At 61.0% G+C, this 229,583-nt stretch carries 201 protein-coding genes, 1 tRNA gene, 1 other RNA gene and 1 pseudogene (1 of these 204 cut by a window edge); 124 read left to right on the top strand and 80 right to left on the bottom strand.

What is annotated here, in order from left to right:
* A protein-coding gene (gene flgE, locus ACVWVP_RS16755) for a flagellar hook protein FlgE (protein ID WP_178925520.1) crosses the window boundary here: on the top strand, positions 1-897 show its 3' portion. The gene continues 420 nt to the left of window position 1, outside the view; the window shows 897 of its 1,317 coding nt (coding positions 421-1,317); its start codon lies beyond the left edge, outside the window; the stop codon is at positions 895-897.
* A 328-nt stretch (positions 898-1,225) separates the two neighbouring features.
* Here the strand turns inward: flgE and ACVWVP_RS16750 are convergent, their stop codons facing one another.
* A complete protein-coding gene (locus ACVWVP_RS16750; protein ID WP_178925522.1) occupies positions 1,226-4,123 on the bottom strand; it encodes a ribonucleoside-diphosphate reductase subunit alpha in 2,898 nt (965 codons plus the stop codon).
* 762 nt (positions 4,124-4,885) lie between these two features.
* Here ACVWVP_RS16750 and ACVWVP_RS16745 point away from each other — a divergent pair.
* Positions 4,886-5,602: a response regulator gene (locus ACVWVP_RS16745; RefSeq protein WP_178925524.1), complete on the top strand. Its 717-nt coding sequence runs from the start codon at positions 4,886-4,888 to the stop codon at positions 5,600-5,602.
* Positions 5,599-7,209 (top strand): ATP-binding protein, encoded by a 1,611-nt coding sequence (locus tag ACVWVP_RS16740; RefSeq protein WP_457407243.1) that lies wholly within the window; start codon positions 5,599-5,601, stop codon positions 7,207-7,209. The genes ACVWVP_RS16745 and ACVWVP_RS16740 overlap by 4 nt, the downstream gene beginning before the upstream one ends.
* Before the next feature lie 98 nt (positions 7,210-7,307).
* On the opposite strand, the gene ACVWVP_RS16735 is transcribed toward ACVWVP_RS16740, so the two are convergent.
* Positions 7,308-8,024, bottom strand: coding sequence for a 4'-phosphopantetheinyl transferase family protein (locus tag ACVWVP_RS16735; RefSeq protein WP_457407241.1), 717 nt, complete (start codon positions 8,022-8,024; stop codon positions 7,308-7,310).
* Positions 8,025-8,161: 137 nt separating this feature from the next.
* Here ACVWVP_RS16735 and ACVWVP_RS16730 point away from each other — a divergent pair, with 137 nt between their 5' ends.
* The 3 genes from ACVWVP_RS16730 to ACVWVP_RS16720 are packed head-to-tail and all read left to right on the top strand — an operon-like array spanning position 8,162 to position 10,509.
* Entirely contained in the window at positions 8,162-8,470 is a 309-nt protein-coding gene (locus tag ACVWVP_RS16730) for a hypothetical protein (RefSeq protein ID WP_259173087.1), read from the top strand.
* A gap of 18 nt (positions 8,471-8,488) precedes the next feature.
* Positions 8,489-9,166 carry a response regulator gene (locus tag ACVWVP_RS16725; protein WP_010208358.1) on the top strand — a complete coding sequence of 226 codons (678 nt, stop codon included), beginning with the start codon at positions 8,489-8,491 and terminating at the stop codon, positions 9,164-9,166.
* A complete protein-coding gene (locus ACVWVP_RS16720) occupies positions 9,163-10,509 on the top strand; it encodes an ATP-binding protein (RefSeq protein ID WP_178923506.1) in 1,347 nt (448 codons plus the stop codon). The genes ACVWVP_RS16725 and ACVWVP_RS16720 overlap by 4 nt, the downstream gene beginning before the upstream one ends.
* Before the next feature lie 242 nt (positions 10,510-10,751).
* Here ACVWVP_RS16720 and ACVWVP_RS16715 read toward each other — a convergent pair whose 3' ends face one another.
* A complete protein-coding gene (locus ACVWVP_RS16715; protein ID WP_178923504.1) occupies positions 10,752-11,750 on the bottom strand; it encodes an AraC family transcriptional regulator in 999 nt (332 codons plus the stop codon).
* 339 nt (positions 11,751-12,089) lie between these two features.
* Here ACVWVP_RS16715 and ACVWVP_RS16710 point away from each other — a divergent pair, with 339 nt between their 5' ends.
* The 5 genes from ACVWVP_RS16710 to ACVWVP_RS16690 all read left to right on the top strand — a co-directional run bounded on the left by ACVWVP_RS16710 (position 12,090) and on the right by ACVWVP_RS16690 (position 18,040).
* Positions 12,090-13,421, top strand: coding sequence for a dicarboxylate/amino acid:cation symporter (locus tag ACVWVP_RS16710; RefSeq protein WP_178923502.1), 1,332 nt, complete (start codon positions 12,090-12,092; stop codon positions 13,419-13,421).
* 254 nt (positions 13,422-13,675) lie between these two features.
* Complete coding sequence (locus ACVWVP_RS16705) at positions 13,676-14,146, top strand: (2Fe-2S)-binding protein (protein WP_457407236.1); 471 nt, start codon at positions 13,676-13,678, stop codon at positions 14,144-14,146.
* The gene (locus ACVWVP_RS16700; protein WP_457407233.1) at positions 14,143-16,464 is read left to right on the top strand and encodes a molybdopterin cofactor-binding domain-containing protein; all 2,322 of its coding nucleotides are present in this window, start codon (positions 14,143-14,145) and stop codon (positions 16,462-16,464) included. Before ACVWVP_RS16705 ends, ACVWVP_RS16700 begins: the two co-directional genes overlap by 4 nt.
* Positions 16,464-17,450 carry an XdhC family protein gene (locus ACVWVP_RS16695; protein WP_457407231.1) on the top strand — a complete coding sequence of 329 codons (987 nt, stop codon included), beginning with the start codon at positions 16,464-16,466 and terminating at the stop codon, positions 17,448-17,450. The genes ACVWVP_RS16700 and ACVWVP_RS16695 overlap by 1 nt, the downstream gene beginning before the upstream one ends.
* A complete protein-coding gene (locus ACVWVP_RS16690) occupies positions 17,447-18,040 on the top strand; it encodes a nucleotidyltransferase family protein (RefSeq protein ID WP_457407228.1) in 594 nt (197 codons plus the stop codon). The genes ACVWVP_RS16695 and ACVWVP_RS16690 overlap by 4 nt, the downstream gene beginning before the upstream one ends.
* A gap of 212 nt (positions 18,041-18,252) precedes the next feature.
* Here the strand turns inward: ACVWVP_RS16690 and rne are convergent, their stop codons facing one another.
* Positions 18,253-21,420, bottom strand: coding sequence for a ribonuclease E (gene rne / locus ACVWVP_RS16685; protein ID WP_457407226.1), 3,168 nt, complete (start codon positions 21,418-21,420; stop codon positions 18,253-18,255).
* Positions 21,421-22,179: 759 nt separating this feature from the next.
* Between rne and rluC the strand changes: the two genes are divergently transcribed.
* Genes rluC through ACVWVP_RS16670 form a run of 3 tightly spaced genes read left to right on the top strand, consistent with a single transcriptional unit; the run spans position 22,180 to position 24,793 of the window.
* Positions 22,180-23,139, top strand: a complete 960-nt coding sequence (gene rluC / locus ACVWVP_RS16680) for a 23S rRNA pseudouridine(955/2504/2580) synthase RluC (RefSeq protein ID WP_178923490.1) — start codon at positions 22,180-22,182, stop codon at positions 23,137-23,139.
* Positions 23,126-23,788 (top strand): HAD-IA family hydrolase, encoded by a 663-nt coding sequence (locus tag ACVWVP_RS16675; RefSeq protein WP_178923488.1) that lies wholly within the window; start codon positions 23,126-23,128, stop codon positions 23,786-23,788. Before rluC ends, ACVWVP_RS16675 begins: the two co-directional genes overlap by 14 nt.
* Positions 23,789-23,809: 21 nt before the next feature.
* Positions 23,810-24,793 carry a S49 family peptidase gene (locus ACVWVP_RS16670; RefSeq protein ID WP_178923486.1) on the top strand — a complete coding sequence of 328 codons (984 nt, stop codon included), beginning with the start codon at positions 23,810-23,812 and terminating at the stop codon, positions 24,791-24,793.
* A 131-nt stretch (positions 24,794-24,924) separates the two neighbouring features.
* Here the strand turns inward: ACVWVP_RS16670 and ACVWVP_RS16665 are convergent, their stop codons facing one another.
* Entirely contained in the window at positions 24,925-25,503 is a 579-nt protein-coding gene (locus ACVWVP_RS16665; protein WP_457407223.1) for a Maf family protein, read from the bottom strand.
* Positions 25,504-25,608: 105 nt separating this feature from the next.
* On the opposite strand from ACVWVP_RS16665, the gene ACVWVP_RS16660 reads away from it, so the two are divergent.
* The 21 genes from ACVWVP_RS16660 (at position 25,609) to ACVWVP_RS16560 (ending at position 44,237) form a co-directional block, all read left to right on the top strand.
* Entirely contained in the window at positions 25,609-26,139 is a 531-nt protein-coding gene (locus ACVWVP_RS16660; protein WP_010566563.1) for a YceD family protein, read from the top strand.
* Positions 26,140-26,152: 13 nt separating this feature from the next.
* On the top strand, positions 26,153-26,335 hold the full coding sequence (gene rpmF, locus ACVWVP_RS16655; RefSeq protein WP_003179396.1) for a 50S ribosomal protein L32: 183 nt from the start codon (positions 26,153-26,155) through the stop codon (positions 26,333-26,335).
* 4 nt (positions 26,336-26,339) lie between these two features.
* On the top strand, positions 26,340-27,350 hold the full coding sequence (gene plsX / locus ACVWVP_RS16650) for a phosphate acyltransferase PlsX (protein WP_457407221.1): 1,011 nt from the start codon (positions 26,340-26,342) through the stop codon (positions 27,348-27,350).
* 126 nt (positions 27,351-27,476) lie between these two features.
* Positions 27,477-28,415 carry an ACP S-malonyltransferase gene (fabD, locus tag ACVWVP_RS16645; RefSeq protein WP_457407219.1) on the top strand — a complete coding sequence of 313 codons (939 nt, stop codon included), beginning with the start codon at positions 27,477-27,479 and terminating at the stop codon, positions 28,413-28,415.
* 25 nt (positions 28,416-28,440) lie between these two features.
* Positions 28,441-29,184: a 3-oxoacyl-ACP reductase FabG gene (gene fabG / locus ACVWVP_RS16640; RefSeq protein WP_015885432.1), complete on the top strand. Its 744-nt coding sequence runs from the start codon at positions 28,441-28,443 to the stop codon at positions 29,182-29,184.
* 192 nt (positions 29,185-29,376) lie between these two features.
* Positions 29,377-29,613 (top strand): acyl carrier protein, encoded by a 237-nt coding sequence (acpP, locus tag ACVWVP_RS16635; protein WP_016973676.1) that lies wholly within the window; start codon positions 29,377-29,379, stop codon positions 29,611-29,613.
* 109 nt (positions 29,614-29,722) lie between these two features.
* Positions 29,723-30,967 (top strand): beta-ketoacyl-ACP synthase II, encoded by a 1,245-nt coding sequence (gene fabF / locus ACVWVP_RS16630; RefSeq protein ID WP_176997924.1) that lies wholly within the window; start codon positions 29,723-29,725, stop codon positions 30,965-30,967.
* Complete coding sequence (gene pabC / locus ACVWVP_RS16625; protein WP_457407215.1) at positions 30,967-31,782, top strand: aminodeoxychorismate lyase; 816 nt, start codon at positions 30,967-30,969, stop codon at positions 31,780-31,782. The genes fabF and pabC overlap by 1 nt, the downstream gene beginning before the upstream one ends.
* Position 31,783: 1 nt before the next feature.
* Entirely contained in the window at positions 31,784-32,929 is a 1,146-nt protein-coding gene (gene mltG, locus ACVWVP_RS16620) for an endolytic transglycosylase MltG (RefSeq protein WP_457407212.1), read from the top strand.
* Positions 32,930-32,948: 19 nt separating this feature from the next.
* A complete protein-coding gene (tmk, locus tag ACVWVP_RS16615; RefSeq protein ID WP_178923472.1) occupies positions 32,949-33,581 on the top strand; it encodes a dTMP kinase in 633 nt (210 codons plus the stop codon).
* Positions 33,574-34,563, top strand: coding sequence for a DNA polymerase III subunit delta' (locus tag ACVWVP_RS16610; RefSeq protein ID WP_178923470.1), 990 nt, complete (start codon positions 33,574-33,576; stop codon positions 34,561-34,563). The genes tmk and ACVWVP_RS16610 overlap by 8 nt, the downstream gene beginning before the upstream one ends.
* Positions 34,564-34,627: 64 nt before the next feature.
* Positions 34,628-35,413, top strand: a complete 786-nt coding sequence (locus ACVWVP_RS16605) for a TatD family hydrolase (RefSeq protein ID WP_457407209.1) — start codon at positions 34,628-34,630, stop codon at positions 35,411-35,413.
* A 444-nt stretch (positions 35,414-35,857) separates the two neighbouring features.
* The gene (locus tag ACVWVP_RS16600) at positions 35,858-36,526 is read left to right on the top strand and encodes a TetR/AcrR family transcriptional regulator (protein ID WP_178923466.1); all 669 of its coding nucleotides are present in this window, start codon (positions 35,858-35,860) and stop codon (positions 36,524-36,526) included.
* 139 nt (positions 36,527-36,665) lie between these two features.
* Positions 36,666-37,634, top strand: coding sequence for a GTP 3',8-cyclase MoaA (locus ACVWVP_RS16595; RefSeq protein ID WP_457407207.1), 969 nt, complete (start codon positions 36,666-36,668; stop codon positions 37,632-37,634).
* 199 nt (positions 37,635-37,833) lie between these two features.
* A complete protein-coding gene (locus ACVWVP_RS16590) occupies positions 37,834-38,439 on the top strand; it encodes a DUF4823 domain-containing protein (protein ID WP_178923462.1) in 606 nt (201 codons plus the stop codon).
* Between the two features lie 16 nt (positions 38,440-38,455).
* Positions 38,456-39,016: a DUF1285 domain-containing protein gene (locus ACVWVP_RS16585; protein ID WP_457407205.1), complete on the top strand. Its 561-nt coding sequence runs from the start codon at positions 38,456-38,458 to the stop codon at positions 39,014-39,016.
* A gap of 70 nt (positions 39,017-39,086) precedes the next feature.
* Positions 39,087-39,800 (top strand): GntR family transcriptional regulator, encoded by a 714-nt coding sequence (locus tag ACVWVP_RS16580; RefSeq protein WP_457407203.1) that lies wholly within the window; start codon positions 39,087-39,089, stop codon positions 39,798-39,800.
* A complete protein-coding gene (locus ACVWVP_RS16575; protein WP_457407201.1) occupies positions 39,797-40,798 on the top strand; it encodes an ADP-ribosylglycohydrolase family protein in 1,002 nt (333 codons plus the stop codon). The genes ACVWVP_RS16580 and ACVWVP_RS16575 overlap by 4 nt, the downstream gene beginning before the upstream one ends.
* Positions 40,799-40,996: 198 nt before the next feature.
* Entirely contained in the window at positions 40,997-42,463 is a 1,467-nt protein-coding gene (locus tag ACVWVP_RS16570; protein WP_176997913.1) for a purine-cytosine permease family protein, read from the top strand.
* On the top strand, positions 42,456-43,373 hold the full coding sequence (locus ACVWVP_RS16565; RefSeq protein ID WP_457407199.1) for a PfkB family carbohydrate kinase: 918 nt from the start codon (positions 42,456-42,458) through the stop codon (positions 43,371-43,373). The genes ACVWVP_RS16570 and ACVWVP_RS16565 overlap by 8 nt, the downstream gene beginning before the upstream one ends.
* A gap of 135 nt (positions 43,374-43,508) precedes the next feature.
* A complete protein-coding gene (locus ACVWVP_RS16560) occupies positions 43,509-44,237 on the top strand; it encodes a class I SAM-dependent methyltransferase (protein WP_457407197.1) in 729 nt (242 codons plus the stop codon).
* Between the two features lie 79 nt (positions 44,238-44,316).
* On the opposite strand, the gene ACVWVP_RS16555 is transcribed toward ACVWVP_RS16560, so the two are convergent.
* The 3 genes from ACVWVP_RS16555 to ACVWVP_RS16545 all read right to left on the bottom strand — a co-directional run bounded on the left by ACVWVP_RS16555 (position 44,317) and on the right by ACVWVP_RS16545 (position 46,281).
* Positions 44,317-44,580 carry a hypothetical protein gene (locus tag ACVWVP_RS16555; protein WP_457407196.1) on the bottom strand — a complete coding sequence of 88 codons (264 nt, stop codon included), beginning with the start codon at positions 44,578-44,580 and terminating at the stop codon, positions 44,317-44,319.
* A gap of 51 nt (positions 44,581-44,631) precedes the next feature.
* A complete protein-coding gene (locus ACVWVP_RS16550; RefSeq protein ID WP_457407194.1) occupies positions 44,632-44,982 on the bottom strand; it encodes a hypothetical protein in 351 nt (116 codons plus the stop codon).
* A gap of 90 nt (positions 44,983-45,072) precedes the next feature.
* Entirely contained in the window at positions 45,073-46,281 is a 1,209-nt protein-coding gene (locus tag ACVWVP_RS16545; protein ID WP_457407191.1) for an MFS transporter, read from the bottom strand.
* A 349-nt stretch (positions 46,282-46,630) separates the two neighbouring features.
* Here ACVWVP_RS16545 and ACVWVP_RS16540 point away from each other — a divergent pair, with 349 nt between their 5' ends.
* The 8 genes from ACVWVP_RS16540 (at position 46,631) to ACVWVP_RS16505 (ending at position 57,337) form a co-directional block, all read left to right on the top strand.
* Positions 46,631-50,671 carry a Pls/PosA family non-ribosomal peptide synthetase gene (locus tag ACVWVP_RS16540; RefSeq protein ID WP_457407189.1) on the top strand — a complete coding sequence of 1,347 codons (4,041 nt, stop codon included), beginning with the start codon at positions 46,631-46,633 and terminating at the stop codon, positions 50,669-50,671.
* A gap of 2 nt (positions 50,672-50,673) precedes the next feature.
* Entirely contained in the window at positions 50,674-51,234 is a 561-nt protein-coding gene (locus ACVWVP_RS16535; RefSeq protein WP_457407187.1) for a 4'-phosphopantetheinyl transferase family protein, read from the top strand.
* Positions 51,235-51,300: 66 nt separating this feature from the next.
* Positions 51,301-51,780: a GNAT family N-acetyltransferase gene (locus ACVWVP_RS16530; RefSeq protein WP_119742815.1), complete on the top strand. Its 480-nt coding sequence runs from the start codon at positions 51,301-51,303 to the stop codon at positions 51,778-51,780.
* Between the two features lie 237 nt (positions 51,781-52,017).
* The gene (locus ACVWVP_RS16525) at positions 52,018-52,839 is read left to right on the top strand and encodes an SDR family oxidoreductase (protein WP_259173063.1); all 822 of its coding nucleotides are present in this window, start codon (positions 52,018-52,020) and stop codon (positions 52,837-52,839) included.
* A gap of 36 nt (positions 52,840-52,875) precedes the next feature.
* A complete protein-coding gene (locus ACVWVP_RS16520) occupies positions 52,876-53,856 on the top strand; it encodes a substrate-binding domain-containing protein (RefSeq protein ID WP_176997904.1) in 981 nt (326 codons plus the stop codon).
* Positions 53,853-55,352 (top strand): L-arabinose ABC transporter ATP-binding protein AraG, encoded by a 1,500-nt coding sequence (gene araG / locus ACVWVP_RS16515; protein WP_457407280.1) that lies wholly within the window; start codon positions 53,853-53,855, stop codon positions 55,350-55,352. The genes ACVWVP_RS16520 and araG overlap by 4 nt, the downstream gene beginning before the upstream one ends.
* A 19-nt stretch (positions 55,353-55,371) precedes the next feature.
* Complete coding sequence (gene araH, locus ACVWVP_RS16510; protein ID WP_176997903.1) at positions 55,372-56,337, top strand: L-arabinose ABC transporter permease AraH; 966 nt, start codon at positions 55,372-55,374, stop codon at positions 56,335-56,337.
* Positions 56,338-56,533: 196 nt separating this feature from the next.
* Positions 56,534-57,337, top strand: a complete 804-nt coding sequence (locus ACVWVP_RS16505; protein ID WP_457407183.1) for an IclR family transcriptional regulator — start codon at positions 56,534-56,536, stop codon at positions 57,335-57,337.
* Here the strand turns inward: ACVWVP_RS16505 and ACVWVP_RS16500 are convergent, their stop codons facing one another.
* The gene (locus tag ACVWVP_RS16500; RefSeq protein ID WP_178924619.1) at positions 57,338-58,390 is read right to left on the bottom strand and encodes an NAD(P)-dependent alcohol dehydrogenase; all 1,053 of its coding nucleotides are present in this window, start codon (positions 58,388-58,390) and stop codon (positions 57,338-57,340) included.
* Positions 58,391-58,572: 182 nt separating this feature from the next.
* Between ACVWVP_RS16500 and ACVWVP_RS16495 the strand changes: the two genes are divergently transcribed.
* Entirely contained in the window at positions 58,573-59,466 is an 894-nt protein-coding gene (locus ACVWVP_RS16495) for an AraC family transcriptional regulator (protein ID WP_176997900.1), read from the top strand.
* A 169-nt stretch (positions 59,467-59,635) separates the two neighbouring features.
* Here ACVWVP_RS16495 and ACVWVP_RS16490 read toward each other — a convergent pair whose 3' ends face one another.
* Positions 59,636-61,300, bottom strand: a complete 1,665-nt coding sequence (locus tag ACVWVP_RS16490) for an electron transfer flavoprotein-ubiquinone oxidoreductase (RefSeq protein WP_457407179.1) — start codon at positions 61,298-61,300, stop codon at positions 59,636-59,638.
* Between the two features lie 507 nt (positions 61,301-61,807).
* On the opposite strand from ACVWVP_RS16490, the gene ACVWVP_RS16485 reads away from it, so the two are divergent.
* The 14 genes from ACVWVP_RS16485 (at position 61,808) to ACVWVP_RS16420 (ending at position 73,569) form a co-directional block, all read left to right on the top strand.
* A complete protein-coding gene (locus ACVWVP_RS16485; protein WP_178924623.1) occupies positions 61,808-62,557 on the top strand; it encodes an electron transfer flavoprotein subunit beta/FixA family protein in 750 nt (249 codons plus the stop codon).
* 2 nt (positions 62,558-62,559) lie between these two features.
* Complete coding sequence (locus ACVWVP_RS16480) at positions 62,560-63,489, top strand: electron transfer flavoprotein subunit alpha/FixB family protein (RefSeq protein ID WP_178924625.1); 930 nt, start codon at positions 62,560-62,562, stop codon at positions 63,487-63,489.
* Between the two features lie 169 nt (positions 63,490-63,658).
* A complete protein-coding gene (locus ACVWVP_RS16475; protein ID WP_457407176.1) occupies positions 63,659-64,474 on the top strand; it encodes a substrate-binding periplasmic protein in 816 nt (271 codons plus the stop codon).
* 9 nt (positions 64,475-64,483) lie between these two features.
* Positions 64,484-64,846, top strand: a complete 363-nt coding sequence (locus ACVWVP_RS16470) for a DUF4398 domain-containing protein (protein WP_178924629.1) — start codon at positions 64,484-64,486, stop codon at positions 64,844-64,846.
* A complete protein-coding gene (locus ACVWVP_RS16465) occupies positions 64,843-65,658 on the top strand; it encodes an OmpA family protein (RefSeq protein ID WP_178924631.1) in 816 nt (271 codons plus the stop codon). Before ACVWVP_RS16470 ends, ACVWVP_RS16465 begins: the two co-directional genes overlap by 4 nt.
* 278 nt (positions 65,659-65,936) lie before the next feature.
* On the top strand, positions 65,937-67,376 hold the full coding sequence (locus tag ACVWVP_RS16460; protein WP_017138335.1) for an aminotransferase-like domain-containing protein: 1,440 nt from the start codon (positions 65,937-65,939) through the stop codon (positions 67,374-67,376).
* A 104-nt stretch (positions 67,377-67,480) separates the two neighbouring features.
* Positions 67,481-67,972: a translation initiation factor 2 gene (locus ACVWVP_RS16455; protein WP_178924633.1), complete on the top strand. Its 492-nt coding sequence runs from the start codon at positions 67,481-67,483 to the stop codon at positions 67,970-67,972.
* 162 nt (positions 67,973-68,134) lie between these two features.
* Positions 68,135-68,389 carry a YkgJ family cysteine cluster protein gene (locus ACVWVP_RS16450; RefSeq protein WP_176997892.1) on the top strand — a complete coding sequence of 85 codons (255 nt, stop codon included), beginning with the start codon at positions 68,135-68,137 and terminating at the stop codon, positions 68,387-68,389.
* A gap of 41 nt (positions 68,390-68,430) precedes the next feature.
* Positions 68,431-69,036, top strand: coding sequence for an START domain-containing protein (locus ACVWVP_RS16445; protein WP_178924635.1), 606 nt, complete (start codon positions 68,431-68,433; stop codon positions 69,034-69,036).
* Positions 69,037-69,139: 103 nt separating this feature from the next.
* Positions 69,140-69,376 carry a hypothetical protein gene (locus ACVWVP_RS16440; RefSeq protein ID WP_176997890.1) on the top strand — a complete coding sequence of 79 codons (237 nt, stop codon included), beginning with the start codon at positions 69,140-69,142 and terminating at the stop codon, positions 69,374-69,376.
* Between the two features lie 214 nt (positions 69,377-69,590).
* Positions 69,591-69,932 (top strand): ribonuclease E inhibitor RraB, encoded by a 342-nt coding sequence (locus ACVWVP_RS16435; protein ID WP_003193463.1) that lies wholly within the window; start codon positions 69,591-69,593, stop codon positions 69,930-69,932.
* 472 nt (positions 69,933-70,404) lie between these two features.
* Complete coding sequence (locus ACVWVP_RS16430) at positions 70,405-71,814, top strand: circularly permuted type 2 ATP-grasp protein (protein ID WP_176997889.1); 1,410 nt, start codon at positions 70,405-70,407, stop codon at positions 71,812-71,814.
* Positions 71,815-71,818: 4 nt separating this feature from the next.
* Positions 71,819-72,769: an alpha-E domain-containing protein gene (locus ACVWVP_RS16425; RefSeq protein WP_259173056.1), complete on the top strand. Its 951-nt coding sequence runs from the start codon at positions 71,819-71,821 to the stop codon at positions 72,767-72,769.
* Complete coding sequence (locus tag ACVWVP_RS16420; RefSeq protein WP_178924639.1) at positions 72,766-73,569, top strand: transglutaminase family protein; 804 nt, start codon at positions 72,766-72,768, stop codon at positions 73,567-73,569. Before ACVWVP_RS16425 ends, ACVWVP_RS16420 begins: the two co-directional genes overlap by 4 nt.
* Positions 73,570-73,722: 153 nt before the next feature.
* Here ACVWVP_RS16420 and ACVWVP_RS16415 read toward each other — a convergent pair whose 3' ends face one another.
* Complete coding sequence (locus tag ACVWVP_RS16415) at positions 73,723-74,529, bottom strand: c-type cytochrome (protein ID WP_457407171.1); 807 nt, start codon at positions 74,527-74,529, stop codon at positions 73,723-73,725.
* A 648-nt stretch (positions 74,530-75,177) separates the two neighbouring features.
* Between ACVWVP_RS16415 and ACVWVP_RS16410 the strand changes: the two genes are divergently transcribed.
* The 3 genes from ACVWVP_RS16410 to ACVWVP_RS16400 all read left to right on the top strand — a co-directional run bounded on the left by ACVWVP_RS16410 (position 75,178) and on the right by ACVWVP_RS16400 (position 79,464).
* A complete protein-coding gene (locus ACVWVP_RS16410) occupies positions 75,178-76,383 on the top strand; it encodes an acetyl-CoA C-acetyltransferase (RefSeq protein ID WP_178924643.1) in 1,206 nt (401 codons plus the stop codon).
* A 16-nt stretch (positions 76,384-76,399) separates the two neighbouring features.
* On the top strand, positions 76,400-78,547 hold the full coding sequence (locus ACVWVP_RS16405; RefSeq protein WP_457407169.1) for a 3-hydroxyacyl-CoA dehydrogenase NAD-binding domain-containing protein: 2,148 nt from the start codon (positions 76,400-76,402) through the stop codon (positions 78,545-78,547).
* Positions 78,548-78,738: 191 nt separating this feature from the next.
* Positions 78,739-79,464, top strand: a complete 726-nt coding sequence (locus tag ACVWVP_RS16400; RefSeq protein ID WP_178924647.1) for an amidotransferase — start codon at positions 78,739-78,741, stop codon at positions 79,462-79,464.
* Positions 79,465-79,494: 30 nt separating this feature from the next.
* On the opposite strand, the gene ACVWVP_RS16395 is transcribed toward ACVWVP_RS16400, so the two are convergent.
* The 3 genes from ACVWVP_RS16395 to ACVWVP_RS16385 all read right to left on the bottom strand — a co-directional run bounded on the left by ACVWVP_RS16395 (position 79,495) and on the right by ACVWVP_RS16385 (position 82,253).
* The gene (locus ACVWVP_RS16395; RefSeq protein ID WP_176997882.1) at positions 79,495-80,466 is read right to left on the bottom strand and encodes a magnesium and cobalt transport protein CorA; all 972 of its coding nucleotides are present in this window, start codon (positions 80,464-80,466) and stop codon (positions 79,495-79,497) included.
* 136 nt (positions 80,467-80,602) lie between these two features.
* Positions 80,603-81,346 (bottom strand): lysophospholipid acyltransferase family protein, encoded by a 744-nt coding sequence (locus tag ACVWVP_RS16390; protein WP_259173049.1) that lies wholly within the window; start codon positions 81,344-81,346, stop codon positions 80,603-80,605.
* A 214-nt stretch (positions 81,347-81,560) separates the two neighbouring features.
* Positions 81,561-82,253 carry a crotonase/enoyl-CoA hydratase family protein gene (locus ACVWVP_RS16385; RefSeq protein ID WP_259173048.1) on the bottom strand — a complete coding sequence of 231 codons (693 nt, stop codon included), beginning with the start codon at positions 82,251-82,253 and terminating at the stop codon, positions 81,561-81,563.
* A 321-nt stretch (positions 82,254-82,574) separates the two neighbouring features.
* Here ACVWVP_RS16385 and ACVWVP_RS16380 point away from each other — a divergent pair.
* From ACVWVP_RS16380 to ACVWVP_RS16370, 3 genes are all read left to right on the top strand, one after another.
* A tRNA-Ser gene (locus tag ACVWVP_RS16380) sits at positions 82,575-82,664 on the top strand.
* A gap of 283 nt (positions 82,665-82,947) precedes the next feature.
* Positions 82,948-83,574 carry a hypothetical protein gene (locus ACVWVP_RS16375; protein ID WP_457407165.1) on the top strand — a complete coding sequence of 209 codons (627 nt, stop codon included), beginning with the start codon at positions 82,948-82,950 and terminating at the stop codon, positions 83,572-83,574.
* A gap of 74 nt (positions 83,575-83,648) precedes the next feature.
* The gene (locus ACVWVP_RS16370; RefSeq protein ID WP_060842878.1) at positions 83,649-83,861 is read left to right on the top strand and encodes a hypothetical protein; all 213 of its coding nucleotides are present in this window, start codon (positions 83,649-83,651) and stop codon (positions 83,859-83,861) included.
* 248 nt (positions 83,862-84,109) lie between these two features.
* Here the strand turns inward: ACVWVP_RS16370 and ACVWVP_RS16365 are convergent, their stop codons facing one another.
* From ACVWVP_RS16365 to ACVWVP_RS16335, 7 genes are all read right to left on the bottom strand, one after another.
* Complete coding sequence (locus ACVWVP_RS16365) at positions 84,110-84,487, bottom strand: c-type cytochrome (RefSeq protein ID WP_457407277.1); 378 nt, start codon at positions 84,485-84,487, stop codon at positions 84,110-84,112.
* 49 nt (positions 84,488-84,536) lie between these two features.
* Positions 84,537-85,577, bottom strand: a complete 1,041-nt coding sequence (locus ACVWVP_RS16360) for an EamA family transporter (protein ID WP_457407163.1) — start codon at positions 85,575-85,577, stop codon at positions 84,537-84,539.
* 69 nt (positions 85,578-85,646) lie between these two features.
* Positions 85,647-85,982, bottom strand: coding sequence for a hypothetical protein (locus tag ACVWVP_RS16355; RefSeq protein ID WP_178924655.1), 336 nt, complete (start codon positions 85,980-85,982; stop codon positions 85,647-85,649).
* A 101-nt stretch (positions 85,983-86,083) separates the two neighbouring features.
* Positions 86,084-86,437 carry a gamma-glutamylcyclotransferase family protein gene (locus tag ACVWVP_RS16350; protein ID WP_259173046.1) on the bottom strand — a complete coding sequence of 118 codons (354 nt, stop codon included), beginning with the start codon at positions 86,435-86,437 and terminating at the stop codon, positions 86,084-86,086.
* A gap of 9 nt (positions 86,438-86,446) precedes the next feature.
* Positions 86,447-87,106: a M24 family metallopeptidase gene (locus ACVWVP_RS16345; protein ID WP_178924659.1), complete on the bottom strand. Its 660-nt coding sequence runs from the start codon at positions 87,104-87,106 to the stop codon at positions 86,447-86,449.
* A gap of 214 nt (positions 87,107-87,320) precedes the next feature.
* Positions 87,321-87,899 (bottom strand): DUF4337 domain-containing protein, encoded by a 579-nt coding sequence (locus tag ACVWVP_RS16340; protein WP_457407160.1) that lies wholly within the window; start codon positions 87,897-87,899, stop codon positions 87,321-87,323.
* A 54-nt stretch (positions 87,900-87,953) separates the two neighbouring features.
* On the bottom strand, positions 87,954-88,838 hold the full coding sequence (locus ACVWVP_RS16335) for a LysR family transcriptional regulator (RefSeq protein WP_457407158.1): 885 nt from the start codon (positions 88,836-88,838) through the stop codon (positions 87,954-87,956).
* Positions 88,839-88,935: 97 nt separating this feature from the next.
* On the opposite strand from ACVWVP_RS16335, the gene ACVWVP_RS16330 reads away from it, so the two are divergent.
* Positions 88,936-89,904 carry an NAD-dependent epimerase/dehydratase family protein gene (locus ACVWVP_RS16330; RefSeq protein WP_457407155.1) on the top strand — a complete coding sequence of 323 codons (969 nt, stop codon included), beginning with the start codon at positions 88,936-88,938 and terminating at the stop codon, positions 89,902-89,904.
* On the opposite strand, the gene ACVWVP_RS16325 is transcribed toward ACVWVP_RS16330, so the two are convergent.
* The gene (locus tag ACVWVP_RS16325; protein WP_178924668.1) at positions 89,891-90,247 is read right to left on the bottom strand and encodes a DUF2784 domain-containing protein; all 357 of its coding nucleotides are present in this window, start codon (positions 90,245-90,247) and stop codon (positions 89,891-89,893) included. The two genes, ACVWVP_RS16330 and ACVWVP_RS16325, sit on opposite strands and share 14 nt — an antisense overlap.
* A 31-nt stretch (positions 90,248-90,278) precedes the next feature.
* Entirely contained in the window at positions 90,279-91,175 is an 897-nt protein-coding gene (locus tag ACVWVP_RS16320; RefSeq protein WP_178924669.1) for a LysR family transcriptional regulator, read from the bottom strand.
* Between the two features lie 98 nt (positions 91,176-91,273).
* Here ACVWVP_RS16320 and ACVWVP_RS16315 point away from each other — a divergent pair, with 98 nt between their 5' ends.
* The gene (locus tag ACVWVP_RS16315) at positions 91,274-92,122 is read left to right on the top strand and encodes an oxidoreductase (RefSeq protein WP_457407152.1); all 849 of its coding nucleotides are present in this window, start codon (positions 91,274-91,276) and stop codon (positions 92,120-92,122) included.
* A gap of 105 nt (positions 92,123-92,227) precedes the next feature.
* The gene (locus tag ACVWVP_RS16310) at positions 92,228-92,914 is read left to right on the top strand and encodes an HAD-IA family hydrolase (protein ID WP_178924674.1); all 687 of its coding nucleotides are present in this window, start codon (positions 92,228-92,230) and stop codon (positions 92,912-92,914) included.
* Between the two features lie 134 nt (positions 92,915-93,048).
* Here the strand turns inward: ACVWVP_RS16310 and ACVWVP_RS16305 are convergent, their stop codons facing one another.
* Positions 93,049-93,795 (bottom strand): 3-oxoacyl-ACP reductase family protein, encoded by a 747-nt coding sequence (locus tag ACVWVP_RS16305; RefSeq protein WP_457407151.1) that lies wholly within the window; start codon positions 93,793-93,795, stop codon positions 93,049-93,051.
* Positions 93,796-93,921: 126 nt separating this feature from the next.
* Between ACVWVP_RS16305 and ACVWVP_RS16300 the strand changes: the two genes are divergently transcribed.
* A complete protein-coding gene (locus ACVWVP_RS16300; protein ID WP_457407149.1) occupies positions 93,922-94,845 on the top strand; it encodes a LysR substrate-binding domain-containing protein in 924 nt (307 codons plus the stop codon).
* 105 nt (positions 94,846-94,950) lie between these two features.
* Here the strand turns inward: ACVWVP_RS16300 and ACVWVP_RS16295 are convergent, their stop codons facing one another.
* From ACVWVP_RS16295 to ACVWVP_RS16285, 3 genes are all read right to left on the bottom strand, one after another.
* Entirely contained in the window at positions 94,951-95,679 is a 729-nt protein-coding gene (locus ACVWVP_RS16295) for an aspartate/glutamate racemase family protein (RefSeq protein WP_259173038.1), read from the bottom strand.
* Positions 95,680-95,692: 13 nt separating this feature from the next.
* Positions 95,693-97,219, bottom strand: a complete 1,527-nt coding sequence (locus tag ACVWVP_RS16290; RefSeq protein WP_457407146.1) for an NCS1 family nucleobase:cation symporter-1 — start codon at positions 97,217-97,219, stop codon at positions 95,693-95,695.
* A gap of 483 nt (positions 97,220-97,702) precedes the next feature.
* Entirely contained in the window at positions 97,703-98,437 is a 735-nt protein-coding gene (locus ACVWVP_RS16285; protein ID WP_169992667.1) for a phosphoadenylyl-sulfate reductase, read from the bottom strand.
* Positions 98,438-98,588: 151 nt separating this feature from the next.
* Here ACVWVP_RS16285 and thrH point away from each other — a divergent pair, with 151 nt between their 5' ends.
* A complete protein-coding gene (thrH, locus tag ACVWVP_RS16280) occupies positions 98,589-99,206 on the top strand; it encodes a bifunctional phosphoserine phosphatase/homoserine phosphotransferase ThrH (protein WP_065929901.1) in 618 nt (205 codons plus the stop codon).
* A 112-nt stretch (positions 99,207-99,318) separates the two neighbouring features.
* Here the strand turns inward: thrH and pabB are convergent, their stop codons facing one another.
* The 4 genes from pabB to rloA form a co-directional block, all read right to left on the bottom strand.
* The gene (gene pabB, locus ACVWVP_RS16275; protein ID WP_457407142.1) at positions 99,319-100,662 is read right to left on the bottom strand and encodes an aminodeoxychorismate synthase component I; all 1,344 of its coding nucleotides are present in this window, start codon (positions 100,660-100,662) and stop codon (positions 99,319-99,321) included.
* Between the two features lie 239 nt (positions 100,663-100,901).
* The gene (locus ACVWVP_RS16270) at positions 100,902-101,888 is read right to left on the bottom strand and encodes an alpha-L-glutamate ligase-like protein (protein WP_178924692.1); all 987 of its coding nucleotides are present in this window, start codon (positions 101,886-101,888) and stop codon (positions 100,902-100,904) included.
* The gene (rloB, locus tag ACVWVP_RS16265) at positions 101,888-103,420 is read right to left on the bottom strand and encodes an osmotic stress tolerance membrane protein RloB (protein ID WP_178924694.1); all 1,533 of its coding nucleotides are present in this window, start codon (positions 103,418-103,420) and stop codon (positions 101,888-101,890) included. Before rloB ends, ACVWVP_RS16270 begins: the two co-directional genes overlap by 1 nt.
* 5 nt (positions 103,421-103,425) lie before the next feature.
* On the bottom strand, positions 103,426-103,962 hold the full coding sequence (rloA, locus tag ACVWVP_RS16260; RefSeq protein ID WP_178924696.1) for a retropepsin-like aspartic peptidase RloA: 537 nt from the start codon (positions 103,960-103,962) through the stop codon (positions 103,426-103,428).
* A gap of 270 nt (positions 103,963-104,232) precedes the next feature.
* Here rloA and ACVWVP_RS16255 point away from each other — a divergent pair, with 270 nt between their 5' ends.
* The 6 genes from ACVWVP_RS16255 (at position 104,233) to prpD (ending at position 112,793) form a co-directional block, all read left to right on the top strand.
* A complete protein-coding gene (locus tag ACVWVP_RS16255; protein ID WP_457407138.1) occupies positions 104,233-104,943 on the top strand; it encodes a GntR family transcriptional regulator in 711 nt (236 codons plus the stop codon).
* Complete coding sequence (gene prpB / locus ACVWVP_RS16250; protein ID WP_025854214.1) at positions 104,940-105,833, top strand: methylisocitrate lyase; 894 nt, start codon at positions 104,940-104,942, stop codon at positions 105,831-105,833. The genes ACVWVP_RS16255 and prpB overlap by 4 nt, the downstream gene beginning before the upstream one ends.
* 158 nt (positions 105,834-105,991) lie before the next feature.
* Entirely contained in the window at positions 105,992-107,119 is a 1,128-nt protein-coding gene (gene prpC, locus ACVWVP_RS16245; protein ID WP_457407135.1) for a bifunctional 2-methylcitrate synthase/citrate synthase, read from the top strand.
* Between the two features lie 197 nt (positions 107,120-107,316).
* The gene (acnD, locus tag ACVWVP_RS16240) at positions 107,317-109,911 is read left to right on the top strand and encodes a Fe/S-dependent 2-methylisocitrate dehydratase AcnD (RefSeq protein ID WP_259173033.1); all 2,595 of its coding nucleotides are present in this window, start codon (positions 107,317-107,319) and stop codon (positions 109,909-109,911) included.
* Positions 109,912-109,920: 9 nt separating this feature from the next.
* A complete protein-coding gene (gene prpF, locus ACVWVP_RS16235; RefSeq protein ID WP_178924702.1) occupies positions 109,921-111,111 on the top strand; it encodes a 2-methylaconitate cis-trans isomerase PrpF in 1,191 nt (396 codons plus the stop codon).
* Between the two features lie 197 nt (positions 111,112-111,308).
* Positions 111,309-112,793 carry a 2-methylcitrate dehydratase gene (gene prpD / locus ACVWVP_RS16230; RefSeq protein ID WP_178924704.1) on the top strand — a complete coding sequence of 495 codons (1,485 nt, stop codon included), beginning with the start codon at positions 111,309-111,311 and terminating at the stop codon, positions 112,791-112,793.
* Positions 112,794-112,924: 131 nt separating this feature from the next.
* Here the strand turns inward: prpD and ACVWVP_RS16225 are convergent, their stop codons facing one another.
* On the bottom strand, positions 112,925-114,247 hold the full coding sequence (locus tag ACVWVP_RS16225; RefSeq protein WP_176996348.1) for an ABC transporter ATP-binding protein: 1,323 nt from the start codon (positions 114,245-114,247) through the stop codon (positions 112,925-112,927).
* A 14-nt stretch (positions 114,248-114,261) separates the two neighbouring features.
* A complete protein-coding gene (locus ACVWVP_RS16220) occupies positions 114,262-116,007 on the bottom strand; it encodes an ABC transporter permease (protein ID WP_259173030.1) in 1,746 nt (581 codons plus the stop codon).
* A gap of 376 nt (positions 116,008-116,383) precedes the next feature.
* On the opposite strand from ACVWVP_RS16220, the gene ACVWVP_RS16215 reads away from it, so the two are divergent.
* The gene (locus ACVWVP_RS16215) at positions 116,384-117,304 is read left to right on the top strand and encodes a hypothetical protein (protein WP_457407131.1); all 921 of its coding nucleotides are present in this window, start codon (positions 116,384-116,386) and stop codon (positions 117,302-117,304) included.
* 64 nt (positions 117,305-117,368) lie between these two features.
* On the opposite strand, the gene ACVWVP_RS16210 is transcribed toward ACVWVP_RS16215, so the two are convergent.
* Genes ACVWVP_RS16210 through ACVWVP_RS16190 form a run of 5 tightly spaced genes read right to left on the bottom strand, consistent with a single transcriptional unit; the run spans position 117,369 to position 122,842 of the window.
* The gene (locus tag ACVWVP_RS16210; RefSeq protein ID WP_259173027.1) at positions 117,369-118,097 is read right to left on the bottom strand and encodes an alanyl-tRNA editing protein; all 729 of its coding nucleotides are present in this window, start codon (positions 118,095-118,097) and stop codon (positions 117,369-117,371) included.
* Positions 118,098-118,099: 2 nt separating this feature from the next.
* The gene (locus ACVWVP_RS16205) at positions 118,100-119,092 is read right to left on the bottom strand and encodes a serine O-acetyltransferase (protein ID WP_457407129.1); all 993 of its coding nucleotides are present in this window, start codon (positions 119,090-119,092) and stop codon (positions 118,100-118,102) included.
* A gap of 37 nt (positions 119,093-119,129) precedes the next feature.
* Positions 119,130-120,044, bottom strand: coding sequence for a PLP-dependent cysteine synthase family protein (locus ACVWVP_RS16200; protein WP_457407126.1), 915 nt, complete (start codon positions 120,042-120,044; stop codon positions 119,130-119,132).
* Between the two features lie 15 nt (positions 120,045-120,059).
* Complete coding sequence (moeB, locus tag ACVWVP_RS16195) at positions 120,060-121,922, bottom strand: molybdopterin-synthase adenylyltransferase MoeB (RefSeq protein ID WP_457407124.1); 1,863 nt, start codon at positions 121,920-121,922, stop codon at positions 120,060-120,062.
* Positions 121,923-121,948: 26 nt separating this feature from the next.
* Entirely contained in the window at positions 121,949-122,842 is an 894-nt protein-coding gene (locus ACVWVP_RS16190) for a DMT family transporter (RefSeq protein ID WP_178924725.1), read from the bottom strand.
* Positions 122,843-123,002: 160 nt separating this feature from the next.
* On the opposite strand from ACVWVP_RS16190, the gene ACVWVP_RS16185 reads away from it, so the two are divergent.
* Positions 123,003-124,427, top strand: a complete 1,425-nt coding sequence (locus tag ACVWVP_RS16185) for an aminotransferase-like domain-containing protein (RefSeq protein WP_178924719.1) — start codon at positions 123,003-123,005, stop codon at positions 124,425-124,427.
* A 154-nt stretch (positions 124,428-124,581) separates the two neighbouring features.
* Here ACVWVP_RS16185 and ppsR read toward each other — a convergent pair whose 3' ends face one another.
* A complete protein-coding gene (ppsR, locus tag ACVWVP_RS16180) occupies positions 124,582-125,400 on the bottom strand; it encodes a posphoenolpyruvate synthetase regulatory kinase/phosphorylase PpsR (protein ID WP_176996340.1) in 819 nt (272 codons plus the stop codon).
* 178 nt (positions 125,401-125,578) lie between these two features.
* Here ppsR and ppsA point away from each other — a divergent pair, with 178 nt between their 5' ends.
* From ppsA to ACVWVP_RS16140, 8 genes are all read left to right on the top strand, one after another.
* Entirely contained in the window at positions 125,579-127,954 is a 2,376-nt protein-coding gene (ppsA, locus tag ACVWVP_RS16175) for a phosphoenolpyruvate synthase (protein WP_259173020.1), read from the top strand.
* A gap of 106 nt (positions 127,955-128,060) precedes the next feature.
* Positions 128,061-129,050, top strand: coding sequence for an alpha/beta fold hydrolase (locus ACVWVP_RS16170; protein ID WP_178924607.1), 990 nt, complete (start codon positions 128,061-128,063; stop codon positions 129,048-129,050).
* 188 nt (positions 129,051-129,238) lie between these two features.
* Complete coding sequence (rraA, locus tag ACVWVP_RS16165; RefSeq protein ID WP_178924604.1) at positions 129,239-129,730, top strand: ribonuclease E activity regulator RraA; 492 nt, start codon at positions 129,239-129,241, stop codon at positions 129,728-129,730.
* A gap of 25 nt (positions 129,731-129,755) precedes the next feature.
* Positions 129,756-130,751, top strand: coding sequence for a zinc transporter ZntB (locus tag ACVWVP_RS16160; RefSeq protein ID WP_178924603.1), 996 nt, complete (start codon positions 129,756-129,758; stop codon positions 130,749-130,751).
* An 86-nt stretch (positions 130,752-130,837) separates the two neighbouring features.
* Positions 130,838-131,083, top strand: coding sequence for a hypothetical protein (locus tag ACVWVP_RS16155; RefSeq protein ID WP_005790375.1), 246 nt, complete (start codon positions 130,838-130,840; stop codon positions 131,081-131,083).
* Positions 131,084-131,085: 2 nt separating this feature from the next.
* Complete coding sequence (locus ACVWVP_RS16150; RefSeq protein ID WP_122717981.1) at positions 131,086-131,910, top strand: mechanosensitive ion channel family protein; 825 nt, start codon at positions 131,086-131,088, stop codon at positions 131,908-131,910.
* Positions 131,911-131,997: 87 nt separating this feature from the next.
* Positions 131,998-132,588, top strand: a complete 591-nt coding sequence (sigX, locus tag ACVWVP_RS16145) for an RNA polymerase sigma factor SigX (protein ID WP_003193286.1) — start codon at positions 131,998-132,000, stop codon at positions 132,586-132,588.
* Positions 132,589-132,695: 107 nt separating this feature from the next.
* Entirely contained in the window at positions 132,696-133,679 is a 984-nt protein-coding gene (locus ACVWVP_RS16140; RefSeq protein ID WP_176996335.1) for an OmpA family protein, read from the top strand.
* A 60-nt stretch (positions 133,680-133,739) separates the two neighbouring features.
* On the opposite strand, the gene cobA is transcribed toward ACVWVP_RS16140, so the two are convergent.
* From cobA to ACVWVP_RS16100, 8 genes are all read right to left on the bottom strand, one after another.
* Positions 133,740-134,483 (bottom strand): uroporphyrinogen-III C-methyltransferase, encoded by a 744-nt coding sequence (cobA, locus tag ACVWVP_RS16135; RefSeq protein ID WP_457407119.1) that lies wholly within the window; start codon positions 134,481-134,483, stop codon positions 133,740-133,742.
* 10 nt (positions 134,484-134,493) lie between these two features.
* Positions 134,494-137,202, bottom strand: a complete 2,709-nt coding sequence (locus tag ACVWVP_RS16130) for a nitrate reductase (protein WP_457407117.1) — start codon at positions 137,200-137,202, stop codon at positions 134,494-134,496.
* Positions 137,202-137,519, bottom strand: a complete 318-nt coding sequence (gene nirD / locus ACVWVP_RS16125; RefSeq protein WP_178924597.1) for a nitrite reductase small subunit NirD — start codon at positions 137,517-137,519, stop codon at positions 137,202-137,204. The genes ACVWVP_RS16130 and nirD overlap by 1 nt, the downstream gene beginning before the upstream one ends.
* On the bottom strand, positions 137,516-139,969 hold the full coding sequence (nirB, locus tag ACVWVP_RS16120; RefSeq protein ID WP_259173014.1) for a nitrite reductase large subunit NirB: 2,454 nt from the start codon (positions 139,967-139,969) through the stop codon (positions 137,516-137,518). The genes nirD and nirB overlap by 4 nt, the downstream gene beginning before the upstream one ends.
* A 234-nt stretch (positions 139,970-140,203) precedes the next feature.
* Entirely contained in the window at positions 140,204-141,874 is a 1,671-nt protein-coding gene (locus tag ACVWVP_RS16115) for a protein kinase domain-containing protein (protein WP_457407275.1), read from the bottom strand.
* Positions 141,874-143,085, bottom strand: a complete 1,212-nt coding sequence (locus ACVWVP_RS16110; RefSeq protein WP_178924593.1) for a nitrate/nitrite transporter — start codon at positions 143,083-143,085, stop codon at positions 141,874-141,876. The genes ACVWVP_RS16115 and ACVWVP_RS16110 overlap by 1 nt, the downstream gene beginning before the upstream one ends.
* A gap of 211 nt (positions 143,086-143,296) precedes the next feature.
* Positions 143,297-143,872: an ANTAR domain-containing response regulator gene (locus ACVWVP_RS16105; RefSeq protein WP_176996329.1), complete on the bottom strand. Its 576-nt coding sequence runs from the start codon at positions 143,870-143,872 to the stop codon at positions 143,297-143,299.
* A gap of 13 nt (positions 143,873-143,885) precedes the next feature.
* Complete coding sequence (locus ACVWVP_RS16100) at positions 143,886-145,112, bottom strand: CmpA/NrtA family ABC transporter substrate-binding protein (protein WP_457407114.1); 1,227 nt, start codon at positions 145,110-145,112, stop codon at positions 143,886-143,888.
* A 299-nt stretch (positions 145,113-145,411) separates the two neighbouring features.
* Between ACVWVP_RS16100 and ACVWVP_RS16095 the strand changes: the two genes are divergently transcribed.
* The 4 genes from ACVWVP_RS16095 (at position 145,412) to ACVWVP_RS16080 (ending at position 148,293) form a co-directional block, all read left to right on the top strand.
* On the top strand, positions 145,412-146,170 hold the full coding sequence (locus ACVWVP_RS16095) for a secretin N-terminal domain-containing protein (protein ID WP_457407111.1): 759 nt from the start codon (positions 145,412-145,414) through the stop codon (positions 146,168-146,170).
* 195 nt (positions 146,171-146,365) lie between these two features.
* Positions 146,366-146,734: a winged helix-turn-helix domain-containing protein gene (locus ACVWVP_RS16090; RefSeq protein WP_178924589.1), complete on the top strand. Its 369-nt coding sequence runs from the start codon at positions 146,366-146,368 to the stop codon at positions 146,732-146,734.
* Positions 146,727-147,188: a transglycosylase SLT domain-containing protein gene (locus tag ACVWVP_RS16085; RefSeq protein ID WP_178924587.1), complete on the top strand. Its 462-nt coding sequence runs from the start codon at positions 146,727-146,729 to the stop codon at positions 147,186-147,188. Before ACVWVP_RS16090 ends, ACVWVP_RS16085 begins: the two co-directional genes overlap by 8 nt.
* Positions 147,189-147,273: 85 nt before the next feature.
* Entirely contained in the window at positions 147,274-148,293 is a 1,020-nt protein-coding gene (locus tag ACVWVP_RS16080) for a quinone-dependent dihydroorotate dehydrogenase (protein WP_259173011.1), read from the top strand.
* Between the two features lie 263 nt (positions 148,294-148,556).
* Here the strand turns inward: ACVWVP_RS16080 and rmf are convergent, their stop codons facing one another.
* The gene (rmf, locus tag ACVWVP_RS16075; protein WP_002553055.1) at positions 148,557-148,772 is read right to left on the bottom strand and encodes a ribosome modulation factor; all 216 of its coding nucleotides are present in this window, start codon (positions 148,770-148,772) and stop codon (positions 148,557-148,559) included.
* 532 nt (positions 148,773-149,304) lie between these two features.
* Between rmf and rlmKL the strand changes: the two genes are divergently transcribed.
* Together rlmKL and ACVWVP_RS16065 are read left to right on the top strand one after the other, a co-directional pair.
* On the top strand, positions 149,305-151,569 hold the full coding sequence (gene rlmKL, locus ACVWVP_RS16070; protein WP_457407107.1) for a bifunctional 23S rRNA (guanine(2069)-N(7))-methyltransferase RlmK/23S rRNA (guanine(2445)-N(2))-methyltransferase RlmL: 2,265 nt from the start codon (positions 149,305-149,307) through the stop codon (positions 151,567-151,569).
* A 139-nt stretch (positions 151,570-151,708) separates the two neighbouring features.
* Positions 151,709-154,093 carry a sensor domain-containing diguanylate cyclase gene (locus ACVWVP_RS16065; RefSeq protein ID WP_259172997.1) on the top strand — a complete coding sequence of 795 codons (2,385 nt, stop codon included), beginning with the start codon at positions 151,709-151,711 and terminating at the stop codon, positions 154,091-154,093.
* 123 nt (positions 154,094-154,216) lie between these two features.
* On the opposite strand, the gene dacB is transcribed toward ACVWVP_RS16065, so the two are convergent.
* Complete coding sequence (gene dacB / locus ACVWVP_RS16060; RefSeq protein ID WP_178924579.1) at positions 154,217-155,677, bottom strand: D-alanyl-D-alanine carboxypeptidase/D-alanyl-D-alanine endopeptidase; 1,461 nt, start codon at positions 155,675-155,677, stop codon at positions 154,217-154,219.
* A 238-nt stretch (positions 155,678-155,915) separates the two neighbouring features.
* Between dacB and ACVWVP_RS16055 the strand changes: the two genes are divergently transcribed.
* Positions 155,916-156,260: a YggL family protein gene (locus ACVWVP_RS16055; protein ID WP_033900540.1), complete on the top strand. Its 345-nt coding sequence runs from the start codon at positions 155,916-155,918 to the stop codon at positions 156,258-156,260.
* 37 nt (positions 156,261-156,297) lie between these two features.
* Here the strand turns inward: ACVWVP_RS16055 and ACVWVP_RS16050 are convergent, their stop codons facing one another.
* The gene (locus ACVWVP_RS16050) at positions 156,298-157,488 is read right to left on the bottom strand and encodes a benzoate/H(+) symporter BenE family transporter (protein WP_259172996.1); all 1,191 of its coding nucleotides are present in this window, start codon (positions 157,486-157,488) and stop codon (positions 156,298-156,300) included.
* A 247-nt stretch (positions 157,489-157,735) separates the two neighbouring features.
* Here ACVWVP_RS16050 and ACVWVP_RS16045 point away from each other — a divergent pair, with 247 nt between their 5' ends.
* Complete coding sequence (locus ACVWVP_RS16045; RefSeq protein WP_176996320.1) at positions 157,736-158,500, top strand: GntR family transcriptional regulator; 765 nt, start codon at positions 157,736-157,738, stop codon at positions 158,498-158,500.
* Between the two features lie 156 nt (positions 158,501-158,656).
* Here ACVWVP_RS16045 and guaD read toward each other — a convergent pair whose 3' ends face one another.
* From guaD to xdhA, 4 genes are all read right to left on the bottom strand, one after another.
* The gene (gene guaD, locus ACVWVP_RS16040; RefSeq protein WP_178924575.1) at positions 158,657-159,961 is read right to left on the bottom strand and encodes a guanine deaminase; all 1,305 of its coding nucleotides are present in this window, start codon (positions 159,959-159,961) and stop codon (positions 158,657-158,659) included.
* A 12-nt stretch (positions 159,962-159,973) separates the two neighbouring features.
* Positions 159,974-160,813 carry a xanthine dehydrogenase accessory protein XdhC gene (gene xdhC, locus ACVWVP_RS16035; protein ID WP_457407102.1) on the bottom strand — a complete coding sequence of 280 codons (840 nt, stop codon included), beginning with the start codon at positions 160,811-160,813 and terminating at the stop codon, positions 159,974-159,976.
* Positions 160,814-160,928: 115 nt separating this feature from the next.
* Positions 160,929-163,328: a xanthine dehydrogenase molybdopterin binding subunit gene (gene xdhB / locus ACVWVP_RS16030; protein WP_178924572.1), complete on the bottom strand. Its 2,400-nt coding sequence runs from the start codon at positions 163,326-163,328 to the stop codon at positions 160,929-160,931.
* On the bottom strand, positions 163,321-164,769 hold the full coding sequence (gene xdhA, locus ACVWVP_RS16025; RefSeq protein ID WP_457407099.1) for a xanthine dehydrogenase small subunit: 1,449 nt from the start codon (positions 164,767-164,769) through the stop codon (positions 163,321-163,323). Before xdhA ends, xdhB begins: the two co-directional genes overlap by 8 nt.
* Before the next feature lie 280 nt (positions 164,770-165,049).
* Between xdhA and ACVWVP_RS16020 the strand changes: the two genes are divergently transcribed.
* From ACVWVP_RS16020 to ffs, 6 genes are all read left to right on the top strand, one after another.
* Positions 165,050-165,709, top strand: coding sequence for a GntR family transcriptional regulator (locus ACVWVP_RS16020; RefSeq protein ID WP_176996315.1), 660 nt, complete (start codon positions 165,050-165,052; stop codon positions 165,707-165,709).
* A 2-nt stretch (positions 165,710-165,711) separates the two neighbouring features.
* Positions 165,712-169,200: a chromosome segregation protein SMC gene (gene smc, locus ACVWVP_RS16015; RefSeq protein ID WP_457407096.1), complete on the top strand. Its 3,489-nt coding sequence runs from the start codon at positions 165,712-165,714 to the stop codon at positions 169,198-169,200.
* Between the two features lie 259 nt (positions 169,201-169,459).
* Positions 169,460-170,326: a cell division protein ZipA gene (zipA, locus tag ACVWVP_RS16010; protein ID WP_178924564.1), complete on the top strand. Its 867-nt coding sequence runs from the start codon at positions 169,460-169,462 to the stop codon at positions 170,324-170,326.
* 87 nt (positions 170,327-170,413) lie between these two features.
* The gene (gene ligA / locus ACVWVP_RS16005; RefSeq protein WP_457407094.1) at positions 170,414-172,774 is read left to right on the top strand and encodes an NAD-dependent DNA ligase LigA; all 2,361 of its coding nucleotides are present in this window, start codon (positions 170,414-170,416) and stop codon (positions 172,772-172,774) included.
* A 145-nt stretch (positions 172,775-172,919) separates the two neighbouring features.
* Complete coding sequence (locus ACVWVP_RS16000; RefSeq protein WP_457407092.1) at positions 172,920-174,083, top strand: zinc-binding metallopeptidase family protein; 1,164 nt, start codon at positions 172,920-172,922, stop codon at positions 174,081-174,083.
* Between the two features lie 121 nt (positions 174,084-174,204).
* Positions 174,205-174,301, top strand: an RNA gene (gene ffs / locus ACVWVP_RS15995) — signal recognition particle sRNA small type.
* Between the two features lie 111 nt (positions 174,302-174,412).
* On the opposite strand, the gene ACVWVP_RS15990 is transcribed toward ffs, so the two are convergent.
* Entirely contained in the window at positions 174,413-174,970 is a 558-nt protein-coding gene (locus ACVWVP_RS15990) for a hypothetical protein (protein WP_457407090.1), read from the bottom strand.
* Positions 174,971-175,228: 258 nt separating this feature from the next.
* Between ACVWVP_RS15990 and ACVWVP_RS15985 the strand changes: the two genes are divergently transcribed.
* Positions 175,229-176,275: an N-acetylmuramidase family protein gene (locus ACVWVP_RS15985; protein WP_178925883.1), complete on the top strand. Its 1,047-nt coding sequence runs from the start codon at positions 175,229-175,231 to the stop codon at positions 176,273-176,275.
* A 1-nt stretch (position 176,276) separates the two neighbouring features.
* Positions 176,277-176,873 carry a hypothetical protein gene (locus tag ACVWVP_RS15980; protein ID WP_457407088.1) on the top strand — a complete coding sequence of 199 codons (597 nt, stop codon included), beginning with the start codon at positions 176,277-176,279 and terminating at the stop codon, positions 176,871-176,873.
* Between the two features lie 59 nt (positions 176,874-176,932).
* On the opposite strand, the gene ACVWVP_RS15975 is transcribed toward ACVWVP_RS15980, so the two are convergent.
* Together ACVWVP_RS15975 and ACVWVP_RS15970 are read right to left on the bottom strand one after the other, a co-directional pair.
* Entirely contained in the window at positions 176,933-177,835 is a 903-nt protein-coding gene (locus ACVWVP_RS15975; protein ID WP_176996307.1) for a DUF2167 domain-containing protein, read from the bottom strand.
* A gap of 61 nt (positions 177,836-177,896) precedes the next feature.
* Positions 177,897-178,760: a LysR family transcriptional regulator gene (locus ACVWVP_RS15970; RefSeq protein WP_259172985.1), complete on the bottom strand. Its 864-nt coding sequence runs from the start codon at positions 178,758-178,760 to the stop codon at positions 177,897-177,899.
* 101 nt (positions 178,761-178,861) lie between these two features.
* Here ACVWVP_RS15970 and ACVWVP_RS15965 point away from each other — a divergent pair, with 101 nt between their 5' ends.
* Positions 178,862-179,821 (top strand): DMT family transporter, encoded by a 960-nt coding sequence (locus ACVWVP_RS15965; RefSeq protein ID WP_457407085.1) that lies wholly within the window; start codon positions 178,862-178,864, stop codon positions 179,819-179,821.
* Here ACVWVP_RS15965 and ACVWVP_RS15960 read toward each other — a convergent pair.
* Positions 179,735-180,106 carry a VOC family protein gene (locus ACVWVP_RS15960; protein WP_178926005.1) on the bottom strand — a complete coding sequence of 124 codons (372 nt, stop codon included), beginning with the start codon at positions 180,104-180,106 and terminating at the stop codon, positions 179,735-179,737. The genes ACVWVP_RS15965 and ACVWVP_RS15960 overlap by 87 nt on opposite strands.
* A gap of 53 nt (positions 180,107-180,159) precedes the next feature.
* Positions 180,160-180,927, bottom strand: a complete 768-nt coding sequence (locus ACVWVP_RS15955; protein WP_457407083.1) for a substrate-binding periplasmic protein — start codon at positions 180,925-180,927, stop codon at positions 180,160-180,162.
* A 133-nt stretch (positions 180,928-181,060) separates the two neighbouring features.
* Here ACVWVP_RS15955 and dnaX point away from each other — a divergent pair, with 133 nt between their 5' ends.
* The 5 genes from dnaX to ACVWVP_RS15930 all read left to right on the top strand — a co-directional run bounded on the left by dnaX (position 181,061) and on the right by ACVWVP_RS15930 (position 186,702).
* Entirely contained in the window at positions 181,061-183,127 is a 2,067-nt protein-coding gene (gene dnaX / locus ACVWVP_RS15950; protein WP_457407081.1) for a DNA polymerase III subunit gamma/tau, read from the top strand.
* Positions 183,128-183,170: 43 nt separating this feature from the next.
* Positions 183,171-183,509 (top strand): YbaB/EbfC family nucleoid-associated protein, encoded by a 339-nt coding sequence (locus ACVWVP_RS15945; RefSeq protein ID WP_178926008.1) that lies wholly within the window; start codon positions 183,171-183,173, stop codon positions 183,507-183,509.
* Positions 183,510-183,642: 133 nt separating this feature from the next.
* Positions 183,643-184,668: an NADP-dependent oxidoreductase gene (locus tag ACVWVP_RS15940; protein ID WP_178926009.1), complete on the top strand. Its 1,026-nt coding sequence runs from the start codon at positions 183,643-183,645 to the stop codon at positions 184,666-184,668.
* Positions 184,669-184,726: 58 nt separating this feature from the next.
* Positions 184,727-185,329 carry a recombination mediator RecR gene (gene recR / locus ACVWVP_RS15935; RefSeq protein WP_176996300.1) on the top strand — a complete coding sequence of 201 codons (603 nt, stop codon included), beginning with the start codon at positions 184,727-184,729 and terminating at the stop codon, positions 185,327-185,329.
* A gap of 224 nt (positions 185,330-185,553) precedes the next feature.
* Complete coding sequence (locus ACVWVP_RS15930) at positions 185,554-186,702, top strand: acyl-CoA dehydrogenase family protein (protein WP_259172978.1); 1,149 nt, start codon at positions 185,554-185,556, stop codon at positions 186,700-186,702.
* A 143-nt stretch (positions 186,703-186,845) separates the two neighbouring features.
* Here the strand turns inward: ACVWVP_RS15930 and ACVWVP_RS15925 are convergent, their stop codons facing one another.
* Both ACVWVP_RS15925 and fnr read right to left on the bottom strand, forming a co-directional pair.
* The gene (locus ACVWVP_RS15925) at positions 186,846-187,394 is read right to left on the bottom strand and encodes an adenine phosphoribosyltransferase (protein ID WP_016973177.1); all 549 of its coding nucleotides are present in this window, start codon (positions 187,392-187,394) and stop codon (positions 186,846-186,848) included.
* 80 nt (positions 187,395-187,474) lie between these two features.
* Positions 187,475-188,209 (bottom strand): fumarate/nitrate reduction transcriptional regulator Fnr, encoded by a 735-nt coding sequence (gene fnr, locus ACVWVP_RS15920; protein WP_016979302.1) that lies wholly within the window; start codon positions 188,207-188,209, stop codon positions 187,475-187,477.
* Between the two features lie 154 nt (positions 188,210-188,363).
* Here fnr and ACVWVP_RS15915 point away from each other — a divergent pair, with 154 nt between their 5' ends.
* Complete coding sequence (locus tag ACVWVP_RS15915; protein WP_178926011.1) at positions 188,364-188,834, top strand: hypothetical protein; 471 nt, start codon at positions 188,364-188,366, stop codon at positions 188,832-188,834.
* A gap of 8 nt (positions 188,835-188,842) precedes the next feature.
* On the opposite strand, the gene hemN is transcribed toward ACVWVP_RS15915, so the two are convergent.
* From hemN to ccoG, 6 genes are all read right to left on the bottom strand, one after another.
* Positions 188,843-190,225, bottom strand: coding sequence for an oxygen-independent coproporphyrinogen III oxidase (hemN, locus tag ACVWVP_RS15910; protein WP_457407077.1), 1,383 nt, complete (start codon positions 190,223-190,225; stop codon positions 188,843-188,845).
* A gap of 103 nt (positions 190,226-190,328) precedes the next feature.
* On the bottom strand, positions 190,329-191,012 hold the full coding sequence (locus tag ACVWVP_RS15905) for a sulfite exporter TauE/SafE family protein (RefSeq protein WP_176996296.1): 684 nt from the start codon (positions 191,010-191,012) through the stop codon (positions 190,329-190,331).
* Positions 191,005-191,217 (bottom strand): cbb3-type cytochrome oxidase assembly protein CcoS, encoded by a 213-nt coding sequence (gene ccoS / locus ACVWVP_RS15900; RefSeq protein WP_178926013.1) that lies wholly within the window; start codon positions 191,215-191,217, stop codon positions 191,005-191,007. The genes ACVWVP_RS15905 and ccoS overlap by 8 nt, the downstream gene beginning before the upstream one ends.
* A gap of 22 nt (positions 191,218-191,239) precedes the next feature.
* Positions 191,240-193,684, bottom strand: coding sequence for a heavy metal translocating P-type ATPase (locus ACVWVP_RS15895; RefSeq protein ID WP_457407073.1), 2,445 nt, complete (start codon positions 193,682-193,684; stop codon positions 191,240-191,242).
* 113 nt (positions 193,685-193,797) lie between these two features.
* Positions 193,798-194,337: a FixH family protein gene (locus tag ACVWVP_RS15890; protein ID WP_178925586.1), complete on the bottom strand. Its 540-nt coding sequence runs from the start codon at positions 194,335-194,337 to the stop codon at positions 193,798-193,800.
* Between the two features lie 18 nt (positions 194,338-194,355).
* Complete coding sequence (gene ccoG / locus ACVWVP_RS15885; protein WP_178925585.1) at positions 194,356-195,759, bottom strand: cytochrome c oxidase accessory protein CcoG; 1,404 nt, start codon at positions 195,757-195,759, stop codon at positions 194,356-194,358.
* 468 nt (positions 195,760-196,227) lie between these two features.
* Here ccoG and ACVWVP_RS15880 point away from each other — a divergent pair, with 468 nt between their 5' ends.
* Positions 196,228-196,674, top strand: coding sequence for a hypothetical protein (locus tag ACVWVP_RS15880; protein ID WP_259172974.1), 447 nt, complete (start codon positions 196,228-196,230; stop codon positions 196,672-196,674).
* A 156-nt stretch (positions 196,675-196,830) separates the two neighbouring features.
* Here ACVWVP_RS15880 and ccoP (ACVWVP_RS15875) read toward each other — a convergent pair whose 3' ends face one another.
* The 5 genes and pseudogenes from ccoP (ACVWVP_RS15875) to ACVWVP_RS15855 form a co-directional block, all read right to left on the bottom strand.
* Positions 196,831-197,805 (bottom strand): cytochrome-c oxidase, cbb3-type subunit III, encoded by a 975-nt coding sequence (gene ccoP / locus ACVWVP_RS15875; RefSeq protein WP_457407070.1) that lies wholly within the window; start codon positions 197,803-197,805, stop codon positions 196,831-196,833.
* The gene (locus ACVWVP_RS15870; RefSeq protein ID WP_032831505.1) at positions 197,802-197,987 is read right to left on the bottom strand and encodes a CcoQ/FixQ family Cbb3-type cytochrome c oxidase assembly chaperone; all 186 of its coding nucleotides are present in this window, start codon (positions 197,985-197,987) and stop codon (positions 197,802-197,804) included. Before ACVWVP_RS15870 ends, ccoP (ACVWVP_RS15875) begins: the two co-directional genes overlap by 4 nt.
* A 5-nt stretch (positions 197,988-197,992) precedes the next feature.
* Positions 197,993-198,601 carry a cytochrome-c oxidase, cbb3-type subunit II gene (gene ccoO / locus ACVWVP_RS15865; protein ID WP_056861521.1) on the bottom strand — a complete coding sequence of 203 codons (609 nt, stop codon included), beginning with the start codon at positions 198,599-198,601 and terminating at the stop codon, positions 197,993-197,995.
* Positions 198,601-200,043 (bottom strand): cytochrome-c oxidase, cbb3-type subunit I, encoded by a 1,443-nt coding sequence (gene ccoN / locus ACVWVP_RS15860; protein WP_176996290.1) that lies wholly within the window; start codon positions 200,041-200,043, stop codon positions 198,601-198,603. The genes ccoO (ACVWVP_RS15865) and ccoN (ACVWVP_RS15860) overlap by 1 nt, the downstream gene beginning before the upstream one ends.
* 330 nt (positions 200,044-200,373) lie before the next feature.
* Positions 200,374-200,466: pseudogene (locus tag ACVWVP_RS15855) on the bottom strand (VapC toxin family PIN domain ribonuclease); the annotation flags it as partial.
* A gap of 161 nt (positions 200,467-200,627) precedes the next feature.
* Here ACVWVP_RS15855 and ACVWVP_RS15850 point away from each other — a divergent pair.
* Positions 200,628-201,278: a hypothetical protein gene (locus tag ACVWVP_RS15850; protein ID WP_178925582.1), complete on the top strand. Its 651-nt coding sequence runs from the start codon at positions 200,628-200,630 to the stop codon at positions 201,276-201,278.
* Between the two features lie 103 nt (positions 201,279-201,381).
* On the opposite strand, the gene ccoP (ACVWVP_RS15845) is transcribed toward ACVWVP_RS15850, so the two are convergent.
* From ccoP (ACVWVP_RS15845) to ccoN (ACVWVP_RS15830), 4 genes are read right to left on the bottom strand one after another with little or no spacing between them, the layout of a single operon-like run.
* Complete coding sequence (ccoP, locus tag ACVWVP_RS15845; protein ID WP_178925581.1) at positions 201,382-202,314, bottom strand: cytochrome-c oxidase, cbb3-type subunit III; 933 nt, start codon at positions 202,312-202,314, stop codon at positions 201,382-201,384.
* Positions 202,311-202,511 (bottom strand): cbb3-type cytochrome oxidase subunit 3, encoded by a 201-nt coding sequence (locus ACVWVP_RS15840; RefSeq protein ID WP_105523034.1) that lies wholly within the window; start codon positions 202,509-202,511, stop codon positions 202,311-202,313. Before ACVWVP_RS15840 ends, ccoP (ACVWVP_RS15845) begins: the two co-directional genes overlap by 4 nt.
* 3 nt (positions 202,512-202,514) lie before the next feature.
* On the bottom strand, positions 202,515-203,123 hold the full coding sequence (ccoO, locus tag ACVWVP_RS15835) for a cytochrome-c oxidase, cbb3-type subunit II (protein WP_178925580.1): 609 nt from the start codon (positions 203,121-203,123) through the stop codon (positions 202,515-202,517).
* A 10-nt stretch (positions 203,124-203,133) separates the two neighbouring features.
* Positions 203,134-204,558 (bottom strand): cytochrome-c oxidase, cbb3-type subunit I, encoded by a 1,425-nt coding sequence (gene ccoN, locus ACVWVP_RS15830; RefSeq protein WP_259172970.1) that lies wholly within the window; start codon positions 204,556-204,558, stop codon positions 203,134-203,136.
* Positions 204,559-204,637: 79 nt separating this feature from the next.
* On the opposite strand from ccoN (ACVWVP_RS15830), the gene ACVWVP_RS15825 reads away from it, so the two are divergent.
* Positions 204,638-205,333 carry an alpha/beta family hydrolase gene (locus tag ACVWVP_RS15825; protein WP_457407063.1) on the top strand — a complete coding sequence of 232 codons (696 nt, stop codon included), beginning with the start codon at positions 204,638-204,640 and terminating at the stop codon, positions 205,331-205,333.
* Between the two features lie 103 nt (positions 205,334-205,436).
* Here ACVWVP_RS15825 and ACVWVP_RS15820 read toward each other — a convergent pair whose 3' ends face one another.
* Positions 205,437-207,002, bottom strand: coding sequence for a methyl-accepting chemotaxis protein (locus tag ACVWVP_RS15820; RefSeq protein ID WP_259172968.1), 1,566 nt, complete (start codon positions 207,000-207,002; stop codon positions 205,437-205,439).
* Between the two features lie 497 nt (positions 207,003-207,499).
* On the opposite strand from ACVWVP_RS15820, the gene ACVWVP_RS15815 reads away from it, so the two are divergent.
* The 9 genes from ACVWVP_RS15815 (at position 207,500) to ACVWVP_RS15775 (ending at position 218,587) form a co-directional block, all read left to right on the top strand.
* Positions 207,500-208,942 (top strand): mannose-1-phosphate guanylyltransferase/mannose-6-phosphate isomerase, encoded by a 1,443-nt coding sequence (locus ACVWVP_RS15815; RefSeq protein ID WP_457407060.1) that lies wholly within the window; start codon positions 207,500-207,502, stop codon positions 208,940-208,942.
* Between the two features lie 150 nt (positions 208,943-209,092).
* Positions 209,093-210,187 (top strand): GDP-mannose 4,6-dehydratase, encoded by a 1,095-nt coding sequence (gene gmd, locus ACVWVP_RS15810; RefSeq protein ID WP_259172966.1) that lies wholly within the window; start codon positions 209,093-209,095, stop codon positions 210,185-210,187.
* A 9-nt stretch (positions 210,188-210,196) separates the two neighbouring features.
* Complete coding sequence (locus tag ACVWVP_RS15805) at positions 210,197-211,282, top strand: DegT/DnrJ/EryC1/StrS family aminotransferase (protein ID WP_457407057.1); 1,086 nt, start codon at positions 210,197-210,199, stop codon at positions 211,280-211,282.
* Positions 211,283-211,389: 107 nt separating this feature from the next.
* A complete protein-coding gene (locus ACVWVP_RS15800) occupies positions 211,390-212,172 on the top strand; it encodes an ABC transporter permease (protein ID WP_178925574.1) in 783 nt (260 codons plus the stop codon).
* Positions 212,169-212,921, top strand: coding sequence for an ABC transporter ATP-binding protein (locus ACVWVP_RS15795; RefSeq protein ID WP_178925573.1), 753 nt, complete (start codon positions 212,169-212,171; stop codon positions 212,919-212,921). The genes ACVWVP_RS15800 and ACVWVP_RS15795 overlap by 4 nt, the downstream gene beginning before the upstream one ends.
* A gap of 26 nt (positions 212,922-212,947) precedes the next feature.
* Positions 212,948-215,203: a glycosytransferase gene (locus ACVWVP_RS15790; RefSeq protein WP_457407054.1), complete on the top strand. Its 2,256-nt coding sequence runs from the start codon at positions 212,948-212,950 to the stop codon at positions 215,201-215,203.
* Entirely contained in the window at positions 215,200-216,825 is a 1,626-nt protein-coding gene (locus ACVWVP_RS15785; RefSeq protein WP_259172963.1) for a glycosyltransferase, read from the top strand. Before ACVWVP_RS15790 ends, ACVWVP_RS15785 begins: the two co-directional genes overlap by 4 nt.
* A gap of 14 nt (positions 216,826-216,839) precedes the next feature.
* Complete coding sequence (locus ACVWVP_RS15780; protein ID WP_457407051.1) at positions 216,840-217,475, top strand: acetyltransferase; 636 nt, start codon at positions 216,840-216,842, stop codon at positions 217,473-217,475.
* Positions 217,472-218,587 (top strand): glycosyltransferase family 4 protein, encoded by a 1,116-nt coding sequence (locus ACVWVP_RS15775; RefSeq protein ID WP_218647208.1) that lies wholly within the window; start codon positions 217,472-217,474, stop codon positions 218,585-218,587. The genes ACVWVP_RS15780 and ACVWVP_RS15775 overlap by 4 nt, the downstream gene beginning before the upstream one ends.
* A gap of 65 nt (positions 218,588-218,652) precedes the next feature.
* Here ACVWVP_RS15775 and ACVWVP_RS15770 read toward each other — a convergent pair whose 3' ends face one another.
* Positions 218,653-219,441 (bottom strand): CPBP family intramembrane glutamic endopeptidase, encoded by a 789-nt coding sequence (locus tag ACVWVP_RS15770; protein ID WP_178925570.1) that lies wholly within the window; start codon positions 219,439-219,441, stop codon positions 218,653-218,655.
* Between ACVWVP_RS15770 and ACVWVP_RS15765 the strand changes: the two genes are divergently transcribed.
* Together ACVWVP_RS15765 and ACVWVP_RS15760 are read left to right on the top strand one after the other, a co-directional pair.
* Positions 219,442-219,762: a hypothetical protein gene (locus tag ACVWVP_RS15765; RefSeq protein WP_259172960.1), complete on the top strand. Its 321-nt coding sequence runs from the start codon at positions 219,442-219,444 to the stop codon at positions 219,760-219,762.
* Between the two features lie 96 nt (positions 219,763-219,858).
* The gene (locus ACVWVP_RS15760) at positions 219,859-220,719 is read left to right on the top strand and encodes a DMT family transporter (RefSeq protein WP_457407048.1); all 861 of its coding nucleotides are present in this window, start codon (positions 219,859-219,861) and stop codon (positions 220,717-220,719) included.
* A gap of 91 nt (positions 220,720-220,810) precedes the next feature.
* On the opposite strand, the gene ACVWVP_RS15755 is transcribed toward ACVWVP_RS15760, so the two are convergent.
* Complete coding sequence (locus tag ACVWVP_RS15755) at positions 220,811-221,698, bottom strand: DMT family transporter (protein ID WP_178925567.1); 888 nt, start codon at positions 221,696-221,698, stop codon at positions 220,811-220,813.
* Positions 221,699-221,750: 52 nt separating this feature from the next.
* On the bottom strand, positions 221,751-223,313 hold the full coding sequence (locus tag ACVWVP_RS15750; RefSeq protein WP_372339951.1) for a methyl-accepting chemotaxis protein: 1,563 nt from the start codon (positions 223,311-223,313) through the stop codon (positions 221,751-221,753).
* A gap of 463 nt (positions 223,314-223,776) precedes the next feature.
* On the opposite strand from ACVWVP_RS15750, the gene aceK reads away from it, so the two are divergent.
* Both aceK and hrpA read left to right on the top strand, forming a co-directional pair.
* Positions 223,777-225,486 carry a bifunctional isocitrate dehydrogenase kinase/phosphatase gene (gene aceK / locus ACVWVP_RS15745; protein ID WP_259172957.1) on the top strand — a complete coding sequence of 570 codons (1,710 nt, stop codon included), beginning with the start codon at positions 223,777-223,779 and terminating at the stop codon, positions 225,484-225,486.
* 155 nt (positions 225,487-225,641) lie between these two features.
* Positions 225,642-229,553 carry an ATP-dependent RNA helicase HrpA gene (hrpA, locus tag ACVWVP_RS15740; protein ID WP_259172956.1) on the top strand — a complete coding sequence of 1,304 codons (3,912 nt, stop codon included), beginning with the start codon at positions 225,642-225,644 and terminating at the stop codon, positions 229,551-229,553.
* Positions 229,554-229,583 lie beyond the last annotated feature (30 nt).

The following is a 229,583-nucleotide window of genomic DNA, read 5'->3' as shown; positions in this document are numbered from 1 at the left end:
ACCGACCTGCAACTGAACCTGTCGAACCTGCCGCCGAAGGCGTCCACCAAGGTGGATTCCACCAGTAACCTGAACTCTTCAGAAGCGGTTATCAACCAGACGACCAAGCCGTTTGACCCAAGCGACACCAGTACTTTCACCACCCAATACAGCACCACCTTGTACGACAACCAAGGTAACGCTCACCCGATGGTGCAGTACCTGGTCAAGACCGACAGCAACGTCTGGAAATCCTACACGCTGATCGATGGCCGTAACCCGGACGGCACACTGCCAACGGGCACAGGCGCAGGCACTGCGCCACCTGCTGCGACGACGCTGACCTTTGATGGTTCCGGCAAGCTCACCAGTGTTGCTGGGACAGGCGTGACCGGTAATACCCTGACCATCACCGGCTGGGTGCCGGGTACCGTGACCAACGGTGTGTGGAAGGCAAACGGTGCGACTGCCAACCCTACCGGCATCGCGATCAACATGGGCAACATCACCCAATACAACTCGGCCACCTACCGCAACCCGCCGACCACCGACGGTTATGCGACTGGCCAGATCACCGGCCTGAAAATCGACGGCAGCGGCGTACTGTTCGCCACGTTCAGCAACCAGCAGAGCAAGGCCATCGGCCAGATCTCCCTGGCCAGCTTCAACAACGAACAAGGCCTGCAGCCAGCGGGCGGCACCACCTGGAGAGAGACCTTTGCATCGGGCCAGCCGGGTTACGACACTCCGCAAGCCGGCACCCTGGGTTCGATCGTGGCCAACTCCCTGGAGAACTCCAACGTTAACCTGACCAACGAGCTGGTGGACCTGATCAAGGCCCAGAGCAACTATCAGGCAAACGCCAAGACCATCTCCACCCAGAGCACCATCATGCAGACCATCATTCAGATGACCTGATGAGTTAACGCTCCACAAAAAAGCCCCTCACTCGAGGGGCTTTTTTGTGGCGGCTATATTCATAGCCGACATCGGCGACCTTGTAGTGAGCGGGCTTGCCCCGCGCTGGGGGGCGAAGCCGCCCTAAACCCAAGCACCTCGGTCTTTGCGAAACACCACGGCGCTCTGGTTGGGGCGGCTTCGCCCCCCAGCGCGGGGCAAGCCCGCTCACTACAGGTGGACCTCTGCCCGGAAGAGATAATCGCCAGGCAAAAGAAAACCCCCGGCAAACCCAGGGGGCTTGGCGGGGGTTCTTAGATAGGCGCCTTTACGCGCCTACCGGCTCAGCTTATTGGCAAGCTTCGCAATCCGGCTCGTCGATCGCGCAGGCCTTAGGCACAGGGGCCGGACCGGCTGGAGCGGCGAGAACCGAGTCGTCACCGTGGTTGCCGCCGCTGGAAACAGCGTTCAGCTTACCGGTGTTGATGGTCGACTTCTCGGTGCTGGTCGCAGCCAGGGCACGGAGGTAGTAAGTGGTTTTCAGGCCACGGTACCACGCCATGCGGTAGGTCACGTCCAGCTTCTTGCCCGAAGCGCCGGCGATGTACAGGTTCAGGGACTGGGCCTGGTCGATCCACTTCTGACGACGGCTGGCGGCGTCAACGATCCACTTGGTGTCCACTTCGAAGGCGGTCGCGTAGAGCTCTTTGAGTTCTTGCGGGATGCGCTCGATCTGCTGCACGGAACCGTCGTAGTACTTCAGGTCGTTGATCATGACCGAGTCCCACAGGCCACGGGCTTTCAGGTCGCGAACCAGGTACGGGTTGATCACGGTGAATTCGCCCGACAGGTTCGATTTCACATACAGGTTCTGGTAGGTCGGTTCGATCGACTGCGACACGCCGGTGATGTTGGCGATGGTGGCGGTCGGTGCGATGGCCATGATGTTGGAGTTACGAATGCCTTTCTGCACACGGGCACGTACCGGTGCCCAGTCCAGGGATTCGTTCAGGTCAACGTCGATGTACTTCTGGCCACGGGCTTCGATCAGGATCTGTTGCGAATCCAGTGGCAGGATGCCTTTGGACCACAGCGAACCCTGGAACGTCTCGTAGGCGCCGCGCTCGTCGGCCAGGTCGCAGGACGCCTGGATCGCGTAGTAGCTGACCGCTTCCATGGACTTGTCGGCGAACTCGACCGCAGCATCCGAACCGTAAGGAATGTGCTGCAGGTACAGCGCGTCCTGGAAGCCCATGATGCCCAGGCCAACCGGACGGTGCTTGAAGTTGGAGTTCTGCGCCTGTGGCACCGAGTAGTAGTTGATGTCGATCACGTTATCGAGCATGCGAACCGCGGTGTTGACGGTGCGTTGCAGCTTGGCGGTGTCCAACTGGCCGTTGACGATGTGGTTCGGCAGGTTGATCGAGCCCAGGTTGCAAACGGCGATTTCGTCCTTGTTGGTGTTCAAGGTGATCTCAGTGCACAGGTTCGAGCTGTGGACCACGCCCACGTGCTGCTGCGGGCTGCGCAGGTTGCACGGGTCCTTGAAGGTCAGCCATGGGTGGCCGGTTTCAAACAGCATGGACAGCATTTTGCGCCACAGGTCTTTGGCCTGGATGGTCTTGAACAGCTTGACCTTGCCTGGGTACTCGGTGAGGGCTTCGTAGTACTCGTAGCGCTCTTCGAAGGCTTTACCGGTCAGGTCGTGCAGGTCCGGCACTTCGGATGGCGAGAACAGGGTCCACTTGCCGTCATCGAAGACACGCTTCATGAACAGGTCAGGGATCCAGTTGGCGGTGTTCATGTCGTGGGTACGACGACGATCATCACCGGTGTTCTTGCGCAGCTCGATGAACTCTTCGATGTCCATGTGCCAGGTTTCCAGGTAAGCACACACCGCGCCTTTGCGCTTGCCACCCTGGTTCACGGCTACAGCAGTGTCGTTCACCACTTTCAGGAACGGTACAACGCCCTGGGACTTGCCGTTGGTGCCCTTGATGTACGAACCCAGTGCGCGCACCGGTGTCCAGTCGTTGCCCAGGCCGCCGGCGAATTTGGACAACATGGCGTTGTCGTGGATCGCGTGGTAGATGCCCGACAGGTCATCCGGCACGGTGGTCAGGTAGCAGCTCGACAGCTGTGGACGCAGGGTGCCGGCGTTGAACAGGGTCGGGGTCGACGACATGTAGTCGAAGGACGAGAGCAGGTTGTAGAACTCGATCGCACGGTCTTCTTTCTGCTTCTCTTCGATCGCCAGGCCCATGGCCACGCGCATGAAGAACACTTGCGGCAGTTCGAAGCGGATACCGTCCTTGTGGATGAAGTAACGGTCGTACAGGGTTTGCAGGCCCAGGTAGGTGAACTGCTGGTCGCGCTCGTGGTTGATGGCCTTGCCCAGTTTTTCCAGGTCGAAGGTGGCCAGGACCGGGTTCAGCAATTCGAATTCGATACCCTTGGCGATGTAGGCCGGCAGGGCTTTGGCGTACAGGTCAGCCATCTCGTGGTGAGTGGCGCTGTCGGCGACTTTCAGGAAGCCCAGGCCTTCGGCACGCAGGGTGTCCATCAGCAGGCGCGCAGTCACGAACGAGTAGTTCGGCTCGCGTTCAACCAGGGTACGGGCGGTCATCACCAGGGCGGTGTTGACGTCGGTCAGGGCCACGCCGTCGTACAGGTTCTTCAGGGTTTCGCGCTGGATCAGGTCACCGTCGACTTCTTCCAGGCCTTCGCAGGCCTCGGTGATGATGGTGTTCAGGCGGCCCAGGTCCAGCGGAGCAAAGCTGCCGTCGGCCAGGGTGATGCGGATCGATGGGTGAGCTTGTACGGCAGCTTCTTCGGCCGGGGAGCGCACGGCACGTTCCTTGGCGCGCGAGTCGCGGTAGATCACGTAGTCGCGGGCTACTTTCTGCTCGCCGGCACGCATCAGGGCCAGTTCGACCTGGTCCTGGATTTCTTCGATGTGGATGGTGCCGCCCGACGGCATGCGCCGCTTGAAGGTCGCGGTGACTTGTTCGGTCAGGCGGGCAACGGTGTCGTGGATGCGCGACGAGGCAGCAGCGGTGCCACCTTCAACTGCAAGAAACGCTTTGGTGATGGCGACGGTGATTTTGTCATCGGTGTAAGGAACGACAGTGCCGTTACGCTTGATCACTCGCAATTGGCCGGGTGCGGTGGCGGACAGATCCAGGTTCGAATCGGCGGCCTGCGGCACGGAGCCTTGCGGGTTCTCGCGAGTTGTGTCGGTTTGCATGGGGGGGTGTCTCCACATTCTATATTTATTTGGGCACCATCACGGTGCCCACCGTTCCGTCCTGAAGCACTTACAACAGGCCAAGGGCCTGGCATAACAACTTCGGGACAGGAGGAAGGGAGCTGTTCGCGCCGCTTCCATGCCGAAGTCTTCGGTTCGGGGCTGAAAAGCCCTTGACCGTATTCCTGGTGGGTGACAGTTGCCCGCTTCAAGCACTGCAACACCCGTACCGTTTTCTGCCCGTTGGGCTGGAAAACGCTTGCCATCCGCGTGCGCGGTTTGGGCTTTCAAAAAATGCTTTGGTTCAACCAAACGGGCGCAAGAAACCTCTTGAATTTCTTGTCTGATCTGTGTTTGGTTTTTCGCTTAAAACCCTACATGTAGGGTTTTTTTAGCGCCGAGGTACAAGATAATGCGTTTTCGGGGGCTTAGCAACGCACTACCTGTGGATAACGCTGTGGGTAAAATGTGTATGAAACGTGGAACACCCGTGTAGGCCGCACTACTGCTGGATTCGGCCGTTTGTCACTGAATATTCCAAGGTAAAAACAGCCGGTTGGATTTTTGAGGGCGCGAACCCTATCACAAAAAAACGCGATCACCGAATGGATTTCCAGGCTTGTGTCAGGGGGCTGGCCCGTGGCTACAATCGACATCCTTTATGCCCTCAAAACATTACAAATAAGGTAGGCCGGGCGAAGATCAAGCCTGTGGGAGTTCGCTTCCACACGAAAGAATCTCTTATAAAAACAAGGAGCCCCCGTGGAGCAAGAAGCCTGGCAAATACTGATCGTCGAGGACGACGAGCGACTGGCCGAGTTGACCCGGGATTACCTGGAGAGCAACGGCCTGCGCGTTTCGGTGGAAAGTGACGGGGCGCGGGCGGCGGCACGCATCGTCGCCGAACAGCCGGACCTGGTGATCCTCGACTTGATGCTGCCCGGGGAAGATGGCTTGAGCATCTGCCGCAAGGTGCGCGAACGCTACGACGGGGTGATCCTGATGCTGACCGCGCGCACCGACGACATGGACCAGGTCCTCGGCCTGGACATGGGCGCCGACGACTACGTGTGCAAACCTGTGCGCCCACGCCTGTTGCTGGCGCGTATCCAGGCTTTGCTGCGGCGCAGCGAACCGGCCAGCGTGGAAAACCAGCGCCGCCTGCAATTCGGCCCGTTGGTGGTGGACAACGCCCTGCGCGAAGCCTGGTTGCATGAAGGCGGTATCGAATTGACCAGCGCCGAATTCGACCTGTTGTGGCTGCTGGTGGCGAATGCCGGGCGCATCCTCTCCCGCGAAGAAATCTTCATCGCCCTGCGTGGCATTGGCTATGACGGCCAGGACCGCTCCATTGATGTGCGTATCTCGCGCATCCGGCCCAAGATCGGCGACGACCCGATCCATCCACGCTTGATCAAGACCATCCGCAGCAAAGGCTACCTGTTCGTCCCCGAAGCCGCCGCTGACCTGTCGCTGTGAACTCGATCTTCCTGCGCATCTATGGCGGCATGTGCGCCGCGCTGATCCTGGTGGCACTGCTCGGTGTGCTGGCCTTGCACCTGCTCAACGAGGTGCGCAGCGGCCAGTACCGCGAGCGCCTGGCCCACGGCACCTTTGCCTTGATGGGCGACAACCTGCAACCCATGAGCGCCATCGAACGCCAGCGCGCCTTGGCGGTGTGGGAGCGCTTGCTGGGAATTCCTCTGGAATTGCGCCCCCTGGCCGATGCGCAACTGGACCTGAGCCAGCGCAGTCGCCTGCAACGTGGGCAGGTGCTGGTGGAGCAGACCGGGCCTCATGCGGCGCGGGTATTGCGTCTGGTCAGCGAGGGGGAACAATGGGTGCTCACCGGTGAAGTGCAGCAAATCAGCGAGCAACTGGCCCGCGCCACTATTTACTTGCTGGCTGACGAATTGGTGCGCTTTCCCGTCGCCGAGCAGCCGCAAAAGCTGGCGGACATAAAAGAGGCCAAAGGCTTTGGTTTTGACATGCACCTCATGACCCCGGATGAGGCCGACATGGACGACGACCAGCGTCGCCGCGTATCGGAGGGCGATACGGTGATGGCCCTGGGCAAGGGCGGCGATTCGATCCGCGTGTTTGCCGGCATGGTCGGCACGCCGTGGGTGCTGGAGATCGGCCCGCTGTACCAGATGAACCCGTACCCGCCGCAATGGTTGATCCTGATCGCGCTGATCAGCCTGACCCTGATTGGCCTGATCGTCTATTTACTGGTGCGTCAGCTCGAACGGCGCCTCAGGGGCTTGGAGGCGGCGGCCACCCGCATTGCCAAGGGCAACCTGGAAGTACGCGTACCGGCCCGGGGCGCTGATTCGGTAGGGCGCCTGGCGGCAGCCTTTAATGGCATGGCCGAGCATTTGCAGCAATTGCTGGCGATCCAGCGCGAATTGGTGCGCGCGGTGTCCCACGAGTTGCGCACACCGGTAGCCCGCCTGCGCTTCGGCCTGGAGATGGTCGGCGACGCCACCACCGCCGAAGCGCGGCGCAAATACCTGGACGGCATGGACAGCGATATCCAGGACCTCGATGGCCTGGTGGATGAAATGCTCACCTATGCCCGCCTGGAGCAGGGGGCGCCGGAGCTGAATTTCCAGCGCGTCGACCTCAGCGCGTTGCTTGATCAGGTGATCGGCGAATTATCGCCACTGCGTCCGCAGGTCAGGGTGAGTCGCGGTATCTGCCTGTCATCGGCGCATTGGGATGACGCGTGGGTCGACGCCGAACCGCGTTACCTGCACCGCGCCTTGCAGAACCTGGTGAGCAACGCCATGCGTCATGCCCAGGGCCAGGTGTTGATCAGTTACCAGGTGGGCCAGGTGCGTTGCCGCATCGATGTGGAAGACGACGGCCCCGGCGTGCCGGAAAGCGCGTGGGAGCGCATCTTCACGCCGTTCCTGCGCCTGGACGACAGCCGCACGCGGGCCTCTGGCGGGCACGGGCTGGGCCTGTCGATTGTGCGGCGGATCATTTATTGGCATGGCGGAAGGGCGTTGATAGGCAAGAGCAACAATTTGGGTGGGGCGTGCTTCAGCCTGAGTTGGCCGCGGGATCAGGATAAAACTTGATACTGCTTTCGCGAGCAAGCCCGCTCCCACATTCGACCGAGTTCCAGCGTTGGAATGCAGTCAACTGTGGGCGCGGGCTTGCTCGCGAAAGCACTCTATCAGGCGCCCACAGCCACCAAACTCAACAACTGCTCCCCGTCCACCGCAAACTGCCCCACCAATTCCTTGCCATGGCACCATTCTTCGGACAAGTCCGTCAGTAGCCGCAACCGCACCCGGCCATCCTCCGACCACTCCACCACCTCGGCATGCTCAAAGTAAAAGCGTTTCTGCACGATAGGGTAGAGCGCCTTGAACAAACTCTCCTTTACTGAAAACGTCAGTGTCACCCCTAAAGCAATCTGCTCACGCGGCACGGTGGCCATGCGTTGCAGCTCATCAACCGTGAGGATTTCCCCGGCCAGGCGCTCCGCCCGTTCCAGGCTCAGCACATTCTCCAGGTCCATCCCCAGCCCGCGCCACTGCGCCTTGTGCCCGACAATCGCTGCCGCATGCCCGGTGCTGTGGGTGATGGAGCCGCTGATATGCGCCGGCCAGACCGGCGCGCGGTCGTCGCCGATGGCGGGCACGCAGTCCAGCTGATCAAGCTGTTGCAGCGCTGCGCGGGCGCACAGGCGGCCGGCGAGGAATTCGGCCTGGCGCTTTGCCACCGAGCGCTGGATGCTGGCCGGGGGCGGCACGGCGCAGCGCAGGAAGTCGCCCTGCGCGAGCAGGGTGGGGTCGAAGCGGGTGCTGAGGAACACCGTATCCGGCAAAGGGTCGGGCAGCGGCCAATGGGCGTCGAGTGGGGTGCAGCAAGCGGGTAGGGGCGTCATGGGCGGTATTTTGCTTCAGTTGGCGCGCCAGAGGATAGCCCGCAGCGGTTCAGGCCCGGTTCAGAGCCCGTTCAGGGGGAGTTCAGGGGCGCCTGCGTAGTCTGGCCCTACAGCCAAAACGCGTAGAGGTAAGCCCCATGACTGCGATCAAAAAGCTGATGTTGGCGTTATCCATGCTCAGTGCCACTGCTGGCGTCCAGGCGTCCGATGGCGCCTTTGCGGCATTCGGTAGCGAGAAAACCAAGAAATCCAGCACGTTGATCCAGCGTGTCAGCTTTGAAGAAGCGGGCAGCCAGGCCGCGCCGTGGGGCCAGTCCCTGGGCCTCGTCACGCCGCAACCGGCCTACCGTACCGGTTATGAACACCTGACGGGCCAATACAATGGCATTAAACTGCGCCCGCAAGACCTGCAGGGCCGCTATGATATCCCTCTGTCGGACAGTTGAATCGCCTTGGAGAGCCTTATGAAATTGCTGGTGGTAGAAGATGAGGCGTTGCTGCGTCATCACCTGTTTACCCGCCTGACCGACAGCGGGCACGTGGTCGAAGCCGTGGCCAACGCCGAAGAAGCCTTGTACCAGACCGGGCAATTCAACCATGACCTGGCGATCATCGACCTGGGCCTGCCCGGCATGGGCGGCCTGGACCTGATCCGCCAACTGCGCACCCAGGCCAAGACCTTCCCGATCCTGATCCTTACCGCCCGTGGCAACTGGCAGGACAAGGTCGAAGGCCTGGCCGCCGGCGCCGACGACTACGTGGTCAAGCCGTTCCAGTTCGAAGAGCTGGAGGCGCGGATGAACGCCTTGCTGCGTCGCTCCAGCGGCTTTACCCAGTCGACCATCGTCGCCGGCCCGTTGCTGCTGGACCTCAACCGCAAGCAGGCGTCCCTGGATGAACAACCGCTGGCGTTGACCGCGTACGAGTATCGGATTCTCGAATACCTCATGCGTCACCACCAGCAGGTGGTCGCCAAGGACCGCCTGATGGAACAGCTCTATCCCGATGACGACGAGCGTGATCCGAATGTCATCGAAGTGCTGGTCGGTCGCCTGCGTCGCAAGCTGGAAGGCCCGGCCGGTTTCAAGCCGATCGATACCGTGCGCGGCCTGGGTTACCTGTTCAATGAGCGCTGCCGTTGATTCGCTCGCTTCGTGTGCGCTTGATGCTGGCGGCCGCCACCCTGGCCGTGTTGTTCATGCTCGGTTTGTTGCCCGCCATGCAAGGGGCGTTCAGCCTGGCGCTGCAGGATTCCATTGAGCAGCGCCTGGCGTCGGATGTCACCACGCTGATTTCAGCGGCGCGCGTTGAAAACAATCGCCTGTTGATGCCGGCGCAGTTGCCGGACGAACGCTTCAACCTCACCGATAGCCGCCTGCTCGGCTATATCTACGACCGCGAAGGCCACCTGGTGTGGCGTTCCCGCGCCACCCAGGAAGAAAACATCAACTACAAGCCGCGCTATGACGGGCGCGGCAACGAATTTGCGCGGATTCGCGAGGCCAATGGCCAGGAATTCTTCGTGTATGACGTGGAGGTCAAGCTGCTGGGCGGCAAGAGCGCGGCGTTCAGTATCGTGGCCCTGCAACCGGTGCGCGAATACCAGCTGACCCTCGAAGGCCTGCGCGAGAACCTTTACCTGGGGTTCGGCGCGGCCCTGCTGGTGCTGTTGACCCTGTTGTGGCTGGGCCTGACCTGGGGCTTGCAAGCCCTGCGGCGCCTGAGCCAGGAACTGGACCAGATCGAAGGCGGCACCCGTGGAAGCCTCAGCGAGGAACACCCGCGTGAATTGCTGCGCCTGACCGGCTCGCTCAACCGCCTGCTGCACAGCGAGCGTGAACAGCGCGCACGTTATCGCGACTCCCTGGACGACCTCGCCCACAGCCTGAAAACCCCGTTGGCGGTGTTGCAGGGGGTGAGCGAAGACATGGCCCAACGCCCGGAAGACCGTGGCCAGGCCTGGGTGCTGCAATCGCAGATCGAACGCATGAGCCAGCAGATCGGCTATCAATTGCAGCGCGCCAGCCTGCGCAAAAGCGGCCTGGTGCGCCACCAGGTGCGCCTGGAGCCGGTGGTGCAAAGCTTGTGCGACACGCTGGACAAGGTGTACCGCGACAAGCGTGTGACCGTGGCCTTTGAACTGCCCGAAGAATGCGATGTGCCGATCGAGAAGGGCGCCTTGCTCGAAATGCTCGGCAACCTGCTGGAAAACGCCTACCGCCTGTGCCTGAGCGAAGTGCGCATCAGCCTGGTGGAAAGCCTGGAGGGCACTGAGTTGTGCATTGAAGACGATGGCCCGGGCGTACCGCCCGACCAGCGTGCTCGGATCCTGCAGCGGGGCGAGCGCCTGGACCGTCAGCACCCGGGGCAGGGGATCGGGCTGGCGGTGGTCAAGGACATCATCGAAAGCTACGGCGCGCGGTTGACCTTGGGGGATTCGCCTTTGGGTGGGGCGGCCTTCAAGATTCATTTTCCGGCGGTGTGATCTCTATTGACCGTGCTGGCCTCATCGCAGGCAAGCCAGCTCCCACATGTTGAACGGTGAACCCCTTCGAATGTGGGAGCGGGCTTGCTCGCGAAAGCGTCAGTCGCATCAACAGTCATCTAGCGCCATCGCCGGCAAGCCGGCTAATAAAGTTAATGCGTTCACACACATTTTGAATTGTGAACGCGATCGAGTGTGGGAGCTGGCTTGCCTGCGATAAGGCCGGCCCTGCCAACACACTCCTAACTCTCCTGCGCCCGATACGCCCCCGGCGTCACTCCGGTCCACTTCTTGAACGCCCGATGAAACGCCGACGGTTCGGAGAACCCCAGCTGCTCGGCAATCTCCTGCAGCGACAGATCTGCCCGCCCCAAATGATAGATGGCGATGTCCCGCCGCAGCTCATCCTTGAGCGCCTGGAAACTGGTGCCTTCTTCGCGCAAATGTCGGCGCAGGGTCTGCGGGCTGATGTGCAGGTGCTGGGCCACGGCCTCCAGGTCTGGCCAGGGCGTGCGGTCACGGCTGAGCAAGCGGCGCAACTGGCTGCTCAGGCTGTCGCCCTCGTCCGGGCGGGACAGCAGATCGGCCGGGGAGCGTTCGAGAAAATGCTTGAGGGTGCGTTCGTCCTGCAGCAGCGGCAGGCTCAGGTAGCGGCTGGGAAATACCAGGCTGCTGTTCGGAGCGCCGAACACATGGGGGCAGGGGAACAGCAAGTCATATTCGCCCGCGTGGGCCGGCATCGGGTAGCTGAACGTGGCCTGGTTCAGGCGAATGCGCTGGCCGATCAACCAGCTGCCCAGGCGATGCCAGATCACCAGCAGGCATTCGCTGAGGAAGTGGTCCGGGTCCCACAGCTGTGAGTCGTCCAGGCTCAAGCGGGCCATGTCGCCCTCTCTTGTCAGCTGCCAACGCGGACCCTGCGGGAATAGACTATAAAAGAGTAAGCCGCGTTCCAGAGCCTTCTCCAGGGTGCGGCAGTGGATCAGCGCATGGCACATCATGGCGAAGGTGCCGCGTTTGCTCGGGCCTTCGGCAAACCCCAGGTACTCGTCGTCCAGCGCCAGCCAGAGCATTTGCAACAGCCGGGTAAATTGCTCCGGTGCTATGCGGGCGCGGGGTTCGGTCAGCAGTTCGGGGGGGATGCCCACCTGCTGCAAAAGGCCTGAGTAGTCGAAACCCGCCCGGCGCGCACCCCCGAGGGCTGCCCGGGCGTAGTGACTGGCGATGGTGCGTTCACGCATGTGAGGGCCTCGTCCATGGAATGGCGGATGTTAGCCATCACTTGCCAGGGCGACAAGGCGGATATCCGCCATTTTGTAGGACAAGATTGGGCCTGCGGGCGGAAATCCGCCACCTCCTTGGATGGGCTGGCGAGGGTGTGAAAACCTCAAGCCCTGATGTCTAAAGGCCTTCAGGGTTTTTCGGCAAAGTGGCACGGCGTTTGCGATAAGGATTACAGCGCAGGCCTGCTTTCAAGGACCTCGCAAACAACAAATCCCTCCAGTGCAGGAGGGTTCGCAATTCAAGTGTCGTGGGCAATGGCGGATCTTTGCCACACGGGACGATTGAGGAACTTTGCAATGACGACTCGTCAGCCACTGTACAAATCCCTGTATTTCCAGGTGATCGTTGCAATCGTTATCGGTATTTTGCTCGGTCACTTCTACCCGCAGACCGGTGTGGCCCTCAAGCCACTGGGTGACGGCTTTATCAAGCTGATCAAAATGGTCATCGCCCCGATCATCTTCTGCACCGTTGTCAGCGGTATCGCTGGCATGCAAAGCATGAAATCGGTCGGCAAGACCGGCGGCTACGCGCTGTTGTACTTCGAAATCGTTTCCACCATCGCCCTGCTGGTAGGCCTGGTCGTGGTCAACGTGATCGAGCCGGGCGCCGGCATGCACGTCGATGTCACCAAGCTCGATGCGTCGAAAATCGCCACCTACGTGACTCAAGGTGCGGACCAGAGCGTTGTCGGCTTCATCCTCAACGTGATCCCGAACACCATCGTCGGCGCCTTTGCCAACGGTGACATCCTGCAAGTGCTGATGTTCTCGGTGATCTTCGGTTTCGCCCTGCACCGCCTGGGTGCCTACGGCAAGCCGGTACTGGACTTCATCGATCGCTTCGCCCACGTGATGTTCAACATCATCAACATGATCATGAAGCTCGCGCCAATCGGTGCCCTGGGCGCCATGGCGTTCACCATCGGTGCCTACGGTGTGGGTTCCCTGGTGCAACTGGGCCAGCTGATGATCTGCTTCTACATCACCTGCATCCTGTTCGTGGTCGTGGTGCTGGGCGCCATCTGCCGCGCGCACGGTTTCAGCGTGTTGAAGCTGGTTCGCTACATCCGTGAAGAGCTGCTGATCGTACTGGGTACGTCCTCCTCCGAATCCGCACTGCCGCGCATGCTGATCAAGATGGAGCGTCTGGGCGCGAAGAAATCCGTAGTAGGCCTGGTGATTCCAACCGGCTACTCCTTCAACCTCGACGGTACTTCGATCTACCTGACCATGGCTGCCGTGTTCATCGCCCAGGCGACTGACACCCACATGGACATCACCCACCAGATCACCCTGCTGCTGGTGCTGCTGCTGTCCTCCAAAGGCGCTGCAGGTGTGACCGGTTCGGGCTTCATCGTGCTAGCTGCCACCCTGTCGGCCGTGGGCCACCTGCCGGTTGCCGGCCTGGCGCTGATCCTGGGTATCGACCGCTTCATGTCCGAAGCCCGCGCACTGACCAACCTGGTGGGTAACGCCGTTGCCACCATCGTTGTGGCCAAGTGGGTCAAGGAACTGGACACCGACAAGCTGCAAAGCGAGCTGGCGTCCGGCGGTACCGGTATCTCGGAAACCCGCGAACTGGATGACCTGGGCGTGGCCGAAGGCCCTGCACCTGTCGTCAAGTAAGCCGCTGATGGCGTGAACTGACGCCGCAGCCACCCACAAACGCCCCGACTTGTTCGGGGCGTTTGCGTTTCTGCCCGATCACTCCCGGGTTTTTTGGTTTACATTAAGTCATTGCTCCATCAAAGGCCCGGTGAAGATCCGTCTTCGCAAGAGAGCCTCCTTCAGCCTGAGCCCATCTGCGCGCACCGAACCAGTACCACCTCCCGCGCCGGATGGCTCGCCCCTCAACGCAGTGTGAATAGGCGGGCGTGCCCATGATTACCCTGAAACTCAACCGTCAAGACCATCAACTGGATGTCACCGAGGATATGCCGCTGCTGTGGGCGATTCGCGACGTGGCGGGCTACAACGGCACCAAGTTCGGCTGCGGCATGGGCCTGTGCGGCGCCTGCACCATTCATATCGACGGCTCGCCGGCGCGCAGTTGCATCACCCCGATCGGCTCGGTCAAAGGCCAGTCCATCAGCACCATCGACAACCTGCACACCGACCCCATCGGCCAGGTGGTGCAGCAAGCTTGGCTCGACACGGCTGTAGCCCAGTGCGGTTACTGCCAGGGCGGGCAGATCATGTCGGCCACCGCTCTGCTGAAAACCAACCCCAACCCCAGCGATGAGCAGATCGAAGAGGCGATGGTCGGCAACATCTGCCGTTGCGGCACCTACAACCGTATCAAGACAGCTATCCGCCAGGCATCGACCCACCTGCAGGGGGCCAAGGCATGAGCCAGTTACCTGCTGATTTCGTGCTGAATAACCTCAGCCGCCGTGGTTTCCTCAAAGGTGTGGGTGCTACCGGCGCACTGGTGATTGCCGCCAGTTGGGGCTTGCCCGATGCGTTCGCCGCCGATGCGGTGAAGAAATACGGCGGCGACGCCATGCCCAACGGGCTGATCGATGACCCCAAGGTCTACGTCAGCATCGCCACCGACGGTACAGTGACCGTGGTGTGCAACCGTTCGGAGATGGGCCAGGGCGTGCGCACCAGCCTGAGCCTGGTGGTGGCCGATGAAATGGAAGCCGATTGGGCGCACGTGAAAGTCCAGCAGGCGCCGGGCGATGAAGTGCGCTACGGCAACCAGGACACCGACGGCTCGCGCAGCATGCGCCATTGGTATGAGCCAATGCGTCGCTGCGGTGCCAGTGTTCGGGCGATGCTTGAACAAGCGGCTGCCGATCAGTGGAAAGTCCCGCTGGCTGAATGTCGGGCGCAATTGCATAAAGTGATTCACCAGCCAAGTGGCCGTGAGCTGGGTTACGGCGAATTGGCAGCCGCCGCCGGCGCGCTGGCGGTGCCGGCGCGGGATAGCCTGCGCCTCAAGCCAGCGTCGGAGTTCCGTTATATCGGCAAGGAAGGCGTCAAGGCCATCGACGGCGCCGACATCGTCAACGGGCGCGCGGTCTACGGCGCGGACGTGCATTTCGACGGCATGCTCTATGCCACCATCGCACGGCCCAAAGTGTATGGCGGCAAGGTGAAATCCTTCGATGCCTCGGCAGCGTTGAAGGTACCGGGTGTGATCAAGGTGCTGGAAATCGAAAGCCGGCCCTTGCCCTCCGAGTTCCAACCCCTGGGCGGTGTGGCCGTGGTGGCCAGCAACACCTGGGCGGCGATCAAGGGCCGGGAGGCGCTGAGCATTGTCTGGGACGACGGCGTGAATGCTGGCTACAACTCCATCGACTATCGCAAGGAGCTGGAAGCCGCTGCGCTGAAACCGGGCAAGGTGGTGCGCAACACCGGCACCCTCGACCAGGCCATGGGCGAGGCCGACAGTACCCTGGAAGCCGCCTACTACTTGCCACACCTGTCCCAGTCACCGATGGAGCCGATGGTCGCCATTGCGCGTTTCGACAAAGGTGAGTGCCAGGCCTGGGGCCCGAGCCAGGCGCCACAGGTGACCCGCGAGCGCATCGCCGAGCGCCTTGGCCTGCCGTTCGATAACGTGACCTTCAACGTGACCTTGCTCGGCGGTGGCTTCGGGCGCAAATCCAAGCCTGACTTCATCATCGAAGCCGCCGTGCTGGCCAAGGAATTTCCGGGCAAGGCCGTTCGGGTGCAATGGACCCGCGAAGATGACATCCACAATTCCTACTTCCACACCGTGTCGGCCGAGTACCTCAAGGCCGGCCTGAACAAGGATGGCCTGCCGTCGGCCTGGCTGCACCGCACCGTGGCGCCGAGCATCACGGCATTGTTCGCGCCGGGCATGAACCACGAAGCGGCCTTTGAGCTGGGCATGGGCTTTACCAACATGGCCTACGCGATTCCCAATGTGCGCCTGGAAAACCCCGAGGCGGCGGCCCACACCCGCGTCGGCTGGTACCGTTCAGTGTCGAACATCCCCCATGGTTTTGCGATCCAGAGCTTTGTCGACGAACTGGCCCACAAGGCCGGCCAGGATCCGCTGCAGTATCAGCTCAAGTTGCTGGGGCCAGACCGTCAGATCGATCCCAAGACCTTGAGCGATGAGTGGAACTACGGCGAATCCCCTGAACGCTACCCGATCGACACCGCACGCCTGCGCGGCGTGTTGGAAACCGCGGCCAAGGCGGCCGGCTGGGGACGCACGCTGCCCAAGGGCCGTGGCCTGGGCTTGGCGGTGCACTACAGCTTTGTGACGTACGTGGCGGCCGTGATCGAGGTGGAGGTCAAGGGTGATGGCACGTTGATCGTGCACAAGGCCGATATTGCTGTGGATTGCGGCCCGCAGATCAACCCGGAGCGCATCCGCTCGCAGTTCGAAGGCGCGTGCGTGATGGGCCTGGGCAACGCGGTGCTGGGCGAGATCAGCTTCAAGGATGGCAAGGTCCAGCAGGACAACTTCCATATGTACGAGGTGGCGCGCATGTCACTGGCGCCCAAGGAAGTGGCGGTGCACTTGGTGACGCCTAAAGGCGAGGTGCCTTTGGGCGGCGTCGGTGAGCCCGGCGTGCCGCCGATTGCGCCGGCGCTGTGCAATGCGATCTTTGCCGCCACCGGCAAGCGTATCCGCAACCTGCCGGTGCGTTACCAGTTGCAGGGCTGGCAAGAGGCGAAGGCCTGATGGACAGCGTGGATCTGAATGTCTTGCGCAGCGTGCTGGAGTGGCGCCGCGCCGGGCAAACGGTGGTGCTGTACAGCGTGGTGCAGACCTGGGGCAGTGCGCCGCGCCCGCCAGGGGCGATGCTGGCCCTGCGCGGCGATGGGGTGGTGATTGGCTCGGTGTCGGGCGGCTGCATCGAGGACGACCTTATTGCGCGCCTGCAGGACGGTCGGCTGGCGGATGACGGGCCACCGGTGCAACTGGTGACCTACGGCGTGACCCGCGACGAGGCGGCCCGGTTCGGTTTACCGTGCGGCGGCACGTTGCGCCTGACCGAGGAGCGCGTGGTGGAATGGGCCTGGGTGGCTGAGCTGCTGGCGCGTTGCGAAGCTCATCAGATCGTTGCGCGGGAGCTGGACCTGAAGAGCGGTGAAGTCACCCTGAGCGATGCCAGCAAGACCGACGTGGTGAGCTTTGACGGCCAACGCCTGCGTGCGATCTACGGCCCGCGCTGGCGCTTGCTGCTGATCGGCGCGGGGCAACTGTCGCGTTATGTGGCCGAGATGGCGCGGCTGCTGGACTTCGACGTGCTGATCTGTGACCCACGTGAAGAGTTTGTCTACGGCTGGGAAGAGCAGCAGGGCCGCTTCGTGCCGGGTATGCCCGATGAAGCGGTGCTGAATATCCAGACCGATGAACGCACCGCCATTGTCTGCCTGACCCATGACCCGCGCCTGGATGACATGGCCTTGCTCACGGCATTGAATTCCAGGGCGTTCTACATTGGCGCGCTGGGGTCGCGGGTCAACAGCCAGAAGCGTCGGGAAAACCTGGCGCAGCTCGGCCTGTCGGCGGAGGCGATTGCGCGCCTGCACGGGCCGATCGGCGTGTATATCGGCAGCCACACCCCGGCGGAAATCGCTTTGTCGCTGATGGCGGAAATTGTCGCGATCAAGAATGGCGTGGCGGCGGTGCAGAAAAAACCGCTGCCGGTGCTGGCCGAGTGACAGTCACGGCGATTGTGCTGGCGGCAGGGCAGGGCAGGCGTTTTCGCGCTGAAGCGGGGGCGGATAAGGATAAATTGCTGGCCGATTGCACGGGCCGGGATGGCGTGACGCGAGCGGTTATCGAGCAGGTGCTGGCAAATCTGCCTGAGCGGGTTGCACGGCGTCTGTTGGTGACATCGCCCGAACGAGCGGACGTCATCCGATTGGCCAGGGCCTTTGGCTGTGAGGTCTTGCTGCTGCAATCGGCCGGCATGGGCGATAGCCTGGCGGCGGCGGTGGCGGCCAGTGCTCCGGCTGACGGTTGGCTGGTGGTGTTGGGGGATATGCCGTTCATTCAGTCGTCGACTATCGATCAGGTGGTCGAGGGGCTGGAAGCGGATCGCATCCACGTCCCGGTGCAGGCGGGGCAGTATGGTCATCCGGTGGCGTTTGGCCGCGCGTTCGGGCCGGGGTTGATGGCGTTGGCGGGTGATCGCGGCGCTCGCTCGCTGTTTGCCGCTGGCGCTGTCAGGGAGATCCCGGTGGATGACCCTGGTGTGTTGTGGGATGTCGACTTGCCCTCCCTCCTGAGCTACACCCCCACCTCCTGAACTGCCCTCCAGGTCCTGAATTGTCCTCGACCCTGTAGGAGCCCGGCTTGCCGGCGATGGCGTCCTCGAACATGTCGCATGGTTCAAGGGGCTCATCGCCGGCAAGCCGGGCTCCTACAGGGGATTGGGGGCGGTCTTGGATTTTGGATTTATGAGGCCAATAAAAAGCCCCGCCTGATCACTCAGGCGGGGCTTTTCAGTTACGGCTGGACTCAGGCGAGAGGCTTGCTCTCGTGTTCTGCTTCCAATGCAGCAGCGGCGGCTGCAGCGGCCTCGGCTTCCTTGCGACGACGACGCACTTCACGTGGGTCGTTCGGCGCACGGCCGTTTTCGGTCAGGGCGCTGGCCGGGGCGGCTTCGACCACAGGGGCTGCCACTTCGGCAACCACGGGGGCTTCAACCACCGGCGCAGGCTCAACCACCGGAGCCGGTTCAACCACTGGGGCTGGCTCGGCAATCACGACTTCGGCAACCGGTGCAGGCGCTTCTTCTACCACTGGGGCAGGCGCTGGCGCTTCGACCGGAGCAGCTGGCTCGGCAGTCCATTGGAAGGCGGTCTGTTCTTCGCGAACTTCGCGCACGTGTGGAGCCTCTTCCACAACCGGCGCTTCAACCACTGGTTGAGGTTCAACGACCGGTGCAGGCTCAACCGCTGCCACTTCAACTTCTGGCAGGGTTTCTTGAACCGGGGCAACTTCCACTTCCGGAACAACTGGCGCTTCGATCGGGGTAGTGGCCTCGACAACCGGGGCTTCTACCACAGGGGCTTCAACCACTGGCGTTTCGACTACGGGTGCTTCAACCACGGGCGCTTCGGCTGCTGGAGCCTCGGCGACAGGTGCTTCAACAGCAGCCGTTTCTTCAACGGCCGCAGTGGCGCGTTCAGCCTGCTCGTGAGCCTGGGCTTCAGCAGGTGCACTGATGACCGAGCTGGCAACGGCAGCAGTCACGGCAAGGCCGGCAGCCAGTTCGGCGCCTGTTGGCTCCTGGGTGGTGCCTTCAGCGTTCTCGCCGGCTTCTTCCGAGCCTTCGATCACGTTGCCGTTGGCATCACGCTGACGCTCACGACGGTTGCTGCGACGACGCTGGCCACGGGAGCGGCGGCGCGGACGATCGCCTTCGGCGCCTTCCTGACCGTCTTCCTGCACGTGCTCTTCGCCGGTCAGTACTTCTTCTTCGCTGGCGGCAGCGGCCTGTTCGGCACGTGGCTGGCGTTCTTCGCGCGGGGCGCGTGGTTGACGCTCTTCACGTGGCGCACGTTCTTCACGCGGCTGGCGAGCCGGACGTTCTTCAGCCACAACGGCAGCGCCGGCAACGGCTGGGGCCGCGTCCAGAGGTTCGCGCAGTTCACGCACGCGTTCTTCACGCTCGCCACGCGGCTTGCGATCTTCACGTGGCGCACGTGGCGTGCGTGGTGCGCGCTCTTCACGCGGTGCACGTTCTTCACGGGCTACGGCCGGGGTGTCTTCACGGGCTTCGCGAGGTGCACGTTCTTCACGCGGTGCGCGCTCTTCACGTGGAGCACGCTCTTCGCGCGGCTTGCGTTCTTCGTCACGGCGACCGTTGCGGTTACGGCTCTGCTGGCGACCGTTGCGACGTTCTTCGTTGCGTGCCGGGCGCTCGGCGGCTGGTTTTTCAACCACAACCGGTGCAGCAGGCTCTTCCTTGGTGGCGAACAGGCTGACCAGCGACTTCACCAGGCCCTTGAACAGGCTCGGCTCAGGCAGAGCGGCCGGTGCGGCAACCGGGGCGGCGGCTTCGGTTGGCACTGGAGCGTTGGCACGGGCCGGTGCAGTCTTGACCGCCGCTTCCTGGCGAACCAGGGTGCGTGTCGCGGCGGCGGGCTGGACTTCTTCCACTTCGGCAGCGGCAGCGGCGATTTCGTAGCTGGACTGGTTGTTGTGGGCTTCCGGGCTGTCATCACGCAGGCGCTGCACTTCGAAGTGCGGCGTTTCGAGGTGATCGTTCGGCAGGATGACGATGCGGGCACGGGTGCGCAGTTCGATCTTGGTGATCGAGTTGCGTTTTTCGTTGAGCAGGAAGGCGGCAACCGGAATCGGCACTTGGGCGCGGACTTCAGCGGTGCGGTCTTTCAGGGCTTCTTCTTCGATCAGGCGCAGGATCGCCAGGGACAGCGATTCAACGTCACGGATGATGCCGGTGCCGTTGCAACGCGGGCAGACGATGCCGCTGCTCTCGCCCAGGGATGGACGCAGGCGCTGACGGGACATTTCCAGCAGGCCGAAGCGCGAGATGCGGCCGACTTGCACGCGGGCACGGTCGGCTTCCAGGCATTCGCGGACTTTCTCTTCCACGGCGCGCTGGTTCTTGGCTGGGGTCATGTCGATGAAGTCGATCACGATCAGGCCGCCGATGTCACGCAGGCGCAGCTGGCGGGCGATTTCTTCAGCCGCTTCCAGGTTGGTCTGCAGGGCGGTTTCTTCGATGTCGCTGCCTTTGGTCGCACGCGCCGAGTTGATGTCGATGGACACCAGGGCTTCGGTCGGATCGATCACGATGGAGCCACCGGAAGGCAGTTCGACCACGCGCTGGAAGGCGGTCTCGATCTGGCTTTCGATCTGGAAACGGTTGAACAGCGGTACGCTGTCTTCGTACAGCTTGATCTTGCTGGCGTACTGCGGCATCACCTGGCGGATGAAGGTCAGGGCTTCGTCCTGGGCTTCAACGCTGTCGATCAGCACTTCGCCGATGTCCTGGCGCAGGTAATCGCGGATGGCGCGGATGATGACGTTGCTTTCCTGATAGATCAGGAACGGCGCGGAGCGGTCCAGGGACGCTTCCTTGATGGCGGTCCACAGTTGCAGCAGGTAGTCGAGGTCCCACTGCATTTCTTCGCTGCTGCGGCCAAGGCCCGCAGTGCGCACGATCAGGCCCATGTCGGCCGGTGCGATCAGGCCGTTCAGCGCTTCACGCAGTTCGTTGCGCTCTTCGCCTTCGATGCGACGGGAAATGCCGCCGGCACGTGGGTTGTTCGGCATCAGGACCAGGTAACGGCCCGCCAGGCTGATGAAGGTGGTCAGGGCGGCGCCCTTGTTGCCACGCTCTTCTTTTTCGACCTGGACGATGACTTCCTGGCCTTCGCTCAGGACGTCCTTGATGTTCACGCGGCCTTCAGGGGCTTTCTTGAAGTATTCGCGGGAGATTTCTTTGAGGGGCAGGAAGCCGTGGCGCTCGGAGCCGAAATCGACAAAGGCAGCCTCAAGGCTTGGTTCGATGCGAGTAATACGGCCTTTATAGATGTTGGCCTTTTTTTGCTCGCGTGCACCGGATTCGATGTCCAGGTCGTAGAGGCGTTGGCCATCTACCAGTGCAACACGCAACTCTTCGGGTTGAGTTGCGTTAATCAGCATTCTTTTCATGTTGTACCGTCGGTTTCCGGGCTGCCGGAAACGGCGTTCGGCACACACGACTTCTCACGGTCGGTGTCAGGTGCGTCAAGAGTGGTTGGCCACTCCAGTGTCCAGCGACATCTGCCCAGAGGGGGCAAAGGCGCGACGGACGCGTCCTGCTTGTCTGCTGCGGCGCCACAGGCGCCACTTCAACAAAAGCTAAGGTCAGGAGGAGGAATCAACCGGCGACTGTGGACGAGATGAAGCGTCTAAATATAAGCCTAGTGCTACACGGTCCGACGGTTGTGCATCTCCACCCTACACGTATCCCTGATAATTCGGGTGCTGCCGCGCGCAGAATCCGCAGCGGGTTGGCATTTACCGTGTTCTCCAATGGGGAGTCCACGCTCATGGCTAAACAAGACTAGGTGTGGGCGACTGCGCTCTCACTCAGCTCTTAACAGGCGTTGTTTCCGAAGCATTCGCCGTGGTCTGGCTCAAGACTGACTGCACTTTGTGAACTGGCCGTAAATATCGGCGCAGAACGCGAGTTTTCACTCTGCGTGTCGCGCTCGCTTCAGGCCTCATGTCACCTGCGCTTGTTACAATCTAGAGCCTTCCAGGGTGGCGAAAGCCCCGTAGGACGGCCTCGCGTCCTGATGAATTGCGATGGTCAGGGCCGGCAGTTTGCCGCATGTCCTCTGGCCAGGCCGCTTTTGGCGGCGTTCGCGACTATAGCAGCAATGATTAAGTGCTTCAATTCCATAAAAAATTGTTATCATCGCCGCCATGACGACTCCCGACCCCCAGACCCCCAGCGTTCAGCTGCTTGAGGTCTCGCCGGAATATGCCGGCCAACGCATCGACAATTTTCTCCTGGCCAGGCTCAAAGGCGTGCCCAAGACCTTGATTTACCGCATCTTGCGTAAAGGTGAAGTGCGTGTGAACAAGGGCCGGATCAAGCCCGAGTACAAGTTGCAGGCGGGCGATATCGTCCGTGTGCCACCGGTTCGCGTGCCGGAACGCGACGAGCCTGTGCCGCTGGCCCAGGGCCTGCTGCAACGCCTGGAAGCCTCGATTGTCTTCGAAGACAACAAGCTGATCGTGATCAACAAGCCTTGCGGCATTGCGGTTCACGGCGGCAGCGGCTTGAACTTCGGCGTGATCGAGGCCTTCCGCCAGTTGCGCCCGGACGCCAAGGAGCTGGAGCTGGTCCATCGCCTGGACCGCGACACTTCCGGCCTGCTGATGATCGCCAAGAAGCGCAGCATGTTGCGTCACCTGCACACCGCCCTGCGGGGCGATGGCGTAGACAAGCGCTACATGGCGCTGGTGCGTGGCCACTGGGCCAGCTCGATCAAGAGCGTGCGCGCGCCGTTGCAGAAGAGCAACCTGCGTTCCGGCGAGCGCATGGTGGAAGTGGACGAGGAGGGCAAAGAAGCCCTGACCCTGTTCAAGGTGCTGCGCCGTTTCGGTGACTTCGCCACCCTGGTCGAGGCCAAGCCGGTGACCGGGCGTACCCACCAGATCCGCGTGCACACCCTGCATGCGGGCCACTGCATCGCCGGCGATACCAAATACGGCGACGAGGATTTCTCCAAGGAAATCCGCGACCTGGGCGGCAAGCGCCTGTTCCTGCATGCCTACATGCTCACCGTGCCGCTGCCCGATGGTGGCGAATTGAAGCTGCAGGCGCCGGTCGATGAAATGTGGGCCAAGACCGTGGAGCGTTTGAGTGTCGCACCTTGATTACAAGCTGCTGATTTTCGATTGGGACGGCACCCTGGCAGATTCCATTGGCCGCATTGTCGAGTCGATGCATGCGGCGTCGACCCGGTCCGGCTATGCGCTGTGCACCGATCACGCGGTCAAGGGCATCATTGGCCTGGGGCTGCCCGAGGCGATTCGCACCTTATATCCCGAGATCAGCGACGCTGAACTGGTCACGTTCCGTGATCACTACGCCGATCACTACATCGCCCTGGAAGCCACGCCTTCGCCGTTGTTTGATGGTGTGGTGCAGTCCATGGAGGCGTTCCGCACCGAGGGTTATCACCTGGCGGTCGCTACCGGCAAGGCCCGTCGCGGGCTGGACCGCGTGCTCAAGGCCCATGGCTGGGAGGATTATTTCGATATCACCCGTGCCGCCGATGAAACCGCCAGCAAACCTCACCCTCTGATGCTGGAGCAGATCCTGGCCCATTGCGGCGTGTCGCCACGCCAGGCATTGATGGTGGGGGATGCCTCCTTCGACCTGATGATGGCGCGCAATGCGGGCATGGACAGCGTGGCCGTCAGCTACGGCGCTCAGTCCGCCGAGGCGCTTCAGCAGTACGAACCGCGCCTGACGATCAATCATTTTTCCGAATTGCAGGCCTGGCTCAGCCGGGCCCGATAAGTCTTTGCTGGGGTTAATGGCATGAGTGACGAGTGGAAGGCGCCCGAAAAGGCTGAAAGCGGTGATGACAAAAGCTGGAAGCTTCTGGAGAAAACCCTCCTGGCCAGCGTTCAGGAGCAGCGTCGTTCGCGGCGTTGGGGGATCTTTTTCAAGTTGCTGACCTTTGTGTACCTGCTGGGGATGCTGGCATTGTTCAGCCCGCTGGTGGACATGGAGAAAAGCGCGGCTCGCAGCGCCAATTACACGGCGCTGATCGAGGTGCGTGGCGTGATTGCCGACAAGGAGTCCGCCAGCGCCGACAATATCGTCAGCAGCCTGCGTGCCGCGTTTGAAGATTCCAAGGTCAAGGGCGTGATCCTGCGCATCAACAGCCCGGGCGGCAGTCCGGTGCAGTCGGGTTACGTGTATGACGAGATTCGTCGCCTGCGCGCCTTGCACCCGGACATCAAGCTGTATGCAGTGATTTCCGACCTGGGCGCCTCGGGTGCCTATTACATTGCCAGCGCCGCAGACCAGATCTATGCCGACAAGGCCAGCCTGGTGGGTTCCATTGGCGTCACGGCGGCCGGTTACGGGTTTGTCGGCACCATGGAGAAGCTGGGGGTGGAGCGTCGCACCTACACGTCGGGCGAGCACAAGTCGTTCCTCGATCCGTTCCAGCCGCAAAAGGCCGATGAAACCCAGTTCTGGCAGGGCGTGCTCGACACGACCCATCGTCAGTTCATCGCCAGCGTGAAGCAGGGGCGTGGGGATCGCTTGAAGGACAAGGATCATCCGGAACTGTTTTCCGGCTTGATATGGTCAGGCGAGCAGGCGTTGCCGCTGGGGCTGATCGATGGCCTGGGCAGTGCCAGTTCGGTAGCGCGGGATGTGATTGGCGAGAAAGAACTGGTGGATTTCACCGTTCAGGAATCGCCGTTTGATCGCTTCTCCAAGAAGCTGGGCGCCAGCGTGGCAGAGAAGCTTGCCTTGTATATGGGCTTCCAGGGCCCGACCCTGCGCTGATCTGACAGGCGCACCGATTCAACTGTAGGGGCCGGCTTGCCGGCGATGGCGGTGGTCCAGTCGACATTTATATTGGCTGATCCACTGCGATCGCTGGCAAGCCGGCTCCTACAGTTGTTTTTGGGGTGGGCCTAAGGGATTTGCACGCCTTCGATGAGTAGCATGTCCACTAGGCGGATAAGCGGCAGCCCGATCAGGCTGGTGGCATCTGGCCCCTCTGTGCTCTGAAACAAGCTCACGCCCAACCCCTCGGCCTTGAAACTGCCCGCGCAGTCATACGGCTGCTCGATTCGCAGGTAGCGTTCGATCCGTTCAGCGTCCAGCTCGCGCATATGCACGGTAAAAGGCACGCAATCCACCTGGCAGCGCCCGGTCTGGGTGTTGAGCAGTGCCAGGCCGGTCAGGAAGCTGACCCGCTTGCCGCTCGCGGCCAATAGCTGATCCCGGGCGTTTTCAAAGGTATGCGGCTTTCCGATAATGCGGCCTTCCAACGCTGCCACTTGATCGGAGCCGATAATCAGGTGGCCTGGATGGCTGGCGGCGAGGGCGCGGGCTTTGTGTTCGGCCAGGCGCTTGACCAGCTCCACGGCAGACTCATTTGCACGATGGCTTTCGTCGATATCCGGCGGGCTGCAGATGAACGGCAGGTGCAGGCGGCTCAGCAATTCCCGGCGATAAACCGAGCTGGATGCGAGTAATAAAGGCAGCATGGGCGTCTCCTCAAGGCAGCCGGGGATTCTAGCGGGGCGACCGGCTGACGCACAGGGCTGAATTTCCTTTGACATGGCCGGGTGCATCCCTATAATGCTGCGCCTATGTTGAATGACCCGATTCCACCTCACGTTGACCCGCGCAAATTGGCTGATCGTGGCACTTCCCTTCAAGGTGAGTTGCTGCTGGCCGATTTGGAGAGACTCTGCGACCCGCTTTCCGACACTGTCGGTACGGTGCAGGCCAAATTCGTTTTTGAACGAGATGAACGTAAGTCTGTGGTAATCCACAGCTTTATCGACACCGAAGTCAAAATGGTTTGCCAGCGTTGTCTTGAGCTGGTCACCCTGCCGATCCATAGCGAATGCAGTTATGCTGTGGTGAAGGAGGGTGCGAATACCCAGTCGTTGCCGAAAGGTTATGACGTGCTGGAACTGGGCGAAGATCCTTTGGATCTGCATGCACTGATCGAGGAGGAGCTTCTGCTCGCCTTGCCCATTGTGCCTGCTCATCATCCGGAAGAATGCCAGCAGCCGGCGGGCCTCGATGACGAGCCCGAACCGAGCGAGGACGAGGTAACGCGGTCCAACCCGTTCAGTGTATTGGCGCAGTTAAAGCGTGACCCAAACGTTTAGGAGTTAATCAATTATGGCTGTTCAGCAGAACAAAAAATCCCGCTCCGCCCGTGACATGCGCCGTTCGCACGACGCTCTCGAGGCTAGCACCCTGTCCGTAGAAAAGACCACCGGTGAAGTTCACCTGCGTCACCACGTATCGCCAGAAGGCGTATACCGTGGCCGTAAAGTGATCGACAAGGGCGCTGACGAGTAATCACTTGTCTGCTCTAGTCATCGCGATTGACGCAATGGGCGGGGACTTCGGTCCCCGCAGCATTGTTCAGGCCTGCATTGCCAGCCTGTCTGCAACGCCCTCGCTGCACCTGACCCTCGTCGGTCAACCCTCCCTCCTTGAAGAATTGATTGCCAGCCATCCGGCGGTGGATCGCGCGCGCCTGACGATTACGCCGGCCAGCGAAACCATCGGCATGGATGAAAAGCCGGCGGCGGCCCTGCGTGGCAAGCCCGACTCTTCAATGCGGGTGGCGCTGGAGCTGCTGCGTGACGGCAAGGTGCAAGCCTGTGTCAGCGCGGGCAATACCGGGGCCTTGATGGCCTTGTCGCGGCATGTGCTCAAGACGTTGCCCGGCATTGATCGGCCTGCAATGGTGGCGGCGATTCCGACGCAAAAGGGCTATTGCCAGTTGCTGGACCTGGGGGCCAACGTCGATTGCAGTGCCGAGCACCTGTTCCAGTTCGCCGTAATGGGTTCGGTCGCCGCCGAGGCGCTGGGCGTGGCCCGGCCTCGTGTGGCCTTGCTGAATATCGGTACCGAAGACATCAAGGGCAATCAGCAGGTCAAGCTGGCTGCCACCTTGCTGCAAGGTGCGCGCGGCTTGAACTACGTCGGCTTTGTCGAGGGTGACGGTGTGTACCGGGGCGAGGCGGATGTGGTGGTGTGCGACGGGTTTGTCGGCAATATCCTGCTCAAGTCCAGCGAAGGCCTGGCGACCATGATCGCCACGCGCATTGAGGCATTGTTCAAACAAAATCTGGCCTCTCGTGTGGTGGGTGCCCTGGCGCTGCCATTGATGCGTCGCTTGCAGGCCGACTTGGCACCTGCGCGGCATAATGGGGCGAGTTTTCTTGGCTTGCAGGGCATTGTGGTAAAAAGCCACGGCTCGGCAGGTGTAGAGGGCTTTCAGAGTGCGATCGCGCGCGCCCTGATCGAGATCCAGGAAAACCTGCCGCAGCGCTTGCACGGCCGTCTCGAGGACCTGTTGCCTTAGGCGAATCGGCCCGGGAGTGCTTAAATGTGACCGGCCAGTTCAATTGACCATCCAATCTGTCAGTTTCGTGCGCTCCCACCGTAGGAGTGCGCATTTTTGACGACCAGATCATTAGGGGCTTGTTACATGTCTACATCCCTCGCATTCGTCTTTCCAGGGCAGGGTTCGCAGTCCCTCGGCATGTTGGCCGAGCTGGGCGCGCAGTACCCGCTGATCCTGGACACCTTCAAGGAAGCTTCCGACGCTCTGGGTTACGACCTGTGGGCATTGACCCAGCAGGGACCGGAAGAGCAACTCAACCAAACCGACAAAACCCAACCGGCCATCCTGACCGCTTCGGTCGCCCTGTGGCGCCTGTGGCTGGCTGAAGGTGGTGCGCGCCCTGCATTCGTCGCCGGTCACAGCCTGGGCGAATACAGTGCCTTGGTGGCGGCGGGCAGCCTGACCCTCGGTGAGGCGGTCAAGCTGGTCGAGCGTCGCGGTCAACTGATGCAAGAAGCCGTTCCAGCCGGGCAGGGCGGCATGGCCGCTATCCTGGGCCTGGACGATGCTGTCGTGATCGAAGCCTGTGCCGAAGCGGCCCAGGGCGAAGTGGTCAGCGCGGTGAACTTCAACTCCCCGGGCCAGGTGGTGATCGCCGGTGCCAAGGCCGCCGTCGAGCGCGCCATCGAAGGCTGCAAGGCCCGTGGTGCCAAGCGTGCGCTGCCGTTGCCGGTGAGCGTACCGTCCCACTGCGAGCTGATGCGTCCGGCGGCCGAGCGTTTTGCCGAGTCCATCGCTGCCATCAACTGGCAGGCGCCGCAGATCCCGCTGGTGCAGAACGTCAGCGCGGCCGTTGCCGCCGACCTCGACACGCTCAAGCGCGACCTGCTGGAACAACTCTACAAGCCCGTACGCTGGGTCGAATCCGTCCAGACCCTGGCTGCCAATGGCGCCACTGAACTGGTTGAGTGCGGTCCGGGCAAAGTCCTGGCCGGCCTGAACAAGCGTTGCGCCGATGGCGTGTCGACTGCCAACCTCAATACCCCGGATGCCTTCGCTGCCGCCCGCGCGGCACTGGCCTGAATCCCCGAACTTAGGAGAAGCCTGCATGAGTCTGCAAGGTAAAGTTGCACTGGTTACCGGCGCAAGCCGTGGCATTGGCCAGGCGATCGCCCTGGAACTGGGCCGTCAGGGTGCCGTTGTGATCGGTACCGCTACATCCGCCTCGGGCGCCGAGCGTATCGCCGCGACCCTGAAGGAAAACGGCGTGCAAGGCACCGGCCTTGAACTGAACGTGACCAGCGACGAGTCTGTGGCTGCCGTACTGGCCGAGATCACCGCACAGTTCGGCGCGCCGGCGATTCTGGTGAATAACGCCGGTATCACCCGCGACAACCTGATGATGCGCATGAAAGACGACGAGTGGTACGACGTGGTCGATACCAACTTGAACAGTCTGTTTCGCCTGTCCAAGGGGGTTTTGCGCGGCATGACCAAGGCGCGTTGGGGCCGAATTATCAATATTGGCTCTGTAGTGGGTGCCATGGGCAACGCAGGCCAAGTAAACTACGCAGCCGCCAAGGCCGGTCTGGAAGGTTTCAGCCGTGCACTGGCGCGTGAAGTCGGTTCGCGGTCGATTACGGTCAACTCGGTGGCCCCAGGGTTCATCGACACCGATATGACCCGTGAACTGCCGGAAGCACAGCGTGAAGCCTTGCTGACGCAGATTCCGCTGGGTCGTCTGGGCCAGGCTCAAGAGATCGCGAATGTGGTCACTTTCCTGGCGTCCGACGGTGCGGCATACGTGACTGGGGCTACAATCCCGGTTAACGGCGGGATGTACATGAGTTAAATTGTGACGGATCGCTTCAAAAAAATGTCATACGAGCTGTCTAAAATCCGTTATAAAGCTGCAACTTAATTTATAGGCAGGTGGCCAACCGGGTACAGGGTGAAGCTTTCAGTTGAAAAGCTGAAATGGCTTTCTATACACTTACCCACTGGCCAGCTGCCTGAATTTGTCCATTAGGAGTGAAAACAAGGTATGAGCACCATCGAAGAGCGCGTCAAGAAAATCGTTGCCGAGCAACTGGGCGTTAAAGAAGAAGAAGTGACCAACTCCGCTTCCTTCGTTGAAGACCTGGGTGCCGACTCCCTTGACACCGTTGAGCTGGTGATGGCTCTGGAAGAGGAATTCGAGACCGAAATCCCGGACGAAGAAGCTGAAAAAATCACTACTGTTCAAGCTGCTATCGACTACGTTACTGCCCACCAGGCGTAATAGTTTTTAGTCGTCGCTTGCTGTTGGGAAAAACCGCACTGCTGTTACAGCGTGCGGTTTTTTCTTTAGCTCTATAGCAAAGTGTCGTCATTAGAAAAAGGAGAGTGCTGTGTCGCGTAGACGCGTCGTAGTCACCGGTATGGGTATGTTGTCGCCACTGGGTACGGATGTGCCGAGCAGTTGGCAGGGCATTCTGGCTGGCCACAGTGGTATTGGTCTGATCGAACACACGGACCTTTCTGCCTATTCCACCCGTTTTGGCGGCTCGGTAAAGGGTTTCAATGTCGAGGAATATCTCTCGGTCAAGGAATCCCGCAAACTCGACCTGTTCATTCAATACGGCCTGGCAGCCGGTTTTCAGGCGGTGCGCAATGCCGGCCTGGAAGTCACCGACGCCAACCGTGACCGCATCGGCGTGGCCATGGGTTCGGGTATTGGCGGCCTGACCAATATCGAAGAAACCAGTCGCACGCTGCATGATTCCGGCCCCCGTCGAATTTCACCGTTCTTCGTACCGGGCTCGATCATCAACATGATTTCCGGTTTCCTGTCGATCCACTTGGGCGCACAGGGGCCTAACTACGCCATTGCCACGGCATGTACCACGGGTACGCACTGCATCGGCATGGCGGCGCGCAACATCGCCTACGACGAGGCCGACGTGATGATCGCCGGTGGCGCCGAGATGGCGGCCTGCGGCCTGGGCATGGGTGGCTTCGGTGCATCCCGTGCATTGTCGACCCGCAACGACGAACCGACACGCGCCAGCCGCCCCTGGGACAAAGGCCGTGACGGTTTCGTCTTGTCCGACGGTGCCGGCGCCCTGGTACTCGAAGAGCTGGAGCACGCCAAGGCGCGTGGTGCCACGATCTACGCCGAGCTGATCGGCTTTGGCATGAGCGGTGACGCCTACCACATGACCTCGCCACCGTCCGACGGTGCCGGCGCGGCGCGTTGCATCTCCAACGCCTTGCGCGATGCGAAGGTCAACGCCAACCAAGTTCAGTACATCAACGCCCATGGCACCTCGACCCCAACGGGCGACCTGGCGGAAGCCGAGGCCATCAAGTCGGTGTTCGGTGAGCATGCCTACAAGCTGGCGGTCAGCTCCACCAAGTCCATGACCGGTCACCTGTTGGGTGCGGCGGGCGCGGTCGAGGCGATCTTCAGTGTCATGGCCATCAAGGATCAGGTCGCTCCGCCGACCATCAACCTTGATGAGCCGGACGAAGGCTGCGACCTGAACTTCGTGCCGCACGAAGCCCAGCCAATGCCAATCGACGTGGTGCTGTCCAACTCGTTCGGCTTTGGTGGCACCAACGGTTCCCTGGTGTTCCGCCGGTTCGCCGAGTGATGCACAGCTGGGTCGACGGTCAGCCAGCGGACAGCGTGCCCCTGAAAGATCGTGGCCTGGCATACGGTGATGGTCTGTTCGAGACCATTGCCGTCAAGGCCGGGCTGCCTGTGCTGCTCGACCGCCACCTGTATCGCCTCGAAGAAGGATGCAGGCGGCTTGCCTTCACTGCGGATCACGGGTTGATCCGCAGTGAAGTGCTGGCCTACGCCGCAACCCTGGGCAGCGGTGTACTCAAGCTGATCCTCACCCGTGGCGACAGCCAGCGCGGTTATGGCGCCAACCCTGGCGCACCTGTGCGCCGCATTTTGCAGGGCAGTCCGCCCGCAACCTATCCCCCTGCCCACGGAGCCGACGGCATCCGCCTGTTTCCGTGCGCGACCCGCTTGGCCGAACAGCCCCTGCTGGCCGGTCTCAAGCACCTCAACCGCCTGGAGCAGGTGATCGCCCGCGCCGAATGGCAGGACGCCGAGCATGCCGAAGGCTTGATGCTGGATAGGTCCGATCGTGTCATTGAAGGCGTGTTCAGCAACCTGTTCCTGGTGCGCAACGGCTTGTTACTAACCGCTGATCTGACGCGTTGCGGCGTGGCTGGCGTGATGCGCGCCGAGATTCTGGCCCAGGCACATGCCCTGGGAGTCCCCGTGGCCGTGGCCGACATCAGCCTGGAGCAGCTGCAGCAGGCGGATGAAGTGTTCATGTGCAACAGCGTTTATGGCATTTGGCCGGTGCGCGAGTGCGCTGCGATGAGCTGGTCGGTTGGGCCGCTCACCCGTAAACTGCAGGGCATTGTTCGCGCGCTATTGGATATTTGAGTTGATACGAAAACTGGTTTTACTGCTGCAGATCGGCCTGGTCTCGGCGGGCTTGCTGCTGGGCTTTTCGGCCTGGAAGCTTGACTCTGCCTTGAAGCAGCCCTTGAACCTGCCCCAGGAACAATTGCTCGATGTACCGGCAGGGGCCACCCCAACCGGCACGTTCAATCGCCTTGAAGCCGATGGCGTGCTCGATGATGCGTTCTGGCTGCGCCTGTACTGGCGTTTCAACCTCGATGGCCAGCCACTGCACAGTGGCGAATACCGCATGACGCCGGGCCTCACCGCCCAAGGCCTGATCGGCTTGTGGCAGCGCGGCGAAGTGGTGCAATACAGCCTTACCCTGGTGGAAGGCTGGAACTTCCGCCAGGTGCGTTCGGCGCTGGCCAAGCATGAAAAGATCGTGCAAACCCTCTCGGGCCTTTCGGACAGCGAAGTGATGGACAAGCTGGGTCACCCCGGCGTATTCCCCGAAGGGCGATTCTTCCCCGACACTTACCGCTTTGTGCGCGGCATGACCGATGTCGAGTTCCTGAAAAAAGCCTACAACCGCCTCGACGATGTGCTCGCCCAAGAGTGGAGCAAGCGCGCTGCCGATGCGCCGTACACCGACCCTTACCAGGCCCTGATCATGGCCTCCCTGGTCGAGAAAGAAACCGGCGTGCCCGAAGAGCGCGGGCAGATTGCCGGGGTGTTTGTGCGACGCATGAAGATCGGCATGCTGCTGCAGACCGACCCGACCGTGATCTACGGCCTGGGTGAGCGCTACAACGGCAAGTTGACCCGCGCTCACCTGAAGGAAGCCAACCCCTACAACACCTACATGGTGGCCGGCCTGCCGCCGACACCCATTGCCATGGTCGGTCGCGAGGCTATCCATGCGGCGCTGAACCCGGTGCCAGGCAGCAGCCTGTATTTTGTTGCCCGTGGCGATGGCAGCCATATTTTTTCTGACGACCTGGATACGCATAATGCCGCTGTGCGCGAGTTCCAGCTCAAGCGCCGCGCCGACTACCGCTCCAGCCCGGCACCCGTGGTGAAGCCTGCGCAAGACGCAACGCCAGCGGCCGATGCGCCAGCGCAAGCGCCGGTAGAAACGCCGGCCGATCCTGCGCCGGATACGGCCGCGCCGCAAAGCCCGCAATAATTCTGACTAAGGACTGCCTGTGACTGGCTTGTTTATGACCCTGGAAGGCCCGGAAGGCGCCGGCAAAAGCACCAACCGCGATTACCTCGCCGAGCGCTTGCGCGCCGAAGGAATCGAAGTGGTGTTGACCCGCGAGCCCGGCGGCACGCCGCTGGCCGAGCGTATCCGCGAGGTGCTGCTGGCGCCGGGTGAAGAGCAGATGAACCCGGACACCGAGTTGCTGCTGGTGTTCGCAGCCCGTGCCCAGCACCTGGCCGAGGTGATTCGCCCAGCCCTGGCGCGGGGTGCCGTGGTGATCTGCGACCGCTTCACCGATTCCACCTATGCCTACCAGGGCGGTGGACGGGGCCTGTCCCTGGAGCGCATCGCCACGCTCGAAACCTTCGTTCAAGGCGACCTGCGCCCTGACCTGACCCTGGTCTTCGACTTGCCGGTTGAAGTCGGCCTGGCCCGCGCCAGCGCCCGGGGTCGCCTGGACCGCTTCGAGCTCGAAGGCCAGGCTTTCTTCGACGCAGTACGCACCGCGTTCCTCAAACGTGCCGCGGCCGAGCCTGCGCGCTACTACCTGCTGGATGCCGCCCAACCGCTGGCCCAGGTGCAGCACGCCATCGATGCCCTGTTGCCCACCCTGCTGGAGCGTGCCCGTGGCTGAAGCCTACCCGTGGCAGGAAGGCCTCTGGCAGCAGTTGGCCGGCCGTGCCCAGCACGCCCATGCCTACTTGCTGCATGGCCCCATCGGTATTGGCAAGCGCGACCTGGCCGAACGCCTGATGGCCAGCCTGCTGTGCCAGAAGCCGGTCAACCTGGAAGCCTGCGGCGAGTGCAAGTCGTGCCTGCTGCTCAAGGCCGGCAGCCACCCGGACAACTACCTGCTGGAGCCTGAAGAGGCCGACAAGGCGATCAAGGTCGATCAGGTACGTGATCTCGTCAGTTTCGTGGTGCAGACCGCACAGATGGGCGGGCGCAAGGTCGTGCTGATCGAGCCGGTGGAGGCAATGAACATCAACGCCGCCAACGCCCTGCTCAAGAGTCTGGAAGAGCCGTCCGGCGATACTGTGTTGCTGCTGGTCAGTCACCAATCCAGCCGTTTGCTGCCGACGATCCGCAGCCGTTGCGTGCAGCAGGCGTGCCCGCTGCCTAGCCAGGCCATGAGCTTGCAGTGGCTGGCGAAGGCGTTGCCGGACTGTTCCGAAGATGAACGTGTCGAGCTGTTGACCCTGGCCGCAGGTTCGCCGCTGGCTGCCGTGAAGCTTCAGGCCCAAGGTGTGCGTGAACAGCGTGCCCTGGTGGTGGACGGCGTCAAGAAGCTGCTCAAGCAGGAACAGTCCGCGACCCAACTGGCCGAAGGCGCCTGGAAGGACATCCCGTTGTTGCTGCTGTTCGACTGGTTCTGCGACTGGTCAAGCCTGATCCTGCGCTACCAGTTGACCCAGGACGAAAGCGGGCTGGGCCTGCCGGACATGCGCAAGGTCGTGCAGTACCTGGCGCAGAAGAGCGCCCAGGACAAGGTGCTGGCCATCCAGGACTGGATCCTCGCCCAGCGCCAGAAAGTCCTGGGCAAGGCCAACCTCAACCGCGTGCTGTTGCTTGAAGCGCTGTTGGTACAATGGGTCGGGCTGCTCGGCCGCCGTTAATTTCCGTGGCCGACGGGTGTATCGTCGGTCAGACCTTTTCCGTGAACCAAGTTGTCTTTTTCCTATGCTCGTAGATTCCCATTGCCACCTTGACCGCCTCGACCTTGCCCAGCACGCCGGCTCCCTTGACGCAGCCCTTGAAGCGGCGCGCGGTCGTGGAGTAGGGCACTTCCTGTGCATCGGCGTGAGCGCCGAGAACGCCGCCGACGTCAAGGCCCTGGCCGAGCGTTATGCCGATGTGGATTGCTCGGTGGGTATCCACCCGCTGGACCTCAAGCCTGGCGAAGCCCCGGCCCTCGACTGGTTGCTGGCTGAGCTCAACCACCCGCGCGTGGTGGCTATCGGGGAAACCGGCCTGGACTACCACTACGAACCCGAAGCCGCCGAGTTGCAGCAGGCGTCTTTCCGCCTGCACCTGCAAGCCGCCCAGCAGACCGGCAAGCCGGTCATCGTGCATACCCGTGGCGCCCGCGCTGACACCCTGGCATTGCTGCGCGAAGCCGCGTTGCCCCAGGCCGGCGTGCTGCATTGCTTCACTGAGGATTGGGAGATGGCCAAGGCGGCCCTGGACCTGGGGTTCTACATTTCGCTGTCGGGGATCGTCACCTTTCGCAATGCCGATGCCCTGCGTGATGTGGCGCGCCAAGTGCCGGCCGACCGTTTGCTGGTCGAAACCGATTCGCCGTACCTGGCGCCGATCCCCCATCGCGGCAAACCGAACCTGCCGGAATACGTACGTGACGTGGCCGATTACCTGGCAATGCTGCGGGGTGAGTCCTACGAGCGCTTCGCCGAACAGACCACCGAGAACTTCAAGCGCCTGTTCCCGCTGGCGCATGTTGTCGGCTGACGAGGCCAAATCGCAGGCAAAAAAAACCCGGGTTCTGGGGGGTGAATCCGGGCTAAGACCATTAGGAGTAAAACAAGGGCACACAGTCCGTCGGTACCCAGGTCGACGCGTCACTTGGGGGAGATGCCACGCCGACAATTGAAGTATTGATCAGTATCCCATTCAGTCCAGTCGCATCTGATCGTTTTTTAAACAGATTTGGAATACGCGCGCTTCGCTTGAGTTCTCATCAAGCCAGTGCACAGGTGTATATATTGCGTATTGTTTCTGACTGATAACGATGAAATCGTTGGCACATTGAAAGTTAAGTGCATAACGGGTTCACATAGACATTGCCCAACGACTGTTCAGTCGGGATAATCCCTCACACTGGGTAAATCGTATCGCCACGTATCCGTGGCCCTGCGCAGCCCTCCCACATTGACCTCTGCAGACCTCTTCCTCATGCAAAAAGAACCCCGTAAGGTCCGTGAGTTTCGCCGCCGTGAGCAGGAAATTCTCGACACAGCACTCAAGCTGTTCCTCGAACAAGGTGAAGACAGCGTCACCGTCGAGATGATTGCGGATGCCGTGGGTATCGGCAAAGGCACGATCTACAAGCACTTCAAATCCAAGGCCGAAATTTACCTGCGCCTGATGCTCGACTACGAGCGTGATTTGAACGAGCTGTTGCATTCGGCCGATGTCGACAAGGACAAGGAAGCCCTGTCCCGGGCCTATTTCGAGTTCCGCATGCGCGACCCGCAGCGCTACCGCCTGTTCGACCGCCTGGAAGAGAAGGTGGTCAAGGGCCACCAGGTGCCGGAGATGGTCGAGGAGTTGCACAAGATCCGTGCCTCGAACTTCGAACGCCTGACCTTGCTGATCAAAGGCCGAATCACCGAAGGCAAGCTTGAAGACGTGCCACCGTATTTCCACTACTGCGCCGCATGGGCGCTGGTGCATGGCGCCGTGGCGCTGTACCACTCGCCGTTCTGGAGCAATGTGCTGGAAGATCAGGAAGGTTTCTTCCAATTCCTGATGGACATCGGCGTGCGCATGGGCAACAAGCGCAAGCACAGCGCTGATCTGCCAAACCCGGATTCCAAGGGCGGCGAAACCCCTGCTGTATAAGTCATTCGCCACAGTGATGGCCTAATGATTTACTGCCAGGCGCAGTGTCCCAGGAATATACTCAGGCAAGGATCTTGCTAAAAGCTGATTTATGAGTCAGTTTTTAGCGCGCCCCCATTATCCTCTGCCGGAGTGATCCATGATCGTTGATCGTCAAGGCAGGCGTTTTCGCAATTTGCGAATCAGCCTGACCTCAGCCTGCAATTACGCGTGTACCTACTGCGTGCCTAACGGCAAGCGGCTGGTGGCTGCCCAGGACGAACTCTCGGCCGAGGCCATGGCCCGTGGCGTGGCTTACCTGATCGAAGCGGCGGGCATCGACCGCCTGCGCATCACCGGGGGCGAGCCACTGGTCAGTCCCAAGCTGGAAGCCTTTATGGGCGCGGTGGGGCAGATGGGGCTCAGTGATATCAGCCTGACCACCAATGGCCAGCTCCTGGCGCGCAAGTTGCCGCTGCTGGTGGAGGCGGGTATCCGGCGCATCAACGTTTCCCTCGACACCCTCGACGCGGACTCTTTCCGCAGCATCGCCCGGGGCGGCGACCTCGCCACCGTGCTCGACGGTATGGACCAGGCCCGCGCTGCCGGCCTCAAGATCAAAGTAAACATGGTGCCGTTGCGCGGGCAGAACCTCGACCAGGTCATGCCGTTGCTCGACTACTGCCTGGCGCGCGGTTACGAGTTGCGCTTCATCGAGCTGATGCGCATGGGCCACTTGGCCAAGGACTCCAACGCGTTCCTGCAGCAGTTTGTCAGCTTGCAGCAATTGCTCAGCCTGATCGGCGAACACCACGAATACCTGCAAGCCAACGCCCCGGTGGACGCCACCGCCGTGCGTTACGAGATCCCAGGCAAAGGCTTCTTCGGCGTGATCGCCAATGAAAGTGTACCGTTTTGCCGGACCTGTTCACGGCTGCGGCTGTCCTCCACAGGCTGGCTGCACGGCTGCCTGTCGTCGAGTAACCGTCACTACATCGGCGACTTGCTGGACAAGCCCCGCCACCAGGCGCTTCCAGCACTGCAAGGTTTGCTGATGAAGGCCCTGGGCGACAAGCAGGAAGTCGCCTTCTCTGGCGGTGCCACCATCATGAAGATCATCGGCGGCTGACCCCACCCCCTGTAGACGCTGGCTTGTGTGGGAGCTGGCTTGCCTGCGATTGCATCAACTCGGTGTGACTGATACACCGAGGTGCTTGCATCGCAGGCAAGCCGGCTCCTACAGATGTTCGCCATTGCGATGAATGGCCTGGATTCTGCATCTCACGCCCATTCGCCGGTTTTCCGTCACCGGCTTCTGGAGGATTAGGATGCGTAGTCTGGTGTTGTTGCTGGCGTCGTTGACGCTGAGTGGTTGCATGACCGTCAGCGATATGGCCGAAGGCACCCGTTATCAGATGAGTGACGCCGGGCTGCTGGACCACAGTGATACACGCCGTAGCGCCTCGATTCGCGTGCAGCCCGACTCGTTCATCTTTATCGCCCAAGGCGCCTTTGTACCGCCGGGCAGCGCCTACCCGCGTCCCAACGTGGTGGCCGAGGAAGCCTTCAACGGTTTCGTCGAGTATTTCCCCATGGTGCGTCGCGCCCGCCAGACCGAGGGCCTTGAACAGGCGATGTCCGAAGCCCGTGCGGCCGGTGCGCACTACCTGTTGTACTGCCGCTTTGCGGCAGCCGATGACCGCATCGGCAATGCCGACGAGTGGACCGACCAGCAAGCCCTGGACCGCGTTGGCCTGGACAGTGGCGTGATTCAGGTCATGCTGATCGAGACCAGCACCCAGTATTTGATTGATACTGTGCGCATTCGCAGCCGTGGCGGTTTACTGACGTTCCACGACAACAAGCCTCAAGACCTGATCGCCCGCCCGCTGGCGCAATACGCACGCAGCCTGCTGGGGATGAGTGACCAGTAATTCAAAGGAGACCCGCATGACCGATTCCGCCAAGGCCAACGACCTGTTGGCCCAACTGCCCAAGGGCAAGGGACCGGCGCCGGTGCACCTGTGGAACCCGGATTTCTGCGGCAATATCGACATGCGCATCGCCCGTGACGGCACCTGGTTCTATCAGGGCACCCCGATTGGCCGCAAACCGATGGTCAAGTTGTTCTCCAACATCATCCGCCGCGACGGCGATGAGTATTTCCTGGTGACCCCCGTGGAAAAGGTGGGGATCACCGTCGATGATGCGCCGTTTGTCGCAGTCACCCTCGAAGTCGAAGGGCAGGGCGAACGCCAGGTCCTGCGCTTTACCACCAACGTCGACGATCAGATCGAGGCCGGCCTCGAACACCCGCTGCGGGTGGTGATCGACCCTGTCACCCAGGAACCTGCGCCTTACCTGCGGGTGCGCACCAACCTCGAAGCCCTCGTGCACCGCAACGCGTTCTACCAATTGGTGGAGCTGGCGGTGAGCCGTCCGATCAACGGTCAGAACTGGCTGGGCGTCTGGAGCGGCGGGGAATTTTTCCCCATTGGTCTGGAGCCCTGAGGCCGTTTTTTTCATCTTCCTGAAATAATTCGCTTGCTGCCATCGGGCGCTTTCGGTTATCAATTTGTACATGATTAGACATGTTCGATTTGATAAGAAAAAACGCGTCGTCGACGAGCTCATCCGCCGTATCGAGGGTGGGGTGATGGCCGACGGTTTCCTGCTGCCGGGCGAGCATCAACTGGCCGAGGAGTTTGCGGTCAGCCGCGGCACCCTGCGCGAAGCCCTGGCCGAGCTCAAGCGTCGCAACTACATCGCGACTCAGAGCGGCGTCGGCTCCATCGTCACCTTTGACGGCATGGTGCTTGACCAACGCAGCGGCTGGGCCCAGGCCCTGGCCGACACCGGCGCACGGGTGACCACCGACATCCTGCGCCTGGAAGCGGTCACCCGGCCGGACCTGGTCAGCCGTTTCGGCAGCGACCAGTTCATCGCTCTGGATCGTCGCCGGCGCACCACCGATGGTGTCGCCGTGTCCCTCGAACGTTCACTGATGCCTGCCGCGGGAGGCCTGGAAAGCCTGCCGCGTGTGGGCCTGATCGATAACTCCCTGACCATCACCCTGGCAGCCTACGGTTACGTCGGTGCCGAGGGCGACCAATGGATCGGCGCCGAGCCCCTGAGCGACGAAGACGCCGAGTTGCTCGGCCGACCTGCCGGCACCGTGTTTCTCAAAGCCTCGCGCACCACCTACGACCGTCGCGAGCGCTTCATGGAGTACGTCGAGAGCTTGCTCGACCCCTTGCACTTTCGCCTGCACCTGCAGTTTGGAGCCTTGAAATGACCCCGGATATTCGCGCACTCGGCGCCTTTTACGGCCTGGCGCTGGGCGATGCCCTGGGGATGCCCACCCAGTCCCTGAGCCGCGAGCAAGTCAGGGCTCGCTTCGGTGCCATCACCGGCCTGGAAGACGCCGATGCCGACCAACCGATTGCGCCGAACATGCCCGCCGGCTCGATCACCGACGACACCGAACAGGCAATCCTGGTCGGCGAGTTGCTGGTGGAAGGCCACGGCAGGATCGAGCCCACAGGACTGGCCCAGCGCCTGATCGAGTGGGAAGCGGTGATGCGCGCCAAAGGCTCCCAGGATTTGCTCGGGCCGTCGACCAAGCGTGCTATCGACATGATCCTTGCCGGCCACACGCCCGAAGAGTCCGGGCGTTATGGCACCACCAACGGCGCGGCCATGCGCATCACCCCCGTGGGGATCGCGGCCGACGTCAGCGACCCGGCGCACTTCATCCAGGCGGTGATCCAGGCCTGTCAGGTCACCCACAACACCAGCCTCGGCATTTCCAGCGCTGCTGCTGTGGCGGCAGTGGTCTCGGCCGGCATCAACGGCACCGACCTTGGTGAAGCCCTGAATATTGGTGTGCAGATCGCCCAGCAGGCGGAAAACCACGGCCACTGGATCGCCGGTGGGCGCATTTCCACCCGCATCAGTTGGGCGCGCACCTTGAGCGTCGGCAGTGGCGACAAAGCCTTGTTCGCCGACTTGCTCTACGAATTGATCGGCACCTCCGTCGCCTCCCAGGAGTCGGTGGTAGTGTCGTTTGCCCTCGCGCAGCAAGTGGCGGTGGGTGAGATGAATGCTTTCGAGGCCCTGTGCCTGGCCGCCAGCCTCGGCGGTGACACCGACACCATCGCCGCCATTCTCGGTGCGATGTTGGGCGCGTGCCTGGGCCTGCAGTGCTGGCCCGAGGCGCTGATCGAACAGGTCAAGCAGGTCAATGGCCTGGAGTTGCAGCCGCTGGTCCAAGGGCTGCTGAAACTGCGATAAGCGCCGTAGGCAAACATGTGGGAGCGGGCTTGCTCGCGAAGGCGATGTGTCAGGTGGCACATCAGTTGGCCGACCCACCGCTTTCGCGAGCAAGCCCGCTCCCACATTCGATCGTGTCGAGTCATGGAGACCGAATAAAAGTTTCGCTTTGATTCTCTGCCACAACCACAACAATACAGGCACCAGGAGCACCCTCTCATGAGCAGCACCTCTTCCGGCCAAAGCGCCGGGCAATTGGAAACACGCGGCATAGAACCGGTCCCCGAAGGCGAGTGCAATGGCCACCCGCTGCAACTGTTCTGGGTGTGGTTCGCGGCCAATATCAGCATCCTCGGCTTGCCCCTGGGCGCGACATTGGTGGCGTTTCGTGGCCTGGCCATCTGGCAGGCGATCATCGTGGCGATCCTCGGTGCCGCAGGCTCCTTTGCGGTGGTGGGCATCATCTCCATCGCCGGGCGTCGCGGTCGTGCGCCGAGCCTCACGTTGTCCCGGGCGATCTTCGGCGTGCGCGGCAATATCGGCCCCACCCTGGTCTCGCTGATGTCGCGCCTGGGTTGGGAAACCGTCAACACCACCACCGCCGCGTTCGTGCTGCTGTCGTTGTGTTCGATCCTGTTCCATTCGCCGGTTGAGGCGAAAAGTGCGCCGGTACTCACCCTGATCTTCATCGCGATCTTCGTGCTGTTGACCCTGTCGGTGTCCGGCCTGGGCCATGCCACCTTGCTGGTGATCCAGAAGTGGGCCACCTACGTGTTCGGCGCCTTGAACATTTTGGTGGGTGGTTTCCTCTGCGCCACCATCGACTGGAGCGCGGTGTTCAATGCCACGCCGGCACCGTTGAGCGCGATGATCATCGGCGTGGGCACCATGGCTGCCGGCACCGGTATCGGTTGGGCCAACGCCGGTGCCGACATGTCGCGCTACCAGCACCGCAGCGTCAAGGCTGTGCGCCTGGTGGCGTCGGCCGCGTTCGGTGCGGGTATCCCGCTGGTGTTGCTGATTACCCTAGGCGGCCTGCTGTCGGTGGGCAATAACGACCTGGCGTCGGCCACCGACCCGATCATCGCGATCCGCGACATGCTGCCGACCTGGATGGCCGTGCCGTATCTGATCACAGCGTTCGGCGGGTTGCTGCTGTCCAACAACCTCTCGGTGTACTCGGCGGGCCTCACCACCTTGACCCTGGGCCTCAAGGTCAAGCGTGTGCACGCGGTGATCGTCGACATCGTGGCGATCTTCGCCGGGTCGATTTACTTCATGCTGATCGCCGACAGCTTCTACGGCCCGTTCATTACCTTCATCTCGCTGCTGGCGGTGCCGATCACGGCGTGGGTCGGCATCTTTGTGGTCGACCTGATTCACCGCCATTACTACAGCCCCAAAGACTTGCTGGATGTCTCCCCAAGCAGCGCCTACTGGTATCGCGGTGGTGTGGAGTGGCGTGCGTTCGGCGCCTGGGCGGTGGCGATCGTGCTGGGCTTCAGCTTCACCACCATCGGCACCACCGCTGAAAATATCTGGTTCGCCGGGCCATTGTCCGACTCCTGGCTGGGCCACAACGGCCTGGGCTGGATCGTCACCTTCCTGGTCGCCGGTGGGATTTACGCCGTACTGGGCGGCGCCGCTGATCGTCGCCCGGCTTTAGTAGAGAGCCCCAATGTCTAGATTGCTGCACACCGGCCAGGTCATCGTCGACCTGGTCATGGCCCTCGACACCTTGCCCGCAACCGGTGGCGACGTACTGGCGCAATCGGCCAGTTTCGAAGCCGGCGGCGGCTTCAACGTGATGGCCGCCGCCCGGCGCAATGGCTTGCCGGTGGTTTACCTCGGGCGTCATGGCAACGGTCGTTTTGGCGACCTGGCCCGCGCTGCGATGCAGGCCGAGGGCGTGGAAATCGCCCAGCCCGCCAGCGAGGGCAAAGACACCGGTTTGTGCGTCTCGCTCACCGAAGCCAGTACCGAGCGCACGTTCATTTCCCATATCGGCGCCGAAGGTGACTTGAGCGCCGACGACTTGGCAGGCGTGACGCCGCGCGCTGACGATTACGTGTACGTCAGCGGTTATAGCCTGTTGTTGGACGGCAAGGCCCAGGCGCTGCTCGATTGGCTGCTGGCCTTGCCGCGTGAAATAACCGTGGTGTTCGACCCGGGCCCGCTGGTCAAGGCGCCGGATTCGGCGCTGATGATTGCGCTGCTGCCGCGTATTGATATCTGGACCAGCAACGGCCCGGAGGCGTTGGCATTCACCGGCGCGAGCGCGGTTGCGGATGCATTGGGCGAACTCAATCGCCATCTGCCGGATGAAGCGTTGCTGGTGGTACGCGACGGGCCGAATGGCTGCTGGATCAGCCGCCAGGGCACGGCCGAACATGTGCCGGGTTTCAAGGTGCAGGCGGTGGACAGCAACGGCGCGGGCGATGCCCATGCCGGCGTGTTCCTCGCCGGGTTGGCCAACGGTTTGCAACCGGCCGAAGCGGCACGCCGTGCCAACGCGGCTGCAGCCCTGGCTGTCACCCGCTGGGGCCCGGCCACCTCCCCAGGCACCGCTGAAGTCGACGCATTGCTCGCCGAATAATCACCCACCACTGTAGGAGCCGGCTTGCCGGCGATATCGGTCTATCTTGATGCACCGCCATCGCCGGCAAGCCGGCTCCTACAGAAAGGGGTGGATAGTTGGCAGAATAGGCGCCACTCAGCACGGAGCAGCGCCATGACCCAGAACATCTACGACACACCGGCTTTCTTCGAGGGCTACAGCAAGATGGGCCGTTCGGTCGAGGGCCTTGCCGGCGCGCCGGAGTGGCCTGCGTTACAGTCCCTGTTACCGCCGATGCCTGGCTTGAAGGTGGTAGACCTGGGCTGCGGCTACGGCTGGTTCAGCCGTTGGGCGCAGGAGCAGGGCGCTGCCCAAGTGCTGGGCCTGGACGTTTCAACGAGGATGTTGGCGCGTGCCACCGAGATGACCTCGGCCACCGCCATCACCTACACGATTGCCGACCTGGAACACCTTGACCTGCCCGACGCCAGATTCGACCTCGCCTACAGCTCCCTGGCCTTCCATTACATCGTCGACCTCAAGGGGCTGTTTGCGCGCCTTCATCGCGCATTGGTCCCGGGCGGGCGCCTGGTGTTCTCCATCGAGCATCCGATCTTCATGGCGCCGCGCAACCCGGGCTGGCTCGTGGATGAACAGGGGCGCAAGAGTTGGCCGGTGGACGGCTATCAACGGGAAGGGCCACGGGTGACCAACTGGCTGGCCGAGGGCGTGATCAAACAGCACCGCACCCTCGGGACCTTGCTCAATCTGTTGATCGAGGCGGGGTTTACCTTGAGCCACGTCAACGAGTGGGGCCCAAGTGACGCGGACCTGGCTGCACGCCCGGAACTCGCAGAAGAGTTGGAGCGGCCGATGATGCTACTGGTAGCCGCCCAACGCTGACCCAACACAGGTGTAAAAATGTGGGAGCTGCGGTGCGACGATTCGACTTGCCTGCTCCCACAGGGGTTACTGCAAGGCTTTAGCCTGACTGACCGTCCAGCTTGCGCGCCTCATCCACACCGGACGCGGTCAGCTTGATCGGCAAGTTCAGCGCATATTCACCGGCATCGTCGGTGGTCACATGCCCATCCTTGATAAGCCCGCGGTCTTGCAGGAATGCCAAGACACTGGCCACCTCTTTTTCGCCGCGGTAGTTATCCAGCACCTCCTTGCCCAGGCCATTGGGGTGGGCGTGCAGCAGGCGGGTGAGGACTTCTTTCTCAAGGTTTCTATCGACGTTCATGCGTACCTCTTCACTGGGAAATGATCGGGTGTCGGTGGTGCGTGCGATGGATCAAGGTGCAGGTTGTTTCGGCGCGCCCGGGATGTTCGAGTCATCGCCTTTGTTGATTTTCGGCTGATTGACCGCCGGGCCCATCTTGCCATTACCCACTGCGGGCGGGCTTTGACGGCCGGTGTCCTGGCCCTGAGTGCGTGGGTCGGCACCTGGGGCACCTGGGGTGGTGTTATCGATGACAGCACCGCCGTTGGTGTCCAGGCCGGTGCCCATGGATTTCTGGGATTCGGACGTCGCCGGGTTGGTCGGGCCGGTCGGGCCGGTCGACGAGGTGGCGGCGAAAGTGCTCAGGGAAGCGGTAGACAGCAGGCCGGTGAGGGCGAGGGCGGCAAACGTGGAAGGCTTCATGAGGGTATCTCCATAGGGTTGATGTCCTTACCCTTTATTGGTCCGCCCCTCTTTGCGGTTCGTGCCTGGGTGGCGACGAACGGTCTTGGGTCACCTGTAAGATTTTGTGTGACAGGCCTCGCTGTTCGACAGACACCTGCGCCAGATCAGCCGCGCCACCGTGATGAACCAGTTGAACAGCGCCACCCCCAGCACGCACGCCAGCAGCGTCGGCAGGCCGTGCTCGACGATGAGCTTGCCCGCCAGCAGAGGGAAGCCGAACACCCCTACAAAATACGCCAGGCTGAACAGCAACAACGCCTGGGACGTGGTGCCGGCCGGTGCTTCATTGGCCACTAACCCATTGATCACCGAATACGTCAGGCCATACCCGACTCCCAGGATCACGGCCGCCAGCAAATAGCTGCCACTGCCCGATACCCCATAACCGAACAGCACCACCGACAGCACCATCAAGCCTGACAACACGCACGCCGCGCGATAGGCATCTCGCTTGACCACAAACCCGGCAATCAGCAGGCGACTGGTGATCGCTGCGCTGAGAAAGCCCAGGAAGAACAGCGAATAGTCCAGCGAGCGGGCCGCCGCATAGCTGGTCTGGAACGACGACAAACCACCGAATACACAACCACCCAGGCCAACCATGACAATCGCAAACGCGGCCTTGGACGACAGCACCTGGCGCGTCGCCGCCCAGGAAATCCGCGCCACCGGTGCATTGGCATGTCCCTTGAGATGTGCGCCCAAGCGCCAGAACATCACCACCCCAACCAAGCTGGCGAACGCTGCGAGCAGGAACGCACTCGTCAACGGCAACCCCAGCGCGCTCGCCCCGCGCCCCAGCAAAGGGCCGGAGCCGATGCCGCTCATCATGCTGCCCGACAGCAACGCAAAGTACCGGGCGCGGTGCTGGGGCTCTACCAGCAAGGCCACGATGATCGGCCCCAGGGTATAGAACACCCCCCAGCCCAGCCCCAACGCCAGGCCGAACACCATCATCCCTTCGCCAAACCCCGGCACCAGGGCAAAGCCCAGGCACGCTACCACCAGCAACAGGCCGAGCACGGCAATCGAGCGCGCGGCGCCCAGCCAGTCCGCCAAGTGGCCCGACACCAGCACCGCGACAAAGGTGCTCAGCATCGCCATGGAAATCACGCTGCCGGCGTCGTGCTCGTTGCCGCCGCGTGTGTGGATCAGCAGCGACAGCAGGAACGTCGAACCGTAAGACAAAGACAACAAAAAACTCGCCAGGCAGAACAACACGAAGTGTCGCCGGGAGAACGTGGAAGCGGAGGGCATGGGCAAACCTGGCGGTTATTGGATGTATGGCGCCAGTTTTTAGCACGGGTGAACCCGGGGTTTGTTGTGGGGTTACTGGTCTCAGCATTAGCCCGGGGCGGAGTAAAGCCGCTGTTTGCCTTGCCTCCAGACCAGTGGTCAAGCCGAATGAGTTTGTTCAACCGCCGTACAGCTGGCCTTTGCGATAGTCCTGATGCGTGATCCGGGTCGTGAGGTATCTGTCGCTTTCAAGGCAGAACCTGAGGGCCTCGTTCGCCTGTGAATGTATCGAGGCGGATACCAAGTGGACACGCAGCATTACAAATCGGCGCCTTGGCCGGATTGACCCCACACAGCGAACACTGCCGCCATGACTACTGTGACCTTGCTGAAAGACCCCGTTATCACCCGACCGACAGAGGTGTTGTACGGTCCCCTCCAGCCTGAATTGTTGCGTCACGAAGTGCTGGCCGACCTGCTCGAGGCCACGGTGCGGCGCGACCCCCATCAGGTGGCGCTGATCGATGGCGAACGCCGGCTCAGCTATGGCGAGCTGGACCGCCAGGCCAGTGTCGTGGCGTCACGGTTGATTGAGGCGGGTGTGGCGCCGGGCCAAATCGTCGGCCTGTGGATGCCGCGCGGGCTGGAGCTGCTGGTCATGCAGGCCGGCATCGCCAAGACCGGGGCCGCGTGGTTGCCGCTGGACCAGGACACACCGCTGGAGCGCCTACAGATCTGCATGGACGATGCCCAGGCGGTTGGCGTGTTGAGCTGCGAAAGCAACGCTGCGGCGCTGCGCAGTGTCGGGCTGGTCGCCTGGACCGCCGAAGCGTTGCTCGCGCCCACCGATGCGCCGTTGCTGCGTCGCACAAACGCCAAGCCGGAAGACCCGGCCTACGTCATCTACACCTCCGGTTCCACCGGCAAACCCAAGGGTATCCTGATTTCCCAGGGCAGTATCTGCCACTTCCTGCGCAGCGAGAACGCGATTCTCGGCATCCAGGCCAGCGACCGGGTGTACCAGGGCTTCTCGGTGGCCTTCGACATGTCGTTTGAAGAAATCTGGATCGCCTACCTGGTGGGCGCCACCTTGTGGATCGGCCCCAAAGACATCACCGGTGACCCCGAAGCCTTGCCGCGCATGCTTAACCAGCAGCGCATCAGCGTGCTGCACGCGGTGCCTACGTTGCTGGCGCTGTTCAGTGAAGAGGTGCCGAGCCTGCGCCTGATCAACCTCGGTGGCGAGATGTGCCCCGAGTCGCTGGTGGAGCGCTGGAGCCGCCCCGGCCGGCAGATCTTCAACACCTACGGGCCTACCGAGGCCACGGTGTCCGCCAGCCTGGCGCGTTTGGTGCCCGGTACCCCGGTGACCATCGGCACGCCATTGCCCAACTACGGTTTGCTGGTGATCGACGCCGACCTGGCCCCGGGCGCTACCCCGACCTTGTTGGGCCGTGGGCAGACCGGCGAGCTGTGCATCATTGGCCCGGGCCTGGCCGACGGCTACCTGGGGCGGCCGGACCTGACCCGCGAAAAATTCATCAGCAACCCGTGGTCCACCGGTTATTACGATGAGCGCCTATACCGTACCGGCGACCTGGCGCGTATCGAGGCCGACGGCCAGGTGATGTGCCTGGGCCGCGCCGATGACCAAGTGAAGATCCGTGGCTTTCGCGTCGAACTGGGCGAAATCGAGGCCTTGCTGGCCCAGCAGCCGGGCGTCGGCACCGTCGCGGTATTACTGCGCAATGACGGCGGTATGGATCAGTTGATTGCCTACCTGGTGCCGGAAGGCGGCGTGGCGGTCGAGGGCTTGCCCGCGCAGTTGCGCAAGGCATTGCAGGCGCGCTTGCCGGCGTACATGGTACCGGGTCGTTTTGAATTGCTCGACAGCATGCCCCGGCTGACCTCCGGCAAAATCGACCGCAAGGCCCTCAAGGCACGGCCGTTGGGCGTAGACACCAGCGGCGCGAACCTGGAGTCGGACACCCCGGAAAATCCCGGCGAAACCGTCCTGTTTGCCGCCTTGGAAAAACTCTTCCCCGGCCAACCGATCCGTCGCGACGCGGACTTCTTTTGCGACCTCGGCGGCCACTCATTCTTTGCCGCGCGGCTGGCTTCGGCCTTGCGTGCCGACGAGCGTTTTGCCCACATCACCGTGCGCGATATCTATCAGCAACGGCGCGTCGGTGCGATTGCCGAGGTGCTGCAAACCACGCCACAGCCTGCCGTGCAGGAGGCCGCCTGGACGCCGCCTTCGGCCCTGGCGCGCTGGCGTTGCGGGCTGGCCCAGGCGGCGGTGATGCCGGCCATGGTGTGCCTGCGCATGAGCCAGTGGCTGGCGCCGTTTTTTACCTATCACTACCTCACCGGCAGCCCCGGCGATTCGGTGGCCACGGCCACGGTGGCGTCCATCGGCGTGTTCCTGCTGGCGACGCTGTTGCAGTTCGTGCTGGCCATCGCCGGTAAATGGCTGATCGCCGGGCGCTTGAAACCGGGTGTCTATCCGTTGTGGGGCCTGACCTATTTTCGCTGGTGGGCCGCATCGCGCATGGTTGAGTCGGCGCCGGTCTACCTGCTAAGCGGCTCTTCGCTGTATGGCCTGTGGCTGCGTGCACTGGGGGCCAAGGTCGGGCGCGAGGCCAACATCGGCTCGCTGGGCGTGCGGGTGCCAGACCTGCTGCACATCGGTAATGAGGTCAGCATCGGAAACGGCGTCAGCCTGGAAAACGCCCGGATCGAGCGCGGCCAATTGCACCTGGGCCAGGTGTTGATCGACGACAACGCCTGCCTGGGTTCGTACAGCATTCTGGAAGGCAACACCGCCGTCGGCCACAGTGGCCACCTGCAAGGGCAATCGGCATTGGCCGACGGCCGCCGTGTACCGGCCGGGCGCATCTGGAGCGGTTCGCCGGCGACCGATATCGGCGCGTTCGACCCTGCCAGCTTGCCACCTCGGCCTGTGGTCGGTCGCGGGCAACTGGCGCTGGAAAACCTGTTCTACGTGTTCGGTATCCTGCTGGTCGCCACGCTGTTTTTCATCCCGGTGTTCCCGACGTTTTTCCTGATCGACTGGTTCGATGAGCAACACATTCTGCCGCTGTTGCAGGAGCAGCACGTGAGCCTGCAATTGTTGCGCTACTTTGCCCTGGCGCTGCCTGCGGCTGCGGTGCTGATCGTAGTGATGATGCTGGTCTCGGCCGGCTTGCGCTGGGCCGTGTTGCCTCGCTTGAAGGCCGGCCACTACCCGGTGCACAGCCGGGTGTATTGCAGCAAATGGTTGGTGAGCCACATTCAGGAAGCCAGCCTCAATGTGCTGTCGGGCCTGTATGCCACGGTGTACGCGCCATTGTGGTATCGCCTGCTGGGCGCGCGAGTGGGCCGCGACGCGGAGATCTCCACGGCCCAGGGCGTGATCCCTGACATGCTTACCCTGGGCGACGAAACCTTCATCGCCGACGCGGTCATGCTCGGCGACGAACAGGTGGATGGCGGCTGGATGCGCATTCAGCCGACGGTGGTGTCGCACCGCAGTTTTGTCGGCAATGGCAGCTACATCCCCGACGGCACCACCTTGCCCGAGAACGTGCTGATCGGCGTGCATTCCCGCGCACCAGCCAATGCGCAGATCGCCAACGGCGACACCTGGCTGGGCTCGCCGCCGATCAACCTGCCGGCGCGTGAGCAAGTCAGTGGGTATGCCGACCACCTCACGTTCCGTCCGTCTCTGTGGCGCCGCCTGGCCCGTGGCGCGATCGAAGGGCTGCGCATCGTGCTGCCCCACGCCACCGTGATCGCCGTGGGCTACACCGTGATGATCGACTTGATGCCCGTGGCTGAAGACGAGCGTTGGGGGGCCGTGCTGGGCTACCTGGCGCTGATCGGCCTGGCCTACAGCCTGGGCAACTACCTGCTGGTGGCGGCGCTGAAATGGCTGGTGATGGGGCGCTATCGCAAACGCTCAGCCGCCATGTGGACGCCGTTTGTGTGGTTGTCCGAAGGCATCACCAGCCTCTACGAAGGCATGGCCGCGCCCAATTTCATGAGTTACCTGCGCGGTACGCCGTGGCTGCCGCTGGCCTTTCGCGGCCTGGGCTGCCGCATTGGGCGAGGCGTGTACATGGACACCACCGACATCACCGAATTTGACTGCGTCACCCTTGGCGATTACAGCGAACTGAACGCCGGCGCCTGCCCGCAGACGCACCTGTTTGAAGACCGTGTGATGAAAATCGACCAGGTGCTGATCGGTGAGCGGGTCTACATGGGGCCACGCAGCGCGGTGCTGTACAGCGCCGAAGTGGGTGACGGTGCACGGCTCGGGCCGCTGACGCTGGTGATGAAAGGCGAATGCATTCCGGCCTCCAGCAGTTGGGTGGGGTGCCCGGCGGCGCCGGCGCGGGGTGAGTAGCGATGCACGTATTCATGTGGCCGCAGACACGGCCGCGCTGGCAAGACGGTGTGTTGTTGATCGGCTTGCGACACATGCCCGGCATGACCCGCGAAGCCGCCCGGGCGCGGGTGCGCCAGGCACTGAGTGAGGCGTTGTTGCAGGCACTCGATGTGCCCCAGAACCGCATCCGCTTTCACTCGTCACCGGGCCAGGCCCCGCAGATTCGTGTGCCCGGGCATGAAGACGCCGGGCTTTCCATCAGCCACGACGGCGATTTTTCGGTGGCGGCGGTGCACTTGCATGGCCCGGTCGGCATCGACGTGATGGCGGTGCAGGACACCCCGGACTGGCAAAGCGTGACCAGCGACTACCTGGGCCCGCACGTGCTGGCGCGCTTGTGCGCCGCGAGCCAGGCCCAGCGCGCTCGCCTGTTCACGCGTGCCTGGTGTGAGCGCGAGGCACGGCTCAAGTGCGTGGGGCAAGGGTTGGGTGAGTGGTCGCCACGGGCCGCGCGGGGCTGTCGCACCGTCGAGGTGGGGTTGCCGGCAGGGCTGGTCGGTGCCTTGGCGCTGCGCGCATAAATTGCGCTGCAATCGGTCATCAAAGCGCCTTAGTATGTGAGCTTTGAAATTGCCCAAGGCTCGCCCATGACCATCGAGATTCGCCCTGCCGTGCCCAGCGATGCTGCGCAGATCCTGACCTTCATCACCGAGCTTGCCGAGTACGAAAAGGCCCGGCATGAAGTGATCGCCAGTGTGGCGGATATCGAGCGCAGCCTGTTCAGCGAGGGCGCCACCGCCCACGGTCTGATCTGCTCGCGGGACGGTTTGCCGATCGGTTTTGCAGTGTTCTTTTTCAGCTATTCCACCTGGCTGGGCAGCAACTGCCTGTACCTGGAAGACCTCTACATCAACCCCGAGCAACGCGGCGGCGGCGCCGGCAAGAAGCTGCTGCGCCACCTGGCGAAGATTGCCTGTGACAACGGCTGCGGACGCTTCGAGTGGAGCGTGCTGGACTGGAATGAACCGGCGATTGCCTTCTACAAATCCATCGGCGCCCAGCCACAGGAAGAGTGGGTGCGCTACCGCATGGAAGGCGACGCGCTGCGCGATTTTGCCCAGGGCTGAAGCTACCTCCCTGAGAACAATGTAAATCCCCTGTGGGAGCGGGCTTGCTCGCGAATGCGGTGTATCAGTTAACAAGTGTGTAGCTGAAACACCGCCTTCGCGAGCAAGCCCGCTCCCACATTTTTTTGCGTTAAGCTCAATATATGGGATGCAAATTTATATATTGAGATATTTCAAAAGATGGGTTTATAGTCGGCTGCATCAGCACTCACTACCAAAAATAAAACAGGTGAAGCGATGCAGGCCCAACCGTTGTCATTACCCGCCGTGCCCGAGCCCACTTATGGCGAGCGGCTGAAGAACAAAGTAGTGATCATCACCGGCGCCGCCCAAGGCATTGGCGAGGCGATCGTCGCCTGCTTCCAGGCCCAGCAGGCACGCCTGGTGATCGCCGATATCCAGGGCGACAAGGTCGAAAAAGTCGCCGCCCACTGGCGCGAACGCGGTGCCGAGATTGTCGCGCAGCCCGTCGACATCACCTCCAAGGCGCAATGGCAGGCACTGGTCAATGTGGCCATCGAGCGCTTCGGCCGCGTGGACGTGCTGGTCAATTGCGCCGGGGTCAACGTGTTCCGCGACCCCCTGGAAATGACTGACGAAGACTGGCGCCGCTGCTTCGCCATCGACCTCGACGGTGCCTGGTTCGGTTGTCGCACGGTGCTGCCGCACATGATCGAGCAGGGCATCGGCAACATCATCAATATCGCCTCCACCCATTCCAGCCACATCATCCCCGGCTGCTTTCCGTACCCCGTCGCCAAGCACGGCTTGCTGGGGCTGACCCGCGCCCTGGGCATCGAATACGCCCCCAAGGGCATTCGCGTCAACGCCATCGCCCCGGGCTACATCGAGACCCAGCTCAACGTCGACTACTGGAATGGTTTTCCCGACCCCCATGCCGAGCGCCAGCGTGCGTTCGACCTGCACCCGCCCAAGCGCATCGGCCAGCCGATCGAGGTGGCGATGACCGCGCTGTTCCTCGCCACCGACGAGGCGCCCTTTATCAATGCCACCTGCCTGATGATCGATGGCGGGCGGTCAGTGATGTACCACGACTAGAACTCGCAGCTCTTCAATAACAACAAGAGGTGGTTCATGTTCAAGAAAACACTAGGCGCCGTGGCGCTGGCAGTGGCGTTCAGCGGTTTCGCATCGGCCGAAGAAGTGAAGATCGGCTTTCTGGTCAAGCAGGCCGAGGAGCCATGGTTCCAGACCGAGTGGGCGTTCGCCGAGAAAGCCGGCAAGGACCAGGGCTTCACCGTGATCAAGATCGCCGTGCCGGACGGCGAGAAAACCCTGTCGGCCATCGATACCTTGGCCGCCAACGGCGCCAAGGGCTTTGTGATCTGCCCGCCGGACGTCTCCCTCGGCCCGGCGATCATGGCCAAGGCCAAGCTCAATAACCTGAAAGTGCTGGCGGTGGACGACCGTTTTGTCGACGCCAAGGGCAAGCCTATGGAAGACGTGCCTTACGTCGGCCTGGACGCCTACAAGATCGGCCAGAAACAAGGCGAAGCCATGGCCGCCGAAGCCAAGCATCGCAACTGGGACTGGAAGGAAACCTATGCCGTCATTAACACCTTTGACGAACTGGAAACCGGCAAGAAACGCACCGACGGTTCGGTAGAAGGCCTCAAGGCCGCAGGCTTGCCGGCCGACCATATCCTGTTCAGCGCACAGAAAACCCTCGACGTGCCGGGCAGCATGGACTCGACCAATTCGGCCTTGGTGAAACTGCCGGGCACTGCGAAAAACCTGATCATCGGCGGCATGAACGACAGCACGGTGTTGGGTGGCGTGCGTGCCACCGAAAGCGCCGGCTTCAAGGCAGCCAACGTGATCGGCGTGGGTATCAACGGCACCGACGCCATCGAGGAACTGAAGAAATCCGACACCGGTTTCTACGGCTCGATGCTGCTGAGCCCTGACGCGTCGGGCTACAAGACCGCCAGCGCGATGTTCGAGTGGGTGACCAAGGGCACCGAGCCTGCCAAGTTCACCGCCTTGGATAACGTGACCCTGATCACCCGTGCCAACTTCAAGGAAGAGTTGAGCAAGATCGGTCTGTGGAAATGACCGGCGCGGCCTTGCGCTTCAATAGCATCGGCAAGGAATTTCCCGGTGTGAAAGCCCTGGCGCAGATCAGCTTTAAAGCGCGGCCCCATGAGGTGCACGCGCTGATGGGCGAGAACGGCGCGGGCAAGTCGACCTTGCTGAAGATCCTCGGCGGCGCCTACCTGCCCAGCAGTGGCACGGTGCAGATCGGCGAACAGACCATGGCCTTCAAGAACGCTGCCGACAGTATTGCCAGCGGCGTGGCGGTGATCCATCAGGAGCTGCACCTGGTGCCGGAGATGACCGTCGCCGAAAACCTGTTCCTGGGGCATTTGCCGACGCGCTTCGGCGTGGTCAATCGCAGCCAGTTGCGCAAGCAAGCGTTGGCCTGTCTCAAGGGGCTGGCCGATGAAATCGACCCGGAGGAAAAGCTCGGGCGGTTGTCCCTGGGCCAGCGCCAGTTGGTGGAAATCGCCAAGGCGCTGTCCCGTGGCGCCCATGTGATTGCCTTCGATGAACCCACCAGCAGCCTGTCGGCGCGGGAGATCGACCGCTTGATGGCGATCATCACGCGCCTGCGGGATGAGGGCAAAGTGGTGCTGTACGTGTCGCACCGCATGGAGGAAGTGTTCCGCATCTGCAATGCGGTCACCGTGTTCAAGGATGGGCGATACGTGCGCACGTTTGATGACATGAGCACGCTGAGCCATGACCAGTTGGTGACCTGTATGGTCGGCCGCGATATCCAGGATATCTACGACTACCGGCCCCGCGAGACGGGCGATGTGGCGCTCAAGGTCGAGGGTTTGCTGGGGCCGGGCCTGCGTGAACCGGTAAGCCTGAGGGTACACAAGGGCGAGATTCTTGGCCTGTTCGGATTGGTCGGGGCAGGGCGCACGGAGCTGTTTCGGCTGCTCAGTGGCTTGACCCGCAGCAGTGCTGGCAGCCTGGAGCTATGTGGGCAAACGCTGCAGTTGCACTCACCCCGCGATGCGATTGCCGCCGGCGTGTTGCTGTGCCCGGAGGACCGCAAGAAGGAAGGCATTATTCCGCTGTCCAGCGTGGCGGAGAACATCAATATCAGTGCGCGCGGCGCCCATTCGGCGTTTGGCTGGTTGCTGCGCGAAGGCTGGGAGAAGGGCAACGCCGAGCAGCAGATCAAGGCGATGAAGGTCAAGACGCCGAACCCGCAGCAGAAAATCATGTACCTCTCAGGGGGCAACCAGCAGAAGGCCATTCTCGGTCGCTGGCTGTCGATGCCGATGAAGGTGCTGCTGCTCGACGAACCGACTCGCGGTATCGACATCGGTGCCAAGTCGGAGATCTACCAGATCATCCATAACCTGGCGGCCAGCGGCATTGCGGTGATCGTGGTGTCCAGCGACCTGATGGAAGTGATGGGCATCTCCGACCGTATTCTGGTGATGAGCGAAGGGGCGTTGACCGGTGAATTGACCCGCGAACAGGCGGACGAAGCACGCCTGTTGCAACTGGCTCTCCCGCGTTCGCGGGCTTGAAGAATTCGAGGGTGTAGGTATGTCACAGGTAAAAACTGCAAAGGGCTTCTGGCCGGGTTTCAACCAGCGCAAGTTCCTCGACGACTGGGTGATGCTGCTGGCGGCGTTGACCATCTTTGTGCTCAGCGCGCTGTTCATCGACAACTTCCTTTCGCCGCTGAACATGCGCGGCCTGGGCCTGGCAATTTCCACCGTGGGCATTGCGGCGTGCACCATGCTGTTCTGCCTGGCGTCGGGGCATTTCGACTTGTCGGTGGGCTCGGTGATCGCCTGTGCCGGGGTGGTGGCGGGGATCGTGATCCGCGACACCGACAGCGTGGTGCTCGGCGTATCGGCGGCGTTGGCCATGGGCCTGGTGGTGGGGCTGATCAACGGCATCGTGATCGCCAAGCTGCGCATCAATGCATTGATCGCCACGCTGGCGACCATGCAGATCGTGCGCGGCCTGGCCTATATCTTCTCCAACGGCAAGGCCGTCGGCGTGATGGACGAAGGCTTCTTCGTGTTCGGCAACGGCCAGTTGATGGGCGTGCCGGTGCCGATCATCATCACCGTGCTGTGCTTTGTGTTCTTTGGCTGGCTGCTCAACTACACCACCTACGGGCGCAACACCATGGCCATCGGCGGCAACCAGGAAGCGGCATTGCTGGCGGGGGTGAACGTTGATCGCACCAAGATCATCATCTTTGCCGTGCACGGTTTGATTGGCGCGTTGGCCGGGGTGATCCTTGCCTCACGCATGACCTCGGGCCAGCCGATGATTGGCCAGGGGTTTGAGTTGACGGTGATTTCGGCTTGCGTGCTGGGCGGGGTGTCGCTGAGCGGGGGCATCGGCATGATCCGCCATGTGATTGCCGGGGTACTGATTCTGGCGATCATCGAGAATGCGATGAACCTGAAGAACATCGACACTTTCTACCAGTACGTGATCCGGGGTTCGATCCTGTTGCTGGCGGTGATCATTGACCGCATGAAGCAGCGCTGAGAACCCCGATCTAAACAACACTGAAAATCCAATGTGGGAGCGGGCTTGCTCGCGAATGCTTTGTGTCAGCCAGCCCATCTATTTCTGACACACCGCATTCGCGAGCAAGCCCGCTCCCACATTTGGATCTCCACTGTATTGACGTTCAGCTTTTGCCATAATGGCGCCGTTTTCGTACTTCCCACATAGGCCCGATATGCAGGAAAACCCTCAGTCCCCCGTCAAAGACGCCGCCCCCACCGGCACCCAGACCCTGTTGCGTGGCCTGGGCGTGGTGCAGGCGGTGGCGGCCGGTGCGCGGGATCTGAAAGAGATCGCCAGGCGCATCGGCACCACGCGCAGCACCACCCATCGCCTGGCCAGTTGCCTGGTGGAAGAGCGTTACCTGCGCGTGGTGCCGCAAGTCGGTTACCTGCTGGGCCCCAAGCTCATTGAACTGGGTTTCCAGGCGCGTGAAGAGTTGCCGCTGGTGACCTTGGCCATTCCTTATCTGGATGAGCTGTCGGCATTGACCGGCGACACCATCCACCTGGCCATCCGTGAATACGACGACGTGCTGTACCTGCACAAGAACCCGGGGCGCAACGGCCCGGAAATGCGCTCGCGGGTCGGCCATCGCATGCCGTTGGCGCGTACCGGTATTGGCAAGGCGTTGCTGTTGGATGACACGGTGCAGGAATGGCAGCGCCTGTACGAAGTGAGCCAGCCGGTTGCCGGCAAACACCAGCCGTGGCCGCAGCACCCGGAACAGTCCTGGGCGCAGTTCGAGCAGCGCATGCACGAGTACGTGGTGGGGGGCTTTGCGTTCGATCTGGAAGACAACGAACCGTCGATCCGTTGCGTGGCGGCACCGGTGCGCGATGCCAGCCGGCGAATCGTCGCCGGCATCAGCATCGCCAGTACCGTGCCCTACATGCCGCTGGAGAAAATGGCCGAGCTGATCCCTGTGATCAAACAGGTCGCAGCGCGGCTGTCAGCGGAGTTGGGCGCGAAGGCCTGATCAGGCCTTCAAGGTCGCCATGTCGATGACAAAGCGGTACTTCACGTCGCCGGCGATCATGCGGGCGTAAGCCTCGTTGATCTGGCGGATGTCGAGCATTTCGATGTCGCAGGTGATGTTGTGCTCGGCGCAGAAATCCAGGACTTCCTGGGTTTCGGCAATGCCGCCGATCAGCGAGCCGGCCAGCACTTTACGGCCCAATACCAGCTTGGCGGCGTTGACCGGTGGGTCGACCGGTTCGATCAGGCCGACCAGGATATGCACGCCGTCAAAGCGCAGGGTGTCGAGGTAGGGGTTCAGATCGTGCTGCACCGGGATGGTGTCCAGCAGGAAGTCGAACTGCCCGGCGGCGGCCTGCATCTGTGCGTCGTCGGTGGACACGATCACGTGGTCGGCACCCTGGCGGCGACCTTCTTCCGCCTTGCTGGCCGAGCGGGTGAATAGGGTGACTTCGGCGCCCATCGCCTTGGCGAACTTGATGCCCATGTGGCCCAAACCGCCCATGCCCAACACGCCGACTTTGTCGCCGGCCTTCACGCCGTAGTGCTTGAGCGGCGAGTAGGTGGTGATGCCGGCGCAGAGGATCGGCGCGGCGCTGGCCAGGTCGAGTTTGGCCGGGATCTTCACCACAAAGTGCTCGCTGACCACGATGCTGTCGGAGTAGCCGCCCATGGTGTTGCTGCCGTCTACGCGGTCCGGGGTGGCGTAGGTCATGGTCGGGCCTTCGAGGCAGTATTGCTCAAGGTCCGCGTGGCAGGCGTCGCAGTGACGGCACGAGTCGACCATGCAGCCGACGCCGACCAGGTCACCGACTTTGTGCGCGGTGACGCTGGCGCCGACGGCGGTGACTTTGCCGACAATTTCGTGGCCGGGCATCAGCGGGTACACGGCGATACCCCATTCGTTGCGTGCCTGGTGGATGTCGGAGTGGCACACGCCGCAGTAGAGGATCTCGATGGCTACGTCATCGGCGCGCGGGCTGCGGCGCTCGAACGACATGGGGGCCAGGGGCGTGGTGGGCGACTGGGCGGCATAACCGATAGCGGTGTACATGGAGGCAACCTCGCAAAAGCAATCACAGGTGAGGCGGCGCATTCTCCGCGCCGGGTCCGTGGGCGGCCATGGCGATTGCTCCGAACCTCATGCCTATTCGTCCGGGAGTGCCGGGTGTTTGGATCCATGGGCCTTCAGACCTGCGATGATGTTCTCATCCCTTTTTCGCGAAGTTTTTTGCCATGTTGTTGACCCGCCATCTCGATGCCAACGCCACCTTGGTTGCCTTGATCGAGGGGCTTACGCCCTGCGACGGTTTCTCCCCGACGAACCTGCCCGGCGTGCAGGTACTGCGCGCCAGTTGCGACGTGGCGCGCGGGCCGCAGATCTATGAGCCGAGCCTGATGTTCGTGGCCCAGGGCAGCAAAGTTGCGTACCTGGGCCCGCGTACGCTGGAGTACGGCGCCGGGCATTACCTGATCCAGGCGATGCCGGTGCCGTTCGAGTGCGAGACCTTTGCCATGGCGCCGGATGCGCCGCTGTTCGGCGTGACGGTGGGCATCGACCGCGTGGTGCTGGGCGAGTTGGTGATGGCCATGGGGATCCAGGCCGGGCCGCCGCCGACCGCACAAACCCTGGAGTCGATGAGCTCGGTGGTGCTCGATGATGCGATGCGCGGTTGTGTCGAGCGACTGCTGCAGTGCCTGCACGATCCGCTGGAAAGCCGGATCATGGGCCCGGCGCGGGTACGCGAATTATTGTTCACCGCATTGCGCGGGCCACAGGCGGATGTGCTGCGCGCCTTGGTGGAACAGCAGGGGCAGTTTTCGCGGATTGCCACGTCGTTGAGCCACTTGCACGCTCACTATGACGAGCCGCTGAACATCGAAACCCTGGCCGGTTATGCGCACATGAGTGCGTCGACCTTTCACGAGCATTTCAAGCGCTGCACGATGTTGTCGCCGGTGCAGTACCTCAAGCGTTTGCGGCTGCTCAAGGCCCAGCAATTGCTGCTGGTGGAGGGCATGGGCGTGGCGCAGGCGGCGCACCGCGTGGGGTATCAGAGCACGTCGCAGTTCAGCCGCGAGTACAAGCGCTACTTCGAGCGCAGCCCGGGGGAAGAGCGCGCTGCCTAAATCTTATTGATTCAACTCGGTCAATGTGGGAGCTGGCTTGCCTGCGATAGCGGTCTGTCAGTGTCTTATGTGTAGCTGACCCCCCGCTATCGTAGGCAAGCCAGCTCCCACAATTGACCGCGTCGAGTCAGCTATAAAAAAGGCTCCCATTTGGGAGCCTACTTTTGGCTTACATATTCGGGTAAGTCGGCCCGCCCGCGCCTTCCGGCGTAACCCACGTGATGTTCTGCGAAGGATCCTTGATGTCACAGGTCTTGCAGTGCACGCAGTTCTGGGCGTTGATCTGGAAGCGCTTCTCGCCGTCTTCCTTGGTGATCACCTCATACACGCCGGCCGGGCAGTAGCGCTGCGCTGGTTCGTCGTAGAGCGGCAGGTTGGTGCCGAGCGGGATGCTCGGGTCCTTGAGCTTCAAGTGGCACGGCTGCTCTTCTTCATGGTTGGTGCTGGAGAGGAACACCGAGCTCAGCTTGTCGAAGCTCAACTTGCCGTCGGGTTTGGGGTAGTCGATCTTCTTGCTGTCCTTGGCCAGCTTGAGGCAGGCGTAGTCCGGCTTGGTGTCGTGCAGGGTGAACGGCATCTTGCCGCCCAGGATGTTCTGGTCGAACCAGTTGAAACCGGCGCCGAGGATCGGGCCGAACTTGTGCATCGCCGGGCCGAAGTTACGGCTGGCGAACAGTTCTTCGTAGAGCCAGCTGTTCTTGAAGCTGTCGACGTAAGCGGTCAGTTCATCACCGCCTTCGGATTCGGCAAACAGGCGGTCGGCCACGGCGTCGGCGGCGAGCATGCCGGACTTCATCGCGGTGTGGCTGCCCTTGATCTTGGCGAAGTTCAGGGTGCCGAGGTCGCAACCGATCAGCGCGCCGCCCTTGAAGACCATCTTCGGCAACGAGTTCAGGCCGCCTTTGCAGATGGCACGGGCGCCGTAGCTGATGCGCTTGCCGCCTTCGAGGTACTGGGCCAGCACCGGGTGATGCTTGAGGCGCTGGAACTCATCGAACGGCGAGAGGAAGGTGTTGCTGTAGGACAGGTCGACGATCAGGCCGACGACCACCTGGTTGTTTTCCAGGTGATAGAGGAACGAGCCACCGGTGTTCTCGGCGCTCATGATGTCCAGCGGCCAACCGGCGGTGTGCACCACCAGGCCTGGCTGGTGCTTGGCCGGGTCGACTTCCCAGATTTCCTTGAGGCCGATGCCGTAGTGCTGGGCGTCGGCGTCGCTGTCCAGGTTGAAGCGCTGGATCAGTTGCTTGCCGATGTGGCCACGGCAACCTTCGGCGAACAGCGTGTACTTGCCACGCAGTTCCATGCCCGGGGTGTAGACGCCTTCTTTCGGGTTGCCTTCACGGTCGACGCCGAGGTCACCGGTGATGATCCCGCGTACCACGCCGTTTTCGTCGAACAGTGCTTCCTGGGCGGCGAAGCCTGGGTAGACTTCCACGCCAAGGTTCTCGGCCTGTTGGGCCAGCCAGCGGCACAGGTTGCCCAGGGAGATGATGTAGTTGCCTTCGTTGTGCATGGTCTTGGGCACAAAGAAGTCAGGGACCTTGGTGGAGGCTTCGGCGCTGCGCAGTACATAGATGTCATCGCGCACCACGGGGGTGTTCAGCGGGGCGCCGAGTTCTTTCCAGTCCGGGAACAGTTCGTTCAGGGCGCGTGGCTCGAACACGGCACCGGACAGGATGTGTGCGCCGACTTCGGAGCCTTTCTCGACCACGCAGACGCTGATTTCCTTACCGGCTTCGGCGGCCTTCTGCTTCAGTCGGCAGGCGGCAGACAGGCCTGCCGGGCCAGCGCCGACGATGACCACGTCGAATTCCATGTATTCGCGTTCCACAGGCTATCTCCTACTCAAGGCTCAACAGGCTTTTTTTTCTAATGGGTGGAGGTTCGGTGTCGTCTTGCAGCAACGGCAAGACCCACCTTTCTCTCTAGGTGGCGCATTATATCTACACCACTGTCAGCGTCCAATACAAACGTTTGTTTGAATTGCCCGCAGGCTAGGTAAATCCAAGTAGCGCGGCTTATGACTGGCTATTTTGCCGTATTGACCAGAATAGGTGTTCCGGTCAATATACGGTCGGTTTTGCGCTAACCGTAGGCAGACTGCAGGTTTCAAGAGCACGTCCAAAAGCAAGAAAGGTGGCGCGCGTCCAAGCAATGGCGCGCAGTTTACACGCTGCGATAAAGAATGACCTCTCAGTCACTACTGACGAACGGTCATCACTTCCCGTGAGCAAGGTCATCCGCCGACGTTTTTGGAGGTGCCCTTGTGTGCCGATGAGCATCAACCGCCAGGTTCGCCTAGGCGACTTTCTTTTCACCGGAGAGTAACGAGGAATCCATGAAGGTTCTTGTAGCTGTCAAACGCGTTGTCGATTACAACGTGAAAGTTCGCGTCAAGGCGGACAATTCCGGCGTCGACCTTGCTAACGTCAAGATGTCGATGAACCCTTTCTGCGAAATCGCTGTGGAAGAAGCTGTACGCCTGAAAGAGAAAGGCGTGGCGACTGAAATCGTCGTGGTTTCCATCGGCCCTACCACTGCTCAAGAGCAGCTGCGCACCGCGCTGGCACTGGGCGCTGACCGCGCTATCCTGGTCGAGTCCGCTGAAGACCTGACCTCCCTGGCCGTTGCTAAGCTGCTCAAAGCCGTTGTCGACAAGGAACAGCCTCAACTGGTGATCCTCGGCAAACAGGCCATCGACAGCGACAACAACCAGACTGGCCAGATGCTGGCTGCCCTGACCGGTTACGGCCAAGGCACCTTCGCTTCCAAAGTTGAAGTGAACGGCGACAGCGTCGCAGTGACCCGTGAAATCGACGGCGGCGCACAAACCGTTTCGTTGAAGCTGCCGGCCATCGTCACCACCGACCTGCGTTTGAACGAGCCGCGCTACGCGTCCCTGCCAAACATCATGAAAGCCAAGAAGAAGCCGCTTGAGTCGGTTACTCCAGACGCTTTGGGCGTTTCCACCGCCTCCACCAACAAGACCGTCAAGGTTGAAGCACCGGCTGCTCGCAGCGCGGGCATCAAGGTCAAGTCGGTTGCAGAACTGGTCGAGAAACTGAAAAACGAAGCGAAGGTAATCTAACCATGACTATCTTGGTAATCGCAGAACACGATAACAAGGCGCTGGCTCCGGCCACCCTGAACACCGTGGCCGCTGCCGCTAAAATCGGTGGCGACATTCACGTGCTGGTAGCAGGCCAGGGCGCTGGCGCCGTGGCTGAAGCCGCCGCGAAAATCGCAGGCGTGAGCAAAGTCCTGAACGCTGACAATGCGGCCTACGCGCATCAGCTGCCGGAAAACGTTGCCCCGCTGGTTGCAGAGCTGGGCGCTGGCTACAGCCACATCCTGGCTGCCGCTACCTCCAACGGCAAAAACATCCTGCCACGCGTTGCCGCGCAGCTGGACGTTGACCAGATCTCCGAGATCATCTCGGTTGAAAGCGCTGATACCTTCAAGCGCCCGATCTACGCCGGTAACGCCATTGCCACCGTGCAATCGACCGCTGCAATCAAAGTGATCACGGTGCGTGCCACCGGTTTCGACCCGGTTGCTGCAGAAGGGGGTTCGGCTGCCGTTGAAGCCGTTGCCGCTGCCCACGACGCTGGCACTTCCAGCTTTGTTGGCGAAGAGCTGGCCAAGTCGGACCGTCCTGAGCTGACCGCTGCCAAGATCGTCGTCTCCGGCGGCCGTGGCATGCAGAATGGTGACAACTTCAAACACCTGTACGCCCTGGCTGACAAGCTGGGCGCCGCGGTCGGCGCTTCCCGCGCGGCCGTCGACGCAGGTTTCGTACCCAACGACATGCAGGTCGGCCAGACCGGCAAGATCGTTGCGCCACAGCTGTACATCGCCGTCGGTATCTCCGGCGCGATCCAGCACTTGGCCGGTATGAAAGACTCCAAAGTGATCGTTGCGATCAACAAGGACGAAGAAGCACCGATCTTCCAGGTGGCCGATTACGGCCTGGTGGCGGACTTGTTCGAAGCCGTACCTGAGTTGGAGAAGCTGGTCTAATCCAGCCGCTTCACTTATAAAGAGCCCGGTCTTATGACCGGGCTTTTTTTTGCCCTGTAGGAGCCGGCTTGCCGGCGATGGGGCTGTCAAATCTGTATTGATCGTACGGACGCCATCGCCGGCAAGCCGGCTCCTACAAGGGATGCGTTTGTCATTGGGAGGAGGGGTCATGGAATTGCGTCGTTGGAGTGTATTGTTGGGGCTTGCGTTGCTGCCGGGCCTGGCGCTGGCCGCCGGCAAATGCGAGCGCCTGGTGATCACCGGCAGCCCGGACGCGCCACCGCTGCTGTGGCGTGACCCGCAAGATCCGACGCACCTGATCGGCGCCACCGCCGACGTGTTGCAACAGGTGGGCAACGACCTCGGCCTGAAAATCGACCTGCTCTACGGCGGCAAGCGCTCCCTGGCACTGGATGAAGTGCGCAGCGGGCGCATGGACATCCTGGCCGATGCGCCCCTGAACCTGGGCGAGCTGGAAACCCTCGACTACATCCACCCGGCGCTGGTGCAGATCGATTACCTGGTGTGGACCCGCAAGGATTCGCCGCTGGTGTATGCCTCGGCCGCTGACCTGCATGGCCACAAGGGCGCAGTGTCGGAGCGGGCGCGCTTGAGTGCCGACTTCGAGACGTTTGCGGGCCAGCAACTCAGCTTGCAGCGTTTGCCCAACCTGACCCCGGCGTTTCAGAAGCTGCTGCTCGGTGAGGTGGACTACGTGCTCGCTGGGCGTTATTCCGGCATGGCGATGGCCCAGACCCTGGGCATGAGCAATGACCTGGTCGCCCGCGAAGTGCCCATCGACCAGCCGGGACTGTACCTGGCGATTTCCCACAACTCGGCCTGCAATGATCCGTGGCTGCGCGGACAGTTGGCGAAAAAGATGACAGAATTGCCCGCTTCCGGTGTGGCGCAAGCGGCGTTGCAGCGCAATCTGGAGCGTTGGAAAGCGCAATTGCAGCAACCCGTCGGCACCCCAGCAAAGTAAGGATTTTCAGTGACTCTTCGACCTCTTTTCGCGGCCCTCGCCGTTGTCGCTCTGGCGGGATGTGCAACCGATCCGGCACCGAATGAACAAATTCGCCTCACCCAGCAGGCCTTGGAACAAGCCAGTGCGGTGGGCGCCAGTACTGATGAATCGCCTGAACTGAAACTGGCTGAAGACAAATTCGCCCGGGCCAAGGCCGACATGGCCGATCAGTCCTACAAACACGCGCGCATGCGTGCCGAACAGGCCGAGCTGGACGCACGCCTGGCCGAAGCCCAGGTGCTGACCCGCAAGAGCCAGGAACAACTGAATGTGCTCAACACGCGCATCACCCGCCTGCGCAAGCAATTGCAGTTGGGAGAAGCCCAATGAGCCCGTTGATCCGTGGTTTGAGCTGTGTGTTGCTGCTGGGCAGCGCGGTATTGGGCGGTTGTGCCAACCAGCCCAACAGCGAACAGGCGTTGCAACTGGCCAGCAATGACTTCCAAAAGGTCAAGGAAGACGCCAATGTGCTGCGCTTTGCGCCCAAGGACATCATCCGGGCCGGCGAGTCCCTCGCCCGCGCCGACCGTTTGTCCAGCTACTGGGGCAGCGGCGCCGACGTGGTGCACTACGCCTACCTGAGCCAGCGCTACAGTGCCATCGCCCGTGAACACACTGAGCAGGCGCTCAACGCCGAGCGCGGCGTCAAGCTCGAACTGGAGCGCCAGCGCCTGCAATTGGCCCTGCGTGAAAACAAGCTGGCCAGTGTGCAGCAGCAGGGCAAGTGGCTTGAGCAGCAAATCGCCAGCCTGACCACTACCCAGACCGACCGCGGCCTGGTGATGACCCTGGGGGATGTGCTGTTCGACACCGGTGAAGCCGAGCTGGAAAACTCCGCCAACCGCACCGTGCTGAAAATCGTGCAGTTCCTGCAACTGAACCCCAAGCGCACAGTGCGCATCGAGGGCTACACCGACAACACCGGTGGCGAGCAGGAAAACCTGAAACTGTCCCGCGACCGTGCGCAATCGGTGGCCGATGTGTTGATGGACCTGGGCATCGATGAGCAGCGTATCGAAGTCCAGGGGTACGGCGACCAGTACCCGGTGGAGGCCAACGCTTCCGAGCGGGGCAGGGCGCAGAACCGTCGGGTCGAGATCGTCTTCTCCGACGAAAAAGGCCAACTCGGCGCCGCCCGCTAAAGTCTCTTGTAGGAGCCGGCTTGCCGGCGATTCAGGCACCTCGGTGTGTCAGGTAAACAGCGGTGATGCCATCGCTGGCAAGCCAGCTCCTACAGCTCTCTGTGAACCGATCATTGATCGGTTTTTTTATGCCTGCGATTCTGTTCAACCACCCTTACAGTTTTTACTGTCACTCCCGCCCGCGCTCGACTATTGTGGCAACTGTCCCCGTACACTTCTAAACTGTGCCGGTATGTTTCACACAAAAATAAAATACCCGTGAAATCGAGTGCTGCGTCATGACCAATCTGTTGCTTTACCAACGTATTGCCCAGCAACTGGCTGAGGATATCCGGCGCGGTGTCTATCAACCGGGGGAGCGCGTGCCTTCGGTGCGCAAGATGAGCTCCCAGCTCAATGTGAGCCATGCGACGGTATTGCAGGCCTACGCCAACCTGGAAGACCAGGGGCTGATCCGGGCGCGGCCGCAATCGGGCTACTACGTGCACCAGACCCCCGCGCTGACGGCCCCTACGCCGGACATCGCACGGGTCGAGCGCCCGGGGTTGGTCACCCGCAGCAGCATCATCCAGCAGGTATTGGTCGAGTCGCGTCGCGAAGGGGTGTTCCCGCTGGGCGCGGCTGTGCCGAGTGTCGACTACCTGCCCGTGCGGGCACTGCATCAGCAGTTGGCCAAGGTCACGCGCTTCCAGAGCCCACGGGCATTCAGCTACATGTTCAGCCCTGGCTTCGAGCCGCTGCGCCGCCAGGTCGCGATTCGCATGCGCGACGCCGGCGTGGTGGTGGACCCTTCCGAAGTGGTGATCACCCACGGCTGTGTCGATGCGTTGCAGATGTCGCTGCGTGTGCTCACACGCCCTGGCGACCTGATCGCCGCCGAGTCACCGACCTATTACGGTTTGCTGCAACTGGCCGACCTGTTGGGCCTTAAAGTCATCGAGATCCCCAGCGACCCGGCCACCGGCATGAGTCTGGAAGCCCTGCAATTGGCTGCCAACCAATGGTCGATCAAGGCCCTGGTGCTGACCACGCGCTTGAGCAACCCGCTGGGCGCGACCATGCCCGAGGAGCGCCAGAAGCAACTGCTGCGCCTGGCGTCGGACTTTGATATCCAGATCGTCGAGGACGATATCTACGGCGAGCTGATGTTCGAGCTGGGCCGCACCAAGGCGCTCAAAGCCTACGACCGCCTGGATCGGGTGATCTACTGTTCAAGCTTTTCCAAGACCTTGTCACCCGGTGTGCGCATCGGCTGGATGATCGCCGGCAAGTACCAGCAGGAAATCCAGCGTTTGCAGATGTTCAGTACCCATTCGGCGTGCAGCGTGACCCAGATGGGCGTTGCGGCGTACCTGGAAAACGGTGGCTATGACCGGCACCTGCGCTACATCCGCCAGGAATACCGCAAGAACCTCAGCGCGTTTCAGCTGGCGGTGCAGCAGTATTTCCCGGAAGGCACGCAAATGACCCGTCCGACGGGGGGCTTTATCTTGTGGGTCAGTTTGCCGGGGCGGGTCAATACCCAGGAATTGCACGTGCGCGCCCTGCAGCAGGGCATCAGCATTGCGCCGGGGGTGATATTCAGTAATACGGAACAGTTCAACCACTGTATCCGCCTCAACTGCGGCACCCCGTGGAACCGTGAGGCAGAGCGCGCGCTGATGACACTGGGCATGCTTGCCAGCCAGTTGTGCCAGGAAACTGCAGCGGGTTTTTGAGGCGTGCATTGGGGACAGTACCGCTCGCTGGCTGATCAGCACGCTTGTCATGCCGCGCACAACAAGCGAGCATATGGCCCTCTGCCGTTAATGCTGTTGGCGATATGACTTCTATTTTCCGCGCTGCTGTGGTGATTGGCCTGCTAAGCCTGTGCAACGTCGGCACGGTGCTGGCGGCAACCCCCGTGACGGACAGCAAGCCCGCCGCCACTAGCCAGCAGAAGACCCCCGCGAAAAAACCGGCCCCTGCGAAAAAAGCCCCGGCAGTCAAGAAGAAGGCGGCGACGGTCAAAAAGCGTGCGCCGATCGCCAGCAAGTCCAAATCGGCCCATGAAGTGGCCCAGACCCAACTGCCACCCGCACAGTTGGACCTTTCGCTGCCTTCGGACATGGTCAGGCACTTGCAGCCGATTGGCACCATGCCCAAGCCCAAGAGTGTGCCGTTGTTGCCGCCCATGTTCGGCGAGAAGCCGTCCGACAACAGCGCGTTCCAGATCAACGGCCGTCTGCTCAGCAACGAGATGAAGCTGCAACTGCGTAACGAAGAACGGCGTGAGGTGGAAGGCGCCGCGCTGGATTTCGAATTCAAGCAGTAAACTGTTCCCCTGAAGGTGACCCCGACCCTCGACCATCTGTCGCAGACTGGTCAGTCACGTTTGTTTTGTGCGAAAAACCCCTGTTAGACCATTTTAAAACGGCTGTTTAAGGGCGTACTCTAGCCCGGCCATCCACATTGAGTCGTCGAGGACCTGCTGGTCATGAAATGCCGTGAAGGCTGTGGCGCTTGCTGCATCGCCCCCTCCATCAGTTCACCGCTGCCGGGAATGCCCCAGGGCAAACCTGCGGGGGAGCGTTGCCTGCACTTGTCGGTCGAACAGCTATGCCTGTTGTTCGGCCAGCCGGAGCGCCCTGCGGTGTGCAGTGATTTCAAGGCAGATCCTGAGGTGTGTGGCACCGACCAGGCCGATGCCATCCGGTTGATCGGCTGGTGGGAGCAGATGACGGCGGCTTGATGGGCTTTACTATCGGAACTTCAACAATAAGGAATACAACAATGGGTTCGCTGAAACGAATGGCTGTGTTGTGCGGTGTTACGGTGTTGTTTGCTGCCACTGCCCAGGCTGAGGATTGGCAAGTCGCCAAGGACGAAGACGGTATCAAGGTGTCCCTGAGCGAAATTGCCGGCTCCAAGTACAAGGCCTATCGCGGTGTGACCGTGATCAAGGCACCCGTGGCAAAAATCGTTGCCCTGCAGGAAGACGCCGTCGGCGCTTGCACCTGGATCCACGAGTGCAAATCGCAGAAACTGCTGAAGACCGAAGGTGACAAGAGCTGGACCTACACCCAGTTCAAGGCACCGTTCCCGGTGACCGACCGCGATTCCATCCTGGAGATCACCACCAGCAAAGCGGCTGATGGCACCGTGACTCGCAAGCTGCTGGAGGTGCCGACCTACCAGCCTGAAGTCAAAGGCTACGTGCGTGTGGCCCAGGTGGACGGCTACTGGAAGCTGGTACCCAAAGGCGACAACCAGACTGAAGTCACTTACCAGGTGCACACCGAGCCAGGCGGCAGCGTGCCGTCGTGGCTGGCCAACAAGTTCGTGGTGGACGCGCCGTTCAACACCTTGAAAGCCCTCAAGGAACGCGCCGAGAAGTAAGCGCTACCGGTCCGGTGCCTCCGGCCTTGGGTGGAACGTTTGGCGAACCCCCAAGGTCCAGATAGATGTGAGCCCACACGCGGGCTTTATCGAGGAGGCACCGATGCAAACGTGGCAAATTACCTTCGTTGATGACCACGGCGTAAAGGCTGTGGAGCAGTTCACCTGCGAACAAAAGCCCAGCCTCGAAGACGCTGCGCACATGATTCGCAACAAGCTGGTGCCCGTTGCGGCCGAGCTTGACCTCAATGACCTGGAAGGCCGCAAGCCCGAGCCGACGGTCAAGATCCTCAAAGACCAGAACAGTATCCAGATCCTCGACATCTCGCCTGCCGCCTGAACATTCCCTGACTGCCATTAAAGCGCCTCTGGTGGAGGTGATAGCTTCGCGCTACTCTGCAATCGAGATCAGCGAATGATTCGCTAAGGTCTGGTCTTGTCAGCTACATGCTTGTTTTCCCTCGGTGTTGTTATTTGCCGTAGCACCCGCGCCAGTAGGGCGCGGGCTTCGGGAAGCACGGAAAGTCTATCCATCAATTTGAGGAGCACTTTTCATGAGCACAGCCTATCAAGAAGACATCAGCACCAACGTTCTGCGCCGCATGAAAGAAGGCGGCTTCGACTTCTCACGTTTCCACCCCATCGAGTTCTACGCCATTTTTCCGGATGAGGAACGGGCGCGCAGGGCGGCGGGTCGGTTTCGCGGGGAATCCCTGAATGCCCAGGTCAGTGCGCGCGACGACGGCGCCTGGTACCTGGAACTGAGCAAAATCATGTTCGCGACCTACGACGGCATAGGAGACTTCGAGCAAGACTTTGAGGCGGTGGTCGAGCCGCTGGGCGGGATCATCGAAGGCTGGGGCGTCAAGCAGGAGGTGCGTGGGTTACCCATGTAGCAGTATGAGAAACACAGCGTATCGGCTGACCTTCGGGTCGGCCGTTTTTGTTTGTGCAGTGCCGTCACCACCACCCCTGTAGGAGCTCGGCTTGCCGGCGATGGCGATTTTTCGAGGCGAAAAAAAAGCCACCCTAAGAAGGGTGGCCTAAAGGGAAGACCGGAGGAGCCGGTGGGTACACGAAACACCACGTTACCGATTGCGCATGGGTTGAAGCTGTAGGACGAGTCCTGTTCAGCAGATGGTGGTGATTATCCGCAGGGTTGGCCGGGCAGTGAAATCAACTCTGGCTATGCTGTTGATAGCCAAAGCCCGCATTGCGATGAAGCGTGCGGCCTGGCGTCGGGCATTCTGCGCACCAGGACGGTGCGACACGGGCCTCGTATGAATTCAACTCACTGATTTTCAAGTGTTTATGCCGCTGGCACGGGCCTTGCGATGGTTCTTGCGTCCGGGTGACAAGGAGTACGGCATGATCCGCACTTATTACGACGAAATGTACGATGGGGCAGGGCAGGTTCGCCCCCATTACCGCGAGTTCGCCCGATGGTTGGCCGAAACCCCGGCTGAACTGCTGGCCCAGCGCCGGCGCGAAGCCGATTTGCTGTTTCACCGCGCCGGAATCACCTTCACGCTCTATGGGGACGAGCAGGGCACCGAGCGCCTGATTCCCTTCGACACCATCCCACGCAGTATTCCGGCCAGTGAATGGCGGGTTGTCGAGCGGGGCTGCATCCAACGGGTCAAGGCGCTGAACATGTTTCTTGCCGACCTGTATCACGAACAACGCATCATCAAGGCCGGGATCATCCCCGCCGAACAGGTGCTGGCCAACGAGCAATACCAGCTGGCCATGCAGGGCCTGGACCTTCACCGCGATCTGTATTCCCACATTTCCGGGGTCGATCTCGTACGTGATGGCGACGGCACCTACTACGTGCTGGAAGACAACCTGCGCACCCCCAGCGGCGTCAGCTACATGCTCGAAGACCGCAAGATGATGATGCGCCTGTTCCCCGAGCTGTTCGCTGCCCAGCGCATCGCGCCCATCGACCACTACCCCAACCTGCTGCTCGACACCCTGAAAAGCTCAAGCCCTTTGGACAACCCCAGCGTGGTGGTGCTGACCCCGGGCCGCTTCAACAGCGCGTTCTTCGAGCATGCCTTCCTTGCCCGGGAGATGGGCGTGGAGCTGGTGGAAGGCGCCGACCTGTTCGTGCGCGATGACCGCGTGTTCATGCGCACCACCGACGGCCCCAAGGCCGTGGACGTGATTTACCGTCGCCTTGACGACGCGTTCCTCGACCCGCTGGCCTTCAACCCGGAGTCGATGCTGGGCGTGCCCGGCCTGCTCGCCGCGTATCGCTCGGGCAACGTGGTGCTGGCCAATGCCATTGGCACCGGGGTGGCGGATGACAAGTCGGTGTACCCCTTCGTCACCGAGATGATCCGGTTTTACCTGGACGAAGAGCCGATCCTGAAGAACGTTCCTACCTTCCAATGCCGCAAGCCTGACGAACTGTCCCATGTGCTGGCCAACCTGCCGAACCTGGTGGTGAAAGAAACCCAGGGCTCCGGTGGCTACGGCATGCTGGTGGGTCCAGCGTCCACGGCGGCGGAGATCGAAGCCTTTCGTGCACGCATCAAGGCCAAGCCCCACGCCTATATCGCCCAGCCCACCTTGTGCTTGTCCACGTGCCCGACCTTTGTCGAGAACGGCATCGCGCCACGCCACATCGACCTGCGCCCGTTCGTATTGTCCGGCAAGGAAACCCGCGTGGTGCCGGGCGGCCTGACCCGCGTGGCCCTGCGCGAAGGCTCGCTGGTGGTCAACTCGTCCCAGGGCGGCGGCACCAAAGACACCTGGGTGGTGGAGGACTGATGCCATGTTGAGTAGAACTGCCTCCGACCTGTACTGGATGTCGCGGTACCTGGAGCGTGCGGAAAACCTCGCGCGCATGCTCGATGTCAGCTATTCGCTGTCGTTGATGCCGCAGGACGGGCATGGCGACGGCCTGCACGAACTGGCCATGCCCTTGCTGATCACCGGCACGCTGGAGGATTACCGCGAACGCCATGGCGAACTGCATGCCGAACACCTGCTGCACTTTTTTGCGCTGGATGCGGCCAACCCCGCCAGCATCTACAGCTGCCTCGGTGCTGCGCGGGCCAGCGCCCATGCGGTGCGTGGGCGAATCACCGCCGACATGTGGGAAAACATCAACGCCACCTGGCTGGATATTCGCGATATCGCCCAGCAGGGCCTCAGCCGCTACGGCATGAGCCGCTTCTGTGAGTGGGTCAAGGAGCGCTCCCACCTGTTTCGCGGTGCCACCTACGGCACCATCATGCGTAACGATGCCTTCCGTTTCATTCGCCTGGGCACCTTTATTGAACGAGCCGACAACACCTTGCGTCTACTGGATGCGCGCTACGAAATGGCTGGCGATCAGGCCGCCGCCGTCACTGACGGCACGGCCCACGCCTACTACCAGTGGAGTGCATTGTTGCGGGCGTTGTCGTCGTTCGAGGCGTACACCGAGATCTACCGTGATGCCCCTGGCGCTCGACAAGTCGCTGAGTTGTTGCTGTTGCGCGCCGATGTGCCGCGTTCGCTGCGTGCCTGCAGTGAGGAGATCGACCAGATCCTCGCCAGCCTGCCCGGCCTCAACGGTCGGCCGGCCCAACGCCTGGCGGCCGAGATGGACGCGCGCCTGCGCTTCACAGCCATCGACGAAATCCTCGAGGAAGGCCTGCACGCCTGGCTGACCGACTTTATTCCTTTGGTGCGCCAGTTGGGCGACGCCATCTACAGTTCCTACCTGGAGGCCGCATGAGACTCTCCATCAGTCACGAAACCACCTACCACTACGAGGACCAGGTGCGTGCAAGCATCCAGTACCTGCGCCTCACGCCCCACGACAGCGAGCGCCAGCACGTGCTCAGTTGGCAACTTGACCTGCCCCGCCCGGTGCGCGCGCAGGTGGACCCGTTCGGCAATATCCTGCATGTGCTGACCCTGGATGAGCCCCACGAAGCCATCATCATCGGCGCCCGGGGCCAGGTCGACATCGACGAGTTGCGCGAGGCTGAACACGAGAGCCAATCAGCCTTCCCGTTCCTGCGCAGCACACGCCTGACCGAACCCGATGACGCGTTGCGCCGGTTTGCCGAGCAGCACTGCCATCAGCGCCGCGACCGCACGGCGCTGATCGACCTGATGCACGGGCTCAACCAGGCGATGGTCTACACGCCGGGCGCCACTGAAGTCGACACCAGCGCCGCCCAGGCCTTTGCTGGCGGGGCAGGGGTGTGCCAGGACCACGCCCATGCATTCCTGGCCTGCGCGCGCAGCCTGGGGATTCCGGCGCGGTATGTGTCGGGGTATCTGTACAGCGAAGACAGCGCGCACCTGGCCAGCCACGCCTGGGCCGAAGCCTGGCTGGATGACGCCTGGTACAGTTTTGACGTGACCAACCAACTGGCCCGCCCGGAGCGGCATTTGAAGCTGGCCGTGGGCCTGGACTACCTCGACGCCTGCCCGGTACGCGGCATGCGCCGTGGCGGCGGGCATGAACAGATGCATGCCAAAGTGTTTGTGGCACCGACGCCCGTCATTTCAGTCCAGCAGCAATAGGCGACGTAGATCTAATGTGGAAGCTGGCTTGTGTGGGAGCCGGGCTTGCCCGCGATGCTGACACCTCGGTACAACAGATGCACCGAGGTGATGCCATCGCAGGCAAGCAGGCTCCCACACAAGCCAGCGCCCACAATTGATATGTGTTTGGGCTCAGGGTTGCTGTTTGCGACCGGCCATGTGCTTCAAATACCCCACCAACAAATCCAACTCATTGTCTGGCAGCACACTGGCCGCGAACGCCGGCATCTTTGCCTGCGGCCAATGCCGCAGGCTCTGCGGGTCGCGGATATACCGCTTGAGGAAGTCGCCGCTGAAATACTCGGTGGGGTTGTAGGGAATGTTCAGGTCCGGCCCCACTTGCGCATCGCCTGCGCCATTGAGGCGGTGGCAAGCCAGGCAGTTTTTCTGGAACAGCGCAAAGCCCTGATTGATCGGGTCATTGGCCGCCAGCTTGGGGTCCGGCAACAGGGCGGGGAAGCGCTCGGCAACCGTCTTCAACTGCTTGATCCCGGAGATCTGGAACGGCCATTGCTCGGGGCTGATACGGCCGGCCTGCGGGTCGGTCCACACCAGGTAAAACGGCCCGGCGCTAGGTTTGCCGTCGGCCAGCGGAGGCCACGGGTGGGCCGGGTCTTCTACCGCCAGCCAGGCGCGGGCGCCGCTTTTTTGCAGCAGCGGCGCGGCAGCGAGTTCGGCGGCGAACCCATCCAGGGCAACGGCTTGCAGATGGTTCTGGGGTTCGAGACCCGGCAGCAACACCGCCAGCGGCACAGCGCGATAGGTCATGTTGCGCTTGTAGGAAACGTCATCCGCGATCTGCACCGTCTGCGCTTCGGGCAGCTTGAGCAGGTCGGCGGTTTGCCAGGTCTTGGTGGTGTGGTCCAGCTCGATGGTCAATTGCGCAGCTGAAACCGGCAAGGCCAGCAGCAAGGCGAAAGCGGCAAGGATGGTTTTCAAGAGAGAGCCCGGTGTGAAGTGGCGGTGGGGCTCACGATACCGGAAATTCGCCCGCAAAAAGACAGCCCCTGCAACGGGACCGCTATGCGCAATGTCCCGGCAGGTGCTGCCAAAAGCTGCAGTCCTGGTGCACGGTGTGCACGGAATGTGGGGATCGGTGTGTCACCCAATAACCTTGGTCAGGTTGGGCAAAATCAGAATCAGTGTGGTGGCGAACAGAATAAGTCCCGCCTGACGAACTTTCGTGTGCTTGAACATGGCTGACTGCCTTTTGTTGTTATTCCTGAGCGTCAAATGCGTGCCGGTTTATTTCAGTATCGCGATGTGACGTTGCACTTTTCTTACAGCTGCTCCAGCAAAACCCGGCAGCAGCTCCTTACAGATTCAACCTTAGAGCCCTCGTTCTGCGTGGCTTAGATCCATTTCATATCAGCTAATCAGCAATTGCGCTAAAAACGGAATGAGGCCTATCGCCATCTTGGCGCCAGACCCTTGGCTAGACAGCTAAAACGATTAATCAAGCAATTGCCGCCGTAGCCTACCGTTCGTCCGAGCGTGGGGGTCAAAAGCAATGAGCGCATCCGTCATTGAAACCGTGTCAATCGGGCCTAAGGTAGGGGCACACATGCACAGCGGTTAGAGGACGTCATGACCCAAGCTTTGATCTTTGATGCGATACGCACGCCCCGTGGCAAAGGCAAGGCGGACGGTGCCCTGCACAGCGTCAAGCCGGTGAACCTGGTGGCCGGCCTGCTCACCGCGCTGGCGCAACGCAGCGACCTCGACACGCGCCAGGTGGATGACATTGTGCTGGGCTGCGTCACCCCGGTGGGCGACCAGGGCGCCGACATCGCCAAGACCGCCGCGCTGGTGGCGGACTGGGACATCAGCGTCGCCGGGGTGCAAATCAACCGCTTCTGCGCCTCTGGGCTGGAGGCGGTCAACCTGGGCGCCATGAAGGTGCGCTCCGGCTTTGAAGACCTGGTGGTGGTGGGCGGCGTCGAGTCCATGTCCCGCGTGCCCATGGGCAGCGACGGCGGCGCCTGGGTGCTCGACCCGCACACCAATATGCACAGCCACTTCACGCCCCAGGGCATCGGCGCCGACCTGATCGCCACCCTGGAAGGCTTCACGCGCCAGGACGTGGATACCTTTGCCCTACAGTCCCAGCAGAAAGCTGCCAGGGCGCGCGCAGACGGTTCCTTCAACAAGTCGCTGATTGCGGTGCAGGACCAGAACGGCATCGTGCTGCTGGACCATGACGAATTCATCCGCGGCGACTCCACCCTCGAAGGCCTGGGCAAACTCAAGCCCAGCTTTGAAATGATGGGGCAGATGGGCTTCGACGCCACGGCACTGCGGGTCTACAGCCATGTGGAACGCATCCAGCATGTGCACACGCCGGGCAACAGCTCCGGCATTGTCGATGGCGCCGCGCTGATGCTGATCGGCTCCGAAGCGAAAGGCCGCGAACTGGGCCTGCAACCGCGAGCGCGCATTGTTGCCACGGCCGTCACCAGCACCGACCCGACCATCATGCTCACTGGCCCGGCGCCGGCCACCCGCAAAGCGTTGGCCAAGGCCGGCCTGCGGGTCGAGGACATCGACCTGTTTGAAGTCAACGAAGCCTTCGCCTCGGTGGTGCTCAAGTTCATCAAGGACATGGGCATTGACGCTACGCGAGTCAACGTCAACGGCGGCTCCATTGCCATGGGCCACCCGTTGGGCGCCACCGGCTGCGCGATCCTCGGCACCTTGCTCGACGAGCTGGAAGCCCGCCAGCAGCGCTACGGCCTGGCCACCCTGTGTGTCGGCGGTGGCATGGGCATCGCCACCATCATCGAACGGCTCTGAGCCCAAGGAACCTGTCATGACCCAAGCCATTCGTTACGAAAAAGGCCAGGACCAGATCGTGGTGCTGACCCTCGACATGCCCGGCCAGAGCGCCAACACCATGAACGGCGTTTACCGCGAAGCCATGGCGGCCGCGCTCACGCGCCTGGAGGCGGAAAAGGACGGTATTGCCGGTGTCATCATCACCTCGGCCAAGAAGACGTTTTTTGCCGGCGGTGACCTCAATGAGCTGATCAAGGTCGACAAGGCTCACGCCAAGGACTTCTATGACGGCGTGCTGGAGCTGAAGGCGCAGTTGCGTCGCCTGGAAACCCTCGGCAAACCGGTGGTGGCCGCGATCAATGGCGCCGCCCTGGGCGGCGGCTGGGAGATATGCCTGGCCTGCCATTACCGGGTCGCGCTGGATGCCACATCCACACAGCTGGGGTTGCCGGAAGTGACCCTGGGCCTGTTGCCGGGCGGCGGTGGGGTGGTGCGCATGGTGCGCCTGCTGGGGTTGGAAAAGGCCTTGCCCTACCTGCTGGAAGGCAAGAAAGTGCGACCGCAACAGGGGTTGCAAGCTGGCTTGATCAATGAATTGGCAGCAGATCGTGATGAGCTGCTGGCCAAGTCGCGGGCCTGGATTCTCGCCAATCCGGACGCTAAACAGCCGTGGGACAGCAAGGCCTATCAACTGCCGGGCGGCACGCCGTCCAACCCGAAAGTCGCGCAGATGCTGGCCATCGCGCCGTCGATCTTGCGCAGCAAGACCCAGGGCTGCTTCCCCGCACCGGAGAAAATCCTCTGTGCCGCCGTAGAGGGCGCCCAGGTGGATTTCGACACGGCGCACTTGATCGAAACCCGCTACTTCACCGAGCTGGTCACCGGGCAAGTGGCGAAGAACATGATCGGCACCTTCTGGTTCCAGCTCAACGACATCAACGCCGGCCGCTCGCGGCCCCAGGGGGTTGCGCCCTCTGTGACGCGCAAGGTCGGTGTGCTCGGTGCCGGGATGATGGGGGCGGGCATTGCTTATGTCAGCGCCAGTGCCGGCGTCGACGTGGTGCTCAAGGACATCAACCTGGCCGCAGCCGAGAAGGGCAAGGCGCACTCGGCAGCGTTGCTCGACAAGAAGGTCAGCCGTGGGCAAATGACCGCTGAGCAGCGAGAAATCATCCTGTCACGCATTCTTCCCACTGCCGCCGACGCCGACCTGGCCGGTTGCGACCTGATCATCGAAGCAGTATTTGAAGACCGTGAACTCAAGGCAAAAGTCTCGGCCGCTGCGCACAGCGTGGTCGGCGCTGATGCGGTGATCGCCTCCAATACCTCCACGCTGCCGATCAGCGGCTTGGCCAAAGCCGTGCCGGATCAAGCCAAGTTCATCGGCCTGCATTTCTTCAGCCCGGTCGACAAGATGCCGCTGGTGGAAATTATCAAGGGCGCCCAGACCAGCGACGAAACCCTGGCCCGGGGTTTTGATTTCGTCCTGCAAATCAAGAAAACCCCGATCGTGGTCAATGACAGCCGGGGTTTCTTCACCTCAAGGGTGTTCGGCACCTTCACCAACGAAGGCATTGCCATGCTCGGCGAGGGCGTGGCCGCGCCGATGATCGAGACCGAGGCGCGCAAGGCCGGCATGCCGGTGGGGCCGCTGGCCGTCTCGGATGAGGTGTCCCTCAGCCTGATGAGCCACATCAGGCAGCAAACTGCCAAGGATCTGCAGGCGGAAGGCAAGGCAATGCCGGCACACCCGGCCACGGCGGTGATCGACCTGTTGGTCAATGAATACAAGCGCTTGGGCAAGGCGGCGGGTGGCGGGTTTTATGAGTACCCCAATGGCGGGCAGAAGCACCTGTGGCCGGAGCTGAAAAGCCGCTTTGAACGCGCCGACAACCAGATCTCACCGCAGGATGTGCGCGACCGCTTGCTGTTTATCCAGGCCATCGAAACCGTGCGCTGTGTGGAGGAGGGTGTGTTGATGTCCACGGCCGATGCCAACGTCGGTTCGATCTTCGGCATCGGCTTTGCCGCGTGGAGTGGCGGCGCGTTGCAGTTTATCAACCAGTTTGGGTTGAACGACTTCATCGCCCGTGCGCGTTACCTGGCCGAGCAATACGGAGAGCGGTTCAACCCTCCGGCCTTGCTACTTGAAAAAGCCGCCCAGGGGGAAGCCTTTCGGTGATCAAAATGTGGGAGCGGGCTTGCTCGCGAAAGCGGTGGGCCAGTTAAAGCAGACAGTGACTGAACCACCGCTTTCGCGAGCAAGCCCGCTCCCACACTGTAGAGAGCGTCCGGTGGGACTTGCCTTGAAGGGGTGTTTCAAGGCAGGCTCTGGGGTGTGCATTATTCCCATCACCGTGTCAGGTATTTTTTATGTCGCTACGCGTCTGTATCCTGGAAACCGATATCCTGCGTCCAGGTTTGATCGATCAGTACCAAGGGTACGGGCAGATGTTCAAGCGCCTGTTTACCAAGCAACCGATTGCTGCTGACTTTGTCGTCTACAACGTGGTGCAGGGCGAATACCCGTCGGACGATGAAGTGTTCGATGCCTACCTGGTGACCGGCAGCAAGGCCGACTCTTTCGGCACCGACCCGTGGATCCAGACCCTCAAGACCTACCTGCTCGAACGCTATGCGCGTGGCGACAAGCTGCTGGGTATCTGCTTCGGCCATCAACTGTTGGCACTGCTGCTGGGCGGCAAGACCGAGCGCGCCAGCAAAGGCTGGGGCATGGGCATCCATGATTACAAACTGAACGCCAAGGCCCCGTGGATGAGCCCGGTGGTGGAAGAACTGACCCTGCTGATCAGCCACCAGGACCAGGTCACTACGCTGCCAGACAACGCCACGGTGATCGCTTCCAGCGATTTCTGCCCGTACGCCGCCTACCACATCGAAGACCAGGTGCTGTGCTTCCAGGGCCACCCGGAATTCATCCATGACTATTCCCGCGAACTGCTGGAAATTCTTCAGACAACCTTGGGTGAGAAGGTCTACACCCACGGCGTCGCCAGCCTGGAACGTGACCACCACGGCGCAACCGTGGCGGAGTGGATGATGCGCTTCGTGGCCCACAAACCCGAAGCCACGGCTTAAACGCGATGGCGGTCGTGCGTCGGCAACGTTTTACAACCACCCCGACCGCTTGAAACTGGCCCACAAGCCCGTACAGCCCACCGCAATAAACCCGAGCACCGCAAAATAGCCGTAGTGCCATTGCAGCTCGGGCATGTTCTGGAAATTCATCCCATAAATCCCCGCCACTGCCGTGGGGAACGCCAGGATCGCCGCCCACGCGGCGAACTTGCGCTGCACCACGCTCTGGCGCGAAGCCTCCAGCAGCACACCGATCTCGATGGTCTGGCTGGCGATGTCACGCAGGGTGGTGAGGTCTTCCATCTGGCGTGTCACGTGGATCTGCACGTCACGGAAGTACGGGCGCATGTTCTTATCGATAAACGGGAAGCTCAGCTTCTGCAGCTCCTGGCTGATCTCCACCATCGGCGCCACATAACGCTTGAGCCGCAACACGTCGCGGCGCAGACCGTGGAGGTTCTGGATATCGTTTTCGTTGAGCGAATTGCACAGCACGTTGCGCTCCAGCTCGTCGATCTCGGCGTGGATCGCCTCGCTCACCGGCTGGTAGTTTTCGGTGACGAAATCCAGCAGTGCATACAGCACGAAATCTTCCCCGTGCTCCAGCAGCAGAGGCCGCGCCTCACACCGCTGGCGCACATAGCCGTAGGACGCCGAATGGCCATTACGCGCGGTGATGATGTAGCCGTTGCCGGCAAAGATATGGGTTTCGATAAACACCAGCTTGCCGTTCTCGCGCACCGGTGAGTAGGTGACGATGAACAGCGCATCGCCGAAGGTTTCCAGCTTCGGCCGGCTGTGTTTTTCCAGAGCGTCTTCGATGGCCAGTTCATGCAGGTTGAACTGGCGTTGCAGGTTGGCCAGCTCCTGGGCGTTGGGTTCTTCCAGGCCGATCCACACAAAGTGGTCGGGTTTGGCGGCCCAGGCCGCGCCTTCGTCCAGGGTGATATCAGTGACTTTCTTACCGGCGCTGTAGACGGCGGCCGCAACAACTCTACCCATGGTGCAGATCGCTTCTTATTAGGAGGACAGGTGTCTGGCAGCTTAGCCCGAAGCGAGTTCAATTGTTACGGCTCGTGTTGCCGGTTTCCGTAGTGAGCGAGCTTGCTCGCGCCGGCCCACTGACCGCCCTCCAATCTCAAGCGACCCGCGCTTCACAACTCCCCCGCGCAACACTCGCATCCATCTGCGCAATGCATTCGGCCATCTGCGCCTGGCACGCCTGCAGCAGAGCGGGAATGTCATCCGACGTCATCCCGGTAGTAGGAATCGGCGGCAAAGAACGTATGAGCACATCACCACTGTTCCAGCGATTGAGCCGCATATGGTTCACATAGTTGCTGACGCACACCTGCACGATGGGCACACCGGCCGCAATCGCCATATGAAACGCACCTTTCTTGAACGGCAGCAGGCCCTTGCCCAGGTTGCGCGTGCCTTCGGCAAACACCCAGATCGAGGTGTCTTCATGCTGCAAGGTGTGGGTGGTGGTGAGCATCGCGCGGCGCGCCTTGTGCGCGTTGCCGCGGTCGATCAACACATTGCCCGCCAGCCAGAACAATTGGCCGAACAGCGGCACCCACTTAAGGCTTTTCTTGGCAATGCACACCGTGCGATGGGGCACCACGGTGCCGAACACAAACAGGTCATAGTTGGACTGATGGTTGGCGATGACGACACACGTGCCCGGCTTGTTACGCAGCGAATCCACATCGGCCTTCACGTTCAGCCCCAGGATCCACATGGCCGGCAACGCGTACAGGCGCGCGCACAGGCGGCTGTTATCCGGGTTGAACGGTCGGCACACGCCCAGCAGCACGCCCAATATGCCCGCCAGCATAAAGTGCAGGCCCATCAACAACATACGTAACAGAAAAAGCATCGACACGGCCCATCGGGACAAAAGGTGGCGCAGTGTACGGATGTGCACTGTATTCGGCAATTGCCCCTACGGACGTAGGAGATAGGCGATGTTTGAGCACATGTTTCAACATATGCCGATATGGCCCGGCTAGAGCGGCTAAGGAAGGATCAGGTTTATTTGTAAGAAAAAGCCCGACGCAGGGTCGGGCTTTTGCTGTGATAGCAGTAGGGGCTTAGCTCAGGATGTGGCCCTGGTCCTGAATGATCGCGTCATCCAGTGCGTCCAACAGCGCTTTGCGCACCTTCAGCTTGGTGTGTTTGTGGGCGTTCATGTTGATCTTCTTCAACTGGCGCGCCGCTTCCAGGGCGGCGGCGTGCAGCTCCTCGGGTGCGACCACCTTGTCGAGGAAGCCGGCGCCCACGGCGCCTTGCGGGTCAAACATCTCGGCATTGATCACCGAGCGCTGGAACGCCGCCTTGCTCAGGCGATCCCGCGCCAGCTCGATCCCGGCGTGGTGCATGGTCATGCCGATCGCCACTTCATTCAGACCAATGCTGAACGGGCCTTCCACACCGATCCGATAATCCGCCGACAACAGCAGGAACGCACCCTTTGCCACCGCATGCCCGGGGCACGCCACGATCACCGGGAACGGGTGCGACAACAAGCGACGTGCCAGCGTCGAGCCGGAGGTCACCAGGCCGATGGCCTCTTTAGGGCCGGCGGTCATCACTTTCAAATCATACCCACCGGACAGAATGCCCGGCGTGCCGGTGATCACCACCACCGCGCGGTCTTTCTCCGCCTGGTCCAGCGCTTCATTAAACGCACTGACCACCGCCGGAGAGATGGCATTCACCTTGCCGTTGCTCAAGGTCAGGGTCGCGATACCGTCTTCGAGGTGGTAAGCAATCAACTCACTCATGACGCGGTTCCTTGTAGGACTTGTTATAGAGACATAGGCGCAGACGTTACCCACCACGCCTGCCCGGGTAAAGCGCCGTGACTGACTACCCAGTCAGACTTTTCCCGCCTGCCTACTGCCAGACAGCCTAGGGCAGGGCCCAACAGCCGCCCCAGACGCGTGCCGCACAAGCCTGAGAATGGCAGAATCACCGCCCCTTGCCGGGCGTACGCTGGCATAACCTGCTAACCGCATGAAAATTCTGAAAAAAACCTTTGCCATCAGAAAGGCTTTCGACTACATTAGCGCGCCTCGACAGATTGAACTGGTTTGACGAGATACGGTGAAGTGTCCGAGTGGCTTAAGGAGCACGCCTGGAAAGTGTGTATACAAGAAATTGTATCGAGAGTTCGAATCTCTCCTTCACCGCCAAATTACGAAAACGCAAACCCCTGATTTTCCTAGAGAAAGTCGGGGGTTTGCGGTTTTTGGTGTCCAAAAAATAGCCCCATGGGACCACCATGGGACTGGCGCTCTATTGTGGTGCGAAAAGCAGGAGTTAGGAGATGAGTAACCGAGATGTCTCGATCTACGCCCGTTGACGCTCAGAATCTGAAGCGAGGCGTCATTTTCGGTCAGATCTCCTATTCCGCACGTCAGTAGTTACTGCGTCTAATATCAACATCTATTTCGCTACGTTCATGGAGGGGCAGTCATGGATTCGGGGAACGTTTCAGCGATCATTTCAGCAGTAGCAGGCATAAGCGGCGTGTTGCTTGGTAACTTATTCGTGCTAGTCAAAGAGTGGTGGGTCAAGCGGGGCACGGTCGGCCAGAACACGACATACCTCGGGATTATTGTCGTTTCGCATTTGGACCGGTTTACAACGCAGTGCTTCGAAGTTTGCATAGATGATGGTACCTATCGTGGCCAGCCAGCGGGCCAAGATGGTCAGTATGAAACTACCACGGTGGCTCCTGTATTTAATCCATTGGAGCTTGATGTCGACTGGAAGCTGTTACCCAAGGAATTGATGTACTCGATTCTTCGAATTCCCGATAAGCAGGACCAGCTCCATGGAAAACTTCGAGGAATCCAGGAGTTCAATTATGACCCGCCGGATCATCCCGATTTTTTTTGGACAAGACAACGGGGGTATGCAGTCCTCGGATTACAAGCGTCAGAACTAATTAAGAAACTGCGTATGCATGCAGGACTTCCTATTGATGTGCCTCTACCAGGGGAGTGGAATAGGGATCAAAACCTTAAGGATGTCATAGCTAATCTTGACAGGCTGGAAAGAGAAAGCCTTAGCAGGAGCGCAACTGTGCATCAGCTTTAACAGCGTGTGAAAGGAACCCCCATCGCGTTGGCCGCCGTGCTTACAATGGGCCATCATTAAAAAGGAGCTGTGCTATGGCAAATGAAGGCGATGTAGATGTGGAAAGTTTGATCGTCCGCGCCGAGCGCGCGATGACCGGCCGTGAACGCAGCGCGATCTATGCAGCGCTTGCCGAAGCTGGTGGCGAGGCAGCGCAGGCGTATTTGAGTGAGCTTGCTCGTTATGAAAAGTCGGATACCAAAAAGGCCAAGCTGATCAAACTGAGCGAAAAGGCCAGCCGTGTGTAATTGCGTTACCAATAACGCCGCTTATGTTCAAAAGGCCCCTACATCTGTGCCAGGTGTGGGGGCCTTTTTAGCACCTGTCGTTCGCCAGAGCCCCGTGGACCGGCGTACCACAACCCCATACGCTGTTCCAAATCTCTCCTCCATCGCCACATCCTACAAACACAACCTCCCGGGGTTTTCTAGAGAAAGCCGGGGGGCTTGTGTCTGGAAAACTGCCCAACATTAACGCCCTGCTGCGGATCTAGAAATTACCGACTTCTAGCGATCACCCCCACCATATACTCATTCAAATCCCGAAAATCCCTAACCGTCCACGCGAACGGCGCCACCTTCACCCCATTCTCCCGCAACGTCCTCGGAATCAAGTCCCCATTGGGGCGAAGTATCACCGACGAAACAATAACCCCCGGGTAGTCATTCAGCCGCTTTTTGAACGCAGGCGTCGTCAGGTTTGGCGTCGGCGGGTTGCTCTTGTTGGCCAGTGGCCCTGTGCCCTTGATATCGGCGCCGTGGCACATGGCGCAGCGCTGTTGGTAGATCGTCTTGCCATTCATGGTGTCTGCAAAGGACAGTGACAGTTGGGCCAGTGACATAAGCCCCAGCGAAGCGGCGAACAGTATTTTCATTGTTATAAGGTCTTGTGAATAAGCCGAAGTTGAATCGAGAAAAAGCGCCTCAATGCCGATGCCGATGATGTACATCCGGAAAGTGTGCATGACTGTGCCGCAACGGGTTGTGCACGTGCACATGGCTATGGGGCTGCGCCGGGTCCCACTCGAACGCGTGTTCGTGCTGATGATGTTCGTCGTGCACATGCCGATGGCCATGTTCGGTGGCGTCGTGTTGGTGTTCATGGGCATGTCGCTCGGTCAGGTGCAGCCACACCCCCACGGCCATCAGCGCCGATGCAATCCAGAACGCCACGGAAACCGACTCGCCCAGCACGAATAAGGCAACCGCAGCGCCGAGAAAAGGGGCGGTGGAGAAGTAGGCGCCGGTGCGCGCGCTGCCGAGCCCGCGCAGGGCCAGTACGAACATGACCAGGCTGATGCCGTACCCCAGGAAACCCACCAGCAGCAGAGGCAGCAGTTGCGCCGTCGCGGGTGTTTGCGCGCCGAGGTAGAGCGCCAGGCCGGTGTTCACCAACCCCGCGATCAGGCCTTTGGCACCGGCAATGAACAGGGCGTCTGACGCCGAGACCTTGCGCGTCAGGTTGTTATCGATGCCCCAGCACAGGCAGGCCAGGGCCACGGCAAACGGGCCGGTCCAGTCACGGCTGTTGCCGCCGCCGTCGGACCAGGACAGCACCACGCCGCCCAGCACGATAGCGAGCATGCCGAGCACGATGCGGCGGTCGGCGTTTTCCTTGAAGACCAGCCAGGCGATGACGGCGGTGAGTACCGATTCGAGGTTGAGCATCAGGGAGGCGGTGGCACCTGCGGTGCGGGTGAGGCCGACCATCAACGCGACGGGCCCGAGGATGCCGCCGAAGGCGATGGCGCCGAGTAGCCAGGGCCATTCGGAGGGCGTCAGCCCGGTGGGTTTCCAGCCGCGATCCCGCAGGAGGCGTACACCGGTGAGCCCGATGCCGCTGCCCAGGTAGAGCAGGCCGGCCAACAGTATGGGAGAGAGGCCCAGGCCAAGGCTTTTGGCCAGTGGGGTGCTGGCGCCGAACAGGGCGGCGGCTGCGAGGGCGTAAACGATGCTGAGGTTCATGGGCCATCCTCGAAAGTCTTAGCCCATGATACGTCGCTCGCCGGGGTTAAAACCCAGGCGGCGGCCTATTTATTGCGCGGTTTTCAGTTTGATCACATCACCGGAGATCTTGGTGGTGTAACCGCTGAGTACCCAGGCCCAGAACCAGTTTTCCTGCACTTGGGTGTTGATCAGCGCATCGCCGCCCTTGGCCTTGATGGCGGCGTCTTGAGCGCGCACGAAACGGCTGTTCTGGCCGATCGGGATGATGCCGAACAGCATGATGCCGGTGGCGCTTGCTTCACTGTGGCCCAGAACGGTGTATTGGTTGCTGTCGTACTGCGGGGACTTGATGGCGGTGCCGGTGCAGCCAGCGAGGGTAAAAGAGAGAACGGCGGCTGCAGCGACTTTACGGATGTACTTCACGGGTAACTCCATGGGCAAAAAATCGAGATCCAATTCTCGAAAGCGCGCCACTTTAATCGCCACAGTGGCAGATTGAAATCATTGCCCCGAAAGTTTCATCTTCACGCCTTCACGTACACCCAGGCCGTCAGCCCCGACGCCAAGGGCACGGCCACGCGCTTGTAGTCCGACACTTCATAGGCATCGGCTGCCGCCAATTCCTCGGCAGTGATCTGAAACACCGTGCCTTCGACACTGGCGCCTTGCTCGTTGGTGGGTGCCACGATGGGGTGATGGGTCTTGCCGCTGGTGGCCAACACGGCAGGGTCGGTGATTTCTACCCAGCTTTGTGAGTAGCCCAGCATCGCGTCCTGCTGCCCGGCCAGTTCGCGCCCGAAGTTGGCGAGCTGGACGGCCTTGTCTTGCAAGGTACCGTAGGAAAACAGCAGTTCGGGGTAGGCGGTGGAGCGTTCCATTTCTATTCCTTAAGCGAGGAGGTCTTCGTAAAAAGCGCCGTAAGGCTTGCTCGGGTGGGCGATCTGGATTTCCAGGATCCACAGGCCGGCATTGGGGTAGTGCTCGAAATCACCGAGGTCGCCGCCACGGTGGATCGCATGGGGAAAATCGCTGACGCGATGGCCCTTGATGTCCAGGTTCAGTTGCCAACCCATGGCCTGGGCTTGCTCTTCGGCGTAACGGTAGAGTTCCAGGCCAACCACTTGCTGGTTTTTCCAGCGCGATTGCACGCGGTCGAACAGGGTCTTGGCGGCGCTGGCGCAGGCGATCATTTCCGGGTCGGTGCCGGTGGTGAAAGTGGCGCCGGCATCGCCTTCGTGGCCTTGCCATACGGCGCCCATGTCGATGAAGAAGATATCGTTGTCGCCCAGCACCGGGTCGCTTTCGGAGCGCTGGTTGAAAGCCTTGAGGGTATTGGCGCCGAAGCGCACCAGCAGCGGGTGCCAGATGCGCTGCATGTCGAGCTCCGCGAGCACGTGCTTGCCCAGTTCGCGGGCTTCGGACTCAAGCATGCCCGGGCGGATGCGTTGGGCGAGGTGGTCGATGGCTTTCCAGGTCATGGCCTGGGCGAAGCGCATGGAGTCGATACTGTAGGCGGCGCCCACGGCTTCTTTGGGGTGTGCAGTCACCGATGGTTCCTCGCGTTGGGCTGGGCTTTTCGTTATTCCTTTTACTATATAGCGATGTAAGAAAGAGCCCAACTCCTGAACGCTGAAACACACCTGTAGGAGCCGGCTTGCCGACGATTAGGGTAGGTCAGGCAACCTCCCTGTCTGCTGTGCCGCCGCTATCGCCGGCAAGCCGGCTCCTACAGGTTGGACGGGCAGCAGAACGTGGGTTGGTTTAGATGTGCAGCCAGGCCAGGCTGCCCAGGACGACGGCCACGCCGGCTGCGGTGTAGGACATCCGCTTCAACCACTCTCGTCTGGTCAGCAACGTAATCGCCGCCAGCGAAATCGCGATCTGGATCGCAGTCATCGCCTGGGCCCAGCGGTGATGCTGGTGCAGCGCCTCTTCGGACTTCTGGTCCCATTCCCTGGACGTGGCCTCCAATTTTTCGGCCTGTTTACGCACGTCTTCCTTCTGGCCCTTGTAACGCTCGATCTCATCCTTGTAGTGCGCTGCATCTACGCCCGGGATGTGGGTGGCCAGTTCTGCCAGGTTCTGCCGGCTGGATTTGGCCTGGTAGTAATTCCACTGGTTGGCGGCTTCGGTCTTGATGATGGCGGCGTTGTTCTTGTCCATCGCCGCTTCGCTTTCGGTGGAGCCGGCCTGGTAGCTGAGCATGGCGCCGAGGGTGGCCATCAGCGCGGTCATCACCGCAATGCGGCTGGCGAAATTGTCCCCTCGGCTGTGGGCATGTTCGGTGGTGTGTTCGATGTGTTTTTCGTGGGGGCTGGGGACTTCGAAGGCTTCGGACATGGGGGCGTCTACGAACGGATTGAGGGAGACTGATTCTTTACCAGTGAAGCTGTCTCAATCCTGTACGTAACGCTGCAAACCCTCCACCAGCGCATCGAACATCACCCGGCAGCGCGGGCTGTTGCGCAGGTCTTCGTGCATGGTCACCCAGGTGTCCAGCTTGATCGAGAACCCCTGCGCCAGCACCCGGCGCAGGCGCGGGTCGCGCTTGGCCAACAGCACCTGGCAGCCGCCGATACCGGCACCGGCGCGGATCAGCGCCAGTTGCGCCAGGTCGCTGTCACTGCTCAAGGCAAAGGCGCCGCGTTCGAAGCCTTTGATCGCCAGGCTGCGGATAAAGGCGTTCTCCTGGTCGAAGCCAATCACCGAGTGATGGGCCAGGTCCTGCATCTGCTGGGGCGTGCCGTGTTGTTCCAGGTAGTCATCGCGGGCATGCAGGCCCACTTCGATCAGGCCCACGCGCCTTGCCAGCAATTGTTCCTGGCTCGGTCGGACCATGCGCACGGCGATATCGGCTTCCAGTTGCAACAGGTCGCTGAGGCGGTTGGTCAGGGTCAACTCGACCTTGAGGTGCGGGTGTTGTTGACGCAATTGGCTGAGGATCGGCGGCAATACCTCAACGCCGACCACTTCACTGGCCGACACCCGCACCACGCCGCGTACGTCGTCGCCCTGGGCCGAGGCCGCCCGTTCCAGGGCGGCGGCGGTGCGGGCCATGGTCTCGGCGTGGCCGCGCAGGGTGTGTGCCATCGCCGTCGGCAACAAGCCGGTGGGCGAGCGGGTGAACAGCACCACGCCCAGCGCCGACTCCAGCGCAGCAATGTGCCGGCCTACCGTGGGCTGCGTGATGCCGAGCAGCCGTGCGGCCCCCGACAACGATCCTTCCTGGAGCACGCCGAGGAAAGACCGGTAAAGCTCCCATCCAATATTCAGTGCCATGCATAAATGTATAGCGACTGAGCGATCTTCGGCAATTTATCTATAGCAGGGTCACGCACACACTGGCGCCAACAACACACAGAGGTGGGAGGCGGTAATGAGCAAAGTACTGGTATTGGGCGCAACAGGCGGGATTGGCGGCGAAGTGGCGCGACAGTTGAACGCGGCAGGCTGGGAAGTGTGTGCTTTGGCCCGGGACGTGGACAAGGCACACCGCCAGGATGCGACATTCACCTGGCACCAGGGCGATGCGCTGAACCGTGACGAGGTACTGGCCGCCGCCCGAGGTTGCGACGTGATTGTTCACGCGGTGAACCCGCCGGGTTATCGCAACTGGGCGCAGCTGGTGCTGCCGATGATCGACAACACCATCGCCGCCGCCATCGCCGAAGGCGCAACTATCGTGCTGCCCGGCACGGTCTACAACTACGGGCCGGATGCGTTTCCTGTGTTGCACGAAGACTCGCCCCAGCACCCGCAAACGCGCAAGGGCGCGATCCGTGTGCAATTGGAGCAACGCCTGGAGGAGGCTACCGGTCACGGCGCTCGCGTCTTGATCCTGCGCGCCGGGGACTTTTTTGGTGGTCGCGCCGCGAACAGCTGGTTTTCCCAGGGCCTGGTCAAGCCCGGCAAGCCGGTGCACACCATCAGCTACCCGGGCGCCCCGGGCCTGCTCCATCAATGGGCGTACCTGCCGGACGTGGCGCGCACGGTAGTCGAGTTGCTGGCACGCCGTGCCAGCCTGGCAGCCTTCGCGCGTTTTCAGATGGCCGGGCATACCGACACCGACGGCACGCAGATGACGCGGACCATCCAGCGCGTGGTGTTGCGCAGGACAGGCCAGCAACCTCGCGTGGGCAAGTTCCCCTGGTGGCTGCTGAAGCTGGCAGCGCCCTTTGTGGTGACTTTCCGCGAACTGCAGGAGATGCGTTACCTGTGGCGCACCCCGCTGCACATGGACAACACGCGCCTGATCGAGGTGATCGGCAAAGAGCCGCACACCCCGCTGGAGCAGGCGGTCGAGGCCACGTTGAGCGGCCTGGGCTGCTTGCCTAGGGCCGTCTGATCAGGCGCACATACACCGCGACGTTGATCAGCAACACCACGGCCCCGAGCACCAGCTGAATGTTCGGGGTCAGACCGGCCGGGTAGATCATCGCCAGGATGTAGTGCTCGATAAAGCCGCCGCCATAACCGTCCTGGCCGGCCAGGTGGCGAAACAGGTTTTCCCAGCGGGTGAGTGGGCAGGGCAGGTGGAACACTTCCACGGCCACCCCCCACGCAGCGGCCGGTAGGTGCAGCCACATCACGCGCCGCCATTTGAGGGCCAGCAGGCCGCCAAACAACACGAACAGGATGAAGCACAGGTGGAACAGCACTAGGCCGTCGGCGGCTAATCGATAGAGCATGTCGGGGTTCGCTGTTGAGGTTGGCCGGGCATCAGGCGTTGAGTGCTTGTTGCAGGTAGTCGATGAACACGCGCAGCTTTTTCGGCGTGTTGCTGCGATTGAAGTAATACAGGTACAGCGCGCTGTGGGTGATCCAGTCACCCAGGACTTCCACCAGCTCACCGGATTGTAAGTAGGGCTCGACGCTGGAGCGCGCCACGTAGGCAAAGCCGAAGCCATCCAGTGCGCCGCGGATCATCAGCTCGATGTCGTTGGTGGCCAGCCGGCCCTTCACTGTCACCCGCAGCGGCTTGCCGTTCTTTTCAAAGTCCCAGCGGTGCAGCAGGCCGGTTTGAGCGCTGCGGTAGTTGACGCATTCATGCTCCAGCAAATCATGGGGATGGGTCGGTACGCTGCGGCCCTGCAAATAGCCAGGAGTGGCGACGATTACAAAGCGCAGCTGCCGGGCCACGGGGATCACCACCATGTCCTCGGCCAGCACGTGGTCGTAGCGGATACCCGCATCAAACCCCTGGGCGACGATGTCCACCAGGGCGTTATCCACCGCCACTTCCAGGTTGATCCCCGGGTGTTTGCGCAAGAACCCTTGCAGCAACGGCTGCAACACCATGCGGCTGGCGGTGGAGGGCACGTTCAGGCGCAAGGTGCCGCTGGCCTCGACGGTGGCGGCGGCGACGCTGTGCAAGCTGGTGTGCAGTTCTTCGAGCAGCGGGGTGATGCGTTCAACCAGTTGCGCACCGGCTTCGGTGAGGCTGACGCTGCGGGTGGTGCGGTTGAGCAGGCGCACGCCCAGCTGTTTTTCCAGGGCACCGACCCGCTGGCTCACGGTGGAAACCGACAGGCTCACGGCATCGGCCGCCTGGGTGAAACTCTTGGCGCGCGCGACCTGCAGGAACAGGCGCAATTGCTGGAAATCCGGCGTGTCCATTGTGTGGTTTTTCCGAAAGGGGCTTTTGGATTATGCATCTTTTTCACAATAACACCCACGCGCATACTTTTTTCACACCCCACGAGGAAAGCCCCTTCATGACCCATTCCAACGCAAAACCTGTCTGGTTTATCACCGGTTGTTCCACCGGTTTCGGGCGCCAATTGGCCCTGCACACCCTCAGCCTCGGCTACCCGACGGTGGTCACCGCACGCAACCCGCAACAGGTGCAGGACATCGTCGCCGGTCACGAGCACAATGCGTTGGTAGTGGCACTGGATGTGACCGACCAGGCCCAGGTCGAAGCGGCGGTGCAAGCGGCGCAAGCGCACTTCGGACGCATCGATGTGCTGGTCAACAACGCCGGTATTGGCTACTTCGGCGCGCTGGAAGAAAGTGACCTGGATGAAGTACGCCGCATGTTCGACATCAACTTCTGGGGCCTCAGCGCCATGACCCGTGCGGTGTTGCCCGGCATGCGCGCTCGGCGCTCGGGCACCGTGGTGAACATCTCTTCGGTGGGCGGGATTGCGGCGTTCCCGTCCCTGAGTTTCTACAATGCCACCAAGTTCGCGGTGGAAGGATTGTCTGAAGCACTGGCAGGAGAAGTCGCCCCGCTGGGGATCAAGGTGCTGCTGGTGGAACCGGGCCCATTCCGCACCGACTGGGCCGGGCGCTCGGCCAATGAGGCCCCGCATGCCATCGACGACTACCGCGAGACGGCGGCGGCACGCGCCGGCCGGGTGCGCAGCTACAGCGGCAAACAACCGGGTGACCCGGTGCGCGCGGCCCTTGCCATTGTCCAGGCGGTGGAGGCTGAGCAGCCCCCCTTGCGCTTGCTGTTGGGCAAGGCCGCGCTGGGGTTCGCACGCACCAAGGTCGAGGCATTGAGCGCTGACTTCGACGCGTGGGCTGAGGTGACCGAGGGGGCGGATTTCCCCGAGTAAGGCCTTGGGAAACAGCACATCGATGGTCACAACGGTTGCTTGCAAGAGAGCCGGGCCGTTATTGTGCTGAATCCTTTTAGTCCTTCCCCCCAAGGATCTGTTGTGATGAACGCACCGCGTACCGCCGGCCCGATCAAGGCCGTGATTTTCGATATGGACGGTTTGTTGCTGGATACAGAAGGCATCTACACCGAAGTCACGCAGATCATCGCCGAACGCTACGGCCGTACCTATGACTGGGGGATCAAGCAGCACATCATCGGGCGTGGCGCCCAGGACCTGGCCGACTACGTGGTCAAGGCCTTGGACCTGCCGATCACCCCGGCTGAGTTCCTGACCATCCGCGAACCGCTGATGAGCGAGCGTTTCCCCAAGGCCCTGGGCATGCCCGGCGCAGAAGCGCTGGTGCGGCATTTGAAAGCCCACAACATTCCGATTGCCGTGGGCACCAGTTCGTCGCGCCATTCGTTCGGCCACAAGACCACCTTGCACCGCGAGTGGTTTGGACTGTTCGACACCATCGTCACCGCCGATGACCCGGAAGTCGGCGCGGCCAAACCCGCGCCGGACATCTTCCTTACCGCCGCCCGCCGTCTGGGCGTTGCACCGGAGGATTGCCTGGTATTCGAAGATTCGCCGTTCGGCGTCACCGCCGCCAAGGCCGCCCACATGACCGCCATCGCCGTGCCGGACGAAGCCATGGCCGACAGCAAGTACCACCACGCTGACCAGATCATCCGCAAACTTGCGGACTTCGACCTGGCGGCCTACGGCTTGCCACCACGGGATTGATTGAACGCAGTCAAAAAATGTGGGAGCGGGCTTGCTCGCGAATACGGGGTGTCAGTCGATAAAAATGTCAACTGACCCACCGTATTCGCGGGCAAGCCCGCTCCCACATTGTGTTGTGCAGTGTTCCTGAAGTCTTAGGCGCTGAAGCCGCCATCAATGGTCAGGCTGGCACCGGTGATGTAGCCGGCCTCCGGGCCTGCCAGGTAGGCAACGAAGCTGGCAATTTCTTCAACATGCCCATACCGACCCACCGCCATCAACCCAATCAGACTCTCGGCAAAATCACTGTCCGCCGGGTTCATGTCCGTGTCCACCGGCCCAGGCTGTACGTTGTTGATGGTAATGCCCCGTGGCCCCAGGTCCCGCGCCAGGCCCTTGGTCAACCCCACCAGTGCCGCCTTGCTCATCGCGTACGGGCCGCCACCGCCAAAGGGCATGCGCTCGGCGTTGGTGCTGCCGATGTTGATCACCCGGCCTCCATCCCCCATGTGCTTGGCCGCCTCCTGGGTGGCGATGAACACGCTGCGCACGTTGATTGCCAGGGTCTGGTCGAAGTCTTCCAGCGTAAAGTCTTCCAGCGGCGCGATGGCCAGCACACCGGCGTTGTTCACCAGGATGTCCAGGCGACCAAAGGCTTCTACGGTTTTGTTGACCGCGTTGCGAATCGCCTCGGCGTCGGCGCTGTCGGCGCGAATGGCCAGGGCCTTGCCGCCTTCGCTGATCACGCTGTTCTGCAATTCTTCGGCCTTGGCAGCCGAGCTCACGTAGGTAAAGGCAACCGCTGCACCTTGGGCGGCGAGACGTTTGACGATGGCGGCGCCGATGCCGCGGGAACCGCCTTGAATCAAGGCGACTTTGCCGCTGAGGTTGTGTGTGGTCATGTCGATCTCCTAGCTGTTCAAGGCGGAATGCCTTGTTGATGGCACCGAGTATCAACCTCACCCCGGTACACCGGTAGACCGCGATTGCTATAGTCTGTGTAAACCAAAAGTTTAGAGTGGGGCGTTATGGAGAGCTTTGGCAGTATCGAATGCTTTGTGCGCAGTGCCGAAGGCGGCAGCTTCGCCGAAGCTGCCCGGCACCTGAGCCTCACCCCGGCAGCGGTGGGCAAGAGTGTCGCCAAGCTTGAGGCGCGCCTGGGTGTGCGGCTGTTCCAGCGTAGTACACGGCGCCTGACCCTGACCGAAGCTGGCAAACTGTTTCTCGAAGAAGTCAGCGGCAGCCTCACCACCATCCAGAATGCCGTGGCCAACCTGGCCAGCGCCGAAGGCCGGCCGGTGGGGACGCTCAAGGTCAGCATGGGCACGGTGTTCGGCAACCGTTACGTGGTGCCGCTGCTGGGGGAGTTCATGAGACGGTTTCCGGACATCTGCCCGGACTGGCATTTCGATAACCGCCAGGTCGACCTGATCGGCCAGGGCTTCGATGCCGCCATTGGCGGGGGCTTTGAGTTGCCCCAGGGCGTGGTGGCGCGCAAGCTCACCCCGGCGCATCGGGTGTTGGTGGCGGCGCCGAGCTACCTGGCGCAACGCCCGCCGGTCAAGGTGCCGGAAGACTTGGCGCGCTGCGCGGGAATCCTGATCCGTTCACCGCAGACCGGGCGCATCCGCACCTGGCAACTGACCGGCCGCGACCGCGAACAGCGCCCGCTGGTGCTCAAGCCTGGCATGACCATGAGCGACTCCGAAGCCGCCTGCTGCGCCAGCGCCCAGGGTTTAGGCATTGCGCTGGTGAGCATGCCGATGGCGGTGCCGTTTCTCGACAGCGGCGCGGTGGTGCGGGTGCTGCCCGGTTGGTATGTCGACGATGGCAATATTTCCATTTACTACGCCGAACATAAACTGCTGCCCGGCAAGACCCGGGCGTTTGTGGACTTCATCATCGAGCAATTTGCCGAGCGGCGGTTGGGCCAGCGATTCAGCGCGGTTTGAGCATGGCCGTAGACCGCGGCGCGGCCTTCGCAGGCAAGCCAGCTCCCACAGGGAAATGCGATTCCCTGTGGGAGCCGGGCTTGCCCGCGATGCAGGCGACTCGGTCTACCGCCCAAACCGACCCGGCCAGCCAATGACTTTCTTCGGCCTCGGTGTCGCATAGGTGCGGACCTTCGACGTCGACAACCCCAGCCGCACCAACGATTCGGCAATGGTCACCGCCGCCGTCACCCCGTCCACCACCGGCACGCCGGTGCGCTGGCGGATCTGTTCATCCAGCCCGGCCATGCCGCCGCAACCCAGGCAGATCACCTCAGCCTTGTCTTCGCTGATGGCCAGCTCCGCCTGGCGCACGATGGCTTCCATGGCGGCCAGCGGGTCTTCTTCCAGCTCCAGCACCGCCATGCCGCTGGCCCGTACCGAGGCGCAGCGCTGGTAAAGCCCGGCCAGTTTCAGACGGTCTTCGATCAGCGGCACGGTACGGTCCAGGGTGGTGACCACCGAGTAGGCGTGTCCCAGGAACATCGCGGTGCTGGCGGCGGCTTCGGTGATGTCCACCACCGGCACGTTCAGCAGCTCCTGCAGGCCTTCGCGGCCGTGCTCGCCATACCCGGCCTGGATCACCGCATCAAACGGCTGGTCGTAGGCCATCACCCGGTCCATCACCGCGATGGCTGCCAGGTAACTTTCAAAATTGCCCTCCACCGATTCCGCGCCGAAGTAGGGGGTAAGCCCGACGATCTCGGTTCCCGGCGCAGCCACGGCCCGCGCTTGCTGGGCGATGGTGTCGGTGATGGATTCGGTGGTGTTGACGTTGACCACGAGGATACGCATGGAAAATCCTTGATTAGTGACTGACGTTATCGACTGCAATGCTCTCGCCGCTGACATCGGCGTAGTACGGCTGGCGCTTGGCGATCAGCAGGTACAACAGCCCTGCAATACCGGCGCCAAACATCCAGGAGAACGGTGCGACGCTGGCAAAGCCCGGCAACAGCGCCAGCAGGATGGCGATCACCGCCGCTGGAATGAAGGCCGCCACCGCACGCAGGTTGACCCCACGGCTGTAGTAATAGGCGCCATGGGGGTCTTCGCTATACAGCTGCAGCACGTTTACCCGGCTTTTACGGATCAGCCAGTAATCGACCATGATCACCCCGTACAACGGCCCCAGCAGTGCGCCCAGGCCGGAGAGGAAATACACGATCACCAGCGGGCTGTTGTAGAGGTTCCACGGCAGGATCAGCACTGCCAGGGTCGCGCTGATCAACCCGGCGCGGCGGAAGTTCAGGTACTTGGGCGCCAGGTTGCTCAGCACAAAGGCGGGGGCGACGAAGTTGGCCATGATGTTCACCGCCACGGTGACGATCAAAAAGGCCAGGCAGCCCAGCACGAGGAAGAAGGTATTGGGGATAGCCGCGATGATTTCGGTCGGGCTTTCGATCACCCGGCCATTGAGCTGGAACTGCCCACCGCACAGCAGCACGGTGATGGCGGCAAACACCAGGATATTCACCGGCAGGCCCCAGAAGTTGCCGACCTGGATGGTCTTGCGGCACGGCGAGGAGCGGGCGAAATCGCAGAAATTGAGGATCAGCGTGCCGTAGATGGTCAGCCACAGCGCGCCACCGGCGAAGATGTTGCGCCACATCTCGCCGCCGCTCAGCGGTTCGCGAACCGACCAGGCAATGTTCCCACCCACCTGGAAGTACATCCAACCGGCCAGTGAAGCCACCGTCACCAGAATCACCGGCCCGGCGAAAGCTTCATAACGGCGCACCATTTCCATGCCGTAGGCCAGAATCGCCAGTTGCACGAACCAGATCGTCACGAAACACGCCCAACCCAAGGTCGACAGGCCCAGGATCGAGTTGTGGTCATAGTCGGCAAACCCGGGGTGAATCGCCGACAGCAGCACGCGGAAAACCACCGAAGCCAGGTAGGTCTGGATACCGAACCAGGCAATCGCGATCACCGCACGAATCAACGCCGGAATTTGCGCGCCGTGAATACCAAAACTGATCCGGCTGATCACCGGAAACGGCACGCCGGTCTTTTGCCCCATATACCCCGACAAGTTCATGAAGAAGTACACCAATGCCGCGCCGATGCCCAAGGACAACAGAATTTGCCAGCCGCCCAGGCCTAGCGCATATAAGCCGATGGCGAAGGAGTAGTTGGCAATGTTGTGCACGTCATTGGTCCACAACGCGAAAATGCTGTAGCGCCCCCAACGCCGGCCTTCCACTTTGGTGGGCGCCAGGTCCTTGTTGTGCAGGCGCGGGCTGAGCACCAGCGGGCCGGGGCTGACGGCCTCGGGGTTCAGGGCGGAGGAGGGCAGATCCAGTGCGAGGTTCGATAGGCTTGTACGCATTCCGGCAAGCTCCAGCGCATCTGCAGACAAGCCGCGGATGGCAAAGTGTATGTATGTTTTGTATTTATTGTATACAAAGCGCATTTCACCTTAAGCCACATGCGTGCCAGTTTTCGATCTATGAAAACATCGGCTAATTTCGTTTTTGTAGGTGTTTTTAATAACTAGCTGAATTGGAAGAAATATAAATTGACCGATTGAACAGGTATTTATTTTTCAACAGGAAGAGGGCGATTCGAGATGAGAAAGAATAGAAGGTGGGAGGTGTTACGTAATGGTGCGGTCGAATAAAAATTGCACACATAAATGGCACCGATGGTTACATTTGTGTGTACACCTCTAATAACCACTGCAAAACAAATGTGGGAGCGGGCTTGCTCGCGAATGCGGTGCATCAGTTGAAACATTCTTCACTGATACACCGCATTCGCGAGCAAGCCCGCTCCCACAAAAGCCGACGCCACATTGTTTACCGCATCAGCTTCAAGCCTTGCTGATGATATTCCCCGCATGCAACCCACACTCTTTCTGCGTGGCTTCTTCCCACCACCAGCGGCCTTCGCGCTCGTGCTGGTTGGGCAGTACCGGGCGGGTGCACGGCTCGCAGCCGATGCTGATGAACCCTCGCTCGTGCAGGCTGTTGTAGGGCAGCTCCAGCATGCGGATGTAACCCCAGATCTCCTCGCTGGTCATCTGCGCCAGCGGGTTGAACTTGTACAGGGTGCGCTCCGGAGTCGAGAAGGCCGTGTCGATTTCCAGCGCCGCGACCTGGCTGCGGGTACCGGGGCTCTGGTCGCGGCGCTGGCCGGTGGCCCAGGCGCTGACGCCCGAGAGCTTGCGGCGCAGTGGCTCGATCTTGCGCACGCCGCAGCATTCGCCATGGCCGTCCTTGTAGAAGCTGAACAGGCCTTTCTCTTTGACGAAGGGCTCCAGCTTGCTCTGGTCCGGCGAGATCAACTCGATGTCGATCTTGTAGAAGTCGCGCACCTGCTCGATGAACCGGTAGGTTTCCGGGTGCAGGCGGCCGGTGTCGAGGCTGAACACTTTGACGTTCTTGTTCAGCTTCCAGGCCATGTCGACCAGCACCACGTCCTCGGCACCGCTGAAGGAAATCCACAGGTCATCGCCGAACTGGCTGAACGCCAGCTTGAGGATGTCCTGGGCGGATTTGTTGGCATAAGTCGCGGCGAGTTCAGCGACGTCGAAGGCTTGGTTCATCAGGACGGTTCCTACAGGTCAGTGGCGCTGAGCGCTCTATAGGGGAGCGATGGTATCAAAATCCGCCCTGCGTTGCGGCGGCGAGCTTGAATCGCTAGAGTTCGGCAGTCCTTTTGCTCGCTCAACTAACAACATCCAATGGGAGTGTCTTGTGGAAATTGCCTGTCTCGACCTGGAAGGGGTGCTGGTTCCGGAAATCTGGATCGCCTTCGCCGAAAAAACCGGTATTGAATCCCTGCGGGCCACCACCCGTGACATTCCCGACTACGACGTGCTGATGAAGCAGCGCCTGCGCATCCTCGACGAGCACGGCCTGAAGCTCGCCGATATCCAGGAAGTGATCGCCACCCTCAAGCCGCTGGACGGCGCCATCGAGTTCGTCAACTGGCTGCGCGAGCGCTTCCAGGTGGTGATCCTGTCCGACACCTTCTACGAGTTCTCCCAGCCGCTGATGCGCCAGCTGGGCTTCCCAACCTTGCTGTGCCATCGCTTGATCACGGATGAAAACGACAGGGTGGTGAGCTACCAACTGCGCCAGAAAGATCCCAAACGTCAGTCGGTATTGGCGTTCAAGACCCTCTACTACCGTGTGATCGCGGCCGGTGACTCCTACAACGACACCACCATGCTCGGCGAGGCCGACCGCGGGATCCTGTTCCACGCGCCTGAGAACGTGATCCGCGAATTCCCGCAGTTCCCGGCGGTGCACACGTTTGAGGACTTGAAGAAAGAATTCATCAAGGCCTCGAACCGGCAGTTGAGCCTGTAATTTTTTGGTGGGGCTGGTGGCCTCATCGCAGGCAAGCCAGCTCCCACACTTGAAAGGGTTCACACATCAAAATGTGGGAGCGGGCTTGCCCGCGAAGAGGCCAGCCCAGTCACTACAATCCTTCCAGCGTCTCCAACAACACCCGCACCTTCGTCAGCGACTCCTGATACTCCGCCTCCCACTGCGAATCCGCCACGATCCCGCCGCCGCCCCAGCAGCACACCTGGCCATCCTTGACCAGCAAGCTGCGGATGGCGATGGAGCTGTCCATTTCGCCGCGCACGTCCAGGTACACCAGTGAGCCGCAGTACAGGCCGCGTCGGGTGGGTTCCAGTTCGTCGATGATCTGCATGGCGCGGATCTTCGGCGCGCCGGTGATGGAGCCGCCGGGGAAGCTGCCGGCGATCAGGTCGAGGGCGTCCTTGTCGTCGGCCAGCGTGCCGACGACGCTGCTCACCAAGTGGTGCACGTTGGGGTAGCTTTCCAGGCTGAACAGTTCCGGCACGCTGACTGAGCCGGTGCGGCAGGTGCGGCCGAGGTCGTTGCGCAGCAGGTCGACGATCATCAGGTTTTCGGCGCGGTCCTTGGGGCTGGCCAGCAGTTCGGCGGCATTCGCGGCGTCTTCTTCGGGCGTCAGGCCGCGCGGGCGGGTGCCTTTGATGGGGCGGGTTTCGACGCGACGCTCGCTGATATGCACGAAGCGCTCAGGGGACAGGCTCAGCACCGCGCCGTCATCGGGCAGGCTCTGGAACCCGGAAAACGGGGTGGGGCAGGCTTCACGCAGGGCGCAATAGGCTGCCCAGGGGTCACCGGCACACGGCGCGCGAAAACGCTGGGCAAAGTTGACCTGGTAGCAGTCGCCTGCCTGGATATAGTCCTGGATACGCACGATGGCCTGGCGGTAGGCCTCGGCGCTGAGGTCCGGGGCCATGGGGCCCTGCAACTGGAAGCTGGCGCTCAATTCAGCGGCCGGCGTGCTGAACAGTGCAATCAGGCGTTGCCGTTCGCCGTCGGCCAGGGTGGGGTGAAACACCAATTGGCTGGTCTGGGCCTGGTGATCACTGATCAGGGCCCAGGCATACAGCCCGAAGCGTGCGTCCGGCAGGTGCAGGTCATCGGCGGCCAGGTTCGGCATGTGTTCCAGGTGGCGGCCAAAGTCGTAGCTGAGGTAGCCAATCAAGCCGCCGGCAAACGGCAATTCATAACCGGCAGGCAAGGCCGCTTCGCCCAACAACCTGAGGTTTTCCCGCAAGCGTTGCAAAAAACCACTGCCGCTTTCGTCAGGCGCCACCGTCAAGGTTGCGTTCGGCCAGGCGCTGAGCACGTCATAACGCCCGCGTTCGGCGGCCGGGCGGCCGCTGTCGAGCAGCACCGCGCCAGGGGCGTGACGAATTGCCGTGAAATACTCGGCGGGGTTGGCCCGGTAGGGCAGCGGGTGTACGGAACAGGTCGACATGCGGGGTGGATCAGCTAATGGCGCGGGGGAGGGGATTGTAGTCCCCTGTCGGTTCTGGTCCTAGGGGGGATGTCGGGGATAAGCAGATTGAGGCCTTATCCTGTGTATAGGGTTGCCTGTCAGGACGCTATCGCCGGCAAGCCGGCTCCTACAATGGAATGCGATAAATCCATTGGAATGCGGCCAATCCATTGGAATGCGATCAACCTGTGGGAGCTGGCTTGCCTGCGATGAGGCCGTCAGCCTTCTACCGCTGGAATATGCCCAAACATCTCCTGCACAAACTTCACCCGGTCCTCCGGGGTTTCCGTCACGCCCGCAGCCTTCAATTCTTCCAATCGCGCTTCCACCGCGTGGGTGCGCAAGGTCAGGCCGCAATCGTTGGCAATCTGGATATTCAGCCCCGGGCGAGCGTTGAGCTCGAGGATCAGCGGGCCTTTTTCCTGGTCCAGCACCATGTCCACGCCGATGTACCCCAACCCGCACAGCTCATAGCAGCCGGCCGCGAGTTTCATGAAACCGTCCCAGTTGGGCAGTTGCACGCCATCCACCGCATTGGTGGTGTCGGGGTGTTTGGTGATGATGTTGTTCAGCCAAGTACCGCGCAGGGTCAGGCCGGTGGCCAGGTCTACGCCCACGCCAATCGCGCCCTGATGCAGGTTGGCCTTGCCGCCCGACTGGCGCGTCGGCAAGCGCAGCATGGCCATCACCGGGTAGCCCATCAGCACGATGATGCGGATGTCCGGCACGCCTTCATAGCTGATGCTCTTGAAGATCTGGTCGGGCACCACGCGGTATTCGATCAGGGCACGGTCACGGTGGCCGCCCAGGGAATACAGGCCGGTGAGGATGCTGGAGATCTGATGCTCGATCTCTTCGTGGCTGATGATCTTGCCCGACACCGTGCGATAGCGCCCTTCAAAGCGGTCGGCCACCACCAGGATGCCGTCACCGCCAGCGCCCTGGGCCGGCTTGATCACAAAGTCGCTGCGCCCGCCAATGATGTCGTCGAGCTTGTCGATTTCCTTCTCGGTGCTGATCACCCCGTACATCTCAGGCACATGGATGCCGGCGGCCAGGGCCCGTTCCTTGGTGATGATCTTGTCATCCACGATCGGGTACAGGCTGCGCTTGTTGTACTTGAGCACGTAGTCGGCGTTACGCCGGTTGATGCCCATGATCCCCCGCGCTTCCAGGGCCTTCCAGGTCTTCCAGAAGCCGAACATTACTGGTCAGCCTTCAAGAAGGCCTTGAAACGCACCAGCTCGGTCAGGCGGTAGCCGCGATAACGCCCCATGGCCAGCATGAAGCCCACCAGGATCAGCAGGATCGCCGGGAAAGTGAACACGAAGTAGATCAGCTCCGGCACGCTCATGATGATGTGCGCCAGCGACGCCGCGAACAGCGTACCAATCGCCACTTTCAGTGCGTGGTTGGCGCCGCGTTCTTCCCAGGTGATCGACAGGCGTTCGATGGTCATGGTCAGGATCACCATCGGGAACAGCGCCACCGACAGCCCGCGCTCCAGGCCCAGCTTGTGGCTGAACAGGCTGATGGCCGCGATCAGCACCACCACGAAGGTCAGCACCACCGACAACCTCGGCAGCATCTGCAGCTTCAAGTGTTCCAGGTATGAGCGCAGCGACAACCCCAGCGCCGTGATGATCGTGAACAGTACTATCCCGAAGCCCAGTTGCGTCTCGCGGAACGCCAGGGCGATCAGCACCGGGGTAAACGTACCCAGCGTCTGCAGGCCGATCAGGTTGCGCAGGATCAGGATCACCAGCACGCCAATCGGGATCATCACCATGATCATGAAGGTCTGCTGGGTCTGCAGCGGCAGGCCGTACAGCGAGTATTCGAGGAAGTTGGCGTCGGTGTTCTCGTCCGTCAGCTTGGCCAGGCGGATGGCGTTCATCTCGCTGTTGTTCAGGCTGAAGGTCACCATGGCCTTTTTGCCGCCATCCACCGTGATCAGGTTTTCATCGCCGGTCCACCACAGCAGGCGGTCGGCCGGCAGGCCTTGCTCGCCGGTTTCCGGGTTGAAGTACAGCCAATCGTTGCCGTTGAAGCTGCGCAACCACAGTTCCGGGGTTTGCGGCTGGTCGGCGACCAGGCGGATGGTGTGGACTTTTTCCACCGGTACGTGGGCGATGGACAGCAGCAACTCGACGATCTTGGCCTTGTGCGGCGTGGACGGGTCGCCCGCCAGCAGCAGCTTCACGTTGTCGTCGTTGAGGTTGTTGGTGCGCTTGATGGCTTCGCTGATAAAGGTCTCGACGTCGGCCGAGTGCTGGCGAATCGGCGCCAGCAGGGCCTCGGCGGCGATCTTCTCGGGGCCTTCCACGGCGATGCTGTCGCGGAAGGTCGGGCCCTTGACCTTGATCTTTTCACCGCTGTAGCGCTTGGTCAGCACCAGGCGGTAATACAGGGTCTGGTTGCCCTTGGCGCGGCGTGCCGACCAGGTGACCTTGCGGTTGCCGTCGGTGCGGTTGACGCTCACGCCGTAGTTGTTGGAGATGAAGCTCTCGTTGAGGCTGACGAAGTCGCGGCTCAGGGGCGGCACGAACATCTGGATCTTCACCGGGTCTTTCGGGTTGGCGACGAACTCGACCTTGGCGTCGATGTTCCACAAGTCGTCGGTGGCGTCCTCGGTGACGGGGATCCCCAGCACGAAGATCTGATAGGCGGTGACCGAAATACCCAGCACCACCAGGATGGTGATGAGGATTTTCAGGTGCAGGGTCAGAGAGCGCATTCGGTTTACTCGGCGGTATGAGCGTCGGTGGCGCAGGCAGGTTTGCCTGCTGCGTATTTAAGACTGGGGTCGACCAGCGCATCAAAGCGTTTGAGCGCTTCGGAGCCGATCAGCAGCGGGTATTGGAATGCGCTACGGTCAGTCAAGTTCACTTCGATGCTGCGTAAAGCGGTGCCCATGCAGATATCCAGCGCGATCACCGGGCGGGCGGTGTAGTTCTTGTCCTCATCGGGGTCGTAGTCACCGGCGCGGCGCTTGATCTTGCTGACGCGGGCCAGGGGGCGTTCGATGGGATGGGAATGGGCGGTGTCGATGGCCAGGTAAAAGCGCACCCAGGATTCGCCGTTGCGCTTGAAGCGCTTGATGTCGCGGGCGCTCAGGGAGGCGGTCTTGGCACCGGTATCGAGTTTGGCCGCCACTTCCAGGTCGATGCCCGCCAGTTGGGCGTATTCGTTCAGGCCGTACACAGTCTTCTCGGCGGCAAGGCCAAGGCTCGGTAGGGCTAGCAGGCAAAACGATAGAAGGAAGGGCTTGAGTGTCATAAATCCTGAGGCAGTGCAGTGCAATGTTCAATTCATGGCGACTGGCATTGCTGCGCAATCTCGGGTGCGCCGTTTCATCCAATGATGTCAGGCAAAAGCGGCGGGCATTCTAACATGATGCTTTTTTGGCGCCAGCGCTGGCAGGCGGCCATGCCCCGATAAAGTGCAGAAGGGGTTATTAGACGATTGTCGACAATGTTGATTTATTCTTTGACTCGTAACCGCTTATTGGCTAGTTTTTGCGGCATTGCTTTTGAAGGTGTCGACAATATGCTGGATCAATCGGAAGCCTTGGTGGCGACGACAGACGAATCCCAGACCATGTCCGAGAACGTCTTCCGCCGTATCCAGGCCGCCATCGTCAAAGGCGAGATCGCCCCCGGCAGCAAGATCTCCGAGCCGGAACTGGCGCGCACCTACGGCATCAGCCGTGGCCCGTTGCGCGAGGCGATCCACCGCCTTGAAGGCCAGCGCCTGCTGGTGCGCGTGCCCCACGTGGGCGCACGGGTGGTGTCACTCAGCCATGCCGAACTGATCGAACTTTACGAAATTCGCGAATCCCTCGAAGGCATGGCCTGTCGCCTGGCGGCCGAGCGCATGACCGACGCCGAAATCGAAGAACTGCGCCAGGTATTGCACACCCATGAGCGCGACGAAGCGTTCCAGGCCGGCCTAGGTTATTACCAGCAGGAAGGCGATTTCGACTTCCATTACAGGATCATCCAGGGCGCGGGTAACCGCACCCTCACCCAAATACTCTGCGGCGAGCTGTACCAGTTGGTGCGCATGTACCGCATCCAGTTCTCCGCCACCCCCAATCGTCCACGTCAAGCCTTTGCCGAGCACCACCGCATTCTGGACGCGATCGCCGATCGCGACGGTGAACTGGCCGAACTGCTGATGCGCCGTCATATCGGCGCGTCCAAACGCAACATTGCCCGTCATTTCCCCGGCGGCGCCCCTGAAAGAGGTGAGTCATGAGTTCGAACAATAAAAGCACACCCGGCCAGCGTTTCCGTGACGCTGTCGCCAGCGAGCACCCGCTGCAAGTGGTCGGCGCCATCAACGCCAACCACGCGTTGCTGGCCAAGCGTGCCGGGTTCAAGGCGATCTACCTGTCGGGTGGCGGGGTGGCGGCGGGTTCCCTCGGTGTGCCGGACCTTGGCATCACCGGCCTGGATGACGTGCTGACCGATGTACGCCGCATCACCGATGTGTGCGACCTGCCGCTGCTGGTGGACGTGGACACCGGTTTCGGTTCCTCGGCCTTCAACGTGGCACGCACCGTCAAGTCGATGATTAAGTTCGGCGCGGCCGCCATCCATATCGAAGACCAGGTGGGCGCCAAGCGTTGCGGCCACCGCCCTAATAAAGAAATCGTGTCCCAGCAAGAAATGGTCGACCGCATCAAGGCCGCCGTGGATGCGCGCACCGATGATAGCTTTGTGATCATGGCCCGCACCGACGCCCTGGCGGTCGAAGGCCTGGAATCGGCCCTGGAACGTGCCGCCGCCTGCATCGAGGCCGGTGCCGACATGGTCTTCCCGGAAGCCATTACTGAACTGGAGATGTACAAGCTGTTCGCCTCCCGTGTGAAAGCGCCGATCCTGGCCAACATCACCGAGTTCGGCGCGACGCCGCTGTACACCACCGAACAGTTGAAATCTGCCGATGTTTCCATCGTGCTGTACCCGCTCTCGGCGTTCCGTGCCATGAACAAGGCGGCCGAGAATGTCTACACCGCGATCCGTCGCGACGGCACCCAACAGAACGTGATCGACACCATGCAGACCCGCATGGAGCTTTACGATCGCATCGACTACCACACCTTCGAGCAGAAGCTCGACGCGTTGTTTGCCGCCAAGAAATGACTTTGTGGGAACCGGCTTGTGTGGGAGCGGGCTTGCTCGCGAATGCGGTGGTTCAGTTTAAGTATTTGTGACTGACACTCCGTCTTCGCGAGCAAGCCCGCTCCCACACAAAGCCGCTCCCACATGCTCCCTAATAAATTCAAAATTGGAGAAGAACCATGGCTGAAGCAAAAGTACTGAGTGGCGCCGGCCTGCGTGGCCAGGTGGCCGGGCAGACCGCACTGTCCACCGTGGGCCAGGCCGGTGCCGGCTTGACCTATCGCGGCTACGACGTGCGCGAACTGGCCGCCGATGCGCAATTTGAAGAAGTCGCCTACCTGCTCTTGTACGGCGAACTGCCGACCCAGGCCGAATTGGCCGCCTACAGCGCCAAGCTGAGCAAACTGCGCGACCTGCCCCGAGCGCTGAAGGAAGTGCTGGAACGCATCCCTGCCGACGCCCACCCGATGGACGTGATGCGCACCGGTTGCTCGTTCCTGGGCAATATCGAGCCCGAGAAAGACTTCAGCGTGCAGCGCGATGTCACCGACCGCCTGCTCGCCGCCTTCCCGGCGATCATGTGCTACTGGTACCGCTTCAGCCACGACGGCAAGCGCATCGACTGCGTGACCGACGAGCCCAGCATTGGCGGCCATTTCCTGCACCTGCTGCACGGCAAGAAACCAAGCGAGCTGCATGTGAAAGTGATGAATGTGTCGCTGATCCTCTACGCCGAGCACGAATTCAACGCCTCTACCTTCACCGCCCGCGTGTGTGCGTCGACCCTGTCCGACCTGTATTCCTGCGTGACCGCTGCCATCGGCTCCCTGCGCGGCCCGCTGCACGGCGGTGCCAACGAAGCGGCGATGGAGATGATCGAGCGTTTCGGCTCGGCTGAAGAAGCTGTTGAAGGCACCCTCGGCATGCTGGCGCGCAAAGACAAGATCATGGGCTTTGGCCACGCGATCTACAAAGACAGCGACCCGCGCAATGAAGTGATCAAGGGCTGGTCGAAAAAACTCGCTGACGAGGTGGGTGACACGGTGCTGTTCCCGGTCTCCGAAGCCATCGACAAGACCATGTGGGAACAGAAGAAGTTATTCCCCAACGCCGACTTCTACCATGCCTCGGCGTACCACTTCATGGGCATCCCGACCAAGCTGTTCACGCCGATCTTCGTGTGCTCGCGCCTGACCGGCTGGGCCGCGCACGTGTTCGAGCAGCGCGCGAACAACCGCATCATCCGTCCAAGCGCCGAATACACCGGCGTAGAACAGCGCAAGTTCGTGCCAATCGAACGTCGCTGAGTGGGTAGGTCGACAGGTTTGAAGTGGTAACCGAATCAAAATGTGGGAGCGGGCTTGCTCGCGAATGCGGTGCGTCATTCAACACATCTGGCGACTGCTGCACCGCTTTCGCGAGCAAGCCCGCTCCCACAGTTTGATCGCATTCCAGTTCGAAATCAGTCGGCTCCTTTTGCAATCACCGTGACCGAGTCCTGACGATGAACACTGAATTTCGCAAACCGCTCCCCGGCAGCCGCCTGGATTTCTTCGACGCCCGTGCGGCGGTCGAGGCCATCACCCCCGGTGCCTACGCCACCTTGCCCTACACCTCCCGCGTGCTCGCCGAAAACCTGGTGCGTCGCTGCGACCCGGCCACCCTCAACGCGTCCCTGAGCCAACTGATCGAGCGCAAACGCGACCTCGACTTCCCATGGTTCCCGGCGCGCGTGGTGTGCCACGACATCCTCGGCCAGACCGCCCTGGTGGACCTTGCCGGCCTGCGCGATGCCATCGCCCAACAAGGTGGTGACCCGGCGCAGGTCAACCCGGTGGTGCCGACTCAGCTGATCGTCGACCACTCCCTGGCTGTTGAAGCCGGTGGTTTCGACCCGGACGCGTTCGAGAAAAACCGCGCCATCGAAGACCGCCGCAACGAAGACCGTTTTCACTTTATCGAGTGGACCAAAAAGGCCTTCAAGAACGTCGACGTGATCCCGCCGGGCAACGGCATCATGCACCAGATCAACCTGGAGAAAATGTCGCCGGTGATCCAGGTGCGCGACGGCGTGGCCTTCCCGGACACCTGCGTCGGCACCGACAGCCATACCCCGCACGTCGACGCGCTGGGCGTGATCGCCATCGGTGTCGGTGGCCTTGAGGCCGAGAGCGTGATGCTCGGCCGCGCTTCATGGATGCGCCTGCCGGAAAGCGTTGGCGTGGAACTCACCGGCAAGCTGCTGCCGGGCATCACCGCCACCGACATGGTGCTGGCGCTGACCGAGTTCCTGCGCAAGCAGAAAGTGGTCGGCGCCTGGCTGGAGTTTTTCGGTGAAGGTGCCTCGGCACTCACCTTGGGCGACCGCGCAACCATCTCCAACATGGCTCCGGAATACGGCGCCACGGCGGCGATGTTCTATATCGACCAGCAGACCATCGCCTACCTGAAACTCACCGGTCGCGAAGACGAACAAGTCACCCTGGTGGAGCAATACGCCCGCCACACCGGCCTGTGGGCCGATGACCTCAAAGGTGCGCGATACGAGCGAGGCCTCACCTTCGACCTGTCCAGCGTCGTGCGCAACATGGCAGGCCCGAGCAACCCGCACGCCCGCGTCGCCACCAGCGACCTGGCCTCCAAGGGCATCAGCGGCCAGTGGGACGAAGTGCCCGGCCAGATGCCTGACGGCGCGGTGATCATCGCGGCCATCACCAGCTGCACCAACACCAGCAATCCGCGCAACGTGATCGCCGCAGGCCTGTTGGCGCGCAATGCCAACAAGCTCGGGTTGACCCGCAAGCCTTGGGTCAAATCGTCCCTGGCCCCGGGTTCGAAAACCGTGGCCATGTACCTCGAAGAAGCGGGCCTGGGCCACGAACTGGAAAAACTCGGCTTCGGCGTGGTGGCGTTTGCCTGCACCACCTGTAATGGGATGTCTGGTGCGCTCGACCCGGTGATCCAGCAGGAAATCATCGATCGCGACCTTTACGCCACCGCCGTGCTGTCCGGCAACCGCAACTTCGACGGGCGTATCCACCCGTATGCCAAGCAGGCCTTCCTGGCGTCGCCGCCGCTGGTAGTGGCCTACGCGATTGCCGGCACCATCCGTTTCGACATCGAAAAAGACGTGCTGGGCCTGGACGCCAACGGCAAGGAAATCCGCCTGCAGGACATCTGGCCGAGCGACGAAGAGATCGACGCGGTGGTCAAGGCGTCGGTCAAGCCGGAGCAGTTCCGCAAGGTCTACATCCCGATGTTCGCCATCCACGAAGACACCGGCCCCAAAGTCGCGCCGCTGTATGACTGGCGCCCGCAAAGCACCTACATCCGCCGCCCGCCGTACTGGGAAGGCGCACTGGCCGGTGCGCGGCCGCTCAAGGGCATGCGCCCGCTGGCGGTGCTGCCGGACAACATCACCACCGACCACCTGTCGCCGTCCAACGCGATCATGCTCGACAGCGCCGCCGGCGAGTACCTGGCGAAAATGGGCCTGCCGGAAGTCGACTTCAACTCCTACGCCACCCACCGCGGCGATCACCTGACCGCGCAGCGCGCCACCTTTGCCAACCCGAAACTGTTCAACGAAATGGTGCAGGAAAACGGCAAGGTCAAGCAGGGCTCCCTGGCGCGTATCGAGCCTGAGGGCCAAGTGACGCGGATGTGGGAAGCCATTGAAACCTACATGGAGCGCAAGCAGCCGCTGATCATCATTGCCGGCGCCGACTACGGCCAGGGTTCGTCTCGCGACTGGGCGGCCAAGGGCGTGCGCCTGGCGGGTGTGGAAGCGATTGCCGCCGAAGGTTTCGAGCGCATCCACCGCACCAACCTGGTGGGCATGGGCGTGTTGCCGCTGGAGTTCCTGCCGGGCACCGACCGCCACACTTTGAAGATCGACGGCAGCGAAACCTATGACGTGGTCGGCGCGCGTACCCCGCGCGCCACGTTGACGTTGGTGATTAACCGCAAGAATGGCGAACGTGTCGAAGTGCCGGTGACTTGCCGCCTGGACACCGCCGAAGAAGTGTCGATCTACGAGGCGGGCGGCGTGTTGCAACGTTTTGCCCAGGACTTCCTGGAATCGGCGGCAACGGCCTGAGAGGACACCATGGCACACGTAGCGCAAATCAAGATCCCCGCCACCTACATGCGTGGCGGCACCAGCAAGGGCGTGTTCTTCAGCCTCACGGACCTGCCTGAGTCGGCGCAGGTGCCGGGGGCTGCCCGTGACGCCTTGCTGTTGCGGGTGATCGGCAGCCCCGACCCCTACGACAAGCAGATCGACGGCATGGGCGGCGCCACCTCCAGCACCAGCAAGACGGTGATCCTGGCCAAGAGTAACCGCGCCGACCACGACGTGGATTACCTGTTCGGCCAGGTCTCCATCGACAAGCCGTTCGTGGACTGGAGCGGCAACTGCGGCAACCTGTCGGCGGCGGTCGGTTCGTTCGCTATCAGCGCCGGCCTGGTCGACCCTGCTCGCGTACCCCACAACGGCGTGGCTGTGGTGCGCGTGTGGCAGGCCAATATCGGCAAGACCATTATTGCCCACGTGCCGATCACTGACGGTGCGGTGCAGGAAACCGGCGATTTCGAACTGGATGGCGTGACCTTCCCGGCCGCTGAAGTGCAGCTGGAGTTCATGGACCCGGCGGCGGAAGAAGAGGGCGGCGGTGGTTCGATGTTCCCCACTGGCAACCTGGTGGACGACCTCGAAGTGCCCGGTGTGGGCACCTTCAAGGCCACGCTGATCAACGCGGGCATCCCGACCATCTTCATCAACGCCGAAGACCTCGGCTACACCGGCACCGAGCTGCAGGGCGCGATCAACAGCGACCCCAAGGCCCTGGCGATGTTCGAAACCGTACGGGCTTATGGCGCACTGCGCATGGGCCTGATCAAGCACCTGGACGAAGCCGCGCAACGCCAACACACGCCGAAAGTGGCCTTTGTAGCGAAACCTTTGGACTACGTGGCGTCCAGTGGCAAGGCGATCAAGGCGGGGGATGTCGACCTGCTGGTACGCGCGTTGTCCATGGGCAAGTTGCACCACGCCATGATGGGCACGGCGGCGGTGGCGATTGGCACGGCGGCGGCGATTTCCGGCACCCTGGTGAACCTGGCGGCGGGTGGTGTGGAGCGCAATGCTGTGCGTTTTGGGCACCCGTCCGGCACGTTGCGTGTCGGCGCCGAGGCTAGCCAAGTGGACGGTGAGTGGGTGGTGAAGAAAGCCATCATGAGCCGCAGTGCCCGCGTGCTGATGGAAGGCTTCGTGCGCGTGCCCGGCGACGTTTTCTAACGACCTGCGCCGACCCAATGTGGGAGCGGGCTTACTCGCGAATGCGGTTTGTCAGTCACCGAATGTATTGGCTGACCTGCCGCTTTCGCGAGCAAGCCCGCTCCCACAGGGTCTCTATTCCAAGGCGGACAGCCAAGATCTGCTTCTTACAACCGTGAGCCCGAGGACTGACCCCACCCCATTTTTGGAGTACTGCCATGAGCGCCAACGTCGACCAGAACAACCGCCCGGACTACGACCCGGTCCTGCAGGACATTGCCGATTACGTCCTCAATTACCGGATCGATTCCCGTGAGGCACTGGACACCGCCCGCAACTGCCTGATGGACACCCTCGGTTGCGGCCTGCTCGCCCTGCGCTTCCCCGAGTGCACCAAGCACCTGGGACCGATCGTCGAGGGCACGGTGGTGCCGTTTGGCGCTCGCGTGCCGGGCACCTCGTTCCGCCTGGACCCGGTAAAGGCCGCGTGGGACATCGGTTGCATCGTGCGCTGGCTCGACTACAACGACACCTGGCTCGCTGCCGAATGGGGCCACCCTTCGGACAACCTCGGCGGCATCCTCGCCGTGGCGGATCATCTGTCGCAACAGCGCGTGGCCAATGGCGACGCTCCGTTGACGGTGCGCGCGGTGCTGGAAGCCATGATCATGGCCCACGAAATCCAGGGCGTGATTGCCTTAGAGAATTCCTTCAACCGTGTCGGCCTCGACCATGTACTGCTGGTGAAAGTCGCCTCCACCGCCGTCACCGCCAAGCTGATGGGTGCCAACCGCGAGCAACTGCTGGCGGCCTTGTCCCACGCGTTTGTCGATGGGCAGGCGTTGCGCACCTACCGCCATGCACCGAATGCCGGCTCACGCAAATCCTGGGCGGCGGGGGACGCGTCGAGCCGTGGCGTGCGCCTGGCAGATATCGCCCTGCGCGGTGAGATGGGCATTCCCGGTGTGTTGAGCGCGCCGCAATGGGGCTTCTACGACGTGTTGTTCAGCCACACCAACAAGGACCTTGCGCTCAAGCCCGAAGGCAAGCGTGGGTTCAGCCTGCCCCAGCCTTACGGCAGCTACGTGATGGAAAACGTGCTGTTCAAGATCAGCTTCCCAGCCGAGTTCCACGCGCAAACGGCCTGCGAAGCGGCGGTGACGTTGCACCCGTTGGTGAAAAACCGGTTGCATGAAATCGAACGCATCGTGATCACCACCCACGAGTCGGCGATCCGCATCATTTCCAAGGTAGGCCCGTTGGCCAATGCCGCTGACCGCGACCATTGCCTGCAATACATGACGGCCGTGCCCCTGGCGTTCGGCAACCTGGTGGCCGAGCAGTACGAAGATGACTTCCACGCCGCCCACCCGATCATTGATGAGCTGCGTGACAAGATGGTGATCGTCGAAGACCCACGCTACAGCCGGGAGTACCTGGAGGCGGACAAACGCTCGATTGCCAACGCCGTGCAGGTATTTTTCAAGGATGGGTCCAGCACCGGGCAAGTGGCGGTGGAGTACCCGATCGGGCATCGCCGTCGCCGGGTGGACGGCATTCCGTTGCTGGAAGACAAGTTCAAGGCCAACCTGGCCACGCGGTTTACCGCACAGCGCAGCGGGGAGATTTTTGCGTTGTGCAAGGACCAGGCGCGGCTTGAAGCCACGCCGGTGAACCGGTTCATGGACCTGTTCGTGATCTGACAAACACCACTGATCCACTGTGGAACTGGGCTTGTGTGGGAGCTGGCTTGCCTGCGATGGCGGTAGTGGATTCACTATTGCTATCGCAGGCAAGCCAGCTCCCACATTTTGTTCTGTGTTGCTCAAGGCGATTACATACTGCCTTCAACATCTTCCAGGCTGAACGTCTCGGTATGGTCGTCATAGGAGAAGATCTCCGCATACCGCCCCCAGGCCACCACGCTTTCCAGGGTTTTCTCCACGAAGGCTTCGGTCATCGAGTCTTCCAGTTCCTGCTCGAAACGCACCCGTGGCGCACGGTGCCCGCTGCGCTCTAGCAACACCTGATGAATGCGCGCGGCTAACGGCACGTGCTGGATCAAATGCTCGGCGAACAGGGTCTTGCGTTCCTGGGTGCCGTAGTCGGCGAACAGCTTGCCGGCGTCGGTGAGGGTGATGTCGGCGCCTTTGAGTTCAGCAAAGCCCAGGTGCTCCAGCATCTCCGCCACCGGGAACAGGTCGTCGACTTCCAGCAGGCGCCGTTCGGCCACGGTGGGCAAGCCGGCATGGCCGTTGTAGGGCTCAGCGGCCAGGGTTTCGATCAGGCCGGCCATCAGGTTGGTGGACACTTCCGGCAGCAGGCTGCCCATTTTCAGTTCCGGTTTGCCGGCGCTGGCATCGGCACTTCGGCGGTCGGTCATCAGTGCGTAGATGTCGTCGACCATCTGCCGGAACGTCGGGTCCAGGCGATTGCGCGGGTGGGCAAACGGCACTTTGATCTCGGCCACCACACGGCCAGGGTTGGAGGACAGCACCAGGATGCGGTCGCACATCAACACTGCTTCTTCGATGTTGTGGGTCACGATCAGGATCGACTTGATCGGCAGCTGCTTGCCGCTCCACAGGTCCAGCAGGTCGGTGCGCAGGGTTTCGGCGGTGAGCACGTCGAGGGCCGAGAAGGGTTCGTCCATCAGCAGCAAGGTCGGGTTGACCACCAGGCCCCGGGCAAAGCCCACGCGCTGGCGCATGCCACCGGACAATTCGCGCGGGTAGGCGTTTTCGAAGCCGTCCAGGCCAATCAGGTCGATGGCCGCCAGGGCGCGGCGCCGGGTTTCCTTGCGCTCGACCTGCAAGGCTTGCAGGCCGGCTTCCACGTTTTCCAGCACGGTCAGCCAGGGGAACAGGGCAAAGGTCTGGAACACCATGGCCACGCCTTCGGCCGGGCCGTTGAGCGGGGCGCCCTGGTAGCGGACTTCGCCCGACGACGGCTGGATCAGGCCGGCGATGATGCGCAGCAAGGTCGACTTGCCAGAGCCGGAACGGCCGAGCATACCGACGATCTCGCCCTCGTGCAGGCTCAGGTCTACGCCGCTGAGGACTTGCAGCTCGTCCTTGCCTTTGCCGAACACCCGGTTCACGTTTTTCAGCGAGTAGATTTCCGGGGTGTCGACGGTGTGTTCAGTAGAGGTAGTCATCACGACGCATCCCGTCAATTCAAGCGAAGTTTGTTTTCTGCAATGGCGTACATCGGTCGCCAGACCGCGCGGTTGAACGCCACCACAAAGATCGACATCACCACCACGCCCAGGGCGATCTTCGGGAAGTCGCCGGCCGCAGTGGTTTGTGCGATGTAGGCGCCCAGCCCATGGGCGACCACATTGTCCTGACCCCAGGACACGTACTCGGACACGATGCTGGCGTTCCACGCACCGCCCGAGGCGGTGATGGCGCCAGTGACGTAGTAGGGGAAAATCCCCGGCAGCATCACCTTGCGCCACCACAGCCAGCCGCGAATGCGGAAGTTGGCGGCGGCTTCCTTGAAGTCGTTGGGGAACGCGGTGGCGCCGGCAATCACGTTGAACAGGATGTACCACTGGGTGCCCAACACGATCAGCGGGCTCAGCCAGATATCCGGGTTGAGGTGGTAGTGCAGGATCACGATGACGAACACCGGGAACAGCAGGTTCGCCGGGAACGCCGCGAGGAACTGCGCCAGTGGCTGGATCTTCTCTGCCAACTTGGGGCGCAGGCCGATCATCACGCCCAGGGGTACCCAGATCAGCGAGGCGATCAGGATCAGCCCGGCCACCCGCAGCAGCGTAATCAGGCCCAGCACCAGCACGTGGCCCACTTCGGCCAGGCCCACTTCGGTGCCGACGTACATCACGATGTGATACAGCGCATAGGCGGCCATCAGGGCAATCAGCGTGCCCCACACCCAATCGATCACTTTTGACGCGGCGGGGGTTTCAACCGGCAGCGCCTTGAATGCACCGCCGGCCAGGCTGAAGCGCTTGTTGCCGATGCGGCTGATGGCACGGGTCATGGGGCGCAGGATGCGCTGCACGATGCGTGTGCGTTGAATCAGGTTCAGCACCCAGGATTGCGGTGCGTCGCCTTGTGACGCGGTGGTTTCCATGCGGAACTTGTCGGCCCAGGCCACCAGTGGGCGGAACAGGAACTGGTCGTAGATCAGGATCACCGCGATCATCGCCAGGATCACGTAGCCCACCGCGTGCAGGTCTTTCTGGGCAATGGCCAGGGCCAGGTACGAACCCACGCCGGGCAGGGTGATGGTCTTGTCGCCCACGGTGATGGCTTCGGAGGCAACCACGAAGAACCAGCCGCCGGACATGCTCATCATCATGTTCCACACCAGCCCCGGCATGGCGAACGGCACGTCGAGCTTCCAGAACTTTTGCCAGCCGGAGAGCCTCAAGTTGGTGGAAACCTCCACCAGGTCATGGGGCAGCATGCGCAGGGACTGGTAGAAGCTGAACGTCATGTTCCAGGCCTGGCTGGTAAAGATCGCGAAGATCGCCGCGAACTCGGCCCCCAGCACGCGCCCGGGAAACAGCAGCAGGAAGAACGTCACCGTGAACGAGATGTACCCCAGCACCGGCACCGATTGCAGGATGTCGAGCACCGGCACCAGCAGTTTCTCGGCGCGCCGGCTTTTGGCGGCCAGGGTGCCGTACAAAAAGGTGAACACCAACGCTGCGACCATTGCCGCGAGCATGCGCAGGGTGGTGCGCATCGCGTATTCCGGCAGGTTGGCCGGGTCGAGGGAAATGACTTCGCTTTGCAGGGTGGTGATAGGCGCCCAGGTTTCACGGGCGGTGATGGAGAAAAACAGGAGGAAGCCGATTACCAGCGGCAGGGCGACCAAATCCCAACGGTTGGGCAGCAAGCGCAATGTGGACGCCGGGATGTAGTGGCGGAACACTTTGTTCATAGGCAGTCATTCCTGCAGCGTTCAGGTTCTAAAGAGGTGCGATGGGGGTGAGCTTAGCTTCTGTTCGAAAGACCCACCGGGAATGGGCGGGCGCTCTTTTCCATGGTCGGTTTGCAGCGCATCAGGGGAGGATGGCCACAGGCGGGATTGTACGTTTCTGAATGTTACAAGCGCATAAATTTCCTGTCAGTTTCCTGTACGAAACGTGGCTTGGGCGTCGACGGTTTTTTCACCCTGAAACAAATACCCACGTAGATTTCTCTCCCTCAGGGAACTGGTTTCCTACTAAGTGCCAATCAGGTCGTTGGATGGCTTGTTAATCAAATCGTCTGACAAACCCTACACGCGGGACAACCGCGAAACTGAGAGGTGCTTCATGAGCAGTATCAATAATCAGCAGTATGCTCCCCAATACCGCTACGAAATGCCGCCAACGTCTCAATCCCCTTCTTCCAGTGACCCCGCTGGCGCAAGCGCCAACCCGGCCAATACCACGACCGAATCCAAGCCGCCTCGCCCTCCAGTAGGGGCAGAGCAACGTGGTCAGTTTTCCAGGCACAACAACATCGTCAATCAGCAGCCTCAGGGCGCCGAGTCCAAGGGCGAGTTGGCAGAACTGACGCAGAAAAATCAAAACCTTGTCGCCAAGTACGAGGCGTTGATCACAAAGTACAATGCGAAAATTATTGAACTCAATACGAAAATAGAAGGCCTGACTCAGCAGCTCACTGCCGGTGCTAAAACGCCTGAACACGCCCCCAGTGCGCCGGATACCAAGCCAGAGAACCCTCGCGCTGACAGCCAGCCTGTGCCGCCCGAAACGCCTGCCACACCAGATACCCAAACTCGGGGTACTGAGACGGCTGAGCGAAGCCCGCCTCAGGGGCTTGATAAATTGGAGGCTGAAATCACACAGCTCCACACTGCGCTCAAAACATTACTTGAGCGATTTGAAGCCGCGATGAAAACGCTGACGACGAAACTGGACAATTTGACTCAACTTCTGAGTAAAGGCGTTCCTCGACAGGAGACACCTGCTGTGCAGCCAGGCACCACCGATTCCACCCCGCCGAATAATGCAGCACCTGATACAGCCGCCCCCGAGCAACGTAAAGAATCCGCGCCAGCTGATAACTCAACAGCGCCTGCTCCCGGCAAGGTTGATCGTCTCAAGCAAGCGAACGAGGAACTCGAAGCTCAGATTAATCAGATGGAGGCGTACTTTGAGAAGACGCTGTCAACGTTTGAACAGAAGTTCCAGGCTCTGACCCAGCAAGTCAGCGAGAAAAAAAACTAAAGCTCGGTATCGAATCGGCTAGTGTGGGACAACGCCCGCACTGGCCTTCGATAGCTTCGGCCGCTCACTCAAAGCGCAGAATCACCCGGCGATTGTGCTTGCTCTTCTTCTCGATCTTTTCGCAAAACACCCGGCCGATTTCCTCGGTGTTGGCCACGTGGGTGCCGCCGCACGGCTGGATATCGATCCCGGCAATTTCGATCACTCGCACTGACCCCTGGATCACCGGTGGCGCCACCGCCTGGGTGCGTGTGATCTGCAGCAGGGTGGCGTATTCCGTGGCAGGCATCGACAGGGTGTTGACGGCGTGAGCCTGCTGGATCAGGGCATTCAGGTCGTGGGTGAGGCTGTCTTTGTCGAGTGTCATTTCTGGCAGGTCGAAATCCAGGCGGCCTTTGTCGGCACTGATGCTGCAACCGGTCACCGGCGCATCGATCAGTGAGCACAACAGGTGCAGGCAGGTGTGCATCTTCATGTGCTGGTAGCGCCGCTCCCAGTCCAGGCCGGCGTCCACCTGTGTGCCTACGGTCAATTGCTCCGGGCAGTGCTCCACCTGATGCCAGATGATCGAGCGCATTACCGGGTCGCGGACCGTTCCCACCACCTCGACCCGCGCGCCATCCGCCAGGGTGAAGTAGCCAGTGTCTCCGGGCTGGCCACCACCTGTGGGGTAGAACAGCGTGTGTTCAAGGGCAATGCCCTGTTCGCCGACGGCAATCACCCGGGCGCTGAAGGTGTTCTGGTAAGGCGCGCTGTCGAACAGCGCCAGGGTCTCCATGGTGTGCACGGACATGTTCAACCTCCGACAATCAGTGGGCTGGCTTGCAGCAGGTGACGCACCATTGCGCTCAAGCCAGGGGGGGAGAGCAGGGTGATTTCGAATTCCGGACCGCAGACCTTCAGGTTCAATGGCAGGCGCGGCAGGTGGTTGCCGATTTCGAGGCGGCGCAGGCGAAATTGCAGGTGATGGCGCTCTTTCACCGTGGGTTCCAGCATCAACCCCGGCAAGGGGTGGAAGTCGGCGTCCAGCACCGTGACTTTATGGCTGGCGTTGACCTCGCCCACCACGTGCAGGCGCTCATCCAGGGCAAAGGCCCCCAGGTAGTTGCTGTGGTCCGACTCATCATTCTTTTGCAGCTGGATCTGGTTGACCACTTTCACCTTGGTGCCGGCCGGCACGTCCTGGGTGATCACGCAGGACGGGCTGATGAACACGTTGTCGCCAATCAGCACATAGCCCAGCACACGTGCGCCGGAACCGACCTCGACGTTATTGCCCAGGCGCGGGTGGCGCTTGCCATCCGGGTTGTTGGCAATGCCGCGCGCGCCGAGGGTGACGCCGCAGAGGATGTAGCAGTCGTTGCCGATCTCGCAGGTTTCGCCGATGACCGTGCCATAGCCGTGGTCCAGCACGAAGCGTCGGCCGATACGGGCTGCCGGGTGGATTTCGGCGCCAGAAAGCACCTTGCCCTGGTTGCTCAGCTTGAGGGCAATGCGCGAATACACGCCGTTGGTCTGGTCGGGGAAGTTCCACACCAGGTGCGCCAGGCGGTAGAACAGCACGGCCTTGAACGAGGCATAGGATTCCAGGATCAACTCGCCACGCCCACGCGAAGCCGGATCGCGGTAGGCGTAGGCGATCAGGTCCTCGGCCACGGCCTGGGCGGCGTTCTGGATCAGCGGGGCCAGGTGCGGTTCCAGCTGCTTCATCTGCGCCGGCGTCAGGGTTTTGATGAGGTGGGTGAGCAACTCATCGTGCAGCTGTTGCATGTCGATAAAGCCCCCCATGGAGGCACCCCCGCATTCTGAATGGTGGGAAAACCGGTTATTCGAAACTGGGCAGGTAACTGTCGGCATTGTCGTAGACCATGGTCAGCACCACCGTTTCGGGCGGCAGTTCGGGCGCCAGCTGGGCGATGGCCACCATGTTGGCGGCCGAGGACAACCCCAGGCTGATGGCGTCGGTGCGCATGATGCGTTTCATCATGTCGATGCACGCCTGGCGCGACACCTTGAGCATGCCGTCCAGCACATCCACGTTGAGAATGCTCGGGATCAGGCCGATCGACAGGCCCTGGATGTGGTGCGGCGCGTGCCTGTTTTTCAGCAGGTCGCATTCCTCTGGCTCCACACCCATGACGCGCAACGCCGGCCAGGCCGCCTTGAGGGTTTCGCCGATGCCGGTGATATGGCCCCCGGTGCCGATGCCGCTGACGAAGTAGTCCACGCGCTGTTCGCCGAATGTACGGAGGATCTCCGGCGCGGTGGTGTCGCGGTGGGTCTGGGGGTTGGCGCCGTTGCGCTGCTGGTTGAGCATCACGTAGCTGGGGTTTTCCAGCTGCAGCTCCATGCATTTTTCGCCGTGGGAGTTGTTGCCCAGGCGGCTGTCCGACAGCACCACCTTGGCCCCGTACAGGCGCAGCAGTTTCTGTTTTTCGGGGCTGTAGTTGTCGGGAATCACCAGCACCACTTTGTAGCCCAGCACGTTGCCGGCCATCACCAGGCCGATGCCGGTGTTGCCGCCGCTGGGTTCGATGATGGTCTGCCCCGAATCGCGGATCAGCACGCCGCGGCGCTCGGCGTCGAGGATCATGCCCAGGGCGATGCGTGCCTTGTGGCTGCCGCCCGGGTTGAGGGATTCGAGCTTGGCGTAGACCTCGATACCGAGGTCTTCGGAAAACTGCGCCAGGCGCACGATCGGCGTGTGGCCGATCACGTCGAGAATGGAGTTATGCAACATTGCTCAGCCCCCGGGTCAGTACAACGGCATGTCGGGTTCGACGTCGCGCACCCAGTGTTTCATGCCGCCCTGCAAGACCTTGGTGTTGGCGAAGCCGGCCGCCAGCAAGGTGCTGGCGGCTTGCTCGGCGCGGGTTCCGGCGTAGCAGATCAGGTAGTGGGTGTTGTCGCGGCTGAGGCTGTCGAGTTGCCCATCCAGTTCAGCCAGCGGGATGTGCAGCACCCCTGGCAGTTTGCACACCTCCAGTTCGCTGGCGTCGCGTACATCCACCAGCACGTCGGCGCTGCGCGGGTGTTCGAGCAGTTGCTTGAGCACGCGGGGCTGGATGTAGCGTTCTTCGGCCAGGGACGGTTGGGGTGGCACGGCGTCGGCGCACACCGACGGTGTGAGCGGTTCGGCGTGGCGCAGCTCCGAGCAGCAAGGGCAGTCGGCGCGGCGCTTGAAGCGGATTTCGCTGAACTTCATCGCCAATGCATCGAAACGCATCAGGCGGCCTGACAACGGCTCGCCGATGCCGATCAGCAACTTGATCGCCTCGGTGGCCTGGATCATCCCAACCACGCCGGGCAGCACGCCGATCACGCCACCGGCGCTGCAATTGGGCGCCAGTTCGGCGGGAGGTGCCGAGGGAAACAGGCAGCGATAGCAGGGCCCGCCTTTGTAGTTGAGCACGCTGATCTGCCCGTCGAAGCGGTAGATGGCGCCGTACACCAAGGGTTTGCCGAGCTGTACGCAGGCGTCGTTGACGAGATAGCGGGTATCGAAATTGTCCGTGCCGTCGATCACCAGGTCGTAGGCGCCGACCAGCGCCAGGGCGTTGTCGGCATCCAGGGCGGTGTTGTGGGCGTTGATCTGGATATGGCGGTTGAGGTCCTGCAGGCGCTGCTTGGCGGACTCGACCTTGGGCAGGCCCAGGGTGCTGTTGCCGTGGACGATCTGGCGTTGCAGGTTGCTGCTTTCCACCACGTCGAAGTCCACCAGGCCCAGGGTGCCGACGCCCGCTGCCGCCAGGTACAGGCTGATGGGCGAGCCCAGGCCGCCGGTGCCGATGATCAAGACCTTGGCTTTCTTGAGGTTCAGCTGACCTTCGCGGCCGACGCCGGGCAGGGTGATGTGGCGTACATAGCGCTGTATCTCTTCGTTGCTCAATCCGTCAACGTCCATGCCGCCCGAGGTGGCGAGCAACACTTCGATCCGGGCTTTTTCCGGCAGTGTGTCGTCGGCGCCGATCAACTCTTCCTCGGCGGTGAACAGGAAGTGTTCCTTGAGCTGGTTGTTCTTCTCGTGGAACAGGTGCGGGCGTAACTGAGGGTGACTGCTGCAGAGGTTTTCAATGACTTCGCGCAATGTCGATCCGGTGCCCTCGAGGGTCGATTCCGGCAGCTTGGCCACGCGAACCAGAATGTCGGGGAAAGAGACAGCGTTCATGGACAACTCCGTGTGCAGGTCGTTGAAAGGGTTGAGGGCGAAATGCGTGCCGTCCCAGGCAAACAGCTTTGAGCCCAGGGCCTGGCCCTGGCGAACGTCCACCACCAAATAGCTGACGGGGTAGATCGGTTCGCCCATGAACAGGGCCTTGTCCTGGTCTTCATCGCTGAAATAGGCGCCGACATCCGGGTGCGAGTGGTAGATCACCACCACCGGGTTGTCGCTGCGAAACGCCTTGTTCATCAGCAGGGTGTCGGCCACCGAAAACGTGTAACCGTTGGCCGCGCTGCGCGGGTACATCTCAGGGTTCTTGCGGTGAAGCTCATTCTGGATATTGCTGCCCAGGTACACGCTGCCGTCGGCGAAAATGAAGCCGCAGCACTCCTCGGGGTAGCTGCGGTTGGCGTGGGCGTAGATCTGTTCAAGGGCGTTTGGGCGGAGGACGTCCATGTTTCTCTCGCGTGGTGGTGAGGGGGTCAAGGTTTCTTGGCCAGGAGCTTTTCAATCGGCAACTTGGTGATCGCAAAGCCGGCCAGCAGGATGGCCGAGTACAGCATCAGGTCGCGGGAAATCGCCACGCCTTCGTACCAGGCGCCGATGATCACCGCGAACACCGGGAAGATGATGAACACGAACGACAGGATGATCGGGCTCAGGCGCTTGAGCAGCATGAAGTACACGATGAACCCGCCGACCGACGCCACCAGCCCCAGGTAGAACAGTGCACTCCAGGAGCGCAGGGTGATGGCATCGAAGGCCGGGGTTTCGAACCACAGGCCGGCCACGAACAGCATCAGCCCGGCGATGCCGATGGGCAGGGTGTTGTAGGTGATCACGCTGATGGCGCTGCCTTTCTGCTTGGTGATGACGTAGCACAGCGCATGCATGATCGCGGCGGTCAGGATCGCCAGTACCCCGAAGAACTCGGCGTGGTCCAGGTGCAGGCCCTGGCTCTTGATGATCATGTAGAGGCTGCCGAAACCGATGCCGATGCCGACGACCTGGGAGAAGTAGATGCGCTCGCGCAGGAACAGCGCCGAGAAAATCAGGATGAACACCGGCATGCAGCTGAACAGCAGGGCGGTGAGGCCGGACGAGACATGCATTTCGCCGTAGTTGAGCAGGTAATAGGGAACGCTGAAGTAGGACAGGGTCACGAACACGAAGAACCAGCGGCTCTCACGGGGAAACAGGATCGGCTCGCGGCGCACCAGAGCAAAACACAGGAACAGTGGGAAGGCGATGAGGAAGCGCAAGCCTGCGGACGTCAGGGGTGGCACGCTTTCGACGGCGATCTTGATGCCCAGCCAGGTGGTGCCCCAGCTCAGGCACACGATGAGAAACATCACGCTGGTCACGAGGCCTGCCAGCCACTGTTTCCGCGAATTTGTTTTTGTTGTGTTTTCGAGAACGGCGGACATTGGCATCGTTTATTGCTTCCCTGAGCCGGAATTGAACTCTATATTGAGCTTGTAATGAGTTGTAAAATTCGGCGATTGAACCCGTAAAAGCACACTATTAGGGCGAAAGATGGCTGTCAAAACAAATATTGACATGGTGTCAATTATGCGTGAGGGGTTGTCCAACGGGCAGGGCGTGAAGTACAAGCGCCTGTCCGATGTCATGGAACGGGGCATCCTCGAGGGCTTGATTGAACCGGGAAGAAAACTGCCGCCCCATAGGGTGCTTTCCGACAATCTGGGTGTGACGATCGGCACCATCAGCCGGGCCTACGGCGAGCTGGAACGCCTGGGGTTGGTGGTGGCGCGGGTGGGTGACGGCACATTCGTGCGCAAGCGTGGGATGGAGCGCCAGCGCGACGAAGGCTTTCGCAATTTCAGCGAGGAGCCGCGCCAATACTTCGACATGAGCCGCAACATGCATATCCCGGGGCAGGAAACGGTGTTCCTGGCCCAGAGCTTCCAAACCCTGTCGACCAACGCCAAGTTCCTCCAGGACATCAGCGCCTACACCCCGGACGCCGGTTTGCCGCGTTACCGTGAAGCGGGGGCACAGTGGCTGGTGCAACGCGATTTCCACCCGATCCCCGAGCAGGTCATCTGCGTCAATGGCGGCCAGCACGGCCTGTTGTGCGCCATGATGGCGTTGTTGCGGGCGGGCGATACGGTGGTCACCGAACAGCTGACTTACCCCGGGTTGATCACCGCTGCGCGCATGCTCGGCGTGCGGCTGATCGGCCTGGAGATGGACGAAGAGGGCGTGCTGCCGAGTGCTCTGGATGAAGTCTGTCGCAATCACCGGGTGTCGGCGCTGTACTGTACGCCGACCATCCAGAACCCGACCACGGCGGTGCTCTCGATCCCGCGCCGGGAAGCCTTGGCCAAGGTCTGCCGTGAGCACAACCTGCTGATCCTGGAGGACGAAGCCCACGGCGTACTGGTGGAAGATCGCCCGCCACCCCTGAGTTTTTTCGCCCCCGAACGTACGATTCTGATCAGCAGTTTGAGCAAGGCGGTGTCAGCCGGGTTACGCGTGGGGTACGTGCATGCGCCGCCGGCGTTGGTCAGCCGTATCTCGGCAGCGCTGCGCTCGACGTGCTGGATGGCTACCCCGGTGACCCTTGAACTGGCCACCCAGTGGATCGAAAACGGCACGGCGGAATACCTGCTGCGCCAGCAGATCAATGAGATCAGCCGACGCAAGGCGTTGGTGAAAGACCTGTTGAACGGCCTGCAATACCGCACCCACCTCAACAGCCCGCACTTCTGGATTGAAGTGCCGGAGCCCTGGCGCGCGTCGGAAATCGAGGCGGAGCTCAAGCAGAATAATTACCTGATCGCCACCGCCGAGGCGTTTGCCGTGGGGCAGACGGCGGTGCCGCAGTTTATTCGGGCGAGTATCTGCAATACGTCGGGGGATGATCAGCTGTTGCGGGCGGGGTTTGATGCGTTGGCTACTGCGCTGGGGCAGGGGGGCGGGCGGTTTCACCTGTAATCGGCAGGCTCACCGCGTTATCGTTCTTCGCAGGCAAGTCGAATCGTCGCACCGCAGCTCCCACATTTGACTGCATTCCAGAGTTGGAACTCGGTCAGATGTGGGGGTGCGACGATTCGACTTGCTCGCGAAGGGGCCAGCCCGGGCAACACAATTACTTGAACCTGCGCTCCACGCCTTTCTCCACCAAAATCTTCGCCGAAATCTCTTCCACCGAAAAATGCGTGGAATTGATGTGCGCAATGTTCTCGCGACGGAACAGATTTTCCACTTCACGTACTTCGAACTCGCACTGGGCGTAGCTGGAGTAGCGGCTGTTGGGTTTGCGCTCGTTGCGGATGGAGGTGAGGCGGTCCGGGTCGATGGTCAGGCCAAATAGCTTGTGCCGGTGCGAGCGCAAGGCCGACGGCAGTGTCAGGTGCTCCATGTCGTCTTCGGTCAGCGGGTAGTTGGCTGCACGGATACCGAACTGCATGGCCATGTACAGGCAGGTGGGCGTTTTGCCGCAGCGGGACACGCCCACCAGGATCAGGTCGGCCTTGTCGTAATAGTGGGTGCGGGCGCCGTCGTCGTTGTCGAGGGCGAAGTTCACCGCCTCGATACGCTCCATATAGTTGGAGTTGTGGCCAATGGAATGGGACTTTCCTACCGAGTATGAGGAATGTTCACTCAGCTCCTGTTCCAGTGGCGCCAGGAACGTGGAGAAGATGTCGATCATGAAACCATTCGACGTTGCGAGAATCTCACGAATGTCCTGGTTGACGATGGTGTCGAAAATGATCGGACGAAAACCGTCTTTTTCGGCCGCCAGATTGATTTGTTGTACCATGGCCCGCGCTTTATCCACGCTGTCGATATAGGGCCGTGTGAATTTGGCGAAGGTAATGTTTTCGAACTGCGCGAGCAGGCTTTGACCCAATGTTTCGGCTGTGATGCCGGTGCCGTCGGAGATAAAGAAAGCAGATCGTTTCATTTGAGCCCTGGGCCTTAAGCTGATGACGAATCTTGGATATGATAGGCGCGATTTTGCCGTCCCGCAGTGGGCCGCATTCTCACTTATTTTCCAGGTCCAGGCCACAAACGCAGGCGAACGCTCCTACTGAGCAGCCGGCGTCCTGAGCTTTTCCAACACAGAAAGTGGAGAGATCACCTTGGTAGAGTACGTAGTTTCCCTCGATAAGCTCGGCGTCCATGATGTAGAGCATGTGGGGGGCAAGAACGCATCCCTCGGCGAGATGATCAGTAATCTTGCAGGCGCTGGCGTCTCGGTGCCTGGTGGTTTCGCCACCACGGCCCAGGCCTACCGCGACTTCCTCGAGCTGAGCGGCCTCAACGCCCAGATCCACGCCGCGCTGGACGCCCTGGACGTCGACGACGTCAACGCCCTGGCCAAGACCGGCAGCCAGATCCGCCAATGGATCATGGAAGCCGAGTTCCCCGAGAAGCTCAACGAAGAAATCCGTACCGCCTTCGCCACCTTGTCGGCCGGCAACCCGGACATGGCCGTTGCCGTGCGTTCCTCGGCCACCGCCGAAGACTTGCCGGACGCCTCTTTCGCGGGTCAGCAGGAAACCTTCCTTAACATCCGCGGCGTGGAAAACGTCATCCGTGCGGCCAAGGAAGTGTTCGCCTCGCTGTTCAACGACCGCGCCATTTCCTATCGCGTACACCAAGGTTTCGACCATAAGCTGGTGGCCTTGTCTGCCGGTGTGCAACGCATGGTGCGTTCGGAAACCGGTACGGCCGGCGTAATGTTCACCCTGGACACCGAATCGGGCTTCCGTGACGTGGTGTTCATCACCGGCGCCTACGGCCTGGGCGAAACCGTCGTACAAGGCGCGGTCAACCCCGACGAATTCTACGTGCACAAGCACACCCTTGAGGCTGGCCGCCCGGCTATCCTGCGCCGTAACCTGGGCAGCAAGGCAATCAAGATGATCTACGGCGACGAGGCCAAGGCCGGTCGCTCGGTAAAAACCGTTGAAGTCGACAAGGCCGAACGCACGCGTTTCTGCCTGACCGACGCTGAAGTCAGCGAATTGGCCAAGCAAGCGATGATCATCGAAAAGCACTACAAGTGCCCGATGGACATCGAATGGGCCAAGGACGGTGACGACGGCAAGCTGTACATCGTGCAGGCCCGTCCTGAAACCGTGAAGAGCCGCACCTCGGCCAACGTCATGGAACGCTACCTGCTGAAAGAAACCGGCACCGTGCTGGTGGAAGGTCGCGCCATTGGCCAGCGCATCGGCGCCGGCAAGGTGCGGATCATCAAGGACGTGTCCGAAATGGACAAAGTCCAGCCAGGTGACGTGCTGGTCTCCGACATGACCGACCCGGACTGGGAACCGGTGATGAAGCGCGCCAGCGCCATCGTCACCAACCGTGGCGGGCGTACCTGCCACGCGGCGATCATCGCCCGTGAACTGGGTATCCCAGCGGTCGTGGGCTGCGGCAACGCCACCCAACTGCTGAAAGATGGCCAGGGCGTTACCGTCTCTTGTGCCGAAGGCGACACCGGTTTCATCTTCGAAGGCGAGTTGGGCTTCGATATCAAGCAGAACTCCATCGACGCCATGCCGGACCTGCCGTTCAAGATCATGATGAACGTCGGCAACCCGGACCGCGCCTTTGACTTCGCACAGCTGCCGAACGCCGGCGTGGGCCTGGCCCGCCTGGAGTTCATCATCAACCGCATGATCGGCGTGCACCCCAAGGCCTTGTTGAACTACGACGGCCTGCCACTGGACCTCAAGGAAAGCGTCGACAAGCGCATCGCCGGCTACAACGACCCGGTGGGCTTCTACGTCGAGAAGCTGGTGGAAGGCATCAGCACCCTGGCGGCGGCGTTCTACCCGAAAAAGGTCATCGTGCGTCTGTCGGACTTCAAGTCCAACGAATACGCGAACCTGATCGGCGGCAAGCTGTACGAACCGGAAGAAGAAAACCCGATGCTGGGCTTCCGTGGCGCTTCGCGTTACATCAGCGAATCGTTCCGTGACTGCTTCGAACTCGAGTGCCGCGCCCTCAAGCGCGTGCGCAACGAGATGGGCCTGACCAACGTTGAGATCATGGTGCCGTTCGTGCGCACCCTGGGCGAGGCGAGCCAGGTGGTGGACCTGCTGGCCGAAAATGGCCTGACCCGTGGTGAAAACGGCCTGCGCGTGATCATGATGTGCGAACTGCCATCCAACGCGATCCTGGCCGAAGAATTCCTGGAATTCTTCGACGGTTTCTCCATCGGCTCCAACGACCTGACCCAGCTGACCCTGGGCCTGGACCGCGACTCGGGGATCATTGCCCACTTGTTCGACGAGCGTAACCCTGCGGTCAAGAAGCTGCTGGCCAATGCTATCCAGGCTTGCAACAAGGCCGGCAAGTACATCGGCATCTGCGGCCAAGGCCCTTCCGACCACCCTGACCTGGCCAAGTGGCTGATGGAGCAGGGCATCGAAAGCGTCTCGCTGAACCCCGACTCCGTGCTGGAAACCTGGTTCTTCCTGGCAGAAGGCCAAGCGTCCGTCTAAGGTCGTTACGTCAAAAGTGCCGGTCACTCTCACAGGGTGACCGGCATTCTTATCTGTACAGGGCGGGAATCCTTGCGGACGCCGCCCTTTTTTGTGCAAGAGCATTATGCAAAGCAGCAGCAACCTGTTTCCCGTCGCCCTGATCAGCGCTGAACGTCGTGGCGACCTGAGTGAAGATGTGTACCGCCTCAAACCCGGTAACAGCCCCGACGGCACCGTCGAGTTAGCCGTGACCCGCTTGGGCCTGGCCGATGTCCCGGAAAACCGGGGCATCCCGGTTATTTTATTGCACGGCAGTTTTTCCAACCGGCGCTTCTGGTACTCGCCTAAAGGCATCGGCCTGGGCGCTTACCTGGCGCGGTTGGGGTTTGATGTCTGGATCCCGGAAATGCGCGGCCATGGCCTGTCCAAGCGCAATCATGACTACGCCCGCAACCGTGTGGCCGACTACGCACGTTACGATTTGCCGGCAATTGGGGCGTTCGTGCGTGAACAAAGCGCGCAGGTTCCCCACTGGATCGGCCATTCCCTGGGCGGCATCAGCCTGGCGGCGGCCCTTGGCGGGCAGCACTTGGGCGCGCCGGCGGTGGCTTCGGTGGCGCTGTTTGGCAGTCAGGTCAGTCGCACCCACTGGCCGTTGAAACTACCACCGGTGGAGTGGACGGGCCGCTTGCTGTTGAAACGCTTTGGTGAGGTCTCCGGCTCGCGCCTCAAGCGCGGCCCCGAGGATGAACCGGCCGGCGTGATGATCGAGGCCATGCGCTGGAACGGCCTGTTTGGCCGCTTTGGCGAAGGCAAGAACGATTGGTGGAAAGGCTTGGCAGAGGTCGATGTGCCGCTGCTGGCGGTGAGTGCGGCGGGTGACCAGCAAGACCCGGACTGGGCGTGTCGCAAGTTGTTCGAGCAAGTCGGTTCAGAGCACCGTCAATACCTGTGTCTGGGCAGCCAGCAAGGGTTTACCGGGGATTTCGGCCATGTGGAGATGCTGGTCAGCAAGGCCGCCCAGGCCGAAGTGTGGCCATTAGTGGCGCAATGGCTGAAAGACCCGCTGACACCTTTATTCGGGGCACAATCGGAGGTGGCGGCAACGGTTTGACGAAGCGCTCTGCCAAGGGCGTTTCACTCGTGTGTGGTTGCGGCTAAGATATGACGCGTTAAACGCTTCTGGTCATATTCAGTCGCGCAGTGGCTATTGCGTTGCGCCGTTGGGGGTGGGAAGGTCTGCCCCCGCTGTGCCTGGCGCTTCTTTCGAAAGACACCTCTTTGCCAGAAAGGAATTTTTCAATGAACCATTACGTGACCCCCGACCTGTGCGACGCCTACCCTGAACTCGTACAGGTGCTTGAGCCGATGTTCAGTAATTTCGGCGGCCGAGATTCCTTTGGTGGCGAGATCGTCACCATCAAGTGCTTTGAAGACAACTCCCTGGTCAAGGCGCAAGCCGACCTGCCGGGTGCAGGCAAAGTGCTGGTAGTGGACGGTGGCGGCTCCCTGCGCCGTGCCTTGCTGGGTGACATGATCGCCGAGAAAGCGGCGAAAAACGGCTGGGAAGGGATGGTGATCTACGGCTGCATTCGCGATGTCGATGTCATTGCCCAGACCGACTTGGGGGTGCAGGCCTTGGCGAGCCACCCGATGAAGACCGACAAGCGCGGCATTGGCGATCTGAACGTGGTCGTGACCTTTGCCGGCGTGACATTCCGTCCGGGCGAGTATGTCTATGCCGACAACAATGGCGTGATCGTGTCGCCAAGCCCGCTGAAAATGCCTGAATAAACCGCTGCAGACGAAAGGGGTGAGGATGTTCGAGGAAGAAAACGCGCAATGGGGGCTGGTGCATGCCCTGGTGCTGGACGGTAAAGGCGGTGCGCGTTCGATTGCCCGGACAGAGCTAGACGACCTGCAACTGCAGCCTCAGGAAAGCCTGTGGCTGCATTGGGATCGCAGCCACCCGCAGACTCAGACCTGGCTACGCCGGTCCAGTGGCTTGAGCGAGTTCGCCTGCGACTTGCTGCTGGAAGAAAACACCCGTCCGCGCTTGTTGCCGCTGCCGGATGACGAATTGCTGCTGTTTCTGCGCGGGATCAACCTCAACCCGGGCGCCGAGCCGGAAGACATGGTCTCGGTGCGGATCTTTGCGGCGGCCAGTCGCGTGATTTCCCTGCGTCTGCGGCCCTTGCGCGCCACGGACGAGCTGCTGGTGCAGCTGGCGGACGGTAAAGGCCCGAAAACCGCTTCGGAACTCATCCTTTATATGGCGCAGTACCTGACTAATAAAGTGCAGGACCTGGTCACCGATCTGTCTGAAATCGTCGATTCCGAAGAAGAAAAACTCGATGCCGACGAACGGTATACTCCGGAGCACGGCAACGTTTTGCAGATCCGTCGGCGAGCGGCTGGGCTGAAGCGATTCCTTGCGCCGCAGCGGGATATTTTTGCCCAGCTGACGCGAATCAAATTGCCGTGGTTTTGTGACGACGATGCCGACTACTGGAACGAATTGAACAACAGCCTGACCCGCTACCTGGAAGAGCTGGAATTGACCCGGGAGCGCGTGGGGCTTGTGCTGGAGGCTGAAGACCGGCGCTTGAGCGTGCGCATGAACCGCACCATGTACCGCTTCGGCATCATCACCGGGATCTTCCTGCCAATGAGTTTTCTCACCGGCTTGCTGGGCATCAATGTGGGCGGCATTCCGTTCTCCGCCAGCCCCTACGGATTCGTGATTGCCTGCCTGATGATGGTGGCGGTTGCGCTCGGACAATGGTGGCTTTTTCGACGATTACGCTGGGTTTGACCTGAATATGACCTGAACGTAGGAAAGGTCCCATGTGACCCCAAGAATTTTACCCTCGTCTTTTAAATCACTTGCGAGAGGTCTTTATGCACGATCCGTTCGAACAGTCTTTGCGTGACATGCTCAATGCCTCGCCATCCAACCGAGATGACGATGCCTGCCTGGGCCGCGTGTTGAAAACCGCCAACCGTCAGGTAGGGGCGGGTGACCTGTTCGGCCTGCTCGGTCGTTGGCTGCCGGCGTTGATGATGGCCCTGAACAATGGTTCGGCCCACGTATCGCCGGTTTCCCGTCGTAAACCTCTTGCTCGCACTGCTGATAAGGCTGATTGAATATGGAACTTGATCTCTGGACCCAGAGCCTGGTCACCGCGATGACCGCATTGTGGACCAAGGTGGCTAACTTCATCCCTAACCTGTTTGGTGCCCTGGTCCTGGTGTTGCTGGGTTTTGTCGTGGCCAAGCTGCTCGACACCCTGCTGTCCAAACTGCTCGCCAAATTGGGCCTGGACCGCTTGATGGCAGGCACTGGCCTGACCAAGCTGCTGGGGCGTGCCGGCCTGCAAGTACCGATTTCCACCCTGATCGGCAAGATCGTCTATTGGTTCGTTCTACTTATTTTTCTGGTTTCTGCGGCTCAATCCCTTGGCCTTGAGCGAGTTTCAGCTACGCTCGACATGCTGGCACTGTATTTGCCGAAGGTTTTCGGCGGTGCGCTGGTACTGCTGGTAGGTGTCTTGCTGGCGCAACTGGCCAATGGGCTGGTGCGCGGCGCCGCTGAAGGCGTGGGGTTGGACTATGCTGCCGGCCTTGGGCGGATTGCCCAGGGCTTGGTCATCATCATCAGTATTTCGGTCGCGATCAGCCAGTTGGAGGTCAAGACTGACCTGCTCAACCACGTGATCGTGATCGTTTTGATTACCGTTGGTCTGGCCGTTGCGCTGGCCATGGGGTTGGGAAGCCGGGAAATTGCCGGGCAGATTCTTGCGGGAATCTATGTGCGTGAGCTGTATCAGGTTGGGCAACAGGTGCGTATAGGCGAGGTCGAAGGACAGATCGAGGAGATCGGCACGGTCAAGACGACGGTGCTGACCGATGACGGCGACCTGGTGTCGCTGTCCAATCGGATCCTCCTGGAGCAGCAGGTCAGTAGCCGCTAACCCGGCAAACCCTGCTAATGTACGCCGCCGCAAACCCGGGTAGCCGGGCTGTAGCGGACATTGACCTGACTGTCGGCACGACTTGTTTTGAATAAAGCCCAAACGCTGTCCACGCGCTATGACCCCCGTGAGCTCTCTGATGAGGAGTTGGTCGCGCGCTCGCACACGGAGCTGTTTCACGTAACACGCGCGTACGAAGAATTGATGCGCAGATATCAACGCACTTTGTTCAACGTTTGTTCAAGGTATTTAGGGAACGATAGAGATGCGGATGATGTCTGTCAGGAAGTGATGCTCAAGGTGCTGTATGGCCTGAAGAACTTTGAGGGCAAATCGAAGTTCAAGACATGGCTATATAGCATCACGTACAACGAGTGCATCACGCAGTATCGCAAGGAACGGCGAAAGCGTCGCTTGATGGACGCGTTGAGTCTGGACCCCCTCGAGGAAGCGTCTGAAGAGAAGGCGCCAGCACCCGAGGAGAAGGGCGGACTTGATCGCTGGTTGGTGCATGTGAACCCGATTGACCGGGAAATTCTGGTGCTACGATTTGTCGCAGAGCTGGAGTTTCAGGAGATCGCTGACATCATGCATATGGGTTTGAGTGCTACAAAAATGCGTTACAAACGTGCTCTTGATAAATTACGTGAGAAATTTGCGGGCGAGACTGAAACTTAGTGCGTGGCAAATATCTCTTACGTGTAGGCAAGTTCTGTTAGACTTGTCGCCGAGTTGTCCCCCGGTTTGTGGGACTGCTTTACAATCACCAGATGGGGATTTAACGGATGAAACTGAAAAACACCTTGGGCTTTGCCATTGGTTCTCTTATTGCTGCCACTTCTTTCGGCGCTCTGGCACAAGGCCAAGGCGCAGTTGAAGGCCAGCTGTTTTACAAGAAGCAGTACAACGATAGCGTCAAGCACATCGAAGACGGCTTCAACCCTGGCGCAAGCATCGGTTACTTCTTGACCGACGACGTGTCGATCAACCTGAACTACGACACCACCAACCACACCCGTTCGAACGACGGTACTGGCAACCAGAAGATCAAAGGTGACACTGGCAGCGTGACTGCTCAGTACCACTTCGGTCAGGCCGGTGTTGATTCCCTGCGTCCATACGTAGAAGGTGGTTTCGGTCACCAATCCCGTACCAACGTACAGGCTGACGGCCACAGCGGTCGCGACCAGTCGACCCTGGCTATCGCTGGCGCTGGTGTGAAGTACTACTTCACCAACAACCTGTTCGCCCGTGCTGGTGTTGAGTCTGACTACAACCTGGACAACGGCAAGTGGGACTACTCCGCACTGGTTGGCCTGGGTGTGAACTTCGGCGGCAACGCTGGCGCAGTTGCTCCAGCTCCTACCCCAGCACCAGCTCCAGAGCCAACTCCAGAGCCAGAAGCTCCAGTTGCTCAGGTTGTTCGTGTTGAGCTGGACGTTAAGTTCGACTTCGACAAGTCCGTTGTTAAGCCTAACAGCTACGGCGACGTGAAAAACCTGGCCGACTTCATGAAGCAGTACCCACAAACCACCACCGTGGTTGAAGGTCACACTGACTCCGTAGGTCCAGACGCTTACAACCAGAAGCTGTCCCAGCGTCGTGCTGACGCTGTTAAGCAAGTTCTGGTCAAAGACGGTATCGCTCCTAACCGCGTTAGCTCGGTTGGCTACGGTAAATCCCGTCCAGTTGCTGACAACGCAACTGAAGCAGGCCGTGCTATCAACCGTCGCGTAGAAGCCTCGGTAGAAGCTCAAGCTGCTCAGTAATTACTGAGTGGTAGAAAAAAGCCCGGCCTAGGCCGGGCTTTTTTTCGCCTTGAATTTGCTTCAGGCGCTGGCGACCGCAACGGCGCAAGCGGCTTGAGCAGAGGCGGCAACACGGCCGATCACCAGGATCGCCGGGCTCTTCAGGGCAAATGCCTGCGCGTCTTCCTGCAGGTGCAACAGGTTGCTGCGGCATTCCCGCTGCTGGGGCAGTGATGCATTCTCGATCATCGCCACCGGCATATCGGCAGCCATTCCGCCGTCGAGCAATTGCTGGCGAATCTCCTCAAGCTTGGCCACCCCCATGTACACCACCAATGTGGTGCCGCCTTCGGCCAGTGCACGCCAATTAAGGTGGCTGTCGTCCTGGGTGTGCGCCGTCACCAGCGTCACCCCACGGCTCACACCCCGCAAAGTCAGCGGAACAGCGCAATTCGTCGCCCCCGCCAGGCCGGCGGTAATCCCGTTGACCAGCTCCAATTGCACCCCGTGTTCACGCAGCCAGGTCGCTTCTTCGCCACCCCGGCCAAAAATACACGGATCCCCCCCTTTAAGCCGCACCACACACTTGCCCTGGCGGGCATAACGCAGCATCAGGCGGTGGATGAAATCCTGCGGGGTGGAGCGGCAACCGCCACGCTTGCCGACGGTGATCACCCGCGCACCGGCACAGTGTTCCAGTACGGCCACGTTGACCAGGTCGTCGATCAACACCACATTGGCCTCACGCAGCGCTCGCACCGCCTTGAGGGTCAACAGCTCGGGGTCACCGGGGCCTGCGCCCACCAACCAGACTTTTGCACTCATGTTGTTCCCCTCACACACTGATCGCGATTGGCTGCGGGCTGCTGGCCAAAAGACGTTTGATTTCCGGCACACAGGAGCCGCATTGGGTGCCGCAGCCCAGTTCCCGCTTGAGCCCATCCAGGTCCAGGCCCCGGGCGATACCTGTGCACACCGCGTTTTCGCTGACGTTCTTGCAATTGCACAGCACTTTGTTGCTCGCCGCGGTTCCGCCCGGGGGGGCGCTCAACGGCGCCAACAGCCAGCGCCGCAGTTGGTCGTCGGTGCGGCCTTCCAGCCACAGGCTTTGCAACCAATGCCGTGCCAAGGTTTCGCCGGCCAGGCGCAAGGCCGTGATGCGGCCTTTTTCAATCTTCACGCGTTTGCCGATCGAGCGGCGTGGGTCGTCGTAAGCCATCACTGGCCCGTCGTTGAGGCCCAGCAGTTCATCGATTCGGGTCAACAGCTGCAGGTCGGGCGCCTCGCTATGGGCGGCGCGTATCAATAACGCGGGCCGCTCCCGCCCGGCCAGGCTGAGGCTGACGTAGGCAAAGCCCTCGCACAGCGGGCGCAGGGCTTCGAAGTGTTGCTGCACATCACCTTCGATCAACGCGAACAGTTGCCACGGCAGTTGCACCGCTTCCAGGCGCACGCCGCTGTGCTTGAGTTCCGGTTGTTTGGACAAGGGATCAAACGCCGGCTGGGTCAGCGCATTCACACCGCCCTTGAGAAAACGATCACCCCAGTGCATGGGCAGAAATGCCTGCCCGGGACGCACGCTGTCATCACTGCTGACCGCCACGATCACCTGGCCGCGACGGCTTTTCAGGCTGACCAGATCACCTTCTTTGAAGCGGTGCCGGCGCAACTCATCCGGGTGCAGGCTCAACAACGCCTCGCTGACATGCCCGAACAACTGCGCCGCCGTACCCGTGCGGCTCATGCCATGCCATTGGTCGCGCAGGCGCCCGGTGATCAGCGTCAGCGGGAAGCGCGCGTCACGTTGCTCCTTCGCGGCGCGGTAAGGGTCGGCAACGAAGCGTGCCCGCCCGTTGTCGGTCGGGAACACACCGTCGGTGTACAGGCGTGAGGTACCTCCCTCGGCGCCCTGGGGGAACGGCCATTGCTGCGGGCCGATACGATCAAGCAAGGCGTGGCTGATGCCCGACAAGTCCAGGTCACGGCCACGGGTCAGCATCTTGTACTCGTCAAACACCTGCGCGGGCTGCTCAAAGGCAAACAGGCTGCTCAAACCCGGACGCAGGCGGCGCTCCAGGCGCTGTGCGAAATCCACGGTAATTGCCCAGTCCGGTCGCGCTTCTCCCGGTGGGACGATGGCACGGCGCACGTGGGAAATACGCCGCTCGGAGTTGGTCACCGTGCCTTCCTTCTCCCCCCAACTGGCGGCGGGCAATAGCAGGTCGGCGTAGGCGGCGGTCTCGGTGGTACGAAACGCCTCCTGCAGCACCACGAACGGGCAGGCGGCCAAGGCTTCGCGCACGCGGTTCTGGTCTGGCAGTGATTGCGCGGGGTTGGTGCAGGCGATCCACAATGCCTTGACCTTACCAGCTTGCACCTGCTCGAACAGCTCGACAGCCGTGAGCCCGGTAGACGCTGGCAACGAATCAACTCCCCAATACGCCGCGATCTGCTCGCGATGTTCAGGGTTGGCGGCCTCACGGTGCCCGGGCAGCAGGTTCGACAAACTGCCCGTCTCGCGCCCACCCATGGCATTCGGCTGGCCGGTCAGGGAAAACGGCCCGCAGCCGGGCCGGCCAATCGTGCCGGTGGCCAGGTGCAGGTTGATCAACGCGCTGTTTTTAGCGCTGCCCGCCGTGGACTGGTTAAGCCCCATGCACCACAACGACAGAAAACTGTGGGAGGTCCCGACCCATTCCGCACACAGGCGCAACTGCTCGACGCTGATGCCACAGAGCTGCGTGACCATCTGCGGCGTGTAGTCGTGCACCAGGCGCTTCAGCTCGGCCAGCCCCTCGGTATGCGCCTCGATAAACGCGCGGTCGATCCAGTCTTCCCACAGCAGCAGGTGCAAGATCCCATGGAACAGCGCGACGTCTGTCCCCGGCAGGATCGCCAGGTGCAGGTCAGCCAAATCGCAGGTGTCTGTGCGACGTGGGTCGATCACCAGCACTTTCATCTGCGGGCGCCGCGCCTTGGCTGCTTCCAGGCGTCGGAACAACACCGGGTGCGCGTAGGCCATGTTGCTGCCGACGATCATCACGCAGTCGCTGCTCTCCAGGTCTTCGTAGCTGCAAGGTGGTGCGTCGGCGCCCAGGCTGCGCTTGTAGCCGACCACCGCCGAAGACATGCACAGCCGCGAGTTGCTATCGATGTTGTTGGTGCCCACCAGCGCCCGCGCCAGCTTGTTGAAGCTGTAGTAATCCTCGGTGAGCAATTGCCCGGAAATATAGAACGCCACACTGTCCGGCCCGTGTTCGGCGATGGTCTGGGCGAACACGTTGGCCGCGTGCTCCAGCGCGGTGTCCCAATCGGTGCGGCTGCGCGCCAGGCCTTTGCCCAGGCGCAACTCGGGGTACAAGGCGCGGGCGGCCAAGTCGCCGGTCAGGTGCAGGCTGGAGCCCTTGCTGCACAACTTGCCGAAGTTCGCCGGGTGGTCGGGGTCGCCTTGCACGCCAATAATTTGCTCGCCGTCATGTTCGATCAACACGCCGCAACCCACGCCGCAGTAGCAGCAGGTAGAGGCGGTGGTCTGGCGGTTCATCACACAGCGTCCCGCAGGGCCAGCAGCACACGGCCGTTTTCCACGCGGGCCGGGTGGTGATGGGCGCAACCGATGTCCGGGGCTTGGGCTTCGCCGGAGGCGAGGTCGATCTGCCAGTTGTGCAACGGGCAGGCCACGCGTTTGCCGTAGATCAGGCCTTGGGACAGCGGACCGCCTTTGTGGGGGCAACGGTCATCGAGGGCGAAGACTTCGTCGTCACTGGTACGAAAAATCGCGATATCACCCTTGGGCCCGTTGATGATGCGCGATCCCAGGGTGTTGATGTCGTCGAGGGCGCAGATATCCAGCCAGTTCATGCCGGCACCTCCAGTTGTTTGACGGGGATGACCTCGAACTCCTTCTTCAGCAGCGGTTGTTCCAGGCGCTCCTTCCACGGGTCCTGTTCGAACGACAGCGAGAATTGCAGGCGCTCGTTAAGGGCCTGGCGGCGCGCCGGGTCTTCCAGCACGGCCTTCTTGATGTGCTCCATGCCCACCCGTTGCAGGTAGTGCACGGTGCGCTCAAGGTAGAAGGCTTCTTCGCGGTACAGCTGCAGGAAGGCGCCGTTGTACTCGCGCACTTCTTCGGCGGTTTTCAGCTTGACGAAGAACTCGGCGACTTCGGTCTTGATGCCGCCGTTGCCACCGATGTACATCTCCCAGCCGGAGTCGACGCCAATAATGCCTACGTCCTTGATGCCCGCTTCCGAGCAATTGCGTGGGCAGCCGGACACCGCCAATTTGACCTTGTGCGGCGACCACATGTTGAACAGGTCATGCTCCAACTCGATGCCCAGTTGGGTGGAGTTCTGCGTGCCGAAGCGGCAGAACTCGCTGCCGACGCAGGTCTTCACGGTGCGGATGGACTTGCCGTAGGCGTGGCCGGACGGCATGTCCAAGTCTTTCCACACCCCCGGCAAATCCTGCTTCTTGATCCCCAGCAGGTCGATGCGCTGGCCGCCGGTGACCTTGACCATCGGCACGTTGTACTTGTCGGCCACATCGGCGATGCGCCGCAGCTCCGACGGGTTGGTCACGCCGCCCCACATGCGTGGGACCACGGAGTAGGTGCCGTCTTTCTGGATATTGGCGTGGGCGCGTTCGTTGATCAGGCGCGATTGCGGGTCATCCTTGGCTTCGCCCGGCCAGGTGGAAATCAGGTAGTAGTTCAAGGCCGGGCGGCAGGTGGCGCAGCCGTTGGGCGTGCGCCAGTTCAGGTAGCTCATGGTACCGGCGATGGTCAGCAAGTGCTGGTCGCGGATGGCCTGGCGGATCTGCCCGTGGTTGAGGTCGCTGCAGCCGCAGATGGCCTTTTCGCTTTTCGGCTTGACGTCAGCGGCGCCGCCCACGGTGTTGATCAAAATCTGCTCGACCAGGCCAACACAGGAGCCGCAGGAGCTGGCGGCCTTGGTGTGTTTCTTCACCTCGTCGACGCTGAACAGCCCCTGTTCCTGGATCGCCTTGACGATGGTGCCCTTGCACACGCCATTGCAACCGCAGACTTCGGCGTTGTCGGCCATGCTCATGGCCTTGTCCTGGCCTTGATGGCCGACATCGCCCAGGGCATTTTCGCCGAACATCAAGTGATCGCGGATCTCGCCGATGGCGTGGTTCTCACGGATCTGGCGGAAATACCAACCGCCGTCAGCGGTGTCGCCGTACAGGCAGGCGCCGACCAGGATGTCGTCCTTGATCACCAGTTTCTTGTACACACCGCCAATCGGGTCGGAGAGGGTGATGGTCTCGGTGCCTTCGCCGCCCATGAAGTCACCGGCCGAGAACAGGTCGATGCCGGTGACCTTCAATTTAGTCGAGGTGACCGAGCCTTTGTAGGTGGCAAAGCCCAGCTGTGCGAGGTGGTTGGCGCAGACCTTGGCCTGCTCGAACAGCGGCGCCACCAGGCCATAGGCGATGCCGCGGTGGCTGGCGCACTCGCCGATGGCGTAGACGCGCGGGTCGTAGGTTTGCAGGGTGTCGTTGACCAAAATCCCACGGTTGCAGGGAATGCCGGATTTTTCCGCCAGCTCGGTGTTGGGCCGGATACCCGCCGCCATCACCACCAGGTCGGCGGGGATGATGTCGCCGTTCTTGAACTGCACCGAGCCGACGCGACCATTGCCCGCGTCATGCAGCGCCTGGGTCTGCTCGCACAGGCGAAACACCAGGCCACGGCTTTCCAGCTCGGTCTGCAACAGTTGGCCGCTGGTCTTGTCCAGCTGACGCTCCAGCAGCCATTCGCCGATATGCACCACAGTAACGTGCATGCCGCGCAGCATCAGGCCGTTGGCGGCTTCCAGGCCCAGCAGGCCACCGCCGATGACCACGGCGTGCGTGTGGGTCTTGGCGGTGTCGATCATGGCTTGGGTGTCGGCGATGTCGCGGTAGCCGATCACGCCCTGCAACGTATTACCGGGGATCGGCAGGATGAAGGGGGTGGAGCCGGTGGCGATCAGCAGGCGATCGTACTCCGCCTCGGTGCCGTCTTCGGCGATGACGATGCGTTTGACGCGGTCGATCTGCACCACTTTACGGTTGAGCAGCAGCTTGATGTTGTTGTCCAGGTACCAGCTCAAGTCGTTGAGCACGATCTCTTCGAAGGTTTGCTCGCCGGCCAGTACCGGCGACAGCAGGATGCGGTTGTAGTTGGTGTGCGGCTCGGCGCCGAACACGGTGATGTCGTACAGGTCGCTGCTCAGCTTGAGCAATTCTTCAAGGGTGCGAACCCCGGCCATGCCGTTGCCGATCATCACCAGTTTGAGTTTTTTCATGTCGTTCTCCGCAATGGCTCGACCAATCACGCGCAAACAAAAAAAGGCGTCCCCGCTAGTTACCTAGCGAGGACGCCTTTGTCCTGGTCCCGTTCTCTCGGGAAGCTCGCCCCTTCGACGTTGAAGGTGCGGCTATATGTGGGGTGTTGTGTCAGCTAATGCAGCGGTTGTGCCAAGTTGCCTTGTGCCCGGGTTTACGGGGCTTACGCAAAAACTGCAGTGGGGATTTGCTCCCTAGTGGTGCAACAACCAGTACAGCAGCACCAGATTGATCAGCAGCGACGCCACCGCCAGGGTCTGCCAGACCTTCAACGGCTCACGCTCCAGCAGTGGCCTGGGTCGCACGCTCAGTTCGCGGCGATCGGCCTGTTCCAGCACCAGCAGCCATTCTTCGGCGGTTTCATAACGCTGCGCGGGTTGAGCGGCCACCGCGCGTTCCAGGCTCAGTGGCAGCCAATCCGGCAGGTCCGGGCGGTAGCGGCTGGCGCTGACAGCTTGGGTGAAACGCGGCCGTTGGAAAGCCTCGATTTCACCGTAGGGGTAATGCCCGGTGAGCAGGTAATACAAGGTAACGCCGACGCTGTACAAATCCTGCTGCGCTGTAGGCCGGTCACCCGCAAAGGCCTCCGGCGCGATAAAACTCGGGGTGCCAGGCAGCAAGTGAGCGCGGTCTTCAGAAAGGCCCGGGCAGTAGGCCAGGCCGAAATCCAGCACACGCAGTTCGCCGTCGTCCCCCAGCAGCAGGTTTTCCGGTTTGATGTCGCGGTGCAGGATCTGCCGTCGATGCAGCATGCCCACGGCCCGCAGCAAGCGCTCGGCGATGGACTGCCATTGCGCCAGGGGCAGCGGGCCTTGCTGCTGGAACAGCGCAGCCAGGGTTTGCCCGGGGTATTCGCGCATCACGTAGTACAAGTGCTGACGCCCGCTGGCGGCATGCACTTCCGGAAACGCGCGACCGGCCACCCGCCGTAAAAACCATTCTTCCGACAGCAGGGCCTGGCCGGCATCGTTGTCGTCGTCACGGTTGAGCGGCAAGGTTTTCAACAGCCAGGGTTGCTGCAGGGCATCGCGTACCCGGTACAGCAACGACTGTCGACTCTGCGCCAGCACGCTTTCTACCTGCCAGCCTTCAAAGCGTTGCCCAGCCTTAAGCGGCGGCGGCAAAGGCCACTGCTGCAACTGCACCAAGGCATCGCCGAGGGTGGCCGCGCCCAGCGTGTCGATGCGCACCAGCAAAGCACTGGCGTTGTCCTGGCTGCCGGCCAGATGAGCGGCGTTGACCAGGGTGTTCACGGCCAGGTCGAGGTCGGTTTGTTCGCGCAGGATCGTGCTGATGCTGTGATCGCCCAACGTGGCCCACACCCCATCGCTGAGCAGCAGGAAGCATTCGCCCGTGCGCAGTTCGCCGTCGAGAAAATCCAGCACCAGGTGCTGATCCAGGCCGAGGGCGCGCTTGAGCACATGCTGCATGCCCGGTTGCTCCCACACATGGTCTTCGCTGATGCGCTGCAACTCGCCGTCCAGCCAGCGATACACCCGGCAATCGCCAACGTGGGCCAGGGTGAAGCGCTGGCCGCGAAACACCAGGGCGCTGAGGGTGGTCAGCAACGGCTGGCCACCGCCGTTGGCCTGCAGCCAGCGGTTTTGCGCGAGCAGCAGGCGTTCCAGGGCCTGGGCCACGCCCCAGGTTTGCGGCGTGGCGTAGTAATCCAGGGCCAGGGCCTGCAAGGTCGAGCGCGCCGCCAACCCGCCATCGGCACATTGGCTGACACCGTCGGCCAATGCGCACAGGTAACCTTTGCTGGCGGCCAGTTCCGCGACCGGTGTGACCACGCGCAGGGCGTCCTGGTTTTCGGCCCGTGGGCCGATGGCGCTGGCGTGGGCGACGCTCAGTTGCAGGCTCATCAGACGCGTGCAGCGGTCACGGCGGCCGACCCCCAAGTGGTTCTCCAGCGGCGTTTCACGCCGTGCAGGCCGAACCAGGCCAGCACGCCAAGGCTGGCGAACAACCACAGCGCCATCTGGTAACTGCCGGTGCTTTGCTTGATCGCACCCATGCCGGCCGCCAGGGCAAAACCGCCGATCCCACCGGCCATGCCGATCAGGCCGGTCATCACGCCGATCTCACGGCGAAAACGCTGCGGTACCAGTTGGAACACCGCGCCGTTTCCTGCGCCGAGGCCGAGCATGGTGCAGACGAACAGCGCCAAGGCCGCGTAGGAACTGGGCAGGTTGAAGCCCACCGCCGCGATGCAGATCGCCGCCACGCTGTACATGCCGAGCAGGGTGCGGATGCCGCCGAACCGGTCGGCCAGGGCGCCGCCCAACGGGCGCATCAGGCTGCCGCCAAACACGCAGGCCGCGGTGTAGTAGCCGGCGGTAACCGGGCTCAGGCCGTACTGGTCGTTGAAGTAGCCGGGCAGGGCGCTGGCCAGGCCGATGAAACCGCCAAACGTGACGCTGTAGAAGAACATGAACCACCAGCTGTCGCGGTCACCCAGGGCCTTGAAGTAATCGGCCATGGATTTGGCCTTCGGGCGTTCTGGTGCATTGCGCGCCAGCCAGGCGAAGACGATCAGGGTAAGCACCAGCGGGATCAGGGCGAAGCCGAACACATTGCTCCAGCCAAACGCTGCGGCCAGCACCGGTGCGAGCAAGGCCGCAAACACGGTGCCGGAGTTGCCGGCGCCGGCGATGCCCATGGCCTTGCCCTGATGTTCGGCGGGGTACCACTGGGACGCCAGGGGCAGGGCGACGGCAAACGACGCACCGGCCATGCCCAGGAACACGCCCAGCAACAAGGCTTGTTCGTAGCTGTGGATACCCAGCTTCCAGGCGCCCAACAGCGCGGCGATCACGATCACCTGGCCGATCAGCCCGGCGGTTTTGGGCGACAGCTTGTCGGCCAGCATGCCCATCAGAAAGCGCAGCACGGCGCCCGCCAGGATCGGCGTCGCCACCACCAGGCCACGCTGCTGGGTGGTCAGGTGCAGGTCGGCGGCGATCTGCACCGCCAACGGGCCCAGCAGGTACCAGACCATGAAACTCAGGTCGAAATACAGGAACGCGGCAAACAGGGTCGGGGTGTGCCCGGATTTCCAGAAGCTTGATTTCATCACGCACCTCAACGGTTGGGAGTCTTGTAAGAAGGCCGGGTGATGGAACAGCCGGCGAAGGCTGCCCCACCGGCCCCATGCACTGGGGCCAAAACGAAAAAACGCCGCCACCGGGTTTGCGGGGGGCAAACCGGATGTGCGACGTCTTTGTCGTGGAGGGGCAACCGCCGTTGGTTACCTGTGATGAATGCTTAGCAAGAGGTGAGCCAAATCAGCCGAGCAGCTCACTCATGGCGATAATCTGCTCGGCCACCTGGATCAGTTTCTGCTGGCGGCTCATGGCCTGGCGGCGCATCAGGGTGTAGGCCTCTTCTTCATTGCAGCTCTTCATTTTCATCAGCATGCCCTTGGCCAGCTCGATGCGCTTGCGCTCGGCCAGTTGCTGGTCCCGCGCCTGGAGCTGGGCGCGCAGGGCCTGGTCGCTCTCGAAGCGCGCCATGGCCACGTCGAGAATCGGCTGCAGGCGCTGGGCCTGGATGCCTTCGACAATGTAGGCGCTGACGCCGGACTTGATTGCCTGGCGCATCACATTCGGGTCGTGCTCATCGGTAAACATCACGATCGGCCGTGGCTGGTCGCGGCTGACCAGCACCACCTGCTCCATCACATCGCGCCCGGGTGACTCGGTATCGATCAGGATCACGTCCGGTCGCACCGTTTCGACGCGCGCCGGCAGGTCGATGGTCAGGCCCGACTCATCGATGACCTCGAACCCGGCCTCAATCAGCGCGGCCCTAAGCCGACCGACCTTGCGCGGAGTGTCGTTGATCAACAGGATTCGCAACATATCCGTGCTCCTGTCAGCGCAAGGCTTGGCGGCTGGTGTGGTCGGTCATGGCGTGCAGGCGGAAGCTGCGCGCGTAGGCGGCGGGGTCGCTGCCGTCCCAGACCTTGCCGTCGATCAATTGGCTGCTGCGCATGTCCTGGGGGCTGCTTGAAACACCCACGGCGCTGGCGGCCTGACGGTACAGGTCCAACTGCTGGACCTGGCGGGCGATGCCCAGGTAGTCCGGGTCTTCGCGCAGCAGGCCCCAGCGGCGGAACTGGGTCATGAACCACATGCCGTCCGACAGGTAGGGCAGGTTGACCTCGCCATCGGCAAAAAAGCGCAGCGCGTGAGGGTCTTGCCACTGGTTGCCCAGCCCATCGTCATAGGTGCCCAGCAGCCGGGGTTCGATGCAGTCGAGTGGCGCATCCAGGTAGTCGCGGGCGCTGAGCAGTTGTGCGGTAGAGCGACGGTTTTCCTGGCTTTCTTCAATAAAGCGGCTGGCTTCGAGAATGGCCATCACCAGCACCCGCGCCGTGTTGGGGTATTGCTCGACAAACGCCTGGGTGCAACCGAGCACCTTTTCCGGATGATCCGGCCAGATCGCCTGGGTGGTGGCCAGGGTGAAACCTTGATGTTGCTTGACTGCGCTGGCACACCAGGGCTCGCCGACGCAAAACCCGTCGATGCGCCCAGCCTGCAGGTGCGCAACCATCTGCGGCGGCGGGACCACCACACTGTCCACGTCCTGCAAGGGGTGGATGCCTTGGCTCGCCAGCCAGTAATACAGCCACATGGCGTGTGTGCCCGTGGGAAATGTCTGGGCGAAGGTCAGTTTTGTTCGGCTTTGGTGCACGTGGCGATCCAGTGCCTCGGGAGTGGTCACGCCTTGCTGCTGCAGGCCGTGGGACAGGTTGATGCTCTGGCCGTTCCTGTTGAGGCCCATCAGCACCGCCATCTCGGTGGGCGCCACCCCGCCGATGCCCAGGTGCACGGCATAGATGAGTCCATACAGGCTGTGGGCGGCATCCAGCTCACCGCTGACCAGTTTGTCGCGCAGGTTAGCCCAGGAGGACTGGCGCTTGAGGTTCAGCGTCAGCCCGTAGGGTTGGGCGAAACCCTGGGTGGCGGCAACCACCAGTGAGGCGCAATCGGTCAGTGCCATGAAGCCCAGGTCCAGGCTGCTCTTTTCCGGAGCGTCACTGCCGTTGACCCAGGCCAACGGATTATTCACCGGGCTGTTGCCGACTGAATCGTTCATCAACACCTACCTTTTCTCTGAAAAAAAAGCGTCGTTCCCTCGGATGGCGCTATGGGCCATTGAAGGGTAACGACGCCTTTGTCTGTAGGCCTGCTCCGACGCTGGTGCGGGCCCTGATGCAATGTCTGTAGCAAGGCACATGCCACGCGATGCCGTCAGCTTTTCATCAAGATTGAACGCCGCTTGCCTTTCAGTATGGCCGCTTCGCTACGCCAGACCGCTGAGGAAACCTCACCTTGCACGCTGACTCCGCCGCAACGATGACCTGTCACCGACTATGCCGGTGGGCGTTGTGTGTCGTGTTGCTGCTCAGCTGTGCAGCGGCCTGGGGTGACGAGTACCAGGCGCAGGAGGAAAGCCTGGGCACATTTTTCAATGCACTGTTGGGGCCCTTGGGTGTGGCGGTGGTGGTCAGCCGACGGGTTGAGCGCAAGCGTGTCAGTGGAACATACGACTTTGCAGCCCCCGAACAGGTGCTGGAGGCGTTGGCTCGGCAGGAGGGATTGATCTGGCACCGCGACCGGCAAAGGCTTTACCTCTACGAGGCTGCCGAGATCAGAAGTTCGGCCGTCGTGCTCCGGCATATTTCCGTCAGCAAGCTGCGCAGCCTCATGCAAGGGGCAGGGCTGGATGAGCCCCGCTTCCCTCTGCGTGATGGCGGGCAGCGCATGTTTTATGTGTCCGGGCCGCCGAGCTATGTCGACCGCGTGCTGCAAATGGCGCAATTGATGGACCGCCGGGCCGTGAAGACGCCCGTGCAGGCGCAGGCCTTCGGCGTGGTGGAGGTGCTTCACCATTTTGTAGCGGACCGCCAGGCGGGCACCGGTGCAGATCAACCTGTGGTACCGGGGATGGTTTCGATGATCGAGGCCCTGCTGGCGCGTAAACAGAAGAGCCTGCTGGCAGACAAGGGCTTTGCGGTCATTGCCTACCCCGACACCAACAGTTTGCTGGTCAGGGGCACACCTGCGCAGGTGCGGCTGGTCAAGCAATGGGTGGCGGAACTGGACGTGCCCCAACAGACGAATGAAGCACCGCCCTCTGACGTCACTCAATGAATTGAAGGGCGAAACCAGTGGTGAACCTTGGCATGGGTAGCGAATTGTCTTACCGGGTACTTCCGGAAGTCGTCGGGTCTATGGGCTTTGTCCTGCCGTACGTTGCAGAACAGGTTTTTATAGTCGTGGCGTTGATTGGGCAACCGGTGCAGGAAATAGTGATTTCAATGTCGAACGTCGGATACAGAGGTGTGCATGGCCGTCGCAAGTGATGGGTTGGCGACGGCCCTGGTTTTTGATCGCTGGACCTTGCACGGCGATGGCCGGTTGACGGGGGAGGGCGCGGACATTCAATTGCCGCCCAAGGAGGGCCAGGTACTGCGCTTGCTGCTGGCTTCCGGTGGGGCGCTGATGACCAAGGATCGCTTGCTGGAACAGGCATGGCCCCGGGGTGAGGTGGCCGAGGAGTCGCTGACGCGGTGCATCTACGCGTTGCGCAAGCACCTGAAGGCCGACAAGGGGTTTATCAAGACGATCTATGGCCGGGGGTACCGTTTTACTTGCGCGGTGCAGGCCGAAGAACCGAGGGTATGTTCGGTGTGCGGGCAGGCCCGAAATGGCTAGTGCGTGGAGCAGGAGCCTGCTGCTGGCTCTGTGGATGGGCAGCAACACGGCGTTGGCCGACTGCTGGGACGAAGCTGCCAGCCGCTATGACCTTGAGCCTGAGTTGCTGCAGGCCATCGCTGCCGTGGAGTCGGGTTATCGCACGCAAGCGGTCAACTACGACAACCGCAACGGCACGCGAGATATCGGCTTGATGCAGATCAACAGCATTCATTTGCCGCGCCTGCTCAAGCAAGGCATTACCGAAGAGCGGCTATTGAACGAGCCTTGCCTTTCGGTGGAGGTAGGCGCGTCGATCCTTGCCGAATTCGTCCGGCGTTTCGGTTACAACTGGACGGCAGTGGGCTCCTACAATGTGGGGCCGGGCCCGGGCCCGCAGCGTGAAGCCTTGCGCATGCGCTACGCCGAAAAGATCTGGGCGCGCTATGAGGCGCTGGTAGCGCGGCGCTATTGACGATTGGACGGCATGCCTCGCGCGCGCGCCGTGACCCCGGCTATAATCGCCGCCACCTTTACCGCCATCCGAGTCTAGCCCGCCCATGTATACCCTGGCCCGCCAGCTGTTGTTCAAACTCTCTCCGGAAACCTCCCACGATCTGTCCCTGGACCTGATCGGTGCCGGTGGCCGACTGGGGCTCAATGGCCTGGTATGCAAGGCGCCGGCGAAAATGCCGGTGTCGGTGATGGGGCTGGACTTCCCCAACCCGGTCGGCCTGGCTGCCGGCCTGGACAAGAACGGCGCGGCCATCGATGGCTTCGCACAGCTGGGTTTCGGTTTTGTCGAAATCGGCACCGTGACCCCACGGCCACAACCGGGCAACCCCAAGCCACGCATCTTCCGCCTGCCGGAAGCCGAGGCGATCATCAACCGCATGGGCTTCAACAACCTGGGGGTTGATCACCTGCTGTCACGGGTGCAGGCGGCGAAGTACACGGGGATTCTCGGGATCAATATCGGCAAGAACTTCGACACCCCGGTTGAACGTGCGGTGGATGACTACCTGATCTGCCTGGACAAGGTCTACGCCCACGCCAGCTACGTCACCGTCAACGTCAGTTCGCCCAATACCCCGGGCCTGCGCAGCCTGCAGTTCGGCGATTCCCTCAAGCAATTGCTCGAGGCCCTGCGTCAGCGCCAGGAAGACCTGGCCATGCGCCACGGCAAGCGCGTGCCGCTGGCCATCAAGATTGCCCCGGACATGAGCGATGAAGAAACCGTACTGGTGGCCCAGGCCCTGGTGGATTCGGGCATGGACGCTGTGATTGCGACCAACACCACCCTCAGCCGTGTCGGTGTCGAAGGGCTGGCCCATGGTGACGAGGCGGGCGGTCTGTCGGGCGCGCCGGTGCGTGACAAGAGCACTCATATCGTCAAGGTACTGGCCGCCGAGTTGGCGGGGCGCCTGCCGATCATCGCCGTGGGTGGCATCACCGAAGGCAAGCATGCGGCCGAGAAAATCGCGGCCGGTGCCAGCCTGGTGCAGTTGTACTCGGGCTTTATCTACAAGGGCCCGGAACTGATTCGCCAGTCGGTGGATGCGATCGCTGCACTGCGCTGATGCTTCTATTGCAGGAGCAGGCTTGTGTGGGAGCGGGCTTGCTCGCGAAAGCGGTGGGTCAGTGAAACAAGTTTCGACTGAAAGAACGCCTTCGCGAGCAAGCCCGCTCCCACAGTGAGTCCGAGTACGTCGGGTAGTTTTTCCCAGCCAATAAAAAGGGCTCCATAAAGGAGCCCCCTGGGCCGAAGCCCGCCGCCCGGATGGGGCGTGCATGGTAAGTCGTTACAAATCCAAAGGTGGTGTGTCGGAATTAAGTGCCCTGATTAGCCGACGGCGTGAAGTTCGTTGAGTCTGTGGATGCCCGCAGTGCCAGTCATACCGTCCCAGTTGTCGCCGCGTCCTTCTCGCCAGCCGTTGATCCAGGCTTGGCGTACCGACGGTAGAGTAAATGGGCAAAGCTCACGGGATTTTCCATGAACGCCATATTGATATCCGCGTAAAAATGCTCTTTCCAACGGATCACGCTTAAGTCTTCTCATAGGGTGTTTCCCTCACTTGTTGACTGTCTAGATATCCTTCGGCCTCGTCCGAGGCCGGGCAGAGTTTTTCTGCCGTTGGTGGGCTCGCTGCCGGCGTGGCGAGCCAATGTGTCGGCGTCGTTACGGCGCCAACCTGTGTTGAGTTCTAACCAATAGGTCACATGGATTCAATGACCGTTTTGTCATAAGCACGTAACGATAACGATGCTATAGCCATAAGCTGGGATGGCTTTTCGCCCCATTTGTCTGGCAAAGCCAGCTATGATGCACCCTGCATAGAGGATGGGTTTAATCCTTTAGTGAGAATGCCCGCTCGTTGCAGTCGGTTATTATTCGACGAAGGGTCGGAATATTTCTTTTTGTTGCCATCGTTTATTTATCTGCCCCGGCAATCACGGCCCAAAGGCCCGGCAGCCGGGGTGGGACGGCACATTCGTGCCACGCGAGCACTCTTCAAGAAAAGTGCTTGATTGAAAACCGAGCCGGCGATGCGTCGCCCGTTCATTTATTGCTGAAAAGCCTGGAATGCCCCATGTCGGACCGTTTTGAACTCTTCCTCACCTGCCCCAAGGGCCTCGAAGGCCTGCTGATCGAGGAAGCCGTCGGGCTTGGCCTTGAGGACGCCCGCGAGCACACCTCGGCCGTGCGCGGCATGGCCGACATGGAAACCGCCTATCGCCTGTGCCTCTGGTCGCGCCTGGCCAACCGCGTGTTGCTGGTGCTCAAGCGCTTCCCGATGAAGGACGCCGAGGACCTCTACCACGGCGTGCTGGATATCGAATGGGCCGACCACATGGTGCCGGATGGCACCCTGGCGGTGGAATTCAGCGGTCACGGTTCGGGCATCGACAACACCCACTTCGGCGCCTTGAAGGTCAAGGACGCTATCGTCGACAAACTGCGCACGCCGACCGGCGAGCGCCCGTCCATCGACAAGATCAACCCGGACCTGCGCATCCACCTGCGCCTGGACCGTGGCGAAGCCATTCTTTCCCTTGATCTGTCCGGCCACAGCCTGCACCAGCGCGGCTATCGCCTGCAGCAGGGCGCGGCGCCGCTGAAGGAAAACCTGGCTGCCGCAATCCTGATCCGCGCCGGCTGGCCGCGCATTGCTGCCGAAGGCGGTGCGCTGAGCGACCCGATGTGCGGCGTGGGCACCTTCCTGGTCGAGGGCGCGATGATCGCCGCCGACATGGCCCCCAACCTCAACCGCGAACTGTGGGGCTTCACCACCTGGCTGGGTCACGTCCCGGCGTTGTGGAAGAAGTTGCACGCCGAGGCCGCCGAACGTGCCGCCATCGGCATGAACAAGCCGCCGCTGTGGATCCGGGGCTACGAAGCCGACCCGCGTCTGATCCAGCCCGCGCGCAACAACATCGAGCGTGCTGGCCTGAGCCATTGGATCAAGGTGTACCAGGGCGAAGTCGGCACCTTCGAGCCGCGCCCGGACCAGAACCAGAAAGGCCTGGTCATCTGCAACCCGCCTTACGGCGAGCGTTTGGGTGATGAAGCCAGCCTGTTGTACCTCTACCAGAACCTCGGCGAGCGTCTGCGCCAAGCGTGCATGGGCTGGGAGGCGGCGGTGTTCACCGGCGCGCCCGACCTAGGCAAGCGCATGGGCATCCGCAGCCACAAGCAGTATTCGTTCTGGAACGGCGCATTGCCGTGCAAGTTGCTGCTGATCAAGGTCAACCCGGACCAGTTCGTCACCGGCGAGCGCCGCACCCCGGAGCAGCGCCAGGCCGAGCGTGAGCAAGCCGCTTATGATCAAGCCCCGGCTGCGCCGCAAGAGCGCCAATACAACAAGAACGGCAACCCGATCAAACCCGCACCGGCACCTGTGGTCGAGCAAGCGCGGCTGAGCGAAGGCGGTCAGATGTTCGCCAACCGCCTGCAGAAGAACCTCAAGTTGCTGGGCAAGTGGGCCAAGCGTGAAGGCGTGGATTGCTACCGTGTGTACGACGCCGACATGCCGGAATACTCCATGGCCATCGACCTGTACCACGATTGGGTGCATGTGCAGGAATACGCCGCGCCTAAATCCATCGACCCGGAAAAAGCCTCCGCGCGTATGTTCGATGCCCTGGCTGCCATTCCCCAGGCGCTGAACATCGACAAGAGCCGCGTGGTGGTCAAGCGTCGCGAGCGCCAGAGCGGCACCAAGCAGTACGAGCGCCAGAGCGCCCAAGGCAAGTTCACCGAGGTCAGCGAGGGCGGCGTGAAGTTGCTGGTCAACCTCACCGACTACTTGGACACCGGCCTGTTCCTCGATCACCGCCCGATGCGCCTGCGCATCCAGAAGGAAGCGGCCGGCAAGCGCTTCCTCAACCTGTACTGCTACACCGCGACCGCCAGTGTGCATGCAGCCAAGGGCGGCGCGCGCAGCACCACCAGCGTCGACCTGTCCAAGACCTACCTGGACTGGGCCCGCCGCAACTTCTCCCTCAACGGTTTCTCCGACAAGAACCGCTTGGAGCAGGGTGATGTGATGGCCTGGCTGGAGGCCAGCCGCGATGAGTTCGACCTGATCTTCATCGACCCGCCGACCTTCTCCAACTCCAAGCGCATGGAAGGCATCTTCGACGTACAGCGTGACCACGTGCAGTTGCTCGACCTGGCCATGGCGCGCCTGGCACCGGGCGGCGTGCTGTACTTCTCGAACAACTTCCGCAAGTTCGCGCTGGAGGACAACCTCAGCGAACGCTACGCGGTCGAGGAAATCAGCGACAAGACCATCGACCCGGACTTTGCGCGCAATGCCAAGATCCATCGGGCGTGGAAAATCACCGCGCGCTGATCGCCGTGACACAAAAGCCGCAAGCCTGATTATTCCGGGTTTGCGGCTTTTTTACGCTGGTCAAACCCTGGGCCGCTAGCTATAACTAAGGCCTAGCCAAAGTGACACCCCCCGCACGCTGGCGTTGTGAGTGTTGCCTATGCCGATGCAAGCCGTCCGCCCGAAAATCCTTGGCTTTATCAGTGAGCAGGCGTCGGCTTGGCTGGTGGCATTGGTGGTGTTATTGGCCGGTTGCGCGCTGACGGCCATCATCGCGTGGGCGGCTGCCGACCTCTATCAACAGCAGGTTCGCCAACGTTTCCAGCTGCTCGTCAACGAACGCTACACCCGTCTTCAAGAGCGCTTCGAGGACCAGGAACAACGCCTGGGCAGCCTGCGGCGTTTCTTCGTCAACTCCGATGATGTCTCCCGCGAAGAGTTTGACGGCTTCGCCCAACCCCTGCTGTTGCGCGCTCGGGCCTATGCCTGGGCGCCTCGGATTTTTCGCGACCAACGCAGCCAGTTTGAACAGGAAATCTCCCGTCAGCGCGGCACGCCTTTCAGCATTCGGGAGCTGAACTCGTCGGGCGACCTGGCTCCCGCTGCCGAGCGCGATGAATACGTACCGGTGTTGTACAGCCAGACCCAGAGCCTGCTCGGTTCGCCCCTGGGCTTTGACTTGCTGGCCCAACCCCTGCGGCGTTCGGCCCTTGAACGTGCACAAAAGACTGGCAAGCCTGCGGTGTCCCAGCCCATGCAACTGGTGGGCGTTGAGCCCGCTTATGCTGCCGGCGTGCTGCTGGTGGCGCCGGTCAGCAAGCTATCGGAAACCGAGCCCTTCGGTTTTGTGATGGCGGTGATCAGCATGCGCCAACTGGTTGCCGACGGCTTGCCCAAGCCGAACCGCGACAACCTGGTGATGCAGATCATCGACACTTCAGACACCCAGCAACGCGTGCTCTACGCTTCCAGCAACGCGGTGGGCGACAGCGATCTTACGGCCGCGCGCCGTCTCAGCCTGGGCGATCATGTCTATGCCCTGAACCTGCGGGCGAGCCAGGTGTTCGACCTGGCCAATCACTCCTCCCTGAGCACCATCTTGACCATGGGCGGGCTGCTTAGCCTGTTGCTCAGTGCCTTGCTTTATGTGTTGGTCAGCCAGCGCCAGCGGGCGCTGAAGATGGTCGAGCAGCGCACTGAACAATTGCGTTTGCGTGAGCAGGAATTGCGGGGCGCACACGGGCAATTGCGCAGTGTGCTGAACGCCGCCACCCAGGTCGCGATCATCGCCACGGATTTGCGTGGGGTGATCAATACCTTTAACGCCGGTGCCGAGCAGATGCTGGGGTTCAAGGCTGACGCGGTGCTGGGGCGCATGACCCTGGAAAGCCTGCACCTGGCATCGGAGCTGGACGCACGCGCCGCCAGCTTGAGCGTGACCTTGGGCAAACGCATTCCCCCAAGCCAGGCGATGCTGGTGGAAAGCCCGGACAATCTGCACGAGGCCAGGGAGTGGACGCTGCTGCGCCAGGACGGCAGCCAACTGACCGTGAATATGCTTGGTACGGTATTGCTGGATGACCATGGCCTGTGGATCGGGCACTTGGCGATCTACCTGGATGTCACCGAGCAGAAACGCGCCTACGAAGCCTTGGCCGCACGCGACCGCCTGCTGAAAAAGCTCAGCGCTCATGTGCCCGGCGGGATCTTCCAATTCACCCTGGAACCCCAGGACCAATGGCGTTTCATCTACGCCAGCGATGGCATGCGCGATATCTATGAAATCGAGCCGGGGGTGCTGCAGCAGGACGCGAGCAAGGTGTTCGAGCGCATTCACCCGCTGGACGCAGAGCGGGTGCGGGTGTCGATTCGCCTGTCAGCCTTGCAGTTGAGCCATTGGCGCGAAGAGTATCGCGTGCTGTTGCCGCAACGCGGCCTGCGCTGGATTCGGGGTGAAGCGACGCCAGAAGAACTGCCGGGCGGCGGTACGTTGTGGCATGGCTATGTGTCGGACATTTCCGACCTCAAGCGGGTGGAGGAGGAGTTGCGTGCGCTCTCGATTACCGACTCCCTCACCGGCATCCATAACCGGCGCTATTTCCAGGATCGCCTCAAGGCCGAGATGAGCCGGCTCAACCGCACCTCGGGGGCGTTGTCGTTGATCATGCTCGACATTGACCACTTCAAGCGCATCAACGATCAGCACGGCCACGGAGTGGGCGACGGTGTATTGCAGGAAGTGTGCAAGCGCATCAGCCAGCGCCTGCGCCGCACCGACGTGTTCTGCCGCCTGGGGGGCGAAGAGTTTGTGGTGCTGTGCCCCAACACCGATGCAGGCCAGGCCTACAGCCTGGCGATGGAACTGTGGCAGGCCTTGCGCAGTGTGCCGATGGAGTCGGTTGGGGTGGTGACCGCGAGCTTTGGCGTGGCCAGTTGGCGGGTCGATGAAGGCATCGATGGGCTGTTGCTGCGCGCGGATTCGGCGGTGTATATGGCCAAGCAGGCGGGTCGGGACCGTGTGGAGGCTGAACGGCTGAGCGCCTGATCCTCGACGCATGACAACTGTGGGAGCGGGCTTGCTCGCGAATACGCAGTGTCAGTCTCAGATGTATCGACTGATCCACCGCTTTCGCGAGCAAGCCTGCTCCCACTGGGTGTTGCGTGTTGCCTAGAGGACCGGGGCGGCGGCCACCGCTTTGGGCTGGCGATACAGGTCGAGCAACACCTGATCCAGCACGGACGAAGCGCCCCACGGTTTCGAGTCGTTGAGGATCGCCACCACCACCCAGCTGTTGCCGTTGTTGTCACGGCTGAACCCGGCGATGGCGCGCACGGTATTCAAGGTGCCGGTCTTCACGTGGGCTTCGCCGCGCATGGCCGTGGTTTTCAGGCGTTTGCGCATGGTGCCGTCGGTGCCGGCAATCGGCAGCGAGCTGATGTATTCCGCCGCGTAAGGCCCTTTCCAGGCCGCTTGCAGCATGGCCGCCATCTCACGGGCGCTGACCCGTTCGGCGCGGGACAGGCCGGAGCCGTTCTCCATCACCAGGTGCGGCGCGGTGATGCCTTTTTTCGCCAGCCATTGGCGCACCACGCGTTGCGCAGCCTTGGCGTCGTCGCCGTCGGCATCGTTGCGGAACTGCGCGCCCAGGCTCAGGAACAACTGCTGGGCCATGGTGTTGTTACTGTATTTGTTGATGTCGCGGATGATCTCGGCCAGGTCCGGCGAGAATGCGCGGGCCAGCACTTTCGCGTCTTTGGGCACAGGCGCCTGGATATCGCGGCCCTGGATGGTGCCGCCCAGTTCCTGCCAGATCGCGCGTACGGCGCCGGCGGTGTAGGTGGCGTGGTCAAGCAGCGACAGGTAGGTCTGCGAGCTGCACCCATCGCCCAGTTGACCACTGACGGTGACGGTGACGCTGCCATCGGCCGCCGTGACCGGGTTGTAGCGTACGTCGCCGGTGCACTGCTTGGCGTTGGAGACTTTCACCTGGTTGTCGATGCGAATGCTGGCAATCGGCGGTTCGACCGACACGATCACCCGGCCCGAATCGTTGCGGGTCACGAAGCGCAGGGCCTTGAGGTTGACCAACAGGGCGTCCGGCTTGACCAGGAACGGCTTGTTCTCGTCGTTACCGTCGTCGTTGAACTCCGGCAATTGCGGCTGGTTGAAGAAGCCGCGGTCCAGCACCAGGTCGCCGGTGACTTGCTGCACGCCGTTGGCACGCAGGTCACGCATCAGCAGCCAGAGCTTTTCCATGTTCAGCTTGGGGTCGCCGCCACCCTTGAGGTACAGGTTGCCGTGCAACACGCCGCCGCTGAGGGTGCCGTCGGTGTAGAACTCGGTTTTCCACTGGTGGTTGGGGCCGAGCATTTCCAGGGCGGCGTAGGTGGTGACCAGCTTCATGGTGGAGGCGGGGTTGACCGACACGTCGGCGTTGAACACGGTGGGGGTGCCGGGGCCGTTGAGCGGCAGCATCACCAGGGACAGGGAGGTGTTGGGAATCTTGGCTTTCTGCAGGGCCTGTTGGACATTCGGCGGCAGCGTGTTGTTGATCGGGGCGGCGGTGACGGAAAAGGCCAGGGGCAGGAGAACACTGGCAAGCAAAAAGGGACGCAAAGATTTGATCATAAGAAGTAAAACCCTACTGCTGAGGAGGGTGAAAAAGGCGAGGGGTAAATAGGAAAAATCCCTCAATGGTCATGAAAGTGTCGGCATTATGCCCCAAGGTGGATCCACTTGTAGCTGAACGATAGCTGGTATTGGGCGTTTTTTTTGCGGGCCAATGGCCGCCTGTCCCAGAGAGTCGGGCAATCGCCGCCTTAAACTGCTAAAGTGCCGCCCGTTATTACTTAAGAGGATTGTTCCAATGGCGACTAACCGTTCCCAGCGTCTGCGCAAAAAACTGTGCGTTGATGAATTTCAAGAGCTGGGTTTCGAACTGAACCTGGACTTCAAAGAAGACCTGAGTGAAGAAGCGACCGACGCTTTCCTCGAAGCATTCATTAAAGAAGCCATGGAAGCCAATGGCCTGGGCTATGTTGGCGGCGATGACTTCGGTCTGGTTTGCCTGCAGAAGCGTGGCTCGGTCAACGAAGAGCAGCGCGTAGCTGTTGAAAGCTGGCTCAAAGGCCGCAGCGAACTGAAAAGCGCTGAAGTCAGCCCGCTGCTGGACGTGTGGTATCCGGAAAAGCCGATCAACGCGGCTAAGTGATACTCAAAAAAACGGCGACCTGAGGGTCGCCGTTTTTTTATGCCTTGCGCCAGTTCAGAATCAGCAGCGTCAACACCCCCGCCACAATCCCCCAGAACGCCGAACCGATGGAGAACAGCGTCAAGCCAGACGCGGTGACCATAAAGGTGATCAGCGCCGCTTCCCGCTCCTTCGGCTCATTCATGGCAATGCTCAAGCCATTGATGATCGAGCCAAACAGCGCCAAGGCTGCAATCGACAGCACCAGTTCCTTGGGCAAGGCGGCGAACAATGCCGCCAAGGTAGCGCCAAACACCCCGGCAATCCCGTAGAACACACCGCACCACACCGCTGCGGTGTAGCGTTTGTTGCGGTCTTCATGGGCATGGGGGCCGGTGCAGATGGCCGCGCTGATCGCCGCCAGGTTGATGCCGTGGGAACCGAAGGGCGACAGCACCAGGGAAGCCAAGCCGGTGGCTGTGATCAGCGGCGAGGCCGGCACGGTGTAGCCATCAGCGCGCAGCACGGCAACACCGGGCATGTTCTGCGAGGTCATGGCCACCACAAACAGCGGGATGCCGATGCTGATGGTGGCGGCCAGGGAGAAGTGCGGGGTGGTCCACACCGGCGTCGCCACTTCCAGGTGAAAGCCGCTGAAATCCAGCAACCCCATCAGCCCCGACAGTGCGGTGCCGATCACCAATGCGGCCAGTACCGCGTAGCGCGGCGACAGGCGCTTGATCACCAGGTAAGTGAAAAACATCCCCAGCACCAGGCCGGTGCGATGCTGCGCGGCGACGAAGATCTCGCTGCCGATCTTGAACAGGATGCCGGCGAGCAAGGCCGCCGCCAGCGATGCCGGGATACGCTTGACCAGTTTTTCAAAGCTGCCGGTCAGCCCGCAAATCGTCACCAGCACCGCGCAAGTGATGTAGGCACCGATGGCTTCGCCATAACTCACGCCGCCCAGGCTGGTGATCAACAGCGCCGCGCCGGGGGTGGACCAGGCAATGGTGATCGGCGTGCGATAGCGCAGGGACAGGCCGATGCTGCACACTGCCATGCCGATGGAGATCGCCCAGATCCACGAGGAAATCTGCGCCGTGGTCAAGCCAGCCGCCTGGCCGGCCTGGAACATCAGCACCAGGGAGCTGGTGTAGCCGGTCATCATGGCGATGAAACCGGCCACGACGGCGGACGGCGAAGTGTCGGCCAACGGGCGCAACGGCGCTTGGGTGGCGTGTGTCATGGCGAGGTGTTCCTTTTACCTGAGGCTTTTTACCGATGAAGGCGCGGATTCAAGCCTAAACTCAAACGTAACCACTCATTGCAATACAGCCGACACCGCAAACAGCCGTACAGTGTGTTGGCGCAACCGGTTGTGTACAATGTGCCCTGGTTTTAGGTGATACTTGCCAGCGACACGCTGTTGCCGTATTACGATAAAGCTGCCGCATTACCGTCAATTCGCCGCCGTTCTCCAAACCCGAGTGCCCATGAACGAACAGTTGCAACCTCTCAAGAAACAACCGCGAGCTGGCAAGGCCGGTCGCAGCGGAACCCAGGACGATATCGTCTATGCGCATATCTTCGAGGCGATCCTTGAACAACGCCTGGCACCCGGTACCAAATTGAGTGAAGAGGCACTGGGCGAAATCTTTGGCGTCAGCCGCACCATCATTCGCCGTGCGCTGTCGCGCCTGGCCCATGAAGGCGTGGTGCTGCTGCGGCCCAATCGCGGTGCCGTGGTTGCCAGCCCGAGTGTCGAAGAGGCCCGCCAGGTGTTCATGGCGCGGCGTCTGGTGGAGCGCGCGATCACCGAGCTGGCGGTGCAGCACGCCACCGCCGAGCAACTGGCCGAACTGCGCCAGATGGTCAACGACGAGCGCGACAGTTTCTCCCGGGGCGATCGCGGTGCGGGCATTCGTCTTTCCGGCGAATTCCACCTCAAGCTGGCCGAAGCGGCGAAGAACGCGCCGTTGATCAGCTTCCAGCGCAGCCTGGTGTCGCAGACCTCGTTGATCATCGCCCAGTACGAAAGCGGCAACCGCTCGCACTGCTCCTACGATGAACACACCCAGTTGATCGATGCGATCGAAGCGCGGGACGCGGTGCTGGCGGTGGATTTGATGATGCACCACATGGATCACATCGACAGCAAGCTCAACCTCGATGAAGAGAGCGCGTCGGATGATTTGCATGCGGTGTTTTCGCACCTGTTGCAGACCAAGAAGCCAGGGCGCTCCTCGATCAAACTCTGAGCCCAATAAAAAATGTGGGGGCCGGCTTGTGTGCGAGCTGGCTTGCCTGCGATGGCATCACCTGGGTCTAACAGAAAGACCGAGGTGTCTGCATCGCAGGCAAGCCAGCTCCCACACAAGCCCGCTCCCACATTGGGTTTTGTGGTGTACCTGAAATTAGCGCTGGTGTACGAGCTGCCCCGCCGCATACGTCTGCAACACCGTCCGATCATCCCCCAGCGTCATCAACACAAACAACGTCTCGGCGATGTTGTTCGCCTGTTTCAAGCGATAGCTCAGCAACGGCGTGGCGTTGTAATCCAGTACCAGGAAGTCCGCATCGGTGCCCGGCTGCAGCGTGCCGATCTTGTCTTCCAAGCGCAGCGCACGGGCACCGCCCAGGGTTGCCAGGTACAGCGACTTGAACGGGCTCAACCGCGCGCCCTGCAACTGCATCACCTTGTACGCTTCATTCAAGGTTTGCAGCAGCGAGAAGCTGGTGCCGCCGCCCACGTCGGTGCCCAGGCCTACGTTGAGTTTGTGTTTTTCCGCCATCGGCAGGTTGAACAAGCCACTGCCGAGGAAGAAGTTCGACGTAGGGCAGAACGCAACCGCCGAGCCGGTTTCTGCCAGGCGCGCGCATTCGTCGTCACACAAGTGTACGCCGTGGGCAAACACCGAGCGCTCGCCGAGCAGTTTGTAGTGGTCGTACACATCCAGGTAGCCGTTGCGCTCCGGGAACAGTTCCTTCACCCACTCGACTTCCTGCTTGTTCTCACTGATGTGGGTCTGCATGTACAGGTCCGGGTATTCGCCCAGCAATTGCCCGGCCAGTGCCAGTTGTTCCGGCGTGCTGGTCGGCGCAAAGCGTGGGGTGACCGCGTAGTGCAGGCGGCCCTTGCCGTGCCAGCGTTCGATCAGTGTCTTGCTTTCCTGGTAGCCGCTTTCGGCGGTGTCGGTGAGGTAGTCCGGCGCGTTGCGGTCCATCATCACCTTGCCGGCGATCATGCGCAGGTCGAGTTTCTCGGCCGCTTCGAAGAATGCATTCACCGACTGCGGGTGAACGCTGCCGAACACCAGTGCGGTGGTGGTGCCGTTGCGCAACAGTTCCTTGATGAAGATATCCGCGACTTCCTCGGCATGGGCCTTGTCGGCGAACTGGCTTTCGCACGGGAAGGTGTAGGTGTTGAGCCAATCCAGCAACTGCTCGCCGTAGGCGCCGACCATGCCGGTTTGCGGCAGGTGGATGTGGGTGTCGATCAGGCCGGGGGTGATCAGTGCGTCCTGGTAGTGAGTGACTTCGATGTCGGCGGGCAATGTCGGCAACAAATCACCGGCATGGCCGATGGCGCTGATCTGGCCGTTTTCGATCACCAGCAGGCCGTCTTCAAAGTACTCATAGGAGGCTTCGATCCCCACTTGCGCAGGGTCGGCGATGCTGTGCAGGAGGGCGGCACGGTAGGCTTTGCGAGTCAAAGGCATGGTGATCTCAATTCAAATGGCTTGGCTGCGGCGTGACGCCGGCAGCAGTTTGGCAATGGGTTCGGCGCTGGCGGTGTGCTGGCCGAAATTGGCGTTATAGGTGGCGATGATTTCGCCGGCGATGGAGATAGCGATCTCCACCGGCAATTTGCCCTTCACCTCGGTGAGGCCCATGGGGCAACGCATGCGTTGCAGCTGCGCGGCGTCAAAGCCGCGATCACGCAGGCGATGTTCGAACTTGACGCGCTTGGTCTTCGAACCGATCAGGCCGAAGTAGGCGAAGTCGTTGCGCTTGAGCAGGGCGGCGGTGAGTTCCAGGTCCAGCGCGTGATTGTGGGTCATCACGATGCAGTAACTGCCCACCGGCAGGTCGGCAATTTCATCGACCGGCTCTTCGCTGACGATTTTACGCACGCCTTGCGGGATATGTTCCGGAAACTCCTGGTCACGGGAATCGATCCAGCGCACCCGGCACGGCAGGCTCGCCAGCAACGGCACCAGTGCGCGCCCCACGTGGCCGGCGCCAAACACGGCGATCTGCGCCTGCACCTGGCCCATGGGTTCGAACAGCAACACGGTCACGCCCCCGCAGCACTGGCCCAGGCTGGCGCCGAGGCTGAAGCGCTCCAGGTGGGTGTTCTGCTGGCCACGCACGAGCATGTCCCGGGCGATCTGCATCGCTTTGTATTCCAGGTGGCCGCCGCCGATGGTGTCGAAGGTTTGCGAGGCGCTGATCACCATTTTGGAACCGGCGTTGCGTGGCGTGGAGCCGAGTTCTTCGATGATGGTCACCAGCACGCAGGGTTCACCGCGGTTCTGCAGGTCGGCGAGGGCGCTGATCCAGTTGTTCATGTTCACCTCAACATCTCTGTTGTCAGTTCTGCCGTCTTCGCGAGCAAGCCCGCTCCCACAGGGGAATGCATTTCAAATGTGGGAGCGGGCTTGCTCGCGAAAGCAGCGCCCCGGTCTAAAGCGAAGCCATCTCGGTTTCAGTTTCCACAGGCGATGCAGCTTTCAACTGCCGCATCTGCTCACACCCCCACAACACCCGCTCCGGCGTCGCCGGCGCATCGATCTTCGGCTGATGGCGATAGTCGCCCAGGCTCGCCACCGCATCCTTGATCGCGCACCACGAGGCAATCCCGAGCATGAACGGCGGCTCGCCCACGGCCTTGGAATGGAACACCGTGTCTTCCGGGTTCTTGCGGTTCTCCACCAGCTTCACCCGCAGGTCCAGGGGCATGTCGGCCACGGCCGGGATTTTGTAGCTGGCCGGGCCGTTGGTCATCAGCTTGCCCTTGTTGTTCCACACCAGCTCTTCCATGGTCAGCCAGCCCATGCCCTGGATGAAGCCGCCTTCCACCTGGCCGATGTCGATGGCCGGGTTCAGCGAGGCGCCCACGTCATGCAGGATGTCGGTGCGCAGCATCTTGTATTCGCCGGTCAGGGTATCGACGATCACTTCGCAGCACGCTGCGCCAAAGGCGAAGTAGTAGAACGGCCGACCCCGTGACTGGCTGCGGTCGTAGTAGATTTTCGGGGTCTTGTAGAAGCCGGTGCTCGACAGCGAGACCTGGGCGAAATACGCCTGCTGGATCAACGCCTCGAACGTCAGGATCTGGTCACGCACCCGCACATGGCCGTTGTGGAATTGCACATCCGCTTCGCTCACGTCGTATTTGCGCGCGGCGAACTCCACCAGGCGCTGCTTGATGGTTTCGGCAGCATTCTGTGCGGCCTTACCGTTCAGGTCGGCACCGCTGGAAGCGGCGGTTGGCGAGGTGTTGGGCACCTTGTCGGTGTTGGTCGCGGTGATCTGCACGCGGTCGATTTCCACTTGGAACACTTCGGCCACCACTTGCGCGACCTTGGTGTTCAAACCCTGGCCCATCTCGGTGCCGCCATGGTTCAGGTGGATGCTGCCGTCGGTGTAGATGTGAATCAGCGCACCGGCCTGGTTGAGGAAGCTGGCGGTAAACGAAATGCCGAACTTCACCGGGGTCAGCGCCAGGCCTTTTTTCAGGATCGGGCTGTGGGCGTTGTACAGGCGGATCGCTTCGCGGCGCTCGGCGTATTGGCTGCTGGCTTCCAGCTCGGCGGTCATCTCTTCGAGCATGTTGTGCTCGACGGTCTGGTAGTAGTGGGTGACGTTGCGCTCGGTCTTGCCGTAGTAGTTGGCCTTGCGCACCGCCAGCGGGTCCAGCGCCAGGTGGCGGGCGATGGCGTCCATCACCTCTTCGATGGCGACCATGCCTTGCGGGCCGCCGAAGCCGCGATAGGCGGTGTTGGACGCGGTGTTGGTCTTGCAGCGGTGGCCGTTTACCGTGGCGTCGCCCAGGTAATACGAGTTGTCGGAGTGGAACATGGCCCGGTCGACAATCGAGTTGGACAGGTCCGGCGAGCAGCCGCAATTGCCTGCCAGTTCCAGGTTGATCCCGTGCAGGCGACCGTTGTCGTCAAAACCCACGTCGTATTCGATATAGAAGGGGTGGCGCTTGCCGGTCATCAGCATGTCTTCGACGCGCGGCAGGCGCATCTTGGTCGGCTGGCCGGTGAGGCGTGCAACCACCGCACACAGGCACGCGGGGCTGGCGGCCTGGGTTTCCTTGCCGCCAAAACCACCGCCCATGCGGCGCATGTCCACGACGATCTTGTTCATCGACACGTCCAGCACTTCGGCCACCAGCTTCTGCACTTCGGTGGGGTTTTGTGTGGAGCAGTAGACGATCATGCCGCCGTCTTCGGTGGGCATTACCGAGGAAATCTGGGTTTCCAGGTAAAAGTGTTCCTGGCCGCCGATGTGCAGGGTGCCCTGGATACGGTTTTTTGCCGTGGCCAATGCGCCCGCCGAATCGCCGCGCTGGTGGGTGTGGCTGTCGAGCACAAAGTGCTTCTTGCGAAACGCCTCGACCACGTCCAGCACCGGCTCCAGGTCTTCGTATTCGATCACGGCGGCCATCGCCGCTTTGCGTGCGGTTTCCAGGTCGCGGGCCGCCACCGCCAGCACCACCTGGCCAACGAACTGCACGGTGTCGATGGCCAGCAACGGGTCGCCGGGCATCAGCGGGCCGATGTCTTTCAGGCCCGGCACGTCTTCGTGGGTGATGGCAATGCGCACGCCTTCAAAGGCGTAGCAGGGCGCGGTGTCGATGCTGATGATGCGCGCATGGGCGCGGTCGGACATGCGTGCATACAGGTGCAACTGGTTGGGGAATTCCAGGCGGTCATCGATGTACTGCGCTTCACCGGACACATGCTTGGCGGCGCTGTCATGCTTGACGCTGCGGCCCACACCGGAGGTGAGGTCCTGGGCGAACAGCTCGGCCAGTTCAGCCTGGGTTTTAACGACGGCGTGATGGTTAGACATAAGCGGTCACCCGAGTCTCGATGTGTGGCGTTTGCAGCTCGATGAAGTATTTGCGCAGCAGGTTCTGGGCGCTGAGCAGGCGGTATTCCTTGCTGGCGCGGAAGTCCGACAGTGGGGTGAAGTCTTCGGCCAGGGCGGCGCAGGCTTTTTCCACGGTGGCAGCGTTCCAGGTCGCGCCGATCAGCACGGTTTCGCAGTGCTTCGCACGTTTGGGGATGGCGGCCATGCCGCCAAAAGCCACGCGGGCATCGCTGATCACACCGTTGTCGAGCTTCAGGTTGAACGCGGCGCAGACGGCGGAAATGTCATCGTCCAGGCGCTTGGAAACCTTGTACGCACGGAACAGCGCGTGGCCCTTGGGCACAATGATCTTCTCGATGAACTCGCTGTCCTGGCGGGCGGTGACGCGGTAGTCGATGAAGTAGTCTTCCAGCGCCAGGGTGCGGCGGGTATTGCCTTTGCACAGCACGATCTGCGCGCCGAGGGCGATCAGCAGCGGCGGCGAATCGCCGATGGGCGAAGCGTTGCCGATGTTGCCGCCCAGGGTGCCCTGGTTGCGGATCTGCAAAGAGGCGAAGCGGTGCAGAAGGTCGCCGAAGTCCGGGTAGGCGTGGTGCAGCGCGGCGTAGCAGTCGGAGAGGGCGGCGGCGGCGCCGATTTCCAGGCGGTCGTCGAAGTCTTCGATGCGCTTCATCTCGTCGATATTGCCGACGTAGATCATCACCGGCAGCGTGCGGTGGAACTGAGTGACTTCCAGTGCCAGGTCGGTACCGCCCGCCAATAGCCGGGCTTGCGGATAGGCGTCATAGAGGTCAGCCAGGTCGGCGACGGTCAGCGGCACCAGGCAGCGCTTGTCGCCGCTGTTGAGTTCGCCGGTTTGCGTCGGCGCGATGGCTTTGAGCTGGGCGATGGTTTCGGCCTGGCGGCTGTCGAACTGGTCCTGCGGTTTGTTGCAGCACGCCTGTTCGGCGGCGGCCAGGATCGGCCGGTAGCCGGTGCACCGACACAGGTTGCCGGCCAGGGCTTCGTGGGCCTTTTGGCTGTCGGGGGCATCGCTGTTCTTTTGCAGGGCGAACAGCGACATCACAAAACCCGGGGTGCAAAAGCCGCATTGCGAGCCGTGGCACTCGACCATGGCCTGTTGCACGCTGTGCAGTTGGCCCTGGTGCTTGAGGTCTTCGACGCTGATCAGTTGCTTGCCGTGCAGGGATGACACAAAGGTCAGGCACGAATTGAGGCTGCGGTAACGGATCTGCTCGACGCCGTGTGCATCGGTATGCAGCTCGCCGACCACCACGGTGCAGGCACCGCAATCGCCGCTGGCGCAGCCTTCCTTGGTACCGGATTTGCCCAAATGCTCGCGCAGGTAGTTGAGCACCGTCAGGTTGGGGTCCAGGGCGTGCTCGCTACGGAGTTCCCTGTTAAGTAAAAACTGGATCACGGAAGGCCTCGCAGACTCATTATTGTTGTTAACCGCTTTGCGCCGAATCTAGTCATCTCTGACTTTTCGGTCAATGATTTTCTGACCGGAAGGTCAAGAAAATGCAGTCGCAACACTTTCAATTATGGTCCAGTCTTCTGGAACCGGCGTTTTCAGGGGCTTTTGGCTTTTCAGTGCTGCTTATTTCATGCCAAATTCGCCACGGTGGGCGTAGCGCCATCAGCGGGCCAATGCGCTACACTGCCGCGCTTGTACCGATAGAAGATTTTGAAGGGAAAACATGACGTTCAAGGCGCCGGACAGTCTCGCCGAGCAAATTGCTCACCACCTCGCCGAACGTATCATTCGCGGCGATCTCAAGCCTGGGGAGCGGATCCAGGAACAGAAGGTCACGCTGGCACTCAACGTCAGCCGTGGTTCCGTGCGTGAAGCCTTGCTGATCCTCGAACGCCGCCACCTGATCGCGATCCTGCCGCGCCGTGGCGCCCACGTCACCGAGCTCACCGCGCACAAGGTGCAGAGCCTGTGTACCTTGATGGGCGAGCTGTACATCCTGCTGGGCAACGCCGTGGCCCAAGGCTGGCAGACCCAGGCCGACATGGGCCCGTTCCTGCAGATCCAGCAGCGCCTGGTGGCGAGTTTCGAGCGCCAGGACATCCGCGCGTTCGTTGAAGAAAGCTTCAACGTGATGCGCGCCGCGTACCCCTTCGCCAATAACCCGTACCTGCAGGAAACCGTCGAGAACCTGCAACCGGCGATGAACCGCGCCTATTACCTGGCGCTGGATCAGCGCAAGGCGTCGATGAGCGAGTACCTGACGCTGTTCGAGCAACTGCTCGCCGCCGTGCTCGCCCGTGACCTGGTGCAGATCCGCCAAGTGCTCTCGGCCTACGGCCAGCGCAGTTGCTCGCTGGTCATCGCTGCGTTGGCGGACGCCTAAACGTGCGGCTCAAGTGCATCAAACTGGCGGGGTTCAAATCCTTCGTCGACCCGACCACGGTGAACTTCCCCAGTAACATGGCGGCGGTGGTCGGGCCCAACGGTTGCGGCAAGTCGAATATCATCGACGCCGTCCGCTGGGTGATGGGCGAGAGCTCGGCGAAAAACCTGCGTGGCGAGTCGATGACCGACGTCATCTTCAACGGCTCCACCAGCCGCAAGCCCGTGAGCCAGGCCAGCATCGAACTGGTGTTCGATAACTCCGATGGCACCTTGATCGGCGAATACGCGGCCTACGCGGAAATCTCCATCCGCCGCAAAGTGACCCGCGACAGCCAGAACAGCTACTTCCTCAACGGCACCAAGTGTCGCCGTCGGGACATTACCGATATTTTCCTCGGCACAGGCCTGGGCCCGCGCAGCTACTCAATCATCGAACAGGGCATGATCTCCAAGCTGATCGAAGCCAAGCCCGAAGACCTGCGCAACTTTATCGAGGAAGCGGCCGGCATCTCCAAGTACAAGGAGCGCCGCCGCGAGACCGAAAACCGCATTCGCCGTACCCATGAAAACCTCGCTCGCCTCACCGACCTGCGCGAAGAGCTGGAGCGCCAGTTGGAGCGCCTGCACCGCCAGGCCCAGGCCGCCGAGAAGTATCAGGAATACAAGGGCGAAGAGCGCCAGCTCAAGGCACAACTGTCGGCCCTGCGCTGGCAGGCGCTGAATGATCAGGTGGGCCAGCGCGAAGCAATCATCGGCACCCAGGAAATCAGCTTTGAGGCCCTGGTGGCCGAGCAGCGCAACGCTGACGCCAGCATCGAGCGCCTGCGTGACGGTCACCATGACCTGTCCGAGCGCTTCAATCTGGTGCAGGGCCGCTTTTATTCGGTGGGCGGCGACATTGCCCGCGTCGAGCAAAGCATCCAGCACGGCCAGCAGCGCCTGCGCCAGTTGCAGGATGATTTGAAAGAAGCCGAACGCGCGCGCCTGGAGACCGAATCCCACCTGGGCCATGACCGCACCTTGCTGCTGACCCTCGGCGAAGAGCTGGACATGCTCACCCCCGAGCAGGAAGTCACCAGCGCCGCTGCCGAAGAGGCCGCCGCCGCCCTGGAAGAATCCGAAACCACCATGCACGGCTGGCAGGAGCAGTGGGACACCTTCAACCTGCAATCCGCCGAGCCGCGCCGCCAGGCTGAGGTGCAACAGTCGCGCATCCAGCAACTGGAAACCAGCATGGAGCGCCTGGCCGAGCGCCAGCGCCGCATGCAGGAAGAGCGTGCGTTGCTGTCTGCCGACCCGGAAGACGCGGCGATCATGGAACTGAGCGAGCAGCTGGCCGAAAGCGAAATGACGCTGGAAGAGCTGGAAGCCAGCGAAGAACAACAAGTGGAGCGCCTGGAGCAACTGCGTCAGCAACTGCAACAGGCGACCCAGGCCCAGCAGCAGGCCCAGGGTGATCTGCAGCGCTTGAACGGGCGCCTGGCGTCCCTTGAAGCCTTGCAGCAGGCCGCGCTGGACCCCGGCACCGGCACCGCCGAATGGCTGCGCGACCAGCACCTGGCCGAGCGCCCGCGCCTGGCCGAAGGCTTGAAAGTGGAAGCGGGTTGGGAGCTGGCGGTGGAAACCGTGCTGGGTGCTGACCTGCAAGCGGTGCTGGTGGATGATTTTGGCGGGTTCGACCTGTCGGGTTTTGCCCAGGGTGACTTGCGTTTGCTCAGCCCTGCGGCGGACGGTATGCGAGTACCGGGCAGCTTGCTGGATAAGGTTGAAGCAGCGATTGACCTGTCGCCGTGGCTGGGTCAAGTCAAACCGGTGGATTCGCTGGAGCAGGCGCTGGCCCGGCGCGGTCAACTGGGGGCTGGTGAAAGCCTGATCAGCCGCGACGGCTATTGGGTCGGCCGGCACTTCCTGCGGGTGCGTCGCGCCAGTGAAGCAGAGAGCGGCGTGTTGGCCCGGGGCCAGGAGATCGTCAACCTGATCGCCGAGCGTGAAGAGCGCGAAGCCACCCTTGAAGGTCTGGAAACCCAGCTGCAAACCCTGCGCGCCACCCAGCGCCAGCAAGAGACCGGCCGCGAACACCTGCGCCGCCTATTGCAGGACGAAGCGCGCCAGCAAGGCGAGCTGAAAGCCCAGCTGTCCGCGAGCAAAGCCAAGGTCGAGCAACTGACCCTGCGCCGCACCCGTCTCGACGAAGAAGTCGCCGAAATGGGCGAGCAGCGCGCCCTGGAACACGAACAGATTGGCGAGGCGCGCCTGCATTTGCAGGAAGCCCTCGACAGCATGGCGCTGGACACCGAGCAGCGCGAACTGCTGCTGGCCCAGCGCGACAGCCTGCGCGAGCGCCTTGACCGCGTGCGTCAGGAAGCCCGTCAGCATAAAGATCACGCTCACCAGTTGGCGGTGCGTTTGGGCTCGCTCAAGGCTCAGCACGCGTCCACGGCCCAGGCCCTCGAGCGTTTGGAGATGCAGTCCGAACGCCTCACCGAAAAGCGCGAGCAACTGAGCCTCAACCTGGAGGAGGGCGAAGCGCCGCTGGAAGAGTTGCGCCTCAAGCTCGAAGAGCTGCTCGACAAACGCATGACCGTCGACGAAGAACTCAAGACCGCGCAGATTGCCCTGGAAGACGCCGACCGCGAACTGCGCGACGCCGAGAAGCGCCGCACCCAGGCCGAGCAGCAATCCCAGCTGATCCGCGGCCAGCTCGAACAGCAGCGCATGGAATGGCAAGCCCTGACCGTGCGCCGCAAGACCCTGCAGGACCAGTTGCTCGAAGACGGCTACGACCTGCACGGCGTGCTCAATACCCTGACCGCCCAGGCCAACGAGAAAGAAGCCGAAGAAGAACTTGAGCGCATTGCTGCACGTATCCAACGCCTCGGCGCGATCAACCTCGCGGCCATCGACGAATACCAGCAGCAGTCCGAGCGTAAACGTTACCTGGACGCCCAGGACGCCGACCTGGTCGAAGCCCTGGACACCCTGGAAAACGTGATCCGCAAGATCGACAAGGAAACCCGTAATCGTTTCAAAGATACCTTTGATCAGATTAATGGCGGTTTACAGGCCTTATTCCCGAAAGTTTTCGGTGGAGGCAGCGCTTACTTGGAACTGACGGGCGAAGATCTACTCGATACAGGGGTAACGATCATGGCGCGGCCTCCGGGCAAGAAGAACAGCACCATCCATTTGTTGTCCGGCGGCGAGAAGGCCCTGACCGCATTGGCCCTGGTATTTGCGATCTTCAAGTTGAACCCGGCGCCGTTCTGCATGCTCGATGAAGTTGACGCCCCGCTGGATGACGCTAACGTTGGACGGTATGCACGCCTGGTTAAGGAGATGTCCCAGACTGTGCAGTTCATCTATATCACCCACAACAAGATCGCCATGGAAATGGCCGATCAACTGATGGGTGTGACGATGCACGAACCGGGCTGTTCGCGCCTGGTGGCGGTGGACGTGGAAGAAGCGATGGCGATGGTGGAATCCTGAACCACGCTTTGAAAGAGAATTTTCAGCAGGATGTAAGGTGATGGAGCCGGCTGTGAAATATGGCAAATGGACATATTTGTTCAAGGCATTTTGACAGACGGTGTAAAGTTATCTTTGGTCGTGCTAGTTTAATGTCAATTTTTCGTGTGCGTGGGCAAAACGTCAGTCAGAACATAGAGTTGGCGCCACGTTTTAAAGCGGTTTGCACGGTGCTAAACCCCTTATTTTTCAGCATTTTTTATTAGAGGCACGGGATTACATGGAAATCGGTCTGCGCGAGTGGCTGATCGTCATCGGCATTATTGTCATTGCCGGTATTCTTTTTGATGGCTGGCGCCGGATGCGTGGCGGCAAGGGCAAGCTCAAGTTCCGCCTGGACCGAAACCTGTCCAACCTGCCGGACGACGACGGCAGCGCCGAGCTGCTGGGGCCGCCCCGTGTGCTGGATACCCATAAAGAACCGCAACTGGACGAGCACGACCTGCCGTCGATGAGCGCGCCGCTGCGAGAAGCCCGTGAGCCGTCCTCCAAGCGTGGCAAGCGCAACAGTGCTCCGGTCGCCGAGCCGCATCAGGGCGACCTGAACCTCGACGTCGATGAAGGCCCGAGCTTCAGCAGCCGCGACGATGATTTCCCGGACGAGAACATTGGCAAGAGCACCGCGCCGCGCCAGTCGGTGAACGACCAGCCGGCCGCTGAAGAAGTGCTGGTGATCAGCGTGATCTGCCGCGACGCCGCCGGCTTCAAGGGCCCGGCACTGTTGCAGAACATCCTGGAAAGCGGCCTGCGTTTTGGCGAGATGGACATCTTCCACCGTCACGAAAGCATGGCGGGTAACGGCGAGGTGCTGTTCTCCATGGCCAACGCGGTCAAGCCGGGCACGTTCGATCTGGACGACATCGACCTGTTCAGCACCCCGGCCGTGAGCTTCTTCCTCGGTTTGCCAGGCCCGCGTCACCCGAAACAAGCGTTCGACGTGATGGTGGCGGCAGCCCGCAAGCTGTCCCAGGAACTCAATGGCGAACTCAAGGACGACCAACGCAGCGTCCTGACCGCCCAGACCATCGAACACTACCGTCAGCGCATCGTCGAGTTCGAGCGTCGCGCCCTGACACAGAAACGCTGAGGTTCGATCTTAAGCGTTGTCTGTAGAATCCGTGCACTAACATATTGAGCAGCTTCGGCTGCTCTTTTGCTTTATGAGAGAACACCCATGACCGCCGCCCACACCCGCATCCTCGAACTGCGCGCTGAACTGGATCAGCACAACTACCGCTACCACGTCCTCGACGAGCCGAGCATTCCGGACGCCGAGTACGACCGGCTGTTCCACGAGCTCAAGGCCCTGGAGGCCGAGCACCCGGAGCTGGTCACGCGGGATTCGCCGACGCAGCGGGTGGGCAGTGCGGCGCTGTCGGCATTCACCCAGGTCAAGCATGAGATCCCCATGCTCAGCCTTGGCAACGCATTCGATGAAACCACTATGCTGGAATTCGATCGCCGGGTCACCGAAGGTCTCGACCTGCCGGTGGGCGACCTGTTCGGCGGCGGCGCGGCGGTGGAATACAGCTGCGAGCCAAAACTGGACGGCCTGGCGGTCAGCCTGTTGTACCAGGACGGCGAGTTGGTACGCGGTGCCACCCGTGGCGACGGCACCACCGGCGAAGACATCAGCGTCAACGTGCGCACCGTGCGCAATATTCCGTTGAAACTGCACGGCAGCGGCTGGCCGGCGACCCTGGAAGTGCGTGGCGAAGTGTTCATGTCCAAGGCCGGGTTCGAGCGGCTCAATGCTTCGCAACTGGAAGTCGGCGGCAAGACTTTCGCCAATCCGCGCAACGCCGCTGCGGGAAGCCTGCGTCAGCTGGATTCGAAGATCACCGCCAGTCGGCCGCTTGAGTTCTGCTGCTATGGCGTGACCACCGATATCAGCGACACCCACATCGGCAACCTGCAACAGCTGCAGAAGTGGGGCATGCCCATCAGCCACGAGCTGAAGCTGGCCAAGGGCATCCAGGATTGCCTCGAGTACTACCGCGATATCGGCGAGCGGCGTAACAGCCTGCCATACGAGATCGACGGCGTGGTGTTCAAGGTCAACAGCATTGCTTCCCAGCGTGAACTGGGCTTCCGCGCCCGCGAACCGCGTTGGGCCATCGCCCATAAATTCCCGGCCATGGAAGAGCTGACCGAGCTGCTCGACGTGGAATTCCAGGTCGGCCGCACGGGCGCCGTCACCCCGGTGGCGCGTCTCAAGCCGGTCAAGGTCGCAGGTGTCACCGTGTCCAATGCCACCTTGCACAACATGGACGAAGTGGCGCGACTGGGCGTGATGATTGGCGATACCGTGATCATCCGCCGTGCCGGTGATGTGATCCCGCAAGTCGTCTCCGTGGTGCTTGAGCGCCGTCCGGAAAACGCCCGCGCGGTGCCTATTCCCGAGAGCTGCCCGGTGTGCGGTTCCCATGTTGAGCGCACCCAACTGGTCAAGCGCAGCAAGGGCAAGGAAACCGTCAGCGAAGGCGCGGTGTACCGCTGCGTCGGGCGTCTGGCGTGTGGGGCACAGCTCAAGCAGGCGATCATTCATTTCGTCTCGCGCCGCGCCATGGACATCGACGGCCTGGGCGACAAGACCATCGAGCAATTGGTAGACGAGAAGCTGATTGGCTCGCCGGCTGATCTCTACAAACTCAAGTACGAACAGATCATCGACCTGGAAGGCTTTGCCGATATCTCCAGCAAGAAGCTGATCACGGCCATCGAAAACAGCAAGACGCCGACCCTGGCGCGCTTTATCTACGCCTTGGGTATTCCCGATGTGGGCGAGGAGACCGCCAAGGTGCTGGCGCGCTCCCTGGCGTCTCTGGAGCGCGTGCAGAAGGCCTTGCCGGAAGTGCTGACGTACTTGCCTGACGTGGGCCTGGAAGTGGCGCATGAGATTCACAGCTTCTTTGAAGACAGCCATAACCAGGAAGTGATCGGTGCATTGCTGTCGCCTGAAGAGTGCGGCCTGCAGTTGCAGGATCAGGGCGACTTGAGCGCCGAGTTCGCCGCCAGTACCACCTTGGGCGGGTTGCTCGACAAGCTGCACGTGCCGAGCGTTGGCCCGGGGGCGGCGCAGAAGCTGGCGGACAAATTCGGCAGCCTCGAAGGTGTGATCAAGGCCGATTGGCTCGACATGCGTCAGGCGCTGCCCGAGAAGCAGGCCAAGGCCGTGCGTGACTTCTTTGATAACCCCGACAACGCCAACCGCGCCTTGGCCATCGAGCAACAGCTCCGCGACTTCGGCATGCATTGGCAGAGCGAGAAAAAAGTCGTCGAAGGCTTGCCCGAAGCAGGGCATACCTGGGTGCTCACCGGCTCCCTGGAGCGGATGAGCCGTGACGTGGCCAAGGACAAGCTGGAAAGCCTGGGGGCCAAGGTGGCCGGCTCCGTTTCGGCGAAAACCCACTGCGTGGTCGCCGGGCCGGGTGCGGGCTCCAAGTTGGCCAAGGCCAGCGAGCTGGGCCTGAAGGTGCTGGACGAAGAAGCCTTCGTCGCTTTCCTCGCCAAGCACAACATCACCGTCGACTGACCCTGTAGGAGCCCGGCTTGCCGGCGATGGCGTCCGTACGATTGTCATCGCCGGCAAGCCGGGCTCCTACAGTGGTATTGCGTTATTTTCGGAACGATCTTCGAAGGGAATTGATCTAGTCTCTGTCTTCCAAGGAGAGATCGCCATGTTCCGTTACTTCGAGCAACTCAGTTCGCGTATCGCTGCACCGTTCGTGGCCGGGTCCTCGCGCAACAGCAAGGTGTGGCAATGCCGGTGCGGCCAGTCGCTGTTCTTTCGCAACAGCCAATGCCTGGCCTGCCAGGCGCTGCTGGGCTATCAGCCGCAACAGAGCCGGCTGGCGTCCTTGCAGCCCGGTCCCGTTGCTGGCACTTGGTTGCAAGACGATAACCTTGACGCCGGTGCCTTTCGCCGTTGCGCCAATCTTGACACACCCGCCGCGTGCAACTGGCTGATTCCTGCCCACAGCACCGCGCCCTTGTGTGTGGCCTGCAGCCTCAATCGCACCATTCCCGACCTGTCGGTCCCGGAAAACCCCGAACGCTGGCGCAAGGTCGAAACCGCCAAGCGCCGGCTGGTGGCGCAGTTGATCAGCCTGGGGTTGCAGGTGGTGCCCAAGAGCATCGATGAAGACAATGGCCTGGCCTTCGACTTCGTCGGCATCGACCTGGAAGGCAATGCGCCGATGACCGGCCATGCCAATGGCCTGATCACCCTGGACATCAAGGAAGCCGACGACGCCCACCGGGAAAAAGTCCGCGTGCAAATGCGCGAACCCTACCGCACCTTGCTCGGGCATTTTCGCCATGAGGTCGGGCATTACTACTGGGATCGCCTGATCGCCAACACCCATTGGATCGAACCGTTTCGCACCTTGTTCGGCGACGAAAGCGCCAGCTACGCCGATGCACTGGACCGTCACTACCAAAACGGCCCGCGCCCCGACTGGCAACAAACCTGCGTCAGCGCCTACGCCACCATGCACCCGTGGGAAGACTGGGCCGAGACCTGGGCCCACTACCTGCACATGATGGACGCCGTCGACACCGCCCTGGGCTTCGGCATGAGCGCCCGCGAGATGGACCTGGACTACCAGCCGTTCCCTCTTACCACCCTCTACGACCCCGAACACCCGGGTGGCGTGGCATTCCTGTCGTTCGTCAACGCCTGGATCGAACTGGCCGGCATGCTCAACGAACTGTCCCGCAGCATGGGCCAGCCGGATTTCTACCCCTTCGTGCTGCCACCGCCGGTGATCGCCAAGTTGCACTTTATCCACCTGGTGATCCAGGAAGAAGGCGGCCGGGCAGACGAGGCGGTTCTTTTGTAGGAGCCGGCCACAAGTGCTTGAACCATCGAATATTTTTAATCCGCCGCGAACGGTTGTAACTTCCGATGAGATCGGTACAATGGCGCGGCTTGCCGAGAGGCAGGCGTCGTTATGGTGACCCCATCGGTCCCCCCGCAACGATTACCCGTGAACCTGGTCAGAGCCGGAAGGCAGCAGCCACAGCGGGAACATTGTGTGCCGGGGTGTGGCTGGTGGGGTTGCCTCCATAACGCTCTTCTCCGGCAACACCCACCAAATTCCTATTTTTTATCGATGTTTTGCTGGCAATGACTGCCTGCGAATAATTTTTTGCTGCCCGCGAAACGGCATTACTGCCGATACAACGGAAAAGCCTTGAACGTCGGCACCAGCTCCGCGCCCATCTCTTGCGTGCTCTCCACCGGGTTAGCCGGCGTGGGAATATTCCTGGCGAAGTGAAAGATGATGATCTGGCCCGTGACGCTGTCGCGGTAGTACTTGAAGAAGCTGATCTCGGAAAAGTCCCCGTCCTTACGGAGTGACTTGGGGTAAAACAGCATCAGGTACAGGATTCCGGTGCGGTTGTCTGTGGTCAGGATCGCCGGCATGTTCGGGTTTTCCAGCTGGTGAAGCTGGACCGTGCGTTTGCCGAGGTCGAGGGGCTCCAGTCGGCTCAGGTCGCGGGAGACGACGGTGAAGTCGAGCATTTCAGTCCAGGCATCGACGCTTTCGTTCTCCGGGAAATATTCCCACAGGCCATCTTTCTGGAATTTCAGCACGAACGTCTTGCCCGCAAACACCACCGATTTGGTTTCGGTGATAGCAGGGCGAGAGAAGTCTGGCGTGGGGGAGGACGCGCAGCCGGACAGCAGGGCCAGGACCGCCAAGATCAGGAGGGGAGCTTTCATTTCAATCCTTGAATGTTTTCAGGTGCGTGCGTCTTGCGAGCGTGACAGTAGCGCAACGAGTGGGCGAAAGCCTCGCTTAATTAAAATCCATACTTTTTAACGCGTTGTCTGTGAGGGTTCTTTCACAGGTTTTAATACTCACTCTGGACAACCCCAAACCACCTTGTTAGTTTCCGCCAGCCACTTGTTTCAGAGTATGACAAGGGCAAAGTTGATATTGAAGTGCTATCACTTCTTTAACTAACAAGGATGTCTGTGATGAAAAGCCTGGAAGGGTTGCCCCGTCTTATCAGTGCCTCGGTAGGCGCTCCCGGCAAGGCCCGTAACTTGCCAGCCGATGTTCAGTGCATCCAGTATCTGTTCAATTTGATCATTCCCAAGCTGGGATTTCCCTTGGCCGAAAACGGCAAGTGCGACGGCCAGTTGGTGCAGTGCATCAGCCAATACCAGTTCCGTCATCTCAAGTACGCCCACCCTGACGGGGTGATTGACCCCACCGGTCGCACCTTCAATAGCCTGATCGAAGAGGCGGTGAAAGTGCCGGTGAAGGCGTTTCCGACGATGCGAATTCCGAGCTTTCTCAACGTGTTCGCCACCCAGCAAGGGGACGCGGTGCAGGCCACGGTCAATGTGTACCTGGACCGCATGCGCGCGATGATCGAGGCCGAGCGGCGCAACCGGCAATTGATGCTGCAGCCCATGTGCGACGGCGGCATGACCCTGAGCGAGGCCGACTTTCAGAACGCCGCCACGCAGTTGGGCAATGGCATCTCGGTGAATATCGTCAAGGCGTTTGCCACCGTGGAGTCCGGTGGGCGTTCGGGGTTTGGCCCGGCCAAGTTGCCGGTGATCGCGTTTGAAGGGCACTTGTTTCGCAAGTACACCAAACATATCTACGACCAAGCGCACCCGCTGTTGTCGTACCCCTACAAGAAAAAGGCCGGGCCGCAGTGGCAGGTCAATAACAAGGATCAGGTCAAGGCCTGGGAAACCATGGCCACCGCGTTTGCCCTGGACCAGGAAGCGGCGTTGAAGTCGGCGTCGTGGGGCATGTTCCAGATCATGGGCTTCAACTATGGCTCGTGCGGTTACAAAACCGTGTTTGAGTTTGCGGCGGCATTAAAAGTGAATGCCGGCAACCAACTAAAGGCATTCCTCGGTTTTTGCAGCAAGAGCCCAGCCTTGATGAAGGCCATGAAGTCCAAGGACTTTACGGGCATGGCCTACAACTATAACGGCGAGGACTACGGCAACTACGACGTCCTGATGAAACAAGCCTACGAAAAACTTGAAGGGAAGAAATAAGATGATCCGTTTTCTGGCGATGGGTGTGTTGTCGTTGTGTGCCGCAGTGCCTGCGTTCGCGGGCAGCGCCCCGTTGCATTCGGGCAAGTACGAAGGGCTGATGCTGGCCGTGACGCCAGACCATCAGGTTGAAGGTTACTACGCCGAAACCCTGGGCGAGGGCGTTACCCGTGGTTGTGCGTTCTACCTGCAAGGCAAGCCTGCAGCACTGACCACTTGGCTCGACCAGGCCTATCCCGGCAAGGTCGCCGCTTCATCCGACGGCGTGACCCTCACCGTGGAGCAGGGCCGCCAGCACCCCGGTTGCATCAATGTGCTGATGCCCGAGATCGCCACCGGCCTGGAGCTGACCCAGACCGCCAATAAGAAATGGATCGGCCTGGTGACGGTGTCTGCCGACAAGGCTTACCTGCTGAAGACCCCTGGCGTCAAAGCCGCCAAGCGCCCCTATATCGTCAAGAACGATGTCGTCGGCGTGCTGGCGTTCAAGGATGGCTGGGCCCAGGTCGAGTTCATCAACGCGGACGACCGTTCGTTCACCGGTTGGATCAGCGCGGATCAATACCGTCGGCTGGCGGCGCCCGTCGCGAAGAACTGAACCCATAAAAAAACGCCGCAGCGTGCTTGGCACATTGCGGCGTTTTTTTGTGCCTGTGATCAGGCCTTGTTGCGGTTGAACAGCTTGCGAACGAAGGCAAGCAATGCCACGACGCCGATCACCAGGAACTTCTTCGCCGCCAGCAGGAAGATGCCGATCTTGGCGAACAGCCCGGCCTTGGCAGCGATGCCGCCAGCGACCAGGGCCGCCAGGCCATAAGCGGCCAGCTTGTCGGTTTTCGGGTTGAAGTCGGTGTACAGGTTGCCGTCGGTGAAGTTGGTGAAGGCCAGCACTTGAGGCAGTTCCTGCTTGATGGTCGGCAGGTCGGCCATGGCGGCGACGGCGTTGAGTTCCAGGACGCCCTCACGGCCCAGGACGCGGATGCTGTAGTTGAGGGTGTTTTGTTGTGCATCGTCGGCTTTCAGCTCACGGGCCCAGTACATCTTGTGGGTGGTGTCGTCGTAGCGCGGCGGCTCGGCCCAGCCCAGCAAGTGCAGGCCGGCGTAGCCTTGTTTACGGCGTTCCTTGTTGTCGGCCTCGTCTTCTTCCTGCATCGACTTGAGCAGGTCGGCGTAGTCGATTTTTGCCGCATCTTCGTCAGAAATGTGCCCGTCATTCTTGTAACTGACGATCACGCCCCAGCCGCGTTCCGACAGCGGGCTGACGGCCTTGGGCACGATCATGCCGAGGGTCTTGAAGCCTGGCGGGTTGCCCCAGCCATCGGTCAGCAAGCGTTCGGTGTCGGACGGGTCGAGGTAGTAGAAGTTGTCGTTGAGCTTGAGGGTGGCAATGCCGCTTGGCAGGGTGATGGTGCCGGTCTTCTGCTTGAGTGACGCAAGAAAGTGCTCGGCCGTTTCGGCAGGGGCACTGGCTTCGACAGGGGCGGGCGGGGTGGCAGCAAAAGCGGGTGCGACAGGCAGGCTCAAGGCGGCCGCCACCATTAGCAGGCGGAAGTAATTCATGGTAGTCCCTTACAATTTGAATTAATTTCGCGGGAGGATACCTGAAACAAGTTGTTACGGGTTAGCCGAAAGTCTCTCGCAACAGCCCAGCAAAGGCGTCCCGTGCCAAGTGCCGTTGGGTCTCCTTGTGCCAGAACAGCAGGTTGTCCACGGCCTGGAGTTCTTCGAATCGATAGGACGCCAGTTGGTTGGCCTGTTCGTAGCGCGCCAGGATGCCTTCCGGCGCCAACGCCACGCCGATCCCCGCACTCACGCAACCAATGATGGTGCCCCAACTGGCATAGCTGGCGATGCTCGGTTTGAAGTCATGGGGCTTGACCCAATTTTCCAACGCGGCGCGATAGGGGCAGCCGGGTGGCCACACCAGCAGGGTGCGCTCGGCCAGGTCAGCGGCGCTGTGAATCGGAGCGCTGGATGCGCTGGCGATCAGCACCAGGCGTTCGCTGTAGACCACGCTGTGTTCGAGCTTTGCGCGCTTGCCCCCGGAGGCTACCAGCGCCACGTCGATACGGTGGTGTTGCAGGTCGTCCAGCAGTTGCGCCCAGGCGCCGGTCACCAGTTCGAGGGTGACGTCGGGGTAGCGCCGGTGATACTCCGCCAGCAGCGGTGGCAAACGGCCGCTGGCGCTGGACTCGACGGCGCCGATGCGCAGGGTGCCACGAGGAATGGCGTTGGCGTCGACGGCACGCTTGGATTCGTCCACCAGCGCCAGGATGCGCTCACAATAATCCAGGAAGATCTCGCCGGCCGCACTGATCGCCAAGCCGCGCCCGGCACGGATAAACAGCGGCGTGCCCAACTCGCTTTCCAGCTGCTTGATGCGCGTGGTGATGTTGGACGGCACGCAGTGCAGTTGCAGGGCGGCCTGGGCCACGCTGCCGGTTTGCGCCACGGCTCGCACCATTTTCAGTTGGGCCAGTTCCATTGCTCAGTTCCAGTGATTTCAGAAGTCAGAAACGGTTAATTGTCCTGCACCTTGCCCGGGCCAAGACTGACGGCATTCCTTCCTGTTGCCGGACGCCCTCGATGAATACCCCGTCACCCGTAAAGCTTACGCTAGTCATCGCCAGCGTCATCCTCTGTTGGGCGTATTCACCCATTGGTGTGCACATGGGCTTGCACAGCTACAGCCCGGGCCAACTGGCGTTGCTGCGGTTTCTGATCGCGTCGGTGTTCATGGGCGGTGTGGCGCTGCTGATGGGCATCGGTCGGCCGCGTCTGCGGGACGTACCGTGGCTGCTGGTATTGAGTTTTTTCGGGGTGTTCCTGCATCACACCAGCCTCAACTACGGGCAGCAGTTCGTGACTGCGGCGGCGTCCAGCGTGCTGGCGCAATCGGCACCGCTGTTCAGTGTGTTGATTGCGTTTTTCTGCTTGAAGGAACGGGTCAGTCTCTGGCGCTGGAGCTGCGTGTTGCTCGGCCTGCTGGGCGTGCTGGTGGTGATCTGGGGCGATCAGGGCGTGGGTGATATCGACCCGCGCGGCCTGCTGATACTGCTGGCGGCGCTCTCGTGGAGTGTGTACTTCGCCATCCAGAAGCACTACGCCCACCGCTACAGCCCGCTGACCATGGCATGCTACATGGTGTGGGCGGGCACGCTGATGCTCTGCGTGAACCTGCCGGGTTTGTCGGCTGCCGTGGTGCAGGCGCCGTTGCCGGAGAACCTGGCGGTACTGGTGCTCGGTATTTTCCCCAGCGCCTTGGCCTACCTGGCCTGGGGGTATGTACTCAAGCACGTGGAGGTCAGCCGCGCCTCGGTGGCGATGTACCTGATCCCGCCCGTGGCCATGACGATGGCCGCGACGCTGTTGGGTGAACACATCGCCTTGCAGGTGGTGCTCGGCGGTGTGATCGTGCTGGCCAGCGTGGCAGCCATCAGTCTGGAAGGGCGTTGGCGATCAATCGCTCAGGCAGAACGCGCGCAGCCGGTGGCCATCGAGGTCCTGGGCGACAAAGGTGTAGCCGAAGTCCAGGGTGGTCGGTGATTGAATAATGGTTGCGCCGCGCTCCACCCACAGGTCGTGCAGGGCATCGATGGCGGCCTTGTCGGCCAGGGAGAAGCCCACTTCACCACCGCCGCCCGTGAGCTGGGCCGCCGGTTCGACCGTGTGCCGCGACCACAGCCCGAGTTTTACGCCATTGTCGAGAATGAACAGGGCAAAGGTCGGGTTCAGCTCGACCGGTGGCTTGTCCAGCAGGCGGCTGTAGAAGTTGGCGCTGGTGGCCGGGCTGTCGACGTACAGCAGGAAGTAATGGGCGATGGTGTTCATTCAAGCTCCTGAGAGTGGGCGGTTAGCGGGAGCCAGTCTAAAAGCCCGGACTGTCAGTTTTTGTCAGGAGTCGGCAGGGCCGGCGGATTTTCCCCGGTATAGAGTTGAATGATGTCGTCGATCTCGCCCGACAGCTTCATGCGCAACAGTGTGCGCAGGATGCGCTGCACCGGCACGCCGGGGTCGTTGCGCACGATGCAGCCCAGGCTTTGCTCGTCGATGACCGCGACCTTGTGCAAGCGATGCCCGGGCGCCAGGCCCAGGTTGAAGCGGTCCAGGATCCACTCATTGATCACCGCGTAGGTGAAGCGCCCGGCCACCAGCTTGTGCAGCACCAGGTCTTCGCTGCGCGAATCGTCGCGGGTCAGCTGGCCGCTGGCGAACAGCGGGGCGAGGGCGGCATAGCGGTAGTTGAGCACGGTGCCGATCGACTGCGGCGCCAGCTGGGCGACCTGCACCACCGGCGGCGTGGCGTGGCGGCTCACCAGCACATTGCGCTGCACCATCAATGGCACGCTCCAGGTGTAGTCGCCCGACAGGTTGTCGACCCAGGCCTGGGCGACATAACAGCGCACATCGATGTCGCCGTGTTCCATGGCGCCTGCGATGCGCGCCCGGGCCAGCACGTGGAACTCGGCCGGGCGCCCGACCTGGGTGGCCAGGCTGAGCATCAGGTCATACAGGATGCCCTGGGTGGGTTGGTCGTCCTCCACGTGCGCCATGGGCATCGCCCAGCTGTCGGAAACCGAGAAGCGCAGCGGCGCCGGGGCCGCGAGGCTGACGAGGGAAATCATCCATAAAGCGCCCAGGACTACGCGCATAGGTTCTCCGGGTTCAGGCCTTTGTGGGGCCAGTCAGGAGAGCTTAGTCAGATTAGACGAGCGTGCCGGATGCAATTTCCCCCTTGCTCCGCTAGCATTACCGGCTTCCGCTTCCCAGTTGCGACGGTTTTCGATGAGTTATCAGGTTCTTGCACGTAAATGGCGTCCGCGCTCGTTCCGCGAAATGGTCGGCCAGACCCATGTGCTCAAGGCTCTGATCAATGCCTTGGACAGCCAGCGGCTGCACCACGCCTACCTGTTCACCGGCACACGCGGTGTGGGCAAGACCACCATTGCGCGCATCATCGCCAAATGCCTGAACTGTGAAACCGGTATCACTTCTACACCGTGCGGCACCTGCTCGGTTTGTCGGGAAATCGACGAAGGGCGCTTTGTCGACCTGATCGAGATCGACGCCGCGAGCCGCACCAAGGTCGAAGACACCCGCGAGCTGCTCGACAACGTGCAGTACGCGCCGAGCCGTGGGCGCTTCAAGGTCTACCTGATCGACGAAGTGCACATGCTGTCCAGTCATTCCTTCAACGCGCTGTTGAAAACCCTGGAAGAGCCGCCGCCCTACGTCAAATTCATCCTGGCCACCACCGACCCGCAGAAACTTCCTGCAACCATTTTGTCGCGGTGCCTGCAGTTCTCCCTGAAGAACATGACCCCCGAGCGCGTGGTCGAGCACCTGACCCACGTGCTGGGCGTCGAGAACGTGCCGTTCGAAGACGACGCACTGTGGCTGCTCGGCCGCGCCGCCGATGGTTCGATGCGTGATGCCATGAGCCTCACCGACCAGGCTATCGCCTTTGGTGAAGGCAAGGTCATGGCCGCCGATGTGCGCGCCATGCTCGGCACCCTGGACCATGGCCAGGTGTTCGACGTGCTGCATGCGCTGATCGAAGGCGACGCCAAAGCGTTGCTCGAAGCGGTGCGCCACCTGTCGGAGCAAGGCCCGGACTGGAACGGCGTACTGTCCGAGATTCTCAACGTGTTGCACCGCGTCGCCATCGCCCAGGCCCTGCCTGAAGGGGTCGACAATGGCCATGGCGACCGCGACCGCGTGTTGGCCCTGGCCCAGGCGTTGCCGGCCGAAGATGTGCAGTTCTATTACCAGATGGGCCTGATCGGTCGCCGGGATTTGCCGCTGGCGCCGGACCCGCGCGGTGGCTTTGAAATGGTCCTGCTGCGGATGCTGGCCTTCCGGCCCGCCGACTCGGCAGACGCACCGAGACAGCCGCTAAAGCCAGTGGGGATCAGCCAGGCCACAGTTGATTCCGCCAAACCAGTGGCTGGCGCGGCAGTCGTCGCGCCAGTGGTTGCTGCGCCTGCCCCGGTTGCGCCGGCACCTGAACCGGTGGCCGTTGCGCCGGTGGTTGCACCGCAGCCCGCGCCTGAACCGGTCATCGAGCCCGAGCCGGTCGTCGACCTGCCGTGGAACGACCCGGTGGAAGTCGAAGCCGAGGCCGACGTCGAGCTGCAGCCCGCCGTGGAACCGGTGCTGGAGACCACCGGTGAGCAGCCCGAGCTGACGCCGATGCCCACCCCGACTCCGGACAGCGTGGTGCCGGACGCGCCGGAGTGGGTGTCGGCCCCGGTCCCCGAGCCGACGGTCGCCCAGGTTGACGCGGCCACGCCCGGCATGGACCTCGACGACGAACCGCCGCTGGACGAAGACTACATCGAACCGGACATGGATTCGGCCTACAGCTACCTGGATGACCTGGCCAGCGAACATGCCGCCGAGCCTGCGCCGGAACCCGAAGTGGAGCCTGCAGCGGCCCCGGCCACCGGCCTGGCCCTGCAATGGCTGGAGCTGTTCCCGAAATTGCCGATCTCGGGCATGACCGGCAGCATCGCCGCCAACTGCACCCTGATTTCCATCGACGGCGATCACTGGCTGCTGCACCTGGACCCGGCCCACAGCGCCCTGTTCAACGCCACCCAGCAACGTCGCCTGAATGACGCACTGAACCAGTACCATGAGCGCACGCTGACCATCGCCATCGAGCTGATCAAGCCCGAGCAGGAAACCCCGGCCCAGGCCGCGACCCGTCGGCGTATCAACCGCCAGCGTGACGCCGAAAGTTCGATCCACGCCGACCCGCTCATCCAGCAGATGATGCAACAGTTCGGTGCGGTCGTTCGTCACGATACAATTGAACCTGTCGATGCCCCGGTGCCCCAAGCATCCTGATACCGGGCTACTAACTTGATCCACGTACTTTGAGGTGATTCCCATGATGAAAGGTGGCATGGCCGGCCTGATGAAGCAGGCGCAGCAGATGCAGGAAAAAATGGCCAAGATGCAGGAAGAGCTGGCCAACGCCGAAGTCACCGGTAAGTCCGGCGGCGATCTGATCAGCGTGGTGATGACCGGTCGTCACGACATCAAGCGCGTGAGCATCGATCCAAGCCTGGCTCCAGGTGTGAGTGAGGAGGATCGCGAAGTGTTGGAAGACCTGCTCGCTGCAGCCGTCAACGACGCCGTTCGCAAGATCGAAGCCAGCAGCCAGGAAAAAATGGGCGGTGTGACCGCTGGCATGCAACTGCCACCGGGCATGAAGCTGCCGTTCTGATCGGCGAGCGTTAGCTAGACTCCAATGCCAGGCCTCGTGCCTGGCATTTTTGTTTGTGCCGATCCAATCGAACCCCAGCCCCTCGACCATGGTCTGCACCCTGTACCGATGGATTCGATCAAGGAGCCTCCTGATGCCTCAAGAACTGACTCTGAACCAGCGCATCGTGCTGGTCTCTCGCCCTCAGGGCGCCCCCACCCCGGAAAACTTCCGCCTGGAACGGGTGGCGTTGCCCGAACTGGCAGACGGCCAGGTCTTGCTGAAGACGCTGTACCTGTCCCTCGACCCTTACATGCGCGGGCGCATGAGTGATGCACCGTCCTACGCCGCGCCGGTGGAAATCGACGAGGTGATGACCGGCGGTGCTGTCAGCCGTATCGAGCAATCACGTAATCCCAAATTCGAAGTGGGCGATCTGGTGGTCGGCTCCACCGGCTGGCAAAGCCACAGTATTTCCGACGGCCGCAACCTGATCCCGGTACCCAAGGGCTTGGCCAGCCCATCGATGGCGTTGGGTGTGCTGGGCATGCCCGGCATGACCGCCTACATGGGCCTGATGGACATCGGCCAGCCCAAGGCTGGGGAAACCTTGGTGGTGGCGGCTGCGTCCGGTGCCGTGGGCTCGGTGGTTGGCCAGGTGGCCAAGCTCAAGGGCTTGCGCGTGGTGGGGATCGCAGGTGGCGCCGACAAGTGCCGTTATGTGGTGGAGGAGTTGGGTTTCGATGCCTGCATCGACCACAAGAGCGCAGACTTTGCCAATGAACTGGCCCTGGCGTGCTTCAAGGGCGTGGACATCTACTTTGAAAACGTCGGCGGCAAGGTCTTCGATGCGGTGGTGCCGTTGCTCAATCCCAAGGCGCGTATCCCCCTGTGTGGGCTGATCGCGGGTTACAACGCCCACCAGCCACCGAGCGGCCCTGACCGGTTACCGGCATTGCAACGCACCTTGCTGACCAAGCGCGTGCGCATCCAGGGCTTTATCGTGTTCGACGACTACGGCGATCGCCAGCCCGAATTCCTCAGTGCGATGGCGCCCTGGGTACGTGACGGCAAGATCAAGTTCCGCGAGGACGTGGTCGACGGCCTGGAGCAGGCACCCGAAGCCTTTATCGGTTTGCTTGAAGGGCGCAACTTCGGCAAGTTGGTGGTGCGCATTTGACGCTAATCCGGGGCGCGGGTATAAACCGCGTCTCGTTGTTTTGTCGGACCTTTCGCCCATGAGCTTCAGCCCCCTGATTCGCCAACTGATCGACGCCCTGCGCATTCTGCCGGGTGTGGGCCAGAAAACTGCCCAGCGCATGGCGCTGCAACTGCTGGAGCGCGACCGCAGCGGCGGCGCCCGGTTGGCCCAGGCTTTGAGCCAGGCCATGGAGGGGGTTGGCCACTGTCGCCAGTGCCGCACCCTCACCGAAGAAGAACTCTGCCCGCAGTGCGCCGACCCACGCCGCGACGACACGTTGCTGTGCGTGGTGGAAGGGCCGATGGATGTGTACGCGGTGGAGCAGACCGGTTATCGCGGGCGTTACTTCGTGCTCAAGGGCCACCTGTCGCCGCTGGACGGCCTGGGGCCGGAAGCCATCGGCATTCCGCAACTGGTGGCACGTATCGAAGAGCAGGGCACCTTTACTGAAGTGATCCTGGCCACTAACCCGACCGTGGAAGGTGAAGCGACCGCGCATTACATTGCCCAGCTGCTGACCAACAAAGGCCTGATCACCTCGCGCATCGCCCATGGCGTGCCGCTGGGTGGCGAGCTGGAACTGGTGGACGGCGGCACCCTGGCGCATTCCTTCGCCGGGCGCAAACCCATCGCCCTCTAACGCGCACACACCGCGATACACCCTGTGGGACTGGCTTGTGTGGGAGCGGGCTTGCTCGCGAAGCGGTGTGTCATTCAACCTGTTAGTGACTGATCCACCGCATTCGCGAGCAAGCCCGCTCCCACACAAAACCGCTCTCACATGGAATTTGTGTGGCAAGTGAGAACTTGATAACCAAGCAAGCGCTTGGTAAGTTCGCTCCACCCTCTGTGTGGAGCTTGCCGATGTCTGCCTATCAGGATTACTTCGACTCCAGCCACCAATTGGTCCGCGACAGCGTGCGCCGTTTTGTCGAGCGCGAGCTGTTGCCGGGCATCGATCAATGGGAGGAGGCCGAAACCTTCCCCCGCGAGCTGTACCTCAAGGCCGGTGCGGCGGGCATCCTCGGCATCGGCTACCCCGAAGCCCTGGGCGGCAGTCATGAGGGCGACCTGTTCGCCAAGGTCGCGGCCAGCGAAGAGTTGATGCGTTGCGGCTCGGGCGGCGTGGTGGCGGGGCTTGGTTCGCTGGATATCGGCCTACCGCCCGTCGTTAAATGGGCGCGGCCCGAGGTGCGTGAGCGCGTTGCACCTTGGGTACTGGCTGGTGAAAAGATTATTGCCCTGGCCGTCACCGAGCCCGGTGGCGGCTCCGATGTGGCCAACCTGCAAACCCGCGCCGTGCGCGATGGCGAGCATTACCGCGTCAGTGGCAGCAAAACCTTTATCACCAGTGGCATTCGTGCTGATTTCTATACGGTGGCCGTGCGTACAGGCGGCCCGGGGTTCGGCGGCATCAGCCTGTTGCTCATCGAAAAGGACACGCCAGGTTTCACCGTCGGCAAACCCCTAAAGAAAATGGGCTGGTGGGCGTCGGACACGGCCGAATTGTTCTTTGACGATTGCCGCGTGCCTGTGGGCAATCTGATCGGCATCGAGAACATGGGGTTTGCCTGCATCATGGGCAACTTCCAGAGCGAGCGCCTGGCCCTGGCCTTGATGGCGAACATGACCGCGCAACTGGCTCTGGAAGAAAGCCTGGCCTGGGCGGCCCAGCGCGAGGCGTTTGGCAAACCCATCGGCAAATTCCAGGTGCTCAAGCATCGCCTGGCGGAGATGGCCACGGCGGTGGAAGTCTCCCGCGAGTTCACCTACCGTCAGGCGGCGAAGATGGCGGCCGGCAAGAGTGTGATCAAGGAAATTTCCATGGCCAAGAACCTGGCCACCGACACCGCCGACCGGGTCACTTATGACGCGGTGCAGATCCTTGGCGGCCAAGGCTACATGCGTGGCAGCCTGGTGGAGCGGCTGTATCGCGACAATCGCATCCTGTCGATTGGTGGGGGGACGCGAGAGGTGATGAATGAAATCATCGCCAAGCAGATGGGACTCTAGTTTTGTAGTGTTTTTCAGGGCCTCTTCGCGAGCAAGCCCGCTCCCACAGTTGACCGAGTACATCCTTTGGAATGAGGTCGAATGTGGGAGCGGGCTTGCTCGCGAAGGGGCAGGTGCAGGCAGCCGAGAAATCAGGGCAACCGTTATTTTTCAGTCAGCCCAAATTGCGTCAGGCAGAAGGTCGGGATGCCCATGTCTTCCAACCGCTGCGACCCACCCAGCTCCGGCAGATCAATGATCGCCGCGGCTTCAAAGATCTTCGCCCCCATGCGTCGCACCAGGTTCGCGGCGGCAATCAAGGTGCCACCGGTGGCGATCAGGTCATCGAACATCAGCACCGAATCGCCCTCGCACAGGCTGTCGGCGTGCACTTCCAGGAAGGCTTCGCCGTACTCGGTCTGGTAACCCTCGGCCAGCACGTCGGCCGGCAGCTTGCCCTGCTTGCGGAACAGGATCAGCGGTTTGTTGAGTTGGTAGGCGATGATCGAGCCGATCAGGAAACCCCGCGCATCCATCGCGCCGATATGGGTGAAGTCGGCTTCGACGTAGCGATGGGCAAAGCTGTCGGCCACCAGGCGCAGGGCGCGGGGCGATTGGAACAGCGGCGTGATATCACGGAAGATCACCCCAGGCTTGGGGAAGTCGATGACGGGGCGGATCAGGGATTTGATGTCGAACGAATCGAAGGTCATCGTCGAAGAGTCCTGGGGCTGTAAACGGACTCGAAGTATACCTGCGGCCCCGCCGATTAGCGCGGCCGCAAGCGTTTGTGTCAGCCTTCCAGCGAACCACCGGCCAGCGCGCACAGCTGGATCGGGTCAAGGATATGCACTTCCTTGCCCTCGGCGGCGATCAGCTCGTTCTGCTGGAAACGGGTGAATACGCGGGACACGGTTTCCACCGCCAGGCCCAGGTAATTGCCGATTTCATTGCGCGACATGCTCAGGCGGAACTGGTTGGCCGAAAAACCCCGGGCGCGGAACCGCGCCGACAGGTTGACCAGGAATGTCGCAATACGCTCGTCGGCAGTTTTCTTCGACAGCAGCAGCATCATTTGTTGGTCGTCGCGAATCTCACGGCTCATCACGCGCATCAACTGGCGGCGCAACTGAGGCAGTTGCAGGGCCAATTCATCCAGGCGCTCGAAGGGGATTTCACACACCGACGTCGTCTCCAGGGCCTGGGCCGACACCGGGTGGATCTCGGTGTCCATCCCCGACAACCCGACCAGCTCGCTGGGCAGGTGGAAACCGGTGATCTGCTCTTCGCCGCTGTCGCTCAGGCTGAATGTCTTCAGCGCGCCTGAACGTACGGCATAGACGGAATCGAACTTGTCGCCCTGACGGAACAGGAACTCACCTTTTTTCAACGGGCGGCCGCGTTTAACGATGTCGTCCAGCGCATCCATGTCTTCCAGATTCAACGAAAGTGGCAGGCAGAGGGGGGCCAGGCTGCAATCCTTGCAATGAGCCTGGCTGTGAGCGCGCAGTTTAACTGGCTCGGACATTTCTTAAATCCTTGTGGGAAAACACACATAAGACGTAAGGGTAACGCACCGGGGGTGGGTGAGGCCAGCGTGTACAAAAAACCGGCAACGGTATAAAGCTTTATGTAACGGCGCCGATACACCGTGTGAATCCCTATGAGCTGGAGCTCAGGTCATGTCGGTACTCCCTTTCAATAACGCTGTCATTACTACCAAGACCCCTCAGGTCTTGACCGCTGCGGATGCGCTCGCGGGCAAAAAAGTCGATGACAAGCCAGCCCCTCCACCCACCCCCGGTGAAGGCGTGAAGGTGGTCATCTCCGGGGCGGGGCTCAAAGCGTCCCAGGCGGGTAGCAACCCCAATAAAGACATCGATGACAGCAGCTTGAAAGACAACATCAAAGAGCTGTTGAAAATGATCCGCGAGCTGAGAAAGCAACTGGCCGAGAAGATGGCCCAGATTTCGGCCGCCATGAATGACACCGCGCTGTCCCCGGAAGCCCGCCAGGCGAAAGTCGCCGGTTTGCAGGGGGACGTGGCCTCGATTCAGGCCGGTTTGATGAACGCCCAGGCGCAACTGGCCAAGGCCCTGAAAGATGAGTCGCCTGAGGCCAACATGGAAGCGATGAGCTTGCTGGCCAAGTAATTCCGGTTTCAGATCACCCGTGAAAATCGCTGCCTGTTCTGGTGCTCCAGGTAGGCATCGAACACCATGCACACTGAACGCACCAACAAACGCCCAGCCGGAAGTACACGAATGCCTTGGGCGTCCAGCTCGATCAGACCGTCAGCGGCCATGGTTTCCAATTGCGGCCAAATGTCGTCGAAATAGCCGCGAAAATCGATGTTGAAGGCTTGCTCGACCCCCTCGAATGCCAGGTTGAAATTGCAGATCAACTGCTGAATCACTTCCCGCCGCAAACGATCGTCCGTGGTGCAGACCAGGCCACGGCTGGTGGCCAGTTGTGCGCCGGCCAGGGCGTTCTGGTAGCCGTTCAGGTCACTGCTGTTCTGGCAGTACAGGTCGCCGATCTGGCTGATCGCCGACACGCCCAGCCCGATCAAATCGCAGTGGCCGTGGGTGGTGTAGCCCTGGAAATTGCGCTGCAAGGTGCCTTCTTCCTGGGCGATGGCCAACTCGTCATCCGGCAGGGCGAAGTGGTCCATGCCGATGTAGCGATAGCCGGCCTGGGTCAACTGCTCGGTGGTGGTTTGCAGCATCAGCAGCTTGGCCGCCGGGGAGGGCAGGTCGTCGGTGTTAATGCGCCGCTGGGGCATGAAGCGTTCCGGCAGGTGCGCGTAGTTGAATACCGACAAGCGATCCGGCTGCAGGCTGATCACTTCCTCCACGGTGCGCGCAAAGTTGATCGGCGTCTGCTTGGGCAGGCCGTAGATCAGGTCGATGTTGATCGAGCGAAATTGCAGGGTGCGTGCCGCGTCGATCACGGCGCGGGTTTCTTCCAGGCTCTGCAGGCGGTTGACCGCGCGTTGCACCTCGGGGTCGAGGTCTTGCAGGCCGATGCTCACGCGGTTGAAGCCCAATTCACGCAGCAGGCCCATGGTGGCCCAATCCGCTTCACGCGGGTCGATCTCAATGCCGTAGTCGCCGGAGTCGTCGTCCAGCAAATTGAAGTGCTGGCGCAGGCAGCCCATGACCTGGCGCAGTTCATCGTGGCTCAGAAAGGTCGGGGTGCCGCCGCCGAAATGCAGCTGCTCAACCCGTTGTTTCGGGTCGAGGTGGCAGGCCACCAGTTGGATCTCCTGCTCCAGGCGTTGCAGGTAGGCCTGGGCGCGACCACGGTCCTTGGTGATGACCTTGTTGCAGGCGCAGTAGTAGCAGATGTTCGCGCAGAACGGCACGTGCACATACAGCGACAACGGCCGTGCGGCCTTGCGGCTGTCGCGCAGGGCGTGCAGCAGGTCGAAGGTACCGACCTGGCTGTCGAATTGCACGGCGGTGGGGTAGGACGTGTAGCGCGGCCCCGCCAAGTCGTAGCGGTGAATCAGGTCTGTGTCCCAACGAATGGCGTCGAGCATGCGGGCGCTCCCCGGAATAGGCTAATGGGCCGAGTCTAGGGGCGCGTGGCAGAGGGCATCTTGATTTGCATCAACGGGGAGCGGCGCTATGCCACAGGGCGATTTAATGGCCCATCAGCCAGTGCTGGTGCGGGCCGGGCAACGTCCAGATACCAAAGAGGATCACGAGCAAGCCGCCGGCCATTCGTACACTGCGCTTGCGCAGCAGCGCCGTGACGCGTTCGGCGGCCAACCCCGTGGCCAATAGCACCGGCCACGTGCCCACTCCAAACGCCAACATCAACAGTCCGCTGTCCAGCGCATTGCCCTGGCTCGCCGCCCACAGCAGGGTGCTGTAGACCAATCCGCAGGGCAGCCAGCCCCATAGCGCGCCCAGCAGCAAGGCGCGGGGCAGGCTCGACACCGGCAGCAAGCGGCTGGCCACTGGCTGGATATGCCGCCACAGGCCGCGCCCGAGGGCTTCGATGCGGGTCAGGCCGCTCCACCAGCCGGCCAGGTACAGGCCCATGCTGATCAGCAGCAACCCGGCCAGTACGCGCATGAACATCGCGGCCGGGCTGTTCGCCACCGCCCAGCCGGCCAGGCCGATCAGCACGCCGGCAGCCGCATAGCTGAGGATGCGCCCCAGGTTGTACGCCAGCAGCAGCCTGAAGCGGCGGCTGCGCTGCTCCTTGGGGATCGCCAGGGTGAGGGCGCCCATCAGCCCGCCGCACATGCCCAGGCAATGGCCGCCGCCAAGCAGGCCGAGGATCAGCGCCGAGACCAGCAGTGGCGCCAACTCAAGCATGGGGTGGATCTTTGGGCGGCTGTTCGGCGCTATTGGCTTCTTCGACGCCGGCCAGGTGGTTCGGGTCCTGGTCGTCGAACAGCACGCTGTGGGCCGGGCCGTCGAGGTCGTCGTACTGGCCGCTGTCCACGGCCCAGAAGAAGATGTAAATGGCGACACCCACTAACAGCAGCGCCGCCGGGATCATCACGTATAGAGCTGGCATCTGCACTCCATGCCCGCGCGGCTCAGGCCGGCAGCGGGCGGGTTTCCAAGGGGACGCTGGCAGCCGGCGCGCTCGGCAGGCGAGTCAGGCGCAAGGCGTTCAACACCACGGTCAACGAACTGAGTGACATGCCGATCGCCGCCCAGATCGGCGTGACCCAGCCCAGGGCTGCAAACGGCAGCATAAGGCCATTGTACAGCCCGGCCCACAGCAGGTTTTCAATTATCACCCGACGGGTGCGCCGCGCCAGGGTAAACGCCTGCACCAGGGCATCGAGCCGGTTGGACAGCAGCACCGCGTCAGCGCTGGTCTTGGCCAGGTCCGTGGCCGACCCCATCGCCACACTGATATCAGCGGCGGCCAGCACTGGTACATCGTTGACGCCATCGCCGAGCATCAGCACCTTGCGGCCTTCGCGGTGCAGCTGTTGCAGCACCTGCAACTTGTCATCCGGGCGCAGGCCGCCACGGGCTTCGTCGATGCCCAGCTCAAGGGCCACGCTGGCGACCATTGGCGAGCTGTCTCCGGACAGCAACAACGTGCGCCAGCCACGCGCCTTGCACGCGGCCAGCAGCGCGGGCGCATCACTGCGCAGGCGGTCATCGAGCACGAACCAGGCGAGGGCGCCAGTGCGATCGCCCAGCAGCAGCCATTGGCCAGCTTCATCGGGTGAATCAGGCAGGGGGCAACCGCTGAGTTCACACACGTAGCCCGGTTGGCCGATGCGCAATAACCGCTCGCCGACGCGTCCTTCCAGACCCAGGCCAGGGGCGCTGAGCACTTCGTCGGCCGCCAGCGGCGCACGGCCAAACGCCCGGGCGATCGGGTGCTCTGAGCGGTTCTCCAGGGCGGCGGCGAGGCTCAGGCAGTCATCGCTGCCCAGCGCGCCCAAGGGGCGGATCGCACGCAGTGCCAGGCGACCTTCGGTGAGGGTGCCGGTCTTGTCGAAAATCACTGTATCGATCTGGTTCAAGCCTTCCAGCACATGGCCACGGGTGAGCAGCAGCCCGAGTGTGTGCAGCGTGCCGGTGGCGGCGGTCAGTGCGGTAGGTGTGGCCAGGGACAACGCGCAAGGGCAGGTTGCCACCAACATGGCCAGCACAATCCAGAAGGCGCGTGATGAGTCCAGCTCCCACCACACCACGCCGATCACGGCCGCCGCGATCAGCGAGCACAGCAGGAACCACTGCGCAGCGCGGTCGGCGATTTGAGCCAGGCGCGGCTTTTCGGCCTGGGCGCGTTCCAGCAGGCGCACGATGGCCGACAAGCGGGTGTCATGGCCCAAGGCGCGCACTTCGACGGTCAGCGCGCCTTCGACATTGAGGGTGCCCGCCGTAACGCTGTCGCCAACGTCTCGGGGCTGAGGCAGGTATTCGCCGGTGAGCAGGGATTCGTCGATGCTCGATTGGCCGTCGACGATCACCCCATCGGCCGGCAGCACGGCGCCGGGGTGCACCAGCACGCGATCACCCAGCGCCAGTTCGCTCAGCAGGATGCGTTCGCTCTGGCCATCGCCCTTCAAGCGCAGGCACGAGGCGGGCAACAGGTTGACCAATTGTGCGGTTGCGGCGGCGGTGCGTTCCCTGGCTCGCCGTTCCAGGTAGCGGCCCGCCAGCAGGAACAGCGCAAACATGCCGACCGCATCGAAATACAGCTCGCCCACCCCGGTGATCGCGGTCCAGATACCCGCCAGGTAAGCGCCGCCGATGGCCAGGGACACCGAGACATCCATGGTCAGGTGGCGGGTGCGCAGGTCGCGCAGGGCGCCTTTGAAAAACGGCGCGCAGCTGTAGAACACGATGGGCGTTGTCAGAAACATCGCCACCCAGCGCAGGATCACGTGCAGTTCCGGGCTCAGATCGATATTGAATTCCGGCCAGGTGGCCATGGTCGCCATCATCGCCTGGAACCACAGCAACCCGGCGACGCCTAGTTGGCGCAAAGCGCGGCGGTTGTCGCTGGCCAGTTGTTCGGCGGCGCGGTCGGCCTGATAGGGGTGGGCGGCGTAACCGATATGGCGCAACTCACTGAGCAATTGGCTTAACGGCAATTGCCCATCGGCCCACTGCACATGCAAGCGATGGTTGGACAGGTTCAGCCGTGCCTCGGCCACGGCGGGCAGGCGGCGCAGGTGTTTTTCGATCAGCCAGCCGCACGCGGCGCAACTGATGCCTTCCATCAGCAGGGTGGTTTCGGCGAGGTCGCCCGTGTGGCGTACGAAGGGTTTTTGCACGTCGGCGCGATCATACAGCGCCAGTTCGTCCACCAGTTGCACCGGCAGTGCGTCGGGGTTGGCCGAGGCTTCGCTGCGGTGCTGGTAATAGCTTTCCAGGCCACCGGCCACAATCGCCTCGGCCACGGCTTGGCAGCCTGGGCAGCAGAGTTCGCGGCGTTCGCCGAGGATGACGGTGGTGAAGCGGCTGCCCGCGGGGACGGGGAGGGCGCAGTGGTAGCAGGGGGTGGTCATGGGTAGAGATCTTAGTCGGCTGGGAGGGCCTCATCGTCGGCAAGCCGGCTCCTACAGGTCGAGCGCGGGCCTTGTAGGAGCCGGCTTGCCGGCGATGCGCGAAGCGCAGGTGTTTATTTTTTGAGGTCTTCAGCACCCTGTAATGGCTCATCCCCCAACAGCAAGTCCTTGTCGTGGCTGACCTGCTCTTCTTCAAACATGCGCCAAGTGCGGTCGCCCTCGACGCCCAGCAGTTCCACGAAGCGGCGGCCTTCGACCTTGTCGGTGACCTGGCCGATGTAGCGGCCGTGTTCGGTGTCGCTGCGGGCCAGGTTGATCTTGCGGTCCTTCTCCGGTTGGGTCGGGGAGATCAGGTTGAGTTCCAGGGTAGCCGGGTTGCTGTTGCCGGTCAGGTGCACGTCGACTTCACCGGTCAGTTCGTCCAGGTGCACCTTGGCGCGCAGTTGCAGGGTCTGGGCCAGCAGCTCGCGGTCCAGGGAGCGGTTGATGCCTTTGCCGGCCTCGTAGTAGTTGTCGTTGACCAGGTTGTCCGGGTTGTTCACCGCAATGGTCACCATGGACAGGGTCAAGGTCACCGAGCAGGCCAGGATCCCGATGATGATCCAGGGCCAGAGGTGCTTGTACCAGGGGCTAGCGGCAGTTGCTACGGACATTGTTCTGCTCTCTATAAGTCAACGAACTTGGGGGCCGATGAATCGGCTCTTGGCTTCAATATGGACGCTGGCGTCATCGGCGTCGGTGAGGATGAACTTGACCTCGTTGGTGCTCGACGGCAATTGCTCCGGCGCACTCGACAGCTCCACCGGCATGCTGACGATATCGCCGGCCGCCACCTTGATTTCACGACGGCCTTGCAGTTTGAGGTCGGGCAGGCCCGTGGCGTCGAGCACGTAGGTGTGGTCGCGTTGGTCCTTGTTCATGATCTTCAGGCTGTAGACGTTCTCGATGCGGCCTTCGGCGTTTTCGCGGTACAGCACGCGGTCCTTGCTCACATCGAAGCCCACCAGCGAGCGCATGAAAAACGCCGCCACCAACAGGCTGATCATCGCCAGCAACACCAGGGCGTAACCGATCAGGCGCGGGCGCAGCTTGTGGGTTTTCTGCCCCGACAGGTTGTGCTCGGTGGTGTAGCTGATCAGGCCGCGCGGGTATTCCATTTTGTCCATGATGTTGTCGCAGGCGTCGATGCAGGCCGCGCAGCCGATGCACTCGATTTGCAGGCCGTCGCGGATGTCGATACCGGTGGGGCAGACCTGCACGCACATCGTGCAGTCGATGCAATCCCCCAGGCCTTGGGCCTTGTAGTCCACGCCTTTTTTGCGCGGGCCACGCAGCTCGCCACGGCGTGGGTCGTAGGAGACGATCAGGGTGTCCTTGTCGAACATCACGCTCTGGAAACGCGCATACGGGCACATGTAGATGCACACCTGTTCGCGCAGCCAGCCGGCATTGCCGTAGGTGGCGAGGGTGAAGAAACCGACCCAGAAATACGACCAGCCATCGGCCTGGCCGGTGAAGAAGTCGAACACCAATTCGCGGATCGGCGAGAAGTAGCCGACGAAGGTCATGCCGGTGACAAAACCGATCAACAACCACAGGGTGTGCTTGCTGAACTTGCGCAGGAATTTATTGGCGCCCATGGGGGCTTTGTCGAGTTTGATGCGTTGATTGCGGTCGCCTTCGGTGACCTTTTCGCACCACATGAAAATCCAGGTCCACACGCTTTGCGGGCAGGTATAGCCGCACCACACGCGCCCTGCGTACACGGTGATAAAGAACAGGCCGAAGGCGGCAACGATCAGAATGCCCGAGAGCAGGATGAAGTCCTGGGGCCAGAAAGTAGCGCCAAAAATGAAGAATTTACGCTCCGGCAGGTTCCACCAAACGGCCTGGTGGCCACCCCAGTTCAGCCACACCGTGCCGAAGTAGAGGAGGAACAACACGGCGCCGCCGAGCATGCGCAGGTTGCGGAACAGGCCGGTGAAGGCACGGGTGTAGATTTTCTCGCGCGAGGCGTAGAGGTCGACGGTCTTGGCAGGGGGGGTAACGTCATGTACCGGTATCTGGTCTCTCATCATTGCATCCCACGGCGGTGGAGATTTGCCTCGGCCAGTACGTGCCGGCCGGGGTCAAATTAGGGGTGTTGCAGTGCCTCGATAATACGCCCTTAAATGTATCAAATGGGCGCGACCTTTGGTCGCATTGGGTGTTGGTGAATGATGGTGTACGTGATCTGGGTCAATTGACAGGTGGGAGGAGAGCACTGTTTGGCGAGAGGCGCACAGGAGAATAGGTGGTTTGCTTTTTCGTAGGGCGGATCTAACTGTCCTGTAAATTTAGTGTTCTATTGCCGAGGCCTGGTGTACGCGGTTTTTGAGTTAAATGATATTTCTCTTTGTTAACTTGATAGGGTTGTTTTGAACTGGAAATATTTCGTTCCGTTTTGACGGGGTTTCAATGAACGTCAATGGAACTCGGTGGGGCTATTTGCAACATATCAGTTGCCATTCCAATTAAGGTGGTAACTGTTTTGAGGTGTCGCAATGAATGTAAATAATGGTTTGATTTTCCCACATTTTGGACGCTCTGGATTTCCTGATTTACTACCGCCAGATCAGGATTTTAAGGTGGTTCACACTCAATACTCCGGTTGGAGTGACTTGCGGATGTCCAAGCAACTGGCGAACGATTTCAAGGTGTTTGAAGATCCGAAAACCCCGGGCTTTGTTACGCTGAACCATCTGGAAAAAATGGTCAAAGATCACAACATTCCGAAAGAATCCAGGGACTTTGCGAAGGAGTTGATGGGGCGTGAAACGCTGTTGGATCAGCTTGATAGTGACAGTAAGAAGTGGTTGGACGGTAAAATTAGTGAGCAAAGCATCCAGGACTCTATAGCCGCTCAAACTCAAGCCCGGCAGGATAAAGAAGCGCCGGCACCGCGTCCACGTTCTCCCTACGACGGCACAGATTTTTTGCCGGCATTCTGAAATAACGTGCTGTTGTAGAAGCTCCTATGAGGCTTCTCCGCCAATGAATATGGCGACTTTGGAGCGACATCGCGACTCAAGACAGAGCAACGTTGCTTCTGAAACCCAACAAGCCCTGTAAGGTGTCACCCTTTAGGGCTTGTTGTTTTTCGGGGGCTATTCCTCAGTTGTTGGGTCACTGTGGGACAAGCTGTAGACATACGCCGCCAGCAAGTGCACTTTGTCATTGCCCTGCAATTGCTCCTGCGCCGGCATCTGGCCCTGGCGGCCATAACGGATGGTCTGCTGCAGTTGGGCGAAGCTGGAACCGTAGATGAATGCACCCGGGTGGGTCAGGTCAGGCGCGCCCATGGCGGGGGTGCCTTTGCCTTGCGGGCCGTGGCAGGCCACGCAGTTGGCGGCGAAGAGTTTCTCGCCGTTGGCTACGTCTGCCTTGGCGCCTTCAGGCAACTTGCGGCCATCGAGGTTGGTCACCACGAACGCGGCGACATCACTGACGCCTTGTTCCTTGAGGATATCCAGCCAGGCCGGCATCACCGCATGGCGGCCCTTCATGATGGTTTCCTTGATGGTGGCCGGCTCCCCACCCCAGCGCCAGTCGGCGTCAGTCAGGTTGGGAAAGCCATAGGCCCCCTTGGCGTCGGAACCGTGGCACACCGAGCAGTTGGAGGCGAACAAACGGCCGCCCATCTTCAAGGCTTGTGGGTCCTTGGCAACGTCTTCGATTGGCATCGCAGCGAACTTGGCGAATATCGGGCCGAACTTGGCGTCCGACTTGGCCATTTCCTTTTCCCATTCGTGCACGCCGGTCCAGCCGGTCTGGCCGTTGGCAAACGGGGTTTGCTTGTCGTTGTCGAGGTAGTTGTAGCCCGGCAACAGGCCTTTCCAGTTGCCCAGGCCCGGGTACAACGCCAGGTAGCCGAGGGCAAAGACGATGGTGGCGACAAACAGCATGAACCACCACTTGGGCAGCGGGTTGTCGTATTCCTCGATGCCATCGAACGAGTGGCCGACGGTTTCGTCCGTTTGTTCGGCGCGCTGCCCCCGACGGGTCGACAGCAGCAGCCAGGTCAGGGCGAAAATGGTACCCAGACTGAGGACTGTGACGTACAGACTCCAGAACGTAGTCATTCTTTGTTACTCCTAGAAGCTTGCTCGACGTGCTTGATGGCTTCGGGATCGTCCGCAAAGGGCAGCAAGGTCGCGTCTTCAAACTCCGACTTGCGCTTGGGGCTGAACACCCACAACGCCAGGCCGACAAAGGCCACCATCACCACAACGGTGCCCAGGCCACGAATCATCCCGATATCCATGAAGATCACCGTTTGCTTTTGATGATGGTGCCCAGGCCTTGCAGGTAGGCCACCAGTGCGTCCATTTCGGTCTTGCCCTTCACGGCGGCGGCTGCACCGGCGATGTCTTCATCGGTGTAGGGCACGCCCAGGGTGCGCAAGACTTCAAGTTTCTTCGCGGTGTCCTTGCCGTCGAGCTTGTTTTCCACGAGGAACGGGTAGGCCGGCATTTTCGACTCAGGTACCACGTTGCGCGGGTTGTACAAGTGCGCACGCTGCCAGTCATCGGAGTAGCGTCCGCCGACACGGGCCAGGTCCGGGCCGGTACGTTTGGAGCCCCACAGGAACGGGTGGTCCCACACGCTTTCACCGGCGACCGAGTAGTGGCCGTAGCGTTCGGTTTCGGCGCGGAACGGACGGATCATCTGTGAGTGGCAACCCACGCAGCCGTTGGCGATGTAGACGTCACGGCCCTCAACCTCAAGGGCGGTACGCGGCTTCATGCCTTCGACCGGCTTGTTGGTCACGTCCTGGAAAAACAGCGGAACGATCTGGGTCAGGCCGCCGATGCTCACGGCGATGACCATGAAGAAGGCCAGCAGGCCGATATTCTTCTCGACTACTTCATGCTTCATCAGTGAGCTCCCACTACGGCGATCTTGGCGGCGGCTTCGGCTTCTACCGGGTCGGCGGCACGCACGGTGCGCCAGACGTTGTAGGCCATCAGGAACATGCCGGAGGCAAAGAATGCACCGCCCAGGGCGCGCACGATGTAACCCGGATGGCTGGCTTGCAGCGCTTCGACGAAGGAGTAGGTGAGGGTGCCGTCATCGTTGATCGCACGCCACATCAGGCCTTGGGTGATGCCGTTGACCCACATCGAGGCGATGTAGAGCACGGTGCCGATGGTGGCCAGCCAGAAGTGCGCGTTGATCAAGCCGACGCTGTGCATCTGTGGGCGACCGAACAGTTTGGGGATCATGTGGTACAGCGCGCCGATGGAGATCATCGCGACCCAACCGAGGGCGCCGGCGTGTACGTGGCCGATGGTCCAGTCGGTGTAGTGGGACAGCGAGTTGACGGTCTTGATCGCCATCATCGGCCCTTCGAAGGTCGACATGCCGTAGAACGCCAGGGACACCACGAGGAAGCGCAGGATCGGGTCGGTGCGCAACTTATGCCAGGCGCCCGACAGAGTCATCATGCCGTTGATCATGCCGCCCCAACTCGGGGCCAGCAGGATGATCGACATCGCCATGCCCAGGGACTGCGCCCAGTCCGGCAGCGCGGTGTAGTGCAAGTGGTGCGGGCCGGCCCAGATGTACAGGGTGATCAGCGCCCAGAAGTGCACGATGGACAGGCGATAGGAGTAGATAGGACGCTCGGCCTGCTTGGGCACGAAGTAGTACATCATCCCCAGGAAGCCGGTGGTGAGGAAGAACCCCACCGCGTTGTGGCCGTACCACCACTGGATCATCGCATCCGTCGCCCCGGCGTAGGCCGAGTAGGATTTGAACAGGCTGACCGGCAGCGAGGCGTGGTTGACGATGTGCAGCATCGCCGTGACCAGGATGAAGGCCCCGTAGAACCAGTTGCCGACGTAGATGTGCTTGGTCTTGCGCTTGACGATGGTGCCGAAGAACACCACGGCATAGGTCACCCACACGATGGCAAGCAAAATGGCGATGGGCCATTCCAGCTCGGCGTATTCCTTGGTGGTGGTGTAGCCCAGCGGCAGGGTGACTACCGCGCCGACGATGACCGCTTGCCAGCCCCAGAAGGTGAAGGCGGCGAGGCCGTCGGAGATCAGTCGCGTCTGGCAGGTTCGCTGCACGACATAGTAGGAGGTGGCAAACAATGCACATCCACCGAAGGCGAAAATCACCAGGTTGGTGTGCAGCGGGCGCAGGCGGCCGAAGGTCGTCCATGGCAAACCGAAATTCAATTCCGGCCAAACCAGTTGCGAGGCGATGAACACCCCGAGCCCCATGCCAAGGATCCCCCAGACCACCGTCATGATGGCGAACTGGCGGACTACCTTATAGTTATAAGCAGTCGGACTGATTGCTGTGCTCATTCTAAGGTTCCACGGTTTAGGTTTTTTTATAGGTAAAATCGGCCGCAAGTATGTAGAAAGCGAGGGGCCTTTGCAACGCAATGGCTGACCTGTATCAATGCGTTCCACGCCAGATTCTGCGCCCTTTCCATGTTTTACGTAGGGACAAAATCCGAAATCGAAAGCTGATCGAGTGGACAGGAATTTTTTCGGGGCGCAACGGCAGTCGTCGCGTACACCAGAACCGGCCCGCTGTGCAGGGAAGCGTAGACCCGAATGGCAGGAGGGGAAAGTTGTGCATTGGAGGGGATGTGACAAAAGGTCGCGAAGTGTCGGTGGGTGAAAGGGCGATTATTCGTCCCAGGGGGTGATCACCGTCACGCCGCTGGATTTGAAGTCACTGACATTGCGTGTGATCACGGTCAGTCCGTGTACCAGTGCGGACCTGCTGGCAGGGCTAGCAAGACAGCGCCCAAAAAGCGTTGGCGAACACCAGACCAGATCTATTTATGTGTGAAAACTCTTCATGGATTGGAACCGTCTAGGTCTTTTTCCCACATAGGAGAAGCAAATAGGCAGTAGGACTTCCAGTTAAGGAGAATTTGATGAGTGTCAACGCAACGTCCAACAACGTTATGCACGCCATGCAGCCGGCGTCGCAACGTTCGGCAAGAACGGACACCGACAAGCCGTTCGCGCGAATGAGTGAGGCGGAATTAGCCAAGCATCTCTACGCTAATTTCGACAGGTTTACTGACCCTGATCAGCCAGGTGTTGTCACGCGTCAATCCCTTGAGCGCATCGCGTATAGCTCCACGCAGTCTGGTGTCAGCACCGAAGACTCGCAGTTTGCACGTGCGCTGCTGGAAAGCCATGGCCTCATGGGCAAGCTCGACAGCTATGGCAAGTTCAGACACGACGGGAAAATTGAACGGGAAAGTGTCCTTAACGTTGCCTCCCCTGAGCACCAGCGGTTCAGTAACATGAACGATAAGGACATGGCGGCCTACTTGATCGCTCATTTCGATACGTTCAAGGAGCGCCCGGACACGTTTAACGCGTCCGGGTCAGATCTGGGGGTGACTATTTGGTCACTTGAAGATGTAGCCCGTTCGCAGGCGTCGTCTCCTGAGGCGAAGATGTTTGCGCGTGAGTTGCTGGATCGCCCCGAGCTGATGAATCGGCTGGGATTGAAGGATCGGGGCAGCCGAGTGACCCAGCAATCTCTCGTGATCTCTCAGTCCATTGGCCCGTAAGTGCAAGAAGCAATGCTTGCCGGTGTGATTGAAGCCACTGCGTCCTGATAAAAAAGCCCCGCTAGTATGCACCGTGCGGGGCTTTATGGTGGGCGAGGGCTGGTTACTCCTGCGTCTTCGGGTCCCCATGGGACAGGCTGTAAACATAAGCCGCCAACAAGTGCACTTTGTCATTGCCCTGCAGCGCTTCCTGCGCCGGCATCTGGCCTTGGCGGCCGTGGCGGATGGTCTGCTGCAACTGCGCCAGGCTGGTGCCGTAGATATAGCCGGCCGGCTTGGTCAGGTCCGGGGCGCCCATGGCTTCCATGCCATGGCCTTCCGGCCCGTGACACGCCACACACGTGGTATTGAATGCGGTTTTACCCGCGCCCAGATCGGCCGAGTTGTCGGCCGGCAGCGGCAGCTTGGCCAGGTCGTGGCGCACATAGGCGGCGACGTTCTTCACACCCTCGTCGCCAAGCATGTCACCCCAGGCCGGCATCGCCGCGTGGCGGCCGTTCAGGATGGTGGCCTTGATCGCCTCGGCCGAACCGCCCCAGCGCCAGATGTCGTCCGCCAGGTTCGGGAAGCCAAACGCGCCCTTGGCATCCGAGCCGTGGCACACCGCGCAGTTGGAGGCGAACAGGCGACCGCCCATCTTCAGCGCTTGCGGGTCCTTGGCCACTTCTTCCACGGGCATGGCCGAGAATTTGGCGAAGATCGGCCCGAACTTGGCGTCGGCCTTGGCCATTTCCTTGTCCCATTCCTTGGTCTGCGTCCAGCCGTCTTCATAGCCCGGCAGCACGCCTTTCCAGTTGCCCAGGCCCGGGTAGAGGATCAGGTAGCCGACTGCAAACACCAGGGTGCCGGCGAACAGCATGAACCACCACTGGGGCAGCGGGTTGTCGTATTCCTCGATACCGTCGAAGGCGTGGCCCATGGTCTGGTCCACGCTGCCCTTGGTCTCGCCCTTGCGGGTGCCCACCAAGAGCCAGGTCAGGCCGATCAGGCTGCCGAGGGTCAGTACGCAGATCCATGTACTCCAGAATAGGGTCATGGCCGATTGCTCCTTGTTGCAGGCTCTTCTTGAGCGTCGGATGGGGACGGTTCATCGGCGAACGGCAGCAGGCGTGCCTGCTCGAATTCCGCATTGCGCCGGTTGTTGAACACCCACAGCGACAGGCCGATAAAGGCGATGGCGACCACCAGCGTGCCGAGGCCGCGGATGGTGCCTGCATCGAATTCAAATCCCATGGCTCACCTCTTGCTCTTGATGGCAGTGCCGAGCACTTGCAGGTAAGAAACCAGTGCGTCCATCTCGGTCTTGCCCTTGAGGCTGGCCACGGCGCCACTGATATCGTCGTCGGTGTACGGCACGCCGAGGGTGCGCATCACGTTCAACTTGGTCTCGGTGTGGCTGCTGTCGACTGGGGCGGTCACCAGCCACGGGTAGGCCGGCATCTTCGACTCGGGCACCACGTTGCGCGGGTTGTACAAGTGGGCGCGGTGCCAGTCGTCCGAGTAGCGCGCGCCGACGCGGGCCAGGTCCGGGCCGGTGCGTTTGGAACCCCACAGGAACGGGTGGTCCCACACGCTTTCGCCCGCCACCGAGTAGTGGCCGTAGCGCTCGGTCTCGGCGCGGAACGGGCGGATCATCTGCGAGTGGCACTGCACGCAACCTTCGCGGATGTAGATGTCGCGGCCTTCCAGTTGCAGCGCGGTGTAAGGCTTCATGCCCTCGACCGGCTTATTGGTCACGTCCTGGAAGAACAGCGGGACGATCTGGGTCAGGCCGCCGATGCTCACGGCGAGCACCATCAGCAGCATGAGCAGGCCGACGTTCTTTTCAATCGTTTCGTGTTTCATCACAGACTCCTCAGGCCATCTGCGCTGCAGTGGTGACTTCGGCCGGTTGCGCCGAACGCACGGTGCGCCACGTGTTGTAAGCCATCAGGAACATGCCGCTGAGGAAGATGGCACCGCCCACCAGCCGCACGATGAAGCCTGGGTGGCTGGCCACCAGGGTTTCGACGAAGGAGTAGGTCAAGGTGCCGTCTTCGTTGACCGCACGCCACATCAGGCCCTGGGCGATGCCGTTGACCCACATCGAGGCGATGTAGAGCACGGTGCCGATGGTGGCCAGCCAGAAGTGCGCGTTGATCAGGCCGAGGCTGTACATCTGCTCGCGCCCGAAGACTTTGGGGATCATGTGGTACAACGCGCCGATGGAGATCATTGCTACCCAACCGAGGGCGCCGGCGTGTACGTGGCCAATGGTCCAGTCGGTGTAGTGGGAGAGGGCGTTGACGGTCTTGATCGCCATCATCGGGCCTTCGAAGGTCGACATGCCGTAGAAGGCCAGGGACACCACGAGGAAGCGCAGGATCGGGTCGCTGCGCAACTTATGCCAGGCGCCCGACAGGGTCATCATGCCGTTGATCATGCCGCCCCAGCTCGGTGCCAGCAGCACCAGCGACATCACCATGCCCAGGGACTGCGCCCAGTCCGGCAGCGCGGTGTAGTGCAGGTGGTGTGGGCCGGCCCAGATGTACAGGGTGATCAGCGCCCAGAAGTGCACGATGGACAAGCGATAGGAATACACCGGGCGTTCGGCCTGTTTCGGCACAAAGTAGTACATCATCCCTAGGAAGCCGGCGGTGAGGAAAAAGCCTACCGCGTTGTGCCCGTACCACCACTGCACCATGGCATCCGTCGCACCGCCGTAGAGGGAGTAGGACTTGGTCAGGCTGACCGGGATTTCCAGGTTGTTGACGATATGCAGGATGGCCACGGTGATGATGAACGCACCGAAGAACCAGTTGCCGACGTAGATGTGCTTGGTGGTGCGCTTCATCACCGTGCCGAAGAACACAATGGCGTAGGCCACCCAGACGATGGTGATCAGGATGTCGATCGGCCATTCCAGCTCGGCGTATTCCTTGGAGCTGGTGTAGCCCAGTGGCAAGGTGATTGCGGCCAAGAGAATGACAAGTTGCCAGCCCCAGAAGCAGAACGCGGCGATTTTCGGCGCGAACAGCTGCGTCTGGCAGGTGCGTTGCACCGAGTAGAAGGAGCTGGCGAACAGCGCGCAGCCGCCGAAGGCGAAGATCACCGCATTGGTGTGCAGCGGGCGCAGGCGGCCGAAGCTGGTCCACGGCAAATCGAAGTTGAGTGCAGGCCAGACCAATTGGGCGGCGAGAAAAACCCCGAGCCCCATGCCGACGATGCCCCACACCACCGTCATAATGGCGAATTGGCGGACCACCTTGTAGTTATAGGCGGTACTTAAAGTAGTGTTCATGGTTCCCCATCCACGGTTCAACCCAAGCAGATGCGGCACTTGGGCTGGAGTTATAGGCAGACTAAAAAGCGAGGCAAGCATGGGAGAAGAGCACAAGGCCAGTATTGACGGGGATCAATGGGCGCAGTGTGTGCGGGAACATGGGTGGTTGTGGGATGTCGCCTCGCCCGCTGCGGGACGCGAGCCTGTGACGCTGATCCTGGCCCACGGCGCCGGCGCGCCGATGGACTCAGCTTTCATGAACGACATGGCTGCACGCCTTGCCGGGCATGGCGTCAACGTGGTGCGCTTCGAGTTTCCGTACATGGCCCAGCGCCGTGTGGACGGCGGCAAGCGCCCGCCGAATCCGGCGCCGAAACTGCTGGAAGCCTGGCGCGAGGTGTATGCGCAGGTGCGACGTCATGTCGCTGGGAAACTGGCGATTGGCGGCAAGTCCATGGGCGGGCGCATGGCCAGTTTGTTGGCGGATGAGCTGGGTGCCGATGGGCTGGTGTGCCTGGGGTATCCGTTCTATGCGGTGGGCAAGCCGGAAAAACCACGGGTCGAGCATCTGGAGGGGTTGAAGACGCCGACCTTGATTGTGCAGGGCGAGCGGGATGCGTTGGGGGATCGGGCGGCGGTGGAAGGGTATGCGCTGTCGCCGAGCATCGAAGTGATGTGGCTGGTGGCGGGCGATCATGACTTGAAGCCGTTGAAGGCGTCGGGGTTCAGTCATGAGCAGCATCTGGAGGCTGCGGCGGTGAAAGTGGCTGGGTTTCTTATGAGCACTGAGTAAAACCTGTGGCGAGGGAGCTTGCTCCCGCTGGAGTGCGAAGCGCTCCCAAGATTTTGGGGCCGCTGCGCAGCCCAGCGGGAGCAAGCTCCCTCGCCACGGTGGTTTACCGGTTGAAACGCTCTACCAGCGAATACTGGGTATTGGCGGTATGGGTCAGCTCTTCACTCAACTGCGCCGAGTTCAGCGCCTGCTCCGACGTCTGATCCGCCAGCAACGCAATGGTGCTGATGTTGCGGCTGATCTCTTCGGCCACCGAGCTTTGCTCTTCGGTCGCTGCTGCGATCTGGGTGGTCATGTCGGTGATATGCGCTACTGCTTCACTGATGCCCACCAACGCCTGATCCGCTTCCGTCACCCGTGCCACACCTTCTTCGGCCTGGCGATGCCCGGCGTCCATGGTTTGCACGGCAGCGGCGGCGGTCTGCTGAAGCTTGGCGATCAACGCGTGGATCTGTCCGGTGGATTCGGCGGTGCGTTGCGCCAGTTGGCGCACTTCGTCCGCTACCACCGCAAAGCCTCGGCCCATCTCACCGGCGCGTGCCGCTTCAATGGCCGCGTTCAGGGCCAGCAGGTTGGTCTGGTCGGCAATGCCTTTGATCACATCGACCACACCGCCGATCTCATCACTGTCCTTGGCCAGTTGGGTGACGGTCACGCCGGTCTCACCCACTGCAACGGACAGGCGCTGTATCGCCTCGCGTGTTTCCCCGGCGATATCGCGACCACGGCCGGTCAGGCGGTTGGCCTCCTGGGTTGCGTCGGCTGTGCGCTGCACGTGGCTGGCGACTTCCTGGGTGGTCGCGGCCATCTGGTTGACGGCGGTGGCCACCTGTTCGGTCTCGACGCGCTGGCGTTCCAGGCCACTGGAGCTGTTGTGCGCGAGGGTGTTGGACTGTGCGGCTTGATCGTTCAGGTGCTCAGCCGTGTCCTGCAAGCGTGTGAGACACGTCTTCAGGCGTGCCTCCTGGCTGAGGATCGACATCTCCAGGCGCGCTTGTGCGCCACGGCTGTCGGTGTACATCTGCGCGATCAACGGGTCGGAGGTGGTCTGCTCGGCCAGGCGCAACAAGCGCTTGAGGCCGCGCTGCTGCCAGCTCAGGCCCAGCAGGCCCAACGGCACCGACAAACCTGCCGCCAGGGCAAAGCCCCAATGGGAGTTCAGCGACGCGCCGATCATGAAGCTCAACTGGCTGACCAGGATAAATGGCAGCCAGTCCTGCAGCACCGGCAGCCACTTGTCCCGCTGGGGAACGGCAGACTTGCCCTGGTTGATGCGTTGGTAGAGCGCTTCGGCCCGGCGGATCTGCTCGGCGGTGGGCTTGATGCGCACCGATTCGTAGCCGATCACCTGGTTACCGTCGAAAACGGGGGTCACATAGGCGTTAACCCAATAGTGATCACCGCTCTTGCAGCGATTCTTGACAATGCCCATCCATGGCAAGCCTTGTTTGAGCGTCGACCACATGTGCGCGAACACCGCCGGCGGAACGTCCGGGTGACGCACCAGATTGTGCGGGGCACGAATCAGCTCGTCGCGGGTGAACCCACTGATCTCGACAAACGCGTCGTTGCAGTAAGTGATGACACCCTTGGCATCTGTGGTGGAGATCAACCGTTGCTGAGCGGGGAAGGTACGTTCGCGCTGGGTAACGGGTTGGTTATTACGCATGATTGTTCAATCCACAAGGCTTTCAGGGGGTATCGGCAGGCGCGAGCAATTGTTGAGAAAATTTTCCAGCAGTGAATTGCGTCATGGCAATGCTTCGTAAATACGACAGCATATTCCTGTGGTGTGCGCTCTAAGTAAATGGATTGTAGGACTATTCCGAAAATTGGTCGTGGAGTTCATGCGAGAAATCGACATGTTTCGTGAGAAGTTTAGATTTTTCGACGAAGAAGAATGCTTTTGCGGGGTGAGGGATGTTTGTATTTTTCTAGACATACCCTGACATTGTGCTAAAAGATATCAGCGCTAATGTTTCGCAATAATATGTAATTCCCTGAAATAGCATCTTAGAATATTGATTCGCATGATGGCATAAAGACTCTACGCTAGTTCGCATGATGGCATAAAGATTCCACGTTAGTTCGCATTTCGAATGTGCGATGTCCTGTGGGTGAGACTTCGATCGAGATAATGTGAAAATGTGTAAAAAGGAGACGAATGTGACACTTGTTCCGGTCATTATCTGCGGTGGCTCCGGCAGCCGGCTTTGGCCTGTTTCACGTTCAGCACATCCCAAACCATTTATCGAGTTGCCGGACGGAGGCAACCTGATACGTAAGACCTACAGCCGCGCCTTGGCTTTAGAGACGGTCAATGAAGTTTTGACGATTACCAACCGTGATCTCTATTTCAAGACATTAGATGAATACGCTGCGCAAGCACCGCAGTTTACGAATACGAGCTTTGTACTTGAGCCTTTCGGGCGTAATACCGCCGCTGCGGTTTTTATGGCAGCTAAAGAGGTCGAACGTGTACATGGGGCGGATGCCATCATTTTGATACTTCCTGCTGATCACCTTATTGAGAAGCAAGTGGAGTTTTCCAGCGCGGTATCGGCGGCCTCAGAATTAGCAAAAAATGGCTGGCTGGTGACGTTCGGTGTACGCCCTGAGTATCCGGAAACCGGCTATGGCTATATTCAGAAAGACGGCGATAAACCCTTGGGCGCAGGCTTCGAAGTAAAACGTTTTGTAGAAAAACCAAGTATCGAGGTTGCCGAAGGATATTTGGCTTCAGGCCAGTACTTCTGGAACTCCGGCATGTTCTGTTTTCGTGCTGGCACATTGATTGAAGAAATGACGCTGTGGGCGCCAGAGGTGGCGAGTGCTGTGGATCGCTGTCTTGTTGCGTCAGGAGAGATGCAAGGTGAGAGCCATCGTTGCTTGCACCTGGAGCCCAATAGCTTCGCCAAAGTCCCGGATATCTCGATCGACTTCGCGTTGATGGAGCGCTCCAACAAAGTGGCTATGGTGCCCTGTGATATTGGTTGGAGTGACATCGGTTCATGGATAGCCATGAGCGAACTGTCCCCAGCCGATGAGCACGGTAATCGTATAGAGGGAGACGCCGTGCTGCATGCGTCCCGCAACAATTATGTGCGCGTTCAACGTCGGTTGGCCGCATTGGTGGGGGTTGAAGACCTGATCATTGTCGACACACCTGACGCCTTTCTGGTCGCTCACAAAGACCACGCTCAAGACATCAAGGTCATCACGGCCCAACTCAAGAAGAGTGGACACCGTGCTCACTTGGACCATATGACAGTTCGCCGTCCATGGGGAACCTATACAACGCTGGAAGAAGACTTGCGTTTCAAGATCAAGCGCATAGTGGTTAAACCCAGGGCCTCGTTGTCGTTACAGATGCACCATCACCGCAGTGAACACTGGATCGTGGTCAGTGGTACGGCACGCGTTGTTAATAATGATCGTGAGTTTTTACTGAATACCAACGAGTCGACCTTTATTCCCGCAGGCAACACTCATCGTTTGGAAAATCCAGGTGTCATCGACTTGGTATTGATTGAGGTGCAGAGCGGCGATTATTTGGGAGAAGACGATATCGTTCGGTTTGAGGATATCTATGGCCGAGCCCATGTTTGAAAGGTACTGCTCAAGCGGCTAAAGCATTCGCGCAACGGTAAAGGCAGATATTGAAGACGGCTTTTGCTTCCAAATGGGAAGTGAGGGAGGTGTGAGCGCTTGCTTCTTTGAGAGAGGTGGTTGCTCAATTAGTTGAAAAATGGTGAAAAAATGAGTGGCAAAAAAGTAGCATTGATTACAGGTATCACGGGGCAAGATGGCGCGTACCTTGCTGAGTTTTTGTTAAAAAAAGGCTATTCGGTACATGGCATCAAACGACGTAGTTCCATGTTCAATACTGCTCGTATTGACCATCTTTACCATGATCCGAATTCGACAGGTTATGACCTGACATTGCATCATGGTGATCTGACCGATTCCAGTAGCTTGATGCGCATCGTCCAGAATGTACGACCGGATGAAATCTATAATTTGGCAGCTCAAAGTCATGTTGCCGTTTCTTTCGAGGAGCCTGAGTACACCGCCAATTCCGATGCCTTGGGGGCACTGCGCCTTCTTGAAGCAATACGAATCGTTGGGTTGGAAAAGAAAACCAGGTTCTATCAAGCATCAACTTCAGAACTGTACGGTTTGGTACAAGAGATCCCGCAGAAGGAAACCACACCTTTCTACCCGCGCTCACCGTATGCGGTCGCCAAACTTTATGCTTACTGGATGACCGTAAACTACCGTGAGTCGTACGGCATTTATGCGTGCAACGGTATCTTGTTCAACCATGAATCGCCTATTCGCGGTGAGACATTTGTCACTCGTAAGATCACCCGAGCATTGGCGCGTATCAAGCTGGGCGAGCAAGAGTGTTTGTACCTCGGCAACATGAACGCCCTGCGCGACTGGGGGCATGCCCGTGATTACGTTGAGATGCAGTGGCTCATGCTGCAGCAGGACGTGGCTGAAGATTATGTGATTGCAACGGGCGAACAGCACTCCGTTCGTGAGTTCGTCGAACTTGCGGCAAAAGTAATCGGCATCAATATTCGTTGGGAAGGCGCTGGGGTTGAGGAAAAAGGTTACGACCTCGCCACCAACCGATGCATCGTTGCCGTGGACCCGCGCTATTTCCGCCCCGCCGAAGTTGAAACGCTACTCGGGGACCCGAGCAAGGCCAAAACCCAATTGGGTTGGGCACCGACAACGACGTTCGCTGAACTCGTGGAAGAAATGATGCATGAAGACATGCGTGAGGCCGAGCGCGACCAATTGGTCCAGGCCCACGGATATAAATACTTCAAGGGCCAGGAATAGGGGGCGCGGATGATTCCGGTATACCAGCCCTTCCTGGGCGGACGTGAAAAGGAATATGTAAACCAGTGCCTGGATTCGACCTGGATTTCTTCTCGCGGAGAGTTTATCTCTCGCTTTGAAAACGAATTTGCCCGATACATTGGTGCGAACCATGCCACGACGGTGAGCAACGGTACCGTCGCCCTGCATCTGGCCATGGCCGCGCTTGGGCTAGGGCCGGGTGACGAGGTCATTGTTCCAACGCTGACCTATGTGGCGTCCGTCAATACCATCCTGCAAACCGGTGCCAGCGTTGTATTCGCCGAGTCATTGGCAGATACCTGGAACGTCAGTATCGAAGACATACAAAGCCGGATCACGGAAAAGACCAAGGCGGTGATGGTCGTGCACCTCTATGGTTTGGCTTGTGACATGGAGGCGGTCGTTGCCTTGTGTCGCGAGCATGACGTATTGCTGATCGAGGATTGCGCCGAAGCTTTCGGGTCTTTGTATAAAGGTCAGCATGTAGGGACGTTTGGAGATGTCGCGACATTCAGCTTTTTCGGCAACAAGACCATTACCACCGGTGAAGGTGGAATGGTCGTATCCAAAACCAAGGCTTTGCACGACAGAGCCTGTCACCTGAAGAGCCAAGGCGTGTCCAAAACTCGGGAGTATTGGCACGATGAGCTGGCGTTCAACTACCGAATGACCAACATTTGTGCGGCCATTGGTCTCGCCCAGTTGGAGCGGGCAGACGAGATCATCGCGCTCAAGCGTCGAGTCGCCGACTGGTACCGCGAAGCACTCAAGGGGCTTCCCCTGCGGATGCACGCTGAGCAGCCCGGGACCCGCCATTCGTACTGGATGTGCTCGATACTGTTGGATGATTCGCGCCAGCGTCAGCCGTTGCGTGATCACCTGACCACGCAAGGTATAGAGACCCGCCCTTTGTTTGCGCCTGCGCACACCCTACCGCATTGCTGGACAGACCAGCACTTCCCTATCGCACAAGATCTCAGCGCGCGCGGAATAAACCTCCCCAGTTATCCAACGCTGAACCGTGAACAAGTAGAGCGCATAGCAGAGGAGATCAGACACTACTTCGCCGATTAAACCGAAGGAGACCCGGGCAGCCGAGTAGCCGTTGCCCTCCAAGTGGAGTTCAGAGATTCAAGTGAGTACTGAATGTTTGGATCTAATACATTTACTCAGGTGAAGTGATGCTCTCTTATTTTACGCGTGTATGGGATGCCCGTTATTTTTGGATCCACCTTTCATTGGCAGATCTCAGATCGCGCTGGCGGCGCTCATTTTTGGGCATGGCGTGGTCGGTGATCCAGCCATTGGGCTTGACGCTGTTGCTGACGCTGGTATTCAGCAGGCTCTTTAATGCGGATATCGTGACGTACGCGCCTTACATTCTGTCGGGCATCATTGTGTGGGAGTGCATATCTGCTAATACCGTGGCGGGCTCACTGTCATTTGTCCAGGCGGACGCCTACATAAAACAATGCAATCACCCTTTGGCGATATATACGCTTCGAACGGTGGTAGGGAGCAGCATTGTTTTGATGTTAGCCAGCATATCCTTGTACGGATGGGTGGCTGTCGTGCTCCCGCAAAACTTTGGCTGGAGCTGGTTGGCTTCTCTTACCCTGTTTCCGATACTCGCATTGATCGCGTGGCCGGTGTCTACGTTGCTTTCTTACGTAAGTACCCGCTTTCGAGATATTCCCCATGCGTTAGGTCTGATCATGCAATCGTTGTGGTTTATCTCGCCAGTGTACTTTGAAGCGAAGATGTTCAAGAACGGCGGCCTGCACGCACTGGTTGATTACAATCCTATTTATCACATCTTACAGTTAATACGGGCCCCCCTACTTCAGGGAGAATGGCCAACGTGGCAGAACTACGCGTTCAGTATCGGGACGGCCGTGTTTTTTGGAGCGCTGGCGGTAATGGTGGGTAGCAAGGTTGAAAGAAAAGTGATTTTTTACCTATGAAAAATAATCGAATTTCACTTAACAACGTCAACCTTCATTACGCCTCCGTTGCCTATAAGGAGCGTTCATTGAAGTCCCTCATGGCAGGTGTGTTCAGCCGTAAGGCGCAGCGTTCAAATGTCGCGGATATTCATGCGCTGAAAAATATCACTGTTGAAATAACGAGTGGTGAGCGTGTGGGACTTCTCGGACACAACGGGGCGGGCAAGAGCACGTTCCTGAAGATGGTAGCCGGGCTATATCCCGTGTCGAGCGGTGTGCTGAATGTAGAGGGGCAAGTTCGCTCTCTGTTTGATTTGAGCTTGGGCTTTGAGCCAGATGCTACGGGCAGGGAAAATATTTTATACCGAGGATTGTTGTTGGGTCTGTCCCCCAAGTTCATGCGTGACAAAGCAGAGGAAATCGTCGAGTTCGCCGGGCTGGGAGAGTTTATTGACTACCCCATAAAAACCTATTCGGCCGGTATGCAAGTCCGGCTCGCGTTCGCAATATCGACCACCGTGGGAGGGGATATTCTGCTTCTGGATGAGGTCATCGGTGCTGGTGACGCGAATTTTATGGCTAAAGCCAGGGAGCGTATTACAGGCCTTATTGAGCAGGCAGAAATTCTGGTGTTGGCAACTCATGATTTCAGTGCGTTACGTTCGATTTGTAATCGTGGTCTGGTGTTCCATCACGGTGAACTGGTTTTCGACGGTGCCTGTGATGAGGCCGTTGCTGAATATAAAGTTATAAATGGATTGAAATAATTTTGAAAACACTAAGAGTCCTTTGGTTGCTTAACCATACGACATTACGGAAATTCGAAGTTGATCAGCTCAAGGCGCTGGGCGTGAATGAAATTTTCATGCCGAAAAGTTTTCCTTATGACGAGGGCAATCTTTCTGCCAGCGTCGATTTCAGTTTTGACGCCGCGTTGACCATCCCTAAGGATCAGCTGGATGTCTTGAATGCGCAGGATTGGTATGCGGGCCCATGCGAGGAGGCCTGGCGGATTGCCAATTTGTACTTTGATGTGGCGATTGTTGGTTTTTTTCCAACTCAAATTAAAAGTGCTGTGCGTCATTTCAAGGGTGCTATTGTTCTGCGAGTTTTTGGTTTGTCAAAGGGCTATTCTTATTCTCAGTTGTTTTACGAGGAAGCTGAAGAGTCCTTGGTCCGTAGTATCAAGGCAATGGGCGCGCGATTCTGGTTTGGCGCAGGCTACGACCATTTGAAAGACTCCGAACAGAATTTTTTAGCCAGTAGAAACTGCTACCTGCCTGTCGGTTTGAAGGGCGAGGCTACGCCTGATTTATGGGAAGGGACGCTCAAGAAGATTTTGTTTGTCTGTCCAAGAATTGGGTCTTCCCCATACTTTGAAAATATTTATAAAAGCTTTATTCATGACTTTTCGGGGAGCGAGTACACCATTGGCGGTGCGCAACCGATTGCGGTGCCTGATAAAAATGTACTGGGATTTGTGTCCGCTGAAGAGCATGAGTACAACATGAGGCAACACAGGGTGATGTTTTATCACTCTACTGAGCCCAACCACATTCATTATCACCCCTTTGAAGCCATTCGTGCAGGCATGCCCTTATTGTTCATGGCGGGCGGCATGCTGGATAAAATGGGGGGGATCGGTTTGCCAGGTCGCTGTAAAACAGTGGCTGAAGCCAAGGCTAAAACTAAGCAGTTGATGAGCGGTGATCAAAAGCTGATCCAAAACATCCGCGAATCGCAAATGGTTTTGCTTGAGCCTATGAAAGCAAAAAATTGCGAGCAAGCCTGGCAAGCTGGCTTCAAAAAAGTGCTGGCGGAACTTGAGACAATCAAAAAAGAAAGTGTTGAGCGCCCTGTTCGCAGAAAGCGAATTGCCGTCATCGTTCCTGTAGAGTACAGGGGCGGAAGCCTGAGGGGAGCAAAGCTTGTAGCTAATGCCTTGTATCACGGCAGTCGCCAGATGGGGGAGGCTGTTGATGTCGTGTTCCTGCACTTAAACAGCGCCGAAAGCTATCCGCCTGAAGAGTTCATGGACCTTGAAAGCGAGATCTCGATTCGTTCATACAAATGGAACGTTTTGGATGCAATGCCCGCACGACGAGCCATGCGCTACTCCGGGCATGAAGGTTGGGAACCGAAGTGTCCGCGTTATCTGGTTATCGATGATGGAATAAATAACCTCCAGGATTGTGATGTCTGGCTGGTCATTTCCGATCGTTTAAATGGGCCGCTTCTGCCGATGCGACCTTCGATACTCATGGTGTATGACTACCTGCAGCGGTATGTGCCGATATTACCATTGGGTGCAGATCAGCCTTATATAGATGCGGCCAGGGCTGCGTCGAAGGTACTGGTGACCACCGCGTTTACGCAGCAAGACGCGTTGAATTACGCAGGGGTACCAACGAATAAGGTATTCAAGTTACCCATGCTGGCTCCCGACTTTTCCCGTGTAAAAGGCAGTTTTGCCGATCGCTCGAATTATTTCTTGTGGACCACCAATACGGCGATACACAAAAATCATTTGAATGCCGTGAATGCGTTGAAGTTTTATTATGAGGAGCTCGGTGGTGTATTGGAATGCCGGATTACGGGCGTCAATACCAAGGGCCTGTTTAAAAGTAAGTTGCCCCATCTCAAGCCGTTAAACGATGTATTGGGGAAAAGTCGATTATTGAAAAAAAATGTGAACTTGTTGGGTGAGCTGCCAGATAGAAATTATCAAAGTGAACTCGCAGGCGCTGCTTTTTTGTGGCATGCAGGTACGATTGATAATGGTACGTTCAGTGTCGTCGAGGCGGCGGGTCTAGGTGTTCCTTCATTAAGTAGTGACTACCCGGCCATGAGGGAAATTGATCAGCAGTTTTCCTTGGGGTTGAGTTGGATGAAGTCGGATAAGCCAAAGCAAATGGCCAGCCAACTTAAAGAGATGGAACTTTCCTATCTGGAACGCCGCAATGCGTTGCCTTCCAGTGACGTGTTGGCTGAGCAGAGTGTCGAGAAACTGGCGAATGCCTATTGGCAGGTTGTCAGGGAGTGCTTATGAAAAAGTTTGGTATCTATCTGGCCTACGCTCCAGGGCTGGACCTTCGGCACGAGGGGCTGGGCCGTTATCTTGCGGCATTCCTCAAAGGTGCGGAAGGGCGAGACGATGTGAAGTTTACATTGGTATGCCCGAGTTGGACTAAGAAAGCGCTGCATGATCTGTTTCAGAGTGAAGGCGTTCAGGAGGATGTGTTTGAAATCGTTTCACCTGCCAGTGTTCCCATGATCTTGCGGTGTTACGAGGAATACATAGCTCGGAAAAAGAAACAGAAAAAAGTTCCGTTTAGAGAGCGGCTGGCCAAAAAGCTATTTCATTGGAAGGCTATCGTGCTCGGCAAGATTGAGGAGCGTTTGATTACGGTTGATTCCTATACGGGACTGATCCGTTTAGGGCTCGAAGCGGTTGCCCTTTGTTTGTTGTTATTGTTGTTCAGCCCGTTGCTCATTTTACTGCCTGTTTATGCGCTTTATCTGAAAGTTCGTGTGATTGTGCGTAAACTTTTTCGTCCCTTAAAGCGGCTGGTGAGTCGCTTGCAGACGGCGGTAGGTGCGCCGAAAGAAGATAGTTTAGTGCTTCGTCTGTATCGTCGTTTGGAACAAGTTGAATCTGATCGTATGTTGCAACTTATCAATAAGATGACGGAGGTGAAGGCGTGGTATAGCCCAACTGCCTTCTGGCCTGCATTCAATCAAATTCAAGCGCCACGTCTGATGTGTGTGCCTGACGTCGTGCTGTCAGATTTTCCTATCGGCTTTTCGGAAGTAGGGGGCGAGCGATTTTTACAAGTTTATGAAAGGGTTGAAGCTGCCATTCACGGTGGTCAGCACTTTGTGACGTATAGCAAAAATGTTAAGTGGGAAACATTGGTCGAGCGGTACGCCCTAAGGCCGTCACTCGTTTCAGTTGTTCACCATGCGCCCAATGACTTGAGCAGCAATGTGGCTGTGAAGGGGTTGTCTGACGAAGCGGCGTCTTCAAAAAACTATTGCATGATTCTTTTCCAAAGGGCTTTGAAAAAGTCTTCAAATCCCAGCTATTCATCTGCATTTCTTAACGGTGATGCGCAGTTTATCTTTTATGCCAGCCAGTTTCGGCCCAATAAAAATATGATTTCTTTGCTGAGGGCGTATGAGTACCTTTTGCGAAATGATTTTATTCGCCACAAATTAATACTCACCGGGCACGCGGCGGGCTTTCCTCTTGTGAGGGAATTTATTCGCGAAAATCATCTGGAAAATGATGTGCTATGTATTCACGGCTTGACCGTCCAAGAGCTGGCTGCGTGCTATAAGTTAGCGGATCTGGCCGTTAATCCGAGTTTGAGCGAAGGCGGCTGCCCGTTTACGTTTACTGAAGCATTGTCCGTTGCAACGCCCGTAGTAATGGCCCGTATACCGGTCACGGAAGAAGTGTTGGTAGATGAAACGTTGCAACAAATGACGTTTTTCAACCCCTATGACTGGCGAGACATCGCCAGCCGTATTCAGTGGGGCATCCTTAATCGTGATGAGTTACTGGCCGTTCAATTAAAGACCTATGCTTTGTTGTCCAGACGCAACTGGACGGATGTTGTAAATGAGCACATCGATATATTGGATACGATTTCGAGAGATATCAATTGAGTAGAGTAAGGCCTATGCCCCCCCTGACTGGTTTGCTCATCCTTGGCTTCGGTGGCCATGCCCGTGCCGTTGCTGATGTTGCGTTGGCGGTAGGGATAAAGCAACTTTGCTTTGTTGATATCAATGCGCGTCCAAATGAAACCTTTGGAGCGTTTCCTGTTCTGCCGAGTTGGGATAAAGGTCGATTGGACGGGTGGTCCGTCATGCCTGCCTCAGGTGATAGCGTGCAACGGCAAGCCCAATGCGAATGGGCCGCTCAGCTGGGTTGGCCATTAGCAACGATCATTTCGCCAACGGCGACACTGGGTTTTGGCGCAACGCTGGGGCCAGGATCTTTCATTGGCCATCACGCTCACGTAGGCCCTATGGCATCTGTTGGTCAGGGGTGCGTTATCAATACGGGAGCCATTGTCGAGCATGAATGCACGATAGGTGATTTTACCCATATCTCTATCAAAGCCGCTGTTGCAGGAAGGTGTCAGATTGGAAAGGGGTGTTTTATAGGCGCAGGGTCAACGGTTATTGATGGGTTGACGGTAGGTGACGGCGTTACCTTAGGCGCAGGCGCCTGCGCTCACCGTAACTTGACCGAACCTGGAGTCTATGTGGGAGTGCCAGCGAAGCAGATAAGAAGGGAAGGGCAACGTTGAAAGTTCTCCATTTTTTCAAGACCTATTATCCGCGCACCATGGGCGGGGTGGAGCAGTTTATTTTTCAACTGTCGGAAGGTGGTCGTGCGCATGGAATTACTGCACAAGTACTCTCATTGAGTGAGCATGGCGCTTCCCGTAATGTCGAGGTGGGTGAGCACTTGGCTCACACATCAAAACTGGATTTGAATATTGCTTCGACGGGCTTTTCGTTGTCAGCGTTTAAAGACTTTCATGAGTTGGTCGAAGGTGTGGATATCATCAATTATCATTTTCCATGGCCTTTTATGGATGTGGTCCATTTTGCTACTCGTGTGCGCAAGCCAACGGTGGTGAGTTACCACTCGGATATCGTGAAGCAGAAGACACTGTTGAAGTTTTATCGCCCGTTGATGAATAAGTTTTTAAGCAATGTCGATCGTATTATTGCCACGTCTCCGAAGTATGTAGAAACCAGTCCGGTATTGCAGCACTTCCTGGATAAAGTAACGGTGATACCGATTGGCCTGGGGAGAGGGACTTATCCGCAGGTGTCGCCGGAAAAGTTGAAGCATTGGAACACTATATTCCAAGGACGATTTTTTCTTTTTGTCGGCGCCCTGCGTTATTACAAAGGTTTGGAGTATTTGCTCGAGGCTGCTCGTACAGTGCGTTTTCCAATCGTTATCTTGGGGCAAGGCCCGATGGAGCTGCAGTTAAAAGCCCAGGCGATAAAACTCGGTCTTACGAACGTGCACTTTTTGGGAGGCTTGCCTGATGAAGATAAAACTGCGCTGCTGACGCTTTGCTTTGGCCTGGTGTTCCCTTCTCATCTGCGTTCTGAAGCATTTGGCGTTTCGTTGCTGGAGGCCGCGATGTTCAGTAAGCCTCTTATTTCTTGTGAAATCGGCACCGGAACGACGTATATAAACATTGCAGGAGAAACGGGGTTGGTGGTTCCACCGGGTGATACACATGCGTTGGCACAGGCAATGATCTGGTTATGGGAGAACCCTGTAGAAAGCCAAGCGATGGGGGTTCGAGCAGCCTTGCGTTTCGAAAAGGAGTTTACCGCGAATCAAATGGTCGACTCTTATGCTCAGGTCTACCGTTCTTTGCTGTCAACGGCCTGACGAAAGTCAGCAGAACGCCATGCGTCCGTTTCAATCTCCTGGCGTTCTGGGTCGCTCTCGGGGCATCAACTCAGCATCGGGTACGTGAACAACCCGAAGTGAAGCAGATTCAAACCGAAGTGCGTGGCGATCGCCGCCCCCAATCCGCCAAACCGATAAGCCAGGCCATAGCCGACTCCGGCGATACTCGCCAGCAGTACCCAATGCCAGCCCGCGCCTAGGTGCACCAGGCCGAACAGCAATGAGGCGAGCAAGAGTGCGAGGTTCTCCCCGTAGGGCAGGTGCTTGAAGCGTTGGCTCAAGCCCCCTTGGACGTAGCCGCGAAACAGCGCTTCTTCTACCAAGGTCACCAGCAACAGGTTGTTCAGTACCCATAGCCAGGCCTGTTCCGGCCATTTCGGCGCCCAGCTGACAATCCCCAGCAATGCCGCCCCACCCAGCGCTGCAACCGCCGTCAGGGCCAACGCCAGTGCTGCCACGCAAATCGACAGGCGCAACGTGCGCCGTGCCACGATCCACGGGCAGGCCAGCAGCAGCCAGAATCCGATCAGCGGCTTGTCCTGGTTCAGGTACATCGAGAACGGTACGGCGTCCGGGGTAAACCGTTGCGGGTCGATGCCGCGCCCGTTGTAGAAACCCGGCAGCCAGTGCATCGCCAGGCCCAAGGCCAGGACGATGAACAGGCCATGGCCAAGGTAGCGCGCCCACGGCGTGCGTTGCTGGCGCACCGCGTAGCCGGCGATCAGCAACAGGCCGACCGAGACGGCCGCGAGCAGGCCCAGTTGCCCGTAGATCAAGGCCACTGAGTAGCCAATGGAGAGAAGCACCAGGTACAGCCAGGGCAGAGCGATCATGTGAAATCCTTGGAAAAACCCGGCGGCATTATAGCGACCGGTGTTTTGCCGCCGCATGAAAACTCCTCCACGCAAAAAGATCCGGAGGAGTTATTGCAAAATATGTTTGCGGCTGGTTATAGTCGCGGCGTCTTCATCCCTTCAAAAGATCAGCACATGCCAGCTTCCCAGCGCATAGCGGTAGTCGATTCAGCGGTCAACGCTGTGGTCGTGCCGTGCGGGGAAAAGCAGCCTGCGCAGATCAGTCATTACCCGCCTCCTGTCAGCAGCACGTCGGTGTACGCAGTCGTATCACCGCCGGGTGTTGGCATTTCGGGCTGATCAGCTTCGCTGCTCCCGTCTGCCCGCCTGAAAAAAACCTAATGCATTTCAGCGTCTGCTGAATCGGCTTTTTTTGCCTGATGACAGGTGGTAACCATGTCTGTTCTTTCGAAACAATCCGTGGCCGCGGCGGCCTCGACGAGCCTGTTTGTCCTGCTGTGGAGCAGCGGGGCGATTTTCTCCAAGTGGGGGTTGGCCCATGCGTCACCCTTTGCGTTCCTGCTGATCCGCTTTGCCATCGCCCTCGCGGGCCTGGTGATCCTGGTGCCGGCTCTCAAGTTGAAGTGGCCGCGCCCCGGCAAACCCCTGCTGTATGCGGCGGCGACCGGGCTGGTGCTGCTGGGGGCTTATCAGATTTTTTACCTGCTGGCCCTCGACCTCAAAGTCACGCCTGGGGTGATGGCAACCATCATGGGCGTGCAACCGATCCTCACCGTGGTGCTGATGGAGCGCCAACGTTCCTGGCGCCGGATGTTCGGCCTGGGGCTGGGCCTGGCGGGGTTGATCATGGTGGTCTACCAAGGCATCGGCATGTCGGGGATGTCCTTGGCGGGGATGCTGTTCGGGCTGCTGGCATTGGCCAGCATGACCTTTGGTTCGATCATGCAAAAGCGCATCACCGATAACCCCTTGGGCACACTGCCGGTGCAATACCTGGCTGGATTGCTGTTGTGCGCGGTATTCGTGCCGTTCCAACCCTTCCACTTTGAGCACAGCACGGGCTTTTTCGTGCCGGTGCTGTGGATGGGGTTGGTGGTGTCTTTGCTGGCAACGCTGTTGCTGTACCGCCTGATCGCCCGGGGCAACCTGGTGAATGTCACCAGCCTGTTCTACCTGGTGCCGGCCGTGACGGCGGTGATGGACTACCTGATCTTCGGCAACAAGCTGGCGATGTTGAGCCTGCTGGGGATGGGGTTGATCATCATCGGCCTGGTGTTCGTCTTCCGTAAAAACTGACACCACCCTCCACTGTAGGAGCCCGGCTTGCCGGCGATGGCGTCATTTAGATCGCTATCGCCGCGGTGCGACGATTCGACAAGCCGGGCTCCTACAAGATTTTTTTGGGGCGTAGCACCAGCCAAAGCGCCCCCGCAATTAACACCCCGCCATACAGATGCGCCATCGACAACGGCTCATCCAGCAACAACGCCCCCCACAACACGCCAAACGGCGGAATCATGAAGGTCACTGTCATCGACTTCACCGGCCCGATGGACGACAGCAGTCGGAAGTAAAGAATGTAGGCAAACGCCGTGCACACCAGCCCAAGCCCCAGCAACGACAACCACACCTGCCACCCACCCCAGCTGGCGGGCGGCTGTTGGATGGCGCTGTAGGCAAAGAACGGTAGCAGGAACAACGTCGCGCCGAGCATGCTGCCCAACGCTGACAGGCGACTGTCCAGGCCTCCGCGCTGATCCAGCCAGCGCCGCGCCAGGAACCCGGCAAAACCGTAGCACGTGGTCGCCAGCAGGCAGGCCAGCGCGCCCATCAACAATTGCAGGTCAAACGCCACCGGTCCGGCGCGGGTCAGCACGCCTACGCCAAACAGGCCCAGGGTCACCCCGGCGATCTTTGACGGGGTGAGGCGCTCGCTGAAGAACAGCCCGCCGATCAACACACCCATCAACGGCGTGGTGGCGTTGAAGATCGCCGAGTAACCCGCTGGCAGCACCTGGGCTGCCACCGAGTACATGGTCGCGGGAATTCCGGAGTTGATCACCCCCAGCAGCAACACTGTCTTGAACTTGCCCTGGAAATCCCAGTTCACCCGCATCGCCGCCAGGATCACCAGCAAACCGGCGGCGGCAATCGACACGCGAAAAAACGCCGTCGGCACGGTGCCGATCTCGGGCGCAATGATGCGCATGAACAGGAAGCTGGCGCCCCAGATAGCAGCCAGCCCCAGCAGGTACAGGGTGTCGACAGGTCTCACGAAATACTCCTACATCCATCAGGCGGCGAGTGTTGCACGACGCCTTGACGGATTACAGGACAAACCGTGTGACCAGCCCATTCAGGTCCACCGCCAGGCGCGACAGTTCCTGGCTGGCGGCCGAGGTCTGCGTGGCGCCGGCAGCCGTTTGGGTGGACAGATCGCGGATGTTCACCAGGCTGCGGTCCACTTCGCGGGCGACCAGCGCCTGCTGCTCGGCAGCGCTGGCGATCACCAGGTTGCGCTGGCTGATCTGCGAGATGGCGGCGGTGATTTTTTCCAGGGCGCTGCCGGCGCTGTTGGCCCGCTGCAGAGTCTGGCCGGCGTGTTCGGCGCTGCTGTTGAGCGCCTCGACGGTGCCTTGGGTGCCTTGCTGGATACCGGTGATCATCTGCTCGATTTCTTCGGTGGAGTCCTGGGTGCGTTGTGCCAGGGAACGCACCTCATCGGCGACCACCGCAAAACCGCGCCCGGCTTCACCGGCGCGGGCGGCTTCAATCGCTGCGTTCAATGCCAGCAGGTTGGTTTGCCCGGCGATGCCACGGATCACTTCCAGCACCTTGCTGATGTCCTGGGCCTGCACGGCCAGGCCTTCGGCCTTGGTTGAAGCACCGAGCACTTCGTCCACCAGGTTCTGGATTGAGCTGATGGTTTCGCTGATCTGGTAGTGGCCGTGCTTGCTGTCCTCATCGGAGGCCTTGGACGCCTCGGCGCTGGACACCGCATTGCCTGCCACCTCGTCCACCGCCGCGCTCATCTCGTTCACGGCCGTGGCGGCTTGTTCGATTTCATCGTTCTGCGCCTGCAGGCCGCGGGTGCTCTGTTCCATCACCGAACTCATCTCTTCGGCGGCAGAGGCCAGCTGCTGCGCCGACTCGCTGATGCCACGGATGGTGGTTTGCAGTTGCACCTGCATGGTGGAGAGTGCGGTCAGCAATTGCGCCGGTTCGTCCTGCCCGTGCACTACGATCGGCTGGCTCAAGTCGCCACCGGCGATGGTGCGGGCCACGGCCAAGGCTTGGCCGATGGGCGCAGTGATGCTGCGGGTCAGCAGCCAGGCCAGTAAAAGGGTGGCAATCAGGGCGCACACAATGATCAAACCGACTACCCACTGGGCGTTGGTGTACATCTGCGCGGCCAGGCCAGCGGCGTCTTCCACGCCTTTCTGGTTGAAGGTGATCATGTCCTCCAGGCTTTTATTGAGGACCGTGCCCTGGGGCGCCAGGCGGCTGGTGAGCAAGTCGATGGCGTCCTGCTGCTGGTCCTTGTCGACCAGGGCGACCATCTGCCCGACGATGGTCAAATAGGTGTTCACGTTGGCCTTGAGTTGCGTAAGCATCTCGCGTTCTTCATCGCCGCTGAGCAGGTCTTGATGGTGATCGAGCAGGGTTTGCAGTTCGCTGCGCTGGCGAGTGATCAGGCTTTTGCTGTTATCGCGTACCCGGGACTCGTCGGTGGTCGCCAGGCGCAAGGCCTCCAGGCGGATGCTGGCGATACAGGCGGCGGCGTCGTGGATGCTCTCGATGCTCGGCATCCACGAATCCTCGATGACCAGCGCACTTTCGCGCAGCTTGGCCATCTGCCCCAAACCAAACAGGCCGACAATCACCAGCATGCTGGCCAAAACCCCAAAACTCAGACTGGCACGCAATCCGATCCTCATGTTCCTCAATGACATCTCAATGCTCCTTGGGCGATTAGAACCTGTTCCCGGATCGGTCTTCAGACCTTGTTAGGGTGGGAGAGGGCGCGCTATATATCAAAGTGCCACTAAGGTGGTAATCAGGGTTTCCCTTACGCTGTATCAAGATGGTTACAAACGGTTAACCTCAGTGACATGGCAGATTTTATTGCGCAAAAGCGCCAAGCCACGTCATTCCAGGCGTACAGGCGAAGGCGGGTAGCGATTCGTGCGACTTTTTGGTGCGTTTTCTGACCGAGTGGTCGAATTGTGAAATTTGAAAATAAATGTACGAAGTGCGCAAACCTGTACAACCTGCCGCGAAAAATCCTCCTTCTCCTGCTTCTATTCACTGGCTAAGCTCAGGGCTTCCAGATGCCCGCCAGAGGTTTCCCGCATGTCGCAATCTGCTCCCGCCATCGCCCGGATGATCCTCGATGGCTTCGACGACTACCGTGAGCATTTCCGCCAGATCACCGACGGTGCCCGCGAGCGGTTCGAGAAGGCTCAGTGGCAGCAAGGGCAGGCGGCGTCGGCGGCGCGGATCAACCTGTATGAAGAAAAGGTCGGTGAAGTCACGGCGCGCCTGCGAGCCAGCTTCGATGACGCGGTGCTGTTGGAGGTGGACGCCTGGCCCCTGGTCAAAAGCGCCTACATCGGCCTGATCGACTTGCGCTTTGACGATGAATTGTCCGAGACCTGGTACAACTCGATATTCTGCGGCCTGTTCAGCCACGACCTGATCAGCGACGGCTGCATGTTCATCCACACCACCCGGCCCAGCCTGCGCCGGGCGCGGGCGGCGCAAACCCGCACCTACACGCCAAATGGCAAGATTGCCCAGATGCTGGCGCAGGTGTTTGCCGACTACCGCTTCAGCGAACCCTACGCCGACCTGCCGGCTGACTTGCGCCGCCTCGAAGCCCAACTGCGGGAAAATCTGCCGGACTGGGTGTGCAAGGACCCGGACCTCAACGTCGAGCTGTTCTCTTCGGTGCTCTACCGCAACAAAGGCGCCTACCTGGTGGGCCGCCTCTATACCCGCGACGAACAGTGGCCGCTGGCGATCCCGTTGCTGCACCGCGAAGGGCACGGCATCCAGATCGATGCCCTGATCACCGACGAAGCCGACGTGTCGATTATCTTCTCGTTCACCCGTTCCTACTTCATGGTCGACGTGCCGGTGCCGGCGGAATTCATCGGCTTTCTCAAGCGCATCCTGCCGGGCAAGCACATCGCCGAGCTGTACACCTCCATCGGCTTCTACAAACACGGCAAGTCGGAGTTCTACCGTGCGCTGATCAACCACCTGGCCACCACCGATGATCGCTTCATCATGGCCCCGGGCGTGCGTGGCATGGTCATGAGCGTGTTTACCCTGCCGGGCTTCAACACGGTGTTCAAGATCATCAAGGACCGTTTTTCGCCGTCGAAAAACGTCAACCGTGCCACGGTGATCGAGAAGTATCGGCTGGTTAAAAGTGTCGACCGGGTCGGGCGCATGGCTGATACCCAGGAGTTCGCCGATTTCCGTTTTCCCCTGAGCAAGTTCGAACCCGACTGCCTGGCCGAGTTGCTGGAAGTCGCGGCCGGCACCGTCGAAGTAGAAGGCGACACGGTGCTGATCCGCCACTGCTGGACCGAACGGCGCATGACCCCACTCAACCTCTACCTCGACAACGCCAACCCCGCCCAGGTGCGCGAAGCCCTGGAAGATTACGGCCTGGCCATCAAGCAATTGGCGGCGGCGAATATCTTCCCTGGCGACATGCTGCTGAAAAACTTCGGCGTCACCCGTCACGGTCGCGTGGTGTTCTACGACTACGACGAAATCTGCTTTCTCACCGAGGCCAACTTCCGCCATATCCCTGCGCCGCGCACCCCCGAGGACGAAATGGCCTCCGAGCCCTGGTACTCCATCGGCCCGCTGGATGTGTTCCCCGAAGAATTCCCGCCCTTCCTGTTTGCCGACGCCAGCCAGCGCCAGCTGTTCGATGAGCTGCACGGCGAGTTGTACAATGCCGACTACTGGAAGGGTCTGCAGGAGGCGATCCGCGCCGGCAAAGTCATTGATGTGTTTCCTTACCGGCGCAAAGACCCTCTGTAATACCTACCCTCCTGTGGGCACAGGCTGGTGTGGGAGCGGGCCCGCTCCCACATTTGAGTCGGTTTATCCTTGATGCCGCTCAGCCGCCTGCCAGACGAGGCGCTTTTCTGCCACACTTGGCGGCCGTGCCTATACAGATGACCGCCAAGTAGCTGATGACTGACCAAGCGCCCACTATCGACCAACTGCTCAAAACCCTCGATCACGCCATGCTCGCCGACCGCCACCGCTTGCGGCGGCAATTGCTTGAGCTGCGCAAGAAGCCCGACGAGGACAAGTTGGCGCAATGGGTCGCGCGCATGCAGGCCTCCTGCGCCCAGGTCACGGCGCGGCGTGCCAGCCTGCCGGTGATTCGTTACGACGACAGCCTGCCGATTGCCGCCAAGCGTGATGAAATCAAAGAGGCCCTGAACAAGCATCAGGTGCTGATCATTGCCGGTGAAACCGGCTCGGGCAAAACCACCCAGTTGCCGAAGATCTGCCTGGAAATCGGCCGTGGCCAGTTCGGCCTGATCGGCCACACCCAGCCGCGCCGGATCGCGGCGCGCAGCGTGGCCAGCCGGGTCGCCGAAGAGCTGGGCACACCGCTGGGCGCGCTGGTCGGCTACCAGGTGCGCTTCGAAGACCAGAGCGATTCCAACACCCTGATCAAGCTGATGACCGACGGCATCCTGTTGGCGGAAACCCAGAACGACCGTTACCTGGAACGCTACGACACGATCATCGTCGACGAAGCCCACGAACGCAGCCTGAACATCGACTTCCTGCTGGGCTATCTGAAGACCCTGTTGCCGCGTCGCCCGGACCTCAAAGTCATCATCACCTCGGCGACCATCGACCTGGAACGCTTCTCCAAGCATTTTGACGACGCACCGATTGTCGAAGTGTCGGGCCGTACCTTCCCGGTCGACACCTGGTACCGCCCGCTGACCCTGGAACAGGACGAGGAGGGCAACCGCGTCGAGGACGACCTCACCGTCGACCAGGCGATCCTCGCCACCCTCGATGAAATCGCCGCCTATGAGCGCAGTGAGCGGCGCAGCCCGGGCGACGTGCTGGTGTTTTTGCCGGGCGAGCGCGAAATCCGCGACGCCGCCGACATGCTGCGCAAGGCCCAACTCAAGCACACCGAAATTTTGCCGCTGTACGCGCGCCTGTCGCCGGCCGAACAGCAGCGCATCTTCCAATCCCACCCGGGCCGCCGCGTGGTGCTGGCCACCAACGTTGCGGAAACCTCGCTGACGGTGCCGGGCATTCGGTATGTGATCGACAGCGGCACCGCGCGCATCAGTCGCTACAGCTACCGCGCCAAGGTGCAGCGCCTGCCGATCGAGGCGATTTCCCAGGCCAGTGCCAACCAACGTAAAGGCCGGTGCGGCCGGGTTGAGCCGGGCATTTGCGTGCGCCTGTACAGCGAAGAAGATTTTATCGGGCGCCCGGAGTTTACCGACCCCGAGATCCTGCGCACCAACCTCGCCGCCGTGATCCTGCAGATGCTGCACCTGCGCCTGGGCGAGATCACCGACTTCCCGTTTATCGAGCCACCGGATGGCAAGGCCATCAGCGACGGTTTCAACCTGCTGCAAGAACTCTCGGCGGTGGACCGCAACAGCCAGCTCACGCCACTGGGCCGCCAACTGGCGCGCCTGCCGGTGGACCCGCGCATGGGCCGCATGCTGCTCGAAGCGGCCAAGCTCGGCAGCTTGCAGGAAGTGTTGATCGTGGCCAGTGCCATGTCGATCCAGGACCCGCGCGAGCGCCCACCGGAGCGTCAACAGGCCGCCGACCAGGCCCACGCGCAGTGGAAGGACGCCGACTCGGACTTCGCCGGCCTGGTCAATTTGTGGCGTGGTTTTGAAGAGCAACGCCAGGAATTGACCGCCAGCCCGCTGCGTAATTGGTGCCGCAAGAATTTCCTCAATTACCTGCGCCTGCGCGAGTGGCGTGACTCCCATCGTCAGTTGAGCCTGATCTGCCGTGATATGCAGCTCTCGATCAACAAGGACCCGGCCGACTACCCGAAACTGCACAAGGCCGTGCTCTCCGGCCTGCTCAGCCAGATCGGCCAGAAAACCGAAGACGGTGACTACTTGGGCGCGCGTCAGCGGCGCTTCTGGATTCACCCGTCGTCGGGCATCGGCAAGAAGCGCCCACAATGGCTGATGACCGCCGAGCTGGTGGAAACCACCAAGCTCTATGCGCGCATGGTGGCCAAGATCGATGCCGACTGGATCGAACCGTTGGCCGGGCACCTGATCAAGAAGAACCACTTCGAGCCCCACTGGGAGAAGAAGCGCGGCCAGGTCGTGGCGTTTGAACAGATCACCTTGTTCGGGCTGATTGTGGTCGGGCGCCGGCCGGTGCATTACGGGCCGGTCGACCCGGTGGTGTCCCGCGAGTTGTTTATCCGTGAAGGCCTGGTGCGGGGTGAAATTCAGTCCCGCGCCAAGTGCCTGACGGCCAACCAGCAACTGCTGGAGCAGCTGGACGAGCTGGAAGCCAAGGCGCGTCGCCGCGATATCCTGGCCGACGAAGAAACCCTCTACGCCTTCTACGACGCGCGGCTGCCGGCCGAGATCCATCAGACCGCCACGTTCGACAGCTGGTACAAGGTCAACAGCCAGAAGAACCCGCAGTTGTTGATCATGCGCGAAGAAGACGTGCTGGCCCGCGAGGCCAGTGAAGTCACCGCCCTGCATTACCCGGACACCCTGCACCTGGGTGACCTGGAGCTGGCGTTGAGTTACCACTTTGAGCCCAACCACCCCCGCGATGGCGTGACCTTGCGCGTGCCGGCGCCGCTCTTGCCAGCCTTGCCGCCAGAACGCCTGGAATGGCTGGTACCGGGCGTGATCGAAGCCAAGTGCATCGCCCTGGTGCGCAACCTGCCCAAGGCGCTGCGCAAGAATTTCGTGCCGGTGCCGGACTTCGTCAAGGCCGCGCTGCAACGCATCGAATTCGGCCAGGGCTCGCTGCCCCTGGCACTGGGTCGCGAGTTATTGCGCATGACTGGCGCTCGGGTCAGCGACGAAGCCTGGGCGGAAGCGGCGCAACAGGTGGAAAACCATCTGAAGATGAACCTGGAAGTGGTCGACGGCCAGGGCAAGTTCCTCGGCGAAGGCCGCGACCTGGCCGAGCTGACCGCGCGGTTTGCCGAGGCCAGCCAGGCTGCGTTGGCCGTGCCGCAAACCGCCAAGAGCCAGCAGCCGGTGGAGGCCAAGGTGTTCGCGGCAGTGGCCGAGAAGACCCAGCAAAAGATCGCCGGCCTGTCGATGACGGTGTACCCGGCATTGGTGGAAGAAAACGGTACGGTCAAGGAAGGGCGTTTTTCCACGGCTGCCGAGGCCGAATTCCAGCACCGCCGTGCGTTGCAGCGTTTGCTGATGCAGCAACTGGCCGAACCGGCCAAGTTCCTACGCGGCAAGCTGCCGGGCCTGACCGAGCTGGGCCTGATGTACCGCGAACTGGGGCGCATTGATGCGCTGGTGGAAGACATTCTGCTGGCCAGCCTCGACACCTGCGTGCTCGAAGGCGAAGCCAGCCTGCCACGTGATGGCGCCGGTTTGGCGGCCTTGGCCGAGCGCAAGCGCGGCAGCTGGACCGAACACGCCGAGCGCCTGGCGCGCCTGACCCTGGACGTGCTGAAACTCTGGCACGGCCTGCAGAAGCGCTTCAAGGGCAAGATCGACCTGGCCCAGGCCGTGGCCTTGAACGATATCAAGCAGCAGTTGAGCCACCTGGTCTATCCCGGTTTTGTGCGGGAAACCCCGGCGCAATGGTTCAAGGAGTTGCCGCGTTTTCTCAAGGCCATCGAACTGCGCCTGGAGAAGCTGCCGAGCCAGGTGCAAAAGGACCGGGTGTGGAGCGGCGAGCTGGCCGGCCTGTGGACCCAGTACGAAAACCGCCTGAAAAAGCATGCCCAGGAAGGCAAGCGCGACCCCCAGCTAGAGCTGTACCGCTGGTGGCTGGAGGAATACCGGGTGTCGCTGTTTGCCCAGCAGTTGGGCACCAAAGTGCCGATTTCCGACAAGCGCCTGAGCAAGCAATGGAGCCTGGTCGAAGCCTGATACACAACACAAATTCCCTGTGGGAACGGG

Source organism: Pseudomonas sp. TE24901 (genome assembly GCF_054058375.1).
Note: the sequence above shows the minus strand (reverse complement) of the source record. Positions and strands in the feature narration are given on the sequence as shown.

What these genes read in the sequence shown, in the direction of transcription:
- ACVWVP_RS16750 (WP_178925522.1), bottom strand. Translation starts at nt 4,123, where the DNA reads ATGCAAACCGACACAACTCGCGAGAACCCGCAAGGCTCCGTGCCGCAG.
- ACVWVP_RS16735 (WP_457407241.1), bottom strand. Translation starts at nt 8,024, where the DNA reads ATGACGCCCCTACCCGCTTGCTGCACCCCACTCGACGCCCATTGGCCG.
- ACVWVP_RS16730 (WP_259173087.1), top strand. Translation starts at nt 8,162, where the DNA reads ATGACTGCGATCAAAAAGCTGATGTTGGCGTTATCCATGCTCAGTGCC.
- ACVWVP_RS16725 (WP_010208358.1), top strand. Translation starts at nt 8,489, where the DNA reads ATGAAATTGCTGGTGGTAGAAGATGAGGCGTTGCTGCGTCATCACCTG.
- ACVWVP_RS16715 (WP_178923504.1), bottom strand. Translation starts at nt 11,750, where the DNA reads ATGCGTGAACGCACCATCGCCAGTCACTACGCCCGGGCAGCCCTCGGG.
- ACVWVP_RS16710 (WP_178923502.1), top strand. Translation starts at nt 12,090, where the DNA reads ATGACGACTCGTCAGCCACTGTACAAATCCCTGTATTTCCAGGTGATC.
- ACVWVP_RS16705 (WP_457407236.1), top strand. Translation starts at nt 13,676, where the DNA reads ATGATTACCCTGAAACTCAACCGTCAAGACCATCAACTGGATGTCACC.
- ACVWVP_RS16700 (WP_457407233.1), top strand. Translation starts at nt 14,143, where the DNA reads ATGAGCCAGTTACCTGCTGATTTCGTGCTGAATAACCTCAGCCGCCGT.
- ACVWVP_RS16695 (WP_457407231.1), top strand. Translation starts at nt 16,464, where the DNA reads ATGGACAGCGTGGATCTGAATGTCTTGCGCAGCGTGCTGGAGTGGCGC.
- rne (WP_457407226.1), bottom strand. Translation starts at nt 21,420, where the DNA reads ATGAAAAGAATGCTGATTAACGCAACTCAACCCGAAGAGTTGCGTGTT.
- rluC (WP_178923490.1), top strand. Translation starts at nt 22,180, where the DNA reads ATGACGACTCCCGACCCCCAGACCCCCAGCGTTCAGCTGCTTGAGGTC.
- ACVWVP_RS16670 (WP_178923486.1), top strand. Translation starts at nt 23,810, where the DNA reads ATGAGTGACGAGTGGAAGGCGCCCGAAAAGGCTGAAAGCGGTGATGAC.
- ACVWVP_RS16665 (WP_457407223.1), bottom strand. Translation starts at nt 25,503, where the DNA reads ATGCTGCCTTTATTACTCGCATCCAGCTCGGTTTATCGCCGGGAATTG.
- ACVWVP_RS16660 (WP_010566563.1), top strand. Translation starts at nt 25,609, where the DNA reads ATGTTGAATGACCCGATTCCACCTCACGTTGACCCGCGCAAATTGGCT.
- rpmF (WP_003179396.1), top strand. Translation starts at nt 26,153, where the DNA reads ATGGCTGTTCAGCAGAACAAAAAATCCCGCTCCGCCCGTGACATGCGC.
- fabD (WP_457407219.1), top strand. Translation starts at nt 27,477, where the DNA reads ATGTCTACATCCCTCGCATTCGTCTTTCCAGGGCAGGGTTCGCAGTCC.
- fabG (WP_015885432.1), top strand. Translation starts at nt 28,441, where the DNA reads ATGAGTCTGCAAGGTAAAGTTGCACTGGTTACCGGCGCAAGCCGTGGC.
- acpP (WP_016973676.1), top strand. Translation starts at nt 29,377, where the DNA reads ATGAGCACCATCGAAGAGCGCGTCAAGAAAATCGTTGCCGAGCAACTG.
- pabC (WP_457407215.1), top strand. Translation starts at nt 30,967, where the DNA reads ATGCACAGCTGGGTCGACGGTCAGCCAGCGGACAGCGTGCCCCTGAAA.
- ACVWVP_RS16605 (WP_457407209.1), top strand. Translation starts at nt 34,628, where the DNA reads ATGCTCGTAGATTCCCATTGCCACCTTGACCGCCTCGACCTTGCCCAG.
- ACVWVP_RS16600 (WP_178923466.1), top strand. Translation starts at nt 35,858, where the DNA reads ATGCAAAAAGAACCCCGTAAGGTCCGTGAGTTTCGCCGCCGTGAGCAG.
- ACVWVP_RS16595 (WP_457407207.1), top strand. Translation starts at nt 36,666, where the DNA reads ATGATCGTTGATCGTCAAGGCAGGCGTTTTCGCAATTTGCGAATCAGC.
- ACVWVP_RS16590 (WP_178923462.1), top strand. Translation starts at nt 37,834, where the DNA reads ATGCGTAGTCTGGTGTTGTTGCTGGCGTCGTTGACGCTGAGTGGTTGC.
- ACVWVP_RS16585 (WP_457407205.1), top strand. Translation starts at nt 38,456, where the DNA reads ATGACCGATTCCGCCAAGGCCAACGACCTGTTGGCCCAACTGCCCAAG.
- ACVWVP_RS16580 (WP_457407203.1), top strand. Translation starts at nt 39,087, where the DNA reads ATGATTAGACATGTTCGATTTGATAAGAAAAAACGCGTCGTCGACGAG.
- ACVWVP_RS16575 (WP_457407201.1), top strand. Translation starts at nt 39,797, where the DNA reads ATGACCCCGGATATTCGCGCACTCGGCGCCTTTTACGGCCTGGCGCTG.
- ACVWVP_RS16570 (WP_176997913.1), top strand. Translation starts at nt 40,997, where the DNA reads ATGAGCAGCACCTCTTCCGGCCAAAGCGCCGGGCAATTGGAAACACGC.
- ACVWVP_RS16565 (WP_457407199.1), top strand. Translation starts at nt 42,456, where the DNA reads ATGTCTAGATTGCTGCACACCGGCCAGGTCATCGTCGACCTGGTCATG.
- ACVWVP_RS16560 (WP_457407197.1), top strand. Translation starts at nt 43,509, where the DNA reads ATGACCCAGAACATCTACGACACACCGGCTTTCTTCGAGGGCTACAGC.
- ACVWVP_RS16555 (WP_457407196.1), bottom strand. Translation starts at nt 44,580, where the DNA reads ATGAACGTCGATAGAAACCTTGAGAAAGAAGTCCTCACCCGCCTGCTG.
- ACVWVP_RS16550 (WP_457407194.1), bottom strand. Translation starts at nt 44,982, where the DNA reads ATGAAGCCTTCCACGTTTGCCGCCCTCGCCCTCACCGGCCTGCTGTCT.
- ACVWVP_RS16545 (WP_457407191.1), bottom strand. Translation starts at nt 46,281, where the DNA reads ATGCCCTCCGCTTCCACGTTCTCCCGGCGACACTTCGTGTTGTTCTGC.
- ACVWVP_RS16540 (WP_457407189.1), top strand. Translation starts at nt 46,631, where the DNA reads ATGACTACTGTGACCTTGCTGAAAGACCCCGTTATCACCCGACCGACA.
- ACVWVP_RS16535 (WP_457407187.1), top strand. Translation starts at nt 50,674, where the DNA reads ATGCACGTATTCATGTGGCCGCAGACACGGCCGCGCTGGCAAGACGGT.
- ACVWVP_RS16530 (WP_119742815.1), top strand. Translation starts at nt 51,301, where the DNA reads ATGACCATCGAGATTCGCCCTGCCGTGCCCAGCGATGCTGCGCAGATC.
- ACVWVP_RS16525 (WP_259173063.1), top strand. Translation starts at nt 52,018, where the DNA reads ATGCAGGCCCAACCGTTGTCATTACCCGCCGTGCCCGAGCCCACTTAT.
- ACVWVP_RS16520 (WP_176997904.1), top strand. Translation starts at nt 52,876, where the DNA reads ATGTTCAAGAAAACACTAGGCGCCGTGGCGCTGGCAGTGGCGTTCAGC.
- araG (WP_457407280.1), top strand. Translation starts at nt 53,853, where the DNA reads ATGACCGGCGCGGCCTTGCGCTTCAATAGCATCGGCAAGGAATTTCCC.
- araH (WP_176997903.1), top strand. Translation starts at nt 55,372, where the DNA reads ATGTCACAGGTAAAAACTGCAAAGGGCTTCTGGCCGGGTTTCAACCAG.
- ACVWVP_RS16505 (WP_457407183.1), top strand. Translation starts at nt 56,534, where the DNA reads ATGCAGGAAAACCCTCAGTCCCCCGTCAAAGACGCCGCCCCCACCGGC.
- ACVWVP_RS16500 (WP_178924619.1), bottom strand. Translation starts at nt 58,390, where the DNA reads ATGTACACCGCTATCGGTTATGCCGCCCAGTCGCCCACCACGCCCCTG.
- ACVWVP_RS16495 (WP_176997900.1), top strand. Translation starts at nt 58,573, where the DNA reads ATGTTGTTGACCCGCCATCTCGATGCCAACGCCACCTTGGTTGCCTTG.
- ACVWVP_RS16485 (WP_178924623.1), top strand. Translation starts at nt 61,808, where the DNA reads ATGAAGGTTCTTGTAGCTGTCAAACGCGTTGTCGATTACAACGTGAAA.
- ACVWVP_RS16480 (WP_178924625.1), top strand. Translation starts at nt 62,560, where the DNA reads ATGACTATCTTGGTAATCGCAGAACACGATAACAAGGCGCTGGCTCCG.
- ACVWVP_RS16475 (WP_457407176.1), top strand. Translation starts at nt 63,659, where the DNA reads ATGGAATTGCGTCGTTGGAGTGTATTGTTGGGGCTTGCGTTGCTGCCG.
- ACVWVP_RS16465 (WP_178924631.1), top strand. Translation starts at nt 64,843, where the DNA reads ATGAGCCCGTTGATCCGTGGTTTGAGCTGTGTGTTGCTGCTGGGCAGC.
- ACVWVP_RS16460 (WP_017138335.1), top strand. Translation starts at nt 65,937, where the DNA reads ATGACCAATCTGTTGCTTTACCAACGTATTGCCCAGCAACTGGCTGAG.
- ACVWVP_RS16455 (WP_178924633.1), top strand. Translation starts at nt 67,481, where the DNA reads ATGACTTCTATTTTCCGCGCTGCTGTGGTGATTGGCCTGCTAAGCCTG.
- ACVWVP_RS16450 (WP_176997892.1), top strand. Translation starts at nt 68,135, where the DNA reads ATGAAATGCCGTGAAGGCTGTGGCGCTTGCTGCATCGCCCCCTCCATC.
- ACVWVP_RS16445 (WP_178924635.1), top strand. Translation starts at nt 68,431, where the DNA reads ATGGGTTCGCTGAAACGAATGGCTGTGTTGTGCGGTGTTACGGTGTTG.
- ACVWVP_RS16440 (WP_176997890.1), top strand. Translation starts at nt 69,140, where the DNA reads ATGCAAACGTGGCAAATTACCTTCGTTGATGACCACGGCGTAAAGGCT.
- ACVWVP_RS16435 (WP_003193463.1), top strand. Translation starts at nt 69,591, where the DNA reads ATGAGCACAGCCTATCAAGAAGACATCAGCACCAACGTTCTGCGCCGC.
- ACVWVP_RS16430 (WP_176997889.1), top strand. Translation starts at nt 70,405, where the DNA reads ATGATCCGCACTTATTACGACGAAATGTACGATGGGGCAGGGCAGGTT.
- ACVWVP_RS16425 (WP_259173056.1), top strand. Translation starts at nt 71,819, where the DNA reads ATGTTGAGTAGAACTGCCTCCGACCTGTACTGGATGTCGCGGTACCTG.
- ACVWVP_RS16420 (WP_178924639.1), top strand. Translation starts at nt 72,766, where the DNA reads ATGAGACTCTCCATCAGTCACGAAACCACCTACCACTACGAGGACCAG.
- ACVWVP_RS16410 (WP_178924643.1), top strand. Translation starts at nt 75,178, where the DNA reads ATGACCCAAGCTTTGATCTTTGATGCGATACGCACGCCCCGTGGCAAA.
- ACVWVP_RS16405 (WP_457407169.1), top strand. Translation starts at nt 76,400, where the DNA reads ATGACCCAAGCCATTCGTTACGAAAAAGGCCAGGACCAGATCGTGGTG.
- ACVWVP_RS16400 (WP_178924647.1), top strand. Translation starts at nt 78,739, where the DNA reads ATGTCGCTACGCGTCTGTATCCTGGAAACCGATATCCTGCGTCCAGGT.
- ACVWVP_RS16395 (WP_176997882.1), bottom strand. Translation starts at nt 80,466, where the DNA reads ATGGGTAGAGTTGTTGCGGCCGCCGTCTACAGCGCCGGTAAGAAAGTC.
- ACVWVP_RS16390 (WP_259173049.1), bottom strand. Translation starts at nt 81,346, where the DNA reads ATGCTTTTTCTGTTACGTATGTTGTTGATGGGCCTGCACTTTATGCTG.
- ACVWVP_RS16385 (WP_259173048.1), bottom strand. Translation starts at nt 82,253, where the DNA reads ATGAGTGAGTTGATTGCTTACCACCTCGAAGACGGTATCGCGACCCTG.
- ACVWVP_RS16375 (WP_457407165.1), top strand. Translation starts at nt 82,948, where the DNA reads ATGGATTCGGGGAACGTTTCAGCGATCATTTCAGCAGTAGCAGGCATA.
- ACVWVP_RS16370 (WP_060842878.1), top strand. Translation starts at nt 83,649, where the DNA reads ATGGCAAATGAAGGCGATGTAGATGTGGAAAGTTTGATCGTCCGCGCC.
- ACVWVP_RS16365 (WP_457407277.1), bottom strand. Translation starts at nt 84,487, where the DNA reads ATGAAAATACTGTTCGCCGCTTCGCTGGGGCTTATGTCACTGGCCCAA.
- ACVWVP_RS16360 (WP_457407163.1), bottom strand. Translation starts at nt 85,577, where the DNA reads ATGAACCTCAGCATCGTTTACGCCCTCGCAGCCGCCGCCCTGTTCGGC.
- ACVWVP_RS16350 (WP_259173046.1), bottom strand. Translation starts at nt 86,437, where the DNA reads ATGGAACGCTCCACCGCCTACCCCGAACTGCTGTTTTCCTACGGTACC.
- ACVWVP_RS16340 (WP_457407160.1), bottom strand. Translation starts at nt 87,899, where the DNA reads ATGTCCGAAGCCTTCGAAGTCCCCAGCCCCCACGAAAAACACATCGAA.
- ACVWVP_RS16335 (WP_457407158.1), bottom strand. Translation starts at nt 88,838, where the DNA reads ATGGCACTGAATATTGGATGGGAGCTTTACCGGTCTTTCCTCGGCGTG.
- ACVWVP_RS16330 (WP_457407155.1), top strand. Translation starts at nt 88,936, where the DNA reads ATGAGCAAAGTACTGGTATTGGGCGCAACAGGCGGGATTGGCGGCGAA.
- ACVWVP_RS16325 (WP_178924668.1), bottom strand. Translation starts at nt 90,247, where the DNA reads ATGCTCTATCGATTAGCCGCCGACGGCCTAGTGCTGTTCCACCTGTGC.
- ACVWVP_RS16320 (WP_178924669.1), bottom strand. Translation starts at nt 91,175, where the DNA reads ATGGACACGCCGGATTTCCAGCAATTGCGCCTGTTCCTGCAGGTCGCG.
- ACVWVP_RS16315 (WP_457407152.1), top strand. Translation starts at nt 91,274, where the DNA reads ATGACCCATTCCAACGCAAAACCTGTCTGGTTTATCACCGGTTGTTCC.
- ACVWVP_RS16310 (WP_178924674.1), top strand. Translation starts at nt 92,228, where the DNA reads ATGAACGCACCGCGTACCGCCGGCCCGATCAAGGCCGTGATTTTCGAT.
- ACVWVP_RS16305 (WP_457407151.1), bottom strand. Translation starts at nt 93,795, where the DNA reads ATGACCACACACAACCTCAGCGGCAAAGTCGCCTTGATTCAAGGCGGT.
- ACVWVP_RS16300 (WP_457407149.1), top strand. Translation starts at nt 93,922, where the DNA reads ATGGAGAGCTTTGGCAGTATCGAATGCTTTGTGCGCAGTGCCGAAGGC.
- ACVWVP_RS16295 (WP_259173038.1), bottom strand. Translation starts at nt 95,679, where the DNA reads ATGCGTATCCTCGTGGTCAACGTCAACACCACCGAATCCATCACCGAC.
- ACVWVP_RS16290 (WP_457407146.1), bottom strand. Translation starts at nt 97,219, where the DNA reads ATGCGTACAAGCCTATCGAACCTCGCACTGGATCTGCCCTCCTCCGCC.
- ACVWVP_RS16285 (WP_169992667.1), bottom strand. Translation starts at nt 98,437, where the DNA reads ATGAACCAAGCCTTCGACGTCGCTGAACTCGCCGCGACTTATGCCAAC.
- pabB (WP_457407142.1), bottom strand. Translation starts at nt 100,662, where the DNA reads ATGTCGACCTGTTCCGTACACCCGCTGCCCTACCGGGCCAACCCCGCC.
- ACVWVP_RS16270 (WP_178924692.1), bottom strand. Translation starts at nt 101,888, where the DNA reads ATGTTCGGCTTCTGGAAGACCTGGAAGGCCCTGGAAGCGCGGGGGATC.
- rloB (WP_178924694.1), bottom strand. Translation starts at nt 103,420, where the DNA reads ATGCGCTCTCTGACCCTGCACCTGAAAATCCTCATCACCATCCTGGTG.
- rloA (WP_178924696.1), bottom strand. Translation starts at nt 103,962, where the DNA reads ATGACACTCAAGCCCTTCCTTCTATCGTTTTGCCTGCTAGCCCTACCG.
- ACVWVP_RS16255 (WP_457407138.1), top strand. Translation starts at nt 104,233, where the DNA reads ATGCTGGATCAATCGGAAGCCTTGGTGGCGACGACAGACGAATCCCAG.
- prpB (WP_025854214.1), top strand. Translation starts at nt 104,940, where the DNA reads ATGAGTTCGAACAATAAAAGCACACCCGGCCAGCGTTTCCGTGACGCT.
- prpC (WP_457407135.1), top strand. Translation starts at nt 105,992, where the DNA reads ATGGCTGAAGCAAAAGTACTGAGTGGCGCCGGCCTGCGTGGCCAGGTG.
- acnD (WP_259173033.1), top strand. Translation starts at nt 107,317, where the DNA reads ATGAACACTGAATTTCGCAAACCGCTCCCCGGCAGCCGCCTGGATTTC.
- prpF (WP_178924702.1), top strand. Translation starts at nt 109,921, where the DNA reads ATGGCACACGTAGCGCAAATCAAGATCCCCGCCACCTACATGCGTGGC.
- prpD (WP_178924704.1), top strand. Translation starts at nt 111,309, where the DNA reads ATGAGCGCCAACGTCGACCAGAACAACCGCCCGGACTACGACCCGGTC.
- ACVWVP_RS16225 (WP_176996348.1), bottom strand. Translation starts at nt 114,247, where the DNA reads ATGACTACCTCTACTGAACACACCGTCGACACCCCGGAAATCTACTCG.
- ACVWVP_RS16220 (WP_259173030.1), bottom strand. Translation starts at nt 116,007, where the DNA reads ATGAACAAAGTGTTCCGCCACTACATCCCGGCGTCCACATTGCGCTTG.
- ACVWVP_RS16215 (WP_457407131.1), top strand. Translation starts at nt 116,384, where the DNA reads ATGAGCAGTATCAATAATCAGCAGTATGCTCCCCAATACCGCTACGAA.
- ACVWVP_RS16210 (WP_259173027.1), bottom strand. Translation starts at nt 118,097, where the DNA reads ATGTCCGTGCACACCATGGAGACCCTGGCGCTGTTCGACAGCGCGCCT.
- ACVWVP_RS16205 (WP_457407129.1), bottom strand. Translation starts at nt 119,092, where the DNA reads ATGGGGGGCTTTATCGACATGCAACAGCTGCACGATGAGTTGCTCACC.
- ACVWVP_RS16200 (WP_457407126.1), bottom strand. Translation starts at nt 120,044, where the DNA reads ATGTTGCATAACTCCATTCTCGACGTGATCGGCCACACGCCGATCGTG.
- moeB (WP_457407124.1), bottom strand. Translation starts at nt 121,922, where the DNA reads ATGGACGTCCTCCGCCCAAACGCCCTTGAACAGATCTACGCCCACGCC.
- ACVWVP_RS16185 (WP_178924719.1), top strand. Translation starts at nt 123,003, where the DNA reads ATGGCTGTCAAAACAAATATTGACATGGTGTCAATTATGCGTGAGGGG.
- ppsR (WP_176996340.1), bottom strand. Translation starts at nt 125,400, where the DNA reads ATGAAACGATCTGCTTTCTTTATCTCCGACGGCACCGGCATCACAGCC.
- ACVWVP_RS16170 (WP_178924607.1), top strand. Translation starts at nt 128,061, where the DNA reads ATGCAAAGCAGCAGCAACCTGTTTCCCGTCGCCCTGATCAGCGCTGAA.
- rraA (WP_178924604.1), top strand. Translation starts at nt 129,239, where the DNA reads ATGAACCATTACGTGACCCCCGACCTGTGCGACGCCTACCCTGAACTC.
- ACVWVP_RS16160 (WP_178924603.1), top strand. Translation starts at nt 129,756, where the DNA reads ATGTTCGAGGAAGAAAACGCGCAATGGGGGCTGGTGCATGCCCTGGTG.
- ACVWVP_RS16155 (WP_005790375.1), top strand. Translation starts at nt 130,838, where the DNA reads ATGCACGATCCGTTCGAACAGTCTTTGCGTGACATGCTCAATGCCTCG.
- ACVWVP_RS16150 (WP_122717981.1), top strand. Translation starts at nt 131,086, where the DNA reads ATGGAACTTGATCTCTGGACCCAGAGCCTGGTCACCGCGATGACCGCA.
- ACVWVP_RS16140 (WP_176996335.1), top strand. Translation starts at nt 132,696, where the DNA reads ATGAAACTGAAAAACACCTTGGGCTTTGCCATTGGTTCTCTTATTGCT.
- cobA (WP_457407119.1), bottom strand. Translation starts at nt 134,483, where the DNA reads ATGAGTGCAAAAGTCTGGTTGGTGGGCGCAGGCCCCGGTGACCCCGAG.
- ACVWVP_RS16130 (WP_457407117.1), bottom strand. Translation starts at nt 137,202, where the DNA reads ATGAACCGCCAGACCACCGCCTCTACCTGCTGCTACTGCGGCGTGGGT.
- nirD (WP_178924597.1), bottom strand. Translation starts at nt 137,519, where the DNA reads ATGAACTGGCTGGATATCTGCGCCCTCGACGACATCAACACCCTGGGA.
- nirB (WP_259173014.1), bottom strand. Translation starts at nt 139,969, where the DNA reads ATGAAAAAACTCAAACTGGTGATGATCGGCAACGGCATGGCCGGGGTT.
- ACVWVP_RS16115 (WP_457407275.1), bottom strand. Translation starts at nt 141,874, where the DNA reads ATGAGCCTGCAACTGAGCGTCGCCCACGCCAGCGCCATCGGCCCACGG.
- ACVWVP_RS16110 (WP_178924593.1), bottom strand. Translation starts at nt 143,085, where the DNA reads ATGAAATCAAGCTTCTGGAAATCCGGGCACACCCCGACCCTGTTTGCC.
- ACVWVP_RS16105 (WP_176996329.1), bottom strand. Translation starts at nt 143,872, where the DNA reads ATGTTGCGAATCCTGTTGATCAACGACACTCCGCGCAAGGTCGGTCGG.
- ACVWVP_RS16100 (WP_457407114.1), bottom strand. Translation starts at nt 145,112, where the DNA reads ATGAACGATTCAGTCGGCAACAGCCCGGTGAATAATCCGTTGGCCTGG.
- ACVWVP_RS16090 (WP_178924589.1), top strand. Translation starts at nt 146,366, where the DNA reads ATGGCCGTCGCAAGTGATGGGTTGGCGACGGCCCTGGTTTTTGATCGC.
- ACVWVP_RS16085 (WP_178924587.1), top strand. Translation starts at nt 146,727, where the DNA reads ATGGCTAGTGCGTGGAGCAGGAGCCTGCTGCTGGCTCTGTGGATGGGC.
- ACVWVP_RS16080 (WP_259173011.1), top strand. Translation starts at nt 147,274, where the DNA reads ATGTATACCCTGGCCCGCCAGCTGTTGTTCAAACTCTCTCCGGAAACC.
- rmf (WP_002553055.1), bottom strand. Translation starts at nt 148,772, where the DNA reads ATGAGAAGACTTAAGCGTGATCCGTTGGAAAGAGCATTTTTACGCGGA.
- rlmKL (WP_457407107.1), top strand. Translation starts at nt 149,305, where the DNA reads ATGTCGGACCGTTTTGAACTCTTCCTCACCTGCCCCAAGGGCCTCGAA.
- ACVWVP_RS16065 (WP_259172997.1), top strand. Translation starts at nt 151,709, where the DNA reads ATGCCGATGCAAGCCGTCCGCCCGAAAATCCTTGGCTTTATCAGTGAG.
- dacB (WP_178924579.1), bottom strand. Translation starts at nt 155,677, where the DNA reads ATGATCAAATCTTTGCGTCCCTTTTTGCTTGCCAGTGTTCTCCTGCCC.
- ACVWVP_RS16055 (WP_033900540.1), top strand. Translation starts at nt 155,916, where the DNA reads ATGGCGACTAACCGTTCCCAGCGTCTGCGCAAAAAACTGTGCGTTGAT.
- ACVWVP_RS16050 (WP_259172996.1), bottom strand. Translation starts at nt 157,488, where the DNA reads ATGACACACGCCACCCAAGCGCCGTTGCGCCCGTTGGCCGACACTTCG.
- ACVWVP_RS16045 (WP_176996320.1), top strand. Translation starts at nt 157,736, where the DNA reads ATGAACGAACAGTTGCAACCTCTCAAGAAACAACCGCGAGCTGGCAAG.
- guaD (WP_178924575.1), bottom strand. Translation starts at nt 159,961, where the DNA reads ATGCCTTTGACTCGCAAAGCCTACCGTGCCGCCCTCCTGCACAGCATC.
- xdhC (WP_457407102.1), bottom strand. Translation starts at nt 160,813, where the DNA reads ATGAACAACTGGATCAGCGCCCTCGCCGACCTGCAGAACCGCGGTGAA.
- xdhB (WP_178924572.1), bottom strand. Translation starts at nt 163,328, where the DNA reads ATGTCTAACCATCACGCCGTCGTTAAAACCCAGGCTGAACTGGCCGAG.
- ACVWVP_RS16020 (WP_176996315.1), top strand. Translation starts at nt 165,050, where the DNA reads ATGACGTTCAAGGCGCCGGACAGTCTCGCCGAGCAAATTGCTCACCAC.
- zipA (WP_178924564.1), top strand. Translation starts at nt 169,460, where the DNA reads ATGGAAATCGGTCTGCGCGAGTGGCTGATCGTCATCGGCATTATTGTC.
- ligA (WP_457407094.1), top strand. Translation starts at nt 170,414, where the DNA reads ATGACCGCCGCCCACACCCGCATCCTCGAACTGCGCGCTGAACTGGAT.
- ACVWVP_RS16000 (WP_457407092.1), top strand. Translation starts at nt 172,920, where the DNA reads ATGTTCCGTTACTTCGAGCAACTCAGTTCGCGTATCGCTGCACCGTTC.
- ACVWVP_RS15990 (WP_457407090.1), bottom strand. Translation starts at nt 174,970, where the DNA reads ATGAAAGCTCCCCTCCTGATCTTGGCGGTCCTGGCCCTGCTGTCCGGC.
- ACVWVP_RS15985 (WP_178925883.1), top strand. Translation starts at nt 175,229, where the DNA reads ATGAAAAGCCTGGAAGGGTTGCCCCGTCTTATCAGTGCCTCGGTAGGC.
- ACVWVP_RS15980 (WP_457407088.1), top strand. Translation starts at nt 176,277, where the DNA reads ATGATCCGTTTTCTGGCGATGGGTGTGTTGTCGTTGTGTGCCGCAGTG.
- ACVWVP_RS15975 (WP_176996307.1), bottom strand. Translation starts at nt 177,835, where the DNA reads ATGAATTACTTCCGCCTGCTAATGGTGGCGGCCGCCTTGAGCCTGCCT.
- ACVWVP_RS15970 (WP_259172985.1), bottom strand. Translation starts at nt 178,760, where the DNA reads ATGGAACTGGCCCAACTGAAAATGGTGCGAGCCGTGGCGCAAACCGGC.
- ACVWVP_RS15965 (WP_457407085.1), top strand. Translation starts at nt 178,862, where the DNA reads ATGAATACCCCGTCACCCGTAAAGCTTACGCTAGTCATCGCCAGCGTC.
- ACVWVP_RS15960 (WP_178926005.1), bottom strand. Translation starts at nt 180,106, where the DNA reads ATGAACACCATCGCCCATTACTTCCTGCTGTACGTCGACAGCCCGGCC.
- ACVWVP_RS15955 (WP_457407083.1), bottom strand. Translation starts at nt 180,927, where the DNA reads ATGCGCGTAGTCCTGGGCGCTTTATGGATGATTTCCCTCGTCAGCCTC.
- dnaX (WP_457407081.1), top strand. Translation starts at nt 181,061, where the DNA reads ATGAGTTATCAGGTTCTTGCACGTAAATGGCGTCCGCGCTCGTTCCGC.
- ACVWVP_RS15945 (WP_178926008.1), top strand. Translation starts at nt 183,171, where the DNA reads ATGATGAAAGGTGGCATGGCCGGCCTGATGAAGCAGGCGCAGCAGATG.
- ACVWVP_RS15940 (WP_178926009.1), top strand. Translation starts at nt 183,643, where the DNA reads ATGCCTCAAGAACTGACTCTGAACCAGCGCATCGTGCTGGTCTCTCGC.
- recR (WP_176996300.1), top strand. Translation starts at nt 184,727, where the DNA reads ATGAGCTTCAGCCCCCTGATTCGCCAACTGATCGACGCCCTGCGCATT.
- ACVWVP_RS15930 (WP_259172978.1), top strand. Translation starts at nt 185,554, where the DNA reads ATGTCTGCCTATCAGGATTACTTCGACTCCAGCCACCAATTGGTCCGC.
- ACVWVP_RS15925 (WP_016973177.1), bottom strand. Translation starts at nt 187,394, where the DNA reads ATGACCTTCGATTCGTTCGACATCAAATCCCTGATCCGCCCCGTCATC.
- fnr (WP_016979302.1), bottom strand. Translation starts at nt 188,209, where the DNA reads ATGTCCGAGCCAGTTAAACTGCGCGCTCACAGCCAGGCTCATTGCAAG.
- ACVWVP_RS15915 (WP_178926011.1), top strand. Translation starts at nt 188,364, where the DNA reads ATGTCGGTACTCCCTTTCAATAACGCTGTCATTACTACCAAGACCCCT.
- hemN (WP_457407077.1), bottom strand. Translation starts at nt 190,225, where the DNA reads ATGCTCGACGCCATTCGTTGGGACACAGACCTGATTCACCGCTACGAC.
- ACVWVP_RS15905 (WP_176996296.1), bottom strand. Translation starts at nt 191,012, where the DNA reads ATGCTTGAGTTGGCGCCACTGCTGGTCTCGGCGCTGATCCTCGGCCTG.
- ccoS (WP_178926013.1), bottom strand. Translation starts at nt 191,217, where the DNA reads ATGCCAGCTCTATACGTGATGATCCCGGCGGCGCTGCTGTTAGTGGGT.
- ACVWVP_RS15895 (WP_457407073.1), bottom strand. Translation starts at nt 193,684, where the DNA reads ATGACCACCCCCTGCTACCACTGCGCCCTCCCCGTCCCCGCGGGCAGC.
- ACVWVP_RS15890 (WP_178925586.1), bottom strand. Translation starts at nt 194,337, where the DNA reads ATGTCCGTAGCAACTGCCGCTAGCCCCTGGTACAAGCACCTCTGGCCC.
- ccoG (WP_178925585.1), bottom strand. Translation starts at nt 195,759, where the DNA reads ATGAGAGACCAGATACCGGTACATGACGTTACCCCCCCTGCCAAGACC.
- ACVWVP_RS15880 (WP_259172974.1), top strand. Translation starts at nt 196,228, where the DNA reads ATGAATGTAAATAATGGTTTGATTTTCCCACATTTTGGACGCTCTGGA.
- ccoP (WP_457407070.1), bottom strand. Translation starts at nt 197,805, where the DNA reads ATGACTACGTTCTGGAGTCTGTACGTCACAGTCCTCAGTCTGGGTACC.
- ACVWVP_RS15870 (WP_032831505.1), bottom strand. Translation starts at nt 197,987, where the DNA reads ATGGATATCGGGATGATTCGTGGCCTGGGCACCGTTGTGGTGATGGTG.
- ccoO (WP_056861521.1), bottom strand. Translation starts at nt 198,601, where the DNA reads ATGAAGCATGAAGTAGTCGAGAAGAATATCGGCCTGCTGGCCTTCTTC.
- ccoN (WP_176996290.1), bottom strand. Translation starts at nt 200,043, where the DNA reads ATGAGCACAGCAATCAGTCCGACTGCTTATAACTATAAGGTAGTCCGC.
- ACVWVP_RS15850 (WP_178925582.1), top strand. Translation starts at nt 200,628, where the DNA reads ATGAGTGTCAACGCAACGTCCAACAACGTTATGCACGCCATGCAGCCG.
- ccoP (WP_178925581.1), bottom strand. Translation starts at nt 202,314, where the DNA reads ATGACCCTATTCTGGAGTACATGGATCTGCGTACTGACCCTCGGCAGC.
- ACVWVP_RS15840 (WP_105523034.1), bottom strand. Translation starts at nt 202,511, where the DNA reads ATGGGATTTGAATTCGATGCAGGCACCATCCGCGGCCTCGGCACGCTG.
- ccoO (WP_178925580.1), bottom strand. Translation starts at nt 203,123, where the DNA reads ATGAAACACGAAACGATTGAAAAGAACGTCGGCCTGCTCATGCTGCTG.
- ccoN (WP_259172970.1), bottom strand. Translation starts at nt 204,558, where the DNA reads ATGAACACTACTTTAAGTACCGCCTATAACTACAAGGTGGTCCGCCAA.
- ACVWVP_RS15825 (WP_457407063.1), top strand. Translation starts at nt 204,638, where the DNA reads ATGGGAGAAGAGCACAAGGCCAGTATTGACGGGGATCAATGGGCGCAG.
- ACVWVP_RS15820 (WP_259172968.1), bottom strand. Translation starts at nt 207,002, where the DNA reads ATGCGTAATAACCAACCCGTTACCCAGCGCGAACGTACCTTCCCCGCT.
- gmd (WP_259172966.1), top strand. Translation starts at nt 209,093, where the DNA reads ATGAGTGGCAAAAAAGTAGCATTGATTACAGGTATCACGGGGCAAGAT.
- ACVWVP_RS15805 (WP_457407057.1), top strand. Translation starts at nt 210,197, where the DNA reads ATGATTCCGGTATACCAGCCCTTCCTGGGCGGACGTGAAAAGGAATAT.
- ACVWVP_RS15800 (WP_178925574.1), top strand. Translation starts at nt 211,390, where the DNA reads ATGCTCTCTTATTTTACGCGTGTATGGGATGCCCGTTATTTTTGGATC.
- ACVWVP_RS15795 (WP_178925573.1), top strand. Translation starts at nt 212,169, where the DNA reads ATGAAAAATAATCGAATTTCACTTAACAACGTCAACCTTCATTACGCC.
- ACVWVP_RS15785 (WP_259172963.1), top strand. Translation starts at nt 215,200, where the DNA reads ATGAAAAAGTTTGGTATCTATCTGGCCTACGCTCCAGGGCTGGACCTT.
- ACVWVP_RS15780 (WP_457407051.1), top strand. Translation starts at nt 216,840, where the DNA reads ATGCCCCCCCTGACTGGTTTGCTCATCCTTGGCTTCGGTGGCCATGCC.
- ACVWVP_RS15770 (WP_178925570.1), bottom strand. Translation starts at nt 219,441, where the DNA reads ATGATCGCTCTGCCCTGGCTGTACCTGGTGCTTCTCTCCATTGGCTAC.
- ACVWVP_RS15760 (WP_457407048.1), top strand. Translation starts at nt 219,859, where the DNA reads ATGTCTGTTCTTTCGAAACAATCCGTGGCCGCGGCGGCCTCGACGAGC.
- ACVWVP_RS15750 (WP_372339951.1), bottom strand. Translation starts at nt 223,313, where the DNA reads ATGCTGGTGATTGTCGGCCTGTTTGGTTTGGGGCAGATGGCCAAGCTG.
- aceK (WP_259172957.1), top strand. Translation starts at nt 223,777, where the DNA reads ATGTCGCAATCTGCTCCCGCCATCGCCCGGATGATCCTCGATGGCTTC.
- hrpA (WP_259172956.1), top strand. Translation starts at nt 225,642, where the DNA reads ATGACTGACCAAGCGCCCACTATCGACCAACTGCTCAAAACCCTCGAT.